Annotated in this window: 199 protein-coding genes and 3 tRNA genes (2 of these 202 only partly in view); 96 read left to right on the forward strand and 106 right to left on the reverse strand. The window is 57.2% G+C overall.

What is annotated here, in order from left to right:
• From AB4Y89_RS02855 to pnp, 11 genes are all read left to right on the forward strand, one after another.
• Positions 1 to 249, forward strand: the 3' portion of a protein-coding gene (locus tag AB4Y89_RS02855; protein WP_442299392.1) for a hypothetical protein. The gene continues 231 nt to the left of window position 1, outside the view; the window shows 249 of its 480 coding nt (coding positions 232-480); the start codon falls outside the window, past its left edge; its stop codon occupies positions 247 to 249.
• The gene (locus tag AB4Y89_RS02860; protein WP_442299393.1) at positions 246 to 959 is read left to right on the forward strand and encodes a flagellar basal body L-ring protein FlgH; all 714 of its coding nucleotides are present in this window, start codon (positions 246 to 248) and stop codon (positions 957 to 959) included. Before AB4Y89_RS02855 ends, AB4Y89_RS02860 begins: the two co-directional genes overlap by 4 nt.
• Before the next feature lie 44 nt (positions 960 to 1,003).
• Entirely contained in the window at positions 1,004 to 2,053 is a 1,050-nt protein-coding gene (locus AB4Y89_RS02865) for a flagellar basal body P-ring protein FlgI (RefSeq protein WP_442299858.1), read from the forward strand.
• Positions 2,053 to 2,355 carry a hypothetical protein gene (locus AB4Y89_RS02870; protein WP_442299394.1) on the forward strand — a complete coding sequence of 101 codons (303 nt, stop codon included), beginning with the start codon at positions 2,053 to 2,055 and terminating at the stop codon, positions 2,353 to 2,355. The genes AB4Y89_RS02865 and AB4Y89_RS02870 overlap by 1 nt, the downstream gene beginning before the upstream one ends.
• Positions 2,356 to 2,374: 19 nt before the next feature.
• Complete coding sequence (gene flgM / locus AB4Y89_RS02875) at positions 2,375 to 2,671, forward strand: flagellar biosynthesis anti-sigma factor FlgM (RefSeq protein ID WP_442299395.1); 297 nt, start codon at positions 2,375 to 2,377, stop codon at positions 2,669 to 2,671.
• 7 nt (positions 2,672 to 2,678) lie between these two features.
• Positions 2,679 to 4,001 (forward strand): flagellar hook-associated protein FlgK, encoded by a 1,323-nt coding sequence (gene flgK, locus AB4Y89_RS02880; RefSeq protein ID WP_442299396.1) that lies wholly within the window; start codon positions 2,679 to 2,681, stop codon positions 3,999 to 4,001.
• A 12-nt stretch (positions 4,002 to 4,013) separates the two neighbouring features.
• Entirely contained in the window at positions 4,014 to 4,865 is an 852-nt protein-coding gene (locus AB4Y89_RS02885; RefSeq protein WP_442299397.1) for a flagellin N-terminal helical domain-containing protein, read from the forward strand.
• A gap of 39 nt (positions 4,866 to 4,904) precedes the next feature.
• The gene (locus AB4Y89_RS02890; protein ID WP_147648517.1) at positions 4,905 to 5,135 is read left to right on the forward strand and encodes a hypothetical protein; all 231 of its coding nucleotides are present in this window, start codon (positions 4,905 to 4,907) and stop codon (positions 5,133 to 5,135) included.
• Positions 5,132 to 6,286, forward strand: a complete 1,155-nt coding sequence (locus AB4Y89_RS02895) for an endo-1,4-beta-xylanase (protein WP_442299398.1) — start codon at positions 5,132 to 5,134, stop codon at positions 6,284 to 6,286. The genes AB4Y89_RS02890 and AB4Y89_RS02895 overlap by 4 nt, the downstream gene beginning before the upstream one ends.
• A 102-nt stretch (positions 6,287 to 6,388) precedes the next feature.
• Positions 6,389 to 6,655 carry a 30S ribosomal protein S15 gene (gene rpsO / locus AB4Y89_RS02900; RefSeq protein WP_147648515.1) on the forward strand — a complete coding sequence of 89 codons (267 nt, stop codon included), beginning with the start codon at positions 6,389 to 6,391 and terminating at the stop codon, positions 6,653 to 6,655.
• A 330-nt stretch (positions 6,656 to 6,985) separates the two neighbouring features.
• Positions 6,986 to 9,472: a polyribonucleotide nucleotidyltransferase gene (gene pnp, locus AB4Y89_RS02905; protein WP_442299399.1), complete on the forward strand. Its 2,487-nt coding sequence runs from the start codon at positions 6,986 to 6,988 to the stop codon at positions 9,470 to 9,472.
• Between the two features lie 46 nt (positions 9,473 to 9,518).
• Here the strand turns inward: pnp and AB4Y89_RS02910 are convergent, their stop codons facing one another.
• Positions 9,519 to 10,316: a hypothetical protein gene (locus tag AB4Y89_RS02910; RefSeq protein WP_442299400.1), complete on the reverse strand. Its 798-nt coding sequence runs from the start codon at positions 10,314 to 10,316 to the stop codon at positions 9,519 to 9,521.
• Positions 10,316 to 10,726 (reverse strand): hypothetical protein, encoded by a 411-nt coding sequence (locus tag AB4Y89_RS02915; protein WP_442299401.1) that lies wholly within the window; start codon positions 10,724 to 10,726, stop codon positions 10,316 to 10,318. The genes AB4Y89_RS02910 and AB4Y89_RS02915 overlap by 1 nt, the downstream gene beginning before the upstream one ends.
• A gap of 68 nt (positions 10,727 to 10,794) precedes the next feature.
• Here AB4Y89_RS02915 and AB4Y89_RS02920 point away from each other — a divergent pair, with 68 nt between their 5' ends.
• On the forward strand, positions 10,795 to 11,541 hold the full coding sequence (locus AB4Y89_RS02920; RefSeq protein ID WP_442299402.1) for a dienelactone hydrolase family protein: 747 nt from the start codon (positions 10,795 to 10,797) through the stop codon (positions 11,539 to 11,541).
• 164 nt (positions 11,542 to 11,705) lie between these two features.
• Here the strand turns inward: AB4Y89_RS02920 and AB4Y89_RS02925 are convergent, their stop codons facing one another.
• Genes AB4Y89_RS02925 through AB4Y89_RS02935 form a run of 3 tightly spaced genes read right to left on the reverse strand, consistent with a single transcriptional unit; the run spans position 11,706 to position 14,266 of the window.
• Positions 11,706 to 12,677, reverse strand: a complete 972-nt coding sequence (locus tag AB4Y89_RS02925) for a TIGR01777 family oxidoreductase (protein WP_442299403.1) — start codon at positions 12,675 to 12,677, stop codon at positions 11,706 to 11,708.
• The gene (locus AB4Y89_RS02930) at positions 12,653 to 13,486 is read right to left on the reverse strand and encodes an ABC transporter ATP-binding protein (protein ID WP_442299404.1); all 834 of its coding nucleotides are present in this window, start codon (positions 13,484 to 13,486) and stop codon (positions 12,653 to 12,655) included. Before AB4Y89_RS02930 ends, AB4Y89_RS02925 begins: the two co-directional genes overlap by 25 nt.
• On the reverse strand, positions 13,487 to 14,266 hold the full coding sequence (locus AB4Y89_RS02935) for an MlaE family ABC transporter permease (RefSeq protein ID WP_442299859.1): 780 nt from the start codon (positions 14,264 to 14,266) through the stop codon (positions 13,487 to 13,489).
• Between the two features lie 125 nt (positions 14,267 to 14,391).
• Here AB4Y89_RS02935 and AB4Y89_RS02940 point away from each other — a divergent pair, with 125 nt between their 5' ends.
• The 5 genes from AB4Y89_RS02940 (at position 14,392) to AB4Y89_RS02960 (ending at position 22,127) form a co-directional block, all read left to right on the forward strand.
• A complete protein-coding gene (locus AB4Y89_RS02940) occupies positions 14,392 to 15,459 on the forward strand; it encodes a zinc-dependent alcohol dehydrogenase (protein WP_442299405.1) in 1,068 nt (355 codons plus the stop codon).
• Positions 15,453 to 16,355: a squalene synthase HpnC gene (gene hpnC, locus AB4Y89_RS02945; RefSeq protein WP_442299406.1), complete on the forward strand. Its 903-nt coding sequence runs from the start codon at positions 15,453 to 15,455 to the stop codon at positions 16,353 to 16,355. Before AB4Y89_RS02940 ends, hpnC begins: the two co-directional genes overlap by 7 nt.
• Positions 16,352 to 17,272, forward strand: coding sequence for a phytoene/squalene synthase family protein (locus AB4Y89_RS02950; RefSeq protein WP_442299407.1), 921 nt, complete (start codon positions 16,352 to 16,354; stop codon positions 17,270 to 17,272). The genes hpnC and AB4Y89_RS02950 overlap by 4 nt, the downstream gene beginning before the upstream one ends.
• Positions 17,269 to 18,624 (forward strand): hydroxysqualene dehydroxylase HpnE, encoded by a 1,356-nt coding sequence (hpnE, locus tag AB4Y89_RS02955; RefSeq protein ID WP_442299408.1) that lies wholly within the window; start codon positions 17,269 to 17,271, stop codon positions 18,622 to 18,624. Before AB4Y89_RS02950 ends, hpnE begins: the two co-directional genes overlap by 4 nt.
• An 86-nt stretch (positions 18,625 to 18,710) precedes the next feature.
• Positions 18,711 to 22,127, forward strand: a complete 3,417-nt coding sequence (locus tag AB4Y89_RS02960) for a carboxypeptidase regulatory-like domain-containing protein (protein WP_442299409.1) — start codon at positions 18,711 to 18,713, stop codon at positions 22,125 to 22,127.
• Positions 22,128 to 22,218: 91 nt separating this feature from the next.
• Here AB4Y89_RS02960 and AB4Y89_RS02965 read toward each other — a convergent pair whose 3' ends face one another.
• Together AB4Y89_RS02965 and pabB are read right to left on the reverse strand one after the other, a co-directional pair.
• Positions 22,219 to 22,968 carry a glycosyltransferase gene (locus AB4Y89_RS02965; RefSeq protein ID WP_442299860.1) on the reverse strand — a complete coding sequence of 250 codons (750 nt, stop codon included), beginning with the start codon at positions 22,966 to 22,968 and terminating at the stop codon, positions 22,219 to 22,221.
• A 70-nt stretch (positions 22,969 to 23,038) separates the two neighbouring features.
• Complete coding sequence (gene pabB, locus AB4Y89_RS02970) at positions 23,039 to 24,769, reverse strand: aminodeoxychorismate synthase component I (protein WP_442299410.1); 1,731 nt, start codon at positions 24,767 to 24,769, stop codon at positions 23,039 to 23,041.
• Between the two features lie 54 nt (positions 24,770 to 24,823).
• Here pabB and AB4Y89_RS02975 point away from each other — a divergent pair, with 54 nt between their 5' ends.
• Entirely contained in the window at positions 24,824 to 25,357 is a 534-nt protein-coding gene (locus AB4Y89_RS02975; RefSeq protein ID WP_442299411.1) for a L,D-transpeptidase family protein, read from the forward strand.
• On the opposite strand, the gene uvrB is transcribed toward AB4Y89_RS02975, so the two are convergent.
• Positions 25,354 to 27,342 carry an excinuclease ABC subunit UvrB gene (gene uvrB, locus AB4Y89_RS02980; protein WP_442299412.1) on the reverse strand — a complete coding sequence of 663 codons (1,989 nt, stop codon included), beginning with the start codon at positions 27,340 to 27,342 and terminating at the stop codon, positions 25,354 to 25,356. The genes AB4Y89_RS02975 and uvrB overlap by 4 nt on opposite strands.
• 91 nt (positions 27,343 to 27,433) lie before the next feature.
• On the reverse strand, positions 27,434 to 28,432 hold the full coding sequence (yiaK, locus tag AB4Y89_RS02985) for a 3-dehydro-L-gulonate 2-dehydrogenase (protein ID WP_442299413.1): 999 nt from the start codon (positions 28,430 to 28,432) through the stop codon (positions 27,434 to 27,436).
• Between the two features lie 102 nt (positions 28,433 to 28,534).
• Here yiaK and AB4Y89_RS02990 point away from each other — a divergent pair, with 102 nt between their 5' ends.
• Positions 28,535 to 29,971 carry an MDR family MFS transporter gene (locus AB4Y89_RS02990; protein ID WP_442299414.1) on the forward strand — a complete coding sequence of 479 codons (1,437 nt, stop codon included), beginning with the start codon at positions 28,535 to 28,537 and terminating at the stop codon, positions 29,969 to 29,971.
• Positions 29,972 to 29,978: 7 nt separating this feature from the next.
• Here the strand turns inward: AB4Y89_RS02990 and AB4Y89_RS02995 are convergent, their stop codons facing one another.
• The 9 genes from AB4Y89_RS02995 to lysS all read right to left on the reverse strand — a co-directional run bounded on the left by AB4Y89_RS02995 (position 29,979) and on the right by lysS (position 37,993).
• Positions 29,979 to 30,338, reverse strand: coding sequence for an EamA family transporter (locus AB4Y89_RS02995; RefSeq protein WP_442299415.1), 360 nt, complete (start codon positions 30,336 to 30,338; stop codon positions 29,979 to 29,981).
• A gap of 192 nt (positions 30,339 to 30,530) precedes the next feature.
• Positions 30,531 to 30,695, reverse strand: a complete 165-nt coding sequence (locus AB4Y89_RS03000) for a hypothetical protein (RefSeq protein ID WP_442299416.1) — start codon at positions 30,693 to 30,695, stop codon at positions 30,531 to 30,533.
• Positions 30,692 to 31,108 carry an EamA family transporter gene (locus tag AB4Y89_RS03005; protein ID WP_442299417.1) on the reverse strand — a complete coding sequence of 139 codons (417 nt, stop codon included), beginning with the start codon at positions 31,106 to 31,108 and terminating at the stop codon, positions 30,692 to 30,694. Before AB4Y89_RS03005 ends, AB4Y89_RS03000 begins: the two co-directional genes overlap by 4 nt.
• Before the next feature lie 76 nt (positions 31,109 to 31,184).
• Positions 31,185 to 32,663 carry a hopanoid biosynthesis associated radical SAM protein HpnJ gene (gene hpnJ, locus AB4Y89_RS03010; RefSeq protein WP_442299418.1) on the reverse strand — a complete coding sequence of 493 codons (1,479 nt, stop codon included), beginning with the start codon at positions 32,661 to 32,663 and terminating at the stop codon, positions 31,185 to 31,187.
• A 124-nt stretch (positions 32,664 to 32,787) separates the two neighbouring features.
• Complete coding sequence (locus AB4Y89_RS03015) at positions 32,788 to 33,105, reverse strand: hypothetical protein (RefSeq protein ID WP_442299419.1); 318 nt, start codon at positions 33,103 to 33,105, stop codon at positions 32,788 to 32,790.
• 18 nt (positions 33,106 to 33,123) lie between these two features.
• The gene (locus AB4Y89_RS03020; RefSeq protein WP_442299420.1) at positions 33,124 to 34,473 is read right to left on the reverse strand and encodes a TolC family protein; all 1,350 of its coding nucleotides are present in this window, start codon (positions 34,471 to 34,473) and stop codon (positions 33,124 to 33,126) included.
• A gap of 434 nt (positions 34,474 to 34,907) precedes the next feature.
• Complete coding sequence (locus tag AB4Y89_RS03025; protein ID WP_442299421.1) at positions 34,908 to 35,705, reverse strand: TIGR00282 family metallophosphoesterase; 798 nt, start codon at positions 35,703 to 35,705, stop codon at positions 34,908 to 34,910.
• A gap of 65 nt (positions 35,706 to 35,770) precedes the next feature.
• Positions 35,771 to 36,337: a DUF4272 domain-containing protein gene (locus AB4Y89_RS03030; RefSeq protein WP_442299422.1), complete on the reverse strand. Its 567-nt coding sequence runs from the start codon at positions 36,335 to 36,337 to the stop codon at positions 35,771 to 35,773.
• Positions 36,338 to 37,993, reverse strand: coding sequence for a lysine--tRNA ligase (gene lysS, locus AB4Y89_RS03035; RefSeq protein ID WP_442299423.1), 1,656 nt, complete (start codon positions 37,991 to 37,993; stop codon positions 36,338 to 36,340). It lies immediately after the preceding gene.
• A 248-nt stretch (positions 37,994 to 38,241) separates the two neighbouring features.
• Between lysS and AB4Y89_RS03040 the strand changes: the two genes are divergently transcribed.
• The 4 genes from AB4Y89_RS03040 to AB4Y89_RS03055 all read left to right on the forward strand — a co-directional run bounded on the left by AB4Y89_RS03040 (position 38,242) and on the right by AB4Y89_RS03055 (position 40,124).
• Positions 38,242 to 38,490 (forward strand): AtpZ/AtpI family protein, encoded by a 249-nt coding sequence (locus AB4Y89_RS03040; RefSeq protein ID WP_442299424.1) that lies wholly within the window; start codon positions 38,242 to 38,244, stop codon positions 38,488 to 38,490.
• Positions 38,487 to 38,912 carry an ATP synthase subunit I gene (locus AB4Y89_RS03045; RefSeq protein ID WP_442299425.1) on the forward strand — a complete coding sequence of 142 codons (426 nt, stop codon included), beginning with the start codon at positions 38,487 to 38,489 and terminating at the stop codon, positions 38,910 to 38,912. The genes AB4Y89_RS03040 and AB4Y89_RS03045 overlap by 4 nt, the downstream gene beginning before the upstream one ends.
• A 33-nt stretch (positions 38,913 to 38,945) precedes the next feature.
• Positions 38,946 to 39,677, forward strand: coding sequence for a F0F1 ATP synthase subunit A (gene atpB / locus AB4Y89_RS03050; protein WP_442299426.1), 732 nt, complete (start codon positions 38,946 to 38,948; stop codon positions 39,675 to 39,677).
• Between the two features lie 144 nt (positions 39,678 to 39,821).
• Complete coding sequence (locus AB4Y89_RS03055; protein WP_442299427.1) at positions 39,822 to 40,124, forward strand: ATP synthase F0 subunit C; 303 nt, start codon at positions 39,822 to 39,824, stop codon at positions 40,122 to 40,124.
• A gap of 386 nt (positions 40,125 to 40,510) precedes the next feature.
• Here the strand turns inward: AB4Y89_RS03055 and AB4Y89_RS03060 are convergent, their stop codons facing one another.
• From AB4Y89_RS03060 to AB4Y89_RS03130, 15 genes are all read right to left on the reverse strand, one after another.
• Positions 40,511 to 41,977 carry an NADH-quinone oxidoreductase subunit N gene (locus tag AB4Y89_RS03060; RefSeq protein WP_442299428.1) on the reverse strand — a complete coding sequence of 489 codons (1,467 nt, stop codon included), beginning with the start codon at positions 41,975 to 41,977 and terminating at the stop codon, positions 40,511 to 40,513.
• Positions 41,977 to 43,557, reverse strand: a complete 1,581-nt coding sequence (locus tag AB4Y89_RS03065; protein ID WP_442299429.1) for a complex I subunit 4 family protein — start codon at positions 43,555 to 43,557, stop codon at positions 41,977 to 41,979. Before AB4Y89_RS03065 ends, AB4Y89_RS03060 begins: the two co-directional genes overlap by 1 nt.
• Positions 43,557 to 45,518 (reverse strand): NADH-quinone oxidoreductase subunit L, encoded by a 1,962-nt coding sequence (gene nuoL / locus AB4Y89_RS03070; RefSeq protein WP_442299430.1) that lies wholly within the window; start codon positions 45,516 to 45,518, stop codon positions 43,557 to 43,559. The genes AB4Y89_RS03065 and nuoL overlap by 1 nt, the downstream gene beginning before the upstream one ends.
• 11 nt (positions 45,519 to 45,529) lie before the next feature.
• Positions 45,530 to 45,832: an NADH-quinone oxidoreductase subunit NuoK gene (gene nuoK / locus AB4Y89_RS03075; RefSeq protein WP_147648490.1), complete on the reverse strand. Its 303-nt coding sequence runs from the start codon at positions 45,830 to 45,832 to the stop codon at positions 45,530 to 45,532.
• Positions 45,832 to 46,338: an NADH-quinone oxidoreductase subunit J family protein gene (locus AB4Y89_RS03080; RefSeq protein WP_442299431.1), complete on the reverse strand. Its 507-nt coding sequence runs from the start codon at positions 46,336 to 46,338 to the stop codon at positions 45,832 to 45,834. Before AB4Y89_RS03080 ends, nuoK begins: the two co-directional genes overlap by 1 nt.
• A gap of 69 nt (positions 46,339 to 46,407) precedes the next feature.
• Complete coding sequence (nuoH, locus tag AB4Y89_RS03085; RefSeq protein ID WP_442299861.1) at positions 46,408 to 47,457, reverse strand: NADH-quinone oxidoreductase subunit NuoH; 1,050 nt, start codon at positions 47,455 to 47,457, stop codon at positions 46,408 to 46,410.
• A 21-nt stretch (positions 47,458 to 47,478) separates the two neighbouring features.
• Positions 47,479 to 49,878, reverse strand: a complete 2,400-nt coding sequence (locus AB4Y89_RS03090) for a molybdopterin-dependent oxidoreductase (RefSeq protein WP_442299432.1) — start codon at positions 49,876 to 49,878, stop codon at positions 47,479 to 47,481.
• Between the two features lie 12 nt (positions 49,879 to 49,890).
• Positions 49,891 to 51,216, reverse strand: a complete 1,326-nt coding sequence (gene nuoF / locus AB4Y89_RS03095; protein WP_442299433.1) for an NADH-quinone oxidoreductase subunit NuoF — start codon at positions 51,214 to 51,216, stop codon at positions 49,891 to 49,893.
• Complete coding sequence (locus AB4Y89_RS03100; RefSeq protein WP_442299434.1) at positions 51,216 to 51,725, reverse strand: NADH-quinone oxidoreductase subunit NuoE family protein; 510 nt, start codon at positions 51,723 to 51,725, stop codon at positions 51,216 to 51,218. Before AB4Y89_RS03100 ends, nuoF begins: the two co-directional genes overlap by 1 nt.
• A 142-nt stretch (positions 51,726 to 51,867) precedes the next feature.
• Positions 51,868 to 52,167 (reverse strand): transcriptional regulator, encoded by a 300-nt coding sequence (locus tag AB4Y89_RS03105; protein WP_442299435.1) that lies wholly within the window; start codon positions 52,165 to 52,167, stop codon positions 51,868 to 51,870.
• Between the two features lie 2 nt (positions 52,168 to 52,169).
• Positions 52,170 to 52,526, reverse strand: a complete 357-nt coding sequence (locus AB4Y89_RS03110; RefSeq protein WP_442299436.1) for a hypothetical protein — start codon at positions 52,524 to 52,526, stop codon at positions 52,170 to 52,172.
• Positions 52,523 to 53,776, reverse strand: coding sequence for an NADH dehydrogenase (quinone) subunit D (gene nuoD, locus AB4Y89_RS03115; protein WP_442299437.1), 1,254 nt, complete (start codon positions 53,774 to 53,776; stop codon positions 52,523 to 52,525). Before nuoD ends, AB4Y89_RS03110 begins: the two co-directional genes overlap by 4 nt.
• Positions 53,776 to 54,258, reverse strand: coding sequence for an NADH-quinone oxidoreductase subunit C (locus tag AB4Y89_RS03120; RefSeq protein WP_442299438.1), 483 nt, complete (start codon positions 54,256 to 54,258; stop codon positions 53,776 to 53,778). Before AB4Y89_RS03120 ends, nuoD begins: the two co-directional genes overlap by 1 nt.
• Positions 54,258 to 54,662 carry an NADH-quinone oxidoreductase subunit A gene (locus AB4Y89_RS03125; RefSeq protein WP_442299439.1) on the reverse strand — a complete coding sequence of 135 codons (405 nt, stop codon included), beginning with the start codon at positions 54,660 to 54,662 and terminating at the stop codon, positions 54,258 to 54,260. The genes AB4Y89_RS03120 and AB4Y89_RS03125 overlap by 1 nt, the downstream gene beginning before the upstream one ends.
• Positions 54,663 to 54,799: 137 nt before the next feature.
• Positions 54,800 to 55,717, reverse strand: coding sequence for a prepilin peptidase (locus tag AB4Y89_RS03130; protein ID WP_442299862.1), 918 nt, complete (start codon positions 55,715 to 55,717; stop codon positions 54,800 to 54,802).
• 93 nt (positions 55,718 to 55,810) lie between these two features.
• On the opposite strand from AB4Y89_RS03130, the gene AB4Y89_RS03135 reads away from it, so the two are divergent.
• Positions 55,811 to 56,200 carry a DUF3592 domain-containing protein gene (locus AB4Y89_RS03135; RefSeq protein ID WP_442299440.1) on the forward strand — a complete coding sequence of 130 codons (390 nt, stop codon included), beginning with the start codon at positions 55,811 to 55,813 and terminating at the stop codon, positions 56,198 to 56,200.
• A gap of 42 nt (positions 56,201 to 56,242) precedes the next feature.
• Positions 56,243 to 56,719, forward strand: a complete 477-nt coding sequence (locus tag AB4Y89_RS03140; RefSeq protein WP_442299441.1) for an REP-associated tyrosine transposase — start codon at positions 56,243 to 56,245, stop codon at positions 56,717 to 56,719.
• Positions 56,720 to 56,789: 70 nt separating this feature from the next.
• Here the strand turns inward: AB4Y89_RS03140 and AB4Y89_RS03145 are convergent, their stop codons facing one another.
• The gene (locus tag AB4Y89_RS03145; RefSeq protein WP_442299442.1) at positions 56,790 to 58,094 is read right to left on the reverse strand and encodes a carbohydrate porin; all 1,305 of its coding nucleotides are present in this window, start codon (positions 58,092 to 58,094) and stop codon (positions 56,790 to 56,792) included.
• A gap of 114 nt (positions 58,095 to 58,208) precedes the next feature.
• Positions 58,209 to 58,433 carry a hypothetical protein gene (locus AB4Y89_RS03150; RefSeq protein WP_442299443.1) on the reverse strand — a complete coding sequence of 75 codons (225 nt, stop codon included), beginning with the start codon at positions 58,431 to 58,433 and terminating at the stop codon, positions 58,209 to 58,211.
• Positions 58,434 to 58,514: 81 nt separating this feature from the next.
• On the opposite strand from AB4Y89_RS03150, the gene AB4Y89_RS03155 reads away from it, so the two are divergent.
• Positions 58,515 to 58,793, forward strand: a complete 279-nt coding sequence (locus AB4Y89_RS03155; RefSeq protein WP_442299444.1) for a metal/formaldehyde-sensitive transcriptional repressor — start codon at positions 58,515 to 58,517, stop codon at positions 58,791 to 58,793.
• Positions 58,794 to 58,820: 27 nt separating this feature from the next.
• Here the strand turns inward: AB4Y89_RS03155 and AB4Y89_RS03160 are convergent, their stop codons facing one another.
• Positions 58,821 to 59,045 (reverse strand): DUF3185 domain-containing protein, encoded by a 225-nt coding sequence (locus tag AB4Y89_RS03160; RefSeq protein WP_442299445.1) that lies wholly within the window; start codon positions 59,043 to 59,045, stop codon positions 58,821 to 58,823.
• A gap of 378 nt (positions 59,046 to 59,423) precedes the next feature.
• Here AB4Y89_RS03160 and AB4Y89_RS03165 point away from each other — a divergent pair, with 378 nt between their 5' ends.
• The 4 genes from AB4Y89_RS03165 (at position 59,424) to AB4Y89_RS03180 (ending at position 63,589) form a co-directional block, all read left to right on the forward strand.
• Complete coding sequence (locus AB4Y89_RS03165; RefSeq protein ID WP_147648476.1) at positions 59,424 to 60,194, forward strand: thiazole synthase; 771 nt, start codon at positions 59,424 to 59,426, stop codon at positions 60,192 to 60,194.
• A gap of 204 nt (positions 60,195 to 60,398) precedes the next feature.
• Complete coding sequence (gene ruvC, locus AB4Y89_RS03170) at positions 60,399 to 60,914, forward strand: crossover junction endodeoxyribonuclease RuvC (RefSeq protein ID WP_442299446.1); 516 nt, start codon at positions 60,399 to 60,401, stop codon at positions 60,912 to 60,914.
• A complete protein-coding gene (locus tag AB4Y89_RS03175) occupies positions 60,911 to 61,558 on the forward strand; it encodes a hypothetical protein (protein WP_442299447.1) in 648 nt (215 codons plus the stop codon). Before ruvC ends, AB4Y89_RS03175 begins: the two co-directional genes overlap by 4 nt.
• Before the next feature lie 237 nt (positions 61,559 to 61,795).
• Positions 61,796 to 63,589 carry a DUF6600 domain-containing protein gene (locus tag AB4Y89_RS03180; RefSeq protein ID WP_442299448.1) on the forward strand — a complete coding sequence of 598 codons (1,794 nt, stop codon included), beginning with the start codon at positions 61,796 to 61,798 and terminating at the stop codon, positions 63,587 to 63,589.
• Here the strand turns inward: AB4Y89_RS03180 and rsmA are convergent.
• Positions 63,582 to 64,379: a 16S rRNA (adenine(1518)-N(6)/adenine(1519)-N(6))-dimethyltransferase RsmA gene (rsmA, locus tag AB4Y89_RS03185; RefSeq protein WP_442299449.1), complete on the reverse strand. Its 798-nt coding sequence runs from the start codon at positions 64,377 to 64,379 to the stop codon at positions 63,582 to 63,584. The genes AB4Y89_RS03180 and rsmA overlap by 8 nt on opposite strands.
• 99 nt (positions 64,380 to 64,478) lie before the next feature.
• Here rsmA and glgA point away from each other — a divergent pair, with 99 nt between their 5' ends.
• The 6 genes from glgA (at position 64,479) to AB4Y89_RS03215 (ending at position 70,009) form a co-directional block, all read left to right on the forward strand.
• Positions 64,479 to 65,927 carry a glycogen synthase GlgA gene (glgA, locus tag AB4Y89_RS03190; protein ID WP_442299450.1) on the forward strand — a complete coding sequence of 483 codons (1,449 nt, stop codon included), beginning with the start codon at positions 64,479 to 64,481 and terminating at the stop codon, positions 65,925 to 65,927.
• Positions 65,928 to 65,949: 22 nt separating this feature from the next.
• Entirely contained in the window at positions 65,950 to 66,444 is a 495-nt protein-coding gene (locus tag AB4Y89_RS03195) for a VOC family protein (protein ID WP_442299451.1), read from the forward strand.
• A gap of 92 nt (positions 66,445 to 66,536) precedes the next feature.
• On the forward strand, positions 66,537 to 67,277 hold the full coding sequence (locus tag AB4Y89_RS03200) for a YebC/PmpR family DNA-binding transcriptional regulator (protein WP_442299452.1): 741 nt from the start codon (positions 66,537 to 66,539) through the stop codon (positions 67,275 to 67,277).
• A 76-nt stretch (positions 67,278 to 67,353) separates the two neighbouring features.
• Positions 67,354 to 68,064, forward strand: coding sequence for an acyloxyacyl hydrolase (locus tag AB4Y89_RS03205; RefSeq protein ID WP_442299453.1), 711 nt, complete (start codon positions 67,354 to 67,356; stop codon positions 68,062 to 68,064).
• Entirely contained in the window at positions 68,052 to 68,972 is a 921-nt protein-coding gene (ftcD, locus tag AB4Y89_RS03210) for a glutamate formimidoyltransferase (protein WP_442299454.1), read from the forward strand. Before AB4Y89_RS03205 ends, ftcD begins: the two co-directional genes overlap by 13 nt.
• Positions 68,973 to 69,073: 101 nt before the next feature.
• Entirely contained in the window at positions 69,074 to 70,009 is a 936-nt protein-coding gene (locus AB4Y89_RS03215; protein ID WP_442299455.1) for a hypothetical protein, read from the forward strand.
• A 60-nt stretch (positions 70,010 to 70,069) separates the two neighbouring features.
• Here AB4Y89_RS03215 and AB4Y89_RS03220 read toward each other — a convergent pair whose 3' ends face one another.
• From AB4Y89_RS03220 to AB4Y89_RS03230, 3 genes are all read right to left on the reverse strand, one after another.
• The gene (locus AB4Y89_RS03220; protein WP_442299456.1) at positions 70,070 to 70,966 is read right to left on the reverse strand and encodes a hypothetical protein; all 897 of its coding nucleotides are present in this window, start codon (positions 70,964 to 70,966) and stop codon (positions 70,070 to 70,072) included.
• Positions 70,967 to 71,081: 115 nt separating this feature from the next.
• Positions 71,082 to 71,324, reverse strand: a complete 243-nt coding sequence (locus AB4Y89_RS03225; RefSeq protein WP_442299457.1) for an anti-sigma factor family protein — start codon at positions 71,322 to 71,324, stop codon at positions 71,082 to 71,084.
• Entirely contained in the window at positions 71,321 to 71,947 is a 627-nt protein-coding gene (locus AB4Y89_RS03230) for a sigma-70 family RNA polymerase sigma factor (protein WP_442299458.1), read from the reverse strand. The genes AB4Y89_RS03225 and AB4Y89_RS03230 overlap by 4 nt, the downstream gene beginning before the upstream one ends.
• 191 nt (positions 71,948 to 72,138) lie before the next feature.
• On the opposite strand from AB4Y89_RS03230, the gene AB4Y89_RS03235 reads away from it, so the two are divergent.
• The gene (locus AB4Y89_RS03235; RefSeq protein ID WP_442299459.1) at positions 72,139 to 74,478 is read left to right on the forward strand and encodes a transglycosylase SLT domain-containing protein; all 2,340 of its coding nucleotides are present in this window, start codon (positions 72,139 to 72,141) and stop codon (positions 74,476 to 74,478) included.
• A 5-nt stretch (positions 74,479 to 74,483) separates the two neighbouring features.
• On the opposite strand, the gene glmU is transcribed toward AB4Y89_RS03235, so the two are convergent.
• The 4 genes from glmU to AB4Y89_RS03255 form a co-directional block, all read right to left on the reverse strand.
• Complete coding sequence (gene glmU, locus AB4Y89_RS03240) at positions 74,484 to 75,902, reverse strand: bifunctional UDP-N-acetylglucosamine diphosphorylase/glucosamine-1-phosphate N-acetyltransferase GlmU (RefSeq protein WP_442299460.1); 1,419 nt, start codon at positions 75,900 to 75,902, stop codon at positions 74,484 to 74,486.
• A gap of 83 nt (positions 75,903 to 75,985) precedes the next feature.
• On the reverse strand, positions 75,986 to 77,428 hold the full coding sequence (locus AB4Y89_RS03245; RefSeq protein ID WP_442299461.1) for a M16 family metallopeptidase: 1,443 nt from the start codon (positions 77,426 to 77,428) through the stop codon (positions 75,986 to 75,988).
• Entirely contained in the window at positions 77,425 to 78,951 is a 1,527-nt protein-coding gene (locus AB4Y89_RS03250; protein WP_442299462.1) for a M16 family metallopeptidase, read from the reverse strand. Before AB4Y89_RS03250 ends, AB4Y89_RS03245 begins: the two co-directional genes overlap by 4 nt.
• 186 nt (positions 78,952 to 79,137) lie before the next feature.
• Positions 79,138 to 79,983: a hypothetical protein gene (locus AB4Y89_RS03255; protein WP_442299463.1), complete on the reverse strand. Its 846-nt coding sequence runs from the start codon at positions 79,981 to 79,983 to the stop codon at positions 79,138 to 79,140.
• Positions 79,984 to 80,093: 110 nt separating this feature from the next.
• On the opposite strand from AB4Y89_RS03255, the gene AB4Y89_RS03260 reads away from it, so the two are divergent.
• The 3 genes from AB4Y89_RS03260 to AB4Y89_RS03270 all read left to right on the forward strand — a co-directional run bounded on the left by AB4Y89_RS03260 (position 80,094) and on the right by AB4Y89_RS03270 (position 90,820).
• On the forward strand, positions 80,094 to 84,113 hold the full coding sequence (locus AB4Y89_RS03260; RefSeq protein WP_442299464.1) for an Ig-like domain repeat protein: 4,020 nt from the start codon (positions 80,094 to 80,096) through the stop codon (positions 84,111 to 84,113).
• A 140-nt stretch (positions 84,114 to 84,253) separates the two neighbouring features.
• Entirely contained in the window at positions 84,254 to 87,010 is a 2,757-nt protein-coding gene (locus tag AB4Y89_RS03265) for a protease pro-enzyme activation domain-containing protein (protein WP_442299465.1), read from the forward strand.
• Positions 87,011 to 87,154: 144 nt separating this feature from the next.
• Complete coding sequence (locus AB4Y89_RS03270) at positions 87,155 to 90,820, forward strand: Ig-like domain repeat protein (protein WP_442299466.1); 3,666 nt, start codon at positions 87,155 to 87,157, stop codon at positions 90,818 to 90,820.
• On the opposite strand, the gene ppk1 is transcribed toward AB4Y89_RS03270, so the two are convergent.
• Positions 90,817 to 93,006, reverse strand: coding sequence for a polyphosphate kinase 1 (gene ppk1 / locus AB4Y89_RS03275; RefSeq protein WP_442299467.1), 2,190 nt, complete (start codon positions 93,004 to 93,006; stop codon positions 90,817 to 90,819). The two genes, AB4Y89_RS03270 and ppk1, sit on opposite strands and share 4 nt — an antisense overlap.
• Before the next feature lie 203 nt (positions 93,007 to 93,209).
• On the opposite strand from ppk1, the gene AB4Y89_RS03280 reads away from it, so the two are divergent.
• Positions 93,210 to 93,509, forward strand: coding sequence for a hypothetical protein (locus AB4Y89_RS03280; protein ID WP_442299468.1), 300 nt, complete (start codon positions 93,210 to 93,212; stop codon positions 93,507 to 93,509).
• 122 nt (positions 93,510 to 93,631) lie between these two features.
• On the opposite strand, the gene AB4Y89_RS03285 is transcribed toward AB4Y89_RS03280, so the two are convergent.
• From AB4Y89_RS03285 to AB4Y89_RS03310, 6 genes are all read right to left on the reverse strand, one after another.
• Complete coding sequence (locus AB4Y89_RS03285; protein ID WP_442299469.1) at positions 93,632 to 94,414, reverse strand: VOC family protein; 783 nt, start codon at positions 94,412 to 94,414, stop codon at positions 93,632 to 93,634.
• Positions 94,407 to 95,342 carry a COX15/CtaA family protein gene (locus AB4Y89_RS03290; RefSeq protein WP_442299470.1) on the reverse strand — a complete coding sequence of 312 codons (936 nt, stop codon included), beginning with the start codon at positions 95,340 to 95,342 and terminating at the stop codon, positions 94,407 to 94,409. Before AB4Y89_RS03290 ends, AB4Y89_RS03285 begins: the two co-directional genes overlap by 8 nt.
• A 58-nt stretch (positions 95,343 to 95,400) precedes the next feature.
• Positions 95,401 to 96,357 (reverse strand): tetratricopeptide repeat protein, encoded by a 957-nt coding sequence (locus AB4Y89_RS03295; protein WP_442299471.1) that lies wholly within the window; start codon positions 96,355 to 96,357, stop codon positions 95,401 to 95,403.
• An 11-nt stretch (positions 96,358 to 96,368) separates the two neighbouring features.
• Positions 96,369 to 97,619, reverse strand: a complete 1,251-nt coding sequence (locus AB4Y89_RS03300) for an efflux RND transporter periplasmic adaptor subunit (protein ID WP_442299472.1) — start codon at positions 97,617 to 97,619, stop codon at positions 96,369 to 96,371.
• A 57-nt stretch (positions 97,620 to 97,676) separates the two neighbouring features.
• Positions 97,677 to 99,458 (reverse strand): single-stranded-DNA-specific exonuclease RecJ, encoded by a 1,782-nt coding sequence (gene recJ, locus AB4Y89_RS03305; RefSeq protein ID WP_442299473.1) that lies wholly within the window; start codon positions 99,456 to 99,458, stop codon positions 97,677 to 97,679.
• A 99-nt stretch (positions 99,459 to 99,557) separates the two neighbouring features.
• Positions 99,558 to 99,989 (reverse strand): hypothetical protein, encoded by a 432-nt coding sequence (locus tag AB4Y89_RS03310; RefSeq protein WP_442299474.1) that lies wholly within the window; start codon positions 99,987 to 99,989, stop codon positions 99,558 to 99,560.
• A gap of 96 nt (positions 99,990 to 100,085) precedes the next feature.
• On the opposite strand from AB4Y89_RS03310, the gene AB4Y89_RS03315 reads away from it, so the two are divergent.
• The 6 genes from AB4Y89_RS03315 to AB4Y89_RS03340 all read left to right on the forward strand — a co-directional run bounded on the left by AB4Y89_RS03315 (position 100,086) and on the right by AB4Y89_RS03340 (position 103,486).
• Positions 100,086 to 100,436: a (2Fe-2S) ferredoxin domain-containing protein gene (locus AB4Y89_RS03315; RefSeq protein ID WP_442299475.1), complete on the forward strand. Its 351-nt coding sequence runs from the start codon at positions 100,086 to 100,088 to the stop codon at positions 100,434 to 100,436.
• Positions 100,437 to 100,727: 291 nt separating this feature from the next.
• Positions 100,728 to 101,006 (forward strand): DUF507 family protein, encoded by a 279-nt coding sequence (locus AB4Y89_RS03320; RefSeq protein ID WP_442299476.1) that lies wholly within the window; start codon positions 100,728 to 100,730, stop codon positions 101,004 to 101,006.
• The gene (locus AB4Y89_RS03325; RefSeq protein WP_263415594.1) at positions 101,003 to 101,278 is read left to right on the forward strand and encodes a DUF507 family protein; all 276 of its coding nucleotides are present in this window, start codon (positions 101,003 to 101,005) and stop codon (positions 101,276 to 101,278) included. The genes AB4Y89_RS03320 and AB4Y89_RS03325 overlap by 4 nt, the downstream gene beginning before the upstream one ends.
• A gap of 72 nt (positions 101,279 to 101,350) precedes the next feature.
• Positions 101,351 to 101,427, forward strand: a tRNA-Glu gene (locus AB4Y89_RS03330).
• A gap of 161 nt (positions 101,428 to 101,588) precedes the next feature.
• Positions 101,589 to 102,968, forward strand: coding sequence for a tRNA (N6-isopentenyl adenosine(37)-C2)-methylthiotransferase MiaB (gene miaB / locus AB4Y89_RS03335; protein ID WP_442299477.1), 1,380 nt, complete (start codon positions 101,589 to 101,591; stop codon positions 102,966 to 102,968).
• The gene (locus AB4Y89_RS03340; RefSeq protein WP_442299478.1) at positions 102,965 to 103,486 is read left to right on the forward strand and encodes a bifunctional nuclease family protein; all 522 of its coding nucleotides are present in this window, start codon (positions 102,965 to 102,967) and stop codon (positions 103,484 to 103,486) included. The genes miaB and AB4Y89_RS03340 overlap by 4 nt, the downstream gene beginning before the upstream one ends.
• An 87-nt stretch (positions 103,487 to 103,573) precedes the next feature.
• Here the strand turns inward: AB4Y89_RS03340 and AB4Y89_RS03345 are convergent, their stop codons facing one another.
• From AB4Y89_RS03345 to AB4Y89_RS03355, 3 genes are all read right to left on the reverse strand, one after another.
• The gene (locus AB4Y89_RS03345; protein WP_442299479.1) at positions 103,574 to 104,758 is read right to left on the reverse strand and encodes a glycosyltransferase family 4 protein; all 1,185 of its coding nucleotides are present in this window, start codon (positions 104,756 to 104,758) and stop codon (positions 103,574 to 103,576) included.
• Between the two features lie 22 nt (positions 104,759 to 104,780).
• Complete coding sequence (gene aroA, locus AB4Y89_RS03350) at positions 104,781 to 106,082, reverse strand: 3-phosphoshikimate 1-carboxyvinyltransferase (protein WP_442299480.1); 1,302 nt, start codon at positions 106,080 to 106,082, stop codon at positions 104,781 to 104,783.
• Between the two features lie 167 nt (positions 106,083 to 106,249).
• Complete coding sequence (locus AB4Y89_RS03355; protein ID WP_442299481.1) at positions 106,250 to 108,067, reverse strand: GAF domain-containing protein; 1,818 nt, start codon at positions 108,065 to 108,067, stop codon at positions 106,250 to 106,252.
• A gap of 82 nt (positions 108,068 to 108,149) precedes the next feature.
• Between AB4Y89_RS03355 and AB4Y89_RS03360 the strand changes: the two genes are divergently transcribed.
• Positions 108,150 to 108,554 (forward strand): hypothetical protein, encoded by a 405-nt coding sequence (locus tag AB4Y89_RS03360; protein ID WP_442299482.1) that lies wholly within the window; start codon positions 108,150 to 108,152, stop codon positions 108,552 to 108,554.
• A gap of 47 nt (positions 108,555 to 108,601) precedes the next feature.
• Here the strand turns inward: AB4Y89_RS03360 and AB4Y89_RS03365 are convergent, their stop codons facing one another.
• Entirely contained in the window at positions 108,602 to 108,892 is a 291-nt protein-coding gene (locus AB4Y89_RS03365) for a DUF1330 domain-containing protein (RefSeq protein ID WP_442299483.1), read from the reverse strand.
• Positions 108,893 to 108,948: 56 nt separating this feature from the next.
• Between AB4Y89_RS03365 and AB4Y89_RS03370 the strand changes: the two genes are divergently transcribed.
• Together AB4Y89_RS03370 and AB4Y89_RS03375 are read left to right on the forward strand one after the other, a co-directional pair.
• Entirely contained in the window at positions 108,949 to 110,010 is a 1,062-nt protein-coding gene (locus AB4Y89_RS03370) for an MBL fold metallo-hydrolase (RefSeq protein WP_442299484.1), read from the forward strand.
• A 104-nt stretch (positions 110,011 to 110,114) separates the two neighbouring features.
• Positions 110,115 to 110,372, forward strand: coding sequence for a helix-turn-helix domain-containing protein (locus AB4Y89_RS03375; RefSeq protein WP_442299485.1), 258 nt, complete (start codon positions 110,115 to 110,117; stop codon positions 110,370 to 110,372).
• Here the strand turns inward: AB4Y89_RS03375 and AB4Y89_RS03380 are convergent.
• Positions 110,369 to 111,223 carry a metallophosphoesterase gene (locus tag AB4Y89_RS03380; protein WP_442299486.1) on the reverse strand — a complete coding sequence of 285 codons (855 nt, stop codon included), beginning with the start codon at positions 111,221 to 111,223 and terminating at the stop codon, positions 110,369 to 110,371. The two genes, AB4Y89_RS03375 and AB4Y89_RS03380, sit on opposite strands and share 4 nt — an antisense overlap.
• A 76-nt stretch (positions 111,224 to 111,299) precedes the next feature.
• On the opposite strand from AB4Y89_RS03380, the gene AB4Y89_RS03385 reads away from it, so the two are divergent.
• From AB4Y89_RS03385 to AB4Y89_RS03440, 12 genes are all read left to right on the forward strand, one after another.
• Positions 111,300 to 112,385: a M24 family metallopeptidase gene (locus tag AB4Y89_RS03385; RefSeq protein WP_442299487.1), complete on the forward strand. Its 1,086-nt coding sequence runs from the start codon at positions 111,300 to 111,302 to the stop codon at positions 112,383 to 112,385.
• Positions 112,386 to 112,445: 60 nt separating this feature from the next.
• Positions 112,446 to 112,943 carry an acetyl-CoA carboxylase biotin carboxyl carrier protein gene (gene accB / locus AB4Y89_RS03390; RefSeq protein WP_442299488.1) on the forward strand — a complete coding sequence of 166 codons (498 nt, stop codon included), beginning with the start codon at positions 112,446 to 112,448 and terminating at the stop codon, positions 112,941 to 112,943.
• Between the two features lie 41 nt (positions 112,944 to 112,984).
• Complete coding sequence (gene accC, locus AB4Y89_RS03395; protein ID WP_442299489.1) at positions 112,985 to 114,346, forward strand: acetyl-CoA carboxylase biotin carboxylase subunit; 1,362 nt, start codon at positions 112,985 to 112,987, stop codon at positions 114,344 to 114,346.
• Between the two features lie 5 nt (positions 114,347 to 114,351).
• Positions 114,352 to 114,903, forward strand: coding sequence for a hypothetical protein (locus AB4Y89_RS03400; protein WP_442299490.1), 552 nt, complete (start codon positions 114,352 to 114,354; stop codon positions 114,901 to 114,903).
• Between the two features lie 2 nt (positions 114,904 to 114,905).
• Positions 114,906 to 115,538 (forward strand): thiamine phosphate synthase, encoded by a 633-nt coding sequence (gene thiE / locus AB4Y89_RS03405; protein WP_442299491.1) that lies wholly within the window; start codon positions 114,906 to 114,908, stop codon positions 115,536 to 115,538.
• Between the two features lie 108 nt (positions 115,539 to 115,646).
• Positions 115,647 to 116,669, forward strand: coding sequence for a 4-hydroxy-3-methylbut-2-enyl diphosphate reductase (locus tag AB4Y89_RS03410; RefSeq protein ID WP_147648432.1), 1,023 nt, complete (start codon positions 115,647 to 115,649; stop codon positions 116,667 to 116,669).
• Positions 116,670 to 116,704: 35 nt separating this feature from the next.
• Positions 116,705 to 118,741 carry a squalene--hopene cyclase gene (shc, locus tag AB4Y89_RS03415; RefSeq protein ID WP_442299492.1) on the forward strand — a complete coding sequence of 679 codons (2,037 nt, stop codon included), beginning with the start codon at positions 116,705 to 116,707 and terminating at the stop codon, positions 118,739 to 118,741.
• Between the two features lie 29 nt (positions 118,742 to 118,770).
• Complete coding sequence (gene hpnH / locus AB4Y89_RS03420) at positions 118,771 to 119,901, forward strand: adenosyl-hopene transferase HpnH (RefSeq protein WP_442299493.1); 1,131 nt, start codon at positions 118,771 to 118,773, stop codon at positions 119,899 to 119,901.
• A 4-nt stretch (positions 119,902 to 119,905) separates the two neighbouring features.
• Entirely contained in the window at positions 119,906 to 120,355 is a 450-nt protein-coding gene (locus tag AB4Y89_RS03425) for a hypothetical protein (protein ID WP_442299494.1), read from the forward strand.
• A 163-nt stretch (positions 120,356 to 120,518) separates the two neighbouring features.
• Positions 120,519 to 121,526, forward strand: a complete 1,008-nt coding sequence (gene hpnA, locus AB4Y89_RS03430; RefSeq protein ID WP_442299495.1) for a hopanoid-associated sugar epimerase — start codon at positions 120,519 to 120,521, stop codon at positions 121,524 to 121,526.
• Complete coding sequence (locus tag AB4Y89_RS03435; RefSeq protein ID WP_442299496.1) at positions 121,526 to 122,203, forward strand: phosphorylase family protein; 678 nt, start codon at positions 121,526 to 121,528, stop codon at positions 122,201 to 122,203. Before hpnA ends, AB4Y89_RS03435 begins: the two co-directional genes overlap by 1 nt.
• Positions 122,200 to 123,273: a zinc-dependent dehydrogenase gene (locus AB4Y89_RS03440; RefSeq protein ID WP_442299497.1), complete on the forward strand. Its 1,074-nt coding sequence runs from the start codon at positions 122,200 to 122,202 to the stop codon at positions 123,271 to 123,273. The genes AB4Y89_RS03435 and AB4Y89_RS03440 overlap by 4 nt, the downstream gene beginning before the upstream one ends.
• A gap of 523 nt (positions 123,274 to 123,796) precedes the next feature.
• Here the strand turns inward: AB4Y89_RS03440 and AB4Y89_RS03445 are convergent.
• Both AB4Y89_RS03445 and AB4Y89_RS03450 read right to left on the reverse strand, forming a co-directional pair.
• On the reverse strand, positions 123,797 to 124,729 hold the full coding sequence (locus tag AB4Y89_RS03445; protein ID WP_442299498.1) for a glycerophosphodiester phosphodiesterase family protein: 933 nt from the start codon (positions 124,727 to 124,729) through the stop codon (positions 123,797 to 123,799).
• Positions 124,730 to 124,800: 71 nt separating this feature from the next.
• On the reverse strand, positions 124,801 to 125,835 hold the full coding sequence (locus AB4Y89_RS03450; protein ID WP_442299499.1) for a M20/M25/M40 family metallo-hydrolase: 1,035 nt from the start codon (positions 125,833 to 125,835) through the stop codon (positions 124,801 to 124,803).
• A gap of 50 nt (positions 125,836 to 125,885) precedes the next feature.
• Between AB4Y89_RS03450 and AB4Y89_RS03455 the strand changes: the two genes are divergently transcribed.
• A complete protein-coding gene (locus AB4Y89_RS03455) occupies positions 125,886 to 126,572 on the forward strand; it encodes an alpha/beta hydrolase (protein WP_442299500.1) in 687 nt (228 codons plus the stop codon).
• Between the two features lie 109 nt (positions 126,573 to 126,681).
• On the opposite strand, the gene AB4Y89_RS03460 is transcribed toward AB4Y89_RS03455, so the two are convergent.
• Positions 126,682 to 127,596: an alpha/beta fold hydrolase gene (locus AB4Y89_RS03460; protein ID WP_442299501.1), complete on the reverse strand. Its 915-nt coding sequence runs from the start codon at positions 127,594 to 127,596 to the stop codon at positions 126,682 to 126,684.
• Positions 127,597 to 127,831: 235 nt separating this feature from the next.
• Here AB4Y89_RS03460 and AB4Y89_RS03465 point away from each other — a divergent pair, with 235 nt between their 5' ends.
• Together AB4Y89_RS03465 and AB4Y89_RS03470 are read left to right on the forward strand one after the other, a co-directional pair.
• On the forward strand, positions 127,832 to 130,708 hold the full coding sequence (locus AB4Y89_RS03465) for an ATP-binding protein (RefSeq protein ID WP_442299502.1): 2,877 nt from the start codon (positions 127,832 to 127,834) through the stop codon (positions 130,706 to 130,708).
• The gene (locus AB4Y89_RS03470) at positions 130,701 to 132,137 is read left to right on the forward strand and encodes a sigma-54-dependent transcriptional regulator (protein ID WP_442299503.1); all 1,437 of its coding nucleotides are present in this window, start codon (positions 130,701 to 130,703) and stop codon (positions 132,135 to 132,137) included. Before AB4Y89_RS03465 ends, AB4Y89_RS03470 begins: the two co-directional genes overlap by 8 nt.
• 16 nt (positions 132,138 to 132,153) lie before the next feature.
• On the opposite strand, the gene AB4Y89_RS03475 is transcribed toward AB4Y89_RS03470, so the two are convergent.
• From AB4Y89_RS03475 to AB4Y89_RS03490, 4 genes are all read right to left on the reverse strand, one after another.
• Positions 132,154 to 132,924, reverse strand: a complete 771-nt coding sequence (locus AB4Y89_RS03475; protein ID WP_442299504.1) for a cytochrome c oxidase subunit 3 — start codon at positions 132,922 to 132,924, stop codon at positions 132,154 to 132,156.
• A gap of 61 nt (positions 132,925 to 132,985) precedes the next feature.
• The gene (pdxT, locus tag AB4Y89_RS03480; RefSeq protein WP_442299505.1) at positions 132,986 to 133,603 is read right to left on the reverse strand and encodes a pyridoxal 5'-phosphate synthase glutaminase subunit PdxT; all 618 of its coding nucleotides are present in this window, start codon (positions 133,601 to 133,603) and stop codon (positions 132,986 to 132,988) included.
• A gap of 187 nt (positions 133,604 to 133,790) precedes the next feature.
• Positions 133,791 to 134,750: a pyridoxal 5'-phosphate synthase lyase subunit PdxS gene (gene pdxS / locus AB4Y89_RS03485; protein WP_442299506.1), complete on the reverse strand. Its 960-nt coding sequence runs from the start codon at positions 134,748 to 134,750 to the stop codon at positions 133,791 to 133,793.
• A gap of 193 nt (positions 134,751 to 134,943) precedes the next feature.
• Positions 134,944 to 136,968 (reverse strand): RecQ family ATP-dependent DNA helicase, encoded by a 2,025-nt coding sequence (locus AB4Y89_RS03490; RefSeq protein ID WP_442299507.1) that lies wholly within the window; start codon positions 136,966 to 136,968, stop codon positions 134,944 to 134,946.
• Between the two features lie 281 nt (positions 136,969 to 137,249).
• Here AB4Y89_RS03490 and AB4Y89_RS03495 point away from each other — a divergent pair, with 281 nt between their 5' ends.
• A complete protein-coding gene (locus AB4Y89_RS03495) occupies positions 137,250 to 137,477 on the forward strand; it encodes a hypothetical protein (protein WP_020710367.1) in 228 nt (75 codons plus the stop codon).
• A gap of 117 nt (positions 137,478 to 137,594) precedes the next feature.
• Positions 137,595 to 138,764: a 3,4-dihydroxy-2-butanone-4-phosphate synthase gene (gene ribB / locus AB4Y89_RS03500; RefSeq protein ID WP_442299508.1), complete on the forward strand. Its 1,170-nt coding sequence runs from the start codon at positions 137,595 to 137,597 to the stop codon at positions 138,762 to 138,764.
• 32 nt (positions 138,765 to 138,796) lie between these two features.
• Here ribB and AB4Y89_RS03505 read toward each other — a convergent pair whose 3' ends face one another.
• Positions 138,797 to 139,438 (reverse strand): HAD family hydrolase, encoded by a 642-nt coding sequence (locus AB4Y89_RS03505; RefSeq protein ID WP_442299509.1) that lies wholly within the window; start codon positions 139,436 to 139,438, stop codon positions 138,797 to 138,799.
• Between the two features lie 44 nt (positions 139,439 to 139,482).
• Between AB4Y89_RS03505 and AB4Y89_RS03510 the strand changes: the two genes are divergently transcribed.
• Entirely contained in the window at positions 139,483 to 140,646 is a 1,164-nt protein-coding gene (locus AB4Y89_RS03510; protein ID WP_442299510.1) for a pyridoxal phosphate-dependent aminotransferase, read from the forward strand.
• A gap of 62 nt (positions 140,647 to 140,708) precedes the next feature.
• Here AB4Y89_RS03510 and AB4Y89_RS03515 read toward each other — a convergent pair whose 3' ends face one another.
• The 4 genes from AB4Y89_RS03515 to AB4Y89_RS03530 all read right to left on the reverse strand — a co-directional run bounded on the left by AB4Y89_RS03515 (position 140,709) and on the right by AB4Y89_RS03530 (position 142,919).
• Positions 140,709 to 141,329, reverse strand: a complete 621-nt coding sequence (locus tag AB4Y89_RS03515; RefSeq protein ID WP_442299511.1) for an MBL fold metallo-hydrolase — start codon at positions 141,327 to 141,329, stop codon at positions 140,709 to 140,711.
• Positions 141,326 to 142,264 (reverse strand): glycoside hydrolase family 43 protein, encoded by a 939-nt coding sequence (locus tag AB4Y89_RS03520; protein WP_442299512.1) that lies wholly within the window; start codon positions 142,262 to 142,264, stop codon positions 141,326 to 141,328. Before AB4Y89_RS03520 ends, AB4Y89_RS03515 begins: the two co-directional genes overlap by 4 nt.
• A 211-nt stretch (positions 142,265 to 142,475) precedes the next feature.
• The gene (secG, locus tag AB4Y89_RS03525; protein ID WP_442299513.1) at positions 142,476 to 142,766 is read right to left on the reverse strand and encodes a preprotein translocase subunit SecG; all 291 of its coding nucleotides are present in this window, start codon (positions 142,764 to 142,766) and stop codon (positions 142,476 to 142,478) included.
• A 68-nt stretch (positions 142,767 to 142,834) separates the two neighbouring features.
• Positions 142,835 to 142,919: transfer RNA gene (locus AB4Y89_RS03530), tRNA-Leu, on the reverse strand.
• Positions 142,920 to 143,227: 308 nt separating this feature from the next.
• Between AB4Y89_RS03530 and AB4Y89_RS03535 the strand changes: the two genes are divergently transcribed.
• Together AB4Y89_RS03535 and AB4Y89_RS03540 are read left to right on the forward strand one after the other, a co-directional pair.
• Complete coding sequence (locus tag AB4Y89_RS03535) at positions 143,228 to 144,619, forward strand: hemolysin family protein (RefSeq protein ID WP_442299514.1); 1,392 nt, start codon at positions 143,228 to 143,230, stop codon at positions 144,617 to 144,619.
• Positions 144,616 to 145,548: an ABC transporter permease gene (locus AB4Y89_RS03540; RefSeq protein ID WP_442299515.1), complete on the forward strand. Its 933-nt coding sequence runs from the start codon at positions 144,616 to 144,618 to the stop codon at positions 145,546 to 145,548. Before AB4Y89_RS03535 ends, AB4Y89_RS03540 begins: the two co-directional genes overlap by 4 nt.
• 109 nt (positions 145,549 to 145,657) lie before the next feature.
• Here AB4Y89_RS03540 and AB4Y89_RS03545 read toward each other — a convergent pair whose 3' ends face one another.
• Together AB4Y89_RS03545 and AB4Y89_RS03550 are read right to left on the reverse strand one after the other, a co-directional pair.
• On the reverse strand, positions 145,658 to 146,122 hold the full coding sequence (locus tag AB4Y89_RS03545; RefSeq protein ID WP_442299516.1) for a metallophosphoesterase family protein: 465 nt from the start codon (positions 146,120 to 146,122) through the stop codon (positions 145,658 to 145,660).
• 1 nt (position 146,123) lies between these two features.
• Entirely contained in the window at positions 146,124 to 146,960 is an 837-nt protein-coding gene (locus AB4Y89_RS03550) for an ABC transporter permease (protein WP_442299517.1), read from the reverse strand.
• Positions 146,961 to 147,163: 203 nt separating this feature from the next.
• Here AB4Y89_RS03550 and AB4Y89_RS03555 point away from each other — a divergent pair, with 203 nt between their 5' ends.
• From AB4Y89_RS03555 to AB4Y89_RS03570, 4 genes are all read left to right on the forward strand, one after another.
• Complete coding sequence (locus AB4Y89_RS03555) at positions 147,164 to 147,925, forward strand: WecB/TagA/CpsF family glycosyltransferase (protein WP_442299518.1); 762 nt, start codon at positions 147,164 to 147,166, stop codon at positions 147,923 to 147,925.
• A gap of 177 nt (positions 147,926 to 148,102) precedes the next feature.
• Positions 148,103 to 148,846: a CAP domain-containing protein gene (locus AB4Y89_RS03560; RefSeq protein ID WP_442299519.1), complete on the forward strand. Its 744-nt coding sequence runs from the start codon at positions 148,103 to 148,105 to the stop codon at positions 148,844 to 148,846.
• 90 nt (positions 148,847 to 148,936) lie between these two features.
• Positions 148,937 to 149,011 (forward strand) — tRNA-Asn (locus AB4Y89_RS03565).
• 97 nt (positions 149,012 to 149,108) lie between these two features.
• Positions 149,109 to 149,576 (forward strand): prolyl oligopeptidase family serine peptidase, encoded by a 468-nt coding sequence (locus AB4Y89_RS03570; RefSeq protein WP_442299520.1) that lies wholly within the window; start codon positions 149,109 to 149,111, stop codon positions 149,574 to 149,576.
• 206 nt (positions 149,577 to 149,782) lie between these two features.
• Here the strand turns inward: AB4Y89_RS03570 and AB4Y89_RS03575 are convergent, their stop codons facing one another.
• Positions 149,783 to 151,366: a sulfatase family protein gene (locus AB4Y89_RS03575; RefSeq protein ID WP_442299521.1), complete on the reverse strand. Its 1,584-nt coding sequence runs from the start codon at positions 151,364 to 151,366 to the stop codon at positions 149,783 to 149,785.
• A gap of 388 nt (positions 151,367 to 151,754) precedes the next feature.
• Between AB4Y89_RS03575 and AB4Y89_RS03580 the strand changes: the two genes are divergently transcribed.
• The gene (locus AB4Y89_RS03580) at positions 151,755 to 154,991 is read left to right on the forward strand and encodes a carboxypeptidase regulatory-like domain-containing protein (protein WP_442299522.1); all 3,237 of its coding nucleotides are present in this window, start codon (positions 151,755 to 151,757) and stop codon (positions 154,989 to 154,991) included.
• Positions 154,992 to 155,895: 904 nt separating this feature from the next.
• On the opposite strand, the gene AB4Y89_RS03585 is transcribed toward AB4Y89_RS03580, so the two are convergent.
• The 6 genes from AB4Y89_RS03585 to AB4Y89_RS03610 all read right to left on the reverse strand — a co-directional run bounded on the left by AB4Y89_RS03585 (position 155,896) and on the right by AB4Y89_RS03610 (position 161,527).
• Positions 155,896 to 157,239, reverse strand: a complete 1,344-nt coding sequence (locus AB4Y89_RS03585) for a glycoside hydrolase family 27 protein (RefSeq protein ID WP_442299523.1) — start codon at positions 157,237 to 157,239, stop codon at positions 155,896 to 155,898.
• 125 nt (positions 157,240 to 157,364) lie between these two features.
• A complete protein-coding gene (locus tag AB4Y89_RS03590) occupies positions 157,365 to 157,502 on the reverse strand; it encodes a hypothetical protein (protein ID WP_442299524.1) in 138 nt (45 codons plus the stop codon).
• Positions 157,503 to 157,800: 298 nt separating this feature from the next.
• A complete protein-coding gene (locus AB4Y89_RS03595; protein WP_442299525.1) occupies positions 157,801 to 158,946 on the reverse strand; it encodes an N-acetylglucosamine-6-phosphate deacetylase in 1,146 nt (381 codons plus the stop codon).
• Positions 158,947 to 158,966: 20 nt separating this feature from the next.
• Entirely contained in the window at positions 158,967 to 159,701 is a 735-nt protein-coding gene (locus AB4Y89_RS03600; protein WP_442299526.1) for a glucosamine-6-phosphate deaminase, read from the reverse strand.
• 58 nt (positions 159,702 to 159,759) lie between these two features.
• On the reverse strand, positions 159,760 to 161,277 hold the full coding sequence (locus AB4Y89_RS03605; protein WP_442299527.1) for a sodium:solute symporter family protein: 1,518 nt from the start codon (positions 161,275 to 161,277) through the stop codon (positions 159,760 to 159,762).
• Positions 161,278 to 161,287: 10 nt separating this feature from the next.
• On the reverse strand, positions 161,288 to 161,527 hold the full coding sequence (locus AB4Y89_RS03610) for a hypothetical protein (RefSeq protein ID WP_442299528.1): 240 nt from the start codon (positions 161,525 to 161,527) through the stop codon (positions 161,288 to 161,290).
• 146 nt (positions 161,528 to 161,673) lie between these two features.
• On the opposite strand from AB4Y89_RS03610, the gene AB4Y89_RS03615 reads away from it, so the two are divergent.
• Positions 161,674 to 161,889, forward strand: coding sequence for a hypothetical protein (locus tag AB4Y89_RS03615; protein WP_442299529.1), 216 nt, complete (start codon positions 161,674 to 161,676; stop codon positions 161,887 to 161,889).
• Between the two features lie 130 nt (positions 161,890 to 162,019).
• On the opposite strand, the gene AB4Y89_RS03620 is transcribed toward AB4Y89_RS03615, so the two are convergent.
• Positions 162,020 to 164,071: an alkaline phosphatase D family protein gene (locus tag AB4Y89_RS03620; protein ID WP_442299530.1), complete on the reverse strand. Its 2,052-nt coding sequence runs from the start codon at positions 164,069 to 164,071 to the stop codon at positions 162,020 to 162,022.
• 1,101 nt (positions 164,072 to 165,172) lie between these two features.
• On the opposite strand from AB4Y89_RS03620, the gene AB4Y89_RS03625 reads away from it, so the two are divergent.
• Positions 165,173 to 168,910 (forward strand): carboxypeptidase regulatory-like domain-containing protein, encoded by a 3,738-nt coding sequence (locus tag AB4Y89_RS03625; protein WP_442299531.1) that lies wholly within the window; start codon positions 165,173 to 165,175, stop codon positions 168,908 to 168,910.
• Between the two features lie 134 nt (positions 168,911 to 169,044).
• Here AB4Y89_RS03625 and AB4Y89_RS03630 read toward each other — a convergent pair whose 3' ends face one another.
• The gene (locus tag AB4Y89_RS03630; protein WP_442299532.1) at positions 169,045 to 169,230 is read right to left on the reverse strand and encodes a hypothetical protein; all 186 of its coding nucleotides are present in this window, start codon (positions 169,228 to 169,230) and stop codon (positions 169,045 to 169,047) included.
• Between the two features lie 142 nt (positions 169,231 to 169,372).
• Between AB4Y89_RS03630 and AB4Y89_RS03635 the strand changes: the two genes are divergently transcribed.
• Both AB4Y89_RS03635 and AB4Y89_RS03640 read left to right on the forward strand, forming a co-directional pair.
• Complete coding sequence (locus AB4Y89_RS03635) at positions 169,373 to 170,377, forward strand: hypothetical protein (RefSeq protein WP_442299533.1); 1,005 nt, start codon at positions 169,373 to 169,375, stop codon at positions 170,375 to 170,377.
• 4 nt (positions 170,378 to 170,381) lie between these two features.
• Positions 170,382 to 171,590 carry a hypothetical protein gene (locus AB4Y89_RS03640; protein WP_442299534.1) on the forward strand — a complete coding sequence of 403 codons (1,209 nt, stop codon included), beginning with the start codon at positions 170,382 to 170,384 and terminating at the stop codon, positions 171,588 to 171,590.
• 150 nt (positions 171,591 to 171,740) lie between these two features.
• Here the strand turns inward: AB4Y89_RS03640 and AB4Y89_RS03645 are convergent, their stop codons facing one another.
• Positions 171,741 to 172,094, reverse strand: a complete 354-nt coding sequence (locus AB4Y89_RS03645; protein ID WP_442299535.1) for a winged helix-turn-helix transcriptional regulator — start codon at positions 172,092 to 172,094, stop codon at positions 171,741 to 171,743.
• A gap of 121 nt (positions 172,095 to 172,215) precedes the next feature.
• On the opposite strand from AB4Y89_RS03645, the gene AB4Y89_RS03650 reads away from it, so the two are divergent.
• The 6 genes from AB4Y89_RS03650 (at position 172,216) to AB4Y89_RS03675 (ending at position 181,311) form a co-directional block, all read left to right on the forward strand.
• Entirely contained in the window at positions 172,216 to 173,034 is an 819-nt protein-coding gene (locus tag AB4Y89_RS03650; protein ID WP_442299536.1) for an NAD(P)H-dependent oxidoreductase, read from the forward strand.
• Positions 173,035 to 173,384: 350 nt separating this feature from the next.
• Positions 173,385 to 174,065 (forward strand): response regulator transcription factor, encoded by a 681-nt coding sequence (locus AB4Y89_RS03655; protein ID WP_442299537.1) that lies wholly within the window; start codon positions 173,385 to 173,387, stop codon positions 174,063 to 174,065.
• Positions 174,066 to 174,109: 44 nt separating this feature from the next.
• A complete protein-coding gene (locus AB4Y89_RS03660) occupies positions 174,110 to 175,456 on the forward strand; it encodes a sensor histidine kinase (RefSeq protein WP_442299538.1) in 1,347 nt (448 codons plus the stop codon).
• 230 nt (positions 175,457 to 175,686) lie between these two features.
• Positions 175,687 to 178,635, forward strand: coding sequence for a carboxypeptidase regulatory-like domain-containing protein (locus tag AB4Y89_RS03665; RefSeq protein ID WP_442299539.1), 2,949 nt, complete (start codon positions 175,687 to 175,689; stop codon positions 178,633 to 178,635).
• Between the two features lie 79 nt (positions 178,636 to 178,714).
• On the forward strand, positions 178,715 to 179,767 hold the full coding sequence (locus AB4Y89_RS03670) for a YncE family protein (protein ID WP_442299540.1): 1,053 nt from the start codon (positions 178,715 to 178,717) through the stop codon (positions 179,765 to 179,767).
• A 71-nt stretch (positions 179,768 to 179,838) separates the two neighbouring features.
• Complete coding sequence (locus AB4Y89_RS03675; RefSeq protein ID WP_442299541.1) at positions 179,839 to 181,311, forward strand: YncE family protein; 1,473 nt, start codon at positions 179,839 to 179,841, stop codon at positions 181,309 to 181,311.
• An 81-nt stretch (positions 181,312 to 181,392) separates the two neighbouring features.
• On the opposite strand, the gene AB4Y89_RS03680 is transcribed toward AB4Y89_RS03675, so the two are convergent.
• Together AB4Y89_RS03680 and AB4Y89_RS03685 are read right to left on the reverse strand one after the other, a co-directional pair.
• Positions 181,393 to 182,235 carry an IclR family transcriptional regulator gene (locus AB4Y89_RS03680; RefSeq protein ID WP_442299542.1) on the reverse strand — a complete coding sequence of 281 codons (843 nt, stop codon included), beginning with the start codon at positions 182,233 to 182,235 and terminating at the stop codon, positions 181,393 to 181,395.
• Positions 182,236 to 182,281: 46 nt separating this feature from the next.
• Entirely contained in the window at positions 182,282 to 183,379 is a 1,098-nt protein-coding gene (locus tag AB4Y89_RS03685; RefSeq protein ID WP_442299543.1) for a four-carbon acid sugar kinase family protein, read from the reverse strand.
• Positions 183,380 to 183,622: 243 nt separating this feature from the next.
• On the opposite strand from AB4Y89_RS03685, the gene AB4Y89_RS03690 reads away from it, so the two are divergent.
• Both AB4Y89_RS03690 and AB4Y89_RS03695 read left to right on the forward strand, forming a co-directional pair.
• Entirely contained in the window at positions 183,623 to 185,533 is a 1,911-nt protein-coding gene (locus tag AB4Y89_RS03690) for an FG-GAP-like repeat-containing protein (RefSeq protein ID WP_442299544.1), read from the forward strand.
• 204 nt (positions 185,534 to 185,737) lie between these two features.
• A complete protein-coding gene (locus AB4Y89_RS03695) occupies positions 185,738 to 186,934 on the forward strand; it encodes a CehA/McbA family metallohydrolase (RefSeq protein ID WP_442299545.1) in 1,197 nt (398 codons plus the stop codon).
• Positions 186,935 to 186,987: 53 nt separating this feature from the next.
• Here the strand turns inward: AB4Y89_RS03695 and AB4Y89_RS03700 are convergent, their stop codons facing one another.
• Positions 186,988 to 188,379, reverse strand: a complete 1,392-nt coding sequence (locus AB4Y89_RS03700) for a hypothetical protein (RefSeq protein ID WP_442299546.1) — start codon at positions 188,377 to 188,379, stop codon at positions 186,988 to 186,990.
• Positions 188,380 to 188,772: 393 nt separating this feature from the next.
• Between AB4Y89_RS03700 and AB4Y89_RS03705 the strand changes: the two genes are divergently transcribed.
• The gene (locus AB4Y89_RS03705) at positions 188,773 to 192,246 is read left to right on the forward strand and encodes a carboxypeptidase regulatory-like domain-containing protein (protein WP_442299547.1); all 3,474 of its coding nucleotides are present in this window, start codon (positions 188,773 to 188,775) and stop codon (positions 192,244 to 192,246) included.
• 82 nt (positions 192,247 to 192,328) lie between these two features.
• Here the strand turns inward: AB4Y89_RS03705 and AB4Y89_RS03710 are convergent, their stop codons facing one another.
• Positions 192,329 to 193,009, reverse strand: coding sequence for a helix-turn-helix domain-containing protein (locus AB4Y89_RS03710; protein ID WP_442299548.1), 681 nt, complete (start codon positions 193,007 to 193,009; stop codon positions 192,329 to 192,331).
• 480 nt (positions 193,010 to 193,489) lie between these two features.
• Between AB4Y89_RS03710 and AB4Y89_RS03715 the strand changes: the two genes are divergently transcribed.
• Complete coding sequence (locus AB4Y89_RS03715; protein WP_442299549.1) at positions 193,490 to 194,173, forward strand: fused MFS/spermidine synthase; 684 nt, start codon at positions 193,490 to 193,492, stop codon at positions 194,171 to 194,173.
• A 24-nt stretch (positions 194,174 to 194,197) separates the two neighbouring features.
• On the opposite strand, the gene AB4Y89_RS03720 is transcribed toward AB4Y89_RS03715, so the two are convergent.
• From AB4Y89_RS03720 to AB4Y89_RS03730, 3 genes are all read right to left on the reverse strand, one after another.
• Entirely contained in the window at positions 194,198 to 196,354 is a 2,157-nt protein-coding gene (locus AB4Y89_RS03720; protein WP_442299550.1) for a family 2A encapsulin nanocompartment cargo protein cysteine desulfurase, read from the reverse strand.
• Positions 196,341 to 197,261 (reverse strand): family 2A encapsulin nanocompartment shell protein, encoded by a 921-nt coding sequence (locus AB4Y89_RS03725; RefSeq protein ID WP_442299551.1) that lies wholly within the window; start codon positions 197,259 to 197,261, stop codon positions 196,341 to 196,343. Before AB4Y89_RS03725 ends, AB4Y89_RS03720 begins: the two co-directional genes overlap by 14 nt.
• Positions 197,262 to 197,360: 99 nt before the next feature.
• Entirely contained in the window at positions 197,361 to 197,681 is a 321-nt protein-coding gene (locus AB4Y89_RS03730; RefSeq protein ID WP_442299552.1) for a rhodanese-like domain-containing protein, read from the reverse strand.
• A gap of 314 nt (positions 197,682 to 197,995) precedes the next feature.
• Between AB4Y89_RS03730 and AB4Y89_RS03735 the strand changes: the two genes are divergently transcribed.
• The 3 genes from AB4Y89_RS03735 (at position 197,996) to AB4Y89_RS03745 (ending at position 204,086) form a co-directional block, all read left to right on the forward strand.
• Positions 197,996 to 198,334 carry an ASCH domain-containing protein gene (locus tag AB4Y89_RS03735; protein ID WP_442299553.1) on the forward strand — a complete coding sequence of 113 codons (339 nt, stop codon included), beginning with the start codon at positions 197,996 to 197,998 and terminating at the stop codon, positions 198,332 to 198,334.
• Positions 198,335 to 198,539: 205 nt separating this feature from the next.
• The gene (locus AB4Y89_RS03740; protein WP_442299554.1) at positions 198,540 to 200,405 is read left to right on the forward strand and encodes a glycoside hydrolase family 2 protein; all 1,866 of its coding nucleotides are present in this window, start codon (positions 198,540 to 198,542) and stop codon (positions 200,403 to 200,405) included.
• Positions 200,406 to 200,624: 219 nt separating this feature from the next.
• On the forward strand, positions 200,625 to 204,086 hold the full coding sequence (locus tag AB4Y89_RS03745) for a carboxypeptidase regulatory-like domain-containing protein (RefSeq protein WP_442299555.1): 3,462 nt from the start codon (positions 200,625 to 200,627) through the stop codon (positions 204,084 to 204,086).
• A 60-nt stretch (positions 204,087 to 204,146) separates the two neighbouring features.
• Here the strand turns inward: AB4Y89_RS03745 and AB4Y89_RS03750 are convergent, their stop codons facing one another.
• The 8 genes from AB4Y89_RS03750 to AB4Y89_RS03785 form a co-directional block, all read right to left on the reverse strand.
• Positions 204,147 to 204,983 (reverse strand): WecB/TagA/CpsF family glycosyltransferase, encoded by an 837-nt coding sequence (locus tag AB4Y89_RS03750; protein WP_442299556.1) that lies wholly within the window; start codon positions 204,981 to 204,983, stop codon positions 204,147 to 204,149.
• A complete protein-coding gene (locus tag AB4Y89_RS03755) occupies positions 204,980 to 206,146 on the reverse strand; it encodes a glycosyltransferase (protein WP_442299557.1) in 1,167 nt (388 codons plus the stop codon). The genes AB4Y89_RS03750 and AB4Y89_RS03755 overlap by 4 nt, the downstream gene beginning before the upstream one ends.
• On the reverse strand, positions 206,143 to 207,333 hold the full coding sequence (locus tag AB4Y89_RS03760; RefSeq protein ID WP_442299558.1) for an O-antigen ligase family protein: 1,191 nt from the start codon (positions 207,331 to 207,333) through the stop codon (positions 206,143 to 206,145). The genes AB4Y89_RS03755 and AB4Y89_RS03760 overlap by 4 nt, the downstream gene beginning before the upstream one ends.
• Positions 207,330 to 208,631: an oligosaccharide flippase family protein gene (locus AB4Y89_RS03765; protein WP_442299559.1), complete on the reverse strand. Its 1,302-nt coding sequence runs from the start codon at positions 208,629 to 208,631 to the stop codon at positions 207,330 to 207,332. Before AB4Y89_RS03765 ends, AB4Y89_RS03760 begins: the two co-directional genes overlap by 4 nt.
• Positions 208,628 to 209,869 carry a GumC family protein gene (locus tag AB4Y89_RS03770; protein ID WP_442299560.1) on the reverse strand — a complete coding sequence of 414 codons (1,242 nt, stop codon included), beginning with the start codon at positions 209,867 to 209,869 and terminating at the stop codon, positions 208,628 to 208,630. The genes AB4Y89_RS03765 and AB4Y89_RS03770 overlap by 4 nt, the downstream gene beginning before the upstream one ends.
• Positions 209,866 to 212,637, reverse strand: coding sequence for an SLBB domain-containing protein (locus AB4Y89_RS03775; protein WP_442299561.1), 2,772 nt, complete (start codon positions 212,635 to 212,637; stop codon positions 209,866 to 209,868). The genes AB4Y89_RS03770 and AB4Y89_RS03775 overlap by 4 nt, the downstream gene beginning before the upstream one ends.
• Complete coding sequence (locus AB4Y89_RS03780; protein ID WP_442299562.1) at positions 212,634 to 213,824, reverse strand: nucleotidyltransferase domain-containing protein; 1,191 nt, start codon at positions 213,822 to 213,824, stop codon at positions 212,634 to 212,636. The genes AB4Y89_RS03775 and AB4Y89_RS03780 overlap by 4 nt, the downstream gene beginning before the upstream one ends.
• A 76-nt stretch (positions 213,825 to 213,900) precedes the next feature.
• On the reverse strand, positions 213,901 to 214,257 hold the full coding sequence (locus tag AB4Y89_RS03785) for a cupredoxin domain-containing protein (RefSeq protein WP_442299563.1): 357 nt from the start codon (positions 214,255 to 214,257) through the stop codon (positions 213,901 to 213,903).
• A gap of 248 nt (positions 214,258 to 214,505) precedes the next feature.
• On the opposite strand from AB4Y89_RS03785, the gene AB4Y89_RS03790 reads away from it, so the two are divergent.
• Together AB4Y89_RS03790 and AB4Y89_RS03795 are read left to right on the forward strand one after the other, a co-directional pair.
• The gene (locus tag AB4Y89_RS03790; RefSeq protein ID WP_442299564.1) at positions 214,506 to 215,510 is read left to right on the forward strand and encodes a hypothetical protein; all 1,005 of its coding nucleotides are present in this window, start codon (positions 214,506 to 214,508) and stop codon (positions 215,508 to 215,510) included.
• Positions 215,510 to 215,785: a hypothetical protein gene (locus AB4Y89_RS03795; RefSeq protein WP_442299565.1), complete on the forward strand. Its 276-nt coding sequence runs from the start codon at positions 215,510 to 215,512 to the stop codon at positions 215,783 to 215,785. Before AB4Y89_RS03790 ends, AB4Y89_RS03795 begins: the two co-directional genes overlap by 1 nt.
• A gap of 129 nt (positions 215,786 to 215,914) precedes the next feature.
• Here AB4Y89_RS03795 and AB4Y89_RS03800 read toward each other — a convergent pair whose 3' ends face one another.
• From AB4Y89_RS03800 to AB4Y89_RS03820, 5 genes are all read right to left on the reverse strand, one after another.
• Positions 215,915 to 216,616 carry a hypothetical protein gene (locus tag AB4Y89_RS03800; protein ID WP_442299566.1) on the reverse strand — a complete coding sequence of 234 codons (702 nt, stop codon included), beginning with the start codon at positions 216,614 to 216,616 and terminating at the stop codon, positions 215,915 to 215,917.
• Positions 216,616 to 218,097, reverse strand: coding sequence for a hypothetical protein (locus tag AB4Y89_RS03805; RefSeq protein ID WP_442299567.1), 1,482 nt, complete (start codon positions 218,095 to 218,097; stop codon positions 216,616 to 216,618). Before AB4Y89_RS03805 ends, AB4Y89_RS03800 begins: the two co-directional genes overlap by 1 nt.
• Positions 218,097 to 219,878: a HAMP domain-containing sensor histidine kinase gene (locus AB4Y89_RS03810; RefSeq protein WP_442299568.1), complete on the reverse strand. Its 1,782-nt coding sequence runs from the start codon at positions 219,876 to 219,878 to the stop codon at positions 218,097 to 218,099. Before AB4Y89_RS03810 ends, AB4Y89_RS03805 begins: the two co-directional genes overlap by 1 nt.
• 13 nt (positions 219,879 to 219,891) lie before the next feature.
• Complete coding sequence (locus AB4Y89_RS03815; RefSeq protein ID WP_442299569.1) at positions 219,892 to 220,623, reverse strand: response regulator transcription factor; 732 nt, start codon at positions 220,621 to 220,623, stop codon at positions 219,892 to 219,894.
• Between the two features lie 96 nt (positions 220,624 to 220,719).
• On the reverse strand, positions 220,720 to 221,718 hold the full coding sequence (locus tag AB4Y89_RS03820) for an aldolase (RefSeq protein WP_442299570.1): 999 nt from the start codon (positions 221,716 to 221,718) through the stop codon (positions 220,720 to 220,722).
• A gap of 275 nt (positions 221,719 to 221,993) precedes the next feature.
• Here AB4Y89_RS03820 and AB4Y89_RS03825 point away from each other — a divergent pair, with 275 nt between their 5' ends.
• Together AB4Y89_RS03825 and AB4Y89_RS03830 are read left to right on the forward strand one after the other, a co-directional pair.
• Positions 221,994 to 223,952 carry a YjhG/YagF family D-xylonate dehydratase gene (locus AB4Y89_RS03825; RefSeq protein WP_442299571.1) on the forward strand — a complete coding sequence of 653 codons (1,959 nt, stop codon included), beginning with the start codon at positions 221,994 to 221,996 and terminating at the stop codon, positions 223,950 to 223,952.
• 12 nt (positions 223,953 to 223,964) lie between these two features.
• Complete coding sequence (locus AB4Y89_RS03830; protein WP_442299572.1) at positions 223,965 to 224,789, forward strand: fumarylacetoacetate hydrolase family protein; 825 nt, start codon at positions 223,965 to 223,967, stop codon at positions 224,787 to 224,789.
• Between the two features lie 100 nt (positions 224,790 to 224,889).
• Here AB4Y89_RS03830 and AB4Y89_RS03835 read toward each other — a convergent pair whose 3' ends face one another.
• The 6 genes from AB4Y89_RS03835 to gap all read right to left on the reverse strand — a co-directional run.
• Entirely contained in the window at positions 224,890 to 226,635 is a 1,746-nt protein-coding gene (locus AB4Y89_RS03835) for a thiamine pyrophosphate-dependent enzyme (RefSeq protein WP_442299573.1), read from the reverse strand.
• A gap of 123 nt (positions 226,636 to 226,758) precedes the next feature.
• Entirely contained in the window at positions 226,759 to 227,505 is a 747-nt protein-coding gene (gene tpiA, locus AB4Y89_RS03840) for a triose-phosphate isomerase (protein ID WP_442299574.1), read from the reverse strand.
• Between the two features lie 311 nt (positions 227,506 to 227,816).
• Complete coding sequence (locus AB4Y89_RS03845; protein ID WP_442299575.1) at positions 227,817 to 229,031, reverse strand: phosphoglycerate kinase; 1,215 nt, start codon at positions 229,029 to 229,031, stop codon at positions 227,817 to 227,819.
• A 24-nt stretch (positions 229,032 to 229,055) separates the two neighbouring features.
• Positions 229,056 to 229,430: a RidA family protein gene (locus AB4Y89_RS03850; protein WP_442299576.1), complete on the reverse strand. Its 375-nt coding sequence runs from the start codon at positions 229,428 to 229,430 to the stop codon at positions 229,056 to 229,058.
• Positions 229,431 to 229,802 carry a cupin domain-containing protein gene (locus AB4Y89_RS03855; protein ID WP_442299577.1) on the reverse strand — a complete coding sequence of 124 codons (372 nt, stop codon included), beginning with the start codon at positions 229,800 to 229,802 and terminating at the stop codon, positions 229,431 to 229,433. It abuts the gene before it with no gap.
• Between the two features lie 5 nt (positions 229,803 to 229,807).
• Positions 229,808 to 230,686, reverse strand: the 3' portion of a protein-coding gene (gap, locus tag AB4Y89_RS03860; protein WP_442299578.1) for a type I glyceraldehyde-3-phosphate dehydrogenase. Its footprint extends 126 nt past the window's final position; the window shows 879 of its 1,005 coding nt (coding positions 127-1,005); the start codon falls outside the window, past its right edge — the gene reads right to left on this strand; its stop codon occupies positions 229,808 to 229,810.

Here is a 230,686-nt window from a genome sequence, read left to right on the forward strand (position 1 = left end):
CCGGTAGATGTAAAAGCACAGACGCCTGTCACCAAGGTTGCGTCGCTGGAGCTCGCAGTCCGCGCGGGGGAACGGGTTTTTGTGAAGTCAAACTCGACTTCAAGCCGTATGCAGATGGTGGGTATTGCGAACGGCAGCGGCATGGTGGGAGACGTCATCCCGGTTTCGATGGCGGTATTTGGCGGTGAGGGTTCCGAACGTAGGATCCAGGCGGTGATCAAAGGAAAAGGCGAGGTCGAACTGCGATGAAGAATGAGTGGAAATATATCGCGTTAGTGATGCTGGTGCTTCTGCTGCTGGGAGTGGAGATCTCCATGGCGCAGGGTAAGTCCAAGAAGCAGGATGTCGCGGCCAGTTCGCTGGATTCTTATCTGGCCCGCGTTCATGCCGAGGACGCCGGTTCGCAGACCTCGCCTGGTTCCATCTGGACTGAAAACGGCCGGATGGCACGGATGGGCAGCGATATGCGCGCCCGGTTCCCGCATGATCTGATCCAGGTGGTGGTCCAGGAGAGTGTGGTTGCAAGCACCGATGGCGCAGTAAAGGGATCGCGGACCTCGAACGCAAGCTCGCAGATTACCTCGCTGTTCAGCAAGTTGAGCGTAAGTTCTGCCGCGCAGAACCTTATCGGCCAGAATTCTGCGGCCGGGTTGAGTGGGCAGGGAAGCAGCGCTAATAACTCCAGTCTGTTGACGACATTCGGCGGACAGGTTGTTGAAGTCCTTCCAAACGGAATGCTGGTAATTGAGGCCGCCCGTCAGGTGGAGTTCAGCCAGCAGACGCAGACGATTGTGCTGCGCGGCCTGGTTCGCCCGGAAGATATCTCGCAGCAGAATCAGGTCCTTTCGACCGCAATCTCCAGCCTTGAGCTGCAGGTGCGCGGAAAAGGCATCGTGACCGATTACACTCGCCGCCCTAATGTGCTGGTCCGGTTGTTGCAGAAAGCGGTGATCTTCTAATGCGCGCTTTCATCGTCCTGCTGCTTTTGCTGATCTCCGGCGTCATGTTCGGCGCCGACGCCCGCCTGGCGCATGTGAAGGATATTGCGACCATTGAAGGGATTCGCGAAAACCAGCTTGTAGGGTATGGCATTGTTGTGGGTCTCCAGGGAACTGGAGACAGCCAGCAGACGGGCTTCCCGATGCAGACTTTGGCTGCGACGCTCTCCCGCATGGGTGTGAGCGTACCGTCGAACGGAATCCGCGTGCAGAACCTGGCCGCGGTTTTCGTCTCGGCGTCGCTGCCGCCCTTCGCGCGGCCCGGAACCCGTATCGACGTCACGGTAGCGGCCGCGGGCGATGCAAAGAGTCTTGATGGCGGGATGTTGCTGATGACTCCGCTGTACGGTGCGGATGGCCGTATCTACGCGCAGGCGCAGGGATCGCTGGCGCTCGGTGGGTACTCTGTCAGCGCGAATGGCAATACCAAACAGACCAACCATCCGACGACGGCCAGAATCCCGACCGGAGCCATGGTGGAGCGGGGAGTTCCGCTCGAGCTTGCCGGCCGCCAGACATTTTCTCTGCTGCTGAATGATGCTGATTTTCGCAGTGCGGAATCGATGGCAAGCGCGGTGAATAAAGCGCTTGGGCGCTCGGCGGCACGAGCGATGGACAGCCGCCGCATCGAGCTCCAGGTCGGTCCCGGAGAGGATATTCCTCAACTTCTGGCCCGCGTGGAGGCTGTGGAAGTGGCTCTGGCGCCAAGCGCCCGGGTCATTGTTAACGAACGTACTGGAACAGTCGTAATTGGCGGCCAGGTGGTGCTGCAGCCGGTTTCGATCCTGCACGGTGGTTTGAGCGTCAATGTGGTCTCGGAGTTCGAGGTCAGCCAGCCAAACGCCTTCGCGCAGGGAACAACGCAGGTGGTGCAGCAAACCAAGGTGGATGCAAAGGATAAGCCGGTCAACCGCATCGAGCTCAAGCAGGGCGCGACGGTGGAAGAACTGGTGAGGGATCTGCAGGCGATCGGGGCTACAGCTCGTGACGTGATCTCGATTCTGCAGGCAATGAAGGCGGCAGGAGCATTAGAAGCAGAGATTGAGGTGCTGTGATGATGGTGACCTCGGTAGGCCCGTCCCTGGGCGATGCAACCGCAATACGGCAACAAAAGCTCGAAAACGCAGCGAAGCAGTTTGAAGGTATGCTGATGAACGAGCTGTTGAAGCCGCTGCGGAACGAGGAAGACGGAGAGGGTCAGTTCGGCGATGCCCTGAAGTCCTACGGGACTGAGGCGCTGGCGACAGCGATGGCGAGCCGGGGTGGCCTTGGATTTGGTTCAAAAATGGTAGCGGCTGTCGAACAACGCGAAAAAGATTCTGTTACGAGCTCAAGTCTGGCCCCGACAGGCCGATAAGCCCGTCAAGGAGTGTTGTATGGCAAACGAAACGAGTGGAATTGGAAATCTCGGCAGCCTGGTAAATGGCCTCGGTATTGAGAAGACAAGTGGCGTGGCACGGAGCACCAAGGCCGCGTCCGCAACAGAAGCCAAGAGCATCCAGCAGGATCAGACAACCCTTAGCCCCGCGGCGGGAGCACTCGCCCAGGCTGTCAATGGCGACGACACGCGCATGGAGAAAGTCGCCGCGCTGCAGAAGGCGATTGCCGACGGCAGCTATAACGTGCCATCGACCGCGGTAGCTGACAAGCTGATCTCGTCGATGCTCAAATAGGAGACTCATGTCTATCGGAAGCCTGGCTTCATTGATGTCGCTAGCCGGCTCGGCGTTGGATTCGACGCAGAAGGCGCTCAATGTAACCGCGCAGAATGTGGCTAACCAGAATACTGCTGGTTATACACGCCGCGTAGTTTCCTTTCAGGATTCCGTATCGGTCTCCGCTGTCAACGTCAGCGTGACCCAGCAGCGCGACCCCGTCGTGGAGCAGCGCCTGGCTGACCAGACGCATGTGGCGCAGGCGGCCAATTCGAAGCTGTCGGCGCTGAACGATCTCCAGAACGTCTTTCCGGTTAACAGCAGCGGAAGCACGGCTCTTGGAGGCGCCCTGGATGGCTTATGGACCTCGTTTGCCAGCCTTGAGGCCAATCCTTCGGATGTTGCGACACGCCAGGCGGTATTATCCGCGGCCGGATCGTTCGCTTCGGCGACGAACTCGGCGGCGAATCAACTGGATCAGCAGATCTCTGGAATCAACACACAGATCGGTGGCATTGCTACCAACATCAACAGCCTGAGCAAGACGATCGCCGGCCTCAATCAGCAGATCCTTGAAGGCAGAGATACTGACGGCTCTATTAGTGAGCAGCGGCAGCAGGCTATCACCCAGCTTTCCAATTATCTGGGCGTTTCCGTCACCCCCAATACGGACAACGCTGCTGTGACCGTGACCGCGAGTAACGGTGCAGTTCTTGTCAGCGGCGCATCTTCGTATGCATTCGATACTTCCTCGACCGCTGGTCTTACCGGTGGACAGATTGGCGGAATGGTAGCCGTACGCGACGGAGCCCTGGCAACCGCCCGCACCGCTCTGGACCAGCTCGCTACGAGCGTAGCGAATGCCGTCAATACCCAGAATGCTGCAGGTGTGGATGCAAACGGCAGCAGCGGTGGAGCGATCTTTTCGTCACCGTCGAGCGCTACAGGGTTTGCGGCAAATATCAAGGTCGTGATGACCAGTCCATCAGGGATTGCTGCTGCGGCTTCGGGAGAAGGTTCAGGAGGCAGTGGAAACGCCTCCGCGTTGGCTGCGCTGAAGGATGCAAAGAACACCAATGGAGAGACCGGCGGAGACTTTCTCGCGGCAATGTTGTCCGAGATCGGTGCGCAGGCAAGTGCGGCCTCCACGGACAATACGGCTCAGAATGCAACGCTGACGCAGATCCAGTCACAGCGCAATGCAGTCTCCGGAGTGTCGCTGGACGAAGAGGCAGCCAACCTGACGATGTACCAGAAGGCCTATCAAGCCAATGCGCGTATCTTCGCGGTTGCGGACAAACTGATGGCGGAAGCGATCAACCTCGGACAGGAAACGACGGTCTCCTAAGGACAGCATGATATGCGTATCGATCCCAATTTCATCACTGGTCTTACCGGCTCGCTGAACGCGATTTCAGCAACAGAACAGCGCTTGACGCAGCAGCTTTCGAGCGGATCGCGCGTGAATCAGTTGTCAGACGACTCTGTCGCGGTCAGTAGTGCGGCCCGTATGCAGTCAGAGCTCTCCCTCAACGACACGTTTATCCATACCGCGACCGGTCTCACCGGCCGTATGCAGACAGCCGACAGCGCTCTGAGCACGGTGGTGCAGCAGTTGACCCAGGCGATTTCGCTGTCGACGCAGGCAAACAACGGAACGTTGAATGCCGACGCGAAGGCGACCGTGGCGCAGCAACTGCAGAACATCAAGTCCACGGTCCTTTCCATGGCGAACAGCTCTTTCCAGGGGCAATATCTCTTTGCCGGCAGCGCTACCGACTCCCCCGCATTTGCCTCGAATGGAACCTATTCCGGAGACAGCTCGATCCAGTACGTAACCACTCCGACAGGGCAGAAGATCGCCACGAATGTGCCAGGATCGAATATCTTTTCTCAGGCTCTCACCGCTCTGGACGATGCCATTGCCGGTGCTACCTCCGGGGATATGACGGCGACAGGCAAGCTTGGGGCGGCTTTGAATACGGTGACGACGCAGCGCGCAGGCTTTGAAAACTCGCTCTCTGCCATACAGAGCGCCAGCGACACAGCCAGCCAGCGTAAGTCCGAGATTACGATTTCGCAGACGGAGTTGTTGAGCGCAGACCCGGCCCAGATTGCCACCGATCTGAGCAACACCCAAACCCAGCAGAAGGCATTGCTAAGTGTGATTGCCTCTCTGGGCAAGTCCAATCTCTTCGACTTTCTTTCATAGGGCACATAGGGCACGCCCTCGCCCTATACTGACAGCGGAATGTTTGGTGGGCTGCTGTTTCTTTGGAATGCGACGAAGGGCCACCGGCTGCGGCCGTGGAACTCTCCTTACCTGCGCTGGCGTCTTGAAACCTATTCCGGGTTGAAGGCAGAGCAGATTACTGCATCGGATTTCTTCCGGTTTGCCTGGCGGGAACGTGGTCAATTGATGCGCTTTCTGCGCTGGACCGGCGAGATTCGCGATCTGGCAGGAAAGCGGGGCGGAGAATGAATCTGCCTCGCCGCGACTTGTTGCGGTATGGTCTTCTTTCCGCCGCGGGTGCAGGTCTTGCTCCATTGATCGGTTGCGGGAAGAAGACGCCTGCTCCGGCTCCGAAACAGGCTCCTACCCGCGAGATTACAGGGCAGTGGTCCCTGCGCTCCGTTGCCGCAGAACATCGTCTTTTGACCGGATTCGCCGTGGATCCGAAACTGTTGCAGGACCCCCACTACGTAGCCGTAGTGCGTGACCAGGCCAGCCTGATTGTTCCTGAAAATGCGATGAAGTGGGGCGCACTGCGGCCCACACGCGGTCAGTATTCGTTCGAGCAGGCGGATGCATTGCTTACCTTTGCGGAGCAGAACCGGATTCGTCTACGCGGACACACGCTGTGCTGGCATCGTTCGCTGCCGTCGTGGGTGGAGGCGATCGATTCTGCGCAGGAGGCCCGCCGGCAACTGACCGAACATATTCAGGCAGTTGCGGGCCGATATACGGGGAGAATGCACTCCTGGGACGTTGTGAATGAGGCCGTCGAAGTAAAGGACAATCGCCCTGACGGCCTGCGGAACTCGTTCTGGCTTCGAATGGTGGGGCCGGACTATATCGAAGTGGCCTTTCAGGCAGCGCGTGCGGCGGACCCGGCGGCGCTTCTGAGCTACAACGACTATGGTCTGGAGAGCGAGACCTACGACGCGGAACAAAAGCGCAGTGCTGTCCTGCTCCTGTTGCGGCGGCTAAAGGCGAGACGTGTGCCTCTCGATGCGGTCGGGATTCAGTGCCATATTTCAGCCCGGCCTATGTACAGCTATGGTCTTGGGTTGCAGCGGTTTATGGAGCGGGTGCGTGAGATGGGGCTCCAGATCTTCCTGAGTGAGATGGATGTCAACGACCGGGAGGCGGACCGGACTCCTGGAAGGCAGGATGTGGAGGTCGCCCAGACCTACAGCCGTTTTCTGGCGATGGCGCTGGAAGAGAGGGCTGTCACGGCGGTCCTGTTCTGGGGGGTCGATGACGGCCAGAGCTGGTTGCGGTATGAAAATGGACGTGACGATCAGACGCGTCCGCTGCTTTTCGATCGGAATCTTCGCCCGAAGGAGGCATTTTATGCGGCGAGGGCGGCGATGGAAGCGCGTTCGACGCCGTCAAAGCCTGGTCTATAGGACTGCCCGGTAAATTGCCCGGCAAAGGCAAGAATGGTATCCTACAGAAGACACTAGACGAGTGAATTTAAGAGAAGAGAAGTAGAGGAGCAACGTAATCCCGTGTTAGCACCTGCCAAGAAGACAGAAATTATCACCAAATTCCGCACGCATGATTCGGATACTGGTAGCCCCGAGGTCCAGATTGCGATTCTGAGCGAGCGGATCGGCGAGCTGACGGAGCACTTCAAGACCCATAAGAAGGACCATGGCTCCCGTCGCGGCCTGCTGATGCTTGTCAGCAAGCGCCGTCGCCTGCTGGACTACCTCAAGAAGAACGACTCTGACCGCTACCGCGAAGTGATCGGCAAGCTGGGCATCCGTAAGTAAGCGGATTCATCATCTGCTTCCGGTTGAGCTTTACGCGGCACGAGTAACTATGCCCACGCGCACGAAATTTCCATATACGGCTGCGGGGTCCGCTATGCGGACTTCAGCAGCCGTTTATGCTTTTCCGCCCCTCTGGAGCGCGCGGTAATGACAGGCGCGATGGTAGCTGAACAGCCAGGCGCGCCTCTGTCAGGGCATCCCCAACCCAAATTTGCTGTATTGCATGGCCGCCGCCAATGGCCCGCCATGTCTTTGCAGTCGTGTGTCTGACAGACGCACAACACCAGGTTTCGAGACGAAGACAGAAGAGAAAGAAAGAGAGAACACTAGATGAAACAGGAAGTGACTGTTGAGCTTGCCGGCGGCAAGCGAATTACATTTGAGACGGGACGGATTGCGAAGCAGGCCTCAGGCGCTGCGCTGACGACCAGCGGCGATACCGTAGTCCTCGGCACGGCTGTTGCCAGCCCGGAGCCAAAGGAAGGTATTGATTTCTTCCCGCTCACCGTTGAGTATCGCGAGTTTACCTATGCCGGTGGACGTATTCCCGGCGGCTTTATCAAGCGTGAGGGCCGTCCTTCGGAGAAGGAGATTCTCACTGCACGCCAGATCGATCGTCCCATCCGTCCGCTGTTCCCGGAAGGCTTCCGCAATGAGACGCAGGTGGTTGGCTTCGTTTATTCCGCAGACAAGGAAAACGATCCTGACGTCGTCGCCATCAATGCGGCATCCTGCGCCCTGGCGCTGTCGGACATCCCATTTTCCGGTCCGGTCGGCGCAGTTCGTGTCGGTCTGATCGACGACCAGTTTGTCGTCAACCCGACCTATCAGGAGAAGGAGAAGAGCCTCCTCAACATCATGGTCGTCGGCACCAACGACGGCATCGTGATGGTCGAGTCCGGAGCCAAGGAAGTTGCCGAGGATAAGGTAGTCGACGCAATTGAGTTCGGTCACAGTGAGGTCAAGAAGATCGTTGCTGCGATCAACGAACTGGTAGAGAAGGCCGGCAAGACCAAGCGCGCTGTTGCCGCCGTCGAGAAAGACGAGACCTATTACAACGAGTTGAAGTCCAGGGTGGGCGACCGCCTGAAGGATGCACTCGACACGCAGAAGTACGCGAAGATCGACAGCTATGCCAAGGTCAAGGAGATCAAGGACGAGCTGAAGGCCGCTCTTCCAGCCGATGAGCCCGATGCTCCGAAGAAGCTTTCGAAGTACTACGAGCTGCTGCGCGAGAACACCTTCCGTGAGCAGGTGCTCGATGAGCGTATCCGTCCGGATCGCCGCGCCTTCGATCAGATCCGCCAGATCGACATCGAGGTTGGCGTTCTTCCCCGCACCCACGGTTCGGCGCTGTTTACCCGTGGTGAGACACAGGCCCTCGTGACTGCCACACTCGGTACCGGTGATGATGCACAGCGCCTCGAGACCTACATCGGTGAGCAGAAGAAGACCTTCATGCTGCACTACAATTTCCCGCCGTTCTCGGTCGGTGAAGTTGGCCGTATGACCGGCGTTGGCCGCCGTGAGATCGGCCACGGCGCCCTGGCGTCGCGTGCCATCGAGGCGGTTCTGCCCTCTGAGGCGGAGTCGCCCTATGTGCTGCGTGTCGTTTCGGACATCCTGGAGTCGAATGGTTCGTCTTCCATGGCAACGGTCTGCGGTGCGTCGCTTGCCTTGATGCACGCCGGCATCAAGCTGAAGGCCGCTGTCGCGGGTATCGCGATGGGCCTGGTGAAGGAAGGCGATAAGTACGCCGTTCTGACTGACATCGCTGGTGCGGAAGACCACTATGGCGATATGGACTTCAAGGTGGCCGGTACCCGCAACGGTATTACCGCTCTCCAGATGGACATCAAGATCATGGGCATCACCGCGCAGATCATGCGTGAAGCCCTGGAGCAGGCACGTGTTGCCCGTCTCTTCTTGCTGGACAAGATGGACGCCGTTATTGCTACTCCGAGCGAGAAGCCTTCGGCTTACGCTCCGCGTATCCACACCATGCAGATTCCGACCGACAAGATCCGCGATCTGATCGGACCGGGCGGCAAGGTGATCCGCGGCATCATCGAGGCCACGGGTGTGAAGATTGACGTCGACGATTCGGGCCGCGTCAATGTAGCTTCCTCGGACCGCGATGGGTTGGATCGCGCCATCCAGATGATCAGCGATCTGACGGCAGTGCCCGAAGTTGGCAAGACCTACCTGGGYAAGGTTGTTCGTCTGGCGGAGTTCGGCGCCTTTGTCGAGATCTTCCCCGGAACCGACGGCCTGCTGCACGTCTCCGAGATCGCAGAGCACCGCGTGAAGGACGTGAAAGACGAGCTGCGTGAAGGCGATCAGGTCCTGGTCAAGGTCCTGGGCATTGAAGGCAACCGCATCAAGCTCTCCCGCAAGGCTGTTCTTCGTGAACAGCGTGAGAAGCTCGGTCTGCCTCCTGTTGCTCCGCAAGAAGGTGGTAAGAGCGGGCAGGAGGGTGGCAAGAGCGACCGTGGCGACCGTGGACCGCGTGCTCCGCGCCCCGAGCGTCAGCCGTCGAATGAGCCCACCATCACCATTGAGGGTGGCGACGAATTCGACGAGGACGACGAGGAAGGCGATGACGACTTCGACGGTGAAGGTGGCGAAGGCGGTGAAGCCGTTGAAGGCGGTGATGAGAACTTCAACCGCGCTGACGTGCCCGGAGGTTTCGTCCAGGGTGCCGGACAGGGACAGCAGAAGCGTGATGGTGGCCGTGGTCGTCGTCGTCGCCGTGGTGGACGTCGTCCCGGTGGACCGGCTGGCGGACAGCAGGGTGGCGGCAATCGCCCTGCCTAAGGCATAACAAGACGAAACCGGACTGCTACAGCAGTCCGGTTTCGTTTTAAGCCGTGCGTCGCGACAGCAATATGAGGCCTGCGGAAGACACCAGCAGCAGAAGAACCCCGCCGGCAAAGCGGAGCGTCATCTGTTGATGAAGAGCGACCCAGCTGGTCAGGATCGAGATGGCCATGGGCAGAAGGTAGCGTGTACTCAAAGCTTCCGGACGCATCTGCGGCAATAGCCAGAGAAGCAGGAACATTGCCGGCAGATCGATACAGGCGATCCAAAGCAACTCAGGCAGCGAAAGGAAGATCGGTCCACGTGCGATGGTTGCGATCCAAAGAACGGCGGCAGCGCTCAACAGTCCGGTAGTTCTGAATCCCGCTGCGGCCGGCGCCATGACTGAAGCGACGGCTGCGCTGGCAATGCCGGTAAGAAGGAGTAGCCAGTGAACTCCATCGGAGGGAGACGCAGGGAATTGAAAGGGAAGGATGAGTAATGTTCCGGCAACCCCAGCGAGCGCGACGATTAACATTTCCTGCCGCAGGCCCGTAGACTGCGCTCCACATACGACTACGATCAACACGGGTGTGAGAGTCCAGAGTGCGGCACTGGTGTATCCGGAGAGATGCGCCGCCTGCTGCAGTAATAAGGGAAGCGCAAAAAGCCCCAACGCGGAGACGATGCCACGACGGCTGATGCTGCGTTCTAAAGGGGAAAAGGAATACAGGAGTGCGCCGAGAGTACAGATAATTGCTGCGCGTAATGTAGATGACGTCGCCGGTAATACCAGGAGCTCGCGTAGCCACTCCATACCCCACAGAAGGCAGAGCAGCAGCAACGCCGCGATCTGCCGCATCAGCGCCAACTGACAGCAAGATGCCAGCGGTGACCGCGTACGGCTGCTTTAAGCAGTACGGTCTCGTACTCTTCCAGTTCAGCGAGCACGATTGATGTCTCAGACCCAAGAAGCTGTGGTTCCTTGCGCAGGTCATCAAGCAATGCCTGCACAGTCAGCAGGCCATCCGCCGGTGCATACCATTGGGTTGGAGGCATGCGCCTCAGAAGCTCGGGATTGCCGGCGCCCTCTTCGATCAGCAGCGCCATGGAGTTCTCATCGGCCGAGAAGAACTCGATCAGGGGCTTTACATTCAGACGGAGCGCCAGCTTCTCGATGGCATCCTCGTGACGGGCTAGAGCCCGTCCATTCACAAAGATGTCGTAGCCGGGGTCCTCTCCTTCCACGACGATATACATGCTCGCAGCCATTGCACCATCAGTGTAGCGGAGGCGGCTCTCAGGATCGAGTTGAACTTTTCTCTTCTATAGTGGACTGCATGACGATTCTGGAAAATGAGCACGTAGAGCTCTCCACCCCCACCGGTCCGATGCGGGTACATATCTTCCGTCCGGCCGCAGAGGGCAAGTATCCTGGCGTTCTCTTCTATACGGAGATCTTCCAGGTAACAGGTCCCATCCGCCGTACCGCAGCCATGATTGCCGGACATGGGTATATCGTCGCCATTCCGGAGATCTATCACGAGTTTGAGACCGCAGGGACGGTGCTGGGTTATGACCAGGCCGGAAGCGATCGAGGCAATGCACTGAAGACGACAAAGACGCTGGCGGGCTATGACGGGGATGCGCGTGCGGTGCTCGATCATCTGAAGCAGCGTCCGGACTGCACCGGACGGCTGGGCGTCATGGGCATCTGCATTGGCGGTCACCTTGCGTTTCGCGCGGCCATGAATCCGGATGTGCTGGCGACAGTCTGTTTCTACGGAACGGATATTCATAAAGGATCGCTAAGCGTAAGCGGAGATGATTCTTTGGCGCGTGCGGCCGAGGTCAAAGGCGAGCTCTTGATGATCTGGGGACGGCAGGATCCGCATGTCCCACTCGAGGGCCGGAGAAAGATTCTTGCGCGTCTGGATGAGCTCAACCTGAACTTTACCTGGCACGAAGTGAATGGAGCACATGCCTTCCTTCGAGACGAGGGGCCTCGCTATGATCCCGCTCTGGCACGCTGGGGTTATGGGATGGCGCTCGAGCTCTTCCATCGCCGTGTGGCAGTGGGTGGTTAGGAGATCTACGGTTCATCGCGATTGGGCGGTCCGAGCGTAGCTTGAACCGCCTTTTTTCTTGTCATTTCGCAGCGACCAAAGGGAGCGGAGAAATCCGCTTTTCTGCTGGACATTTTTTGGCCACGAAGCTCGAACGTTATTCAATCATTCACTTCTTCAATCATTCAATGACTCAAGAGCAGATCCTGCACAGCTCCTGGCCAGTCCGGAAAGCTCCATGTGAATCCGTGTTGCTGCAATACCGTCGGCACGCTGCATCGTGACTTCAGAACCAGCACCGGTTCCGTCCGTAATAGAAGGGAACTGAGCTGAATTCCAAAAGCGGGCGCAGGCAGGCCGATGGGCATGCGAACAGCTTGCCGCAGCAAGCGCATGAACTCGAGATTCGGCAGCGGCTGTGGACTGGTGATATTCACAGGACCTGCGATGTCCTCTCGTTCGATCAGGAACTCCACAGCCCGGGCATAGTCGGCGTGGTGCATCCACGAGATGAATTGCTCCCCGGATCCCTGCGGTCCCCCAAGACCGAATCGTGCCAGCGTCGACAACAGCCTAAAGACGCCGCCCCGGTCCGGAGAGAGCATCAACGTGGTGCGTAACGCCACCTTGCGCGTGCCCGGTACCTGTTCCGTTCGAAATGTTTCCTCCCATCGCCACACGACTTCTGAAAGGAACCGCCATGATTCGGGAGTTGTGCTGTCCATCGCTCCCGTATCTTGATATCCGCTGATGGTGGTCTCGGGAGTAGGAGCAAGAGAGTGTGGGTAGATATCGACAGCGGAAGCGTTAAGCCATACACGTGGTGGCCGTCTGCGGGAGCGAATGGCCGCTGCCGTTGTCTTGGTCGCATCGAGGCGGCTGTCGAGGATCAGGGCGCGATGTTCAGGGGTGAAGCGGGTATTGATGCTTGAACCGGCGAGATTGATAACCGCGTCTGCCCCTTCAAGGCATTTGGTCCACCGCCCAACGGTCTTACCGTCCCAGGCTACTGTAGCCCAGGGCGCGGGATGTGGAGTACGAGAGATGCTGATGAGCTCGATGCCTCGGCCATGAAAATGGCGAGCCAGGGTCTGGCCAATCTGGCCGGAGCCGCCAAGGAGAACGACCTTGCCTAAGCGAGATACTCCCTGATCCATGGGTCTTCCGAATGCGTGAGTTCAAGTGTGGTGCCGTCGAAGACGACCCGTCCCTCATTCAGGATGAGGAACTTTGTATTCTCTTCGAGCTCCCCTTCGGGCAGGAGCTCCAGTCGCTGTTCCTTCTGGTCGTAATAGTGCTTGGCCAGGGTAAAGGCGTCCTGCAGGCGATGCGTGATGAGCAATGATGTCGTTTGGGAGACATCGCGTTGCTTGGCCACCAGGGCAACGATGGTTGTTGACGTGATGGGGTCCAGACCGCCGGTCGGTGAATCGTAGAGGATCAGGTCCGGACCGGTAATGATGGCGCGGGCGATCGAGACACGCCGGCGCATACCGCCGGAGAGCTCAGAGGGAAACTTCTCAATGGCATGACCCAGTTCGACGAATTCCAGCGCTTCCACGACGCGGCGATGAGCCTCTTCCGGGGCAACGCCTTCTTCGTTGAGGCGGTAGGCGACGTTGTCCTCGACGTTGATGGAGTCGAACAGAGCCGATTCCTGAAAGACCATACCGATACGCCGACGCAGTTTGAAGAGATCCCGCTCCCGCATCGCCGTGATCTCTTCTCCAAAGACGAAGATGCGGCCCGAATCCGGCTTGAGAAGACCATCAACCAGCTTCAGCAGAACAGATTTGCCACCGCCCGCCGGGCCCAGCAACATGCGGGTCTCACCGGGCATGACGGTAAAGGAGACATTGCGCAATACCTCGTTGCCTTCGAAGCTGATGGAGACGTCCTCGAAGGAGACAACCGGAGCGTCAGGAGGCAATCCATGCTTGAGCGCGGTCTCTTTGATGGATGGCATCTAGCGTCCCAGGATCCCGATCAAGAACCGGGTCAGAATGAAATCCGAAACGATGATCAAAATGGAAGAGGCTACTACGGCCTCAGTCGTGGATCGTCCCACACCCTGGGTGCCGCCTTTCGTCTGCATGCCGAAGTAGCAGCCGATGGACGAGATGATGAAGCCGAAGAAGACCGGTTTCGTGAGCCCTTGCCAAAGGTCGGCCCATACCAGAGCCGAGTAGGTCGAAGTGAAGTAGGCGTGTCCATCCAGGCCCAGAAGGAAGACTGCAACCAGCCCGCCTCCCATGATACCCATGCACATAGACAGGATAGAAAGCCAGAAGAGCATGAAGACGGTCGCCAGAACGCGCGGAGCAACCAGCTTGCGTACCGGATCGACACCGAGCGCGCGCATGGCATCAATCTGTTCCGTTACACGCATGGAGCCAAGTTCGGATGCCATGCCGGAGGCATTACGGCCAGAGACCATCAGTCCGGTCAGCACAGGGCCGAGTTCCTTCACCATAGAAAGAGCGACCAGGTTGCCGGTCTTACTGACCGCGCCGAACTCCTGCAACGCAGTCGCCGCCTGCAGAGCCAGCACGCAACCCGTGAAGAAGCCGGTCAAGACAACAATCGGCAAGGAGCCAACACCGATCAGGTCCATCTGCTGGAAGATGTCTCCCCAGTAGATAGGCGGGGTCAACAGCGAGCGGAAGGCACGTCCGGCCAGCAGAGAGTACTCCTGGAGCGCCAGGAGTTTGGATTTGACCCACGCAGTGGGAGACGGTAGCGGAATTGGCATGCTCTTGCTGGAATTATCTCGTACTGCTGCTGTCGTTTAGATGCAGCTCGATAAGATTTGGCTTAAGGGATTGTGCATAGGGTCGCACACCCTTGGGTGCAGGATGAGAAAATAAGGAGATGGCTGACACCATGCAAGCTGCCGTGCTGTACGGCAAGGAAGATTTGCGTCTCGAAACGGTAGACCGCCCCACGGCTGGCCCGGGAGAGATTGTTGTTCGTGTTGGAGCTGCCTTAACCTGCGGTACGGACCTCAAGGTCTATCGTCGTGGCTACCATGCCATGATGCTGAAGCCGCCTATTCCGTTCGGGCACGAGCTTGCCGGAACCGTGGTGGAGGCCGGCGAGGGTGCGAAGTTCAAGATTGGCGACCGGGTTGTGGCTTTGAACTCGGCTCCGTGCGACCAGTGTTACTGGTGCATGAAGGCGCAGCAGAACCTTTGCGAAGACCTCCTCTTCAACAACGGAGCCTATGCGGAGTACATCCGCATTCCGGCTCGTATCGTTGCGAAGAATACCCTTCCGGTTCCCGAGAGTCTGCCGTTTGAGTACGCGGCGTTGACTGAGCCTCTGGCCTGTGTGATCCGCGGCCTGGAAGAGTCGAATGCGAAGCTGGGCGACTCCATGGTGGTGATCGGCGCCGGTCCCATTGGTCTGATGTTTATGCATGCGGCGGACATTGCCGGCGTTGAGGTGATTGCTGTCGTCAAACGCGATGATCAGATCGAAACCGCGAAGGTCTTCGGAGCGCGGCACGTCGTCCAGATTGCTCACGGGGTCGACGCCATCGCAGAGGTCCGCAAGCTGACGCCCGGAAGTCGTGGCGTGGACATTGCCATTGAAGCGGTAGCGACGGCAATGACCTGGGAGTGGGCCGTTGATATGGTCCGCAAGGGCGGTACAGTTAACTTCTTTGGCGGTCCTCCCAGCGGAACAAAGGTACAGCTCGACACGAACCGCCTGCACTATGGCGACATCACGCTGAAGGCGAGTTTCCATCACACCCCGGCCACATCCAGGACTGCCTTCGAGCTGATCAAGAGCGGGCGTTTCAAGTGTGCCGAATACATTACGGGCCGCGCCGGTCTGGCAGACGTTCCGGAGATCTTCCGCAAGATGATGGTGCGTTCTGCTGAGGGAGTGAAAGACATCAAGACGGCCGTCTTTCCAGAAGGAGTGTCATGTTAGAAGGCGCTCCAGCCCAGTACGTCATGCCCGCAGCGCGCCCAACGGTGGAAGAAGCACGTGCGTGGTGCCATAACCTGGCGACCAGCCACTACGAGAACTTTCACGTCGTGACGTGGTTCCTGCCGAAGGAGTTCAAGACTGACTTCGAGGCGCTTTACTCCTACTGCCGTGCCTCGGACGACCTTGGAGATGAGGTCGCCACTCCGGAGATCGGTATGCGCCTGCTCGAAGAGTGGGGTGTACTGCTGCGCGAGTGCTATGAGGCTCCCGAGCAGACGAAGCATCCCATCTTTGTTGCGCTGACCGAGACCATACGCGAGCGGAAGATTCCCATGCAGCCGTTCCTGGATCTTCTGGCGGCCTTCAAGGCAGATCAGACCAAGACCCGGCATGCCTCGATCGCCGAGCTGGAGGAGTACTCGGTGTATTCCGCGAACCCCGTTGGCCGCATGATCCTGCATACCTGCGGTTATCACGACGAATCCCTGAATCTGCTCTCGGACAGGATCTGTACCGCGCTGCAGTTGGCGAACTTCTGGCAGGATGTCGGCGAAGACTGGGACCGTGGACGTGTCTACCTGCCGCAGGACTGGATGGTGCGCTTCGGCGTAACGGAAGAGCAGATTGCGGCTCGCCGCGTCACACCGCAGTTCCGGGAGATGATGCGCGGTCTTGTCGCTGAGACACGCGCGATGTTTAACGAGGGAGCAGCCCTCGAGCGTGGTGTGGAGAAGCAACTCGCCGTGACCTTGCGTCTTTTCCGCCGCGGTGGAGAGAGCATCCTGAACGCGATTGAATCTCAGGGATATGACACGCTCACACGGCGTCCGGTGGTGACCAAGGCGGCCAAGGTAAAGCTATTGGGCCGCGCATTTGTGGAGAAGATGGTCGCGTGAGTATCTCTGTAGAGCAGGCCTATACGCAGTGCCGGGCCATTGCAAAGCGGGAGGCGAAGAACTTCTACTATTCCTTCGTCGCGTTACCGCCGCACAAATCCAATGCCATGTGCGCGGTGTATGCCTTCATGCGCAAGGCAGACGACCTGGCGGACGATGAGAGCCTGAGCATCCCGGAACGCCGGCAGCGGATGGCTGTCTGGCTTGATGACTGGCGTCATGCCCGCGCCGGCGCACCAACGGATGACGCTGTTTTTGTCGCTTTGAACGATGCGCAGCGCCGTTTTCAGATTCCCGACGATCTGCTGGAGAAGCTGGTACAGGGCACCACGCTGGACATTCAGGAGACGAAGCCCGGTGTACGCATTCTTGAGATCGACGGCAAGCCGTATGAGGTTTATGAGTCGATCACATCGTTGTACGACTACTGCTATCTCGTCGCCAGTGTTGTCGGCCTGGTATGCATCCGCATCTTCGGGTACCACGGAGCGGAGGCTGAAAAGCTTGCGGAAGAAACAGGCCTGGCCTTCCAGGTAACGAATATCCTGCGCGATGTGAAAGAAGATGGCGAGCGGGGCCGCATCTATCTTCCTCTGGATGAGTTGCAGGCAGCGGGACTCGCGCCCGCCGATGTTGTTCAGGGCGATCCACAGCGTCTGCGTCCTGTCCTGCTGAGCCTTGCCGCAAAGGCAAGGGCAATGTATTTCGCCTCAGATCGTCTGATTCCGATGCTTGATCGTGACAGCAGGGCAGCGATGTGGGTGCTGGCAAAGATCTATCGCATGCTGCTGGAACGTATCGAGAGGATGGAGTTCGATGTCTTCTCCGAGCGTGTCTCTGTGCCGACGGCCACCAAGCTTCGGGTGCTGGGGCAGGGCATGGGGATGACCCTGTGGAACCGGGTGGTTGCGCGATGAAAGACGTCATTATTGTCGGCGGAGGACTCGCCGGCCTGACGGCTGCGCACGCGCTCGCAATGCAGGGAATCTCCGTGCAGGTGTTGGAGCGTCGTCCATACATCGGTGGACGGGCGTACTCCTACGAGCATCCCGCTCTGAACGAGGTCATTGACTGTCAGCATGTCATGCTCGGTTGCTGTACGAATCTTGTCGCTCTCTGCAAGGCGGCAGGGCTGGGAGACAAGATTCGCTGGTATGACGATCTGACATTCCTGGAGCCGGGCGGGCGCGCCAGCCGCATTGGTCCCAGCGGTCTGCCGGCGCCGGGGCACAACAGCCTGAGCTTTTTGACGGCGCCAATGCTCGGTGTTGCCGATAAGGCAGCCATCGTGCGGGGACTGCTCCAGTTCCTACGAGGGTATCCAACGGACGATACGGAGAGCTTCGCGAGCTGGTTGAAGCGTACGGGCCAGACGGAGCGGGCTATCAAGCACTTCTGGGCTCCGGTCATCATCGGTGCGCTGAACGACCGTTTCGAGAACTGTTCGCTGAGGTACGCCGGACAGGTCTTCCATGAGTCCTTCCTGAAGGCGTCCACCGCCGGGCGGCTCGGTATTCCCATGCTTCCGCTGAGCGCGTTCTATGGCGAGGTAGCCCGGGCAGCGGAGGAACAGGGCGCGGAGTTCGTGCTGCGGGCGAGCGTTGAGAGTATCTCCGGAGACTCCACCACTGGCTTTACGCTGCAAACCACAGCCGGGGTCTTTCAGGCCAGACAGGTGATCGCCGCTCTCCCCTTCGAACAGGCGGTGAAGCTGCTCCCAGAGCTTACGTCAACGATTACGCACTTCGTTCATGCGCCCATTACGACGGTCCATCTCTGGTGGGAGAACGAGATCACGGACCTGGACCATGCGGTCCTGCTCGATACCACCATCGAATGGATCTTCCATAAGTCCCGCATCCGGGGATACGACGCCTCGCGTGGCAGCTATACGGAGCTTGTCATCAGCGCTTCCCACCGGCAGCTCAAGCAGGAGCGGGATGAGATTATCCAAAGCGCAATCAATGAGTTAGCTCTATTTTTCCCGAAGACGAAAACGACCCGGTTGCTCAAAACCGGGGTATTGAAAGAGGCCCGGGCCACCTTTTCGGTGCTGCCTGGGCTCGACCGCTACCGCCCCTCCCAGGGGGAGAGCGGCCGCCCAGGAATTTTTCTTGCAGGGGACTGGACGAAGACAGGCTGGCCCTCTACGATGGAGGGCGCTGTCCGCAGCGGGTTGTTGGCTGCGTCATCGATTACGGAGCGTGTAAACCTTGAGCCCGATCTTCCAGCCGACGGAATTATGCCGTGGATTCTTGGGGGTTTTTAGCGTTTTCACGTGGCGTTCACATGCCAGCAACCGGACTGAAACCGTAAACGGTGACGCTAATAGAAACACAAAAGGAGTGTTCTCTCATGCGCAGACGGATTCAATCCGCGCGGTTGATGTGCTTCTACCTGCTTCTTGTTGTTGGCCTCGTGATGCTCAGTCCAGTTGTTGGTTGGGCGCAATTCGAAAACGCATCTGTGATTGGTTATGTCCGTGACAAATCGGGAGCTGCGGTTTCCGGCTCTTCCGTTACGCTGACCAACACAGGTACAAACGTCTCCCAGACGTCCAAAACTGACGGAGAAGGCAAGTTTGAGTTCAATTCCGTCAACATTGGCAACTACGTGGTTACCGCAGAGTCTGCGGGATTCCAAACAACGAAAACTGCCCCATTTGCTCTGACGGTCAATGCTCGTCAGCGTGTCGACGTGAACGTGGCTGCCGGCACCGTCAATGAGACGGTCGAAGTGAGTGCTGCCGCTCAAATTCTCGATACCGAAACCAGTTCACGGTCGACGGTTGTTGGCACACGCGAAGTTGAGAGCCTTCCGCTCAACGGACGTTCGTATGCGGACCTTGCCCTGCTGGTACCCGGAACCCGCAAGTCCTTCCTGGAGAATCAGACAACCTCTAGCCGTGAGGCATCGTTCAATGTCAACGGTCAGCGTTCCGCGTTCAACAACTTCCTGTTGGACGGCTTGGACAACAACAACTACGGTACTTCGAACCAGGGTTTTGCCAACGAAAACATTCCTCCCTCTCCGGATGCGGTGAGCGAATTCCGCGTCGAGGTGAATAACTATTCGGCGGAATATGGCCGAGCTCCTGGCGCCGTAGTTAATGCTGCCATCCGTCGCGGTACGAACCAGATCCACGGCCGCGCCTGGGATTATGTCCGCAATACCAGCTTCAACGCGATCGGACCGTTCCTTGCGACCGGTGCAACCAAGCCGAAATTTATTCGTAACCAGTTCGGCGGCACGTTTGGTGCTCCGATTTGGAAAGATCACACGTTTTTCTTCGGTGACTACGAAGGGGTTCGGCAGATCTTCAATAACGCTGCGTCTACATCCACACTGCCGACCGCAAATCAGCGCGGCGGCCTGTTCTATCTCAACGACGATACGTCGAACGCAAGCAACGCCATCCCGCTAAAGAATCCGATCAGCGGCAAGACCTACACTGGTGTCATTCCGACCAGCGATATGACGCAGTTTGCTCGTGCGGTGCTAACAACATTGCCGACCAATACCGTTGCCGGACTTGCGAACAACTACACCATTACTCCTCGCGGCATCATCAATGACGACAAGGGGGATGCCCGTGTGGATCACACCTTCAACGATCATTGGACGATCTTCGGCCGTTACAGCCAGCACGCGGGCTATATCTTTGACCCGCCGAGCATCGCTGGCCGGGCAGGTGGCAACTCGAACGGCAATGTGAATATCAAGAACCGTGCGATTGCTGGTGGTGTTACCTGGACAATTTCCGCGAACAAGTTGCTGGACATCCGTTTTGGGTGGTCGAAGAACGAAGGCGGAAAGTTCCCGGTTGGTTTCGGCGGCGCTTCGATGCTGACCGAAAATGGCATCACCAACGGCATTCCTACCGATCCACGCGTTGTTCGCCCTTTGAATCAGCAATCTGTCACGGGCTTCTCGCAGTTTGGCGCGCAGAGTTCCAACCCGCAGTTCCAGAATCCGACCATCTTCAATCCGAAGGGCAACTTTACCTGGGTAAAGAGCCTGCATACGATGAAGTTCGGTTATGAAAACCAGCTTGTTCACACCGAAGTGAATGACTACAACCCCAGCTACGGTTCCGATACCTACCAAGGGACGTTCGCCGCGAACGGGAATCCTTCCAACACGACGGTTGCGAGCGGTGCTCCCACGCTGTCGAACCAATTGCAGCAGGCGCGTAACCTCGCTGACTTCATGTTCGGAAACCGCAGCGACTACGCTCTTACAACCTTTGCCGTCGTGAACCTGCGTCAGCGTTACAACTTCATGTACTTCCAGGACGACATGAAGGTATCCCCGAAGCTCACGGTGAACGCCGGTATTCGCTACGAAATCGTGACGCCTCAGTTCGAGCGTGACAATCGGCTTGCGAACTTCGATCCTCGTACCAACACCCTCATTTCCGCCTCGGGCGATAGCGTTGCCAGCCGCGCCCAGGTCAATACGCCTAAGTTGAATGTCGCTCCGCGTTTCGGCCTCTCTTACGCGGCAACGGACAAGACAGTACTGCGTGCGGGCTACGGCATTGTTTACACCCAGTGGAATCGTGCTGGTGGTGAAAACAACCTCACCTACAACGGTCCGTACGTCGTAAATGCAACGATCACGCAGACCCCATCCCTGGGACTCTGCACGAACGACACCCAGCTTCAGTCTGCCTGCTTCCGTCAGACGCAGCAGGGCTACTCTGTCAACCTGACATCGCCGGCTTACTTCAACCCGCTCAACGTAACCACTCGTTACATCCCGCGTGATCTCAAAACGGGTTATGTGCAGAGCTTCCACGCCGGCTTCCAGCAGACTCTTGGCGCCGGTTGGCTCGTTGATCTGGCCTACGTCGGCAATGTCTCAAAGCATCTGCAGATCCTCGCAGATTACAACCAGGCAACTCCTTGCGCTGTCGGCCTGACGACGTGCGGTACTCAGCAGTCCCGTCGTCCAGTCTCTACCTTTGGCTCGATTGAAATTGCTTACGGTGCTGGCGCTGCGAGCTACAACTCGCTGCAGTTCAAAGTGGAGAAGCAGGCGGCTCGCGGTCTGTTCCTGATGAACGCCTTCACCTGGAGCCGTACCTTCGACCAGTCGGGTGGACACCTGGAGGCGAACTCGGGTGACAATTCACGTGTTGACTACCGCAACCCGGGCGCTAGCTATGGCCCGTCAAACTATGACCAGCCCCTCACCAACGTCACTTCGGTTGTTTATGACCTTCCATATGGTCATGGACGCCACTGGGGATCTGGTTCGGGTTATCTGGCCAACTCCGTGTTGGGTGGCTGGCAGTTGACGCTGATCAATACGATGACCAGTGGATTGCCCATCAACGTCACCTATGCAATGCCCTCGGGTTCCAACCTGAACGTCTCTGGTCTGGTTACCTACCGTCCAAATCGTGTTGCTGGAGCAGCGTTGCGTGGCGCAACCCTGACCAAGAGCAACACCGCTCTGAACGGATATATCAACGCAGCGGCATTCACCGTGCCGAGCGATATCGCTGGATCGACCAATCCCTGGGGTACCGCCAGCCGCAACCTGATGCGTGGATTCGCCTTCTATCAAGCTGATTTCGGCTTGCACAAGGCATTCCCGCTATGGAGCGACGCTGCAAACTTTGATTTCCGTGCAGAGGCCTTCAATCTGCTGAACAAGGTGAACTACTCCACACCCAGCAGCTCTGTGAACTCGTCGGGCTTCGGTTCGATTACGGCCGCACAGCCTGCTCGTCAGTTGCAGTTGGCAGCGAAGATCATCTTCTAACTGCTACTTCACCACAACAAGAAGGGCGGCCAGCTGGCCGCCCTTCTTATTTGATACGAAATCTGCAAGGAGTCTGAAATATGCAGGACCCTTACTGTTGCTCCGCTTCGCTCGGTGTCTCCCAGTAGCGATGGTCGTTTGCGAAGTAGGAGTCATTCCACGTGTTCAGCATGGTGCGGAAGAAGAGGAAGACCATGCGGAGCCGGCCGGTGCGGAGGAAGCGCCGGTTCGACGTGAGGATATGGCCGCGCAGAATGCCGAACCGTCGCGGAGAAATCTGGCGGGTGAGGTGATAGTCCTCGGCGAAGAGAGCCGATTCATCGAAGCCACCCAGACGATTGAAGGCGGCAGTATCGAAAAGCAGAAACATCCCGGTCCCGAACGGCTTGGTGAACGAGCCGATGCGCTGCATCAGATTGTTTGCCAGGTAGAGCGCATGATCGAAGGGATTGCGGCTCATACAGCGGATCGAGGTCGTCAGGCAATGAAGCCTCCTGCGGCGCAGCAGACGGACTGCGCGACGGATCAGCGTGTCATCGTCCAGTTCAATATCGGCATCGAGAAAGAGGATATAAGGGGTCGAGGCCACCCGAGCGCCGGCATTTCGGCCAACGGAGGGAAGTCCGCCGGGGATGACCGTTACATTGAGCCGGTCGGCAAATTTCATGGCCAATTCGACGGTTCCGTCCGTCGAGCCGGCGTCCGCAACAAAGATCGGTACGAAGCGCATTGCTGGCAGATCCTGTCTGGATAGGGAATCCAGCAGTCGCGGCAGGTAAGCGGCTTCATTCTTGGCAGGAATTACGATGGTCAGTTCGGATGGCGAGCACACGACGTCCATGCTCAAGCATGTGGTGCATCCCACTGCGGGCAGGTGAAGCTTTCATGAAAACCCTGTAAACAGTGCAGGGTTACCGCTCCAGGTACCCGATGGGAAGCATCCCGCGGACGGAGTTCCCAAGGTACAGACGATCTGTCGGTAAAAGGCCGTCCAGCTTCAGGGAGCGCTCCTCAGGGTGGAGATGGGCGCGCATCACACCTGGCAGTACTCCGTCTGTCAACGGAGGCGTAAACAGCTTTCCGTCGCGTTCGATAAAGAAGTTCGTGATCGCTCCTTCGGTGATGTTGCCATCTTCGTTGAGAAAAAGGATTTCATCGAAGCCATGCTCGCGCGCGAGACGAAGTTGTTCGTCGTAGAGCTTGCGGCGGGTGGTCTTGTGCTGAAGAAATAGATCTCCCGAGCGTGTCCGGATGTTGGAGAGCAGCACTCTCAGCGGACGGTCTTCGAGCTGAACCGGCACAGACTCGATAGTGAAAACGCCAGAGCGATTACTGAGCACTCGGATACGGTGCGTGCCTGAGAGCGTCTGGACCGTTTGCTGGAGAGCAAGACGCAGCTTATCGAGATCGCAGGCGAAATCGAAGTAGGCGGCCGATTGCTGCAGACGGGCGAAGTGTTCCTCGAGAAAGTGAAGGCGGCTTCCATCCCACAGCATGGTCTCGATCAACTGGAAGGGCTGTGCGTCCTGTTGCAGGAAGGCTCCCTTGAGCCGCGTCTCTTCGTACTCCGCAGCGGCGTCCGAGTCATATGTGATTCCCGCGCCGATTCCCATCTTCGCGTGGCCACCTTCCAGCGTGATGGTGCGGATTGCCACGGAGAAACATGCTTCGCCGCCGGGCGCGATAAAACCGATACAGCCGGTATAAGCGCCTCGCGGCTCTTCTTCCAAAGAGTGAATCAGTTCCATGGTTTTGATCTTTGGAGCGCCGACGATGGAACCTGAAGGGAAGAGCGCCCGGAAGATCTCGGCATAACCGATTCCGGGGCGCAGATCGCCATGAATGGTTGAGGTCATCTGGTGCAGCGTCGAGTAGCGTTCTACCTCGAAGAGCTTGTCGACATGAACGGAGCCGGTTGCACAGATACGTCCGAGATCATTGCGCAACAGATCGACGATCATCAAATTCTCGGCGCGGTTCTTTTCGTCATTTGCCAGCCACGCCATCTTCTCGCGGTCTTCTTCAAGATCGCGGCCGCGCTGCACCGTACCTTTCATGGGACGCGTCGTGATGCGGCTTCCTTCGCGGCGGAAAAACAACTCCGGCGAAGCGGAAAGGATCTGCGTCGATCCGAGATTGAGGAAGGCGCCGAACTCAACGGGTTGTACGGCAAGGATGTGATGCAGCAACGCTTCAGGAAAATCTGTGTAGTTCCATTGGAGCTTCGTCGTCAGATTGAGTTGATAGGTATCGCCTTGCTCGATGTGCTGCTTGATGCGCGCGATCTTATCCGCAAAGGTCGATGCAGACATGGTGATGGAGGGACCTTCGATCGAGATCTGCGACGGCTCTGGTTGGTAGCTGAAGCTCTCTCGATCGGGGTAGATGCCAAACCATGCCAGCCGCTGCGGGGACAAGAGGCGCCGCAATGAGGGCTCAAGGGCATAGCCAGCTTCGTAGGCGAGATACCCGGCAGCGTAGAGGCCTTTCGCCACGGCGCTGTCGATGCGCTGCAACAGCTCTTCCAATTCCTCCACCGTAGAAGCGGTGATGGTCTCTACCGGATTACGGAATAGATAGCTGGATGCCCCGGGAAGAGCATGGATCAGTGCAACGGTACCAACCTGGATACGAGGGAACACGCTCTCTTCAGAATAAGCTGCAGCAGAGCAGATGCGATCTGGTAGCGTCTCGTCATGCCCACAAGGCCGAAGCGGAGAGGTCTCTGGTTGCTGGCCTTCGCAATCGCCGCAATCCTGATCGTGTGGGGAATGAGACCTCGTATCACGCCAATCAAGGGATCTGCGATCGCTAATCGAGTCACGGTTGAGAAAAGCAACCATCGCCTCCTCTTATATCGCGATGGCGCTGTTCTCAGAAGTTATGCCGTCGCTTTGGGCCGAGGAGGCATCGGCCCCAAAGAGCGTGCAGGAGACAACAGAGTTCCCGAAGGGCAATACCGCATCGTGAGCCGAAATCCACATAGCGCCTTCTATAGGGCCTTACGTGTCGGATATCCGACGCCGCAACAGGTTGCGGCGGCACGTGCCGCCGGTATCGATCCCGGCAGCGACATCATGATCCATGGAATTCTCAATGGATTGGGCTGGATCGGAGCATTCCAGCGCACAATGGACTGGACTCGAGGCTGTGTAGCGGTAACTGACGAAGAGATGGATGAGATATGGCGTCTCGTCCCCGACGGGACGCCCATCGAGATCCGCCCTTAGCTGAACAGGAACTCCTTCGTCCGGAGCTCCTTGATCGTGTCGCGCAACTTTGCTRCCTTCTCGAACTCGAACTGTTTGGCTGCCTCGCGCATCTCGGTTTCGAGCTTTCCGATGTAGGTGTCCAATTCCTGCTGCGTCGCGAACTCCGGCATCCCTTCCACCTCTGCCGTCAGATCTGCATAATCGGCTGCCAGCACCACGGCAAGCGAGTCTTCGATTGCGCGAACGACAGTTCTCGGTGTAATGCCGTGTTCCGTGTTGTAGGCCACCTGCGCTTCGCGTCGACGGCTGGTCTCGTCGATCGCTCGCTGCATGGAGTCCGTCATCTTGTCGGCATACAGAATTGCCCGGCCTTCCAGGTGTCGCGCCGCACGTCCGATGGTCTGGATGAGCGAACCCTGCGAACGCAGAAATCCTTCCTTATCGGCGTCCAGAATAGCCACGAGAGAGACCTCAGGCAGATCCAGGCCTTCGCGCAGAAGGTTGATGCCGATCAGCACGTCGTACTCACCTTTACGTAGGTCGCGCAACAGCTTTACCCGTTCCAGTGTCTCGATCTCCGAATGCATGTAGCGGCAGCGGACACCGACTTCGGTATAGTAGCCGGCGAGATCTTCGGCCATACGTTTCGTCAGGGTTGTTACCAGGACACGCTGGTTTCTCGCAGCCCGGTCACGAATCTCGCCCAGCAGATCGTCGATCTGTCCTTTGACCGGCCGAATCTCGACTTCAGGATCGATGAGGCCGGTGGGGCGGATGATCTGTTCGACGACCACGCCCTCCGCCTTTGTCAGTTCGTACGGTCCCGGAGTCGCCGAAACGTAGATGATCTGCCCGGTGCGCGACTCAAATTCCTCGAAGCGCAGCGGCCGGTTGTCGCGTGCCGAGGGCAGGCGGAAGCCGTAGTCCACCAGGTTCTGTTTGCGGGAGCGATCACCGTGCCACATGCCGTGCAGCTGCGGTACGGTGACATGCGACTCGTCGATGAAGATCAGGAAGTCCTTCGGAAAGTAATCCAAAAGCGTCGGCGGAGGCTCACCCGGAAGACGTCCGGAGAAGTGGCGTGAGTAGTTCTCGATGCCGTGACAGTAGCCGACAGATTTGATCATCTCAAGGTCGAAGCGTGTGCGCTGATGAATGCGCTGCGCCTCCACCATGCGGCCCTCTTTTTCAAGTTGCGCCTCCCACTCGGCAAGCTCTTCGAGGATGGAGTCCATCGCCGACTTCTTCTTCTCCGGCTGCACGACGTAGTGCGATTTCGGATAGATCGGCAGCCGAGAATAGCGCTGCTTGACTGTGCCGAAGAGAGGATCGATCTGTGAAAGCGATTCGACCTCATCGCCGAAGAGCTCAATCCGGTAGGCGTTTTCGTCGTACGTGGGATAGACCTCAATCACATCGCCGCGCACACGGAAGGTGCCACGGCGGAAGTCGTGCTCGTTGCGCTCGTACAGGATCTCAACCAGTCGCCTGGTGATATCTTCGCGGCGAATCTGCTGACCTTTTTCAAGCAGCAGCAACATCCCGTAATACGCTTCCGGCGAGCCCAGGCCGTAGATGCAGCTCACAGACGAGACGATGATGCAGTCGCGGCGCTCAAAGAGAGAGCGCGTCGCTGAGAGCCGCAGCTTGTCGAGCTCTTCATTGATGGTGGCTTCTTTCTCGATGTAGAGGTCGCCCGAAGGAATGTAGGCCTCGGGCTGGTAGTAGTCGTAGTAGCTGACGAAGTACTCCACCGCGTTGTTTGGGAAGAACTGCTTGAACTCGTGATAAAGCTGCGCGGCCAATGTCTTGTTATGCGCGAGTACAAGCGCAGGACGGTCAGACTGCTCGATGACCTTCGCCATGGTGAAGGTCTTACCCGACCCGGTCACGCCGAGCAGCACCTGGTGCTTTTCACCGTCGTGCAGACCGGTCATGAGCTCGGTGATGGCACGCGGTTGGTCTCCCTGTGGCTTGTAGGTGGTGGAGAGCTGAAAGTCCATCCACTAAGAATATCAGGAGAAAGAAAAGCGAATATGTCTTAGCTCACCCTATCTCTCTGAGGGGCACCCACATTGGATTAATGAAAATGCGCTAAGCCAGGCCGGCGAGTTTACGAGTCTCCTCCCAGATATCTTCGTCGACCGGAATGCCTTTCTCCATGTTTTCGGCCCGGGTAGCCGGCAGCCGCTCGCCGGGATAGCGAACCTTCGCGTCCGGCTCGGTATGCAGCGAAGCGATGATCTCGTCGCCGATGGTGGAAACCGGTCCGAGCGCTGCTGGATTGATCGCCAGAAAGACCTGGGAGACTCCGGCCTCGCGTAGCGGATCGGGGGATACCTGGTGCGTGGCCTGTCCAAAGGAGAGCGTCGCCGCCACCACGTCCAACATCATCGCGAACGCTGAGCCCTTCCAGTAGCCGATGGGAAGAGGGTGGTGCGATTCGAGGATCGCCTTGGGATCGCTGGTGAGATTGCCGTCCTTGTCGAAGCCTCCGGGAACCGGGAGCTGTTCGCCGCGCGCCGCGTAGCCGTCCAGAGCGCCATAGGAGAACTGCGACATGGCGAAATCGATGAGGAAGTGCGCTCCATTCGCACGGGGAACTGCAATCACCAGGGGATTGTTTCCGAGCACAGATTTGTTGCCTCCCCAGGGGGCCATGTTCGGCATGGTGTTCGTGAAGCAGATGCCGATCATGCCCCTCTCGGCGGCCTGCAGGCCGTAGCTGCCGGCGCGCATCCAATGATTGGTGTAACCGATCGTCACACATCCGATTCCATGCTGATGGGCCAGCGCAATCGCCCGTCCCATCATGTGCCATGCATTCAGATTTCCCGGGCCGTAATTACCGTCCCAGCGCTCCAGTGCGCCGAAGCCGGAGACCATTGTTGGAGATGCCTCGGGACGGACAGCGCCATGCTCAATCAGCTTCGCAAAGCGAGGGAAGCGGGCGATTCCGTGCGTGTAGACGCCATCGCGGGTAGTTTCTGCAAAGAGATTGGCGCACTCCTGGGCACGCGCCGGCGTAAAGCCGAGGTTGCGAAGAGCCAGAACGAGAGTGCGGACAAGTTCGTCATACGGAATGCGCAGCATAGAACCAGCTTAGCGAAGTCGCCGCAAGCCCTGCACCTACTCATAGCCCCGATACCGTGACACTGTGACCGCACAACGCTATCCCTGCGAGAATAAGAGCATATGGAAGAGTTTTCGACTGGCTCACAGCGCTCGCTGATGGTGGCGCTGCTCGTGGCCGGTGCGTTGTTCATGGAGAATCTGGACGGCACGATTATCGCCACCGGTCTGCCGAAGATCGGTCACGCGTTTCATGTCGCGGCTGTCGACGTGAACGTCGGTATGACTGCCTACCTGCTGGCGGTTGCCGTCTTTATTCCTATCAGCGGATGGGTAGCGGACCGTTGGGGCGCACGCACCGTCTTTGGTTCCGCCATCGTTGTCTTTACGCTGGCATCGGTGCTCTGTGGCATCAGCCAGAATCTCTGGGAGTTCACCCTGGCGCGTGTCCTGCAGGGGATTGGCGGCGCCATGATGGTTCCGGTCGGTCGTCTGATGGTTGTCCGCGTGACCCCGAAGGACCAGATCATGATGGCCATCGCCTGGACGATCTGGCCTGCGCTGGTTGCGCCCATTCTTGGCCCTCCACTTGGCGGCTTTATCGTCGACCACTGGTCGTGGCGCTGGATCTTTCTTCTGAATGTGCCGATTGGCATCGGCTGCCTGATCGCGAACTGGATCCTCGTCAAAAACACCCACGAGGAACGCCCTCCCGTATTCGACTTTCTCGGGTTCCTGCTCGTTGGAGGAACTTGCTTCTCACTCGTCTATGCGATGGAGCTTATCGGGCGTGAGCCTGCAAACGGAACACTCGGGGGAATCCTCTTTGTAGTGTCGGCTGCATCCGCCTTCCTTTCGTTCAGGCATCTTCGCCGTGTCCCGAATCCTCTCTTTGATCTTGAGGTTCTGCGAATCCGCACCTTCTCCGCGGTTATATGGGGAGGATCGGCCTTCCGCGTCGCCATCTTCATGGCTCCCTTCCTGCTGCCGCTGATGTTTCAGCTCGGCTTCGGCTTGAATGCCTTTCAGTCCGGTTCACTGACTCTGGCTGTCTTTGCCGGAAATCTGGCGATGAAGCCGGTGACAACGCCGCTATTGCGCCGCTTCGGTTTCCGCACGGTGTTGCTCTGGAATGGTGTGCTCACCGCGGGAACATTGCTGTGGTGCGGACTGCTGCAACCCTGGACGCCGCACTGGCTGGTGCTTATCGTGCTCTTCCTGAGTGGTCTCGGCCGCAGCATGCAGCTCACGTCTCTGACGACGATGGGCTATGCGGATCTGCCAAAGGAAAAGATGAGTACCGGCTCGGCGTTTGCCAGCACCGTACAGCAGATGACCGTGGGAGGTGGAGTCGCCTTCGGTGTGCTTCTGCTTCGTGGCTCAGCGGTCTTGCACGGGCGTCACGGCGGAGCTCCAGAGGTGATCGACTTTCGCTGGGCTTTCTACGTCGTGGCAGCGCTGGCGCTACTAAGCTTGCTGGATGTCCGCACGCTTCCGCACAGCGCTGGAGCAGCGGTCAGTGGACATGTGATGGAACGTGAGGAACCGGTCGAAGCGTAAGGCGCGCTTATTGCGTAAGCAGGGCAACACCGGCGCAGACGAAGAGAGCGGCAATCCAGCGCCGCTTATCGACGCGCTCCTTCAGGAAGATCCGTGCGCCCGCAGAGGTTGCAATATAGGTCAGCGACGCTGTCGCGGGTGCGATCAGTGAGAGATCAGCGGCCGAAAGGGCGTAGAGCAGGGCAAAGAAGCTGACCGCCATACAGCCGATGCCTGCCCCTAGAAACGGACTGGTGACAACGGCCTTAATCGCTCCGCCGAGGCCGGATTTTGCGCGGATATCGTCAAGATCTCCCAGGCGGCGCATCGCCGCGGCGATGAGGATATCGCCTGCCGTAGCGAAGATGACCACGGTCCATATCGTCACCCAGGCGTGCAGCGAGACAGCTGGAAGATGCGCGGCTACACGCTCACGAAGATGAAGAGAGCCGGCCGAGACGGAAGGAATTGATAGCAGCGAGAAAACCAGAGGACACTCCAGGATCGTCAGAGGCTAATACCGCGGCGGGGATGAAGCCGCCGAAGAGGTGAGGGCGCGATGGTCACTCCATTTCTTACCTTACAGCAGTTGTCCGCGCTGTTCAGCAAACCGAGCTCCATTCAGCCRCAGGACGCCAAGGCACCCACCAGCGCAGTCGAAGATCTTCTTCGGAATCGCGGCGAAGAACAGGATCAGGAGCATCCGCAGACCTTCAGAGACGTTGCCTGACGTCGGAGCGATCATGATGCCTCCTTGGCATGTTCTGTCCTCGAGGGGCCCTGCGCCACAAATCCAACGCCGACAACGATCAGGGAGATCCCCAGCCAGCGCGACTTGGAGATATCTTCGTGCAGAAAGAACTTTGAAAGCAGGGCGATGATTACGTTGCCGAAGGCCGTTGCCGGATAGACAAAGCTGACATCCGCCCAGCTAAGCGCTGTGATGTTGCATGCCATAAAGCCCAGCAGCACTAGAATGCCGCAGAGAACCCAGGGATTGCTGATGGCGGCAAACAGCGTTCCCAGATGATGCAGATCGACAACGCCAACCTGCTGCATCCCTCGCGCCAGCAAAAAGTCGCCGACCGCCGCTCCGACCATGACGCACATCAGGATTAGCCAGCGTTGCGGAGTCAGTGTGTGTTGGGTGGAGCTCATCCGTTCATCTTTCTGTCTTAGGCAAGCATGAGGCGGGGCCAAAGCCCCGCCTCATGCTTGTACAGCTGCATTGAGACTACGCGTTCATGCTGACGGATTCCTGCTGCTTCAGCGCGTTCTCCGCCTTCTTCTGCCTGACGACCTTGTTGCGCTGCGAACGCAGCTTCAGGAAGGCCTTGGCCTCCTGGTACAGACGAGGAACATCGCGGTTGACGATCGCCTTCCAGATCACGCGGAAGGCCGCCTTCGGACGGAAGTAGTACTCGTCGTAGAAGCGATGAACCATCTCGAGAACATACTCGGTCGGCAGACCGGGGTACTCGATGTGCGCCATCTGGTGGCCGCTATCGTCTGACATGACCTCGTTGGTGATGAAGCCGTTCTTCTTGGCGTAGTCGTAGAACTCTGTGCCAGGGTAGGCGTGAGCGATGGAGACCTGGATGGTCTCGCAGTCCAGCGTTTTGGCGAAGTTGATCGTGTTGCGGATCGACTCCCTGGTCTCGCCCGGAAGGCCGAGAATGAAGTCAGCGTGGATGACCAGGCCGAGATCGTGGCAGTCCTTCACGAAGTCGCGAGCACGCTCAACGGTGGCGCCCTTCTTGATGTTCTTCAGGATCTGCGGGTCGCCGGACTCGAAGCCCACGATCAGCAGGCGGCAGCCGGCTTCCTTCATGGCCTTCAGGGTGTCGCGATCGGTGGTCACGCGCGAGGTGCAGGACCATGTGATACCCAGCGGCTTCAGCTTGCCGCACAACTCGATGGTGCGCGCCTTCTGAATGTTGAAGGTATCGTCGTCGAAGAAGAACTCCTTAACCTCGGGGAAGTTCTCCTTGGCCCACTTCATCTCGGCAGCGACGTCGTCAGACGAGCGCTTACGCCATGCGTGGCCGGAGAGAGTCTGTGGCCACAGGCAGTAGGTGCACTGTGCCGGGCAGCCGCGAGTGGAGTAGAGCGCGATGTAGGGGTGCAGCAGGAATGGGACGTTGTACTTTGTCACGTCCATATCGCGCTTATAGATCTGGGTCGCCCAGGGCATCTGGTCGAGGTTCTCGACCTGCGGACGGTCAGGATTGTGCTGAATGGTGCCGTCGGTATTGCGATAGCTGATACCGAGAATCTCGTTCAGCGGCTTGCCCTGCGCAAATTCGACGACGGAGAAGTCGAACTCGCGGCGGCAGACGAAGTCGATCACCGAGCACTCGTTCAGAGCGCGATCTGGGTCAGTGGTGACCGGCGGTCCGACGAAGGCGATCTTGATGCCGGGGTTGGCGTTCTTGATGGCCTGCGCCAGTGCATGGTCGCCGGCCCAGCCTACAGTCGAGGTGAACAGCACCAGGAACTCGTAACCCTTGGCGATCTCGATCGTCTCGTCTGCGGAGATATGGTGCGGAGGAGCGTCGAGCAGGCGTGAACCCTCGAGCATTCCAGCCGGATACGCAAGCCACACGGGATACCAGTACGACTCGATTTCGCGGGTAGCGGGCCAGCGGGAACTGGCTCCGCCGTCAAAATTCTCAAACGAGGGCGGGTTAAGTAACAGCGTTTTCAGCGGCATGGTAATACCCCTGATTTTACCATTCGGGGCTATGGAAACCGCCCCGAGTGCCAGTCAGGATGCCTGAGAAGCCTCGAATGGAACCTACGCAGGTACGCGCAGGACGCGCTATCTCATTTTCTGTCTAAGGGAGGTTTTGCCGGGAGGTGGCGGTGGTTAGACCTTTAGCGTCCACAAATACGAGCCAGAACTTCGGATGCAGGGCATAGAAAAAGGAGCGATAGACCAGGACGTGGTCGCAATCTCCAAGGGTGACGGTCGTTCCGTAGGCGGAACAGGGGCTGCTGATACTGCTAGGAGCTCCCATGGCTACTTTGACGACGGATTCCGGTTCCTGCGGAAAGACCTGGTTCAGACGAGCATCCAGCCGGCGGTCGTGATACACCCCGTAGATCACCCCTCCCACCAGTAGAAGGATGACGACCAGAAAAACCTTGCGCATTTCTGGTAAGAATGCGAATCAGGGCCTAGAGGTTGCCGCTGACGGAGCTTGTGGCAGCGTATTGTCGAGCCGGACAGAGCTCTTCAACCACTGTTCCAATTGACCGGTAACGCGCAGGGCGCTGATTTGGGTCTGACGAAGCGCGAGGTCCGCATCCAGCATGTCCAGAAACTTCTGTCGCTCCTGAATGCGTGCGTTCTGCTCATCCTTCGGGGTTGGCTGGGGAGCGTTCGGATTACCCGAACCCTGATTGAGTTGAATCTGCACCGCTTCCAGTTGCTGTTGCGCCAGGTCCCGATCCAGGGTGGCGATCTCGGTGCGTACGGCGAGTTCCGGCAGAGCGTTCACGGCCTTCGCGCGGCCTTCCAGAAACTCTTTCTTGACGCGGTCTGCGTCGTACTGCGCGCGCACGGCGTCCGCGACGGATTCTCTCGCTTTGGCACGGAGATTGGCATTGAAGATGGGCCAGTTCAACTGGATACCGAAGGAGAAGTTATTTCTCTGGAAGTTCCGGTAGTAGTCCTGGTAGTTGTTGAACTCCGCATAGCGGTTGTACTGGGCTGCGAACGCAATCTGCGGACGATACATTTTGCGCGAGTCACCAAAGGCAACCTGAAACTTTGACTGCGCGCTCGCGTACGCGGCCTGAATTGCGGGGATATTAGTTACCGCCGGTGTGTCAGCAACTGGAGCGGGTGGCTGCGGAATGCTGTCGTGAATCGTGCTCAGTCCTTCGGCCGGCAGGCCGGTCAGGTTAGCCAGATGCTGCCGTTGGAAGTTCGTATCGCTTTCGGTATGCAGACGCGCGAGCCGCACCTGCGCGGCAGTAAGGCGGGACTTGGTGAAGTCGATCCTGCTGTCCTGATTTGCGTCGAGCCGGGCCTGGGCAATCTCCGTCAGCCGCGAAGCGAAGGTGAGTTGCTGCTGCAGTGCGTCCAGGCGTTGCAGGTCATGATCCAGGGCAAGATAGGTTAACGCGGTGTCTTCTGCGATCGCCTGGCGCGCATCGGCGAGGGCGTAGTTGGCAGCTTCAAGCCCCATCCTGGCAGCCCGGATGTAGTTCTTTTGCGACTGGTCGAAGACGAGGGACTGCACCGTGAAGCTGTAGAGCGTCGGCTGGCCGACAGGGAAGCCATAGGAGTAGCCAAGACCCGAGCCGGCGCTGAGCGACGGAATAAAGACATCCCTCGATTCGGAGAGTACCGCCGTCGACTTTGCGACATCGGCCTCGGCCATCTTGACCTTAGGGCTGTTGCGAAGGGCGAGGTCGATCGCGGAGCTGAATGAGATCTGGGCGTGCGCCGCCGGAACTGCCAGGGCGGCAGCCAGAACAACAGGAAAGCAAATGAGAGAGCGTACAAGCCTCAAAACTGAGAATCCTTCAGAACCCTTATGTGACCTGTGATCCATCGTACAGGTGAGCGTCAACCGTTTAGATTCTTTCTGATGCCGGTGCGATGCGAGTTGTTTAGAGCAGTTTCCCTGTTGCTGGGTAGCCCGAAAAAGAAGTGCAGCGGCGTTTTCATTGCGGAAAACGCCCATAGATGCGGTAGCCCTACTCTAGGGTGTGTCATCAAACTCCTGTCGTCAGCGTTGCGCCGCAACCCGAGGGCCGGGGCAGATTTTCTTCACCCCAGCCAGCAAAGCTGACTGGGGACCCGGATTTTCCCGATCTCTTCGTCCCTCGTCGTTCCAGTAGACCGGCTACAGTTCTCTCCTCACTCCTAGAGCTCGAAAAAATCTGCTCCCGGCGCTGACGACACGAGTTTGATGACACACCCTAGACCCACAGGGAAATGCGCCTACTCTCCCAGCATGATGCGTTGGATGCTATTGGCCCGGCCTGTCGCGCCATCGCAACGGATCAGGGTGGCGCACATCTTCGGATTGCCCTTGGCTGCCTCAAATTTACTCGGCGCGCCGGTAAGAAAGCGATTCAGGACAAGTTCTGTCTGGACTCCAATCACAGAATCGTACGGTCCGGACATGCCCACGTCCGTCTGGTAGGCCGTGCCGCCCGGAAGGATGCGCTCATCGGCTGTCGGGATGTGCGTGTGTGTGCCCAGAACGGCAGTCACCCGGCCGTCCAGATACCAGCCCATGGCGACCTTCTCGCTGGTTGCCTCGGCATGGAAGTCAACAAAAATGACCTTCGCTTGAATATCGCGGAGCAGCATATCGGCTTTACGGAATGGATCGTCGGTCTGTTGCATGAAGACCCGTCCCTGAAGGTTGATGACTGCGTAAGCCTGACCGTCAGGAAGCGCGCCCTCGTAGACACCGAATCCCGGGGTCGCGGGCGAGAAGTTCGCAGGACGGATCACCCGCCGCGCGCGGTCGTGCGAGTAGGACGGGACGGAAGAGACGTACTCGAGGATCTCCTTTTTGTCCCAGAAGTGGTTGCCGGTGGTGATGACCTGGGCGCCCATGTCGAAGATGTCTTCGGCGAGGGCTGGAGTAATGCCGAAGCCTCCGGCGACGTTTTCACCATTCACGATCAGCAGATCGACGGTGTGTGTCTCAAGGAGGTGAGGCAGATGTTCGGTAACAATACGGCGACCGGCTGAGCCGAAGATATCGCCGACAAAAAGAATATTCACACGCTTAAGGATAGTTGGGGGTGGGACTGTTGACTAGGCGTGGTGGGAGAAATCTGCTTCGCGCCCTAGGTGTCAACCTCCATCTCATCCCAGGACAGATTGTCATACCCGATGAGCCAATTGAATGCGTAGTGTCGCTCGTAGATAACACCAGGCTCAATATCGGGAGGCATTGGCTTGCCGTTGATCCTCGCATCCCGGACTTGCCAATGGGCCTGATAGTGCTCTTCACGAACAGTATCGATCTCCTCTTCAGAACGGAGATTCGCGCTTGCTACGAAGGTTCCGAGCGGTTCACCGAACGCGGGGACATGGCGAAGCAACTCCGCAATATCAATTTGCTGGTTCCATGAGGGCAGATCATCCCATTTTCTGATCGCCCAGAGTAAGACAACGAGAGCTTCACTTCGCCACAAGGCGGTGATCCGGTCTTTGTCAGTCTGTGGTTGTGTCAGAAGCAGGTGTTCATTGGGAGAGACTGCGTGCCACAAGCCGTTTTCTTCGATCCACTCACTGAAATGGCCTGGTTCGAAGTCCTTGCTTGCGGCGACGCAGAGAAGCACGATACATCGCTCAGCGATTTGTCTGGCACCTGGTCTTAACCAGGGTACGTTCTCCCAATCTTCTTGCACCTACTCAGCGGACTCCCCATGTTCCTGCTTTTCCGCCTGCTTCTGTTGTGGTCGAAGCAGCGGGAAGAGGATGACGTCACGAATAGAGCGCGAGCCGGTCAGAAGCATGGTCAAGCGATCGATGCCGATGCCTTCACCGCCGGTTGGAGGCAGACCGTAGGCCAGGGCACGGACGTAGTCTTCGTCCATGGCATGGGCCTCTTCATCGCCGCGAGCCTTTTCTTCGAGCTGCATCTCGAAGCGGTGGCGCTGGTCTTCGGGATCGTTCAGCTCGCTGAAGGCGTTACCGACCTCGAAGCCGCCAATGTAGAACTCAAATCGCTCTACCCATTCCGGCTCATCCGGCTTTACCTTGCTGAGCGGCGAAACTGCGAGAGGGAAGTCGTAGATGATGGTGGGCTCGACCAGGTGCTCTTCAGCAATGGTCTCGAAGACGGTCGCGATGGTCTTGCCGAGCGGCTCCTTCGCGTCGTAAGGCAGATCAATGCCGGCCGAGCGGAGTTGCTGCACGAGACCCGCAACGGAGTCGTGCGAAGCAAAGGAGTCCATCGATGGCTTGGCGCCTGCGGCTTCAGGCCAGAAGGTGATGATCGCCTCACGCATGGAAAGGCGCCGCCACTTGGCCAGGTCAACCTCCACCATCTGCCCTGCACGCTTGCCCTTAGGGAGCGGGAAGCGTGCGATGGTGGTTCCGTTCACCTCGTTGGCGACATAGGTGACCAGCTCTTCAGTGATCTGCATCAGGTCCCAGTAGTTTGCGTAGGCCTGGTAGAACTCCAGCATCGTGAACTCAGGATTGTGCTGAGTGCTGATGCCTTCGTTGCGGAAGTTGCGATTGATCTCGTAGACGCGATCGACGCCGCCGACGACAAGGCGCTTGAGATAGAGCTCCGGAGCGATACGGAGATAGAGATCCAGGTCCAGCGCATTGTGATGCGTCTGGAACGGGCGTGCCGCCGCTCCGCCCGCGATGGACTGCATCATCGGGGTCTCCACCTCAATGTATCCACGCGAATCGAAGTAGTTGCGAATGGCGCGCAGCACCTTGGCGCGCTTGAAGAAAACCTCACGCGAGGGAGCGCGCAGGCGCTGGCCTTGCTGAGGCGCGCCTCCTTCTTCGGCCGGAGCTAGTTCCTCGAAGTCTCCCGTATCGGTGAAGAGGTCGAGGTAGCGGCGGCGATAGCGAGTCTCGATTTCGGCCAGGCCGGAGAACTTGTCAGGCAACGGCAGCAGAGCCTTGGTGAGAAAGCTGAGCGACTCGACGTGAATGGTGAGCTCGCCGGTGCGGGTGCGGAAGATGTAACCCTGCACGCCGATGTGATCGCCGAGATCGAGAAGCTTGTACAGAGAAAACTGGTCTTCGCTGACCGCGTCCTTGCGGACGTAGATCTGCAGGCGCTCGCCATTCTGCTGCAGTGTCGCAAAGCCGGTCTTTCCCTGCAGGCGAATGGCCATGATGCGCCCCGCGATGGCGACCGGCGGCTTCTGCGCTTCGAGATCTTCAGTGGAGAGCGCGCTGAACTTCACCCGTGCCTCCGGGATGGTCAGCGTCACCGGATAGGTGTTGGGATAGAGCGGCTGGCCGAGCTCGCTGATCTTCTTCAGCGTCTCGATGCGTTCGCCATACAGCTTTTCTTCAAACTCTGATTCGAACAAAAGGAATACTCGCTTCTCAAAAAGGACTTGAAAACTCAAGTATATCCGCCAATATTTCGAGGAAAATGCCTCCGCTAGGCGGCAAAGGGGAACCGCAGTATGCGGTTCCCCTGGGGGAGGACTGCTGGTTGGGAACATTGGCAGAACGTGCCAGATTCGTGCCGCCAACAATCGCAAGGACCAATACCTAAAGGGAAAGTTGCGTTTCCGTGCGGAATTTTTTCCGTGGTGGTGTAATAGGACACGCAATGAGCGAGGAAAATCGCACCCCCGGCAAGCCGAAAGGCGTCCTTGGCGACCTGGTCAAAGCAGAGTCCTTCATCCAGTTGGCCTTTGCGCTGCCGATCGGGTGTCTGGTGGGCTGGCTGCTCGGCCATTGGATCGACACCAAGCTGGGGACGCACTGGATTGGGGTCGTCGGCATCCTGGTGGGTGCAGCCGGCGGATTCATCCAGATCTATACCATCGCCTCGCGCTACATGAAGAGGAACAATTGAACCTGCCGGACGCTGCCAGTTACACCGACGACGACTTTCGCCGCCTGATCCTGCGCGCCATGAAGCTCGCTACCATCCTGGCATTGGTGGGCGCCACAGGCGTTTGGCTCAAGTGGGGATGGCGATCTGCCATTCTGCTGCTGGTCGGCGCGGTGATCAGCACCAGCGGTCTGTGGGAGTGGCTCCGGCTCATGACGGCCGTCATGGTCCGCATGGATGCCAGTGAAACGGTGAAGAAAGGGCGGTCACTTGGTTTGGTTCTGGCGGGCTTTTTCATACGCCTGGGGCTCACTTTAGTGGCCCTGTATGTTAGCCTTAAGTTTCTGGATGGTTCGGTTTACGCGCTGGCGGCCGGCCTCGGCCTGGGCGTTTTCGCTCTAGCGTTCGAGGGGGCAAAGTTGGCCCGCGTCTGGACCGTCTAGGAAGTCCTTCAGACAGGTTATTTGCCCCAAGATATGCCTCACCAGTTGCTGTTTACCGAGTTTCTGAATCACCACTTTGGCGGTCTGGCGAACGGAATCCTGCATTCTGTGGGCTATACGCCGAAGTATCCCGCCGCGCCGATCTCCAATTCGTTTGCAATGGAGATTTTGGTGGCGCTATTCCTGCTGGCTTATTTCGTCGCGGTTCGCCTGACGCTTAACGTCGAGAAGCCGAGCGGCGCCCAGCACCTGGCGGAGATGACCCACGAGTTTGTCTCCGGACAGGGCGAGAGCATCATCGGTCATGGCTATGAGAAGTTCACTGGCTATCTGACCGCGATCTTCCTGTTCATACTACTGGCGAACCTGATGGGCCTGGTCCCCGGGCTCGAGTCGCCGACCGCTGATGTAGTGGTGCCGCTGGGGCTGGCGATTCTGACCTTCTTCTACTACCACTGGCATGGCATCAAGGCCAACGGTTTCGGATACATCAAGCAGTTCCTGGGACCGGTCTGGTGGCTGGCCCCCCTGATGTTCCTGATCGAGGTGGTTTCGCACGTCGCCCGCGTGCTCTCGCTCACCGTTCGTCTCTTCGCGAACATGTTCGCCGGCGACCTGCTGACAATGGCCTTTTTCTCGCTGGTGCCTATCGGTATCCCGCTGGTCTTCCTCGGCCTGCACCTTGGCGTCGCCGTGATTCAGGCATACGTCTTCATGTTGCTGGCCACGATTTACCTCAGCCTCGCGGTCTCACACGAGCACTAGACCTCGGCTGAACGACAAGTTTGACGCATGCGGTACCGGCTTCCACCGCATGCGGAGCATCACCGCCATGAGCGTGAGGGGGTCAGCACGGTGAACCTCAACCACCCACTGATGACGGAATTCCGGAAGCCCGGAGTAACTCCAATGCGTAAGCTTCAGTATCTGTTCATGACGGTCGCCGCTCTTCTGCTGGCGCCTGCCGCGTTCGCTCAAACCGCCGAAGGCGGCAAGAACGGTCTGTTCTACATCGCCGCCGGTCTGGGCATGGCCCTCGCCGCTGGCCTCTGCGGTCTGGCTCAGGGCAAGGCCACTGCCTCTGCCGCCGAAGCGCTGGCCCGCAATCCTGGCGCCCGCCCCGGCATCTTCACCTTCCTGATCCTCGGCCTGGCCTTCATCGAGTCCCTGGCTCTGTTCACCTTCGTTATCATCTTCCTGAAGGTTCAGTAAGCGATTTGCAGCACATGAACGTAGAAAGCCCTCGCTTCGGCGAGGGCTTTTCGTTTGCCTGATACCCACGTATCTGAGGCGGGCACGATTCTTGCTGCCCCATTCTTCGCAGTTCTATCGCGAAGGGTGGGGTATCGCGCGCGAAAAGCGCGAGCATCACCTCACATAAAAGCCAAACTCATCCGGGTGCCCCACCCTCACACCGTTAGGGTGGGCGAGGAAGCCACAAAAGTTGAGCAACGGATCGAGCTGCGCTCGATGCACCCACATAAGCTTCGCGTATCTTCACCCCAACGAAGCAAGTTCATCGGGGACCCCGGTTTGGACAGCCTAAAAGAAACGCCGGCAACCAATGGTCGCCGGCGTTCTGCTTTTATTGAAGGGTTTTAGCGGTTGCGCGATACCTGCACCGTCGCTCCACGTTGAGCCAGTCCAAGGACCTTGCCCGGCAAGATGCCCAGAAGCAGAGTCGCGAGCACAGCGCCGGCGATAGCGAGTACGGCTGCCGGAGAGCTGCCCTCGAACTCGGCGCTCTCTTCGCCAAGCTGGCGGCTGTACAGCGCCGTCAGCAGGCGGAGGTAGTAGAAGCAGGCGACACCCGAATTCAGCAGGCCAAGGACCGCCAGCCATACGTGTCCAGCGCCGATGGCGGCATTGAAGACATAGAACTTGCCGAAGAAGCCGCCGGTGAAGGGAATGCCGACCAGTGAGAGCAGGAAGAATGCAAGAGCCGCAGCCAGTACCGGATGCTTCTGCGCCAGGCCGCGGTAGTCGTCGATGGTCCGCAGAGGCTCGTCATAGCCGCCAAGCTGGCTGATCACAGCGAACGCCCCGACGTTCATCGCCGCATAGCCTGCGGTGTAGAACGCCGCTGCTGCAATGCTGTCAGCCGGAAGCGCCGTATAAGCCACCATCAGATAGCCGGCGTGCGCGATCGACGAGTAAGCCAGCATGCGCTTGGCGTCTTTCTGCAGCAGTGCACCGAGGTTGCCGATCGTCATCGAAAGTACAGCGATGATGCCGATGAGCAGCACCCAGCGAGCGTGCAGCAGCTCAGAGCTATAGGTCGTGGCAGTGATGCGCAGCAGGACTGCAAAGACGGCTGCTTTGGGTGCCGTTGACATCAGGCCGACGACCGGAGCAGGCGCGCCCTGGTAGACGTCCGGAGTCCATACGTGGAAGGGAGCAGCCGAGACCTTGAAGCCCAGGCCAACCAGCATCATGGCCAGAGCCAGGAACGCCATCGTCGGGAAAGCCGTGATGCTGAGGCCGGAAGCGATGCCGGTCAGCGAAGTCGTACCGGTTGCGCCGAAGGCCAGAGCAATGCCGTAGAGGAAGAAGGCCGTCGCGAATGAGCCCAGAAGGAAGTACTTGAGCGACGACTCTGAGGCGGTGGCCTGCCCCTTCCGGTAGCCGGCAAGGATGTAGGTGGAGATCGACGAGATCTCAAGGCCGATGAAGACCATCAGCAGCTCAACCGAGCAGGTCATCAGCATCATGCCGACGGAGCCAAAGAGCACGAGGGCAAAGTACTCGCCTGAGTGCGAGGTGACGCCGGGCTTGAAGTAGTCGAGCGAGACCAGCAGGGTCAGCAGGACGATCGACGCGATCAGCAGATGGAAGAAGACGGAGAAGGTATCCATCTGGATCGAGCCGGAGAAGGTGACCAGAATCTGATGAGACCGCAGTTGCAGCAGCGTCGCACCGGCGGCTCCCAGTGTTCCCAGTACGGCCAGCCAGCCGAGAGCCTTCTTGGACGCCGTTGGCGCAAAAAAGGGATCGATCAGCATGATCAGCACGCCGGTTACGGTCAGAATCACTTCGGGGAGGATCGAAAGCAGGGCAGAAGACATTAGTGCGCACCTCCCTCGGTGCTGCTTACCGGTGTTGCCGGAAATGCAAGGTTTTTGGTCGGGTGCGGATAGACACGGACATCCGTAACAGTGGTTTTGCCTGCAGCACCCGTACCGAAGCTATCGATTGCTCGCATCCAGTACGGTGAGGCAACGCCCATCACGACGAAGAGAACTGCCATCGGCCAGAGAGCGACCTGTTCGCGCGCATCCAGATCCCATCCGGAGACCTCGTCCGGACGACGGCCCATACCGCCGTAGAAGATCCGCTGGATCGCCCAGAGCATATAGCCCGCACCGAAGATCACGCCGGTGGTGGCAATCGCGGTCCAGAGCATGGGGTGAGCAACATAGATGGTCTGCAGCGAGCCTGACAGTGTCAGGAACTCACCCACGAAACCATTCAGGCCCGGCAGGCCGATGTTTGAGAGCGCGGTGATGACGAACAGCGTGACCATCCACGGCAGCTTCTGCGCCACGCCCCCGAGCTCGCGCATGTCGTAAGTGCCGTAGCGCTCGTAGAGTGCGCCCAGCAGCATGAAGAGCGCGCCGCCGGAGATGCCGTGATTGATGATCTGGTAGACGCCGCCGTCGATACCGGCGACGGTGAAGCTGAAGATGCCCAGGGTGATGAAGCTTAGGTGGCCGAGCGTCGAGTAAGCCGCCAGCCGCTTCAGGTCCGTCTGGACCAGGGCGACCAGAGCGCCATAGGCGATACCGATTGCGCCCAGCGCGATCATCAGCGGTGCGATCTGACGTGACTGCTCCGGGAAGATACCGAAGCTGAAGCGCAGGATCGAGTAGAGACCGAGCTTACCGGCCAGCACCATTACGGCTGCGGTTGGAGCTTCGAAGATCGCGTCCGAAAGCCATCCGTGCAGCGGGAAGACCGGAACTTTGACGGCGAAGGCGACCAGGAAGGCCAGCGAGGCCAGCCACAGAGCCGACTGGTTCGAGGAGATGCTGTGCGATGCAGCCATCTGCTGCAGCATAGGCAGATCGAAGGTGCCAGTCTGGGCATAGACCCACAGCATGCCCACCAGCAGAATCGCCGAAGGGATGAAGGCGTAGAGAAAGTACTTCAGGGCAGCTTTCGCGCGCTTATCAGTGCGTCCGAAGGTGGCGATGAGAATCGTCATCGGCACCAGCGACCACTCCCAGAAGCCGTAGTAGAGGAAGAGATCAAGTGCGACGAAGACGCCGATCATTGCCGTCTGCTGCAGCAGGAAGAGCGTGTAGAACAGCTTCTCCCGCCGGTCGATGGCTCGCCAGCTAATCAGCACGCCCAACGGAGCCAGGAAGCCGGAAAGCACCACCAGCCACATGGACAAGCCGTCCACACCGAGGTGGTAGCGAATCGCCGGCGAAGCAATCCATGGAACATTAACGTCAAACTGATAGCCAGTGAGGCCGTACTGATAGTGCGCCGGCAGATGCAGCGTGAACAGGAAGGTCAGTAGCGTGACCACCAGTGCTCCCCATTTCTGCAACGTGGGATTGGCCGGAAGCAGCGCAAGCAGAATCGCCCCAACGGTAGGGAAGAAGACGATCAGCGAAAGGATGGAGCTGTCGATAGTCATTAGTGCGTTGCTCCAAAGGCTTTGAGACCGAAGGTCATGGCAATCAGCAGGACGGCGGCGCCCAAGGCCAGCCAGCCTGCATACGAACGAATGTTGCCCGACTGGATCTTACGTGCCAGATAACCGCCACCCCTGGCGGTAAGGCCGAGCGTTGCTCCCGTGCCGTCCACGACGCCCTTATCGATGAATCCAGCAAGGAACAGCCGGGTAAACATGAGGGTCGGAACAACAATCAGGCCGTTGTAGATCTCGTCGATGTAGAACTTGTTGGCGAGAACGTTGTAGAGGCCGCGGTTCTTCTCAGCAAGGGCGCCCAGCGTGCCAGGCTTCTTGTAATAGAAGACGTAGGCGAAGATGAAACCAATCGCCGCAACCAGAACAGAGACAGCCGCCAGTCCAAATTCGGAGGGATGGCTTGCGGTCGCTGAAACTGCTGCAGGCTCACCGAAGACCGGCGAAAGGAAGTGCTCGATCTCCATGCTTCCGCCAAAGGCCTTCGGAATCCCCACCCATCCACCGATGATGGAGAGTATGGCCAGAATCGCCAGCGGAATCGTCATGATCGCGGGAGATTCGTGCACACCGTGTGCATGACCGTGATCGTCACCGTGGTGGGCATCATGGGCCGGTTCCTGGAACTCACCGAAGAAGGTCTTGAACCACAGGCGGAACATGTAGAACGAGGTCATGCCCGCCGTAATCAGACCAATGGCCCACAGAACCACGTGGCCGGAGGCAAAGGTTTGATACAGGATCTCGTCCTTCGAGAAGAAGCCAGCCAGGGGAGGTGCGCCTGCAATGGCGATCACACCGGCCGTCATCGTCCAGAACGTAACCGGAATCTTCTTCCGGAGGCCGCCCATGGCGCGCATGTCCTGCTCGCCGCCAATGGCATGGATTACTGAACCGGCAGCGAGGAAGAGCAGTGCCTTGAAGAAGGCATGCGTCATCAGATGGAAGATCGCACCGGTATACGCCGCAACGCCGCAGGCCATGAACATGTAGCCGAGCTGCGAGACCGTCGAGTAGGCCAGAACACGCTTGATATCGTTCTGCACCAGGCCGATGGAGGCTGCGAAGATCGCCGTAAGAGCACCGATAACTGCGACAACCGAGAGGGCCGTGGGCGAGTGGGCAAAGAGTACGTTTGACCGGGCCACCATGTAGATGCCGGCGGTCACCATTGTCGCGGCATGAATCAGAGCAGAGACGGGTGTCGGGCCTTCCATGGCGTCCGGCAGCCAGACGTACAGTGGAATCTGCGCGGACTTACCGGTAGCGCCCAGTACCAGCAGCAGAGCGATAGCCGTCATCATGCCGCCTTGCCACTCCGGATGCGCCGCAATCTGTCCGAAGACCTCGGTGAAGTTCAGCGTGTGGAACTGCGCGACGATCAGGAACATCGCCAGCAGGAAGCCGAAGTCGCCGATGCGGTTGACGATGAACGCCTTCTTGCCCGCGTTCGCTGCCGAGTCTTTTTTGAAGTAGAAGCCGATCAACAGGTACGAAGCCAGACCCACGCCTTCCCATCCGACGAAGAGCAGAAGGAAGTTGGCTGCCAGCACCAGAACCAGCATGAAGAACATGAAGAGGTTCAGGTAGGCAAAGAACCGCCAGTAGCCTTCCTCATGCGCCATGTAGCCGGTGGCGTAGAGATGGATCAGGAACCCAACGCCTGTGACGATCAGCAGCATCAGCAGCGTGAGGTGATCGACGTTGAAGGCGAAGTTGACCGTGAAGCCCGAGACGGAGATCCAGGGCGCACCGACCAGAGAGATCTGCTCCGGTCCACCGCCGGACATCGTCGACGCCAGCTTCAGGACCAGGGCAAAGGGAACGGCAGTAAACAGCAGTGCAATCGCCGCTACGACAGTGCGCGGAAACTTCCGGCCCACCAGGCCATTGATCAGGAAGCCGGCGAAGGGCAGTAGCGGGATCCACCAGAGATAGCTAAATTCCATGGTCTGGTCCGTTAGCCTTTCAGTAGGTTGACCTGGTCGACGTTCAGCGTCTGCCGCGACCGGAAGAGGGCGATGATAATGGCCAGGCCAACCGCAGCCTCAGCCGCGGCGACTACCATCACGAAGAAGACAAAGATCTGACCGTTCAGCTTGTTCCACTGATGAGCAAACGCGATAAAGGTCAGGTTGACTGCATTGAGCATCAGCTCAATCGAGATAAAGATCGTGATGACATTGCGCTTCACCAGGTAAGCGGCAATACCCAGCGAGAACAGGATGGCCGCAAGTACTAGGTAGTAACTGATCGGTACCATTACCGCTCCTTCTTTGCGAGCACGACAGCTCCAAGAATCGCAACCAGAATCAGAATCGACGTCACCTCGAAGGGAAGCAGCAGGTCGGTGAAGAGCAGCGAGCTGATCTGGGAGATGTTGGAGGTTGCTTCATCCAGCGAGCCGCCGAGATGCGAGACGCCAAGCTTATGGCCCTCGCTCAGGAAGACAAAGCTCAGCAGGCAGAAGATGGCCGCAGCTCCGGGGAAGCCGGCGATGGAGGCGATCTTCGACCCCTTGGTTCGTTCTTCTTCCCCGGCGTTGAGAAGCATGATGACAAAGACAAACAGCACCATGACCGCGCCGGAGTAGACGATGATCTGTGCCGCGGCCAGAAACTCCGCTCCCAGCGACCAGTACAGCACCGCCAGCGACATCATCACCACCACCAGCGACAGCGCCGAATTGATCGGGTGACGCTGCAGCAGAAGGTTCAGCGCGGCCAGTACCGCCAGTCCGCCGAAGATTAGGAAGAGTGCAAGATGCATGATCGTATCGACTAACTCATTCTCACGAGCCGCGCGGGTTACCGGCTCACTCCAACCGCGGAGATCAACCTAACTTCTCAGCGCCATGATCAGGCTGGTGGCCAGAATGTTGGCCATCGCCAGAGGCAGCAGAAACTTCCAGCCGAAGCTCATCAACTGGTCATAGCGGAAGCGCGGCAGTGTCGCGCGCACCCAGATGTACAGGAACAGGAAAGCGAAGACTTTTGCGACAAACCAGAAGATCGGCAGGACCGCCTGCAGCCAGGCCGGACCGAAGGCGGGCAGCCAGCCTTCGAAGGGGCTCGATGCGCCACCGAAGAAGAGCAGGGTCGCGACGCAGGAGACAGTCAGCATGTTGGCGTATTCGGCCATGAAGAACATTGCGAACTTCATCGACGAATACTCTGTGTGATAGCCGGCGACCAGCTCCGACTCGGCCTCAGGAAGATCGAAGGGAGCGCGGTTGGTCTCAGCGTATGCGGCCATGAGGTAGATGAAGAAGCCGACAAACTGTAGACCGCCGAAGAAGTTCCACGACAGGAAGCCGTGACCGATCTGTGAGTTCACGATGTCGCGAAGGTTCAGCGAGCCCGCGCGCAGCACCACACCCACTAGAGAGAGGCCCAGGGCCAGCTCGTAGCTGATGACCTGCGACGAAGCGCGCAACGAACCCATCAGCGAGTACTTGTTATTCGAGGACCACCCCGACAGCGCAATGCCGTAGACACCGATCGAGGTGATACCCAGGATCACCAGAAGGCCGATGTTGACGTTCGAAACCTCGAAGATATCGACGCCCCGGATCTTGAAGGTTTGACCAAAGGGAACCACGGCGACCGAAACGAGAGCGCAGGCCAGCGCGATGACGGGAGCGGCAACGAAAAGCGGACGCTCGACCGACATCGGCATCAGGTCTTCTTTGAGGAAGAGCTTGATACCGTCAGCCAGCGGCTGCAACAGTCCGAACGGCCCCACGCGGGAGGGTCCCCAGCGATTCTGAATGCGGCCGATCACCTTACGCTCCAGCAGCACGGTATAGGCCACCGCCGTCAGCGTGATCACCAGCACCACGGCGATCTTGATGATCGTGATTAGTACGAAGAGTTGAAAGTCTGACAAGTGCACTTGGTTTCGTCTCTCTTAGTCCGCAGCCGTAGGTGTAGCTTCCTGGCTGTACTTGCCGTGAAGCTGGGTAAGTTTCTCCGAGTAACGGCCAAGTGTGCCGGAGGTAAACAGGGTGTCATTGGCCGGAAGCACCAGGTCACGGCGGTTAGCATCGCCGTCGATCTGTATCAGCTCGTTCTTGTTGACCCGTGGTTCGACGTGCTGGTCATTGCCGCTGAGCAACTGCAGGCGAAGCAGGCTGCCATAGCCTGGCACCAGACGGTGAATCTCGTCCAGGATGGCGAATGGATCGAACGGCGAGAGCTTCGGCTCCATGTTGTTGGCCGAGAGCCAGACTGCATGGCGATCCGCCTCGCCCGACTGGGCTCCGCGGGTCTGTCCGAAGTCGGCGCGCAGACCGTTGCCGAAGGGCACCAGCGTTTGGACCTTATGATCCATCTTGTCGGCGATGCGCACGATGATCTCGAAGTCCGAACGAACGCCGGCCTTATCCGCAGCTTTGCTGACGAGCTGCAGGTCACCGTAGCTGTTGGTCACCGAGCCCGACTTCTCATACAGGTTTGCTGCCGGCAGAACCACATCGGCAAGAACGGCCGTCTCGGTCAGGTACATATCCTGTACCACCAGGAAGGTATTCTTCAACGTTGCCGGATCGATCGAGTAGCGGGCGACAGGGTTCGCTCCAACCACGTAGAGAGCTTCGAGCTCACCGGTCGCTGCCGCGTCGAACTGCTGCAGCAGATCCAGGCCTTTAGCAGCAGGGAAGTGATCGCCGTATTCGGTGGCGAACTCCTTCGGCTGCATCCACGGGGTGTAACCCGGCAAAAGGTCAGGCAGCAGGCCCATGTCGGCCGCGCCACGTGAGTTCACGTAGTCCGAGAGCAGGGCAACCTTCGCATTGGGCAGCGAGAGAGCAAACTGTACCAGCTTCTCAAGATCGGTACCGCGCAGCTCGTTGCCGATCAGGACCAGGAGGCTCTCCTCGCCCTTCACCGCGTCGCGGAAGGCTGCAACCGCATTGAGGTCGGCTGCTGCTGCCTGTGCCGCTGCGTCGTCACCATTGAGATATGCAGCCAGCGAGCCGTAGCCGAGGTCGGTTACCTGCAGGAAGGCCTTGGCCTGACGGCGAAGCTTGATCGGCGCGTGGTTCGCAACGTAGATGCGGGCCTTGTTCAGGCGTACATCCGTACGCAGATTCCATGCGGTCAGCGGGTTCTGGTTCGTCGGATCGCCGCCGACCAGAAGCACAGCCTTGGCGGTGGTAGTGTCGCGCTGCGATGCCGTCTTGCCACTGGTGCCGCTCAGAGCGCGGGCGAAGGTGGTGTAGTCAGCGGTGCGGTGATGATCGATATTGGCGGTGCCGAGCACGCTGCGGGCAAACTTCTGCAGCAGGTACGCCTCTTCGTTGGTAATACGGTTCGATCCGATGACGCCGAGTCCGTGGCCGCCTTTGCTGTCGCGCACTTCTTTGAACTTCTTGCCGACAACCGTCAGCGCCTCTTCCCAGGAGACGGGCTTCAGCTTGCCGTCGGCCTGGCGAACCAGCGGCTGTGTCAGACGCTCTTCGTGATTGGCGAAGTCGAAGGCGAAGCGGCCCTTGGCGCAGAGGAAGTCGTTATTGATGCCGGAGCGGTCACGGTTATCGCCGCGAACGATCTCCATACCATCCGACGAGCGGCGAACACCGAGTGTCGTCTTACAGCCGTCGCCGCAGTGCGTGCAGACAGTGCCGACGTGGTTCATCTCCCACGGACGGGTCTTGTAGCGATACGAATCCGAAGTTAGCGCACCGACTGGGCAGGCATCGATACACATGCCGCACTCTTCGCAGTCGAGCTGTTGCATGCCGGTAGAGGATTCGCTTGCCGGGATATTCGGAGCGATCACCGCAGAGGAGCCGCGGTTCTGGATACCCAGAGCGAAGACATCCATACCCTCGCCGCACATACGCACGCAGCGGTAGCAGAGAATACAACGCGGACGGTCGAAGTACACGGCCGGTGACCACTTCTGCTCTTCGCGGTGGTTCTTCGGCTCGGTATAGAAGCTCTCGGCCGCACCGTACTTGAAGGTCATGTCCTGCAGCTCGCACTCGCCGCCGGCATCGCATACCGGGCAATCGAGCGGGTGATTGCCAAGCAGGAGCTGGATGGTCGCCTTGCGGGCCTGAGCGATCTCAGGTGTTTCGGTCTGCACCACCATGCCCTCGGTTACCGGCGTGGTGCAAGCCGTCTGCAGCTTCGGCATCTTCTCAATGCGAACCACGCACATGCGGCAGGCAGCCTGCAGCGAGAGACCCGGGTAGTAGCAGAAGGCAGGAATCTCGATGCCCGCAGTCTTGCAGGCGTCGATCAGCAGCGTCCCCGCCGGAGCGGTGAGCTGTTTGCCGTCGACAATGAAATTTACGTCTGGCATTCCTTCAGTCCTCTAGTGGTGCGCTGCGCCGATCAGTTCTTCGGTGGTGATAAGGGCCTTCTCGGTGCGATGACCCTCGAGATACTCTTCAAACTCTTCACGGAACTTCTTGATGAATCCGAGCGTCGGCATGGCGGCTGCATCGCCCAGCGGGCAGAAGGTGCGGCCCATCATGTTCTCCGCCAGATACTGAATATTCGCGATGTCCTTCTTGTTGCCGTAGCCGTTGTAGAAGCGCGTCAGTGTCTTCTTCAGCCAGTCCGTACCCTCACGGCAGGGGATGCACCAGCCGCAGCTCTCATGCTGGTAAAACTTGATGGTCCGCAGAGCGAACTCAACCATGGAAACCGTCTCGTCCAGGACAACAATGCCGCCCGAGCCGAGCATCGTGCCGGCCTTGCCCATCTGGTCGAAGTCGAGACCGACATCGAGCTCATCCGCCTTCAGCACCGGGCAGCTCGAGCCACCGGGAACCACGGCCTTCAGCTTGCGTCCGCCTTTGACGCCACCGGCGACCTCGTAGATGGCCTTCTTCAGGTTGTAGCCCATGGGCAGTTCGTAGATGCCAGGCCGCTCGACATGGCCGCTGATACCGAAGAGACGCGTTCCGCCATTACGCTCGGAGCCGACCTTGGCGTACGGCTCGCCACCCATCAGCAGGATGTGAGGAGCGCTGGCGATGGTCTCGGCATTGTTGATGACCGTCGGTCCACCATACAGACCCACGACAGCAGGGAACGGAGGCTTGATCCGCGGCACACCGCGCTTGCCTTCAAGCGACTCCATCAGAGCCGACTCTTCGCCCACTTCATAGGCGCCGGCGCCGGTCTGCGTGACGATATCGAAGTCCACGCCTTCTTTGCCGAAGATGTTCTTGCCGAGGAAACCCTTCGCGTAGGCATCGGCAACAGCCTTCTCCACGATCTTCAGCAGGTAGCGGTACTCACCGCGCAGATAGATGAAGCCCATCTTCGCGCCGATGGCGAGACCCGCGATCATGGTGCCTTCAATGACAGCGTGCGGATCGTGCAGGAAGATGACGTGGTCTTTGCAGGTTCCGGGCTCGGACTCGTCACCGTTCACCAGAACGTACTTCGGCTTCTCGCTCTGTTTCGGCACGAAGCTCCACTTCATGCCGGTGGGGAAGCCCGCGCCACCGCGGCCGCGAAGGCCGCTGGCCTTCATCTCATTGATGACCCATTCGGCGCCTTTTTCAATCGCCATCTGGACCGCCTTATAGCCGTCCAGTTCCAGGTACTTCTCGATGTCCGCAGCGCCGGCGCCGAAACGGCGGGAGATGATCTTTACTTCATCCGGGTGGGAGACAAGGGTAGGCATTACTTCACGTCCTTTCCACGACCGGCAGCGTAGTCATCCAGAATCTGGTCGACCTTCGCGGGAGTCAGGTCCTCGTGGAAGTCATAGTTCACCTGCATGGCAGGAGCCCAGCAGCAGGCTCCGATGCACTCCACCTCTTCCAGGGAGAAGAGCTTGTCGGAAGTGACTTCCTTGTGGCCTATGCCCAGTTTGGCTTTGCAGTGATCCAGGATCTCGTACCCGCCACGCAGCATGCAGCTGATGTTGGTACAGACCTGCACGTTGTACTTGCCGGCCGGCTTGGTGCGCAGCATGGAGTAGTAGCTGAGAACATTGCGCACGTCCAGCTCGAACAGGTCCAGACGCTGCGCGATCTCATGCACGACGGCGTCGGAGACGTAGCCGACCTCGTCCTGTGCGTACAACAGCATGGGGATCAGCGCCGAACGCTTGACCGGATACAGCGTCACCAGCTTGTCAAAGCGGGCGGCCAGCTCAGGCGAAAAGATCGTGTTGGTGACAGCGCTCATACACTCCAGGAACCAGCAGAAATTCAGTTTTGTGATCACGGCAATCCGCCGGTCACGTCTTATCGTCAGGGCAGGGCTTTGGCCATGCCGTTAACGTCAGCGGCGAAAAACCGCTTGAGGTTCTACCACTTCGGGGCAAACCCTAGGATACCGCGAACATCTCCCGCGCAAGCCGTTCTGCCGCGTGGTCCATCTCTTCCGTTACATCGGCGTACTGCACTGTGCCGTCTTCCTGCAGGGCGAAGTGAAGCTTGCCGCAATCGTCGCGTTCCATGTCGCTGGCGGTGAAGCGAAGCCAGCGATCATTGACGCGTACCAGAATCACCTCCGGGCCAACTTCAACCACGGCGTGATGCTTGCTGTTCAGCCCATGGGCGGCGCAATAGGTGCGCAACAACGACGCCCATGAGGTCCAAAGTTCGGTATGGAGACGTTCATCCATCTCTACACCATGCTCAACAACTGCTCATTGGTAACGGGGCCAAGAACATCGCGATCATCGCCATACATGTCCGTCTCCCCACTGAGCCACAACACTTCAAACTCTTTGCCGATCGACTTCTGATCGGTTGTTCCGATGTACTCTCCGGATTCGTTCACCAGCCAGACGGTATTCTTTCCATCCATACGCCTGTAATATCCGATCCGAAAAATCCTGCCATCTACTGCCCAATCCCAGTCTTCCCACGGAGCAACGAGTTTCACAATCGAGCGCGGTGGAATGACTTTGCCGCCGTAAGCCATGAAGCTCATGATCCACATCCTTAACGGAAGGACATTCGGCCGGCGGCGACGTTTCATCGATCAATCTCTCCAAGCACGATGTCGATCGATCCAATCACAGCGACAACATCGGCCAGAAGTCTTCCCTTACACATCGTCTCTAACGCCTGCAGCGTAGCGAAGGAAGGGTTGCGCATGTGCACACGGAAGGGCTTCGCCGTTCCGTCCGACACTACGTAGTAGCCCATCTCACCACGCGGCGACTCAACACCCTGGTAGACCTGACCAGCGGGTACCGCAAAACCTTCCGTTACGATCTTGAAGTGATGGATCAGGCTCTCCATCTGGGTCTTCATCTGCTCGCGATCCGGAAGAATGATCTTCGGAGCGACGGCGGTGATACGGCCCTCCGGCAAGCCCTCAAGGGCCTGGGTGGCGATCTTTACCGACTCGTACATCTCCTTCATGCGGACTTCATAACGAGCCCACACGTCGCCGACCTGCGATACAGGAACGTCGAACTTGAACTTCTCGTAGCCCGAGTAGGGCATATCGCGACGCAGATCCCAGTCCACACCCGAGGCGCGCAACGGCGGTCCGGTCACCCCCAGAGCGATGGCATCGGCAGCCGAGAGATGGCCTACGTTCTTCAGGCGTCCCATCCAGATGGGATTGCCGGTGAGCAGATTCTCGTACTGGGCGATCTTCTCCGGCATGATCTTCAGGAAGTTCCGCACGCGATCGTAGAAGTCGATCGGCGGTTCCATGCTGAGGCCGCCAATGCGGAAGTAGCTGGTCATCATGCGCTGACCGGCCACCATCTCGAAGATACGCAGAATCTCCTCGCGCTCGCGGAAGCAATACAGGAAGACTGTCAGCGCGCCGATATCCATGGCGTGCGTTCCCAGCCAGACCAGGTGGCTGTTCAGGCGCGTCAGCTCGTTCAGCAGCACACGCAGATACTGTGCCCGCTCCGGAATCTCCAACTGCAGCAGCTTCTCAACCGCCAGGCAGTAGGTCAGATTGTTGGTCATCGGGCAGAGGTAGTCGATGCGGTCTGTCAGCGGCACCACCTGCTGATAGAACTTCGCCTCGCAGGTCTTCTCGATGCCGGTGTGCAGATAGCCGATATCGGGCGCCAGCGCGATGACACTCTCGCCGTCGATTTCCAGCACTACGCGCAGCACGCCGTGCGTGGAGGGGTGCTGCGGACCCATGTTCAGAACCATCGTCTGGTCCTGTGCGGGATCGATGTTGCCGTGCAGCTTGGAGTCGGCGATTACGTCGTCAACGCCCGGATTGATGAGGTCTTCAACTGAGGTCGGCATTAGCGGTAACCCTCCACCGGGTAGTCCTTACGCAGCGGGTGACCCTTCCAGTCATCCGGCATCATGATGCGGCGCAGGTTCGGGTGTCCGCCAAAGTGTACGCCGAAGAGATCAAAGACCTCGCGCTCGTAAAAGTTCGCAGCGGGCCAGACGTCGGTGATGGAATCGATCGACAGATCTTCAGATCCAACCGGTGCAATCAGGCGGACGCGCTCTTTCAGCGAGTGCGAAAGGATGTGATACGTGACGTTGAAACGAGGCTCGCTGGGGTACCAGTCCACGCAGGTCACGTCTTCCATAAAGTTGTAACCCGCTGCCTGAACCGCTTTGACGGCGGCAACGATCTGCTCCTTCGGAACCGTGATCGTCAGCTCGTCCAGTGCGAACCGGGCATCGACCAGCAGGGAAGAGAGCGCGGCGACGGCCGGGTTGGCCGCCATCTGCTCCAGGACGTCTGCCTTTTCCAGAATTGTTGCTGGCACTAGAGGTCTCCCTTATCAGCAGCCCAGTCGAGGATGCCCTTCTTCCAGACGTAGAACAGACCCACGGCGACGAAGCCGATATAGACCAGCATTTCGTTGAAACCGAAGAATCGGGAACCCGTCAGCGCTGGAAGGTGTTTGTAGATCACGGCCCAGGGCAACATGAAGACCGCTTCCACATCGAACAGGATGAACAGCATGGCCACCATGTAGAAGCGAACGGTAAACCGGCCACGCGCATCGCCGACGGGTTCCATGCCGCACTCATAGGTTGAGAGCTTGACCTTGGTACGGCGATGCTTTCCAAGGATGTAGCTGGCCGTCACCATGCCGCCCGCAAGTGCAAGGGCTGCAAGGATTTGAAGGGCCAGCGGGAGATAGTTCCAAATATAAGGAATTTGCATCGTTCGTCTGTCGGCTGTCCCCTCAAGGTTAAGTTCCGTTTGAAGCCAGTGTCAAGGAAACGGGCCGATACCGTAACGCACATGCAACACAATTGAATTAAGACCGCCTACGTCCGAGTTCGTCCAAGCGTGCGGGTTTATCGCAACAGGCCCGCGTACCACTCGATCAGCATCGATCCTGCCATAGCCGTGATCAGACCTCCTATTGCAAGAAAACTGCCATAGGGCAGTTCGGTCAGGCGATCGGCTCGTCCGCGTACCATTTGAATGACGGCAAAGACAGTTGCGGTGACCGTTCCGACAAACAGCGCCAGAACCGCCGGCCACCACCCGAAAAAGGCGGCGATCATTCCCAGCAACTTCACGTCTCCCATTCCCATTCCTTCGCGTTTCCGCAGCGCTTTGTACGCCCAGTGAAAGATCAGCAGCAACAACATCGCGCCGGCGACGGCCACCACCCGCCCAAGGACGACTGCCTCCGGTCCGGTGATGAACAGGTCTCCCGTGCTTCGTCCGGCGCCTGCCGAATTCAGCTTTACCTGGCGGTGTAGATGAATCTCTCCCTCGCCTGGCGCCAGGTACATGGCATGGACGCAGGTCAGGGCAAAGCCGAGGACGATTCCGGTGAGGGTGAAGCTATCCGGCAGCGTGTGTGTCTGCCAGTCCATGACCATCAGACCGATCAAAAGATATCCGGCCGCCAGCACGGCGAGGTCCAGAATGACGCGGTTCGTCTGGATCTGGTACTGGTTGCAGAAGTCGCATGTAAAGTTCCAGTCGCGCCACAGGATCGAGCCGGAGCGGAGAAACCAGAGCGCGGTTGCAAGTTCAACCGCCGGATACCGCCAGGAGATCGCCGCTTTGCAATCACGGCATCGCGCCCGCAAAATGACCCAGCTCAGTAGCGGAATGTTGTCGAACCAGCGGACTGTCTTGCCGCAACTTCGGCACATGGACCGTCCGCCGATGACCGATTCCCCCACCGGCAGCCGCGAGATACATACATTCAGAAAGCTACCCAACAGCAGCCCTAATACAAACGAACCGATCAGCACCAACGACGAGAGTTCCACCCCCGCAGTATAGGTCGACTCGTGAGGCGGCCGTGCGAAAGCTCATACAGAGCGCGAAGCCATACACTTACAGATATGCAACGTATGTTCCGTGTGATCGCTCTGACTCTGGGATCGATTCTTACGCTGATCGGAGTAGGGCTTGGACTCGCGGAAGGCTGGTTCCTGCTGCACGCAGAGCATACGCAGGCTGTGATCCTGATGATCGAGAACGATCATCCTCGTTTTCTCTTCAGCACCAAACAAAGTCGCCAGTACGAGATCACTTCCGCGAAAGCACTGCCCGGCCTGCACCGGGGACAGACCGTGGCGATTGTGTTTCGTCCGGATGATCCCACCGATGCTCACATCGAGGCCGGAACACCTCGATGGTTTCTCGCTTTGATTTTTTCCGGTATCGGAGTGTTGGTGACCTACGTAGGGCTGTATCTGAGCCGAAGAGAACGCGAAAGTCACGAACGCTAGTCTGGTTTATCCATTACGGTGGGTGCCCCACCCTCGCAACGGATGGCAATAACATTCATCCCTGCGATTCCCAACGACCTACAATCTCCCCATGCCATCAGGACTTGCCGTTATACAACTTGGGTTCATTTTGTGACTTTCAGTTGCGATGGTCGACGTCCATACCTGGAATCTAACGCAGCGAAAGATCTCGTCCTAGAATCACTTCGGTCTGCCAGTCAGAAGTACGAGGTTGAGGTCATCGGCTACGTCATCATGCCAGAACATGTCCACCTATTGATTGCACTTCCCGAAGAAATCTCTCTTGGGACTTTCATTCAGGTGCTCAAAGTCTCAGTCGCAAAGCGTTCTTCACAGAAACCATTCTGGTTACCTCGCTATTACGACTTCAATGTGCTGACTACTGCCAAGATTCGCGAAAAGCTTGAATACATGCATAACAATCCCGTCGTTCGAGGTCTAGTTCCCTCGGCCGAGATGTGGAAGTGGTCGAGCTACAGCATTCCTCTGGTTGTTTAAAGTTCTGCGGCTTCGAACCCCCCTAGCGTTGCGAGGGTGGGGCACCCTGGCAGGAGGTCGGAAAAATGCTCTAAAACTCAACGTGAGTCCGAACACTGGGCACCAGAACCGGCCCGCGGTCACGGTTATAGCCCGGATGCTCGATGTATTGCACTCCAAGCGTCATCGATAGTCCGCGAGCCAAGGCTGCCTGGTAGTACGTCTCCAGAATGTTCTCCCGCCCATAGGTGAGATTCCCGTCGCCAAGAAGAAATCCGAGACCACCGTATTTCAGGTAATTCTGGTGGTCCTGCTTGATGCCGTTGGTGACAAAAGCAACTCCCACTTTGTCCCGTGGACGCGACCAGCGCATTCCCGTGAGATCGGCGCCGGCTGCGACGGTGGAGTCCACCTCGGTATAAGCCCAGCTCTCATGCTGTCCTTCGTTCCATCCCCACCGTGCAAACGCGCGAAGATCGGAGGTGATCTCCTGCTCGGTGTTGATGCCGAAGCCGTATTTGACTGAGCTCTGGCGGTGATGCGCATCGATATCGGGTCTGACGTCTTTGCCGGCCAGATAGGCTTGTACCGCCTCACGATACCGTCCCATGTCGGCGTGGTTCACAAAGCTGAGGACGCGCACCATACCTTTGCGCTCCCGGGGGAGCCAATGCGACACCAGTCCACGGTGCCACTCGACCTCCGCGTTCTGCCCATTCGCGCGGCGCAGTGCCCAGTCCAGGTTGATGCCATTGGCGATTGTCGGCATCAAGGCAGTGGCATAGCGCGCTCCCCAGGCAGGGGACTGGTATTCGGCAACGAAGGCGTAGGTATACCCGCGAGTGTCCGCGGCGTAGTCCCAGGCGCCGTTGTTATCGACGGTCCAGTTGGTGAACTGAAAGTGAGAGTCGCTGCCGACAGCATTCTGATCGAAGACGTCGGGAAGGCTCATCTTGCCCAGCCGAAGTTCCAGACGGCGTGCCGGAACCTGGGTCGCCAGAGAGAAGGGGGTTCGTTCCGCCTCCACCATTTCATTAGTAAAGCCGATCGTCTGATGCACCTGGACGCGCGCGATGTACGGCTTGCTGCCAAGGTTCGGGTTACGGACGACGTCGAGATTGGTGAACCCTGCCAGTCCAAGAGCCTGGGAGATACCACGTCCGCCGGCCGACTCGATATCGAGAATCAGATCGGTGTTGTAACGAGTCTTCCGATGCGGCTGGGCGCCCAGAAACAAGGTTCCTACCAGCGATGTCTTGTACTCTCCACGGGCCTGCATGCTGTTGGAGCCGTCGTAGGGCGAGTGGAAGGGCGGATGTGCCTGAAAGATGATGTTGGCCTGTCCGGACGCATAGAGCGGTGAAACAGTGCTGTGGGGAAACAGAGTCCTGGACATATCGTCCGGCGTGCTCTGAGCACGGAGCGGAGCGCACACAGAGGCGCACGCAAGCAAAAAGTGAAGAGTGGTCTTGCACATGACTTTCGTTCCTGAGAGATCGTTATGACCCTGCTAAGCAATACAGGGAAGGGATGTGGCGCATCCTCGAGAAACCATACGGAGGATGCGCCAGGGTAAGTCGTCTTCGATCGTGGTTTCCTGCTGATCGACGGTCAGTGCTGTCCACATTCCTGCCAGCGGGCAGCGCTCATCTGCGGTTTCAATCCAGCGCTGGGTAATAGGTCTTCGGGCCTGCGTGGTCTTCGGTTGCAACAGCATGCGAATTTTTTGCGTCATGGGCATTCCTCCTTTCCTCGGATGTCTCCAAATGTGATGGTTGATATAGGATACCCCAGTAGGGTATAAAGAACGCATTAAATGTCGACCACGGATCGTGAAGCCCTGAAGTTGCTCAATCGCGTTCGCCGGCTGCGTGGCCAACTCGATGCGGTGGAGCGCGCCCTGACGAACAAAGAGGACTGCGCCGATGTACTGATGCTGCTGGCGGCGGTTCGGGGCGGAGTAAATGGTCTGATGGCTGAGGTGATGGAAGAACACATTCGCCACCACCTCGCCGAAGCTGGAGAAGTTCAGAGACCGATGTCGCCAGAGCTGGCTGAAGACCTGATCGACCTGCTCCGCTCATACCTGAAGTAGCCAGAGAGTGGCTTGGCCATGCTTCTCTTAGGCTTTGCTTCTGGCTCCGACGACGATCAGACCGATACCTCCAATCAGTGCGATGCCGCTCAGGACGGGCGGGATGGCGAAGCCGTGTTTCTCTTCGTGGCCGATCTGAACCGGGCCCAAGTCAACGTCTTTTTTGTGTTCCCTGAAGCTGAAGCCGCCCATGGTGAAGCCTGCAATTCCAATAAGAATCAATAGGATGCCGACAATCGTCGCTGCCTTCATCAGTTCTCCTTCATCCGTTCAAAAGCCTCGGATGCAGGTTTTGATTTCGCAGGATGTACGCATTTGACCTGGTATGGCGGTCGGTGTAGGTTAGCCATACACGGGAAAGGAGGATGATCCAGCCTATGAAATGTGACTCACACAGTTGTATCAATGTACGTGAGGTGACTGAGGCTTAAGGCGACCCGCCTTAGACCTGGCAAGACTCGTAGCTCCTGCCGAGGCCCCCGATAGGTGGGTACGCCTCAGGTCAATCTCAACAGTCCACCGCGCTATTACATGGCCTGCCGGTTCGCCGCAGGCCATGCGCGTTTAAGCCAAAGACGCGAAACGGTATCGCGACACCCAGCTTCTTTCGAAAGGTCCTAAAATAGCCCTATGGAACCCCTTGTTATCGCCGGAAAGGCCTTTCAGTCGCGACTCATTGTTGGCACAGGGAAGTACAAAGACGGCCCTGAGACCCAGCGTGCTATTGAAGCTTCGGGAGCCGAGATGGTGACGGTGGCGGTGCGGCGGGTGAATCTCGACCGGTCGAAGGAGAGCCTGCTCGACTTTATTGATCCGCAGCGCTACTTCCTGCTTCCCAATACCGCCGGTTGCTACACCGGCGAAGAGGCCATCCGGGCGGCCCGGCTCGGCCGCGAGGTAGGACTCTCCGACTGGGTAAAAATCGAGGTAATCGGTGACCAGAGAACCCTCTATCCGGATGTACAAGGAACGCTGTTAGCAACCCAGGTTCTCGTCAAGGAAGGCTTTACTGTTCTCCCATATACCTCTGATGACATTGTGTTTGCGAAACGTCTCATTGATGCCGGAGCGGCTGCGGTGATGCCTTTGGGGGCGCCGATCGGCTCTGGTCTGGGTCTCCAGAATGTCGCCAACCTGCGTATCCTGCGCGAGATGATCACCGAAGTTCCTCTGATCGTGGATGCCGGCGTCGGTACGGCTTCGGATGCTGCGATCGCTTTGGAGATGGGCTTTGACGCCGTGCTGATGAATACGGCGATCGCCCAGGCAAACGATCCCATTCTGATGGCGGAGGCCATGCAGCATGCGGTGCTTGCCGGCCGGCAGGCGTATCTGGCGGGACGTATGCCGCGAAAGCTTTACGCCACGGCCAGCTCTCCGCTCGAGGGGATCTCCCGCTAAGGGAGAAGCGTTTGCGGAAGTCGTTGTGAACACTCTCAGGGAGTGTTGTTTAGAGCATTTTCCCTGTCACTGGGTATCCCGACGGAGGGTGCAGTGGGGTTTTCATTGCGGAAAACGCCCATAGATGCTGAAGCCCTACACGACACCTACAGGGAAAATGCTCTGGCACTATGCCGGCGTATCTTCCGCAGGTAGACTGCCACCATGCGTGTCTTTGGAATCGACTGCGGCACCGAGTTCACCGGCTGGGGAGTCGTTGAGACCGATGAGAAGGCGCGCACTCCCCGTCTGGTTCCGGTCGCCGCGGGTGCGATCAAGCTGAACAAAAAGGATCGTACGCCGGTTCGCCTTCATCAGGTTTATACGGAGTTGGCTGGATTATTAGCCGCCTACGCTCCGGATGTTGTAGCGATCGAAGACGTGTTTTTCTCTGCGAATGTGAAGTCGGCCCTGAAGCTTGGACAGGTGCGCGGTGTGGCGCTGCTGGCAGCGGCTGCCTGTGACCTGCAGGTTGCCGAATATGCCCCCCTGAAGATCAAAAGCTCAGTGGTTGGCTATGGCCTCGCCAAGAAAGAACAGGTACAGTTCATGGTGGCGCGGCTTCTGGAGATTGAGAACCAGTTCGAGACGGCCGACGCTGCAGATGCGCTGGCGATCGCTATCACTCATATTCATACTTTGCAGACAGAGTCGGCGATATCGCTGGCAGGAGTACGATGACGCACGTTACCACGCTCTTCCTACTTGCTTTTGTGTTCCAGGTCCCTCCGGCGGCAGCACTGGCGTCCCCGGCGCCGCCGACCATCACGTTTACCTTTGACCGGCCGCAGGTGCAGACCACCCACTACGAGATCATTCTCGGAGAAGACGGAAAAGGGGTCTATCGAGCGCACAACCAGCAGGGCATCGATATGGAAGCGCCAATCGCCGTAAGCCAGCAGAATCTTGAGCATATCTGGGCGGAGGCGAAGGCCACCGACGGTTTCCGCAAAGTGCAATGCGAGACGCACCTCAAAAACATGGCGCAGACCGGCAAAAAAGTTCTTACCTGGACTGGGACTGGATCTTCAGACAGCGGGAGTTGTAGCTATAACTACTCCGACGATAAGGAGATTCAGAAGGTGACCTCCGTCTTTCAGGGGATCGCCCTCACCATGGAGACCGGTCAGCGCCTCGCATATCTGCACCGCTTCGACCGTCTGGGCCTGGATGCCGAGATAACCTCGCTCGGCAATTCGGTGAAGACCGGATGGGCGCTCGAGGTCCAGAATATTGAGCCGACATTGCGGAAGATCATCGAGGATGTGTCGTTGATGGAACGGGTACGCACCAAGGCTGAAGCTTTGCTGAATAACGGGAAGTAGAGCATTTTTCCTGTTGCTGGGTATCCCGGTAGAGGAGTGCAGCGGCGTTTTCATTTCGGAAAACGCCCATAGATGCGGAAGCCCTACACTACACCCACAGGAAAAATGCTCTAGCTCTTTCTGCGAACGATCTGAAACAGCGTAATTCGCTGTGTGCTTTCGTGATCGCAGGACCGGAACGAGGCAAGAACCTTTCTTATCCACATGCGTTAATACAAGTGAGAGAATGGGGGCCCTATGAACCGGTCCAGAGTAATACGCGGAATTCTGGTGGCGCTATTCGTGGTCGTTTGTGGAGTCATCGGGCTCGCCGGTCAGCAATCGGCTCCCGCTCCTGGAATGCGCGCCGCCCGTCTGAGCCTTGTACAGGGCAATGTGCAGGTGCTGTACGGCGATAACACCCAGATTGGTGAGGCCCAGGCGAACCTGCCGTTGATTGAAGGTCAGCGCATTGTTACCGCCGATGACGGCCAAGCCGAGATCGAATTTGAAGATGGCAGCATCGTGCGCCTGACACCTCAGAGCGCTCTGACGCTGGTCCGTATGAATACGGATCAGGGGAAATATCTGACACAGCTATCGCTCGACCAGGGGATGGCGTACTTCGAGCTGCGGATTGCTGACCAGAATGGATATTTCCTCAAGGCTGGGACGGCTTCGTTGACCCCGGTCGAAAACAGCTCCTTCCGTGTCAGCCTGGATCAGGCGCCTGTGGAAGTGGCCGTGATGCAAGGCAGCCTGCATGTGGAGCGCGAGGGCGGCTACAGCGCCAATATCCGTACGGGGGAGCAGTTTGAGCCGGATGCTGCCGACAGTGGACGGTATTTCCTGTCGAAGTCCGTACGCCAGGACAGTTGGGATAACTGGAACGAAGAGCGTGACCAGGCAGCCGCAAGCGAAGCGGCGCAACGTACCGAAGCCCGGAACGATTACGCCCAGGATTCCGGCTATGGCTGGAGCGATCTCGATGCCAACGGCAACTGGTATGACTTGCCTGGATACGGCCGTGTCTGGCAGCCTCCAATGGCTGTCGATATGAGCTGGGACCCCTATGGCTACGGGAACTGGGTCTGGTACCCGGGATACGGGTATATCTGGGCCTCAGGCTATGGCTGGGGATGGACTCCATTCTACTGCGGCTCGTGGTCCTATTGGGACAGTTTCGGCTGGGGCTGGATGCCTGCCGGCGGCTGCCGCCGTTGGGGTTGGGGCTATGGTGGCGGCTCCGTATGGACGGTCAACGTCATAAATCCGCCGCGCGTGTGGCAGCCGATCCGCCGGCCGATTCCTGGTCCGATTGGACCAGGCGGTGTACACCCGATCGTTCCGGTGCGGCGTGGACCGATTCAGGTGCATCCGATCGGGCGACGCGACCCGCGGCCGGTGATGTTTGCCGGAAAGCAGATTGATCCGTTGCGTCCCGTTGGCGGTCCGTATACGCCACGCGGAGGCTCAGCGGTCGGTTCGTCGCTGCAGAAGGATTTTCCAATGCGCAACCGGCAGCCGGTGATGGGGACGGTGCGCGCTCCAAGAGACGACAGCGGACGGGCAACGCGACCATCCGCGCTTCAGGACAATGGGTCAACGCCGACTCCGATTCAGGCGCAGCCGGTGCCACCGGTGGTGCCGGGCGGATGGAGAAGTGTAAGCCCGGGGGTAAATCAGGGGACGGTAAATCAAGGGGCGGGAAATCAAGGGGCGGGAAATCAAGGATCGAGGGGGCAGTCACCTCAGCAACCCGCGCAGCCGGTGACACGTCCGGCACCGGGGACGAATGTCGGGAATCCGGAGCGGCCAGTGGAGAGCCGTCCGGCACCGGGACACATCAATCAGCCTCCGGTGCAGCAGCAACCGCGTCCGCAACCGGTGCAGCGTCCTGAGCCACCGGCAAGCTGGCGGCAGTCTCAGCCTGCGCCGCAGCCAAGGCAGAGCGCACCGCCTCCGGCGCCTTCACCGGCTCCGGCGCCGGCTCCGTCCAGGCCTGCTCCTTCGTCGCCTCCGGCGTCGCAGCCCTCGCGTTCGCCTAAGTAGATCCGAGCAGTGCGCGGTAGAACTCGGCCATCTGTTCCAGGGAGAGCGCCTCTGCCCGCGCCTGCGACGGAATTGATGCAGGCCAGGCTTCCGTGAGCTGTTGCATCTTGAAGCCTGCGCTTCGCAGGTTATTGTTGAGCGTCTTGCGCTTCTGGGCAAACGACTGCTTCAAGAAACGGTCGAAGGCGGAGGCATCGTTAATGCCAAGTTCATGGAACCGTGGCGCAAAGGTAAAGCGAAGTACGGTGGAATAGACCTCCGGTGGAGGAGAGAACGCGCCGGGAGGCAAGGTGAAGAGATTTTCGACACGGCAGTAGAGCTGGGATGTTGCCGAAAGCAGACCATAGTCGCGATTGCCAGGAGTGGCTGCAACGCGTTCGGCGACCTCCCGTTGCATCATCACCACTGCCCGGCCCAGATGCGCTGATGCGGCGAAGAGATGCAGCAGGATATCCGACGTGATGTAGTAGGGAAGATTGCCGATTACGTCTGCTTTCTCTCCCTCCGCAATGAGCGAGGTGAGATCGGTCTCGAGGATGTCCTGATGGACGACCTGAATGTGTTCTCTGTCTGCATAGCGGGCAGCGAGCACGGGAGCGAGTTCATTATCGAGCTCAATCGCAATCAGCCTGGCTGCGCGTCCGGCGAGGATATCGGTAATCGCACCCTTGCCCGGACCGATCTCAAGTACGGTGCGGTGGCCGATGTCGCCAAGTGCATCTGCAATGCGGTGGCGGGCGGAGTCATCAACTAGAAAGTTCTGCCCAAGTTTCGGTTTGTGTTTCGGCATGGTGAGTTCAAAGCGTCCGGCAGTGTTGTACGTGCATCTCAGTTAGGGAGAAGCGGCCGTGAGATATAGACTAGCTGCTTCGGGAGAGAAGAACGAACGATGCATATTGTCTTTGCGGCCTCAGAGTGCACACCATGGGCGAAAACAGGCGGTCTGGCTGATGTTGTTGGTGCTCTGCCGCAGGCGCTGGTCCGGCTTGGGCATAAGGTTGAAGTCTTCCTGCCGTACTACCGCCAGGTTGCCAAGCTGGCGCCGCATGCCGGCGTGGTGCTGCCAAGCATTACGATTCCGTTTGAGTACTACAACCGCTTCGTCCGAGTGCTCGACGGTGGCAAGACGGAAGGCGTGCAGTATTACTTTATTGACTGCCCGGAGTTGTTCGACCGCGAGAGCTTCTATGCAACCCCGAGCGGCGACTATCCGGACAATGCAGAACGCTTTGGGCTCTTCAGCCGTGCAGTGATCGAAGCAACAAAGATCCTCGGCGTGCCTGACATCTTCCATGTGCATGACTGGCAGGCCGCGATGATCACTGTCTATTTGCGTTCGACCTATTTCTTCGATCCCGTCTTCCGCAAGGTGCCGACTGTTCTTACCATCCACAACGCCGGCTATCAGGGCTGGTTCCCGCCGCAGACAACGTCGCACCTGCTGCTTCCGTGGGACATGTTCACCATGGACAAACTGGAGCAGTACGACAATCTGAACTTCCTGAAAGGCGGTATCGTCTACGCTGACGCCATTACTACTGTGAGTCCGACGTATGCCCAGGAGATTCAAACGGCCGAATTCGGAAGCGGCCTGGAAGACACCTTGAGACGCCGCTCCGGTGATCTGGTGGGAATTCTGAACGGCGTCGATTATGAGCAGTGGGATCCTGCAACCGATCCTCTGATCGCCGACCACTATACGCCCGAGGATCTGGCAGGGAAGAAAGAGTGCCGTCGCGACCTGCTGCACGCCTTCGGTTTCGATGGCGTGCATGACGACACCGCTGTCATCGGGATCGTGTCGCGCTTTGCAACGCAGAAGGGTTTCGATTTCATCGCTCAGGCTGCGGAAGATCTGATGAAAGAGAATGTCGCTCTCGTAGCTCTGGGTACGGGGGAGGCCTATTACGAACATCTGTTAACCGAGCTTGCGGAGCGCTATCCGCAGAAGATGCGGGTACGTGTTGCTTACAACAACGTGCTGGCGCACAAGATTGAGGCGGGCGCGGATATCTTCCTGATGCCTTCCCGGTATGAGCCCTGTGGCCTGAACCAGATCTATTCCCTGAAGTACGGTACCGTCCCGGTCGTGCGTGCGACGGGAGGCCTGCAGGACACCATTGATGAGCAGACGGATGGCAGCGGGAATGGCTTTAAGTTCTCGGGATACTCCGCCTGGGCGATGCTTGATGCCATCAAGCGTGCGCTCAAGGCCTTCCAGGACAAGCCAATGTGGACTGCGATGATGCAGCGTGGAATGCGGCAGGACTTCAGTTGGGATGGGCCGGCGAAGGAGTATGTCAAGGTCTACGAGCGGACGATTATGAACCGTAGTTAGCCGCAGGGTCATCAAAGACCGTATGCCACAGACTTCAGCGATCACTGCAGGAGCCCGCATCGGGCATGTGCATCTGAAGGTATCCGATCTTGATCGGGCACTCGCGTTTTATCACGGAGTGCTCGGTTTTGAGATCACCGCCCGTCTGGGGGATCAGGCGGCATTTCTATCGGCCGGCGGGTACCACCATCACATCGGACTGAATACGTGGGAGAGCCGTGGAGGAAAACCGCCCGCATCTGGAACGACGGGGCTATATCACACGGCAATCCTGTATCCGACGCGTGCGCATCTGGCAGATGCTTTGCGCAGGTTGATTGCAGCGAAGATCCCGCTGGAGGGCGTTGCCGATCACGGTGTCTCCGAGGCGCTTTATCTGCGTGATCCGGATCAGAACGGGGTGGAACTCTACTGGGATCGTCCACAGGAACGGTGGCCAAGGACTGAATCCGGCGAGTTACAGATGTATACGCGGCCATTGAATCTGGAAAACCTTCTCGCTGAACCAGCCGTGTAGCGTTGCGGATCGCGGAGGAACGGGGCCTCAAGTGGTAAAATCGACAGGTGCCTGAAGGCAAAGATCTCACACGGAACTGGTAGGGAACCGCAATGTCCGGCCACTCAAAATGGGCAACAATCAAGCATAAGAAGGGCGCTCTGGATGCCAAGCGCGGCAAGATCTTTACACGCCTGATCAAGGAAATCCAGATCGCTGCGAAACAGGGCGGCGGTGATATTGACGGCAATCCTCGGCTGCGGACAGCAGTTGCCGCGGCTAAGGCTGAGAATATGCCGGCGGATAACATCAAGCGTGCCATCCAGCGCGGCACGGGCGAGCTCGAAGGCGCGACCTATGAAGAGATCACCTTTGAGGGCTATGGCCCCGGTGGCGTCGCGGTCATCGTCGAAGTGCTGACCGATAACCGCAACCGCGCCGTGAGCGAAATTCGTCACGCCTTCTCCAAGAACAACGGCAACCTGGGCGAGTCTGGCTCGGTAGGCTACATGTTCTCGAAGAAGGGTCTGATCGTGGTGGCGAAGGATGCGGTGGGCGAGGACAAGCTGACCGAGATCGTTCTCGATGCTGGAGCGGATGATCTCTCTGGTGACGGCGATAGCTGGGAAGTGCTGACCGCTCCGAAAGACTTCGAAGCCGTTTTGACGGCGGTGAAGGGCGCCGGGATCACTCCCGAGGTTGCTGAGGTAACGATGATTCCTTCGACCTATCAGAAACTCGAAGGTCCGCAGGCGGCTGCGATGAATCGTCTGCTGGAGACACTCGAAGATCTGGACGACACACAGAATGTGTACTCCAACTTCGATATGGAAATGGCCGAGGTGGCCGGCTGATTCACACTGCAGGAATATGAGTGGAGAGCCGCCGGCAGATTCGGCGGCTTTCTTCTGTACGGAGAGGAAAGCGTAAGTGAAGAAATGGATCGTGAGTTCGTTGATGAGTGCCGCTCTGGCGATGCCGGCGGTGGCACAGACCACCATACAGTCTCCCGTACGTGAAGTTGCCAGTCATCCAGGCTGGGAGTATGGTCCTCTGGTTCAGGGAGGCTTAGGCGTTACAGACAACCGTAGCGGCTACAAGTTCATCATGGCCGGTGTTCATGTCGGTAAGGTGCTGACGCCAGAACTCGGTTCCGGTTTCTTTAAAGGACAGTTCGAGTTTGCAGCAGAGCTGTTTCCGTACTGGCAGTCGAATGTGCCGACGTTCCAGCGCGTGAAGTGCAACTCGTCGCTGACTGTCTGCTCGCCTCCCTATACCGTGGGCGGAACATATCACGGCGCGTCGTTGACGCCAGTCATTCTGCGCTGGAATCTGACCAGCCACCGTAGAGTTATGCCCTGGGTGCAGGGCGCAGGCGGCCTGATCTGGACGAACCATAAGTATCCTCCGTATGGTTCCGCAACGGTCATCAACCTGGCGAATGCAGGACCGAACTCTGAGACTTCGGTTTGGAATTTCACGCCCCAGGCAGGCGTGGGCATGCATTATTTTGTGAAGCCGAGGCGTTCTATCGATTTTGGCGCCAATGCGGTCCATATCTCCAATGCGTCGATGGGCGACCGGAATCCTGGAGTGAATGTGACGCTGCAGTTCAACGTGGGATACACATGGTGGAAGTAGGGAGTCCCATCATTGAATGCGTTCCGAACTTCTCAGAGGGTGTAAGCCCGGAGAAGGTACGCGCCATTGTGTCCGCCATGAAGGTGGAAGGCGTGAGCCTGCTGGACTATTCGCTGGACAACGACCATAACCGTTCCGTGGTAACCATCGCCGGAGCCCCCGAGGCGGTGGCGGAGGCAGCCATCCGTGCGGCAGGGAAGGCAGCGGAACTGATTGACCTGACTCGCCAGGAAGGCGTCCATCCACGTATCGGCGCCGCCGACGTAATTCCGTTTGTTCCGGTGGCGAACTACGCCCTTCCGCAGTGCGCCATGCTCGCCCGTCAGGCCGGCCAGCAGATCTGGCTGCGGTATGGGATTCCCGTGTATTTTTACGAGGCTGCTGCGGCTCGTCCCGACCGTGTGAACCTCGAGGACGTACGGCGGGGCCAGTTCGAAGGGCTGCGCGACGCGGTTCGCAAGGATGCGGCTCGCCGGCCAGACATTGGTGGGCCGGAGCTGCATGCAACCGCCGGAGCTTCCGCCGTCGGAGCGCGTAAGTTCCTGATCGCATACAACATCTACCTGCATGACCCGGATGTCGCGATTGCCCGAGCTATCGCCAAGGAGATCCGCGCCTCCGGCGGCGGCATGCATGGCATCAAAGCAATGGGTGTATTGGCCCAGGGCCGGGCACAGGTCAGTATGAATATTACGGACTTTCAGCGCACTCCGGTCGCCGAGGTTCATGAGCGCGTCCGCCAGCTTGCGGCCCGCCACGGTTCAAGCATCGCCGATGGCGAACTGATTGGTCTGATTCCGGAACAGGCGTATGATCCGTCTTCGGCCTGGGTAAATCAGGTTCCGGGATTTGATCCAGAGGTCAAGGTACTGGAACGGCGGCTAAAGCATCCCCTCAAATGGCCGTAAAGGTAACCGAGGCTGGGTTACATCCGTCTGAACATGAGAGAGAATCACTGTAGCCAGTGAACTGGCGGCAGAACCCCCAAGATAGAAGGAACCACAGAACAATGAAGCAAACCCTCATGGCAATGGTGCTGGCTGCAGCAGCAGCGGCTGCTCCGGCCGCGCAGTTGTCCTCGGATGCCAAGTCCGCAATTCCGCGCGACGTGCAGCAGATTATTACCGTGGACTATCGCGCGATGCAGAACTCCTCGGCTGCCATGGCGCTCAAGGATAGAGTTCTCCCTCCAGAGCTGAAACGGCTGGAATCGGCGCTGAAGAGCTCCGGCCTGAAGGTTGACCAGGACGCCGACAATCTGGCTTTCGTGGCCTATCGGACAGGTGAGGGCAGTTCGACCAACATTATCGGTATCGCCCAGGGCCAGTTCCGCACCCGGGATATTCTGGCCTATTTCACCAAGAACAAGATCAAGCCCACCATGCTGCGCAATAACGCAATCTATCCCATGGGAGCCCAGGGCATGAGCGTTGTCTGGCTGAACCAGACGACGATGGTCTTCGGTGATAAAAATGCCGTGCGCACATCCATGGAGGCGCGCGATGGCAATATTCCTAACTTCCTGAATGGTGAGCTTGCCTCTGAGATGGCGAATGTCGATGACAAGGCGGTTTGGAGCCTTCTGGATCAGAAGGGAACCCAGACGATGATGAAGAGCGTCATGGGCGATGCCTCGCAACTGGCTGACTACGACACCGTACGCAACCGCATGAAGAGCTCGCGTTACACCATGGACTTCTCCAACGGTGTGAAGTTCGATATGTCGGTGGTGACCTCCGACACGGTAACGGCCGCGACGATTGCTTCCCTGATGAAGGCTGTTTCTATGTACAAGCAGGGCTCTGGCTCGACCGATGAGAAGCAGGCGCTCGATCACACGACGATTAGCTCCAGCAGCGGAACCATCACGGTTGCTTACGCCTCCTCGGACAGCCAGTTCGCAAGCCTGTTGTCCTCGTCCCTGTTCCAGCAGGTCGTACGATAAGCCGGAAAGACATGCAATAAAAAGGGCAGCCTGAGGCTGCCCTTTTTATTGCATGTCGGACTAGTTCCCGCGCGGAACTGTGATGTCGCGCTTCACCTGACGCCCGGCGGCGATCTCGACCGGAGGATTCACAGGACGGGCAACGGGATCGCGGGGTTCTACCGGCTTCTGCACCGCGGCGGCTTTACGCATGCCGGAGATGTTTTTAACCGCAGCCAGCATTCCGGAACGCTTATGCAGCGGCTTCACCATCCTGGTCTCTCCTACGGCTGCGGTGCGAACGACCTCAGGACCTTTCTGTTCTCCCCGGAGCCGCTTGACCGCGGAGTGGGTGAGGAAGTGTGCGGGCGCCTTCTCGACATAGCGCATCAGGTCGAGAACCGTGACCACCGTATCAACGGGAGCATCGAGGTTCTTCTTACGGTCGCAGCGATGAAGCAGGTTGGCGACGGCATCGCGGACCTTTGTCTCGGTCATGTGCAGATCATCGCGCAGCCGATCCTCGAGCCGGGAACGAACGTCGTCGTGGTAATAGGGTGTTAGAAAACGATAGGTGTGCGAAGCCACCTTGCGGCTGATAGAGGCTTTGGCCGCCAGCTCGCAGAAGTCGTTGATCGTCTGCGAGCCACGGGAAGAGAGGCGGTTCTCTTTCGCCATCTTGCGGACTCCCCGGCCCAGCCTGCGAAGAATCCAGTAGGCGATGAGCAGAATGACGAGGCCTGCAGCAACAGGAGCAAAGGCCACCGTCATATTTACGACAGAGTCGTTATGGGACTGTGCGCCCTGGTTGAAGTTGTCGAATGCGGAGTTGGCCCAGGTCTGCAGGCCGCCGACGTTGAAGATATAGGCCGTAAACAGAATTGCCATGCCGGCAACCAGAAGGGTTCCGGGATGGCTGAGAATGCCGCGCTGACGCGTCAAAGTAGGGTCATTGACCCTGCGATTGGGTGAACTCATGGCAGATAAATCCCCTGATGGGAAAAGTAATGAGAGAAGTACCCATCGAGGATAGGCCGCAGGGAAGCCCGAAGTAAATGACAAAAAGGTGGGACAGATGTGTCTGGTTCGGTACTTACGCGCAACCCTTGCCGCGGCACTTGCTCATAATGTTCGCAATCAGACGTTCGCGGGTGTCGGTGGATAGTTCGTACACGTCGGTATCGCGATAGATCTCGATCGTCTGGCGAGTCGTATTGACGACTACCTCGCAGTGGCTGCACTCGCACATGTGTTGTCGAACTTCAGCTTCCAGCTCTTTGGCGATGGTGCCATCAAAGTAGTCGGTCATTTTGGCCAGAAACTCTGTGCAGGTCACGGCTTAACTCCTTCTGGCTGTTTCAGATAGCGGCTTAGACGCTCGCGTAACTGCAGCCGCGCACGCAGAAGCCGGCTTTTTACTGCCGGAACGCTGAGTCCCAGGGCTTCAGCCGTCTCTTCCGTCGAAAGATTTTCGATATCGCGCAACGTAAACACTGTTCTAAAACCGGGCGGCAGGCCCTGAATCGTCTTGCGCAAGATATCTCCTAATTCGGACTGCCCGTAAATCTGCTCAGGGTTTGGGCTCCAGTCGGCAAAGTCGCGGGGAATTGCGCCTTCTTCCGTCTGGACATCTTCGTCCATGGAAACTGTCCTGCTGGTCTTCCGCTTGCGGAGCCGCATCAGGCTCTCATTCACCGCGATACGAACCAGCCAGGTGGAAAACTTCGAATTTCCCTGGAACTGGTCGAGCTTTTCGTAGGCTTTGAGGAAGACGTCCTGCACAATGTCTTCCGCGTCCTCGCGGTTCTGGGTAATGTGCTGCGCTACCCGGAAGATCTGCCGGTCGTACTGCCGGACCAACTGCTCAAAAGCTGCCGTATCTCCTTTCCGAGCGCGCGCAACCAGCGCAACGTCCGGATGTTCTTCCACTGCTGGGGATTGGATGGTCGGGGTCGGCATTCCGGTGCAAGCTTTCTAAAAAACAGTGAGTAGCCGGGCGTTTGTTCCGTCCGGGCAAATATCTGGTAGACCCATACTAAACCAACGGGCCGGTGGACCTGTCCTACAGAAAAGGGTATCGCCGAAGATGCGGAAAATTGCTCTAAGAGGAAATTCCGCACCGCGACGCATCATACTCTGCAAAGAAGACGATGAAGTTCCGCCGTATAGCTGCTTTTCTGCCGTTCTGTTTCCTGCTGCTGCTCTCTGGGACGGTCTATGCCCAGACGAAGAAAGCAGCAACGAAGAAGCCTGCCCCAAAGGCGCCTGCCAAAGCCGGCGCCGGTAAGGGGACAAAGGGGGCTGCCTCCGGAAAGTCGACCTCGAGGGGACGGAAGAAGAAGGTCATCAGCTCCCCTCCAACCGCGCGATCGCGCAAGCTGACCAGCGCATTCGTAGCGTCGTCACAGCTGCGCCCGATGGCGCAGCAACTGACGGCAACACGGTCGCCCTCGGCCTATGCCGGCGTATTGGCATATGCGAACAGCCACAATGGAGAGGCCTCTGCGGCGGCATGGCTGGCGATGGGCCATGCCTACATGCTGGATAAGCGTTTTTCTGACGCCTACAACGCCTTCCGCCAGGCAGCGCAGCGTGGAGAGGCCCTGGATGACTACGCAGACTATCTTGGTGCGCAGGCGGCCCTCCAGGGAGGGCGGGGAACCGATGCTTACGCTCTACTGGAGAAGTTTGCCCAGCGTCATCCGGAATCAATCTTTGTGCCGAATGCTCCGGTCATACTGGCGAATGGATATCTGCAGCAGAACGATCCGCAGGGAGCTTTGCGTGTGCTGAGTCCGTTGACCGGAACCGCGCAAGCCTCGCATGCGGACTTCCGTTTCGCCCAGGCGAAGGCCTGGCAGCTCGCAGGGAATACCAATCAGGCCGCGGCGATGTATCGCAGTATCTACACGCTGCTTCCTCTCAGTTATGAGGCCACGCAGGCTCGAGTCCAGTTGCAGGCGATGGGAACTCCGTTGACGGCAACCGAGCACAAAGTGCATGCCGACCAGTTGTACAACGCCAAGCGATATTCCGAAGCCGCGGACGAGTACCACAGCATTCAGCACGATGCGACGCTGAGCCCAGGCGACCGTGATGCTTTGGATATCTATGCGGCGGTCTGTGATCTGAAGCTGAAGCGGCTTTCAAAGCGCGAGGCAGAGAGCCTGCCGCAGACAGACGATGATTCGGCTGCATTGAAACTGTACCTTCTTGCAGAACTGGCGCGGAGCTCTGATGACCGTGGGCAGCATGGCAGTCTGGTGACGCAGCTGACCCAGCGTTATCCGCGCAGCCGCTGGACGGAAGAGTCGCTCTATTCCGCAGGGAACATGTACCTGCTCAAACATGAGTACGGGACAGCGGCGGGTTACTACAGCCAGCTTGTCAGTATGTTTCCTCGCAGCACCTATGGTCCTTCGTCTCACTGGCGCGCCGGCTGGTTGAGCTATCGCACACGGAACTACTCTGAGGCTGCTCGCTTGATGGATGAGCAGATTCAGCGCTATCCGACGGGGATCGAGACGCCGTCAGCGCTCTACTGGCGAGGCCGCATCTACGAAGAGCAGGAACATAACCTTTCCCAGGCGGCAAATTACTACCGGACGCTTTCTGACAGCTTCCCGAACTACTACTACGCCCTTCTGGCGCGCCAGCGGCTGGACATCCTCGGGAAACAACCGGCCGTAACTCCTGCGGCCCCCCTGGCTTCAGTGCGTGCGCCAGATGTGCCGGAGCTGATCGATACACTACCGGAGAACGACACCCATCTCATCAAGGCCCGTCTGCTGGCCAATGCCGGATTGAACGAGTACATCGCACCGGAGATTCAGGCAAGCCCGACCAGCTCAACGTGGGGAACGTTGGCGCAGGCGGAGATCTATACCTCCTACGGCGAGTATGTGCGTGCGCTGCAGGCGATGAAGCGGAGCGGCGCCTCTTATTTCGCGTACAGCGTCGACGATGTTCCGCAAATGTACTGGAAGCTGCTGTTCCCGACGCCGTACTGGAACGAGCTGACGTCGAACGCTTCACGTAATAGCCTTGACCCATATCTGGTTGCGTCGCTGATCCGTCAGGAGTCGGAGTTCAATCCTGGCGCGGTATCGCGTGCGAACGCATATGGCCTGATGCAGATGCTTCCGTCCGTCGGCAAATCGCTGGCGAAGAGAGACGGCATTGGCAGGTTCTCGACCAATGATCTGTTGCAGCCCGCGACCAGCCTGCGGCTTGGCACGATCTATCTGCGGCAGACGATCGATCGTTTCGGTGGACAGGTGGAGTACGCGTTGGCGGCTTATAACGCCGGCGATACTCCGGTGCGTCAGTGGATGTCGACCAACGACTATCGCGATATGGCGGAGTTTGTGGAATCGATCCCGTATACCGAGACGCGTGAATACGTGCAAGCCATCCTGCGCAACCGTGAGATGTATCGGGCGGTTTACGGCTCTGGTCAACGAACGAGTTCTGTGAGTGCCGCGAAGTAAGGCGCTTAGCTTTTACGAAGACGATCTCTCCGTGAAGAGGCCCATCCTGGCTTGGTCTCCTGACGGCCGCGTGCGATGGCAAGAGCGTCTTCCGGTACGTCCTGTGTGATGACAGACCCGGCTGCGATCAAGGAACCGTTGCCAAGAACGACGGGGGCGACCAGCGCGGAGTCCGAGCCGACAAAGACGTTATCCCCAATCGTGGTCTGGTGTTTATTGACACCATCGTAGTTGCAGGTAATGACTCCTGCACCTATGTTGGTTCCGCTTCCGATGACGGCGTCGCCAAGGTATGTGAGATGGTTGGCTTTGGAGCCTTTGCCGAGGCGCACCTTCTTGGTCTCGACAAAGTTGCCCACGTGCGCGCTCTCGCCGATATAGCTCTCAGGGCGCAGGTGAGCGTAGGGGCCCAGGATGGCTCCGTCGGCAACGTGGGCGTGGTCGAGGATGCAGCCGTTGCGAATGGTCACGCCTTCGCCTATCGTCGAGTCCTGAATGACAGAGTAGGAGCGTATCCTGCAGTCACCACCGACAGCGGTCTTGCCGAGCAGTTGCACGAACGGTTCGATCACTGTGTCCGCGGCTATCTTAACGTCGGCATCGACGATACAGGTCTCCGGACGGAAGATCGTGACTCCCTGGGCCATCAATCGACGAGCCGTGTCCAGGCGCATCGCGGCGTCCAGATGCATGATCTCGGCGATGGTATTGGCCCCAAGCACCTCATCGACCCCGCCGTTCGCTTCGATAGCAACAACCTTCTCCCCGGCTTTTACAAGAAGCATGGCGACGTCCGTAAGGTAGAGCTCGCCTTGAGCGTTATTCGCCGTGAGAGAACCAAGCTGCTCAAAGAGAGAGGCTGTACGGAAGGCATAGATGCCCGAGTTGATCTCACGCATGGAGCGCTGCTGCGGTTTGAGATCTTTCTGCTCAACAATCGCGACGACCTCTGAGGACTCCGGCGATTTGCGGAAGATACGGCCATAGCCCGTAGGGTCGGAAGGGATAGCCGTAAGAATAGTCATCGAGGCGCCTTCGCGGAGATGGAAGTCGCGAATAGCGGCGATGGTCTCCGGGCGGATGAGCGGGACATCGCCGGAGAGCACCAGAAGATGGTCAGGTGGTGTGATGGCGGAAGCTGTAAAGAATGCCTTCACCTCCTGCAGCGCATGGCCGGTGCCGCGCTGTTCGGCCTGCACTACAAAGTGCGTCGCTTCCGTGGCGACTGCGTCCTTCACGCGATCTGCTTCGTGGCCGACGATGACGTAGATGTCACCAGCCTGGACAACCTGCTTCGCGGCGGCGATGACATGCAGCAGCAGGGGTTTGCCGCCGATCTCATGCAGGACCTTGGGGCGTTTGGACTTGAGGCGCGTGCCTTTGCCTGCGGCCATGATGGCGACCGCGAATGTCGGAGAGCTCATGGGGGAATAGTACCGGGTCTGGTAGATGCTAGAAACCCCGCCTGCATCAGTCAGGCGGGGCTTCTATGGGGTTCGGGTGTGTCCTAGTTGCTCATTCCGGCCGGAGGAGGCGGGATGGTGATATCGACATCCGTCACCGGTCCCAGATCCTTGAGCGAGGCACCGAGGTCACCGCCATTGCCAACCACAACGATCGCCAGCTTCGACGTGTCGATGTACTTTGCAGCGACACGTGAGACATCGGCCGCAGTCACTTTTTCAATGCCTGCCTTGTACTTCTCCAGAAAATCTGCCGGATACCCATAGAAGGCCAGCATCACCTGCTCGCTGAGTACCTTCGCGCGCGAGTCGTAGCGGAAGATAAACGAGTTGAGCAGTTGCTCTCTGGCGTTACGCAGTTCCGTTTCCGTCGGTGGAACGGATTTGAGCCGGTTGATCTCCTCCAGCATCGCCTTTGTTGCGGCAACCGTGCTAGCGCTCTTGGTGCCTGCCTGCACGCGGAAGATACCCGGATGGTCATAGGTCGCGCCATAACCGCCGCCGACCGCGTAGGCCAGCCCCAGTTTTGTACGGACGGACTGAGTCAAACGTGATCCGAACCCTCCGGAGAAGATCTCATTCATGACGCTCAGTGCATAGAGATCGGGGTTATTCCGCATGGTCCCCAGACCGGCGATGGAGATGTTGGACTGGTTGACGTCGTCTTTGTTGATGAAGTAAACGCCCGGTTTCGGGCCAGGGAAGTCTGTCTTAAGAGACTTGAACTGTTCTCCCTTGGGAAGCTTCTCGAAGGTGTCGCGCAGCTTCTTCTCCATCGCGGCGGAATCGAAGTCGCCGATGACGGAGACAAGCAGATTGCTGCCGACCACCGTCTTATCGTGCCACTGTTTGATGTCGTCGACAGTGACGCCGAGGACCGTGGAGAACTCGGGCTGACGGGCGTAGGGGCTGGCAGCGCCATAGACAACCTTACCGACCTCGCGGGCAAGAATGCCGCCGGCATCGTCGTTGCGGCGAGCAATACCCGTAGCCATCTGCTGCTGTGCGAGCTCGAGCTTCTCCGGCTTGAAGGATGGGTGCAGGAGGAGGTCGACTGCCTGGGGAAAGACCGTATCGAAGTCCGTCTTCAGGCTGCTCCATGTGAGTGCCGTGGAATCAATGTCGGCGCTGGTCTCGATCTTGGCAGCTTTAGCTTCGAGTGCATCATCCATGACGTCGCCGTCCATGGCTGCGGTGCCGCTGGTACGCCATACATCACCGTACATATCGAGCATGCCGGCTTTGTTTGCCGGTTCTTCGCGTGAGCCGCCGCGGACGTTGATGGTGCCGTCGATGAAGGGCAGCTCATGATCTTCCTGCAGGAAGATCACAACACCGTTCTTCAGGTCGATTCGCTTGGGCTGGACCGGTTTGAACTCATGCAGCGGAGGCGTCGGAATCTTCGTCCATGGTTCGGTCGTTTGTGCACGTAATGAGGGAATAAACAGAGCAGAGGCAAGGGCGAGGCAGACAAGGTTCTTTTTCACTGGGCACCTCCCTTGGAAACCACTGCAGGTGTGGGGCGGGCAAACTCGATGGTTGTGCTGGTACGGTTTGACTCCACGAAGAGCTGGTTGGCAACACGGCGGATATCGGCTTTGCTCACTTTGTCGTAGGCCTCGAGCTGGCGGAAGAGCTCACGCCAGTCACCGTAACGTGTCTGGTAGTCGGCGAGCTGTTGCGCCAGTCCCTGGTTGCTTGCCAGGCCGCGCAGCAGGTCGGCACGGGCACGTGTCTTGAACATGGCGAGTTCAGCATCCGAGACATCCTCGTTCTTCAGGCGATCAAGTTCCTTGTGAATCGCATCGCGGAGCTGGGCTGGAGTTTTTCCCGGCACTGGAACCGCATAGACAGCGAAGAGCCCAGGATATTTCTCGCCTGGGAAGCCGCTGAACCCCGCGGCCGCGGCTGCGATCTTTTGATCGCGTACCAACGAACGATAGAGGCGGGCAGTACGGCCGTTGGAGAACAGGTCGGTGATGGCGTCATACACGGCATCGTCCTTGTCCCGGTAATCGGGGCGGTGATAGCCCTCGAGATAGAACGGCTGCGTGGCCTCCCGAATGGTTACGGTGCGCTCTGCGAACTGCTTTGGTTCTATGGTGGTCATCTCCGGCGGCTTGGGACCGGAGGGGATACGGCCGAAGTACTTTTCAAGTACCGGCATGGTCTCGGCCGCCTTCACATCGCCGACGACGGCTACAACGATGTTTGCAGGGACGTAGTACTTCTTATGGAAGTTCTCAGCTTCGGTAGCCGTTACCTGGCTGATCTCGCTCTCCCAGCCGACGCCGCTGCGGCCATAGGGATGGGCCGTGTACGCGGCGGCAAGGAACTGCTCCACCATGCGTCCGATGGGGGCAGAATCGATGCGCATGCGCCGCTCTTCCTGAACGACATCGCGTTCCTTGTAGAACTCACGCAGGACAGGTTCAGCAATCCGGCTGCTCTCAAGATAGGCCCAAAGCTCAAGCCGGTTGGAGGGCATCGACCAGAAGTAGTCAGTCTTGTCTTCCGAGGTGGAAGCGTTCAGACCGACGGCGCCGCTCTTCTCCGCGATCTCAGAAAACTGGTTCGGAATGACGTACTGCTGCGCGTCCTTGACCGCTGCATCGAAGGCCGCTTTGAGCTGAGAGAGTTTGGCGGCATCCTGTCCGACCAGCTTGCGCTGTTCCAGGTTATAGGCGGTATACGCCTGCTCAACCTTTTCGAGAACAGCCTTTTCAGCGGTGTAATTGGTCGTGCCGATCTCGTTGGTGCCCTTGAAGGCCATGTGCTCGAACATGTGAGCCAGGCCGGAGGCGCCGTCGGGATCGTTGGCCGAACCAGCATCCACCAGCGTATAGAAGCTGAAAACCGGGGCCTCAGGACGCTCACAGACGATCAAGGTCAGCCCATTGGGGAGCACTTTGACCGTGGTGCGCTTCTCAAAACTGGCCAGGTCCTGCGCCGGGGCAAAGCCCGCCAGAAGAACAGCGGCCACAAGCGCGGCCTTCATGCGATGAAACATGGAACCTCCAACAACTCTCGATATTGCAACGATAGAGCATTTTCCCTGTGGGTGTCGTGTAGGGCTTATCGCATCTATTGGCGTTTTCCGCAATGAAAACGCCACCGCACAATCCTTCCGGGATACCCAGTAACAGGGAAATGCTCTATTAGATATGAGCGTGGGACGGACAGCGGGATACGAAAGTTAGTTGCTGCGGGAAGGGGATTTCCGCAGGGATTTTTTGGCCGTGGCGGATGCCTGCTTCTTAGGTGCGGATTTCACTGCCTTCTTTGCCGGCCTTCCCGCGGAGGGCTTCGCGCCCAAAGCAGCCGACTTCTTGGCAGAGGCTTTGACGGCACTCTTCTTTGATGGGGCGCTTTTGGCAGAAACCGTAGTCGTTGTTGGCCGGGTTGTGATGGAGGGGTGTGCCGGCTCGATCGGGAGGATCGCCGGCGGCTTGGCATCGCGTCTCAGCTCCGCCTCGGCAGTAATGGAAGGAGCGGCGATATAGGCAAGAAATTGTTGCCGGGTCCATTCATTGCGTGCGGGAGCAGGGCCGTTGCGGTGGCACTCGGCTGCGGCCGTCTTCCAGTCGCCGGTGACGACGGCATGCAGCAACCTGGGATAACCCTGTAGCAGGTCAGTCATTCCGAGGTTGTACGCCATATCGAGCAGGGCCACCTTGGCAGATGCGGGGAGCGCGTCCCAGATGGGAATCTCTTTTCTCAGATCCTGGTCGAGATGGGTGACAGCGGCACGGAGCTGGACATCGATCTCCACCGCGGTAAGAAGCACGGACATAGGGCTGCGGTAAAAACCGGCAGCTTTCCCCTTCACCATGGAAGAGACCCGGCGGAAGTCAACGATGATCTCCTGGTTATGGGCCGGGCGGCCGTCAAATTGAAAGGGCAGGGCGGTCGCACTTTGCGTCGTTGGCAGCATCAGACCTGCGCCAACCGTGACTTTGCCCACGGTGTCCAGATACATCCATGGGATAGCGTTTTCAAATCTCTTCAGCTGGGCGAGCGACTCTTCCAAATAACGCGACACGCCGACAGCGTACCACGCCCTGCCACTTTAGTTATCGGCAGGTAACGTTCATTGGCCTGGAAGTGTTATTGCCTTTCCGGTCTGCAACGGCGAGAATCAATGCGATCCCTATGGTGGTGAAAATTCAGGCGTTTCTGCGCTCGTGTGCGGTGGTCTGCATGCTGGCATGTACTCTTTTATCGGCTGCCATGGCACAGCAAGCGCGCCGGGCGTTGCCATCCGTCACCACGTCGCTGCCCGCAGGAGCAGTTGTTCTGGATGCCGCTCCAGCCTCCTCGCCGTTGCAACACATCTCCATTGCGCTGCAGATAGACGACAGCCGGCAGAATGCGTTGGCACAGTATTTGACGGACCTTACGACCAAAGGTTCCACGAACTACCATCATTGGCTGACTCCGCAGGAGTTTGCCGCTCGTTTCGGCGCGACCGACGCGGAGATAGGTGCGGCGACTGCCTGGCTTGAAGCTCAAGGGATACACGTCACCGCAGCCAATGCAGCGCATACGTTATTACAGGCAGCATCGACAGTGGCCATCGCCCAGCAGACCTTCAGCGCAGACCTTCACCAGATCGAGATTGGCGGCAGCCTGCATGTGGTGGAACGAGGAAATCTCTCGCTGCCTGGGGACGCTCCGCAGAGCATCAGGGCGGTAACGGGACTGGACGATCTGGACGATTCTCCGCTGCCTGTCGCGGAAGCGTCAGTCGACGCGAATTCCTCCGCTGTGCTTGTCTTAAACAGTCTTTCCGCGGGGCAGGCAGACTGGGATCTCCTGGTGCAGCAGGCGAATGCTCAAGGCATCACGGTGCTTGGGAACTCTTCAGGTGATTATGCAGGGATGACAGTCGTTGTTCCGGCTGCGCTGAGCGATGTCATGATGGGTACGGAAACCAGGCCCTCCTGGCAGGTTGCAGAAGGTCTGCCAGCCAATGGACTTCGTGCTGTTCCGGATTTCATCTCTATGGCGGATTTCGGCGCGACGGTAAATGAGTTGATCGCTCGGAGTGGCGGAAGGCTTGGGAACATCAATGCCACCCTCTACCAACTGGCGGCGATTCCAGGCGTCTACACGCAACCGGCCGGTATCGCCACGGGGACGTGGACGGCGCTGACCGGGCTGGGCACCGTTAACCCGGAAGAGATCCTCAAGCGGTGGCCTCTGGGGACATCGACGTCAAATACGTCGATCACCTCGAGCAACTTCGCTCCAACACATGGCCAGAGCTTCACCCTGACTGCAACGGTGACCTCGGCGAGTGGAGGTGCGACTCCGACCGGGACGGTAACCTTCTCCAGTTCTGCAACTGGAACACCTGGAACCGCCTCGCTGGACTCATCCGGTAAGGCAACGTACAGCACCAAGCAACTCGCCGGCGGCAGCTATAGCTTCAATGCTGCTTATGCGGGAGACGGGACTTATGCATCCTCTAACACTCCGGCTCCGGCAACGATTTCCATTCAGCCGGAGTCGGCCAGCGTTTCGGCGATTTTGAATGGAACCGCGACCTATGGCGCCAATGCCAGCATCGTGGTGTCGGTGACGGGTACTTCGGGAGTGGACAATCCCACGGGTACAGTCAGCGCTCAGGGGCAGGGAACGACCGACACCAAGGCCTACCCGGCTACGCTGGCGGCCGCAGGAAGCGGAACAACGAAGTCGACCGCAACAATCACATATCCCGTAAGTGAGAAGAATACCTTTACGGTGCTGATCTCATGCACCAGCGGTGACAGCAACTTTACCTGCCCCACGCCTTACACCCTCTCCATTACTCCGGGAGCCACCAGAACTACCAGCGTGACCACGTTGAGTTCGTCGCCGAATCCTCCAGTCACGGGGGCGGCGACGACCTTTACCGCTACGGTTGCTTCCGGCAGCAGTTCCGTCACGACTGTTCCGACGGGGTCGGTCGATTTCAAAGACAACGGGACGATCATTGGATCGGGCACGTTGTCGAGTGGAAGCGCAACCTTTGCCACGACGCTGGCAGCTGGCAGCGTGCACGTCATAACGGCGGTCTATTCCGGAGATACGGTCTATAACACCAGCACCTCCGGATCGCTGTCGACCTCGGCCGGAAGCACCTCCAGCACGGTTGCTCTGACATCGAATCCGAGTCCACCGGTCGCGGGCAAATCCGTAACCTTTACGGCGACGGTAACCTCCACCACCAGCGGCCAGAGTGTTGGCCGGGTTCATCCACAAGCCGCCGCCACACCTACAGGAACGGTCGACTTCCGCGACAATGGAACGTCGATGGGAACCAGTACCGTCACGAGTGGTGCGGCGACCTACACCACGACGCTGACTGCAGGCACGGCGCATAGCATTACTGCGGTCTACTCCGGTAATGGAACCTATGCGGCTTCCACGTCTTCTGCGATCAGCGTGCAGGCGGCAACAGGAACAACGGCAACGACTACATCACTTGTTGCCTCCAGCTATGCCGTGAATGGCGGTGTGAACATCACCTTTACGTCGACGGTCAAATCATCGACGAGTTCCACCAGCACGCCGACGGGAACAGTCACACTGACGTCTTCGAAAGATGGAGTCATTGGATCCGGCACGATCGGCACCGATGGAACCGTCAATATCTCGAACTCATCGTTGACGATTGGCCGGCACGACATTACTGCCACTTATAGCGGAGATTCGACCTTCGCGACGTCCAGTAGCAGCTCAATCGCCGTCACCATTTCGCCTTCCAGCGGAACGCTGTCGGCATCGGTCTCTCCGTCGCCAGGTGCGTATGGGAATAACGCTACCATTACGGTGACGGTAGCGGTTACGACGGGGGCTGCCAACGGAACGGTTCAGGCTGTAGTGAACGGGCAAACCTACACCGGGACAGTGACCTCGGGAACGGGAAACCTCACGATTACGATTCCTCCTCCAGGGAAGTATTCGATCGTGATCTCATGCCCGTCGGTTAATACCTTCGTGTGTACGAACTCTCCTCTTACATTGTCGTATACGGCGACTAAGGGAAATACCACCACGACGGTTACGTCGAGCAGCAGCTCAGCGAATGCCGGCGATTCCGTTACCCTGACGGCCACCGTTGCGAATGCGGGTAATGCGACGGGAACGTATGTCTATACAGGCACCGTAACCTTCCTGGATGGGACGAAGACCGTCGGTACAGCTCCGCTTGTTGCTGGTTCAGCCACGGCAACAGTGACATTGACTGGCGCTGGAACACATTCCATTACCGCGGTGTATTCCGGAGATACGAACTGGAATGGCAGCACATCAACCGCGATTGGTGTCGTGACGTCCAAGGTAGCCTCCACCCTGGTGCTGTCGGCCAGCAGCACTACGGCTGTAAACGGAACGAACATCGTATTTACGGCAACTGCCAGTGGCGGTTCGACCACACTATCTCCGCCAACGGGCACCGTAACCTTCTATGACACGGTCGGTTCCACCGTGGTGACGCTGGGGACAGCTACGCTGACGGCGAACGGAACCACGCAGTCGGTGGCGAGCGTGTCGAGCACCGGTCTTCTGCCTGGCGCGCACAGCCTTTATGCGATCTACGCCGGTGATACCAACTACAAGAGTGCAACGTCCAACACTCTGGCAGTCACAATCAGCGACTTTACCGTTACCCTGAATCCGACATCCCTGAACATTACGCAGGGCAAGTCGGCGCAGGTTGCTGCAACGGTGACAAGCTCGGGCGGATTCGCCGGGACGATTACGTTGGGCTGCACGCCTCCGGCTGCGGCGCAGATGACATGCGCCTTCTCTCCGACATCGCTTGGCAGCAGCGGCACCAGCACCCTCACAATTAAGACGAATGCGAATACTGCCTCTTTGGAGAGGCATGACATTCCATGGCATCTTCCCGTTGGTGGAACGGTTGTTGCGGCGATCATGTGGTTCATGGTGCCAACGCGCCGTCGCATCAGTCTGCTGATTGCGATTCTTGCAGTTCTGGTCACGATGACGGCAGGAGGTTGCGCTTCTGGAGTCGTGCAGAACGGCACCGATAGTAGCAGTGGCGGATCTGCCAACAACGGCACTCCATTCGGAACGCAGTTGTTGACCATCACTGTCTCGGGGACCGATGGCGGAAGCCCGGTTCGTCACAACTACAGCTATCAGGTAACCGTGCAGTAGAGTAAGCGATTTCGTCGTCTCCCCGAAACCTTTCCAGAAAGTTCTCGTCTGTACGTGCGACCCCCGTTGTTCCCGGTTGCACATACGGTGCGTTCTTGCTGTGTTTGTCGTGGCCGTAAAAGGGGGTATTGGACCTTTGTATGCGACGACTTCGTATCTTCCCCGTACGTGCTTTGGCTCTCTCCATCGCAATGCTGGTCGTGCTGCAAGCATCGACCTTGTTTGCCGTACAACCATCCCGCCGTATTACTTCGATTGACGACGCGCAGCGCACCCCGATGTCAGGTAATGTGTCGCCGCGGGTTCGTGGTGCGTCTGACCTTGGCGAACTGCCGGGAAGTCAGCAGTTGGAGCAACTCACACTTCGTTTCAGCATGAGCGCCGCGCAGGAGGCTGCGCTAACGCAGTTGCTGCAGGATCAGCAGAACCCGAGCTCTTCTCGTTATCACCAGTGGCTCACCCCGGAAGAGTATGGGGCACAGTTCGGCATGGCACAGGCTGACCTGGACCAGGCAACGGCATGGCTTACCAGCAAAGGTCTGACTGTGACGGAGGTTGCGCGAAGCAAAAACTTTATTACCTTCAGCGGCCCCGTCTCGGCTGTCGAGAAGGCCTTCCAGACTTCGATTCATTCTGTCCAGTCGGGGAGCGAAACAAACTTTGCGAATATCTCTGAGCCGGTTCTTCCGGCCAGCTTACAGACAGTTGTCACGGGGATTACCGGGCTTAATAATTTCAAGCTGAAGCCGCATGTGCGTCCTCACTTCACCTCAGATAAGTCAGGAAGTCACTTTCTTGCGCCGGGAGATCTTTACACGATCTATGACATGAAGTCACTGGTTTCCGGCGGCACGACCGGATCAGGTGTAACGATTGCAGTGATGGGGCAGACAGAGATCAGCCTGTCGCAGGTGGCGACCTTTCGCAGTGTCTCAGGGCTTTCTACCAATGCGCCTACTCTGAAGCTCTATGGCACGACGCCCGGAACGGTGAATACCGACCTCGCTGAAGCAATGCTGGATGTAGAGTGGTCTGGTGCGGCGGCCCCGTCAGCCTCGATCCTTTATGTCTATTCCAAGGATGTTGTGGACACGTCGCTGACCCAGGCGATCAGCAACAATCTGGCGCCCATCATCACCATCAGCTATGGTCTTTGCGAGTCTGGATGGGGGCAGAGCAGTCTGACGACCTATAACGCACTCTTCCGCCAGGCAAATGCACAAGGTCAGACCATTGTGGGGCCGACCGGCGATTCCGGCGCCACTGACTGCGACTACAGCAGCAGCACAACCACAGTGACATCGGCACAGTATGGACTAGCCGTCGATTTCCCCGCATCTTCGCCTTACGTCACGGCTCTTGGTGGAACCATGTTCAATGAGGGCAGCACCACTGGAGCTACGACGTATTGGAGCGGGTCAAATGGCTCGAATCAGGGGTCAGCGCTTAGCTACATTCCGGAGGCGGCATGGAACGAAACCACTTCCGGGAGCGAATTGGCCGGTGGTGGTGGTGGAAAGAGCGACTACTTCGCTAAGCCGGCCTGGCAGACAGGCACTGGTGTGCCTACGGATTATGTCCGTGATGTTCCCGATATCGCTTTCAACGCGGCATCTGGTCACGACGGATATCTCATCTGCACGGGCACATACTGCACGAACGGCTATCGCGCTTCCGATGACACTCTGGCAGTTGTGGGCGGCACTTCTGTCTCCACACCAATCTTTGCGGGAGTCCTGGCTCTGGTTGAGCAGAAGACCGGCTCGCGCATCGGCAATGCCAATCCGACAATCTATGCGCTCGCGAACAGCACGTACTATAGCTCGGTCTTCCACGACGTGACCGTGGGCGACAACAAACAACCCTGCACGAGTGGAACCACCGATTGCCCCTCAGGTACAACCAGCATCGGTTACAGCGCGACTACGGGATATGACCTGGCAACGGGATGGGGTTCACTGGATGTCGCCAACTTTGTCAACGACTGGACAGCGGTAACGGCGCTCTCCTCAGGTGGCTCGGCGATCTCGACGACGACTGTTACGGCGTCGCCGACCAATGTGACAGCGGGCAACTCGGTTTCTATCACTGTAACTGTGGCATCGGGTACATCAGGTGTAACGACGACTCCGACCGGAACGGTGCAGTTACTGGTGGATGGAACGGCAACAGGCTCCACGTTCACCTTGAGCTCCGGCACGGCAACCGGAACTATCTCCACAACGTCCTTGTCTTCGGGCAATCACACGATTACAGCGTCCTATTCGGGGGATACGACCTACGGAAGTTCTCTGGGAGCGGCGACCATCGATGTAGTGGCGGCCAGCACCGCTGACTTCACGCTGTCACCTTCGACCGCGACAGCCACAGTAAGCTCTGGAGGCACGGCCTCGCCGATTACATTCACCGTCGCCTCGGTGAATGGTTTTGCAGGATCGATCAGCTTCAGCGCATCCAGCAGCACAAGCCTTGCAGCGCAATATATCTTCTCAGTCTCGCCGGTCACGCTGGCGAGTGGAGGTACGGCAACAACTGCTTTGACGCTGTATGCGTATCAGTCGAGCGCCAAGGTTGGCAGCGGCATGACACAACTGGCAACTCAGCAGGCGGCGCTACGTCGAGGGGAGAAGGCGGCTGCCGGCGGAGCTGTTGTTCTGGCGGGCTTGCTGTGCATGCTGCTGCCGCGCAGGCGGCGGCTCCCGATTCTCCTATTGATAGGCTTCAGTGCAGTCCTGATGACCGGGCTCTCCGGCTGCGGTGGCGGTTCTTCCAGCTCAAGCAGCAGTGTGACCAAAACCTCAACCGGTACCTACACCATTACCGTGACGGCTACCAGCAGCTCAACCAGTTCCACCGCCACATCCCACACGTCGACGGTGACATTTGTTGTGAATTAGCAACGTTGCGTATCACGAGGGGTGGCTTCGGTCACCCCTCGTCTTTTAATGTCTCAAAAACGATCACTTGTAAGTGAGATGGGAATTTGACATCGTGACCGGGCCGCCTGAGAATCATGGCATCTTTAGAATCCCCCACGGTGCATGCCTGTACTGTACCTGGCCATAAAGGCTCTTATGTTGAAGCTCCCCCGTTTTGCAGTAGCTATTCTGGCCCTTGTTTCCGTTTCTGTCTCGGCTCAACTCACGAATCAAGCTAAACCTCTGGTGACCCAGCCGGTGAACGATAACCACCGCGTTGAATTGCGTGGCATGGTGCATCCACTGGTCCGTGTCGCTAACGATCAAGGGTCGCTGGCTGATGACCTGGCGTTGAATCGCATTCTGATGACACTGCGGCGCAGTGACGACCAGGAGACTGCACTGAAGCAGTTGGTCGATGAGCAGCAGGACAAGAACTCTCCGAACTTTCACAAGTGGCTTACGCCGGAGGAGTTCGGGGCCAGGTTCGGTCCTTCCGATACCGACATCGCGACGTTGACGAGCTGGCTGACGGCACACGGGTTCAACAATGTTTCGGTGAATAAAGGTCGAACGACCGTGGAGTTCTCCGGTTCCGCCGGAGCCATGCGACAGGCCTTTGGCGTCTCGATGCACCGGTTCTCGTACCTCGGAAAATCCCGTACAGCGAACGTCACCGATCCGTTGATCCCGGCTGCGCTTGCTCCTTTGGTCTCTGGATTCAGCTCACTGAACAATTTTCCGCGGAAAACRTTCGCCGAAAAGTACGGTATCTACCGGCGCGATTCGCAGACAGGAAAGCTGCAACAGGTTGGTGGTACACCTCAATACGTGATTTCGTCGAATGGCGCCAACTATCTCGGCGTAACGCCTTACGACTTTGCAACGCTCTACAACCTGAATCCTCTCTGGAGCGCGTCGGTGAATGGGGCCGGGCAAACGATTGCGATCGTCGGCGAATCGGATCTGAATCCACAGGATTTCGTAAACTTCCGCAACTTGTTCGGTCTGCCGCTCGGGAATACGTCTGGATCGACGGGGACTCAGTATCTCAACATCATCTATAACGGACCCAATCCTGGCACCCAGGACGACGAGATCGAAGGCAACATCGATGTGCAATGGTCAGGAGCCGCGGCGCCTAATGCGACGATCGACTATGTCTCATCCATGGGGACTGAGACGACTGCAGGTATCGATCTGTCAGCGGAGTACATTATCGACAACAACCTGGCTCCCATCGTTAGTGAGAGCTGGGGCGTTTGCGAGTTTGCAGCCGGTACCAGTGGAAACAGCTTTTATCGTGCGCTATGGCAGCAGGCGGCGGCACAGGGAATTACAGTTTTGGTCGCTGCCGGCGATTCCGGCTCAGGAACCTGCGATCAGAACAAGAGCTATGCGAGCTATGGTCTGACCGTTAATGCCATCGCATCCACGCCGTACAACACCGCGATCGGCGGGACTGATTTTCAGACGCTCTACGGCGATAACGGCAAATTCGGCAGCAGCAACAACTCGACGACAAAGGCTTCCGTTTCGGCCTACATTCCGGAGACGACTTGGAACAACACCTGCACGAACGAACAGCTCTCGCTTTCAACCACGTATGCGGGACTCTCTCCGGAAGCCGTCTGCAATAATTCGACAGCACAATCCAAAGGACTGCTGACTACCACTGGTGGTGGTGGTGGACGAAGCAACTGTATCTCTGCCACGGGGTCGACGCTCGCGACATGTCAGGGCGGATACCCTAAGCCATCTTGGCAGACGGGAACTGGTGTGCCCGCAGACAATGTCCGCGATATCCCGGATGTGTCTCTATTCGCGTCGAATGGTTTCTCGAGAGCCTTCTACATCGTTTGCCAGGCAGATCAGCTCACGGATGGTAAGGGATGCAATATCTCCTCGCCTTATAACGATCTGATCGGCGTGGGAGGTACGTCCGTCGGCTCTCCTGCGATGGCGGGCATTATGGCTCTGGTTGCGCAGAAAAATGGTGGCGGTCGTCTCGGCAATGCCAACTACAACCTGTATGCGCTGTTCAACAAACAGACAACTGCGGGTACGGCATGCAGCGCGAGTGGAACTCCCAATGCGGCTTGCACCTTCAATGACATTATCGCTGGCACGAATAGCGTTCCATGCGTAAAGGGATCGCCAAACTGCACGGTCAACAACAGTGCAAATAGCTATGGAATACTCTCTGGTTTCAGTTCGAATGTGGGCTATGACCTGACGACTGGCTTGGGATCGGTGAACGCCGCCAACCTAGCGAATAACTGGTCTTCTGTGAGCTATAACTCGACCAGCACGACGCTATCGTTATCTCCATCTCCGACCAACATTACGCATGGAACACCTGTGACTGCCAATGTAACCGTTACCTCGGGCACTGGTACACCAACGGGTGATGTCACGATCAACGCCGCCACAACGAATGGCTCTGTGGGGGGCGGCACGCTGAGCGGAGGAAGCTATTCCGGAACCTTCAATAACTTCCCGGGCAGTAGCGGCACTACCTATCAGGTAAGGGCGCATTACGGTGGCGACGCAACTCACGCTGCGTCTGACTCCAATGCTGTCACGATAACTGTCTCTTCGGAGAACAGCAAGACGACATTACAGACACTGTTCTATAACCCGGCCAACGGGACCGTGGGAACGGCATCGAGCGTCTTCTACGGACAGTATCTGGCACTGATCAAGTTCGCGGTAGCAGGGGCAAGTTGCTCGTCGACGACTCCTTGCGATGGCGTGCCGACTGGGACGGTCGCTGTAAAAAACAATGGCGCCGCTTACGGTTCCGGGAACTATGGTCTCAATAGCGAAGGCGTTGCGGAGATTCAGACGGTTGACCTTCTCCCCGCTACGTATAGCTTCAGTGGAACGTATAGCGGTGATGCTAGCTTCAACGCCAGCACGTCAGGGACAAGTGGTTTTACTGTTACGAAGGCGCCAACAACTACCACCTTTACTTCCTCAGCAACAACACTGGCTTCAGGGCAGTCTGCGACGCTGACCGTCAATGTACCGACGCAGAGTTACGGCAGCATCCTGCAGACTGGAACGATCAGCATTCTGAATGGCAGCACGGTGCTTGCTACGGCCCCTGTTAAGGGGGCTTCATCCTCCACGACGGGCCTTAACTCGGCGACAGCGACATATACGCTGAATGCCAGTCAACTAAACGCAGGATCGAATTCGATCACGGTGCAATATTCCGGTGACGGAAACTATCTGGGCTCCACGTCAGCAGCTACCACGATCACGCTCGCAACCGGAGGGACGTCCAGCTTCAGCCTGAGTGCATCGCCGGCTGGTCTCACTGTGTCGCGCGGCAGCTCGGGTACTTCAACTATCTCTGTAGCCGCGGTGAATGGATTCAGTTCTTCCGTCGGCTTGTCGTGGAGCATCTCCGGCTCACCGACGGGCGCTGGCTGCACGCTCTCGCCGTCTTCCGTAACGCCAGGAACGACGTCGACACTGACGATTACCACCGTTCGCGGCTCCTCACAGACCGGTGTCTTTTCCCAGTGGCGGCCAGTCGCGTTCAGCGGCGTAACTATTGCCGGGCTGATCCTGGTTATGATTCCGCGCCGCCGGCGCTTTGCTCCGCTACTTGGGGTGTTACTGTTGCTTGGAGTAGCCGGAGTTATCAGCGGTTGCGGTGGCGGTAGTAGTGGCTCTTCGAGCACGCCTGGAACGCCGACTGGTAGCTACACCGTGACGGTGACAGGAACCAGCGGATCGATCACGCAAACGACCTCTGTTTCACTGACCGTGAACTAAGTCTTCTTTGTCTGACGGGTCCGTCTTTTTGCAGGCTGAGGTGCGGTTGCCTCAGCCTGCGACATTTGAGGCGCGACACCTTGTGATGCGACACCTTGAGGTGCAACACCTTCGATCTGTTGCATCAGATATGCCTGGGCATCGAATGGCTTGTCTGTTCGCGCTGGACGTACGTAATGCCCATCCGGGGTGAGCAGTCTCGCTTTCGCCTCATCGCGCAGATAGCTGCCGAGGAGGTCTTCCCGTAAGCGAAGCAATAACTGCTGGTCGTAGATGGGGAAGACGACTTCGCAGCGGTCGTAGAGATTGCGGGGCATCCAGTCCGCGCTGCCGCAGTACGCCTCATCCGCGCCGTCGTTCAGGAACCAGAAGATGCGGCTATGTTCGAGGAAGCGGCCCACGATCGAACGCACGCGGATATGATCGCTGAGGCCCGGTACACCTGGTCGTAGAGCGCACATGCCGCGGATAATCAGGTCGATCTCCACTCCTGCTTGGCTGGCGCGATACATGGCTTCGATCAGGCGCCGATCGATAAGGCCGTTCATCTTGGCAATCAGATGTGCCGGTTTGCCTGCTTTAGCGTGCTGGATCTCGCGGTCGATCAGCTTTTCAAGATCGTCAACGAGTGTGAGTGGCGCCACCATCAGAGGGCGATAGAGCTCGCCTTCCGCTTCGGCGGTCAGATAATTGAAGACCGTATGGACCGCATGCGTGATCTCGGGATTCGCGGTCAGCAGGCTGATATCGGTATAGAAGCGGGCGGTGACCGGGTTGTAATTGCCGGTGCCCAGATGGGCATAGCGGCGCATCACACCGTCTGGATCACGGCGAATCATCAGGGCAAGCTTGCAGTGAGTCTTCAAGCCGAAGATGCCGTGGAAGACCTGTACGCCGGCGTCCTCCAGAGTGCGAGCCCAGCGGATATTGGAGGCCTCGTCAAACCGGGCCATTAGCTCTACGACAACGGTAACGTCTTTTTGCTGCGACGCATCGACCAGTGCCGCAAACATCGGTGAGTCCGCACTGGTGCGATAGAGCGTCTGTTTCATGCTCACGACGGCAGGATCGGCTGCGGCAGCTTCAATGAACTCCTCGACGACGCTATAGCTATCGAAAGGATGATGCAGCATGATGTCTCGCGTGCGCAGCTCATCCCACAGATCGGTTGATTTCCGGTCGAGCCGGTACTCGCGGCCATGGAAAGGCGGATACTTCAACGAATCCTTGTCGACACCCGAGTAGAGATTCATCAAGCGGGAGAGATTTACCGGCCCTTCGGTTTTGAAGACCTGCCATTCATCCAGTTCGAAGTTGGCACGCAGGCGTTCGACGATGTCGGGGTCTGCACCTTCGCTCACTTCCAGACGAACGGCATCGCCTTTGCGGCGATTATGCAGTTCGCTGCGGACGCTCTCCAGCAGAGAGCGCGTCTCTTCTTCCTGGAGATAAAGGTTCGAGTTACGGGTGACTCGAAATGCCGTCTTTGCGAGAACCTCATAGCCGCGGAAGAGGCGTTCAGCCTGCGCCTCGATCAGGTCATGAAGAAAGATGAACTCGGTGCATCCACTGGTGCACGGCAGCTTGACGAAGCGAGGCAACGACCGGGGAACCGTAATCACACCCAGAATCGGTGCAGCGGCAGCAGCTCCCTTGCGCTTACGCCGAAGAAGCAGCGCGATGCAGAGTGCTTTATTCAGGACTCGCGGGAAGGGATGCGCCGGGTCGATGGTGACCGGTGTCAGAAGAGGATCAACTTCATCGTTGTAGTACTGTTCTGCGTATTCGAGAGCCACCGCATCCAGTTCGCTCCACTCAAGAACCCGGACACCTGCGTTGAGCAAGGCAGGCAGGAGCTGGTCATTCCAGCAACGGTACTGGTCGCAGACAAAGGAATGCATCAGGCGATTGAGCTCTTCGAGGCGCTGCTGCTCGCTCATCCCGTCATCTGCTTCAGCCTGCGGGGTGACGTATCCATCTTCCAGACGCTGTAGTACGCCGGCGACTCGAATTTCGACAAACTCATCGAGATTGCTTGCCGTAATGGCGAGGAACTTGACACGCTCCAGCAATGGATTGCGCTCGTCCTGCGCTTCTTCCAGCACGCGCCAGTTAAAGCGAAGCCAGCTTTCGTCGCGATTGAAGAAACGGTGAGGTACTGGCGCCGGGTTCGTTCGACGTGGCATAGGAAGTATCAGCCTATCAGCAGCTTTGATACGGCGTGATAAATCTCAGGTGTCCCCGTATCCCATGGAGCATTTTTCCTGTAGGCGCTTTCCGCAATGAAAACGCCGCAGTACTCCTCTTTCGGGACACCCAGCAACAGGAAAAAGCTCTAGCTAACCAAAGATAAGAAACACTCATCTCTTTCTAGACAGGAGAGTTTCCTATGAATCGTACAACCCGTTTTCTGGCGGCGTGTCTCGTTGCCACATTACCTACCGCTTTCCTGGGTGCTCAGACTGCGAAACAGGACATGAAAGATGCCGGTCATGAGACGAAACAGGCTGCCAAGGACACTGGCAGCGGCATCAAGAAAGGAACCAAGAAGTCGGCTCATGTAGTTGGTGAGAAGACAGAAGAGGGCTGGGACGCCACCAAGCACGGCACCAAAAAGGCTTACCAGAAGACCAAATCAGGCACAAAGAAAGCCGTCAACAAAGTTGACGGCGATCCGAATACAAAATAGAGCATTTTCCCTGTTGCTGGGTATCCAGGAAGGGGTGTGCAGCGGCGTTTTCATTGCGGAAAACGCATAGAGGTGGAATGCCTGCACTACACCTACCAGGGAAAATGCTCCAGTCCGGTGGTCTAGCTGCCGTGCTCGCGGAACTCCACGATATTCCCGTCCGGATCGGTCGTGGAAAGCGCGTTTTTCGCACGCGTAAAGGGAACGCCACGCTTGGTCAGATCTGTCGCTGCTTCCTTGAGACTCTTTACCTGGAAAGCAACCCGCATGCGGGCTCCGATCTGATCGTCCTCAATCACGACGGTCTCGCCCGAGGTGCCTGGGATGGCGAAGCTGCCGGACTTGGTAAGCGGGAAGTGCAGCTTCTCGGAGTAGTACGCACGAGCGGCGGGAACATCCTTCATTGCCAGAGAGACACTGATGAGCTTCGGACCCACAGGACTTCCCAGATGCTTGCCGTGATCATTGGAGTGAAGCGAGCCAGGCATGTACTGGGTATATTCGATGTTCTGTTTTTCCGGGCCTTCCATAGTGAACAACAGATTGCCGGCGCCGGCTTTTTTGAGGTCATGCGGTTTCAGGTCCTCACGTTCGTACTGCTTATGCAGCGATTCGAGGTCGCTGCCATAGAAGCAGAGATGCAGGAAACCGATCTGCGGCTGTTTCTCTGTCTGTGGGTAGAGCTCGATGAACTGGTCGTCGTTGATCTTGATGAAGGAACGGTCCAGGACGCCCTTGTTGTCGAGGGTAAAGGCTTCAAGGAAACCGATCTTCTCATAGAAGGCGCGGGAGGCGGGAACATCTTTGACGCGTATGGCGACATGGGCCAAGCCGTCCATGGGGACCGATTGTGCAGATACGGCGGCTGTGACGCACAGCAGCAGGAAGAGCAGCAGCTTACGCATGAAGTTCCTTTGTGATTGGGAATGTTTGTTGCGCAGAGAGCCAGAGAAGGGACGCCCAATAAAGATCTGCACCGAGCAGGTGCAGCACCTGCATCCAGGTTGGCGCCAACAGCAGCAGGTCAGCAAAGCCAAGTGCAATCTGGAAGGCAAGCAGGCCGAGAACAAAGTTTGCCAGCGGCGACCCCCAGGAGCGTTTCAGCAGCCAGATGACAAATACAGTTGCCAGGAAGGCGCTGAGCGGATGCACGCTGCGCAGACGCAGCAACATGGGTGAGTTGCTGGCGAAGTCCTGGACGAAGGCTGCACGCAACGACGTTGCCGGGAAGAGGGTATCGCCGAGAGCTGCCAGTGATCCGCTTACACCGACGATGAGCGTGCTGAACAGGCCGATCGCGCTCAGCCAGAGATTCCGGCGAGAGATGGTAAAACGCCAGGGACGCTCAAGGAAGTACGCCGTCAGGGTATATGCGCCTAGCAGCAGCAGGGTATTCGACAGATGTATCGAAAGAAGAACGACTCGCCCGACAGAACGATTGCCTGTGACGTAACCGAGTTTCACCAGCAGGGCGCCAAGGATCGCTTCATTGAATAACAACACGGTTGCGACGGCAATGGCCCTACGTGCAGGCTGCAGACGTTCTGATGTTGCAAAGATCGCCAGCAGGAGTGCAAGAGTAAGGAAGACCGCGCCTCCCGACATCATGCGATGGGTAAACTCGATGATCGTGTCGATACGAGGGGCATGCGGAATGACCTCTCCATTACAGAGTGGCCARTGGTTCCCGCAGCCGGCGCCTGAGCCGGTGGCGCGCACAATCGCTCCCCAAAGCACAACGAGGATATTCCATGCCAGCGTGAGCCACGCAAGACGCTTCACATGCGTGGTAGTAAGCCGGGCTGACGCGAGATGAAGTGCGGTAGAGGCCACGGCTTTATTTTAGTACCGGGACGATGTGGCCGGACCGTGAGCTGCGTCACACCCTCTATTACATTCCAAGTGCATGGCGGGCAGTCGGGTAGTCCTTCGCCAATGCCAGCGCAGCCTGGTATTCCGCCTTCGCGCCTGCTTTGTCGCCCCGGTCTTCCAAAATCTTTCCGAGTAGCACATGTGCACGAAACACGGGAGCCTGGTCGGACTTTGACGGAGAGGCAAGGTATTCCTTGAGCAGCCTTTCTGCCAACTCAGGATCGCGGTGCTGCTCGGTCAGGAATGTTGCCGCGTCGAAGCTGGGGGCGGAACGGGGACGATCGGTATTGATTACGTCGCGGATCACGGAGACAGCATCATCAACGCGTTTCCGGCGGTCGTAGAACGCCACCAGATCCATCAGGTTCTCCGCAGTATGTTTGATCTCGATCTCTTTTTTCAACTCTTGTTCGGCCGCACCGTAATCTTTCTCTTTTTCGGCGACCAGAGAAAGAATGCGGTGGTACTTCGCTGCAGAGAGCGGCTGAATACGCTCCGCGAGCTGCCGTGCTTTATCGGTGCCGCCACCGACAATGGAGGGTGCCCGGGCATAGAACTCACCCAGATCGTTGATGGTATCCAGGCTGGTGGGTGCGAGCTGGAATGCGCGCTCAAACGACGCTACGCTGCGTTTTGCCATGCTGAAGCCTGTAAACGGACCTGACTTGTCAGCTTTCAATCCATAGGCTCGTCCCAGCCAGAGGTGGTAGATCGCATTGCCGGAGTCGTTGGCGACAGCCGCTTCGCAATGGGGCACAGCACGATCTGGAAGCTCCTGGGCATAGTACGCACGGCACAGCAGATGATGCGACATGGCGTCCTTTGGGTTGGACTTAACCACTGGCTCGAGCGCGGCAGCCACCTCGTCTACGCGGCCGGCCATAAGAGCAGACCGCGCTTCGTGCACATCCATGGCCCGCATGGAAAGCGACGAAAAGAGGAGTGTGACGAGCGAAAGCAACTTCTGGTGCTGCATAATCAACGGCCTTATTGAACGACATCGACCGGCAGGCCGTCTGTCAGTTCGCTGTTATCAACGGAATTGACGGCGACTTTGTCATTGACGGAAAGACCGCCGGCGATCTCGATGCGTGTCGGGGTTACGGCGGCGCCTACCTGAACGGGGGTTCGTACCAGCTTGCCGTTCACGATGCGGAAGACGTAGCTCTGCGAGCCCTGGGTGTGTAGAGCTTCTCGAGGAACTGCCAGCACATGTGGGTGTTGCAGGATGGTGACGGTGACCGTGACATTGGTATTCGGCAGAAGGTCTCCATGGGCATCATCAACACTGATAATGCACTCACCCACGTTACGGGTGCCGTAGTTGATGATGGTCGTCGGCACCGTCTCGACATGTCCGTGCCACACCTTTCCGGGCTTGGCTTCCCAGACGATGCTTACGGCCTGGTTGACAGCCAGTTTCCCCACATCGGGTTCGTCAAAATAGGCCGTAATCTGGATGCGATCGAGGTTCGCCATCGAGAGAAGGGTCTCTCCCGCAGGAACGAAGTCCGACTCCTGTATCGGAAGTGAGTAGATCGTTCCATCGAACGGAGCCCGGACATTCAGCTGATCATAGAGCTTGCGCGCAGAAGCAACATAAGCCGAGGCATCGGCTGCCTGTGCCTTAACGCGTGTGCGGTCCTGATTGCTGTAACGGGAGGCCGGAGATGAGCGCTGTTCCAGCGCGATGCGAGAGGACTTCGCATTTTCAAGCCGCTGCTGAGCGGCGAGAACCTCACTTCCAGAGGCAGCACCTTTCTGCTGAAGCTGCTGAAGCGCCGTGAGGTCACGCTGAGCCTGTTGTTCCTGCAGGTGAGCCTTCTCCAGATCGGAGGCCATGCCGATACGTTCATCAGTCGAGCCGCCGCTCTCCATATCGTGGATGCTGGCCTGGGCGCCGGCCAACGCGGACTGGGCGGTAGCCAGCCGTCCTAGCGCCTCAGCATCGTTCATGTGAATGAGCAACTGACCGGCTTTTACCTTTTCGCCGGCTCCGACGTAAATCCGATCGACGGTTCCTGCCATTGGAGCGTGCGCGTCAAATGGCTCCACGGGCTGAACCTTGCCGTTGGTTGGGGTGGTGCTGGTCAGATTCTCATACGTAACGGAGGCAGCGTGGACATCGACATTGCTGCGGAACAGGGAGCGCAAACCAAAGCCGACCGCAACAATGGCGGCCAGGCCGAGCAAAGCGAAAACGAAAGTGCGAGCAGGACTGGTAGCTTTCTGAGCCATAGGGCGACGAAGCGTCAGTATATCTGACGCAGGTGGAAGGGTTTGCGGCACAAAAAGTTATCCGGCCGTATGAGCTGGGCGTAGATCGCACAACTCCAGTTCAATTGCGTTTCCGAAGTCGGGGTTCGCATTCTCGCGAACGCGAAAAGCCACTTCGATCATCGAACCCTTACCCACGCCAAGTTCCTGGAGACGCGAAGGCCAGTGGATCCGCCGGGACCATGCCAGGCAGGCGATGGCGGCGTTGCCTTGCTCCAGCCGCAGACGAAGGTGTTTGTCCTTGAGAACACGCATTTCGAGAATGCGGACAGGACCAGAACAGAAGACCGGTTCCGGATTGGAGTTCCCAAAGGGTTCAAAACGATGGAGGTGTTCCGCAAATGCGGGCGTAATGCGCTCCAGCGGCAGGGAAGCGTCGCAGTGCAGCTCCGGAAGCAGGGTGTGCGTAGACATAGCGGAGCGGGCATAGAGGCCGAGGCTCATTCGAAGTTCGGGCACTTTGTCGGAAGGAAGAGAAAACCCGACGGCATGTGCATGCCCGCCAAACCGGGTGAAGATCGGAGCGACGGAATGGACTGCGGTCAATGCATCCAGGAGGTGGAAGCCAGGAATGGAGCGTCCGGAGCCGTACGCCTCGCCGTCTTCGTGCGCCAATACAAGGGCGGGACGGTGGGTGCGCTCGACCACGCGCGAGGCCAGGATCCCGATAACGCCGCGGTGCCAGCCGTGTCCGTCGAGGACGACGGCGCCCGCTTCGGCAAGAGATGTGTCGGCGGCGAGCAGCGCCTCGATCTCGTCGAGCGCAGCCTGTTCGGTCGCGCGGCGATCTTCGTTCAGCCGGTGCAGCTTCTCGGCGATTTCGCGGCCCCGTTCAGGAGAGCGGGTGAGGAACATCTCGACGACATCCGAGGCAATATCCATCCTGCCGGCGGCGTTGATGCGAGGCGCCAGACGGAAGGCGACGGCGGTTGCTGTCACTGGCTGCCGGCCAGTGAGCTGAGCAAGCTCCATCAGGCAACGGAGACCCGGCTGGACGGGCTTAACCAGCTCGCGGAGGCCGACGGCGACGATGACTCGGTTCTCGCCGGTGAGGGCGACGGCATCTGCCACGGTGGCGATCGCTAATAACTTCAGGAAGCTGGGTAGCAGCTTGGTTCCCACGGTTTCGGCGGGAATATCGGAGCTCTCCAGGAGAGCCTGGGCCAGTTTGAACGCGACACCGGCGCCGCAGAGATCTTTGTTCGGGTAAGGGCAGTCAGGCTGATTGGGGTTGATGACGGCGAGTGCCGGAGGCAGGCCGCCGATCTCATCCGGAAGGTGGTGGTCGGTGACGATGAGGTCGAGCCCGAGAGCCTGTGCCTCTTCGGCGGCGGCGAAGGCACGGATGCCTGTGTCGACGGAGATGACCAGGCGGACACCCATCGCTGCTGCATCGGCCAGAACCCCTGCCTGCATCCCATAGCCTTCGCGGATACGGTGCGGGATGTGGTAGCGGACAATGGATTCGCCGCCGGCGATGCGGTCAATGGCCGTCTTAAGCAGCACTGTGGCCACGGTCCCGTCGACGTCGTAGTCTCCATAGATCAGGAGGGGGTCGCGGTGTGCGATGGCCTGCCGAATCCGTTCCACGGCTGCTGCCATACCCAGCATGGCCGAAGGGGGGTGCAGGTGGTCGATCCCGGGGTTGAGAAAAAGGTCGACCTTTTCCGGCGTGTCGAAGCCGCGGTTGAGCAAAAGCTCGGCAATGACCTGCGGAAGGCGCAGTTCACGAGCGAAGGCCTCGGCTTCTTCGAAGGAGACCTCTGGGCTTGTCCAGCGATAGAGCGGTTCGGCGGCCACTAGAGCATTTTTCCTGTTGCTGGGTATCCAGCGGCGTTTTCATTGAGGAAAACGCCCATAGATGCACAAGCCCTGCACTGCACCTGCAGGAAAAATGCTCTATTCGTCTGCGTCGGGGTCGTCCACGATGATCGAGTCGAAGTCCGAGACGCTCTCCATCAACTGCTGAAAGCGGTCGTACCACTCGGTCGAGGTCTCATAGATGAACATGATGCCGTTGTAGGCGAAGCCCAGCTGCAGGTAGCCGGTCTTCCCAACATAGTTCACCAGGTACTGCGCGTCATCGATATCCGGTGTGTCGTCAGAGTCCGGAAATTCGCGGGCGCGGAGCTGCTCGATGAGGATCTCGATATCGCGCTTTTCCAGCGTGACTTCGCTCATGGTTAGAAAGCTGACCCCGGCGGCTTTGGCGTGTTCGACAAAGTCTTTCCAGGAATCGGCGTGCTCTTCTTCGAAGACAACCGTGGGAATGTCTTCATGGACATAAGCATTCATGCGGTGCATACCGTGGCCCGCGATGAAGGCAATCATGTCGTCTTTCAGGGAAATTAGATTATCCGTCTGCATTGCAACAAACGGTATTGTCTCAAAAAAGCATGACTGCACGCACTGGAATACGCTGAGAGCATGCCAAAGTTTGAACGTCATGTTTTTGTTTGCGGCAATGAGCGCCTGGAGGGCGCTGCTCGTCCGAGCTGCCGCCCCCGCGGCGGCCGCCAGTTGAAAGATGCCCTGAAGGATGCTGTAAAGGCCGCCGGCTTGAAGAACACGGTCCGGGCCAACGAGGCCGGCTGCCTGGATCAGTGCGAACATGGACCGGTGATGCTTGTTTACCCTGAGGCGGTTTGGTACGGCTTTGTGAAATTGGAGGACGTCCAGGAGATCGTTCACGAACACCTGGTGCATGGACGCACGGTGGAGCGTCTGCGCCTGGCCGAGAGCTGTCTGAATACCCCGAGCTGCCCGCATCGGCCGTAATTAGGGTGTGTCATCCAACTCCTGCCGCAACCCGAAGGGCCGGGGTAGGTTTTTCTTCACCCCAGCCGGCAAAGCTGACTGGGGACCCAGATTTTCCCGATCTCTTCGTTACTCGTCGTTCCAGTAGGCGGGCTACAGTTCTCTCCTCACTTTTCGATCTCGAAAAAATCTGCTCCCGGCTCTGACTGGCGCAAGTTGGATGACACACCCTTGGGAGACGCCGTCCCGGGATATCTTTTGTGGGGCGCGAAAGCGGCCTTAACCGCGTGATATAAATGACTTCGAAGAGAGATGATTTTTTCCAAAGACTACGTCAACTACCTGGCCAAGCACACGGTACAGCACCTTATCGACGCGAAGATGCTGCGCACCGATAAGCCGGGCGTTCTGAATGAGCGTGTGAATCATGGTCTGCTCGACGAGCTTTCACTCGAAGACCGGATCAACGACGAGGTCCGCGTCATTCTGGAAACCTTCCAGGACGATATGCGCAAGACAGGCGCGAGCTACCCGGAGATGTTCAAGAAGGTAAAGAACGAGCTTGTGCGCAAATACAAGGCGGTGCTGTGAGAATCTCGCGCGACAAGCTCAACAAACTGGCTCACGTCGTGGCCGATACTCTGGCAGAGACCGACGAGGCAGAGTTTCTGGAGGACCGGAACACGATCCGCCAGGAGGCTCGTAAGGCGTTGGAGAAGCTGTTGCTCGAGGAGACCAAGATCGACCAGGCGGCGCGGCAAAAGATTACCTCGCAACGGAAGATCATCCTCGAAGGTACCCAGGAATGGGACATCCTGTACCGCAAGTACTACAACGACGAAGTGAAGAAACTCGGTATCTGATCCACGCAAAACAACTTCTTCACTGGTATACTGATTCGAGTGGGCGTGAGTCATCACCGCCCTGCCCCTAATGGCGCCATGGTGTAATTGGTTAACACGTCGCCCTCTCAAGGCGAAGAGTACGGGTTCGATCCCCGTTGGCGCTACCAAAGTCCTGACAATCGAACGATTCAACATGCCGGGCCGAAGCATTTTTCCTGTAGGCATCTATGGACGTTTTCCTCAATGAAAACGCCGCTGCACGCCCCTCCCGGAATAGCCCAGTAACAGGAAAAATGCTCTAGGTGCGACCGGCGGTATACTTTCAAGCGTGGCAAAGACGTTTTATATCGAGACCTTTGGCTGCCAGATGAATGCCCATGATTCGGAAAAGGTCATCGGCACGCTGCAGCATGAGGGCTATACCCAGGTGACGGACGAGGGCTCTGCTGACCTCGTCCTGTACAACACCTGTTCCATCCGTGACAAGGCCGAGCAAAAGGTCTTTCATCGCTTAAATGAGTACAAGCGTCTGCAGGGCGAAGGGAAGCGCTTTGGCGTGCTGGGTTGTGTGGCGCAGCAGGAAGGCGAAAAGATCTTCGAGAAGGCCCCGTTCGTCTCGCTGGTAAGCGGTTCGGCTTCCTACCGTAACCTGCCGGAGATGATTCGCCGTCTGGAAGCAGGGGAGAATCGCATTACCGGACTCGATGACCGCCAGACGGACGAGGCCTTTGATACCGAGTTCACTGCGCGGTCCAATCCGCACCGTGGCTATATCACTATCACCGAGGGATGCGACAAGTTCTGCTCCTACTGCGTGGTGCCCTATACCCGCGGCAAGGAGCGCAGCCGCACCTCGGAGTCGGTACTGACTGAAGCGCGCCGTATGGCAGATGCCGGCTTTACCGATATTCAGTTGCTCGGCCAGAATGTGAACTCCTTCAGTGATCCTCTCGGCAAAATGAATTTCGCCGAGATACTGGCTGCGGTTGGAGAGGTTCCAGGAATCCGCCGCGTGCGGTTTACGACATCGCATCCGCGGCACTTCACGAAGCAGATCGTCGAAGCAATCGATGCCGTGCCTACATTGTGTGACCACATCCATCTGCCGGTGCAGAGCGGATCGTCGGCCGTTCTGAAGGCGATGCAGCGCGAATACACCCGCGAGTGGTATCTGGAGCGTATCTCCTGGATCAAGTCCGCGAAACGGGACATCTCCATGACCACCGATATCATCGTAGGTTTTCCAGGAGAGACCGATGCCGATTTCGAAGAAACGGTCACTCTCTGCGGTGAGGTGGGCTATGACTGTGTCTTCGCGTTCAAGTATTCGCCACGGCCAAATACGCCGGCGGTCTCTATGTCGGAGACGGTCTTCGAAGATGTGAAGAGCCAGCGGCTGCAGGTTCTGCTCGATCGCCAGCGGGAGATTCAGCGTGCGCTCTATAGCCGGCATGAGGGCAAAGTGATCGAGGTGATGGTCGAGGGCTTTAACCAGCAGCGCGGCCAGATCATCGGACGGACCTCGCAGAACAAGACATTGAACTTCACCACTGCACAGCCGGTATTGCCGCAGATTGGCAGTTATGTTCCGGTAAGAGTGACGAAGTCGTTGCCGAACAGCCTGGTGGGCGAACAGGCCGGCGACGCAGAGGTTCCGGCAGCGGTGCTGAAGCAGGCCCAGCCTGTCGGTCTGGTGGTGCTGCAATGAACTTTCCTGGACTGCAACACGACGACACGCCGCTGGAGATCGAGATGAAGATCCGCGGCCTGATGATGGACCCTGTCACGAACATGCCGATCGTTGTGCTGAAGGATGTCGCGGGCGATACGGTACTGCCGATATGGGTTGGCATCTTCGAGGCGAATGCCATTGCTCTGGAGATTGAGAAGACAGCAACTCCGCGACCGATGACCCATGACCTTCTGCGGGATACGATCCGCGGTCTGAACGCCCAGGTGGACAAGATCGTAGTGCAGGAGCTGAAGGACGATACCTTCTATGCCGTCATCTGGATGCGTCAGGAGGGAGAGGTCGTAACCATCGATGCACGGCCGTCGGATGCTCTGGCGCTGGCGTTGCGCGCGGATGCTCCGATCTATGTTCATCGCGAGGTGTTGAAGAACGCCCGCCTATCGACTGCTGACGCACAGAATGTGACTGCGGAACAGATGCGTCAGTGGCTGGAAGGCCTGAACGATGATGAGATGGGCCGCTACAAGATGTAAGGCCTGGAAGGGGCGTGCAGCGGCGTTTTCATTGCGGAAAACGCCCATCGATGCCGAAGCCTTACCTGACACCCACAGGGAAATACTCTAGCTTTTCGCGGCAAGCAATTCCTGCAGGATTTTTTCCCATTTCGCCCCATACTCTGACCAGCCGCCCAGGTGACGTACGCGGTTGAGCGAGGCTTCGCGCATGCGCTGATGCATGCCTGGATCGTCGGCTATCCGCTGCATGCGGTCGGCAAGAGATGCGGCATCGCGAATCGGAACGATGAAGCCTTCAACACCGTCGGTGTAGAGATCTTCACTTCCCGTATTGTGTGAGGCAATCACCGGGCATCCGCATGCCATTGCCTGGGCCTGCACCAGGGCCAGACCTTCCTCAATGCTGGGAAGGACGAGTACGTGGCTCTTCGACATCAGAGTGATGAGGTCGCTTTGAGGGACTGGCCCAAGCCACTCCACAGAGGCATTCGGCAGCCGATCAAAAACCGGTTTGACCGCGTGGTCGACAGCTCCAGCAATGCGAAGGCGTTTATTAGGATGCTTGAGCTGCGCGAAGGCCTGCAGGAGGTAGGGAACTCCTTTTCGAAGGCTGACGGAACCGGCGAAGAGAACGTCGAAGGAGTCCGTGGGAGGGTCGGCGACAGGGTGAAAGCGCTCCAAGCGAACGCCGTATGGAATAAGGCGGAGCTTCTCCCGGGGGACGCCCATCTCTACAAATGAACGCACGGCAAAACTGGAAGGTACGCTGATGGCGTCTGCGAGCTCGTACTGTTCTTCTTCAATGGCTGTGACGCGAAGGTCCGACGTCGACTCCCGATCGACACCCCAAATGCGATCTTCTTCAGCGACGATATTGCGTTGATAGCGATGGTGCGACGATCCGCGGTCACAGATGAAGATGCCGCCCGTCTGCTGCAACAGGCGGCCGGTCCTGGTTCCAGATCCGGAGATGGAGATGAGAGCGTCGACCTTGGTGCCATGGCCCTGGAGAGCGCGGAGGCGGCGCATGGTCCAACGGTCAAAGAGCGCTGCATTCAGAAGTTGAAGTTGCTGCGCCACTGGCGCCCGGTGGAGCTTAGACCGACCGTAGAAGTAGGCCGGCATGTGGATCCAGGGAAAGCTTTCAACTCGCTCTTTCGGCAGCCCCTCGCGTTTGAGCCGCGCCCATGGCCAGGTGGAGTAGACCTTCTCCAGGTGGCCTCGTTTCTGGAGTTCGGTTGCAAGGTCGAAGTGGTGAAAGACGCCGAAGACTGTCTGAATGACACGCATGAGTTCGTTCGGCGCCTTTTCTCTAGCGCTCGGCCAGGTTGTCCAGAAGCGTGTAGAACTCAGGGAAGCTGACACTGGCGACCTCTGCGTTCTGGATGATGGTCTCGCCTTCGGCACGCAGGGCAGCGACGGAGAAGGCCATCGCGATGCGGTGGTCGTGGCCGGTCTCGATGCGAGCTCCGTGGAGTTTTTGATTGCCTGGGATGTGAAGCCCATCTTCGAACTCTTCGAACTCGGCTCCCATCGCTTTGAGGTTCTTGGCTACCAGGGCGATGCGGTCGCTCTCTTTGACGCGAAGCTCCTGCGCATCGCGGATGCGGATACCTTCCTGTGTGTAAGGAGCGATGGCGGCAATCACCGGGAGCTCATCGATCAACTGCGCCGTAAGAGCACCGCTGATGTCAGCGCCCTTCAGGCCGCCCTGAACGCGGTTCACCTGGATGGTGCCCACCATCTCGCCGTGCTTCTCTTCAAGGTTCAGCACCTTGACCTTCAAGCCGATGCCTGTAAGAACGTCGAGCAGGGCCGCACGGGTGGGATTCATTCCCAAGCCGTCGAAGACCAGGTTGGAGTCGGGGAAGAGCAGAGCCGCACACAGGAAGAAGGCTGCCGACGAGATATCGCCCGGTACAGCAACATCAATTCCCGTCAACGTCTGTCCGCCGGCGATGGTGATCTTGTCCGCTGTACGGGTGAGCTCGGCTCCAAAGGCGCGCAGCGCATGTTCGGAGTGATCGCGGGTCCGGACAGATTCAGAGATCGAAGTCACACCCTCGGCCTGCAAGCCGGCAAAGAGAATCGCAGTCTTTACCTGTGCGCTGGGGATCGGCGTTGCAAAATCGATTGCCTTGAGTGGTGTGCCGAAGATAGTGACAGGAGCATGGCCTTCGGTCAGATCAATGCGGGCGCCCATCTGCGAGAGCGGCTTGCGAATACGTTCCATCGGGCGGCGGGTCAGGGATTCATCGCCAATGAGGGTAAAGACATGAGGGTGCGAGGCGATAAGCCCGGAAAGCATGCGCATGGTAGAACCGGAGTTACCGCAATCGAGCTGGCCCACTGGCCGTTCAAAGGCGCCGCCTACACCGGTTACTTCGATAGTGCCGTCACTCTGGGTGTTGACCTTCGCGCCCAGCGTGACCATGCAGCCGAGTGTGGAGTGTGGGTCGGCGCCGGTAGAGAAGTTGTATAACCGCGATGTGCCTTTAGCCAGTCCAGCCAGCATGGCGTAGCGGTGAGAGATGGACTTGTCGCCTGGAACGCGAAAAGAACCGTGCAGGTTCTTCGCGGGGCGGATCGTCTGAGTCGTACTAATCGTCTGCATCTTGAAATTTCTTCCGGGTAGCCATGAGCGGTCATCGTTATGCCGCGGAGGGAAATCTTGTGGAGACTCTGACGGCTAACGTGCGGACAACTTCGCACCCGGTTCTGAGCTTCCACTTCCGTTGAACGTTTGCCTTTGATTGTACCGTGAGGGGAGACGTGGAAAGTTCAACGGACATGGAGCACAACGACCGTTTCGTCGTCGAAGTGTTCGGTCTGAGACTGGAAATGTCCGACACCTTTTAGGATGGCTTCACCGGTAACCTGAGCTGTTGGATTCTTCAGCTTTCGCAGCACCTCGACCAGGCGTTCGTTACCGAACATCTCGTGTGACGAGTTCTCGGCATCCGTAATACCGTCGGAGAAAAAGACGATCTGGTCGCCTGGCTGGGTGGATAGCGTCAGTTCTTCATAGACGGCATGCGGGAACAGGCCCAGAGGAAAACCCTCCGCCTGGATGGTGCGAACCTCGCCACCGGTGACGAAGAAGGGCTGGACGGAGCCTGCGTTCGCGATGCTCAGCGTCTGTTCGTTATCGTCCCAGAGACCGATCAGCATGGTGACGTATTGTGCATCCAGCTTGCGTTCCTGTAACTGGTCGTTGAGGGTCGCCAGAAGGTGGCCGGGCGAGAGCTGCTGCGCTCCGAGAGAGCGCAGAATTCCTGAGACCAGCGCGGCATAGAGAGCTGCGGGCGCGGCCTTTCCAGAGACATCTCCCATGACGATCAAGGTCCGTCCAGAGCCATAGTCCAGGAAGTCATACATGTCGCCACCGATGGAGCGCGCGGGCAGGAACTTCGCGAAGAAGTCTGCGTGCGGGTGTGATGGCGGCGCACCCGGCAACAGGCGGAGCTGCACCTGGCGAGCCATGGCGAGGTCGCGCTCCATGCGCTGTTCTTCTTCGAGAATGCGCTCATAGAGCCGTGCATTCTCGATGGCGATAGCGACCTGGCCGGCCAGAGTTGTGAGCGTGCGCTGATGCTCTTCGTTGTAGTAGTTCGCCCGTGTATGTTCGACATCGATTACGCCGATGATCTGGTCTTTATAGACCAGCGGTACTGCAAGTTCGGAGCGGGTCTCAGGGTGGTAGTTGACGTAACGCGAATCCTTACGCACATCCGGAACCAGGACAGGAACACGTTCCTTGGCGGCGGTGCCGATGATGCCGTGACCGGGCTCGACGATGTGCTGGCGTTGGACTCGCTCCCCAAAACGGGTCGAGAAGCGATGCTCAAAATGCTTTGACCGGGAGTTCCAGAGCAGAATGCTGAACATCTGGAAGTCCACCACCCGCTTCATCAGTTGCCCAACCCGTTCCAGCAGGTCGTCAAGATCCAGAATGCTGGTCAACTCGCGCGAGATCTCGCCAAGAACGGTGAGCGTTTGCGCCTGGCGGGCGACTCGCGTGTAGAGCCGGGAGTTTTCGATTGCGATGGCGATGCGGGAGGCGACAAGTTCGAGCAGCCGCTGGTGTTCTTGCGTAAAGTAGGCGATCTGCGTCGATTCGATGTCGAGTACGCCAATCACCTTGTTTTTGCTGATGAGGGGAATCGCCAGCTCCGACTTTACGTCCGGATTTGCCGGGATGTAGTAGTCCTTCTTGGAGACGTCTTCGACCAGGACGGCGCGCCGCAGTTCTGCGGCTCTGCCGATGACACCTTTGCCGATCTTGACGCGCATTCGTTCCGACTCGGGGGAGTGGCCGATCTGGAAACGCATCCAGAAGTCCTGCGTGCGGTCATTGATGAGCAGGATGGCAAAGATCCTGTAATCGATAACGGCGCGCACCAGGTCCGCCACCCGCTGCATAGTGGTCTGCAGGTCGAGAGTATTGTTCAGGGCATCGGCCAGCTGCGTGAGGAAGTCGATCTGCAGCGGCTCGATATGCACCCGCGGCGTCGTCGGAGAGGCCGTATTCGATGGCCGGTAGTCACCCTCGAATTCGTGGGTGTGTTCTACAGGGCGCGTTGTCTCCGGCGAAGGCATAGTTAGAGGCGATGATATCGCAGTAAGCTATGAGAAAGGCGAGTCTTCCGCCAGCTTCACAGGAGCAGCGGTATTGTTTTTCATGTCACTCAGTACTTTTTCCGATTGGCTGTGTATCGTTGGTTTTGTCCTTGGTCTTCCCACCATGGTTGCCACCTATCTGCAGGCTGTAAAGGCCCGCAGAATCGCTGAGGCGACGCGGCGGGAGCTGATCTTCAGTCAGGACTGCCTCGAGTTCGTGCTTGATACCGGTGACTTTGTGAACCTGGTTCCACTGGACCATCTCCACTCGGTACCGAATCCAGGGGACGTCGTTCTTCTACCCGGTGATGGACTTGAGGCCGGGGCGGGACCTTACCGCGTAGAGCGCATCGAATACATCTTTGCCACAGAAGACGATCCGGAGAAGGCCCGGCAGCCCCGCCAGGCCAAACTCACGAAAGCCGTTGCCCATGTCACCAACCTGTTGGATGGTGGATGGGACTAGGGTGTTTTATTGGATAGCTGACGCCAGGTATCCAATAAACACCCTGGCTAGACGCCTTCAACGATACGAAAATCGCGATCGACACCGTTGCCCAGGGCGGCCAGTGCCTGCTTGTATGCGTCACTGTGATGGGTGTCGACCGCAGCCTGCAGGCTGGGGAACTCTACGACAACCGTCCGTTCCTTGATGCCGCGGCCGTCAACTTCATGGGGCAGGCCGCGTACCAGGGTTGCTCCGCCACCTGCCGCGATAGCTGCTACGGCGAGAGGTGCATAGGCGGCAAGTGCCGCCGGATCGTGAATGACCTGGTAAGAAACCACCCAGTAAGCCTTTTTCATTACCTTCGTCTCCTTTTTTCCTGCGTCGGGGAGCTTTGCAGGGCATCGAATTTTGTGTGAGTTACCTGAAACCGGCCCAGCGCCAAAACGGCAAATTTCTTAATCCCGTCCCGACCCACTTTACCAGTGCGCGCGAAATGTTCCGCATGATGCCGGAGTTCCTGTTCGGCCGGCGGAAACGCGAACCGGCTCCTCAATTGCCGCACTTTCGCACCGATGCTCGCTGGTTTGAGGCATCCCATGGCTCTCCTGTAAGAATTACCTGGTTTGGACACTCGTCGTTGCTGCTGGAGGTCGACGGATTTCGTTTGCTGGTCGATCCGGTGTGGTCGTTGCGCGCTTCTCCGGTGCAGTTTGCGGGCCCCGAACGTTTTTTTCCGCCGACGATCGCATTGCACGACTTGCCACCGCTGGATGCGGTCCTGATCTCACACGACCACTACGATCATCTGGATGAGACTGCCGTCCGAGGCCTTGCCGATCGCAACATCCGCTGGGTGACGTCGCTTGGCGTAGGGAAGTACCTCCGCCGGTTCGGCGTTCCGGCAGAACGCATCGATGAGATGGACTGGTGCGACCGGCTTTCACTGACCAGCGGGCGTAATGGAGCAACGCTGGAGATTCTCTCTTTGCCTTCGCGCCACTTCTCTGGTCGCAGCCTGTTCAACCGCTTTGGAACGCTGTGGGCATCATTTGTGCTGCGGAACGATCGTCACAACCTTTATTTCGGAGCAGATTCAGGACACTGGCCTGGGTTTGCGGAGATCGGTGAGACGTATGGCCCGTTCGATCTGACGATGCTCGAGATCGGGGCCTCGAATCCGCTGTGGGAGTCGATCCATCTGGGACCAGACCGTGCCCTGGAGGCTCATGTGGCGCTCCGCGGCCGAGTGATGTTTCCGATCCACTGGGGACTTTTCGACCTTGCCTTGCATGAGTGGCGTCAACCGATCGAGCGGCTGTTGAGCATCGCTCCTGAGAATGGCGTGGATCTGTGGATACCGGCGCCGGGCGTACCCACGGCATTTCAAGGCGAACCAGCGCAAAATCTGTGGTGGCGGCAGTCTGTCAATCGAGCACAGGCGCCCATTCCGTCACTGGTCACAGCGAAAAGTTGACGAAACGGTTGTTAACCCCTCCGTAAACCTCAGAAATTACTTGTACTTCGGGAAAAAACGGGGTAAAAACAGAGAGCGGGGAAGTCTGCCCGTAGATGTGATCAATGCCATCCGCTGCCCAGATCGCGCTTCGAGAGGTGATGGATATTCGCCAGGCTGCCGACTATCTCGGCATCAGCGGCGATACGCTCTATCGCTACGCCTCCGAGGGATTTGTTCCGGCTTTCAAGTTAGGGAACCGGTGGCGCTTCAAGCGCTCGCTGCTCGACGCCTGGATGGATGAGCAGTCAGGTATCCGCAAGCCATCAGCTCCGGCAAAGGCAAAGCCAACGCAGAAGAAGCCTGTCCGTCGCGCACGTTAAGTCTGTTCCAGTGTCAGTATTGTGATCTCCGGCGGGCAGTTGAGCCGGAAGGGAACCTCTGTGGTCCCAATTCCACGATTGACGTAGAGTTGCGTATTGCCTACGCGGAACAGACCCTCAACATACTTTTTCCCACCCGGGGGCAGGATCGCTTTGAGCGGAGGAAGGAACGGTAGCCGTACCTGACCTCCATGGGAGTGGCCTGAGAGGACAAGGCCGACGGACTGACTCGACGGGTGCTTCATCAACTCGTCGATGTAATCCGGCTCGTGAATCATCAGAAGGACTGGCTCTTTAGGGTTACGGATTTTAGACGGGATCGCCCGTTCCGGTTCCGGATAAGAGGCAAGCGTATCGCGCAGTCCTCCAAGCCAGATGCGGCTGCTACCTCGCTCAATGGGAACACTCTTATTCAAGAGAATCGGTGTTCCGTTGGAGACGAGAGCGTGGTGGATCTCTGTTTCTCCCATGGCGCTGTCATGATTTCCAAGGACTCCATAGCGAATGGGGCACTCCAGCATCTTCAAGATGTCGGCGCAGACATGAGCCTGTGCGATTGGGTAAGAGCGATCGCGTGCGTTACTGATGAAGTCCCCGGTCAATAAGACAGCATCTGGACGAAGCCCATTAACACGGCGCAATACGGACCGAAGAAAGAATGTTTCCGTGTATTCGTGAAAATGGAGGTCGCTAATCTGTGCGATGCGGAAGCCGTGAAAGGCGTCCGGCAGGTTTGCCAGTTTGACAGTACGCTGGACGACTTCCAGTTCGTGCCGTGCAAGCTCGCCGGAGTACAAAGCCATCCCGGCTACGCCTGCCACTCCCAGTTGAAGAACTTTACGTCGTGTCATCCACGAGGGATCAGACATAGCTTGATGATATCGTCGCCGTTGGCCCGGAGGGGAATCGGAACATAAAATAGAACGGATGCAGGCAAGAATCCGTACGATCCGAAAAGCCATGGCCGCACAGAACGTGCAGGCATTGCTGCTGACCCATCTACCCGATGTCCGTTATTTAACTGGCTTTACAGGATCCAATGCTGCATTGGCGATCACGCCGCGCAAGGCCATCCTGTTCACGGATGGTCGCTATACCGTTCAGGCGAGGGAAGAGGTTGAGAGCGCTCGCGTGGTGATTGCAAAGAAAAAGTCTGCGCAGACGATGGCTGCCGCGTGGCTGGAGCAGCAACAGCTAACCCGCTGCGGGATTGACGGGACGCATACGACCATCGCGCTGCTGGAACATCTTCGCAAGGCCGTGAGTGGAGGATTGCGCCGCAGTTTCTTTCAGCCGCTGGAGTCTCCGCTGGTTGCAGCACAGCGGGAGATCAAGGATGCCACGGAGATCCGCCGTATGCGGCAGGCTGCCGCGCTGGGCGCGAGGCTGTTCGAGCATATTCTCGGCTTTCTTGAGCCGGGAATTACGGAAGTAGCTGTTGCCGCGGAGCTGGAGCATCAGGCGCGCCTGTTAGGGGCGGAGGCTATGTCGTTTGAGACGATTGTCGCTTCGGGTGCCCGATCTGCACTTCCGCACGGGCGCGCAAGTTCCTCCCGCATTCCCCGCAAAGGGTTCATCACACTGGACTTCGGTGTTATTCTCAACGGGTATTGTTCGGACATGACACGCACGGTGCATATGGGCCGTGCAACCGCTGAAGAGGAAAGAGCCTATGCCGCAGTCCTGGAAGCGCAGGAATCGGCACTGGCAGCCGCAAAGCATGGAGTCACTTGCGGCGATGTTGACGAAGCAGCCCGTAGTGTTCTGAAGCGTGCGGGGCTGGCACGATATTTTACGCACTCCACAGGTCACGGTGTTGGCCTGGAGATTCACGAGGGACCAAGGATTGCCGCCAACCAGAAGCAGCCACTCGCCGAGGGCATGGTCGTTACGATTGAACCCGGTGTTTACCTTCCCGGCCGCTTCGGAATCCGCATTGAAGATACCGTCGTCATTAACCGCAACGGCTGCGAGATCATAACGCCGTCGCCGAAAGCCTGGATCGAGTTATAACAAGGACTGGGCCTGCGGTCGGTTCCGCGGCGCCAGCGAATCCGGAAGAAGAGATAAAGCATGGAAGCAAATGAACTGAAGGACCTTCGCGAACTCGTAGAGTTTCTGAAAGACAACAAGATTGCCGAATTCGATCTTGAGCGTGGCGACCTCAAGGTCCGTATCAAATTCACCGGCCCTCCTGTTCCGGCGGCTATCGACTACACACAGCTCGCCACGTTGATTCCGCAGCAGACGATCGCACCGTCACCCTTGGTGGCTGCGGCGGCAGCGCCGGTCTCAGCGCCCGTGGCCGAAGCGCAAGCGCCGGCTGAGGATATTCAAGAGGTGAAATCTCCGATCGTCGGTACATTCTATGAGTCTTCGGCGCCCGGAGCGGCTCCGTTTGTCAAAGTTGGTGATCAGGTCGAGGTTGGCCAGGTGCTGTGCATCGTCGAGGCCATGAAGCTGATGAACGAGATTGAATCGGATGTTGCGGGAGAGGTTATACGTCGCATCGTTAATAACGGTCAGCCGGTGGAGTATGGCCAGCCTCTGTTTGCCGTCAAGCCACGTTGAGACGCTGTTCGATCGATCCCTGGTAACAAGACTGGAAGAAGATGTTTCGCAAAGTCCTTATCGCCAATCGCGGCGAAATCGCGCTTCGAGTGATCAATGCCTGCAAGGAAATGGGCATTCGTACGGTCGCGGTCTATTCGACAGCGGACCGCAACTCACTGCATGTCCGTTTTGCCGATGAAGCTATCTGCATCGGACCGCCTCGTTCGGCCGAGAGTTATCTGAATGTTCCGGCGGTGATCTCTGCCGCGGAGATTGCCGATGTGGATGCCATTCACCCTGGCTATGGTCTGCTTTCGGAGAATGCCAACTTTGCCGAGGTATGCCGCGCGTCGAACATCAAGTTCATCGGGCCACCGCCCGAGGTGACGCGGATGATGGGCGAGAAGTCCACCGCACGCCAGACGATGAAGAAGGCGAAGGTGCCGATTCTTCCCGGATCGGACGGCGTGATCGGCAGCGTGGATGAAGCTCTGGAATGGGCGAAGTCCGTTGGTTATCCCGTCATTTTGAAAGCTGTGGCCGGCGGCGGAGGACGCGGAATGCGTATCTGCCGCGCTCCGCAGGAGCTTCCGGATCTCTATAACCAGGCATCGACGGAGGCGCTGAATGCCTTCGGAAATGGCGACCTGTACATGGAAAAGTTCATCGAGCGGCCTCGCCACATTGAGTTCCAGGTGCTTGCTGATGAACATGGCAATGTTCTTTCTCTCAACGAACGCGAGTGCTCGATCCAGAGGCGCCATCAGAAATTGATCGAAGAAGCCCCCTCGCTCCAGATCACGCAGCAACAGCGCGAAGAGATGGGCAAGGTAATCCGCAAGTCACTTAAGGACATTGGCTACTGGAACGCGGGCACCATCGAATTCCTGATGGATGAAGACGGGAAGATTTACTTCATCGAGATGAATACCCGCATCCAGGTGGAGCATCCGGTGACGGAGATGATCACCGGTATCGACCTGGTGAAGGCGCAGCTGCGCATCGCCGGCGGAGAGAAGTTGACGGAGATTATTCCGCAGCCCATTGTGATCAATGGGCACGCGATCGAGTGCCGTATTAATGCGGAACACCCGGAGAAGTTCACTCCTTCGGCGGGCAAGATTACTGCCTTCAATCTGCCGGGCGGCAATGGCGTCCGGGTCGACACAGCACAATATGCAGAAGGAGTCGTGCCGCCGTATTACGATTCGCTGATCGGCAAGTTGATTGTGCACGGAAAAGACCGCGAAGAAGCGATGAATAAGATGCAGCGGGCGCTAGACCAGTTCATCGTGCAGGGTATTCATACGACGATTCCGCTGCACAAAAAGATCTTTGCGGATGAAGAGTTCCGCGCCGGGAACTTCGACACGAAGTTCATGGAACGCTTCTTTGAACGGGAGAAGGCGAAGGCCGAATAGCGATCATGGAAGACGCACTCAGGCCGTCAGACCATCGTCGATGGACTCTGCGCGGCCTGTTTCGTTCTATCCCGATGTGGATCGTTCCTTTCCCGCTGTTGTACTTCTTCGTTCTGAGCTGGGGGACAGTGGGAGATCCCATCATGGCTCTTTGGTGGCATGTGCGCCACGGTAACTATGCCAGCTTCAACGGTCATAGCTTTCGTCTGCCTCTGCTGTGGCGCAGTACCAATCCCGATCGTGGAGAGATCTTCCGCCTGTCGCACTCCGTGCAGTTGAATATTGATCATGCCGTTGGCGGCATTCGTAATGCGCAGCAGGCTGAAGCATTCCAAAGACAGATTCTTGCAACCTATGGCCGAGGCATGGAGGAAGGTCGTTTTTCTCCGGAGACAATTCGTGCGCACGATCTGAGCTTTCTTTGTGTGCATGAAAACTCCACGCAGCCCTGGGCTCTATATCTGTGCGTAGTTCCGGGAACTGACTGGCAGATTGGACTGACCGGAGGGCAGGCAGGCCTGGATGACGCACGACGCATCCTGGCATCGGCGCGGTAATCATGGTGCAGATTCCTCGGCTTTATCCCATTCTCGATGCCGGTGTATTGGCTGCACGGCAGATCTCGATTGAGCAGTTTGCAGGGGAACTGGCATCGGCTGGAGTCTCACTGCTGCAGTATCGCGATAAAGTCGCAGCGCCACAGACGGTTCTCGCGAATCTGCAGCGAATCCGGTCGGCTGCCCCAGGGGTAAGCTTGCTATTGAATGACCGGCCAGATCTGGCGCGGATTGGACAGTGTGACGGTGTGCATGTCGGGCAGACCGACCTTCATCCAGACGATGCCCGTCGCATCGCAGGCGCGGGGAAGCTCATCGGTGTGTCGACGCACACGCTTGGCCAGTTCGAAGCGGTGGTGGCGACCGAAGCAGACTACCTGGCAATTGGACCGATTTATGCCACGTCCACAAAGCAGAATCCGGATCCGGTGACCGGGCTGGAGCTGCTGCGGCAGGTGCGCAAGCTGACCAGGAAGCCGATCGTTGCGATTGGAGGAGTCACGCCTGAGAGAGCACCGGAGGTGCTGGATGCGGGTGCCGATTCAGTCGCTGTGATCTCAGCGCTTGTGCCTTCCGGGCCGACGGTTTCAGCATTGCCGTTGATCGAGGCTTTTCTGCGCGCGGTGGTGGGATAAACCATTTTGAATCAGGCCACAAGGACTTACTGCGGAGGTGTCCTGAAATGCACCGTTTGAGGTTCATTTCCGCATGACGGGAGGGGTGTTAACGGTATACTTACTACTGTGACCACCACTGCATCTGAACCCCGAGTCAACAACCTCTCCAACCAGGCTGAGGCCACAAAGCGCGTTCTGTTGCTTAAGCCCCGTGGCTTTTGCGCCGGCGTTGTGCGCGCTGTCGATATTGTGAAGATCGCGCTGGATACCTTTGGTGCGCCGATCTATGTCCGTAAGGAGATCGTTCACAATCGCTATGTGGTCAGCGACCTGGCGAAGAAGGGTGCGATCTTTGTCAACGAGCTTGATGAGGTTCCCTCGGGTGCGCGTGTGATCTTCTCGGCTCATGGCGTATCGCCGGCAGTGCGCGCGGTTGCCAAGGAGCGTGGTCTGAAGGTGATTGATGCGACGTGTCCGTTGGTCACCAAGGTTCACGTAGAGGCGATCAAGTTCGCCAAGCAGGGATACTCGCTGGTGCTGGTAGGGCATCGCGAGCACGAAGAGGTGGAAGGTACGCAGGGTGAAGCGCCCGAGGTCACGCAGGTCGTTTCGACGGTAGAAGAGGTGAATAACCTCGTGGTTCCTGATCCTGACAAGGTTGCTTATCTGACCCAGACCACGCTTTCTCTGGATGAGGCGCGGGACATGATCGAGGCGCTGAAGAAGAAGTTCCCGAACATTGTCGGACCGCATGCACAGGACATCTGCTATGCCACGGAGAACCGCCAGACTGCGGTCAAGAATGTGGCGCATGGTGCGGATCTGGTGCTGGTGGTGGGTTCGAAGAACAGCTCGAATTCAAACCGTCTGGTTGAGGTCTCGCAGAATCTCGGTACGAACAGCTACCTGATCGATAAGGCTGAGGACATTCAGCCGCAGTGGCTGAATGATGTTGACAATGTGGCAGTGACTGCAGGTGCTTCGGCTCCTGAAGTATTGGTGCAGGAGGTCATTGAGTACCTCCAGACCAAGGGTTTCGGTTCGGTAGATGAAGTGGAAGTCATGCCGGAGAATGTGCGTTTTGGTCTCCCTCCGGAGATCGTGCAGGCTATCAAGCCGGCTCCGGGCGCAGTGACCGTAGGCGCCTAAGCAGGGTGCGTCTAATAACTGAGGTTTCCGAACGCATGGCAATTGACGCGAGTAAATCGACGGCATCGTCTCAAGCAGGCACACAGCCTCGCTTCGGACGAATGGACCTCGAACTGGACAAAGTCTCTTCGGGCATTAAACGAGCAGTAGATTGGCTCTTCGGCCAGCAGCATCAGGATGGTTACTGGTGCGGTGAGCTGGAAGCCGACGTCATGCTCGAAGCGGATTACATCTTCGTGCATACCCTGCTCGGCACGGGTGACCGGGCGAAGATGCAGCGCGCCGTCAACGAGATTCTGCGTCATCAGAATGCCGATGGTGGATGGAGTCTCTATCCTGGCGGACCATCGAATGTGAACTACGGTGTGAAGGCCTATCTGGCATTGAAGCTGATGGGCTGGAGGGCTGACCATCCGCTGATGGTGAAGGCACGCGAGAGTGTGCTTTCGCTCGGTGGTGTGGTGGAGTGCAATACGTTCACCAAGCTCTATCTCTGTGCTCTGGGCGCATACGATTACGATGCCGTGCCGGCGATTCCGCCGGAGATCATCCTCTTCCCCAACTGGTTTTACTTCAATATCTACGAGATCTCGTCCTGGTCACGCGGCATTCTGGTGCCGCTGTCGATCATCTATGCGAAGAAGCCGTTCAAGAAGCTTGCACCCGAGGAAGAGATCGACGAGCTGTTCGTCGGCGGTCGCGACAGAGCGAATCTTCATCTGCGTTGGGACAAGAAGCGGCCGGTAAGCTGGCGTAATTTCTTCCTGCTGTGCGATCGTGTCGCGCACTGGGCAGAGCGTGTTCATATTCGTCCGCTTCGGAGCATGGCGATCAAGAAGGCCGAGAAGTGGATGTTGGAGCGCTTTGAGAAGTCCGACGGTCTCGGTGCTATCTACCCAGCGATGTTGAATGCCATTGTGGCGCTGCGCTGCCTTGGATATTCGATGGATGATCCTGTCCTGATCCGCGCGGTGGACGAGTTTGAGAAGCTCGGCATCGACTGTCCGGAGGGAACCGAGGACTATCCCACGCCGACATTCCGCATGCAACCGTGCTTTCCGCCGGTGTGGGATACCGCACAGGCGATCTATGCTTTGGGCGAAGCCGGTGTGGCGAAGGATGATCCGCGGATGATCAAGGCCGCGGACTGGATCCTGAGCAAGGAAGTCCGTCACAAGGGTGACTGGGCCGAGAAGGTTCGTAATGTCGAACCGGGCGGCTGGTACTTCGAGTTCAATAACGAGTTTTATCCGGATGTGGACGATACCGGCCAGGTGTTGCTCGCTCTGAAGTGCGTCGAGAACCCGCGCGAGCGCTACCAGTACGAGGTGTGCGAACGCGCGCTGAACTGGATCTGGGCAATGCAGTGCAAGAACGGTGGATGGGCTGCCTTCGATAAGGACAATACGAAGACAATCTTCGAGCAGATTCCGTTCGCTGACCATAACGCCATGCTCGATCCGCCGACGGTGGACATTACCGGCCGCATGCTGGAGATGCTGGCGCTGTATGGCTACAACCGCTCTGACAAGCGCGTTGAAAAGGCTGTGCAGTTCATCCTCTCGGAGCAGGAGAGCGACGGTAGCTGGTTTGGCCGTTGGGGTGTGAACTATCTCTACGGCACGTTCCTGGTTCTGCGGGGATTGCAGTCGATGGGCATGTGGAGCCATGAGCCCTGTGTTCTGCAGGCTACCGAATGGGTGCGCATGGTGCAGAATTCAGATGGCGGCTGGGGCGAGAACTGTGGCACGTACGACGATCCATTGCAGCGCGGCATGGGGCCAAGCACACCGTCGCAGACGGCCTGGGCACTGCTGGCATTGCTTGCCGGCGGAGATGTCCGCTCGGATTCGGTTGCCAAGGGTGTACGCTGGCTGATCGATCACCAGCACGAGGATGGGAGCTGGGATGAGCTGGTGCCGGGCCGCAACGGTGAAAGTTATTACACCGGAACGGGCTTCCCGCGCGTCTTTTACCTGGGATATCACCTGTACAAGCAGTACTTCCCGCTGCTGGCATTGACGACGTATATCAAGGCGCGCGAGACGGAAGTCTCCGGCGCGCTGGAATAACCAAGTTTTTACTCAAGGAGTGTGAGCCGATGGCAGTGCCAATCTCACAGATGCTGACGGTTGCAAGTTACGTCCTGAAGCAGAAGATCAAAGGCAACAAACGGTATCCGCTGGTGCTGATGCTGGAACCGTTGTTCCGTTGCAACCTCGCCTGTGCTGGTTGCGGCAAGATTCAGTATCCGGCCCACATCCTTAAGACGGATCTCACACCGGAGCAGTGCTTTGCCGCGGTGGAAGAGTGCGGCGTGCCGATGGTGTCTATCCCGGGCGGCGAGCCGTTGCTGCATCCGCAGATGCCGGAGATTGTTGCCGGCCTGGTAGCGCGCAAGAAGTACGTCTACATGTGCACCAACGCGCTGCTGCTGAAGGAGAAGCTCCATCTCTTCACGCCAAGCAAGTATCTCTCCTTCTCAGTGCACGTCGATGGTCAGAAGGAGCACCACGACTTCGCCGTCTGCCGCGACGGTGGCCACGACCAGGCGATGGAAGGCGTTCGTGAAGCAGTGAAGCGTGGCTTCCGCGTGACGACGAATACGACTCTCTTCGATGGCGCCGATCCAAACTCGGTGCGGGCTCACTTTGACGAACTCACACGCGCCGGTGTTGAGAGCATGATGGTCTCGCCGGGTTACACCTACGATAAGGCACCGGATCAGAGCCACTTCCTCGGTAAGGCGAAGTCGCGCCGCATGTTCCGCGCCATCCTGTCGAACCGGAAGAAGGAGTGGCAGTTCAACTCGCACCCACTCTTCCTCGAGTTCCTGATGGGACAGATCAACTTCGAGTGCACCCCCTGGGGAATGCCGACCTACAACATCTTCGGTTGGCAGAAGCCCTGCTATCTGCTGCAAGACGGTTACGCCGATTCCTTCAAGGAACTGATCGAAGCCACCGAGTGGGCCAACTACGGTGCAAAGAGCGGCAATCCGCAGTGCGCCAACTGCATGGTGCATTCGGGGCACGAAGCTTCGGCGGTGAACTACGGCTTCGGATCGCTGGGTGGTTTCATCCGTACGGCCAAGGCCTATATGAACGCACTGTACTCCGATGCAGGAGCACAGAAACTGCTGGATGAGTGGCAGCCGGAACACCGCGGACCACTGGTTCAGATCGCTACGACACCCGCGGCGCAAACCGGTGAACTGGTCTCAGGAGACTAAGCCTATGTCGACAGTGCAGCAGGAAGCGGGAAAGATCGAGCAGTTGAAAGAGCATTCGGCTGATGAGCTCGAGGTTGTCGCCGGCCGTGAGCGAGAGAATCTCGAGGGCTGGATTCCGGCTCTCGCCTCCGACGATGAAGTGCGGGAAGCATTGGAAAAGGCCTTCGACTATCGCGGCGATGTGACAATCACGAAGAAGGACGGCGCGATCCTCGAGGGATATATCTTCGACCGCCGCTCGGGTACATCGCTGAGGGACTCCTTTATCCGCATCATTCCCTCAAAGGGAGATCGCGCAAAGGTCAACGTGGCCTACGGCGATATTGCAGCCCTCGCCTTTACCGGCCGTGACGCCGCCGCCGGCAAGTCGTTTGAAGCCTGGGTGAAGAAGTACTGGGAAAAGAAGGCTGCGGGCGAAACGAATATTGGAATTGAAGCGGAGAAGCTGGACTAGAGCATTTTCGCTGTGGGTGTCATGTAGGGCTTCCTGATCTATCGGCGTTTTCCGCAATGAAAACGCCGATATACGCCTTCGGGATACCCAGCGACAGGGAAAATGCCGGTAACTACCTACCAGATGTGGGTTACATCTACCCGCATTGTCTTTGTGTGAGGTCATGAAAGTCTTTCTCACCGGAGCGACAGGGTTTGTCGGTAACCACGTTGCGCGCTTGTATGCCGACCAGGGCGCACAGTTGCGTCTCCTGACGCGCGGCACAAATAATGCACAGCTCGAAGGTATCCCGGCGGATGTGATCGCCGGCGATCTGCGGCGGCCCGAAGAGCTTCGGGCCGCGATAAGCGGGTGTGACGCTGTCGTTCATGTGGCTGCGGACTATCGTTTATGGGTCCGCGATCCCGACGACATGTATCGGGCCAATGTCACAGGTACGCGTGAATTGTTGCGCATTGCCCGCGAGGAAAGCGTACCCAACTTTATCTACACATCGAGTGTTGCCACCATGGGCTTTCAGACCGATGGCACAATCGTCGATGAGAATACGCCTGTCTCGCTGGCAGACATGGTGGGCCATTACAAGAGATCGAAGTTCCTTGCGGAACAGGAAGCGATTGCAGCGGCCAAGATGGGCCAGCGTGTAATGATTCTGAATCCGACGACGCCGATCGGCGCCCGCGATATTAAACCAACCCCGACTGGCCGTATTATCGTGGACTTTCTCAACCGCAGGTTCCCGGCATATGTCGATACCGGTCTGAACCTGGTGGATGTTGCAGAGATCGCCCGTATGCATCTTGCTGCACTTAACGCCGGCCGAGCAGGAGAACGGTATATTCTCGGAGGAGAGAATCTAACGCTGAAACAGATTCTTGACCGCATGTCGGCGATCACCGGGCTACCCTCCCCCTCAATGCGGGTACCCCATACGGTCGCTATGATCTTCGCCTTCTTCGACGAGACGTTTACCGGCAAACTGCGCGGGAAAGAACCGCGCGCTACTTTGGAGGCTGTGCGTATGGGCAAGAAGAAGATGTTCGCATCCTCGGCCAAGGCAGAGCGAGAGCTGGGATTCAAGGTGCTTCCGGTGTACAAGGCACTACGTTCGGCTATCGACTGGTTCGTGGAGCATGGATATGCTCCCGCAGATGAAGGGAAGCAGGCCTGATGGAAGAATGCTTCGGTATCGTTGCGGCGCTACCTGGAGAACTAAAGCCGCTGGTAGCCGGCTGGCAGCAGCTGGAAGCAACCAACGGCGTGAACGCATGGAAGCATCCATCCCGCAGTATCTATGCCGTGTGCGCTGGAATGGGATCGGAAGCTGCCCGGCGCGCGTTTCACCATCTGACAACCATCTGTAATCCAACGACAGTATTGTCGATCGGCTGGGCTGGCTCGATCGATCCGCGCCTGCCTGTGGGGTCAGTGCACTATCCTTCGCAGATCGTCGACAGTGAAGCGGAGGAGCACTATCCGCTGCATCTTGATGGCACAATGTTGCTGATCTCGGCCGACAAGGTTGCTGACCGCGGAGAGAAGTATCGCCTGGCCCTGGCTTACTCCAACGCGGCTCTGGTGGATATGGAGGCTGCGACCATCGCCGGTCTTGCCTTCGCGAGAGGATGCAAGTTCCGTTGCATCAAGGCGGTCTCAGACGGAGCGAATGAAGAGCTGCCGGATATGAATCCATACATCACCAAGGATGGAAAATTCGCTACGGCGCCTTTTGTCGCCAGTGTGATGGTGCGTCCGTGGTATTGGGCAGCTCTCACACGTTTTGGAAAGAATGCAAGGCTGGCCGCGGAGAATCTGGCCGTTGCTGTAAAGAAGGACCTGAATCTATGAGTTCGTTGGAAGTCCCCGCTACCATGCGGGCAGCCGTTTACCGCGGCATTGACGATGTGCGCATTGAAACCGTACCCGTCCCGGAGATTAATCCAGGAGAAGTTCTCGTCAAGATCCATACCTGTGGCATCTGTGGCACGGATCTGAAGAAGATCCATACCGGATCACACTCGGCGCCGCGTGTCTTCGGGCATGAAATGAGCGGTACTGTCGTCAAGGTCGGTGAGGGAGTAGAAGACTTCGCGGTCGGAGATCGCGTTATGGCCTTCCACCATATTCCTTGCGGTGAGTGTTATTACTGCCGCAAGCACACCTTTGCACAGTGTGAGACTTACAAAAAGGTGGGAACAACAGCCGGCTTTGCACCCTCAGGCGGAGGATTCGCAGAGTACATCCGTGTCATGGACTGGATCGTGAAACGCGGCCTGGTGAAGATTCCCGAAGGTGTGCCGTTTGAGCAGGCAGCCTTCATTGAACCTGTGAACACCTGCTTCAAGGCGATCAAGCTTCTGGAGCTTCAGCCCGATGAGACTGTGCTGGTGATCGGACAGGGCTCGATCGGCGTGTTGCTTGCAGCGTTGGCCGCACGCACCGGCGCTACTGTGCTAACGAGCGATATGTTTCCTGAACGTCACGCCGTCGCCGCAAAGTTCGGCTTGAAGCACTCGATCGATGCAACGGGAGATGTGGTTGCCGCCGTGCGGAATGCCACTGAGGGCCGGGGAGCCGACGTCACGCTTGTAGCTGTTGGCAGCGATAAGTTGATTCCTCTGGCGATGGAGGCTACGCGGCCCGGCGGCCGCGTGATGCTCTTCGCATCGACACAGCATGGCGAAGCGATCTTCGACCCGGCAGCGGTCTGCATGGACGAAAAGACGCTGATGGGCTCTTATTCTGCCTCTGTTGCGATTCAGGATGAGGGCGCGCAGCTCGTGCTGGACGGCTACAAGAACGGCTTCGATCTGACGCAGTTGATCTCACACCGCTTTACGCTCGAAGAAGCAGTGCAGGGAATTCATCTGGCATCGAATCCGCAGCCAGATTCGATGAAGATCGTGATTCAGCCGTAGGACTTTTGGGGTTGTCATTCAGTAGCGTTGCCGAGGCGGGGAAGTAAGCTCCATAACGTAGTCGTTTATGCCAATATGGGGACACTTGGTAATCCAAATTGTGGGCCAGAGTGATGAGCTTCGCATTCAACCATCTGTCGTATTACGCTATCGCTGCAATGGGTGTTGTTGGGATTTTGCAGGGAATCTTCGTGCGCGAGAAACGACGCACCTCTGATCATCAGACTGAGAATCCTTTGATCTCTTGGCCCGCTTGGTTTCAACGAACGTTTTTTTGTTTTGTTGGGACAGGGCTAATCATTTTTGCTGCTTGGAAACTATGGTGAGATTGAATATCTGTTCTGTATTAGGGCCTGTCGAAGTCGCGATGTTTGGTATGGGATAGCGGGTGTTTGCCAATTTCGTAGCTGGAGACGACGACCCGCATGACGCTGACGTGCTGGCTGAATCCGCGTGGTGGGGACCTAGGCGAGCGCTTGCCGAGAAGTCTCGCCACGCCTGCGGGATGACGAACAAAAATACTTTAGGGATGTAACGCCGGCTTTTGCGAACGAAGCCACTGCAGCAGACCTGCTGGATCATCCGTGATGACTCCGTCCACACGAGCCTCGCTGAGTTTCTTCCAGCCATCCACTGTGTTTGATGTGTAAGGAATTACCTGCAAGCCTGCCTTGTGAGCCGCTGCGACTTCGTCTGCGGTAGCGAGACTCTCGTCTGGGCTCAGAATATTCGCGCCAGAGACAGCAGCGATATGCGCAAAGCTTTTGTCTTTGTCGGTAATCCCCATGAAGCCGTCGTACTTTGCCTGACCGAAGAGAGCGGAGAGGCGGATCTGCGGATCGATCTGCTTCATAGCGCGTAGCGTACGGAAATCGAAGCTCTGCAGAATGACTCGCGATTGCAGTTGATGCTTGCGCACAGCCTCGTCGATCATCTTCACAAAGACCTCAGGGGAAGGCGTGAGCTCCGGGCGAGCTGGAGAGATCTTGGTCTCGACATTGAAATCGAAAGTCCCCTTGGGCGCGAGATCCAGAACTTCATCGAAGGTCGGAATGTGCGTGTTGGGCACGGCTCTTTGTTGGGGGAAGGCTGCCAGTGTCTTTGCGCCGCAGTCGTACTGCCTGATCTCAGCCAATGTCCGTGAGTGGATCAGCGTGCCCGGGGGTAGCGCAGGCCCACTGCAGATGCGCTCGTTGGCCAGGACCGCCTTCATAAAAGCATCCGTACCTTCAGGCTGCACCAGGTATGGAGAGTGCGAGACGACCAGGACGTTATCTTTCGTGACCGCCAGGTCGAGCTCGAGCGCATCGGCGCCTGTATCGATGGCGTATTGAAACGCGGGCAGCGTGTTTTCAGGACGAGCAGCCCGGCCGCCACGGTGAGCGTGGACAAGGATGGTCTCGGATGACACCGGTAGTGCCGCGATCAACAGAAGAAGGCTTAGACGTACTCGCATACAGCGTAGCGTCATGGATGCCGGTTAAAAGAGAATGAAGCCGGCTTCGAGAGAAATCGAATGAATCTTGATCAGGCCAGCAACTGCCGCGTCAGCTTCACATAAAGCTGCACGCACTCCAGCAGCTCTTTCTTCGAGATCTTTTCATTGGGTGTATGCGCTACGTGAATCGATCCGGGACCAAGAAGGAACGGCTCGCCCCAATTGGTGAGCTGCGGAATGTCCGTGGCGTACTTGACCACCTTGGTCGGTAAATCTGTCTGCAACTTCCGCATCTTTACGAAAGGGAGATGCAGCGTGTACTTCGCATCGCAGCGGCCATTCACGGTCTTGTCGACCAGATCCTGTACCTCTTCTGCCGGACCGACAAGACGGACAAGAATGTGCGCCTCCGCGGCATCGGGAATGACATTCGGAGCACGTCCACCGGAGATAAGACCGACGTTCAGCGTCGCCGGCCCGATCTCGGGCTCTACTGGAAGTTCAAGCGCACGGATGTCATCGAGCACGTCCAGCAGCTTCTCAATGGCCGAGTCGCCCAGCTCCGGATAGGCGGAGTGCGCCATCTTTCCCTTGGCGCGGAGCTCAATTCGCAGAGCGCCTTTGGTGGCGGTAGCCAGGTAGTTGTCTGTCGGTTCGCCATTGATGAGGAAGCGCGACCCCTTTGGGTTCTTATTGGCGGCGTTGGCGCCGGCAGAGTCCCGCTCTTCTCCGACGACGAACAGTAAGCCGACCTTCACTCCTTCAGCACGAAGAATCTCGGCAGCCGCGATCTGGCAGGCGATGATGCCTTTGGCGTCGCAGGCGCCACGGCCATAGACGTTCTCTTCATCTTCAGAAGAAGGGAAGAACGGTGGCACGGTGTCCATATGGGTGGAAAAGACAATCTCGGGTGTCACACCGGCAGCGCAGGCATACACATTGAATCGCTCGGACTCACCGGCGGGTGTTCCTGCAAGCTCTGTCTGCTCTACCCGGGTGGTTTCAATCTCGTAGCCCAGTTTGCCAAGATAATCTGCCAGGAAATGACCCGCGGGGCCTTCAAAATAAGTAGTCGATTCGATATCGACGAGTTGCCGTGTCAGTTGAATGGGATCGATCGCCATGCTCTCCCCAGCATAACTGAAGCGCACGGACGGGCCGTTATGATGGGTCTGTGAGCTTTGCCTCGAAGATTGAAGCAGTGGATGACCTCCGCGGCCCGGCGGGACGCCTGGAAGCGATTCTGAACACAGGGAGAGATGACGCTCCCTATGCCGCCCTGGTGACGCACCCCCACCCTCTTGGGGGTGGCACCATGCATAACAAGGTTGTCTACCACGCGATGAAGGCGTTCAGTCACTTCGGCCTTCCGGTGCTGCGGTTCAACTTTCGCGGGACTGGTCTGAGCGAAGGCAGTCACGACCAGGGCATCGGGGAGCAGGACGATGTGCGTCAAGCGCTGCAGTGGCTGGATACGCGTTTCGGCAGGCCGATTCTTTTTGCCGGATTTTCCTTTGGCTCGAATGTAGGGATGCGGGTTTGCTGCACCGACCAGCGCGTTCCGGCGATGATCGCGCTCGGACTTCCCATCGACGCCGAGGGCCGACGCTACCACTACGACTTCCTCTCGGCGTGTGCGAAGCCGCGGTTGTTTCTTTCGGGGGATCACGACCCGTATGGTCCGGTTGCTGAGGTCGAGCAGGTGGTAGCGCAGCTCCCCGAACCGAAGCGGCTGGTGTGGATTGCAGGCGGGGATCACTTTTTCGCGGGTACTGCCGGTTCGCCAGGATCGAAGCTCGATCAGATGCGAGAAACAATGATCTCGTGGCTGGCAGAGACCGTCACGGACTTGACGGTCTAGAGCATTTTCCCTGTTGGGAAGGGGTGTGCAGCGGCGTTTTCATTGCGGAAAACGCCCATAGATGCGGAAGCTCTACACCACACCGACAGTGAAAATGCTCCAGGAGAGTTTAGGCAACGTCAGATTTGTGGGCGGCGATGCGGTGGGGAACTGTGTTGCGATGCAACCAGTCAGCAAACAGCAGATTGGCTTCATGCGGCGCCTCGTCAAAGATCAGATGACCGGCTCCGGTGATGACTTGCAGTTCCGCCTGGGGAAGGCGCAGTCGCAGTTTCTCTGAAAGGTCTACCGGCGCTGTGCGGTCTCTGTCACCCCAGAGCAGCAGAACACGATGCTCTGGCAAGGCAGCCAGCGCATCATCGACGACTTTCATATTGTGGTGCCAGAGTTGAATGATCGAGAGGATATGCATCACCGCGCCAGGGCGCCGCAGGGCATGCAGGTATAGATCGAGCGTCTTTTCGTCGGCGTGATCCGGGTCGCCGTACATCCGCAGCAGCGCCAATTCCTGCAGGCGGCGCGGGAGATCGATGACACGATGCCCAAACCAACGGCCAAGTGCGGTGCTCCAGAAGTGAATAATGGGCAGGAGACTGGTTGCGGCCGCGGTCGGGGGCGCCAGCAGGATCAGCGATGCGACCCGTTCCGGATACTTTGCGGCAAAGACAACGGCGACCGAACCTCCGTAGGAGTGACCAATAAGATGGCCACGCTCGATCCCGAGGTTGTTGAAGAGGTGTAGCAGCCTTTCGGCCGAGGTCGCGATATCGGCATCCTGTTCATTGATCCAGCCGTGCCGTTCGCAGGTTAGTTGGTCGACAGCGATGACGCGATATTCTCTGGCGAGGGCAGGGAGGTTCCGACGCCAGACGTCGGCCGCTCCGAGAAGCCCATGCAGCAGGACGACCGGATAGCCGGCGCCCGCCTCCAGATACCGCATGGTGCAACCGGGTGACACTTCCGTCTGGGCCGGTTCAGCAGCCGGCTCAGGCATAGCAGATGTCATCCATTCGAGAAGATTCATTCGCCCCAATCCAGGGACTGGGATGCATCCAGGATTCCGGCTGGATGCCTGCTTACAATCGTGTAATTGGTCCGGTCAAAAGCTCAGTAAACCTGCCTCTTCCGTATTTCTGTAGCTTGCTATGATATTTGGAAGAGATAGCGGTATCTTTTTCAAGGACTTGGCGTGATTGGCTGGGTAAAAAAATTGGTCTTTAACGTGCAAGAATGATGTTGATAGTTTCAATGGAACTTTGATGCCAAAGGCCTTTCAAGTCCGCATCACGGCGATTGCGCTTGCCCTGTTGACGGCTGCTGCCTGTGCGCTTGGCATTGTGAACTTCCTTCGGGAGCTCCATTTTGAGCTGCCGACCGATGGTGTGTCCTGGATGGAGATCCAGGGTGGACTGAAGGCGGAGCGGGTTCCTGCTAATTCTCCAGCGCAACGAGCCGGCATTCGTCCGGGAGATGTGCTGATCGCCGTTGATGAGCATCCCACGCCACGGGTCGCTACGCTGAATCGGCAGATCTGGCGCCATGGCGTCTGGTCGCGGGGAACCTATTCGATCGTACGGAACGCGAAGGCCCGTTTCGACGTTCAGGTCATCTTTGAGCCTATCGATCGATCGATCAACCAGGGCATGCGGTTGATCGGCCTGGTGTATCTCGGCATTGGTCTTTATGTGCTTTTCCGGCGCTGGACCGCGCCGGGATCGATGCATTTTTATCTCTTCTGTCTAGCCAGTTTTGTCTTGTACGACTTCAAGTACACGGGCGAGCTGAACAATCTGGATTGGACGATTTTTTACGCGAATCTATTGGCGCAGGCACTCCAGCCCGCACTTTTCCTGCACTTTGCCGTAAGCTTCGGCCGCATCTCCAACAGCCTGCCGCGGCGCATCCTTTCTGCCGCGCTTTATATCCCAGGGTTTGTGGTCGCGGCACTGCAGATTATTGCTTTCACCACATGGTCTGCGACGGAACAACTCCACCATCGGCTGGATCAGATCGCCATCGGCTACCTGTCAGCGTTTTACGTTACGGCCGCGATTGTTTTCTACACCCGCTATCGCCGGGCGCGGTCTGGACTGGAGAGGCAACAGCTCAAGTGGCTCTCGCGCGGAGCCCTGATCGCCGTTATCCCGTTCACGCTGCTTTACACCATTCCGTACATGGCGGACTGGGACATCTGGCCGATCGTTGCGAAGCTCTCCGGCCTGTCTCTGGTCTTTCTGCCGCTGACATTCTCATGGGCGATCGTGCGTTATCGCCTGATGGATGTCGATCTCATCTTCAAGCGTGGCGTCACCTATACGCTCGCTACGGCGGGTCTGGTCGGCCTTTACTTTGCGGTGATCGCCGTTGCGGCGGAGTTGGTGCATACGCGGCTTCCCAGCCTTCGCGCCTGGGGCCTGGTGGCGGCAATTGTCGTTACGTCGCTGATCTTCGATCCGTTGAAGAACACCATTCAGGCCCGGGTCGACAAACTCTTTGACCGCCGCCGCTTCGACTATCGCAGCACGCTGGTCGATTTCGGCCGCAGCCTTTCTTCCCAGACCGATATCAACCTGCTCACTCGCTCGATCGTTGAGCGTCTGCAACAGACACTGCTGGTCACGCGCGTTGCCCTCTTCACCTCAAGCGAGCCCGGAGCTCCGTTGCATCTGGCTGCATCGCACGGCCTGAACGATGTGCCGGTGAACGACCTTAGCTTCCTGCACTTTTACGGGCCGGCGCGGCATCTCTTTCTAGAAACACCGCAGCATGCGATGCACCTTACCGGCGGGCAGCAGGCTACTGCCGCCGCGCTCGATCTGAACTACTACCTCGCCTGTACGGTGGGTGAGCCGGGAACGGGAGCACAACGCACCATCGCTGTGATTGGGCTTGGGCGTACCTCGCGAGGCGACTTTCTCTCGTCGGAAGATATCGAGGTACTTGAATCGCTGGCGGGATATATCGGCATTGCGATTCAGAATGCTCAGCTCTATACCCGGCTGCAGCGTCAGGTCACTGAGTTTGAGCGCCTGAAGGAGTTCAACGAGAACATCGTTGAGTCCATTCATATCGGCATTTTTGCGGTCGACCTGGAAGACCGTATCGAGAGCTGGAACGCCGAGATGGAGGTCATGTACGCGACACCGCGTGCCTCCGCGCTTCGGCGGCCATTGAGCGAGGTCTTTTCTCCGGAGTTCCTCGGCGAATTCGAACGGCTCAAGACAGAAGCCACAACGCATACGTTGTACAAGTTCCGTCTGCCGACGCCGTCTGGGGAAGTCCGTACTGCCAATATCGCGATTGCACCCTTGCTGACGCGTGATTTCGTCCCTGTCGGCCGCATTGTGCTGGTGGATGACATCACCGACCGCGTCAACATGGAAGGTCAGCTTGCCCAGGCTGAGAAGCTCTCGTCCATTGGTTTGCTGGCAGCCGGTATTGCCCACGAGGTCAACACGCCCCTGGCTGTGATCTCCTCGTACGCGCAGATGCTGACCAAGCATGCTGGCGCCGATCCTCGCCTGTCTCCAATCCTGGAGAAGATTACGCAACAGACCTTCCGGGCTTCAGAGATCGCGAATGGCCTTCTCAACTTCTCGCGCACCAGTACTACGGAGTTTACGCATCTGGACATCAATCTCGTGATACGTGACACGCTGGCGCTGCTTGAGCACCAGATGAAGACTTCGCGTATCAAGCTGGATGTTGAGCTGGCTCCAAATCTCCCTCTTATCCGCGGGAATCAGGGCAAGCTCCAACAGGTGGCGCTGAATCTGATGATGAACGCCAAGGATGCAATGTTCAATCGCGCCGAGGGTTGCCTGCGCGTGCAGACCGAGGTTGTTGGGAACAATGTTGTGCTGCGTATCGGAGATAACGGCAGCGGAATTGAGCCGTCACACCTGCACAAGATTTACGACCCATTCTTTACGACCAAGCTCCAGCCTGCCGTCGGCCAGCGGAAGGGAACCGGCCTCGGCCTCTCCGTCACTTACGGCATCATGCAGGAGCATAATGGCAAGATCGACGTTGAGAGTGAGCCTGGCGTCGGTACCGTCTTCATCCTAGAATTTCCTGCCTTAGCTGATCTGACACGGCTAGGCAACGAGGCCAGCGGACGAACGATTCATGCCTGAAGCATTAACGGTAAACCCGCCGGACGCGGGCTTTATGCTGCCTGCCGGCAGCGGACGTATTCTGATCATTGACGACGAAGCTGCCATCCGCGACTCGTTGGAGACGCTTCTAACGTTGGAGGGCTTCACGGTCACCATGGCCGAGGAGGGAAGCTCCGGTCTGGACCTGTTAGCCCGCGAGGAGTTTGATCTCCTGCTCCTGGACCTGTCCCTGCCAGGCGAAAGCGGCATGGATCTGCTACCCAGAATCAAGGCGTCTCATCCTCAGCTTCCGGTCATCATGATCACTGCATACGGCGCTGTCGCGAACGTCGTCGAAGCGATCCGCCTGGGAGCGGAGAACTTTGTCCAGAAGCCCTGGGACAACGAAAAGCTGCTGGCTGACATTCGCTCTGCGATCGGCAAACGCCGTGCCGAGCAGGAAGTGCTGCAACTGCGCCGGACCCTCAAGCAGCGCTATCAGTTCACGAATATCGTGGGCAAGAGCGATGTGATGCTCAAGCTGCTCGATCTGGTGGCGCAAGTGGCCGCGTCGCGTTCCACTGTCTTGATCTATGGAGAAAGCGGCACGGGCAAGGAGCTGATTGCTAAAGCAATCCACGCCAACTCACCGCGGAAAGACAAACCTTTTGTTCCGGTGAATGTGGGCGCTGTCCCTGCGGACCTGCTGGAATCGACGCTCTTCGGCCACATGAAAGGAGCCTTTACTTCGGCAATCGCTACGAAGAAGGGGCTCTTTGAGGTTGCCCATGAAGGCACGCTCTTTCTGGATGAGATTGGCACCATGCCTCTTGAAACCCAGGCCAAGGTATTGCGCGCCTTGCAGGAACGTAAGTTCATGCAACTCGGTGGAATACAGGAGATCTCGGTCGATGTGCGCATCCTCGCAGCAACCAACGTCGATCTGCAGCAGGCCGTGAGAGAAGGCCGTTTCCGTGAGGATCTCTTCTACCGCCTGAATGTTATTTCTGTAGAACTGCCGCCGTTGCGCAACCGACGTGAAGATATCCCGCTGCTGGCTCAGCACTTCCTCAAACGTTTTTCAGAGGAGAATGGCTTGCCTGAGCGTACGCTCTCTCCGGACGCCATGCGGTTAGTGATGGACCATAGCTGGCCGGGAAATATCCGTGAGCTGGAAAATGCAATGGAGCGCGGTGTCGTTCTCTCGACTGGGTCGCAGATCACACCGGAGCAGCTTCCGCCTCAGTTGACCGGCAATACCTACTCGGCGGCGTTGATGGAACATGCGCCGTCGGCGAGCCTGGCCGACATTATGGAAGAGATCGAGCGCCGTATTATTGGCGACCGGCTGGAGCGGTGCAACTGGAATCAGACCGAGGCCGCAGCCTTCTTCAAGATTCCGCTGAGTACGCTCAACCAGAAGATCAAACGCCTGAACATTGAATTGAAGAAGCGCGGAAGGGAATAGCAGCTTTCGGAGCAGCTTACTGGGCGAAGACCAACAGGCCGAAGAGGAAGGCCCAGAAGACTCCCATTGAGTGCCAGTACCAGGCCGTGCAGTCCACCGCGATTTGCCGGACCTGGAGTTTCTTGATTGCGTAGAGCCCGATCAGAGCCGCGCCCAACGCAAGAATACCGAACACCAGATGAGCGCCGTGGATGCCGGTGATCAGGTAGAAGAACTTACTGGAAGGGTTTGAGCTGAAGCTGTGATGCGCCCGGCTCAACTGTTGCCACGCTACCAACTGCCCGCTCACAAATGCCAGGCCGAAGACCAGGGTGGCGATCAACCAGGGCATTGCCCGTGTGGAACTTGGCTTGCCCAGGCCCAGCCACTCCTCCATGACGTCGATCTCGCGGAACATGTGCCGCCGGGCGATTTCGATGGTGATGGAACTTAGCAGGAGCGCGGCGCTGTTGTACCAGAGGATGTGGGGAATCGCGATCGGGACCCAGTCCACGATGTAGTCATTATGGGCATCGAAGTGGCCGCTGGTCTGCCGCACGAAGAAGGCGCAGACGATGACGGCGAAGAACATCAGATCGCCGGCCAGAGCAAAGAAGATGCCCATACGATACCGGGTGAGCGTCTCCCGGGGACCACGGCTTCCCGCCGGGCGGTTATCCCAGTTATCGCCATCACCACCGCCGCCGGTAGGCTTACGGTCAACCGGCGGCCGACGTCCTGAACCGCTGTCGCCGTCATCAGGACGGCGTTTGCGTTCCGTTTCGTTCGGTGTAAGGATCGCCGCCACAGGGAGCCTCTTCGTTAACAACAAGAGTACTCCCGTTTCAGAATTTAAGCGTAGGTGTTTCTCAGCCGACGTGAGCTTCAGTTGCAGAATGGGCCAGCTTCTCCTGTCGCACCATTTCGACGAAGAATTCATGCACGCGACGATCACTAGAGAGCTCTGGATGGAAGGTGGCTGCCAGGATACGGCCTTCACGCACAAGGACTGGATCGCCGTTTCTCCGTGCCAGTATTTCCACGCCTTCGCCGACGGCGGCGATACGCGGAGCACGGATATAAACCATCTCCATCGGGCCGCCGGGGAGCGTCGTCTCCGTCTCCTGGATAGTGGAGTCGATCTGACGGCCATAGGCGTTGCGCTCTACCGTGGCATCCAGCACAGCCAGCGACTTCTGCGCCGGGTTGCGTACATCTTTAGCCAGAAGGATAGTTCCGGCACATGTGCCGAACGAGGGCTTTTGCCGGACGAAGGTACCGAGAGCATCGAAGAAGCCGTTCCGCTCCAGATGTTTCAGAAACGTCGTGGATTCTCCGCCTGGCAGAATCAGGCCATCCAGCGAAGCCAGATCTTCAGGCAGACGGACAAGCGGGGCATTCACACCGAGCGAGCGAAGAACCTGGGCGTGCGCTTCAAACGCACCCTGCACGGCGAGAACGCCGATAGTCAGATGTTCAGAGGTCATTGAAGCAAATTCTCCTAATACGGTAGCTCTGGAAAAATCTGCGAATGCCGTTGTCTTCGCAGGAAAACGGCGCAAACAGAAAACACTCCGCTCTGCACCTTTAGGAGAACTGCTCGAGTCCCTATGAAAAACAGCGAAGCGGAGATGTCCACTTCGCTGTTCGGTTAGAACGGTTGCTGCGGTTGGTCTACCAGCCGCGTGTCTGCATGAGCTGGGATTCTTCGATCGCCGCGGCAGCGAGTCCCTTCATCGTGCCGGTAACCAGCTCGCTGGCTTCCGCTACGATCTTCGGATCGTTGAAGTGCGTTGCCGCGATCACAATTGCCTTAGCGCGGGAGACAGCTTCCGCACGTTCCTTTGGATCGTTCTCAATATCCAGTGGAGTTGCACGCTCCTTCATGAAGATGCCGGAGCCGACAAAGACGGTTTCCGCACCGAGCTGCATCATCAGAGCAGCGTCTGCCGGCGTAGCGATGCCGCCTGCCGAGAAATTCGGAACCGGCAGCTTGCCTTCCTGTGCCACCATCCGCACCAGCTCATAAGGCGCGCCGTGCAGCTTGGCTTCGTTGTACAGTTCCTCTTCACGCAGAGCGGTCAGGATGCGAATCTCGCGGGCCATGGTGCGCATGTGCTGTACAGCGTGAACCACGTCACCGGTGCCTGGCTCGCCCTTGGTGCGGATCATTGCAGCGCCCTCAGCGATGCGGCGCAGCGCTTCACCGAGGTTGCGTGCACCGCAGACAAACGGTGTTTTGAAGGCGTGCTTGTCGATGTGGTAGGTCTCATCGGCAGGCGTCAGCACTTCGGACTCGTCAATGAAATCGACACCGAGCTGCTCCAAAACCTGAGCCTCGACAAAGTGACCGATGCGGGCCTTTGCCATGACCGGGATGGATACCGTCTGCATGATCTCCTTGATCAGCTTCGGGTTTGCCATACGAGCAACGCCGCCTTCAGCGCGAATCATCGCCGGTACGCGCTCCAGAGCCATGACGGAGACCGCGCCTGCCTCTTCGGCAATGCGCGCCTGCTCTACGTTCATGACGTCCATAATTACGCCACCTTTCAGCATCTCGGCCAAGCCGGTCTTCAGGCGCAAGCCCGTGCCATTTGGGTTGCCGCTAGTGCTGCCATTCAGGTGTGACATTGTAAAGAGCTCCTTGTCGTTGGTCCGGTGACGGTTGCCGCAGCCGGGGAGAGAACACCCCGGGATCGCCCGCAGCGGGACATGCATGTCATGGTTGCCCGGGAAATTCATATCTTAGCAGGTTTTGCCTGCTAAGATATGGCCGAATCTCGCCGGTTGGACTGGGATTTACGGCGCGATTTGCCTGCGCGTTTCAACCGGTGCACAGCGCGCAGATCTGGTCGCCGAAACGCTGTGCTTTGCTCGGGCCAATACCGTCTACCAGCAGCAGATCTTCGATCGTACGCGGGCGGTTCAGCACGATGGCGCGTAACGTACGGTCGGCCAGGATCATGAACGGCGGCTGTTTCAACCGGCGAGCCTCCTCGGTTCTCCAGCTACGGATCTGCTGCTCAAGCGCGAGCTGTGCCGGACTGAACGCCACCATCTCCTCAGCATCCGCGGATTTGCGTTTGCGGGTGACAGTTCGAGGAGCGGCCTGAGCCTCTTCGCCAGTCATCAGTACTCCAAGAGAGTCTCCGTCCGGCAGCAGTTCGGCATCGCGAGTGATAGAGACGCGTTTGTAGGGAATGGTTCGCCCTTCGGCGTTCTCGAAGCTTGCGCTTTCAAGCGTGACCCATCCGGAGCGCGCCAGACCTCCCAGCAGATCCTCCATCTCATTGCGAGAAGGAGACCCATTCGGAAACACTTCGCTGTGAAGCTTACCCGTGGATTTGCCTCCTGAGCGCTTCAACGCCCGGAGGATCGTCCACATGGTCTCTTCTTCGCCGATGGTTGCATTCCGATAGCGGACTGCGATGGCGCTCTCCGGAGAGCAGAAGTCGCACTTGCCGCACATCCGGCGGGCGTCTGCCAGGTCTCCGAAGTGAGCAATCAGAGCCGACATGCGGCACTGGTGTGAGTCCGCATAACCGATCATCCGATCGATCTGCGCCCTCCGCTGCGCGAGCTGTTGCTCGTACAACCTGCGCCAGCCGTCGATGCGTCCTCGAATAGCGAAGCCCTCAAAGTCCACCAGGCAGGCGCCATGAGCAACCAGCTTTTCGACTGCTGAGGAGAAGACTTCGGCATCCATCCGCAGCTCTTCGCGTAGCAGGTCGAGCGGTAATGGCTGGTCGTTCAGCTTGCGGAAGATGCGATCCAACTCGGTTGCCGCCGGATATGACTTCTCCAGCAAAAAGTCCTGTGTGCGCTTGTCAGCATAACTGTGCAGCAGGATGCATCGGCTGAGCTTCCAATCGCGGCCAGCGCGTCCGATCTCCTGGTAGTACGCCTCCACGGAACCGGGAAGAGCAACGTGGATGACGGTGCGCACGTTGGCTTTGTCGACTCCCATGCCGAAGGCAACGGTGGCCACGACGATCTCCAACTCACCGGCCAGGAACTTCCGCTGTGTCTGTTCGCGTACCTCAGGTGGAAGGCCGGCGTGGTAAGGGGCGGCAGGGAACTCACCAGCAAGTTCCTGCGCGAGAGCCTCGGCGTCTCTTCTGGAGGAGGCATAGACGACCGCCGGGCGTCGCGTTGTATCGGCGAGAAGCCGCCGGGTCGTGGCGAATCGCTCATTCTTAGGTGTTTCCACCACCTCGATGGCGAGATTGTCCCGCCGGAAGCCATGGATGAAGCGTGCCGGCTTTTGCAGACTAAGCTGAGCGACGATATCTTCCTGTACCTGCAGCGTCGCCGTCGCCGTCAGTGCGACAACCACAGCGGGCCGTAGTGCCTGAACGTACTGCCCAAGAAGTCTGTAGTCCGGGCGGAAGTCATGTCCCCACTGGGAGATGCAGTGGGCTTCGTCAATGGCAACAAGAGCGGGAGGGCGCTTCGCCAGCATCTCCATGAAGCCGGGTACACGTAGCCGCTCAGGAGCGACGAACAAAAACTTCAGCTCTCCGTCGAGGTACTGGCGGCAGGCCTGGCGCTGGGCTTCGCGGGAAAGGCCGGAATGAATGCGCGCTACCGGCAGTCCGGCAGCTTCCAGCTTCGAGGACTGGTCGTCCATCAGCGCGATCAAGGGGCTGATGACCAGAGCCGTGCCCTCCAGGGCGAGGGCCGGAAGCTGATAGCACAGCGACTTTCCCGCGCCGGTCGGCATCACCAGCAACAGATCACGCCCTTCGACGGCTGCCCGGCAGACCTCTTCCTGGCCTTCCCGGAAGTCATCGAAACCGAAGGTTTGCCGTAGAAGGGAACGAAGATCTCTGGAAGAGCGTTGAGCCATAGAGCGAACCCTAATCTTCGCATAAATCGATCGGTGGAAGACTTGGGGTGCCGCCTCCGGCGTGGAGGCTGTTTGTCCTTATAAATGAATTACTTGGATGGATTCACGGGCTTCTTCTGAAACTGTTGTAGGCCCTGGCGAAAACTTGATTCCAAGCGGAAATCAGGGTAATCTAATACTTTGCGGGCACAGTCCAGTTGTTGCTGGAACTCACAGGGCGTGAGTCCGCAAAGTGCACAAGCAAAGTACGAAAACAACTTAACGAGGACACGAAAAACTGCATGGCAAAGCGTCGTGGCAATCCTAACTGGGGTAAGCCGGAGCCCATCGGACCGGTAGTACCTACGGTGACATCGTTCGAGCAAGTGGTGAAAGAGTTCAAGCTGACCCCGGACCAGTACGTCCGGTCGACGCGCCTGCGTGAGTGGGCTCGCCGTAACAAGAATTCGAAGTATATCCCTGAGGCTTTGTTGGAAGCGTGGGGATTTGAAATCGAGTCAACGCTGTAACGACTCAGTTTGAAAGTCGCAAAAGACGCCGCCCATGCGCGGCGTCTTTTGTTTGTCATTTGTGACACAGTCCTGCCTCAGTTTGCGACGTCCTCGGCTATGCTGAATCTGTAAGTTATGACCGAAAGCTCATTCACAGACGTTGCCACCGCCATCGACGAGATCAAAGCCGGCCGTATGGTTGTGGTCGTCGACGATGAAGACCGTGAGAACGAAGGTGATCTGACTCTGGCTGCGGAATACGTAACGCCGGAGGCGATCAACTTCATGGCGATGTATGGCCGTGGCCTCATCTGTCTTACGTTGACCGAGGAGCGTGCCGACTACCTGCGTCTGTTGCCGATGACGCGGCAGAACACCTCTCGCTTCGGTACCGCATTCACGGAGAGCATCGAGGCGCGTGAGGGAGTTACGACGGGCATTTCGGCGCACGATCGTTCGCACACCATCAAGGTCGCAATCGATCCAGCCTCTACGGCGCAGGATCTTGCACGTCCCGGGCATGTCTTTCCGCTGCGCGCGCGCAAAGGTGGGGTTCTGGTTCGTGCGGGACAAACTGAGGCATCTGTGGACCTGGCGCGCATGGCCGGTCTTATTCCCGCAGGTGTGATCTGCGAAATCATGAACGACGACGGCACCATGGCCCGGGTTCCGGACCTGGTGGAGTTCTGCAAGCTGCATAACCTTAAGATGGTGACTGTCGCGGAGTTGATCCGCTATCGTCTGCGGCATGAGCGCTCAGTACGCCGTGTTGCCGAGACGGTGCTTTCGACAAAGCATGGCGAGTTCCAGATGATCGCCTATGAGAGCGAGACGGATCCCACAGAGTCGCACGTCGCCCTGGTGCTTGGAGATGTGGCAAGCCCGGATAAACCCGTACTTGTGCGCGTTCATTCGCACAACCTGGTGGAAGATGTCTTCGGTGCAATGCTCCCCGACTGTTCCCATTCGGTGGAATATGCGCTGCAACGTATCGCCGAGGCTGGTGCAGGCGCCTTGGTCTATCTGCACAATGGATCACGCGGTTTTGGCATCGACAGCACCGTCTCTCCGCCCCGGATCGTCACACAACGCGAACCGAATGCCGTGCCCGGCGGAGATCCGTACGCTGAGCGCCATCAGCGCACATTGCGTCAGACGGGTTTGGGCGGGCAGATTCTCTCCGACCTGGGAATTCACAAGATCCGTCTGCTGACGAATCGGCCGACACACGCGCCGGCACTGCAGGGCTTCGGCGTGGAGATCGTGGAGCAGATTCCGCTGCGGCCTTCTGTGGCGCAGCGCTGACGTTCCGGTAGTCAGCCCACACAGTTCCTCGCTTACTTTCGAAGCAGATCCCCGAGTCCTTCAGCTTCCATCTGGCCTTCAAATGCCGTGTGGTTGTTCAGGTCGTATTGAATGGCTTTCATGCCGACGGCACGTGCCGCCTCAATATTTTCTGCTTTGTCGTCGATGAAGAGAATCCCATCCGGGGAACATCCAAGACCTTCGGCCGCTTTGCGATAGATTGCATGCTCTGGCTTGGCCAGGTTGTGTTCGAAAGAGTAGATTGCGTGTGCGAATTCGCCCATCCAGGCGAACTTTGCACGTAATCCATGAGCCATGGCGTCGCCGATGTTCGACAACAAACCTGTCCTTACCCCAGTCTGCTGAAGACGGCGCAGCCATTGCACCATCGGCTGGTTCAGCCGAGACCACATGCGAACATCGGCATCGATCAGATCCTGCAGTGCCGTATCGCTGAGTGTGATCTTGTAGTCTTCGGCGATCCGATGCCAGTACGAGACAGCGTTCAAATCTCCGCGGTCATAGGCATGGCGGTATTGCCAATAACTTTCCTGGAAGTCGATCTCATCAAGTCCGAGAACCCGCTTCATGCGTTCCCACTGCTCAAGGTCGGGCGTAAGCGAGAGGACCTGTCCAAAGTCAAAAAGAATCGCGCAAGGGTGATTGGAATCCATCTGGTTCAGAGTACCAAGCTCTTGCTGGGGTTAGGATGAAAGGCATGTTTTCGCGAAGGACCGCCTGGGACATCTCCGAATCGCCCTATGCCGTAGCTATTCGGCAGGCGCGGAGTAGCGGCCGCATCTCTGCGGATCTCACACTTTCGAATCCGACCGAGTGCGGCTTCGACTACGATGCCTCCTCGATCCTGCATGCGCTCGTTCATGCCGAAGCGATGGGCTATGATCCAGATCCGCGCGGTATTCTGTCGGCTCGTGCCGCCGTCTCCGGCTACTATGCCGCGCACGATGCAGCTGTGAGTGCCGACAACCTGATTCTGACGACCAGCACGAGCGAAGCCTACAGCTATCTGTTCCGCCTGTTGTGCGACCCCGGGGACGAAGTCCTGGTTCCGCGGCCGAGTTATCCGCTCTTTGATTTTCTGGCGGGTTTAGACAACGTCCACCTGGTGCCATATTCACTTTTTTACGATCACGGCTGGCATCTCGACCTGGCCTCGCTTGAAGCGCATATCGGCGAGCGGACGAAGGCGGTGATGCTCGTGCACCCGAACAATCCGACCGGGCACTTTGTCCGGGATGCTGAACGGGCAACGCTGCAGCAGCTTTGCGCCCGCCATGGCCTGGCGTTGATTGTTGACGAGGTCTTTCTCGACTACACCATCGAAGGCTTAGGCTCCAGCTTCACTGGAGGAGAGCACCCAGCTCTCACTTTTGTCCTGAGCGGTATGAGCAAGATCGCAGGCCTTCCGCAGATGAAGGCCGCCTGGCTGGCAGTGCAAGGTCCCGTAGCGCTTCAGCGAGAAGCCGTCGCGCGCCTGGAGGTGGTCGCCGACACTTTTCTATCGCTCGGAACCCCCACACAGCTGGCTCTGCCGGTTTGGCTGAAGAGCGCAAAGATGATCCAGGCGCAGATTCGGCAACGGGTTCGGAGAAACCTCAATCAGCTTGATCAGTTACTCGAGACTGCTCCGGAAGTGTCGCGTTTGCCGGTCGAGGCTGGATGGGTGGTGGTGTTGCGGGTTCCTGCCGTGGAGGACGATACCGCTCTCGCGATACGCCTCTTGCGGGAAGCACGAGTATTGGTCCATCCCGGAAGCTTTTATGGGTTGCCGCAGAAGGGGTGGCTCGTCGTGAGTTTGCTACCTGCCGCGCCGGTTTTTGAGCAGGGAATCGGAGGCCTGCTGGAGAACCTTTTTAGTTAACAACAAGGTCGATCCCTGTCGAGTAATACCTTCACTGTTTCTGTTATCTGATTGATTTTTGGTTATTTAAGGAAGGGATTATCTTCGCGTTCGGCGCCGATGGTTGTGTTTTTTCCGTGCCCAGGAATGACGAGTGTCTCGTCTGGAAGCGGCAAGAGAACGTCCTGGATCGAGCGGAGGATGGTCGGGTAGTCTCCGCCGGGGAGATCTGTGCGTCCAATAGAGCCGGCAAAAAGGGTGTCGCCGGCTAGAAGCAGCTTCTCGTCCGGGATATGGAGAACGAGGCTTCCTTCGGTGTGGCCGGGAGTATGGAGAATGGTGCCCTCGGTGGCGCCGAAGCGCACCTTCATCCCGTTGCCGGCGTCGGCGTCCGGAGGACCTACCTCTGGCGTGGGTATGCCGAGCCATCCCGCTTGAATATCCATGATCTTCACCAGAGGAAGGTCAAGCTGGTTGTAATAGACCGGAGCTCCGGTCAGGCGCTTCAATGTCTGGGCGGCGGCGATGTGATCGATGTGGGCATGGGTGACGATGATCTGCTTGCAGGTCAGGCCATGGCGGGCTAGGGTGGCGGTGATTCTGGGAATGTCATCACCGGGATCGATCACGATGCCTTCGCCGTTGTCGCCAAGAATCGTGCAATTGCAGCCGAGAAGGCCGACAGGGAAGGTCTCGCGAATCATTGCACACCTCCGTCGTGATAGGCCTGAAGCCGTGCCAGTTCCTTTCGCGTGATCTTCAGAAACGATCCGTGACGCAAACCGGCGGGGAATTCCATCATGTCTTTCCCATCGCGCCAGTGCTCCAGGTCGCGCGAGAAGGTCGAGCCGTAGTGCTGGCCCGGCGACTGGTAGTGGTCATAGTAGACAACCCATCCATGGTCCATCGCAAAGCTTGCCGGCCCCTCTGATCCGGGTTCGGTGAAAGCTTCCGTAACGTTGCTCCAGGGACCTTCCATCGAGGCTCCGCTCGCCAGGCGGATGTGCTTTCCTTCCGGCTCCTTGCGTTCGTCTTTGAAGACGAGGCGGTAGCGTCCATTCGCTTTGTTTCCGTCGGCGGGAAGCAGCGTGGCATCGATCACGTTATAGCCGGGATCGAAGAAGAGCGTCGCCGGGGTAAACGTACGGAAGTCGCGGGTTGTGGTGGCGTAGATACGGTGGTTCAGGCCGTTCTTGTCATACTGCGATTGCGGGAAGCGGCCGGGAATGGTGCTGGACCAGAAGATCAGCCAGTGGCGCTTTGCTTCATTCCAATACAGCGCTGGAGCCCAGACATTAAGTGCCGTGGACTCATTGGCCATAACTTCGAGCTGGCGATGAGGAGTCCAGTGCAGCAGGTCCTTCGACTCGGAGTATCCGGCCACGGCCGGTTGCCGCCAGCTCCACGTCCACATCATGCGGAAGCCGCCCATCGGAGCGCGCTGTAGAAAGGGATCGCGCATCAGTTCACCTGCCTGCGCCGGAGCAATCACTGGTTTGCCATCATTGATCAGCTTCCAGTGCCAGCCATCTTCGCTGACAGCGAAGTAGACGCCGTTCTGGCCGTTGTTCTTGAAACCGGCGAAGAGCCATGGACCTTCAGAGGACTGAGCCAGACAGGAGGTAGCAAACAGAAGCACGGCAGTGGCTAGAGCATTTTTCCTGTTGCTCGGTATCCAGAGAGGAGCGTGTAGCGGCGTTTTCATTGAGGAAAACGCCCATAGATGAACAAGCCCCGCACTATACCTACAGAAAAAATGCTCCAGTCGAACGAACGGCATGCGCTGATTGTCTCATCCAAAGCAAACGGCGCAGACCTTAGGTCTGCGCCGCTGACAAGAGAAACGAAGGTTACTTCTTAGCTGGAGCTGAAATCGGAGCCTTCTCACCGGAGAAGACAGAGCTTGAGCTCGAACGAGCCATCAGGACAGTGAGGCCGATCGAGGTGAGCATGAACAGGATGGCCGACCAGGTCGTGAGACGGGTGAGCAGATTGGCTGCGCCGCGAGGGCCAAAGGCGGTCTGGGAGCCCTGTCCGCCGAAGGCGCCTGCAAGGTCAGCACTCTTACCCTGCTGCAGCAGGACCACGCCGATCAGGAACAGGCACACGATAATGTGAAGAACAACGAGCAGGTAAATCATTGCTGCTGGGAACCTCAGAACGGCGTAACTTGCGGTTTCGTAAAACCGAACGCCGAGATGTGTTGGATTGGTGCGGAGGAGGGGATTTGAACCCCTATGCCTTGCGGCGCAAGCACCTCAAGCTTGTGCGTCTGCCAATTTCGCCACCTCCGCTTGGGTACTTCTAAGGGTGACGGTCAATCCGAAAGTCAGTATAGCATCCGCGGGAGATTTGCGAAGGCACGCTAACCGGAAGGAACTAAAGTTCTTTCCGGTTAGCGTGCCCGAGGGGAAACGGCAATAGCAGGGAAGTCTTCCGTGTTATGCAGCGCTGCTGATGCACGGTGGCCGGTGCTGGAGCATTTTCCCTGTAGGTGTAGAGTCGGGCTTCCGCATCTATGGGCGTTGTCCGCAATGAAAACGCCGCTGCAGGCCTCTTCCGGATATCCAGCAACAGGGAAAATGCTCTATCCTCGTGCTGAATGGTCGAGTGGATACTCTTTCGCGGTTTTACCGTGGCCGTGTTGATTCTGGCGAACAGTTTTTTTGTGGCCGCCGAGTTCGCGCTGGTAAGTGTGCGAGAGACACGGCTCCGGCAATTGATCGCTCTTGCCCGGCCGGGTGCTGAGACGGCACTTGCGCTGAAGCGATCCATTGATGAATTTCTGCCGGCAGTACAGCTTGGTGTAACGCTTGCATCGTTGGCGCTAGGCTGGCTTGGAGAGCCGGTTGTCGCTGAGTTCCTATTGATGCTGCTTGAGAAGGCAACATGGGTGAACCGCATTCCAGGCTTTGAGACGCACATCCTGATCTACGCTCATGGTGGAGCGATTGTGATCGCATTCGCTTTGATCACCTATTTTGAGGTCTTGCTTGGTGAGCTTGTACCAAAGGCCCTGGCGCTGCAGCGTGCCGAACGCATTGCGCTTGCAGTGGCCGGCCCGATGGATGTCTTCATGCGCATTAGCCGCCCTGCGGTGAATGTGATGAACACTTCGGCGCGATTGGTACTGACCCTCTTCCGGGCTCCATTGAGTGGCGAGGGTGCTGTTCATTCTCCTGAAGAGTTGAAGATGATTGCTACCGGCGCGCGGCGTATGGGCTTATTGCCGCCGATGCAGGAGCAGGTCATCCATCGCGCGATCGAGCTGAATCACGTACTGGTGCGCGACATCATGACACCGAGGGGCAAGATCTTCGCTCTGCCTGCGGACATGCCGCTCGAGGCGGCGAGCGCACGCATTATCGAAGAGCAGCACTCAAGAATTCCGATCTTCGATCCCAAGGCAGGGAAAGAGCACATTATCGGCGTGGTGTATTCCAAGGATGTATCGCGCCTGATGCACTTCCGTAGCCGCATGCGGCCATACGACGCCGGCGGAGAGATTCAACTGAAGCTCGGTCAGATCATGAAAGACGTGCTGGTCGTGCCGGAGACAAAGCCGGTAGCGGACCTGCTCGAAGAGCTGCAGCAGCGCAAACGGCAGATCGCCATTGTGGTCGATGAGTTTGGAACGACAGTAGGGCTGGTAACCGTCGAGGATGCGCTCGAGCAGCTTGTAGGGGAGCTCGACGACGAGTTCGATGTTGCCAATCGGGCGGTGCTTGAGAGCGGAGCCGGATGGATTCTGGATGGCAGTGTGAATCTACGCGACCTTGAGACCCAGATGCGATGGAATCTGCCCCGCGAAGAAGGAGAGCAGACTGTGGCCGGTTTCCTGCTGACACAGCTTGGCCATATTCCGCACGTTGGAGAGTCGGTCGAGTTTGACGGCAGGCGCTTTACGATACTTGAGATGACGCGGCAGAAGATCAATCGTGTCGGTGTAGAACCGGTCTCACAGCGTGACACAGCCGAGGCGAGAGCATCGTGAAGGCTGGCAATATCGTCAAGCGGCTGCTGATAACGCTACCGGTGCTCTGGTTAATTGTGACGGCGGTGTTTCTGCTGATTCGCCTGGTGCCCGGCGATCCAATTGTGCAGATGCTCGGTGAAGGGGCAACGGCTGCTGACATCTCAACCTTGCGGCATGCGTATGGCTTCGACCTTCCGCTACAGACGCAATACTGGCAGTTTTTGAAGGGCGTGTCACATGGTGATCTGGGACGCAGCGTACGCCTGCGCGAGGGGGTGATGGCCTTGATTGGACAACGCTATCCCTACACCTTGGAGCTCACTGCCGCGGCGATGTTCATCGGCATTCTGTTTTCCGTGCCTGCTGGAATCTGGTCGGCATATCGCAATGGGACGAGAGTGGATCGCACGATTGGTGTTGCCAGTCTGTTCGGGCTTTCTCTACCGAACTTTGCTCTGGGACCGGTTCTGATCCTTGTCTTTGCGATCTGGCTTGGATGGCTTCCCGTCTCAGGCGCCGGGACCGGTTGGCAGTTGATAACGCACCTGGTGTTGCCCGCGGTCACGCTGGGAAGTGGCCTGGCCGCGACGTTGACGCGTATGGTCCGTACCTCAGTACTCGAAGAGCTCGGCAAGGACTATCTGCGTACGGATCGAGCCAAAGGCCTTCCCGAGCGCACAGTGGTCTGGCATGCCTTTCGCAATGCTCTGGTACCTGTGCTGACAGTGGTTGGCTTGCAGTTCGGTTCGCTGCTCGCCGGAGCCATCGTGACGGAAACGATCTTCAGTTGGCCTGGATTGGGACGGCTGACGATCTCGGCAATCTCCAATCGAGATTATCCGTTGGTTCAGGGGTGCATTCTTGCGATTGGAGTGACGTATGTCGCGGTCAATCTCCTCACGGACCTTACCTATCGCATGGTGAATCCGCGCATGCGATCCGCCTAGAGCATTTTCCCTGCGGGTGTAGAGTAGGGCTTCCGCATCTATGGGCGTTTTCCGCAATGAAAACGCCACTGCACACCTCTTCCGGCTCCCCAGCAACAGGGAAAATGCTTTAGACCTGTGTGAGGTCTATGAGCCGGTGCGTGATCCGTTCTGCATCGATCTCAAGCAAAGCCAGTGTGATCGGGAGATTAAAACGGCGTGGTCCGCAGGAGCCAGGGTTGAGGTAAAAAACGCCCTGCCGTTCTTCGAATGACGGTTTATGGGAGTGTCCGAAAATGACACAGTTCACACCGGCGGCCGAAGGGTTGATGTCGAGCTGAGCAATGTCATGCACCAGGTAGAAGAAACGCCCGGCCAGCTCAATCATTTCTGTGGCGGGTAACAGTGCGCATGGGCTGTGAGTGTCGGTGTTACCAYGAATTGCGGTGACGGGAGCGATGGAACGCAGATCGTCCAGGATCTGCGGCGAACCGATATCGCCGGCGTGCAGAATATGTTTCACGCCTGACAACGCGGTCAGAACCTCCGGACGCAGGAGACCGTGCGTGTCAGAGAGAATACCTACGCGAAACATATCAGGCCTCAAGTGGGACAGCGGCACGACGGACTTTGCGGCGCGGATCTGCGGTATCCCGAAGGATATCGCCAAGGAAGTTGAAGGCGACCACGCAGATCATTACGGAAAGAGCAGGGAAGATGACCATGTGCGGCGAGTCGAAGAGATGCGACCGTGCATCATTGAGCATGTTGCCCCAGCTTGGTGCGGGGGGCGGCGTGCCCAGGCCGAGAAAGCTCAATGTCGCTTCCGCGAGCACTGCGGTAGCCAGGCCAAGAGCGGCCTGAACCAGCACCGGCTGCAATACGTTAGGCAGGATGTGCCGCACGATGATCCGGAGATCGCTCGCCCCGAGAGCACGCGCCGCTTCGACATACTCCATTTGAGCGGCAGCAGCGACCTGAGCCCGCACCAGCCGGGCGAATCCGGTCCACATCGTCAGTGAGAGTGCGGCTACAAGATTGCGAAACCCAGGGCCTGAGAAGGCAACGAAGGCGATTGCCAGCAGAATTCCAGGAATGGCCATGAAGGCATTGATCAGGTAGATGTTCAGAACCGTATCAAGCCATCCACCATAAAAACCCGCGAGGGAGCCAATCAGCAGCCCGAGGAATAACGAAAGAATAACAACACTCGTGGCAACGGATAGCGAGATTCTTGCACCATAGATACAACGTGACAAAATGTCGCGGCCCAGTTCGTCCGTCCCAAACCAGTGGTGTGTTGCTGGTGCTTGCAGTCTGGCATCCAGGTTGAGTTGTAGTGGATCGTAAGGAGCAAGAAGCGGTGCAAAGACCCCGGCCAGTATAAAGATGGTTAATAAAATGGCGCACGCCATGCCCAGGGATGACCGCATGTGATAGATGGTAATCGATTTAGGTTACCTACCGACAAGGATCTTACGTCGGATGGAGAACTGTCGTAGCTAAACTCGGGTTACAATGAACTAGACAGCCCATCCGGCAAAGACCGGTTCACCCGGCAAGGACCGGTCCGTACCAAAAACGAAACAACAATTTTGCTTTGGTCGAGAACCGCGTGAGAGATCATAACGATTCGATGACGAAGACTATTCTTGGCGTGCCTTTTTTCACTGGTACTGCAGAAGAGGCCGTTCAGCGCATGCTGAATGGTGGACTATTGGTAGTCCCTGCTGCACCAGCTCTGAAAGATATCGGCACACATACTGCATATCGAGACGCCCTTCTGGCGGCCGATCTCGTGATTACAGACAGCGCCTTCATGGTTCTGGTCTGGAATTTGCTTGAGCGCGATAACCTGCGCCGTGTTTCCGGCCTTAAATATCTGCGTCTATTGTTGCGCCAACCGGAGGTCCGCCAGCCTGGCCAGACCTTCTGGATTATGGCCGGCAACAAGAGCGCGAATATGAACCGGGACTGGTTGCGCAGCGAAGGCATTGAAGTGCCGGATGAATATGTTTACAACGCTCCGATGTACGGTCCTGTGATCGATGACAGGGAACTGCTTGAGCGCCTGGAAGAGTTGCGTCCGGCGCACATTGTGGTGACGATCGGTGGCGGCAATCAGGAGCGGCTCGGTCACTATCTGCGCCATCGCCTCAGCTACGTGCCAGGTATCCATTGCATTGGCGCCGCGATCGCCTTCCTGAGTGGAGATCAGGTTCATATTCCAGAGTGGGCTGATCACCTCTTCCTGGGATGGCTGTTCCGTGTTCTCGATAAGCCAAAGCTCTACTTCCCGCGCTATATGGGCGCCACGGCACTCTTCGGTCTGCTTGCGAGATACCGCAGCGCCTTACCGCCGGTGGAACAACCCATCGAACAGAACGTTCTCAATTAGCACGGTTCTAGAGCAATTCTCCTGTTGGTGGGTATCCCGTGAGAGGCGTGCAGCGGCGTTTTCATTGAGGAAAACGCCCATAGATGTACAAGCCCTGCACTACACCCACAGGAGAAATGCTCTACCGCATTGCCGCATAGCTACTTTTCAGTGCCTTCAGGGTTGAAAAGGGTAGCTATGCGGTTTCGTCTTTTATTGGCAATTCTGGCGTTGACACTCCTGACTCCTCACCTGCGGGCTCAGAGTTCTCTCGCAGAGCGATATCTTTTTCAGGCTCTGAATGCGGAGCGGGCACAAGCGGGCTTGCCGCAACTGCGGTGGGATCGTCAGCTTTATGTCGCGGCTCGCTATCACGCGGGGCAGATGGTTCGGGCAGGAGCGATCAGCCATCAGTTTCAGGGAGAGGCGGACCTCACCGAGCGTGTCGCTTCTGCCGGCGCACATGTCTCCGTCGTGGCGGAGAATGTCGCTATGGCTTCAACGGCGGTGATGGTCCACGATGGCTGGATGCATTCTCCCCACCATCGGGAAAACATCCTGGACCCAAGAGTCACTTCGGTGGCCATTGCTGTCATGCCACGGGGCGGAGCGCTCTATGCGGTAGAAGACTTCAGCCGTGATGTCCCCACGCTCTCGCTCTCCCAGCAGGAGAACGCTGTCGTCGAAAGTCTGCGAGCGCTGCGTCTGAACGCCGCGGCCAGTGCCGCGGCCCGGGCGAACTGTGCGGTCGATTCCGGCGTTGTGCAGGGAAGCCGCCCACTCTTTGTGATGCGCTGGACCGCAACCGATCTGAGCGCTGTGCCGGAACAGCTCAAGGTTCGCCTGCGGCAGCGCAGATATAACAGCGCCGAGGTAGGGGCGTGCCCCGTCCATGGAGGCGGAGGATTTACGACGTACCGGGTCGCGGTGCTGATGTACTAATGGATTCCGTTGGAGTTGCCAATCCGCAGCAATTTTCGTATTCTTACTAAGGCGCTTGACCGGCTGGAAATAGCAAGGTCGTGCTGATACTCCGCAGTAGCTCAATGGCAGAGCATTCGGCTGTTAACCGAAGGGTTGTAGGTTCGAGTCCTACCTGCGGAGCCATAAATTCAATGGCTTAGCAGCCTTCGCGCTCTTTTTGCGCCCCAATTCCTTCAAAAGCTAATTGTGCGACTCAGCTACCTGCTACGGACATTTCGTCGTGACGCGCTATCCGGATCTGTTCGCAGCCGCGGCGGAACTCTATGGCTTTGTCTACCGCGAACTTTTCGTGTACCGGACGAATCCGCCCTCGGCCGCTCGTTGGATGATGAAAATGGGTGGTTCGCCTATGGACAAACCTGACGTTTATCGCAAGGCCAACGTGCTTCTCTCCGTCGATAGAGTTCGGACGCTGCTTATTATGCATGGAGAGAACGACCCGCAAGTCCCTCCGTCGGAATCGGCAGCATTTGCCAAAGCCTTACGCGAGCACCTCAAGATATATTTTTACTTCACGTATCCGAATGAGCTACACGGCTTTTCTCAGCCGGCTCATCGCCTGGATGCATGGCGGAAACAACTTGCTTTTTTCGAACACTATCTGAACCCGAAGTTCGGAACGACAACCACGTCGGTTTACGAGGTCGTGTTTCCTGGCGAGGGAGCCCCGGCTCACGTTCATAAATAGATGGGATTGTACGAGGATTGAAAAGGGTTGCAGTTCATGTCTCCGATGAGCTGCGCCCGTTCGCCTAGCAACAGTCGTGTCGGTTCGCACTGAGGAATAGACGGGAAAATTTCGGGAGAAGACCGAGGCAAATCAGGCAGAGCCAAATGAGGGCTATATTGGAAAAACGATATAGCCCTCAAACATAGCCATCTAAATACGAGAAGCTAAAGCTTCTTAGGTGGCGGTGGCTGGACGTAGGATGAATCGGTCGGCTGCTCGTTCGCGAACTGGTCATCATCCTTTACTTCTTTTTTGAGGCGATATAGCTCCTGCTTCAACTGAGCCACCAGTTGTTGCGACTTTGGGTCGTTATAAATGTTATGCATCTCCTGGGGATCTTTCACCAGGTCGTAGCACTCCCACTGATCTTTTTTCCAGAAATAGATCAGCTTATGCGTGTCTGTGCGGACGCCATAATGCGCGCGCGTGTTGTGGTCGCCCGGATCGTGATAGTAGCGGTAGTACATGGCATGGCGCCAGTCCTTCGGCGTGCTTCCTTTCCAAATTGGAAGGAAACTACGTCCTTGCATGTCCGATGGTGTCTGTTGGCCGGCGGCATCGAGGAAGGTTGGTGCAAAATCGCAATTTATGCCGATCGCCTCCGAGACGGTGCCAGGCTTGATGACTTGGGGCCAGCGCACAACGAACGGCATGCGGAGCGAATCCTCATACATGAATCGTTTGTCGAACAGTCCGTGTTCGCCCAGGAAGAAACCCTGATCACTGGTGTAGATCACGATGGTGTTCTTCTGTAATCCATTAGCATCCAACCAGTCCAGAACTCGGCCTACATTATCATCGACACTCTGAACGCAGGCGAGGTAGTCCTGCATGTAGCGCTGATACTTCCAGTCCTCAAGCTCCTTGCCGGTCAAGACCTTCTTCACGCCTTCCACAACGACTTCTACTTCCATCGGCTTTGCGGCAAACCACTGTCGCTGTTCCTGGGGTGACATGTCTGCTGGTGGAACGAGCTTTAGATCCGCACGGGTCAGGTCCCGGAATACGGATTGTTTCTGCTCCCGCAAGGCATCGGTGCGACCGGCGTAATCGTCCCGCAGGGTCGGTGGCTCGGGAATGTGCTTGTTCTCGAACTGCTTCCTGTGCTTTTCGTCGGGAGTCCATTCGCGGTGAGGCGCTTTGTGATGCGACATGATGAAGAATGGCTGGTCCTTAGGACGGCCTTTCAGCGCATCGATAGTCAGGTCGGCGATGATATCAGTGCAATACCCCTTAATCTGCACGGAGCCGTCTTTGTCGTAGAACACCGGATCGTTGTAGACGCCCTGTCCCGGCAGGATGTTCCAATAATCGAAGCCAGTCGGGTTACTGCCCAGGTGCCACTTTCCGATCATCGCGGTGTGATAGCCGGCCTTCTGCAGATATCTCGCTACGGTCGGCTGCGATCCATCAAAGCGATTGAATACTGGCACGCCGTTCAGGTGGCTGTACTTACCCGTTAAGATCGTGGCGCGGCTGGGCGTGCAGATCGCATTGGTGGCGAAGACTCGATCCATACGCATGCCTTCGTTTGCGATTCGATCGAGATTGGGTGTCTGGTTAATCTTGCTGCCGTAGCAGCTCATAGCTTGGGCCGCGTGGTCGTCCGTCATGATGAACAGGATGTTTGGCCGCGACGGCGTCTGAGCAGCTCTGGCTGCAATTCCCGAGAGCAGCGATCCGGCTGCGAGGGCCGAGTTGCCGATAAAAGTCCGTCTTGTTACCTCATGGGATGAATGATTGGACATCTCGAATAGAACTCCTCAGGGATCGGGCACAGGCGATGGTCCCATTGGGGAGTGCCGCCGTACGCCCCTTAAATATAGCCTTGATGCTCTACCTTCTTGGGCGCCGCTGACGGCTTGTCGACGCGAACCCGTCCCGTGCGCCGTGCTGTCAGTCCGATCCAGTGTGATAACCTGCTCTTGGTATGCGGTCTAATCGTACCCAGCTATTGCTTTGTTGTTGCTGTTGACCACCTTTCAGCGGTCCGGCGAGAACTTGCGCGCGTAGCTCTTTTCTCCGATCCAGTTCGATATGTATCTCGTGGTTTGGCGTTTCTCATGCCCTGAATACATCCCTTGTTGCGCATCGTTCCCTGCGCTTTTGCGATGCGAACGTAGTCAGAGAGGCCTTATGTTTTCCAAGCGATCCCTTCTGCTTGTAGTTGTTTTTCTCTTTTCTCTCGAATCTTTTTCTGCATTTGCGCAGAGTTCAGGGAGCGGGACCCTCAGCGGAACCATTACCGACAAGTCAGGTGCCGTTATCGCAGAGGCGGAAGTGAGTGTACGCCAAACTTCAACTGGCATCGAGCGCTCGACTAAAACGAACTCCGACGGCTTTTACTCTCTGCCCGCACTCCGTGCCGGTGAGTATGTCGTCACGGCAAGTGCGCCCGGTTTCCAGCGCATAGAGCAGCAAGGTGTCAATCTGCAATCGGATACGACACGCACGATCAACGTGCAATTGCCGGTGAATGGAACGACGCAGACGACCACTGTCACCGATGCCGCGCCGGCGATCGAAACCTCAGAAGGCTCACTCAATACGATCATCACAGGCACGCAGCTCTGTGAGCTCGCGTCCAATGGCCGTAACTTCACGCAATTCCTCTCGCTTGGCACGGGGGTCAGCAGCTCGCAGACGGGGCAACGGATGGGTGTAGGACAGGAGGGCAATCCGCTCACCTCCGTCAACGGTGGCCGCATCAACTCTAACGCCTTCACCTATGACGGCATCCTGGCAATGGATACCGGCGGCAATCGAGGACTCAACCTCTTTCCTCCGATGGAAGCGATACAGGAGATACAGGTCCATAAGAGCAACTACACGGCTGACATTGGCTCTTTCGGCTACAGCCAGGTGAACGTTGTGACGCGTTCTGGCGGTGAGAGATATCATGGCGACCTGTATGAAGTGTTTTCGAATGATGCGCTCAATGCGCGGAACTACTTCAATACTTCGAAGCCACCACTCCACGACAACAACTTTGGGTATGACTTCGGTGGCCGTCTTCTTCCCGGCGCTCAAGGGAAGCTCGCCCGCAACATCTTCTTTTTCTGGTCGCAGGCGTTTGACCGCCGATCCGGGCCAGAACTTACCAGCTTCACCTCCGCACCGCAAAGCACCTTCACCGCGATCACACCGACCGCAGCCCAGAGGGCTGGGAACTTCACTGGTTCCGCGCCGATTACCAATCCTGACACAGGAAAGCCCTACGCCGGCAACCAGATCACGAATATCGATCCCAACGCCGCACTCTTGCTGAACGCTTACTTTCCGTTGCCCAACAGCGCAAGCTCTTCAAACTACGTAATCAGCCCTAAGAGCCAGACACGGTGGCGCGAAGAGTTGGTACGTGTCGACGCGGTCTTGTCGCCCAGCGATACCATCACGGCACGCTATGCACACGACGGCTGGAGTCAGCAGCAGGCAATCCTGAAACCATCCAACCAGTCTTTCGCAACCATCGGTGGTTCGTTCGCGAAACCGGGACAGAATGGCGTATTGCAGTGGACCCATATCTTTTCGCCAACGCTGCTAAACCAGGCGACGATCGGCTACTCGCGCAACCAGATCACGCAGTCGCCGGATAGCAATGGCCAGCGCCCGGCAGGGCTTACGATCCCAAGCTTATACAACGCGAATATCTATAACCTGATACCCACAATTACGATCAGCGGATTTTCCTCCATCGGTGCACAGGGGCTGACCAACAATACAAACAACGTCTACACCTGGCGTGATGACTTGACGAAGCAACTGCATACTCACTCACTCAAAACGGGCTTCAATGTTCTTCGTATTCAGAAGTTCGATCGATTTCCCTACGGAGGTCAGGCAGGGGCATTCAGCTTCACCGGCTCTGCCACCGGCAATGCTCTGGCAGATTTCCTTACCGGCCACGCCTTCAGTTATGTCGAGCAGAGCAATGTACCCAACGTATATCTCTTCTCGAATATGTATGAGGCTTATTTGCAGGATGACTGGAAGGTCACTCGCAATCTGACGCTCAATCTGGGAGTACGCGATACGATTTTCCAGGGCGCGCCTAACGGCTACGACAAGTACGACCACATCTCCGGTTTCGTGCCCAGTCTCTATTCCGCGGCGAACGCACCAACCGTTACTGCAGCGGGAGCATTGGTCGCAAACACCGGCGATCCCCTCAATGGAATCATCACTCCCGCGAATAAGAAGGGGCTCGATCTTCCTCGCTCCCTCACGGGCGCGCGGAACAACATCGGTCCGCGTATCGGCTTTGCCTGGTCGCCCTTCGGTTCTTCCACAACTTCGATCCGGGGCGGTTACGGTCTGTTCTATCACTGGGACAACGACAATCATGAAAATCTGAGCGCGAATCCTCCGTTCGCGCAGTCCGCCACGATCTACAACACAACGCTTACGGGATTTGCTTCCGGTGCGCAGACCCTATTTCCTCCCACGCTGGCTGCGTTTGATACTCGCAAGCTCTATCCAACAGTTACGCAATACTCCCTGACAATCGAAAAGCAACTTCCTGGTTCGATCGTTCTCTCCGTAAGCTACGTGGGCAATACTGCGCGTCATCTGGATCAAACGCCCAATATCAACCAGGCTCAACCGAACGCCGCGGTTGCAGTAGGTGCCGTCAACGTCAACACCGTTCGGCCATACAAAGGTTATGCAGCGATCAACTACGATGTACGCTCTGCTTCGGCCAGTTATAACTCGCTCCAGATGGATGCCCGCCGCCGCTTCAAAAATGGATTTCTATTCGAAGCGGCGTACACATACTCACGGTCGTTGGGTTCACAGGTCGGACAAAACCAGTTCGTGAACGAGAAAGGCCCTACGGCCTACGATAGGCCCCAGAGCTTCACGATCAACTATGTGTATGACCTGCCGTTCTTCCGGGGCGGCCGCAGCCTTGCTGCCTATGCTCTTGGCGGTTGGGAGGTTAGCGGCGTATCCACGTTCCAAGGAGGAACGCCCGTCACTCTAACAATCTCTGCGGATCGCGCGGGAGTTGGAAATACGGGACAGAGACCCAACGTAACAGGACCGGTCACCTATCAGCACGGCAACATCAATAACTACTTTTCAACGACCAACTTCACCCAGCCGGCACCAGGGACCTTCGGTAACCTGGGACTCAATACGATTCGCCAGCCCGGTTTGAATAGCACGCAGTTCAACCTTTCCAAGAAAGCAACCTTCCGGCTCATCGGCGATACGCCTGTGACAGCGAAGTTCGAGGGAGAGTTTTTCAATCTCTTCAACCATCCGGCATTCAACGGGCTCGGGACAACGGTTGGTGCTGCGACATTCGGAAAGATTACCTCTGCGCTCGATCCTCGCAACATCGTCTTCAAGGCGAAGTTCTCTTTCTAAATAAACGCCCTCATCGATGAAAGGATTAGCCTAGTCCGCTACGGATGTGAGCTCAACTGTTAGGCGGTAAGACTTCAGCGGCCACGGGATTTCGTATGAGATCGGAAAATGATCAGAAGCGCTCTGACGGAATCGTGAGAGAGTGGCTTGCCCGTGGAAGGGAGGGCTGGTTCGTGAGCCTTGTGGATGTCCACTTCCTGAAGAATGAGAATATCTGCATTCATGTCTCCCAGGAAATCTATGATAGATCGGAGCTTCGAGCCACGATCAATGTTCCAATCGACCACGCGTATGGAACTGACCGGCCGGGATAGCAGGTCTCATAAACGGACTGGAGTGACCTCATCGCTCTGGCTCCGCCGAGGAGGAACTGGATGGGTGGTCGACGGATCGGATATTTGTCGCAAATGCGGAAGAAGGAACGTTACCTGATGAAGTTACGTTCGCGTACGCTGTAAGGATGAACCTCGACTTGATTCTTTCCGCTATCGATGACCAAATCAGCAAACTTCAGCAAGTTCGTGCCATGCTTACCGAGGTACAAGCAATACCGGCTAGCAAACGTGGTCCGGGAAGGCCTAAGAAGATTGCGAACTCTAAAACAGCCAAGGCGCGAGTTTTGAGCCCAGAAGCGCGAGCAAGGATTGCAGCGGCACAGAAAAAGCGGTGGGCAGCCGCTAGAAAGAATAAGTAATGTCTCAGGCGGCGGTAAAGGTGTGATCCCGGTTTCACAGCCGAATTCCGCGTTCGATTGGCACTTCGAATGAGGGATTGCCTACTAGAGCATTTCTCCTGTTGCTGGGTAGCCCGGAAGTGGAGTGCAGCGGCGTTTTCATTATGGAAAACGCCCATAGATAACGAATCCCTACACTACACCTACAGGAGAAATGCTCCAGCGCATTGGTTATCGCGAGGAGGTGAGGCGGAACACTCTGGAGGCGTGCGAGTCGAGGATGAAATTGATCTCGCTGGGCGGGGTGGGAATGTCCTGGTTGGTGACGAGGTCGGTGAGTTTGGGCGGGTGCTCGGTGAAGTGGGTGTCGCGGAGGGCGTCGAGCTCGCGCCATTCGAACTTGATAGGGGCGGATTCGGAGCCGAGGTTGAAAAGGGCGAGGTTGAAGGAGCCGTCGCGGTTCTTTGTGAACCAGACCTCCTGCGGCTTGTTGTGGAGTTGCTGGATGTCTAGCGGGGAGGCGGGGACGCCTGCCTGATTGATGGCGATGAGTTTTTTGTTGGTGATAATGGCGAGGTCGGCAGGGTCCATGTGAGTGAGGTCGGTGCCGAGGTAGAGCGGGGCGCAGGACATGGACCAGAGGGTGAACATGGTCTGGCGTTCGGCGGGGGTGATGCCGTCCTTATCACCGTTGCCGATCTCAAGGGAGTCGAGGTCATTCCAGCCGCCGGGCTTTGCGTAGGCGATCCAGGGGCGGACGTCTGCGAAGCGCTCGGAGACCTTCGCCCAGGTGGTGAGGTTTCCTTTGATAGCGGGATCGGTGGAGCGGCCGCAGGGGTAGCACTCGACGTCGTTCTCGATGCGCCAGCCGTTGGAGGTGGCTTGCCAGAGAGGGGCCTGGTCGATGGACATCCAGTTAGAGAGCTCAAGCCAGATGGGGCGATGGGTGGCGAGGATGGCAGCGTGCCAGACGCGGAGCTCTTCGCGGTTGTCGGCGGGAAGGTTGCCGCCGCCGGGACCGACGAAGTCGAGCTTGATGAAGTCGACCTTCCAGCGGGCGAACTGGCGAAGCATGGAGAAGATGTAAGCGCGCGCGCCGGGCTTGGTGAAGTCGATCTTGTAAGAGCCCTTGTGCGTGCTGCCGGGGAGCGTGGTGATGGTGATGTCTTTGATGTGTGCGGTAGTGCCTTCGATGGAGGGGTTGGCGTCGTAGAGCTTGGGGTCGATGCCTGGGTTCATATAAATGCCGAACAGCAGGCTCTTGCCGTGGAGGTACTGGCCGAAGCCGTCCATCCCTGAGGGGAACTTGGTGAGGTTAGTTTTGGGGATGCCGTGCTCGTCGTAGCCCTCGGCCCATCCGGCGTCGAGATTGATATAGCGATAGCCGTAGTCGGGGAGCTTGGCGGCTAAAAGCGCGTCGACCTGGGCCTTCACGGTTTCTTCGGAGACTCTGCCGCGGAGGAAGGACCAGCTGCTCCAGCCCATGTAGGGGCGTTCGGCGACCTTCGACTGCGATTTGGTTTGCGCGGAGGCCGAGAGGGACGCAAGGAGGACGATGGTCAGGAGTGAACGCATGTCCGGAATAATAGCGGCTTTTGGATATGAAAGAGAACGTTGATAAGTGAAAATTTAGGTTGCCCTTTTCGCTGCCGCCCAACGTTTCTTTTGGGCCGCGGCAATTTTGGCACGGGCCTCTGGACTCACGATACGTTTTTTCGCTGTTGCTTAGGAGAGGGCGTTCTGCCGGTCGGCGCCTTGACTGAGGTAAGCATGGCGCGTGCCTGTTCGAGCTTGCTGATCTGGTCATCGATTGCGGAGAGGATCAGTTGAATGTTCATTCCCAACAGCGTACTTGAAAAGTGCGCCGCTTTAGAGAACATGTTGCTGCACCAGATGGGTTCTATGAATCCTAGAACGTCCACGGATGGATTAATGGAATGCCTGCGGCTTTGAAGGGGGACGTGTTTCGTGTCGCTAGAGTGAATCCACGTTGCATAGCGATCGCCGCGAAAAGAGCGTGTCGTATGAGGGGGAAGAGAAGAGTCTTACCGGAGGGCCTGCACAGATTGCAGAGATCCAGCGGCTCTGCAAAAAGTACTCCACGGTTTAGCTTGGGTATCGCATTCAGAAATGCGGTCAGGCCGATTCCTGATGCACCAGTTCGCCTGCCAGCCATACATCATGGATAGCAATTTCACCTGTCCAGCGGAAACAAATGAGGTCCGCACGTACTCCTTCCTGGAGCAGTCCTCGTCCACAGGCAAAGCGTCCGGGATTCGCGGTAGCCATGGAGAGCACTTCGGAAAGTGAACGGCCCGTCATTCGGACAGCCTTGCCAATACAGTGGACAAGCGGGATTGCAGCGCCTGCCAGAGTCGTTGTTCCTTCCATTGAGAGCCGTCCACTGGGACTGAGCTCCACGCGGCCACCTATGGGCGCTGTGTAGATTCCTGGGGGCATGCCGGCAAGGGCCACGGTGTCAGAGACAAGCAAGGACCGCTCCAAACCTTTTGCGTGCACCATTGCTTTGAGCGTTTCGGCGGGCAAATGATGGCTATCGGCAATGAAGGACGCAGAAAGTCGATCGTCCGCAAGCTGGCTCCAGATAGGATTCGGATGCCGTGCAATTTGCTGGGGGATCCCATTTCCCAGATGCGTCGACAGGCGCGCACCGGCATCGACAGCGTTCTGAATCTGCTCAGGGGAGGCATGGGTATGGCCAATTGCTACGTGGACCCCTCGTGAAACGAGTGCGGAGATGTACTCATCTGACCGGTCAAAATGCGGTGAAAGAGTGACGAGCCCAACGAGCCCTCCGCTTGCCGCCTGCCAGCGCTCGAACTCAGCGAGTGATGGAGGACGAACAAACTCCCTGGAGTGTGCGCCTCTATATCCGTCGACCGGCGAGATATGGGGACCTTCGACATGAATAAACGGTATGCACGCGGCGGAACGCGAATCACGTTTGCGTGCGTCCGCGATTGCGCGTAGATTGCGAAGAATCGTGGCTTCAGGCGCAGTAATGATAGTTGGCGCAAAACAGGTGACGCCCGTAGCAAGCATCGCTTGTACCAGGTCGATAACAGTGTTTGGAATGACATCTTCGCCATTGACATCGAAACCTGCATAGCCATTTACCTGCAGATCAATCAAGCCTGCGGAAATCCAGAGGTCAGTGGTCTGCTCACACTCTTCAATGGAAGCAATTGTTCCATCTTCTATCAGCACTCGGATGCATTGACCGGTGCCGGGATCACGGCCGAGGATAGGTGTTCCGCTCAAAGCGTCTTCTCCCACGAAGTTTATCGATCAAGCCGGGCACTTGAATCGCGATCGAGATATACAGCGCAGCGCGGATGCGTTCGCAGCGCAGTCGCTGGGCATTCACCACTGATGGGATATTCAACCATAGCCTGAACAGCCGCGCTTTTATTCGATCCCGGAACGCAACAGAAGAGCCTCTGTCCACTTAGCAGCGTTGGCACCGTCAGCGAGACCGCTGTGCGGGGTACTTCATCGAGCGTTGCAAAGCAAGCGTCGTCCACTTGCTGTTGCCGGCAGACTTCGTCCAGCTCCACCACCTTCACTGCAAGTGGATCCTCTAGATCTGCAGGAGGGTCATTAAACGCAAGGTGTCCATTTGTCCCGACTCCGAGGAGAACAAAATCGACGGGGGCTTCGGCCAGCTTACGTGCGTATTCATGGCAGGCTGCCTCTGCGTCGTCTCCAGGCTCAATCAGATGGCAGGCGGCCAAAGGAACGTGGTTGAAAAAGGCTTCGCGCAACCAGTTGGCAAACCGCTGAGGAGCATTGGAGGGCAGCCCGATGTACTCGTCCATATGGAAGGCTGTGATGCGGTGCCAGTCGATACCTGGTTCGGCGATTAATGCAGACAACATCTCGCTCTGGCTGGGAGCGGCTGCCAGAACGATGCGAAGATGAGACTTCTTTTGAAGCCCGTCGCGAATCGCGGCTGCAATGTCGGCCGCCGCCTGCCGGCCCATCTCTGTGCGCGTGTTGGTAACGCGAATATCCATCAAGTTCCTCAGTGTAGTTGTATTCACGAAAGCAAGGTTCCCGGGTTATCGAAGTGGGCTATCGAAGTGGCAGGACGGTTTCCTCGACATCGGAGTCGAGGGTCATCAGCAAATTGTTAGAGTCTTCGCGTCGTTCAGGCGCTATAAAACCGAGCGCAAGGTAGGTGAGCAGCGCGGCAAACATTGGCGCTCCCACAGTGAAGGCATTCGCGAAGCGTGGACTTAGGGAGAGCCAGTTCTGCGGTGGAAACATTTTCAAAGCACCGAATGTCACGGCACCAGCAATCCAGCATCCGATTGCCGCGGCAGATCCGCTTCGGCGGAAGGGAAGCAATAGGCCGAGGAGAATCGGGATTGCAATCGGTCCACTCAAGGCACCATACCAAAGAATGACAATACCGACTACACCGCCAAAATGAGAGGCAAACAAGGCGAGCACCATGCTGAGTAAGAGGAACGAGAAGGTCACAATGCGACCCAGCAAAAGCTGCGGAGAGTCCTGCAACTTTGCTCGTTTGCCTCGGAGAACGGGAATGATATCTCGAACGATTACGGCTGACACTGCATTTGCATCGGATGACGTCATAGCCATGGTATGCGCAAATAGACCGGCAAGCACCAATCCAATCAGCCCAGAGGGAAGCAGCGTTTGGGTAAGCAGCCCGTAGGATTCCGAAGGATCCTGCAGGTGCGGAAAGATGAGCGGCGCTGCCCACATGGGAAAGAACAAAACCGGCGGCCATACCAGGTAAAGAAACGCTGAAAGCATCGCCGACCGTCGAGCATCAGCCGGCGTCGCTGAAGCAAGGAATCGCTGCGCCAGGCTCCAGGTTCCACCATTGTAGGAGAGCATGTTTACAAAGAAATATGTTGCTGCGAAGACGACCGTATACTCGCCGTGAAACGGCTTCACATGGTCCGGTGGCAACAGCTTCCACATGCGCCAAAGCGAGCTCACGCCGCCCAGCCTGATCATCACTGCCACCAGCATGGAGATGCCTGCGACCAGTTGAATCACGAATTGACTCAGGTCGGTAAGCGCGTCAGCCCAGAGGCCTCCCATTACGGAGTACACCACTGTGACACCGCCGGTCAGCAGGACTCCCCAGAGAAAAGGTACGCCGGCGAACACGTGCAGAAGGATTGCTGATGCACTCCACTTGGCGCCGACGTCAAAGACTTTCAGGAATGCGCCGCTCCATCCAAGCAGTTGCTGGGCCGGCAGGTTGTAGCGAATCTTCAGATATTCAAGGGGCGAGATAACGTTGAGACGCTGCCTCATGCGAGCCCACTTCGCCGGAAAGATTCCCATTCCCAGCAGCAAGGAGAGCGCAATAGATGAAGCCCACCAGAAGTAAACGGTGATGCCAGAGGTATAGGCCAGCGCAGCGTAGCCAACAAAGACCGCCGAGCTGTACCCGGACATGTGGTGCGAGATTCCGGAGAGCCACCACGGCATCGAGCCGCCGGCCGTGAAAAAATCGCTGGCATTCTTAACTTTTTTGCGGGCCCAATAACCAACAATGATCATCAGGGCGAAATAGGCTCCAAGAACCAGCCAAGCTAGAAAGCCCATAGGTTCGCTCTCACTTGCCGCATAGTGACATGTTCCCATTCAACCGGTTGCACGACAAGCGAGGTAACCGAATGGGAAAACCGATAGGGGCAGCCACACGATCGTGAAAGGCAGTCAGAGCAGCGCTGATTTGAGGATCGAAGACCGCTCGAAGCCACTCCTGGTTGCGTCCCGGTTCCGACGCGATATACGCCCGCAGTACCTGGATAAATAGAACCTCAGCCCGTCGAGTCGCGACGATCTCAGGCATTGGTCAACAACGTCACATCTCTCACTCTTGATGCCGTCGGCTTTTTTGTTCCTGGCGGAGGGACCGTAGGGTTGCTCTTTCAGACGGGATTAGGGGTCGCTTCCATTGCACACAGTGCGTTATCTGCGGATAGCTCTCGGACTGGTATGGTGGGTCTAACCGCATCTTTTGTTGGCCTACAGACCACCGCCGTTAGAGCCGCTTCCAGCTACGCACTACCGGGAACAGAGATCGGACTAGCAAAGACAATTGCGAAGTCGCTTCCAGGCGTGGGACAGATTGCAAATGGCATCGCCTTCGGTGCAGACCTCGTCACTGCTGTCAAAGACTACAACTCATGCGTTACTCAAATGGGATATTGATGCCGCAATTCCGAACTTTCTCGCTGACGTATTTCGTACTCCGGAAAAGGGTCAACTAGTTTTAGGATCCGGGCGAGTTCTTTCTTCAATCTCCTCTGTAGTAAAACGCTGAGTATGCAAGGGCAAGTCATCAAACTGAGAGCTTTGCATCCCCTTCGAGCATCCGCTGCTCCAGCTTCGGCGGCGTGCCTGGCTGCCACAGCTTCGCCCGATGCGATACACGGTAACGTAGCGGACCGCCGTCCGGGGTTGCTGCGCGCGCAATCGGTCGGACGATGCAGATGAATTCGGTGTCGATCACGTTAGGACCGGCACTGACCACTGCATAGCCGTGCCCGGCCATGTCGACGAATTCCAGGTGCGGCGCGACGTCGGGATTGGTCGCCGCCCGCGCCTTCGCTATGTCACCGCTCGCCGCATATTCGAGCGCAGCGCGCACGCCGCGCTTGATCGTCAGGTTGATTGTCGCTTCGGGCACGGCACCCGGCGCCTTGCGCACGAACAGTGGAAGCAGCGGGAAGTCCTTCATGTATTCGGCCGCTTCGGCGAGACCGGGGGCAGAGATCGAACCGGTGATGAAGCTCAGCCCGACCGGGTCGAATCGGGCTGGCGGCAATTTGGGAGCGGCATAGCCGGCCCAGAAGCTGTGGCGGTCGCCGGAGATGGTGACGAACCCCGCCAGCTTGTGGTCGCGGACGGTGTCATAGATTTCGGCACGTTCGCTGAATGCCCCGCTGAAATCGCCGCCGCCGAAGGTGCCGAAATCCTTGCCCGGCCACTTGTCCTTCACCAGCCCAGCGGGAAGATTCTGCGGATCGGTCCGCATGTCGAGCGTGCCGTTGGTCGCGCCCCAGATCTTCCAGGTCGCGGTCGACCGCGTCAGCCGCTCCTTGAGCCACGCTTTCTGCTTGGGGCCGAGCATGGTGTAGGCGGGCTCGTCTTTGCGGAAATTGGGCGCTCTCTTGTCGCCGATGGTGATCGTCGCGGGGGGATTGCCGCCAGCATAGTCCTTGCCCGCATCGATGATCTCCATCAACTCCTGCGGAACCACCGGAAAGCCGAAATCGAACACGTCCGTTTCGGGCCGATCCCCGGGATTCTGCATCGTGTAGCTATGGAAGTCGGTGAGGATCAGATCGACGTGCTTCCCGTAGCGCAACGCGCGATAGGCGGTCATGCTGCCGACGGCGGTGCTATTGTTAGCCTCGGTGCCGAACCCATGATCGTCGAACGTGCCGATCGGCGCGCTCGCCACTACCGGCGGGTTGAACTGGTCGAGCCCGGGGCCTGAGGCCTTGCGGACGCGCGACGGGATATATTCCCACCACGCCTGATTGGCGGCGACTCGCAGCGGCTGCGCGGGCTCGATCTTGCCGCCGTATTTAATGAAGCTTTGCCAGCCTTGCCACGAGAATTCGTGATTGTCGCCGATGCAGACGAACGGAAAATGCGCGCGGGCGTCCTGGATGTCGGGATCGTCAATATGTGCGCGATAGACATGACGGTAGCCGGCAAGGTTGGTCGGCACATGGAAATTACCCACTTTGCGGTCGTCAGGAATGCGGCCAAGATCATAGACCGTGCGCGAATAGCGGTGCGACACCTCGTCCGGATATTCGACGACTTCGTAGATGAAGTCGCCCAGATGGAGGACGAAGCCCAGCTTGCGGTCGGCGGGTGCGCGCTCGTCCTCCCAGATCATCCGGCGAAAAGCGTTCTGCGCGCCTTCGTTGACGCTGTTGCACGACACGAAGGCGAAGCGGACGGGGCGCGGGTCGCTGGCGCGCGGGGCGGTGATCGTACGCCCGACCCGGCTGCCGGCACCACTGTCGTCAGTGAAGCGGTACCAATAGGTCGTCGCCGGCAAAAGGCCGCCAACCAGCGCACGGCACGTCCAGTCGGCCGCCGCTAGTACCGGCGTGCGCGCCCTGGCAACGACGCTGCGGAAATCCGCATCTCGCGCCACTTCCACCGTCAGTGCATGCCGCTCGCCCTGGTCGAATGGCCGTCGAGTCCACAAGACTACGCTGTGATCGTCCGGATCGCCAGATGCGACTCCTTGGGGAAAAGACGCACGGTCCTCCCGCCATACGACTCGCGACGGCGCGGCAGCCAATCGCGTCGCCCACACGCCAATGATTCCTAGAGAAGCAGCGCTCGCCAGAAATTGCCGTCGATCCATCTCTCGCTCCCTATTGAGGGCTATAGTTTCATAACGCGCACTAGTTCGAAACCGACTCACCCTAGCAGTCACAAAAATCGCATGTAAAGCTATTCGTGACCAGGGTCCACTGCGGGGAAGTCAAGTACTAGCCGTGACGATTGCCCCCAAGATTGATTTTGGCGCTCTTCTCTCCGAAATTTCGGGCGGACTAAGGAATGCCTCCTGACAACCGTCCTGGGTTGCATTACTTTGGGGGTTTGGAAGACATCCAGGCCCCGATGGAGGGTGTTGCGTCCAAACGGAAACTCTTGTCCGGGCCACAGATTGCCTAAACGTGGCGAAAAGCTGCGGGAGCTTTTCGCCCATGCCACATTTGGGACTGTACCCATTTTTGTATCCAGATGGCTTCAAAAAGGTGGGCAAAACTGAACAATTGGGTACAGTTGAGCGGGTCGTCATGCCACATATAAGTGGCTTCTCTTGAGTAAGGTAAGGCAATAGCGACAAAGCCTGCCGTGGCTGGGAATCTAGCTGCTAACCGAAGGGTTGTAGGTTCGAGTCCTACCCGCGGAGCCATAAATCCCTAGACAACTAAGAATCTCTCTTCAGATGGCGAATCCGTCTGCTTGGTCAGTTGTGCCCAGGAACGTCCAGGCTCAACTCGGCGGCAACAAGCCGGCCGGCCGATAGGACGGGAAAGTATTTCGAATGGGGAAGCCGTGAACGACGACCGTGCGTTGATGCGGACGCTCTCGGAGAAAGTTCTGGCCTTCCGGAATCCCATCGTTGTATTGTTGTCCGGCCGATTCGCTGCGAACACCCAACGAATTAGCCGGTGGTACCGAAAGAGCGTTGCAGGATGCATCCGTTGTTGTCGTCCGACGTAATTGTCACGACGACTAGCACCCGATTTGGTATCAGCCGTCAGCGTCTCGCAGTCCTGTCTTCAGTCCTTGGCGGAGGATGGCAAGGGGTCCCATCCCCACCACGGTTGGCTTTACCGGTAATGTGACGATCGATATGTCCTTCGGCGGCTATGGCTCATACATGGTGCTTAGAGAACTTCGGGCAGTGGTAACTATCATTTTCGGAGGTTATGGGATGAACGCTAGGATAAGTATGTTTGGACGTATAAGTCTTGTCAGGCTGAGCTTCTTTGCGTGTGTATGCTTCCTGATATTTCTGAGCCGAGGCGCAGGCGCGCAAGTGGACCAAGGTTCGATCACCGGCATCGTCTCGGATCCATCCGGCGCTGTTATCCCTAATGCACACGTTATCCTTCGGAATATTGATATTGGCTTAACTCTGGAAACTGTAGCGAGTACCAGTGGGCAGTACACTTTTTCACCAGTCAGGATCGGCCACTATTCCATTACGGCCTCATCACAAGGATTTTCGTCAACAACACAGGAAAACCTGCAGGTGAATGTGCAAGAGCGCCTGCAGGTTAACATTCAGCTACAACTTGGCTCTGCTACAGAAACTGTCACCGTCACTGGAATTCCACCGCAGCTACAGACGACGGAGGCATCGGTCGGTCAGGTTATTAATAGTGCGACACTGAACAATCTGCCATTGAATGGCCGCAATTTCACGTTCCTGGCTCAGCTGTCCGCCGGAGTTAACACGCCGCAGGCTGATACGCGTGGCAATGCGGCATCGGGTGCGTTTTCTGCAAACGGCTTGCGCCCGGCGCAGAACAACTACCTGCTCGACGGCATCGATAACAACTCAAATGCGGTTGATTTTCTGAACGGCACGAATTTCGTCATTCTTCCCCCCCTGGACGCGATCCAGGAGTTCAAGGTTCAGACAGCTCAGTTCAGCGCTGAACAGGGGCGCTCCGCAGGAGCAGTGCTGAATGCGACGATCAAATCCGGAACCAACAGCATCCATGGCGCAGTTTGGGAGTTCTTTCGGAACGACAAGCTGGATGCAGCTGACTGGTTTGAGAATTACAACCGTGTTCAGAAGGGAAAGCTGCGCTGGAACCAGTTTGGAGCTTCTATTGGCGGCCCTGTAATCAAGAACAAGCTGTTCTATTTCGGCGATTATCAGGGATTCCGTCGTGTCCAAGGCACGGTGTTGCCTGGTACAGTGCCAACACTCACTGAGCGTAACAGCAATTTCACAGATCTTTCCGATCTCATTACTGGTCAAAATGGCACACCCCATACTGATGCGCTTGGTCGATCTATTCCTTTTGGAACGGTTCTCGATCCAGCGACGACACGAGCGGTCACTGCGGGGGCCGTGGACCCAGTGTCCGGTATTAGGGCTACACAGACTGGCTTTGCACGCGATCCATTTGGTACGTGTGGACCAGGAACAACGAGTTTTACGGTTAGCGGCTGCAACTTGAATCACTTGCCCGCAAATCGTATTGATTCCAATGCGGTAAAAATTCTGCAACTGTACCCCGCGCCGACAACCAGCTCGTTTACTACGAATTTCACAACAAGCCCCAAGCTGTATGAGCACAGCAACGCCTTTGATGTGCGCGGTGACTACGCTATGAGCGACAAGAATCAGATGTTCGTGCGCTTCAGCTACCTGGATGACCCGCAGTTCCTCCCTGCAATCTTCGGCGGTATTGCTGATGGCGGAAGCTTCGCGCAAGGCCTTCAGAATGCAAAATCCAATCAGTCCGTCGCGGCCTGGACTCATGTGTTTTCTCCAAGCACCGTCAATGTAGGCCGGGTCGGTTTCAACCATCTGCATACGACGCGTTATGGTCCACAAGGAAATAACATGGGAATCCCAGCGCAATACGGATTCCAGGGAATTCCCCAGGTAGCCCTGAACGGTGGTTTGCCCCAGATGGTGATCAGCGGTTTACAGAATCTGGGCAGCAACAACTATCTACCGTCGGACGAGGTCAGCCAGACCCTTCAGTTGACGGATGATTTCACGAAGATTCATGGGGCGCATAGCCTGAAGGCAGGCGTTGAGTTCCAGAAGATTCACTTCAATACCTTGCAACCTCCATTTCCGCGTGGTGAATTTGATTTCAATGGGAATTATGCAGGTGTTCCAGGACAGGCCGGAGATCAAACCGGCCGTGCGCAGATGCTGCTGACCCCGATTGCAACCACTGTTCCAAATGGCATTAGTTATGTTGGTGGTGCGAATCAGGTTCTAGCGACCAATATCAGCAAGACCTACGACCTCAGGCATTATCTTGCGGTCTACTTTCAGGATGACTGGAAGGTCAATTCTCAATTGACGTTGAATCTTGGCCTGCGCTGGGATTATTTCAGCCCAATCTCTGAGGCGAACGGTGCTCAGGCGAACTTCATCCAGAATGGGCCACCGTTTAACGCTCCGACATTTCTGATACCGGCTAGCGGAAAGGCCAACCGAGYGCTCTCTACAACCTTCCAGGCTCTGCTTCAGCAAGACGGCATTGCGCTTCAAGTGACGGACAAATACGGGCAAGGTCTATTACAGACTCAGAAGAGCAACATCGCTCCACGGTTTGGATTTGCCTATCAGGCATCGCCGAAGTTTGTAGTTCGTGGTGGGGCGGGCTTGTTCTTCAATTCTTTTGAGAATCAGGGCTATGGTCCTAACATTGGATTGAACTACCCCTTCATCTACAGCTTTACATTCACCGGCACAACCGATTCAGCTGCATTCAGCTCTGGGTCGAATCCTTACGGCACATGTGCGACCGCCGGGCCGGGAGGAAGTGCGACGATTGGATCGGGTCTCACCTGTGCTCAGTTCACTCCTCTGGCGGTGAACGGAAAGGGGCTTGGTCTGCAGGGCCTACAGTTCAACTACAAGACGCCCCGCACGTTGAGCGCAAACCTCACCCTGCAGTACGCCATTACGCATAACATATCGGCACAAGCTGCTTATGTCCTCACGGACGGAAGCTCACTGCAAGCTGGTATTGGTAACAACAGAGTCTCCCAGATATTGCCTGCAAACATCAGCACAACGCCCTATCGGCCATTCCCAGACTTCGCCGAAGGTGGAAGTTATCAACGTACGATCGGCCGGAGTGTTTATAACGGCCTTCAGACAAAGTTGGAGAGGCAATCCGCAAATGGTGTGGGCTTCCTGGTTACATATACCTTTGCAAAGACTCTTTCCGACGCCGGTGACTTGTTGAATGGTGGTAGTGTCAGCGGATACCGTGCACCCTGGGTTCCGGGGTTCGGACCGCACTTCGACTGGGGACAGGCAGCATTTGATATACGACAGGTCGTCCACCTGAGTGGCAGCTATGAGTTGCCATTTGGTAAGGGAAAAATGCTCCTTACTAATTCTGGAAAAATGACAAACGCTGTGCTTGGCGGTTGGGCGGTCAACGGCATAGCTACGCTTCAAGGCGGACAACCTATCACGTTGACGTGCCCGTCCGCGACAACCTCCGGCACAAGCTGCAGAGTGCTGCAGGTTGCCGGACAGGACCAGAAGCTTGGACTGCATCGGGATTCGAAAGGCGCGCTCGCCTGGTTTGGTAACCCTGCGGCGTTCAATCAGCCTTGTGTATTAGGATCGAATCCACCTGCCCCTTCTGGCTGTGTGCAGCTTCCAGCGAACAGTAACCTCATTCTTGGCGGCCCGGGCTCGACGAGCACACATGGACCCGGCTTCCATCGGTTCGATTTTTCCGCCTTCAAGAACTTCCCGATCCGTGAGGCCATTTCACTTCAGTTCCGGGCAGAGTTCTTCAATATCCTCAACCACCCGAACTTCAATTCTCCGAACTTCGGAGGCAACGGCGTCGTTGCGATTGGAAACTCGGGCAACTTCTTAAGCTCTACATTTGGAGAGATCGGATCGACGCGCGATGCTCCATTTGATCCGAGGCAGATCCAGTTCGCTTTGAAGCTTTACTACTAAGCTGATGAAGGCACCGTGTAGATTACACGGTGCCTTCGCTAGCTGCCGCTTGAGAGTCAGGAGGCAGTCTGGATCGCAGGTTCGTGACGATGCGAAGTTCTGTCATGAAATAGGGAGCGAACTCGCGTTGACTCCTAACTTGCCTGATGCGTATTTTTGTTCGGCTGGACTATATTCATATCGAACAGAGGATTGCACTCTGGCAGGGCATCTACCGGAGGCGGCGGGCCCATCTGGCTCACATGCGTAAGGAATGCAGTGGTGTCCTCGACGACCGCTTCTGCGGAGTAGTAAGGGATGATCGTGAAAGAACCATCCATTGGCGACGCATCCTCGAATTGTCTGCGTGAGGCGACGTACGGTCTCAGTTGCAGCCGTCGTGACTTTCTTCGCTCTGCCGCGGGTATGGTTCTTGGTGGAGCTAGTCCATTTCTCTATGCAGGACCCGCGAGGACGAGAAAGGTGATTGTTGTCACCTTTGGCGGTGGAGCCCGCGATCAGGAGACGTTTGCGCCTGCGGGGCAGGAGAACATTCCTTATATGCTTAAGGAACTGATTCCCCAAGCCAGTTTCTTTACCCAAGTGGTGAACCGCGGAATTCTTGGGCACTACGTTGCGACCGCAAGCCTTGCTACAGGTGTCTATGAGACGTTAAATAACTTCTCGTCCTTGCCGCCACAGCATCCAACGGTTTTTGAGTATTTTCGAAAAGACCTCAAGCGTCCACCGACGGATGCATGGGTTGTTGCGCCCAGCAATGGGTTTAGCCGTATCGGTGAAAGCGAGTCCCGGCGATACGGACCTGGCTGGGGCGCACAGGTGATCCTCCCGAAACATCTGCTGTTAGCAGCAATGTCAGGAGGAACAATCGATTACGAACATCTGCTTCGAGATAACTATGAAACTCCACTGTTTGCGCCACAACTCGAAGGTGGTGAATTTGAGTTCCATCAGATGGAGACCATATTGAAGCTATCGGTCGGCGACTTCAGATCCCATGCGAAGACTTTATCGAGCCCCGACGAGCTTTCAGTCTATGTTGTGCAACAGCTGATGCAACAGCAGGCGCCGAGCCTAATTTGGGTTACGATGCACGACATTGATGTCGCACACACAGGTGCGTATTCGCTTTATGTGGAAAGTGTTCGAAGGACGGATCGGCTCTGCGCTGAATTGTGGAAGATTGTACAGAGCAATCCTGAATATGCAGGCAACACCACGATGATGATTCTTCCCGACTTTGGACGAGACTCCGATGAGGAAGCGGGAGGAAATGGCTTTCAACACCATCGCACCGGCGACCCATCGTCACGAACTACATGGATGATGGCATTGGGTGCTGGAGTCCGCGAAGGCGTGATCTATGATCATCCGATTCAATCGACGGATCTGGTGCCAACGCTTGGATCGATCATGGGATTTCAGGCATCGATCGCGCAGGGGCGGCCAATTCAAGAACTGTTCTAACACGATGCTTCCTCGCGATCTCAAACCCGAACAGTTCAGGGCCTATCCACCGGAGGCACGAAAGCTTGCAGTGAATAACCTGAGGACATTGCAACAGTTGCCGCTGAGTTTCCTTCCCAATCTGCTTTCTGAGGTCATTGAACTTGACTATAAGTTTCCTGTGGAGCGCCAGCGGATCAGCAAAGAGATTGCGATGCTTGGATCGCTTGCACCGGCGCAGATGCAAGAGTGGTTTGGGTCGTTTCGAGATCTGTCGCTCTCAATAAAACTGGAACACCTCGATTGGCTGAATCAGCCAGCTCAATTTGTTGAGCAGCTTTCTGCTCATCTGTGGTCGACGCACCAGCTGGATGCATTCCGTAAAGCGGCGAAGGAATATGGTAATCGGTTACAAGCGGCAGTAGCCCCTGATCAACCAGTGATTGCAAGGCTTGGTATAGCGATCATCGGGCAAGGACTTGATGCCTACGATGGTCGGTTGTTTCGCGATCTACGTGAACACGGAACATTCTTCAGCCATATCAACCCTGAAAACGGCATACAGCAACTCATGAAGGCGGTTACCGCACGGGCTCAGGCTTATCCGGTTCCATATGCGCATTGGTATGTGGAAGGGGGACAAGTTGTCGAACATGGTCCAATGCTTACGCACGTGTCTTATCAGGCATTGGAGCCAAAACGCCTTGCGCTGCTCAATAAGATGCAAGCGGAGATCAAGCGTCCAGGAATGGGACCCGTGGAGTTACGGACAATCCTGGCGGCTCTGCAACCAGCCGACGTCGGATTCGACAGTCAGGAAGACGTGGTGCTGAATCACTTTCAGCTGAAGCTGCTTTCGGAAGGCTCCGGCACGCAGGTCTTCAGTACGACGTTTGTACAGTGGACTGCGCGTGAGGCACTACGCCGTGCTCAGCCGCTGACGCTGCTTGTACGATTCGGGCCCCGACAACGGCAGCGTCCAATGAACGAATTACTGTCTAATATCGATAGCCATTCGGAACCAGATCTGACGGGATCGTTAGTCGATGCGGACATGGGAGCTTACTACAACTGGATCAATCAACAGAGGCTGCCCGGTGCCGAGTATTCCTCATTCATTGCCTGGTTTGAAGGGAGCTCTCGAGCGGTTGCACTAGGCCCTCCATTTGCGAGGGGAGCAACTTCGAGCTCCATAGCTACTCTTGAAGAGCTCGCCTCCTGGGCGGTCAGATAGAGTAACCCCGTCGACGCGGGGAGCGAGTGTGCCTCTTGCCAAAGGTCCGGCGGCATTTCGAGATACTGCGGTTTTGGCCTGAAGTCGTCAATTGAGAATTGGTGGGCGTACTGACCAGGTTTGGGCAAAATGTCAGGCGTACTTGGCTCGTCAACCGAGCGGCGCATTCGTTCGTAGCAGATGTTCATCTCCCCATTTCTGCATAGCTTTTATCAATGGCTTTAGCGATTCCCCTTCTTTGGAAAGGGAGTATTCCACTTTCGGTGGAACGACGGGGTAAACCTTCCGGACGATAACACCATCCTGCTCAAGCTCACGCAATTGGGCCGTGAGAACGCGAGGGCTGAGATTGGGCTTCATACGCTGAATCTCGTTGAAGCGCAGGACGCTGCTCGTCATCAGGTGGTGCAAAATGACCCCCTTCCATTTGCCGCCTATTACCTCAAGACATGCTTCGACACCGCAGCCACTGCTCAATTCATAAGAGTTATAACGTTTTCTCATTGCACTATCATAAATGTAAGTATGGGATAAAATTGTAAGTATAACAAAAATATGAAGCTAGAAGCGCCTTCACTCATCCAACTAGGTGGAATTCAGCAAGAACCACCGAAAGGACGAGGAATTGAAGATATTCTTTGTTTACGCTCATCCAAATACCCAGTCATTCAATGCCAATTTGAAAGATCACGCACTTGCCGTGCTTCAAAAAGAGGGGCATGAAGTTCGGGTTTCAGATCTTTACGCCATGAACTGGAAAGCAGTGGCGGATGCCGACGATTTTCCCGAGCGAGATAGATCGCTACCTCTGGAATACATGACCGCCTCAGGCGAGGCGTATGAAGAGGGAACGCAGGCAAAAGACATCGCGGCAGAACAGGAGAAACTCAAATGGGCGGACGCTATTGTGTTCCAGTTTCCGATTTGGTGGTTCGGCTTTCCAGCCATCCTTAAGGGATGGGTCGACCGCGTCTTTGCATTTAAGTTCGCATATGGCTACAAGAATGCTGGCAATACTTATCGTTATGGTGACGGGGCTCTGGCAGGTAAGCGCGCGCTGCTTTCGGTAACCGTAGGGGGCCCCGAGGTCGACTATGGGCTACGAGGCATCAACGGTCCGCTTGAGCAGCTCTTATTTCCGATTACCCATGGCACACTCTTCTTTCCTGGACTCGATGTGCTACCTACATTCGCGGTTTATGGCACGGCAGAGATCGACGAAGCCGGTGTTGAGGCGGCGAAGTACGCTTTGGAAACACGATTAGCTCGCCTGTTCATCGACGATCCGATTCCTTTCCGTCCACAGAATGAAGGAGACTATCCAGACAAGCATACTCTCGCTCCCCACATTGCCGAAGGCGTCAACGGGATGCCTGCTCACATTGCATCGAATCTGAGAGGCACGTCTACGACAGAGTTCCAGCGCGATGGCGATTCTCAATGAGTGCATAATCGCCAAGTCACTCATTGAGAGGGATTAGCACCGGGAAGTTGGCCTTTCGGAAGCGATCTCAATGGACAAGAAGAGCATTTCACGGGACTGCTCCAGTAATGCACCTTGGTTACGGCTTCAAGAGTATGCACTTCGCCTTCACGTAGATGTCGCTAGTGCTTAGGTCCGGATATATCTATGATGGTCTGATCGCCGACGTATAAGCTTGCCGATGTTCACTTCGTTCGACTTCAGCTTCAACTTCTTGTCATTGTGAAGACGCATGCGGATGACATCGTCTGCATCTCTGGGTCATTCGGGGATATAACCACTCTTTAATAAAGATGACATAGCCTGCTTCTATGCGGATTCTTCTTGTAGAAGATGCCCCACGCCTGTCTAAACAAGTCGTCAAGGGGTTGAGTCGAGAAGGTCATCAGGTTGAACGTGTTGCCAATGGCAGGGACGCACTTTCATTTGCGACACGGATGACATACGACGTTATTGTTCTTGACGTGATGCTGCCTGCGATGGACGGATTTGAGGTTTTAGAGGCCTTACGTGATCGTGAGATCCGGACGCCCGTACTCATGCTCACCGCGCTTGATTCGATGGATGCGATCGTACGTGGTCTTGACAGCGGAGCGGATGACTATCTGACGAAGCCATTTATCTTCACGGAACTCTGCGCGCGCCTGAGAGCTGTGAGCCGGCGCGGTCTCATCTGCAGGGATGTAGAGTTGCGCGTCGATAGCCTGGTTCTGAATACTTCGACCAGAGAGGTCTGTAGAAACGGAAGAGAGATTCGTCTTACGAAGCTCGAGTTCGCCTTGCTGGAAGCGCTGATGAAAAAAGATGGACGAATCATGACCCGCGATGAACTTGCGAGGGTCGGGTGGTCGGATCAAGGAGATGTGAGCACCAATTCAATGGATGTCATTCTGCATCACCTGCGCAGGAAGGTTACAGCGAACGGTGAGTCTGAAATTATTACGACAGTGCGTGGCGTAGGCTACGCGGCGCGGCCCCCGTTCACAGAATGAATCCGCGGTCGATTCGATTCCGCCTTACGTTCTGGTATGGCCTCATGCTGTTTGCGGCACTGTGTGTGTTCGGAATCAGCGTCTGGCTCTTTCTTGCATGGACATTACGGACAGGCAAAGAGAAAACGCTGGCGAATCGCGCAAACCGGCTATCAATCCTTTTGCGAGAGCAGAACGATCCCTTGCATTCTCTCTCCGACGGAACGTTTGATGACATTCTGCTGGGCCTGCCCGAAGGGAGATACACGCAGATCTTCGATCGGGGCAAGCGTCTGGCTCCATTGCATCCGCTCGATGAGACGATGTCGTGGCCATCAATCAGCGCTGGAGTCGCGTTTAGCGCCATGACCTTTCGTGGCCAGCGCTATGTTACCTTCACCAGAACGGTCGATATCAAAGGGCATTCTCTTGTCATCCAGATAGCGTCGCAGTATGAAGAGAACTATCGACTCTTGCGCCGGTTGGGTATTGGAATGGCGGCGATGGTGCCGGTGGTTCTTCTGCTCTCTTCCTTTGGCGGGTACGTGCTCAGTGGCAGGGCATTGAGACCTATGGAGAGATTGGCCGAGACGGCCGAACAAATAGGTCTGCATGACTTATCTCAGCACCTACCGATACCCAATACTGGAGACGAGGTCCAGCATGTTGCAGAGGTCTTCAACTCTCTGTTACGACGCCTGGAGGGAGCCTTGACCCGACAAAGGCGATTCACCGCAGATGCTTCTCATCACCTGCGTACACCGCTTGCAACGGCTAGAGCTGCTGCAGAAATTGCCTTGCGCGGAGATCTATCAACAGAGGATGTTCCAGAAACGCTCGAAGATGTACTCGTCGAGATTCGGGAGATGGAAGAGATTGTCGACGGAATGCTACAACTCGCGCGTTTTGATGCCGAGGCCGTCGAGATGCCCGTCTGCCGCCTGGATTTTGCCACCCTGGTCACGGAGATATGCCATCGTATGAACGGCATTGCGTCCTCTAAAGGGCTCCATCTGTTCTCTGAACTCGCGACGGACGATCCCATCCTATTGATGGGACACGAAGCGAGCCTGAAGCGACTTGTGGCGGCATTGATCGATAACGCGATTCGATACACCCCAAGCGGTTCTGTTACCGTGCGTACCGCGAAGACATTACATTCGGTCGAATGTGCTGTCGTTGACACAGGTATCGGGATAACGAGCGAAGCGATTCCACATATCTTTGAGCGCTTCTTCCGCACGGATGAGGCGAAAGCCCTTGTCAATGGGGGAAGCGGGTTGGGTCTTGCTATTGCGAAATGGGTTGTCGAACGGCACGGTGGCGAGATTTCCGCATCCAGCGCGGAAGGTCAATTCACAATGGTAAGGTTCAGCCTTCCTCTCTATCGAGAGCCTGGAGTGAAGCGCTGACATGGATGTTGCAATAGTTTGTATCGCATCCTGCGAAGCTTTCTCATGAATAAAAGATGGTGAATGCGAGAAGAATGCATCGTGAAGCATCGGGTTTGTTAAGTAAAAACTAAGGCTTGGATGTTGGAATCGCCATATAAGGCACAGTTCGCTAAAGCTAAACGAACCGTCCTCCTACACCTATGCGAATTCGAATCCTTGCTCTGTTTGCAGTTCTCCTTAGTCTCCTAGTGTCTGCCTCTGGGCAGATTGACCGTTCAGAGATTAACGGAACGGTCACCGATGCGTCCGGCGCTGTCATTCAGGGCGCGACGATCGTTCTTACCGAAGAATCAACGGGACACAGTCGCACCGCTGTCTCTGGTACCAAAGGCACGTATGTCTTTCCTGCGCTTTCCGTAGGTCGATTCACGATCGTGGTCCATATGGATGGCTTTACCGACGCTCGGATTGCCGATCTGGACGTCAACTCGGGAAACACGCGTACGATCAACGCTGTTCTTCGCGCGGGGACAACCCAGGTCGTGTCGGTCGAAGCCGATCGTGGTGCAAACCTGGATAAAGACAATGCAACCCTGGGTGGAACCGTCGAGTCTGTTCAGATTGCGCGTCTTCCGCTCAATGGAAGAAACATATCAACGTTGGAGTTGTTGGCGCCAGGTGCGATCGATACCGGAACCGGACAGCAGGCGTCCATCCATTTTGTAGGCCAGGGAATTGATGACAACAATTTCCGTCTCGACGGCGTGGATGCGAGCGGAATCTACAGGCAGGCTGTGAAGAGTGCACTGCGGCTTCAGTTCTCCACCGAGGCAGTGGCTGAGTTCAAGGTTGATTCTGCAGGCTATACGGCTGATACCGGCGGCTCTGCCGGAGCGCAGGTTAGCCTTATTTCCAAACGGGGGACAAACCAGTTTCATGGAGCCGTCTTTGAGTATCTACGGAATAGCTTCTTTGATGCTCAAGGGCCATTCAAGGCAAAGAATCCCCAGACCTTCCGCTTGAACCAGTTCGGAGGCAATGTCGGTGGTCCAATCTGGCGTGGCCGAACGTATTTTTTCGCAAACTACGAGGGGTTCCGGCAGTCGCTGAGCGGCGTTCCTCAGATTGCGACGGTGCCTACTCAGGCATTTCGGCAACGCGTTCTTGCAGCGCAGCCTGCCCTTGCCCCCTGGTTCAATGCCTATCCCATCGGCACGACGCCGGCGTCCGATCCAAACGCGGCCCTTGTGACCTATAACGTTCCCTCCCCAAGTCAGGAAAATTCTGGAGTCATGCGCATCGATCACCGTTTCAATGAGCATGATTCCATGTACGGCCGCTATAACATCGATGACGGCTCATCGGTGAGTGCGCTCAACGTCTTCCAGGGCGTCACCGTCAATTCACGGATTCAAAACTTCGTTCTGGAAGAGCTCCATATCTTCAGCCCAACTCTTCTCAATGAGTTTGAGTTTGGATTCAACCGGAATACCTACCTCCAGGCACAGAACACCGGCCTTCCCTACAACATTTCAATTACCGGGTTTACCCCGGCGGCCGAGAACTACTCCAAAGCGCAGATTCCCCAGAGCTTCTCTCTCAATGACACTCTGACAAAGGTCATCGGCCAACACACCCTGAAAATGGGTGTCGATCTGCGACGAGTCATGATCAACGAAGGCAACTCCGTCGATGGGACCCTGACTTATGTGGGAGCCTCAACTCCCACGGGGATCGACTACACAAATCTCCTCAATGGACGTCTCGACTCGATTCTGGTCACGGCAGCTCTTACGACCCGGGGACTCCGCAAGAATCAATATATGGGCTACTTCCAGGACCAATGGAAGATGACCTCGGAGCTCACGATCAACATGGGCCTCCGTTATAACTTCTTCGCCCCATTCCACGAGAAAAGCGGGAACGCGGTTCCATTCGATATTCCCATGTGCGGCGGCTATTGCACTCCCGGAGGCGACTTCAACCTCCCGGACTATCTGAATCTGGATCCTCGCGTGGGACTCGCCTATTCGCCCAATGCCCTGAAAGGTTCCACCGTTCTGCGGGCGGGATTTGGCATCTATCACGGTGAAACGCAGCTCGGAGATGAAGACAGTCCAGCAGTCAATACGGAGCCTTCAACGAAGCTGACATCATCGAACACCACGGTGTACACCTATCCGTCTGCTCTGGCGCTGATCCCAACGACAGGCCTGGCGACCACTCCACGATCCATGCTGCTCAAGCGGCCGATCAGCTATACCACCCAGTGGACGGCATCGATCCAGCAGAGTCTTGGACATGAAACGACCGCAACAGTAACCTATCTCGGCGTCAAGGGAACCCACCTGTTCCGGCGTAGCTACACCAACCTGATCAATCCAGCGACCGGCACGCGCCCGCTCCCACAGTATCCGAGCGCGATCGATACCAAGATCAACGCAGGGATGAGCATCTTCCATGCACTTCAGTTCAGTATGACCCGGCGGTATCACAACGGAATCTTCGTGTCGGGCAACTATATGTGGTCGCATGCGCTCGACGACAACTCCGTGGGTGCCGGAGAAGCGAACTCTCCTCAGAACGTAGCGATTCCGTCTGCGGACTATGCATCGAGCTCTAACGATGTCCGTCATACCCTGACTGCAAGCATTGTCTATGAACTGCCTCTCGGAATAGGCAAGCGTTATATGAACACCAGTCGTTGGGCAGACCTCGCAGTAGGAGGATGGTCGATCGATAACCTGCTCATTGGGCGAGCTGGACTTCCCATCGATGTACAGATCAGCCGTGCCAGCAGCGCATTGCCGGATGGAAATAATGCCAGCCAGCGTCCAAATCGGGTTCCAGGACAGCCGATCTATGGCAACGGCGGTATTAACGGCTGGTTAAATCCAGCGGCATTCAGTGCCCCGGCAAATGGCCAGTGGGGTAATCTCGGTCGCAATATCGCGACCGGGCCAACACTCTGGCAAGACGATACCGCGGTAGAGAAAGCCTTCCGTCTCACCGAACGCAATGCTCTGACCTTCCGGGCGGAGGCATTCAATCTACTGAATCGCTCACAGTATGCGAATCCAAGCTCTTCGTTCGGTACTGCGACGTTTGGAAAGATTACAAGCCCTGTCAATAGTTCTGGCCTCGTAGGTACCGGTACCCCGCGTGTCTTCGAGTTCGCCCTGCGCTTGAATTATTAGCCGGCGTCGCTCACAAAAGGCCGAGGGGATCTCTACAATGCCCGCGGCTAACCCTTCATTACTTCAACAAAGAGAGCACATGAACATTCGTATCGCCCTGTTACTCCTGGCCTCCTTCACTCCAGCCGTACTCGCGCAACACACAGCTCATCCGGCTGCCGGCGCCAACAAAGCATCTTTGACCCTTGTATCGCAGACCTATCTTCCCGATATCGTTGGCGATTTCGATCACTTCACCGTCGACCTGAAGCGGAACCATCTCTTCCTGGCCGCCGAAGTGCATCACTCCGTCGAAGTCTTCGATTTGACTTCCGGCAAGCATCTGCAGAGTATTCCCGGATTCAAGACTCCGCATTCCATCGCTTTTGCTCCCGAGAAGGACGAACTGATGGTCTGTGATGGTGCGGCCTCCGATCTCACGCTGGTCTCGGGCGAGACGCTTGAGATTACCAATCACATTCCCCTGATCAGCGGTGCCGCCACCAAGTTTGGTGATTCTCCGGATGCAGCCTTCTATGACAAAAAGAATCGCCTTTATTACATCGGGAACGGCGGTATCTCAGCGCAGATGGAGACGTCGAAGATCTCGATCTTCTCGGTCGATGAGGGCAAACTGATCGGCGACCTGGATGTCCCCGGCAATAACGTGGAGTCCATCGGTGTCGATACCGACCACAATCGGCTCTACGTCAACATCCGTGACAAGCAGCAGGTTGGTGTGTATGACCTGGCCGCGAAGAAGCTTATTTCGACTTGGACTGCTCCGGGAATGGCGCACAACACGGCGTTGATCGTCGATTCCCAGAATGAACGCATCTTTACCGCCGGCAGGGCTCCTGGCATTCTCTATGTTTTTGATCGTGACGGTAAGGCTGTGAGCCAGCTTCCAACAATTGAGAAGAACGATGATATGAACTGGGATTCGGTTCACAAGCTTCTGTACGTTAGCGGAACGCAGGGACTGAGCATCTATCACCAGGACACCCCTGACACGTACACAGAGGTTACGCGTATTCCAACAAACGGCGGTAAGACCTCGATCCTCGTCCCTCAGGTTGGTCTCTTCTTCGTCGCACATCCTAAGACAGACGTTGATGTAGCCGGTATTCTCGTGTACCGCACAAACAACTAATTCGCATTCGCTCTGGTCCATGACATACAACGCGTCATGGACCACGCCACTCTTCTTTCAAAAGGGAACTCATGAAATTCTCGTTTGCAGCATGCGCCGCTCTGACCGGGTTTGTTCTTACACTTTCGGCCGGCTCTCAGGTGAATCCGGAGAAGGCACAGGACTCGAAGGACCAGCCCCTGCGGATCGCAGGTACGTTCTCCTTGCCCACTTTAAAAGAGGGCAATTTTGATCATTTTGCAGTCGACCTCAAGCGCAATCGCCTCTTTGTAACACCCGAACAAGACGGAATGGTTCTGGTGCTTGACGCTTCGTCCGGCGAGGCCATTCATAAACTCGCAGTACAGAAGCCGCACGCCATTCTTTACCGCAGCGATATTGACCGTCTCTATGTTACCGATGGTCTTGATGGTTCGGTCCGTGTCTTCGACGGCCAGAGCTATCAACAGGTGGCGCGAGTTCCGGTACTTAAGGATGCGGATGCTATCGGATACGACATCTCAAAAAAGATGCTGTATGTGGCCAATGGCGGCAAGGATGTAGGAGAGAAAGTATCGCATCTGAGCGTTATCGATACTGACAGTAACCAGAAGAAGCAGGACATCGTGATCGAGGGAGAGACCCTGGAAGCGATGGCTCTGGATGCATACCGTCCCAGGCTCTATCTGAACGACACAGCGAAGAATTCGCTCGTAGTCGTGAACCGGTATACACACTCGAAGATTGCAGAATGGCCTATTACGAGTTGCAAAGGGAATGTTGCGATTGCGCTCGACGAGCAGCGGCAAAGACTATTTCTTGGCTGCAGAAGCAATCAGATCGTTGTACTGGATAGCAACACCGGCGCTGAGGTTCAGAAGCTGGAGATTCACGGCGGAGTCGACGATGTAATTTACGACCTTGTATCGCGCCGCATCTATGCCTCCGGCGATGGCTACATTGATGTCTTCTCTCAGTCCGATCTCAATCACTACGTCTCTCTCGGCAGCGTGGCGACAGGAGTGAATGCCCGTACGGCGAAGCTCGTTCCCGAGATGAACCGGCTCTTTGTTGCCGTACCGAAAACTGCCAACACTCCTGCACGGATCCTGACACTTGAACCTCTGAACCTCCAGCCCGCACCCTCGCCGAAAACAGAGATTAAGGAACCCGTCCATGCTCCTCGAGCGGTCGAGATCGTTCTTCAGGAACTGACGCAGCATCCCACGATCCGCCGTATAGGACTTCACGCTGTGCCGCCAGGACAAAAGGCAATGGTGATCATCGCGAACGCCAACGAAACCCGCATCGGGGTTCACACTTCGCAAGGCGATTTCGAAGCTGTGAAGGAAGGAAAGATCTACGGCCCGCGCAACACCGACGGCCAATTCTTCAACATGAAAATGCCCATGTTCGATGCAAAGGGAAATAAGATCGGCATCCTTGTGATGGAGATTCCCTGGACGGACGCGGCGAATGAAGAAGAGGCGGCTCGCGAAGCGGATGCGATACGTTCTGAGATCGCTAAAAAGATTCCGACCGTCGATACGCTCTTTCAAAACTAGGTCCTGGCGCTTCGGAGGACGTGAAATTGAGGGGTGCTACCTTGGGCTGGTAGCACCCCTCAATTTTTAGCGTTCTAGGACCTATAGCTTTGAGGCGATTTTCTTCGCCGCTTCCAAAACCGCCGCCTGAAGCTCGGTTTCCCGAGCCTTATCCATTCTTATAGACGGTGTTGAAATACTGATAGCCGCCACGACAGGTTTATCCTTGGGCTGGATTGCGGCCGCAAAGCAGATACCGCCGCGAATCGATTCTTCACGATCGCACCCAATCCCTGTCTTTCGTATCTCTTCAAATTCAGCATAGAGACGTTTTCTGTCCACAATGGTGTGCTCTGTGCGTGGGTTCAGTCCATACACCTCAAGCATCTGGTCCGCAGCCGGCCTCTCCTGGAAGGCGGTGATGACCTTTCCCATCGCCGAACAATGGGGTGGCAGAAAGCGGCCTTTCTTGTTTGTCATGCGGATTTCGTGAAAGGTCTCCCGGCAATCGAGTACATGGATCCGATCGTCGAACAAAAAGGCGAGGCTTGCGGTTTCATTGAAGTGATTTGCCAGCCACTCCAGTTCAGGGCGTGCAACCTCCTTTACGTGATCAGCGGCACGAACTAACCATCCAAAGACTAAGCGTGGCGCTAACTGGTATGTCCCATCACGATCCTGCACGAGGTACTCGCGACTTTCGAGTGTTCTTAGAACGCGGAAAAGGCTGGATTCAGGCTGCTTTGTCCGGCCGCTGATTTCCTTTAGTGAGAGAGGGGTCTGACCGTCAAAGCAATTTAGAACATCAAGCGCCCGGCCAATCGATCGCAGATAATAGGCGTCGTCACCAGCGCCGGAGTCGCTGCTCTGTAGTGCCCACTTCGGGACACGGCGACGTACCGATTTCTTTGCAGTCGTAGCGCTAGGTGCTTTGGCCTTTTTCATCGTTTTCCCTGGTCGTTCTGAAATGTTTTCCGAGCATCACCGGTGCTCAAAAGTATGTCTCTTGATTTGAAAACTCCGCCTGTATGTCGCACAGCAGGTTATCTGCCCCAAATCCGCCACTCTTCAATAGAAGAGGAGTGCCGTCATAGGCTCCGCCGATTGCCACTCCCAAAGGGACGCCGGGCACGAACTCTCGAAGGAGACGAATCGCCGAGATCCCGAGAGCACGACAAACAAGACGGGCAGTGTCGCCACCGGTCATGACAAGCGCTCCGATGGAATGTTTTCCGCTCTCTGCCAATGCACTTTGAATCTCCGACTCGGATGTCTGGGCTCTTGGAACCCTCTTGAGGAGAAAACTGACCGGTTCGCAGCTGGATTCAAGCCGTACTGTTTGCCTGACCGTAACTGGATGATCGCTACCGATGAAGTAACAGGCTATCCCCGCCGGTTTTTGTTGCACTGGGGGAGGGGGCGCGATTGCAGAGGATGCTGCGGCAAGGGCATGGGCGAGGCCCCCGGAACCAATCCATAGGACGCGTATCCGCAACGACTGCGCCGCGCGTGCCACCGCTTCCAGATGCTCCTGCGTGTGAGCGTCACATAAAAGAGCTCGCTGCCCTTGATCTAAGAGAGCTCTGAAGTTGGCCACGATCTGATCCTCCGGGAGTCCCGCAGGGAGAAGAGAGATCTCGGGCAACTCCTGGGCAAGGTCCAACGACCGGGAGCCTGTGAGGTCATCGATTTGCAGTATCCCTTTTCCTACCCGCCTGCCCATCTGCGGATATGCCGGGGCGAGAACCGCCAGATCATAGTCCCTTGTAGAAAGAACCTCACGAATCTCGGCAAAGGTATTCCCACGAAAGACGGAGTCCACTTTCTTAAAGAGGATTGTGGAAGAGGGCAGGTCATGCAAGACAGACTGGATCCGCTCCTTGAGCTGGGACGGCTCCATATCTCTCGTATCGGAGCTCCATGCAACCACCGCGCCCGGTATGGGGGCAAGCCCGTTCATATCTACCCTGACGTCGGAGCAAGTGCGCGTAAACGCAACCGCTGCGTCGGCCGCACCAGTAAGATCGTCAGCCAGAATGACCAGGGCTTCGGGCGATTCTCCAATCATCTCTGTTGCTCTGGCGGACATTCGCTCTCAAGGACCCCAGTAGGCGCATTGTTTCGAAAATATGAAAATAATGTCAAGATAATTTCCAAAAACAGAAGTATTTGGAAATATCAGCCTGGCCCACCGCCTTCGAATCCCGCGCCTTCAGCTCTCGTTGACGATCCGCGATCGCTACCCCTATAGTTAGGTCGCATGTATCGCAATATATCTTGCGTATTACGCAAGATATGCGTTGAGAGTGCTTGCGTACCCAAGGAGTGTTCGGTGAGAAAAGGCCTGGTTTTGCTGAATGTATTGTTGACGGCGGTGAGCGCGCTTGCTTCAGGACCTTCTTTCACGCCCGATGTGCGATTTACGGGACCGACGGCCAAGGGTTGGAACAGAGTAGGTCAGGCGAATTGGAGTGCTGATGCCGGCACGATTACGGGAAAGCCGGCAGGAAACGGCGGAGGCTGGCTCGTACTGGACAATTCATACCAGGACGTCAGCTTCTATACGGAGTTTCGTTGTGAAGATAGTTGCGAGACTGGAGTGTTACTCCGCGCAGAGAAGACGTCAGACGGCGGGATGAAGGGCGTCTACGTATCGCTCGATGATTCAACGCTAAACACCTACGCGGTGACGATCGATCCTAATGGAAAGATGGTGAAGCAAGAGAAGCTGCCGCGTGGTGGCGTGCTGGCTCGTCTAACTCCTCCTCCTTCTTCTTCTCAATCACAGAGTGACAACCGGCCCCGGCCGCAGAGCCCCAACGTCGATCTTCCTCTTAAACCTGCCGATACCTCCCTCCGAGCTCACGAGTGGAACTCGGTGGAGATCTTCTTTGACGCCAATACTGTCCGGTCATTTCTCAATGATGGCCGCCAGCAAGGGGCGATGGTCGAAGACGGTGGCTATGGGCCTGTAGCGTTGTATGCCGGTGGCAAGGGTGCAGTCCAGTTTCGCAACGTCGCTTACATGGACATGTCTCTGAAGACACGGGATGAGGAGAAGGTCGGTCCATACTTCCGGAAACAGAGATTGAGCGACTTCTATTATTCGTGGGGAACAGCGGCTGCGGACTTCAACAAGGACGGTGTACTCGATGTCGTCTCCGGGCCTTACATCTACTACGGTCCCGACTATCGGAAGTCTCGGGAGATCTACTATGCATTCCCCTCGAATCCCTTGACCGAGTTTGCGGGCGATTCGACGATGGAGTTTGCCGCGGACTTCGACGGAGACGGCTGGCCAGACATCCTCACCGTAAACTTTGGCGGCGGCCCTGGGGCACAGCTCTACATCAATCCAAAGGGTGAGAATCGTCGCTGGCAGAAGTATGCGGTAGGCACAGGGGTGCAAAGCGAGATCGCGCTACTGCGGGATATCGACGGAGATGGGAAGCCGGAGCTGGTTTACAGCGGTGCTGGACACGTCCGCTATGCGAAGCCCGATCCCGCCAGACCCACAGAGAAATGGGTGGTGCATGACATCTCCGACGCCGGTTACGGCGTCGCCCATGGAATCGGTGTTGGGGATATCAACGGTGATGGACGGCTCGACGTCATAAACCCTTACGGCTGGTGGGAGCAGCCGGCGGCTGGAGCCGACTCAGGTCCGTGGACCTATCATCCCGCCGCTTTCGCGCAGTTCGGCCGAGGTCTGATGGGCGGGAGTGTGATGGCGGTCTATGACGTGAACGGTGACGGGAAGAACGATGTTGTGACGTCACTCAATGCTCATGGATGGGGGCTTGGCTGGTATGAGCAGAAGCGGGACAGCTCAGGCAAGATCAGTTTCACCGAGCACATGGTCATGAATGACCGGTCAGCCAAAAACGCCGGCGGTGTAGTGTTCTCGGAACTGCACGGCACATCGTATGCGGATGTTGATGGCGATGGAATCCCGGACTTTATCGCAGGGAAGCGCTACTTCTCCCACCTCGATACAAATATCGACCCTGACCCGAGAGGGGCTCCGGTGCTGTACTGGTATAAGACTGTTCGCAACCCCAAGGCTGCCGGCGGAGCTGAGCTGGTTCCTGAGCTGATCGATACGCACAGCGGTGTTGGCTCGGATGTACTCGCTGTCGATCTGAATCATGACGGAGCCATCGACGTCGTGACGTCAACCCGCTTTGGAACGTTTATTTACTGGGGCGTTCCGCGGCATGTCGCTGCGTCCACGCAGAGGTAACTGAGCTTTCACATGCGTGTGTCCGCTCCGAGAGTGGATAGATCCGTGTACAAACGCAAGATTCCTCCCATGAGGTGTCATCTAAGTTCCTCATTCTATGAATTCATCCCGGGTACGGTGGCGTTTGGCCACTTCTATACCCCTTCTGTCGGCTGTGTCGAACAACAACAATGCAGACACTTCCTACTGAAGGGATTCCCAATCATGTATGTCCGCCGTCTGACCCTGTCTCTTTTGCTGGCCCCTGCGCTGGTGACTGCCTCCTACCCGCAGTCTTCCCATGTGGACCCCTGGGCGCCTACTGAGCTCAACAATCTGCCGCCGGTAGCCAGCTTGACCGATGGCACCTGGCTCAAGGGAGACCTTCACGTCCACTCCTCACACAGTAAAGAGTCCAGTAACAATTCGGTGGCGAAGATCATCTCCTATTCAGAATCGGTTGGGATGGGGTATGCCTGCATCACCGACCACGACAACCATGTACTGGGAGACGTAGCGCACAATACCTGGACCGATCCTGATTTCAAGTCTCAGAAACTGATCCTGCTCTATTGCGCGGAGTGGACAACGACGCGAGGCCACGGGAACACGATTTCAGCGGTACCGTACGACCACCAGCGTTTCTATTACGTACGCGATCAACGTGATGTCGTCGTCGGCGCGGTGAAGAAAGAGCTGGGAATCCACCTCTCCGCAAACCATCCCAGCGGCAAAGACCATTTCGGATACTCCTATGACATGGTCGATTCCATCGAGGTCTGGAATTCATCCATCTGGCCAAAGAATGCCAATGCCATCATGATCTGGGACGACATGCTCTCGTCCGGACGCAAGCTGACTGGAAGAGGAGGCAGCGATGCGCATCATGGAGCCGCTCCGACACCGGAACAGGCGACGAAGAACACTCCACAGGCTGCATGGAATTACATCGGGACGCCGACGACCTGGATCTTTGTGAAAGATAAGACACGGCAGGGTGTGATTGATGCGCTGAACAGTGGACGCGTCTCCGTGAGTGCGAACCCATATGCCCCGCGCGTTGAGTTCTATGCGGACACCGACGGCAATGGTCAGATGGACATGATGATGGGAGACAACGTCAAAGCTACCGGCAAGCCGGTGAAGTTCAGTGTTCGCCTGACCGGAAATATTGCGCCCGATGGCGTCTATACCGCTCACGTGATCAAGAATGGGAACAAGTATAAGGACATCCAGATCACTGGAAAGTCTGGAAACGCTGGGTTTGAAGATGCTCCCCCTCAGATTGAAAGGACCTATTACAGGGTTGAAGTAGAAGGGCCTTCTACTCCCTATCCGCAGGTACCGAAGTCGACTGAGGGCAGCGGCTCCATGGTCGGGCTCTCGAATCCTCTGTATTTCAACTTCAACCCGAATTTCTAAAAGTAGGACGCACTTCGAGCCGGCGGTTTCCGAGACGTGAAGCCGTCGGCTTTCTAGTTCTTATAAATTCGTTCGGCTACCAGTTGCGGAGCGGAAGCATTCGCCGCAAAGCTATTTGCTTCAATGAGAAGTTCGAACGAGTGCAGATGCCCGTTCGCATCTCGCGCTTGTGCGAGTGCCGAGGCCATAAGCGCGGGGGTGAGGAGAAACGTTGTTGCGGCCTGTGTGCCGGCCGTATTGAGCCCACCGACGATGAGCACATGGCCCGTCGAGTTGAGGTTCGGCACAAAGGCAATCAAACCGTATGTGTGGTCTTTTCCCGGAGTGCCGTAGAGTTCGCGCTCTCCTGGTTGAGGATGTGCATTGAGCAGTCCCGAGGGCTTCGATGGGTCAGTATTGATGACCTGCCGGAAGTTCATCTGTGACGCGAAAAGCTGAATCCACGGGTTCGACTCGATCGATCCGATGAGTACTGCGTTTCCGGTACGAAGATCGTCCATACGCAGGTCCCGTGCGTATCGCACCACCATCCGGGCGGCATTGACTTCCTCTAGTTGAGACAGATGCGAGACGAAATCGAGGTCGACTACGCTGGTATAGCGCCGTGCGCCCAGCTTCAGAAGCTCGGTATCGGCCGCGTTGTCGCTGGATTGTTTCGGTTTACGGTAGTCGCCGTTGATATAGCTTGCGAGCGGAACCGGGCGCTCTGTGAGACGCTGCATGATGACCAGCCCATCATCAGACGGAACAACGTATGTCTCTCCATTGGAAGGGAAGACTTGACGCCAAAAACTGGAGGATGCCGCTCTGGCCGAGGAGGTGGCGATGCTGTCCTTTGCCGGAAACAGCGAGCGGCGCCTGGGAATAGCAAGACCGACGATCAGACCGAGACATAAAGCAGCCGCGGTCCCAAGAACCCACAAAAGTCCCGGTTTGACGGGGCGGTTCGCAACATCAGGAGGATCGTGTGAAACCTGGGGATTTTCCTGTGGAAGAGATTCTGCTTCTGGAACCGCCGCCGGTAGATCCGTATCTGCGGCGGACAGCAGCGTTTGAGGCTGCGTTTCTTCCTTGAGAGAGCGATCCGTGAAGTACGGGACATAGCCTCCCCTGGGTATATCTAAACGTAAAGACTCGTCTTTGCCTTCTTTGGCATAGTAGTCGTCGATACGTCGGCGAAGATTGCGGGCGTAGCTTCGAACGATATTGTCTTCGTTTGAGTCGTAGCCGGCCTTCCGGTCGAACACGAGGATGCCAATCTGCTGTTCCGTTACCTCATCGGTGCGATTCCGGATATGCCGGTCCACGATGAAGAGCAGGAAGCGAGAGAGCAGACGGGATCGTCCCAGGCTGCCACTGGCAGCAATGCGGCATGCGAGCTGCCAGCGGGGATCGTCGTCGTGTGTCTGGATTTCGACTTCGACCCGGTTCCGCGAGCCGAGCATCGCTCTGTCCGCAGCGGAATTCGGAGGAGGCTGCAGCATGCGCACCATTAAAGAATCGTTTCAGTAATAAGCATAGCCTTCTTAAGTGAACCGAAGGTTAACGGGATACCGAGCAGCGCTTTCTAACGTGGATGGAAGCGAGCGTACACGTCGTAAATCCGTGCTCAACAGGGGTGAAAATCGATTGTCTCCTATGAAAATCCCGTAAACAGGAAGTATCAAATGCTTACCTCGCATCGTGGCCACTCGATCATGAGGCTTTACACGGTTTTGTCCCCCTTGTGACGGCCTCTGGGGCACAGGGATCATCGAAGCAATCCCACAGTTTGATCGGACGTGTCGTTCACTCAGGCACCCGTCTGGGAAATATCTCCTTTGAGGTCTATGGAAGCGATGAAACCCTGGTCAGCTCGTCTTCGAGAGAAGCGAAAGACGCTCCGCATGACAATGGTGATGTTGTGCGCCGTTCTGTTCTCTGTCGTACATCTGTTTGCACAATCCGATCTCTCGGGCATCTCGGGAACGATTACAGATCCCTCTGGTGCGGTAGTTCGAGGGGCCATCGTCACGGTTACTGATGAAGCGACCGGTGTCGAACATCGAACGAAAACGAACGAGTCAGGCTACTACACCATTCCCAGCCTCTCCCCGGGGCGCTACACCATTCAGGTTCAGGCGGCAACGTTTGGAACAGTGACAAGCCACGGAAACAATCTGGATCCGGCAGTCGCAACCACCGCAAACCTGACCCTACCGAATGCGTCTACAACTGAGACGGTACAGGTGAACGCGCAGGAGACCAGCATTCAGACCGACAGTACCGTCCTGGGCCGGGTCATCACCGCCAAGCAGGCCGAGATGCTTCCTCTGAGCGGCCGCAATCCGATCACTCTTGCTCTCTTGAAAGCAGGTGTGACGAGCACGAGCGGAAATGTCTCGAACTTCCAGTTCAGCACAGGCCTCGGTGGGTTGAATATCAACGGCGCTCGTGAACGCGACAACCTCGTCACCTACGATGGCGCCGTGGCCGTTCGTGTTCGTGCAAGCGGCGACTCCGTCGGCGTCGTCGATCTGGAGAACGTGCAGGAGGTCCAGGTACTGGCCTCAAATTACCCAGCCGAATATGGACGCTCCGTCGGCGGTCAGGTCCGTATCATTACACATGCCGGCACGGATCATTTTCACGGAAGCCTCTACGAGTATCTTCAGAACCCTGTATTGAACGCCAACACGTGGGTCCGCAATCACGCGTCCGCCAATTTTGATCCGACTTTGCCTCAGAGCGTCAAGTCGAACTTCGTCGCTCCCTTTACCTATAACCAGTTCGGCTTCAGCGTGAATGGACCCGCGTACATTCCGCATCTTCTGCCCAAGGGGAAGCTCTTCTTTCTCTACTCAGAGGCGTTTGTACACTATCCGGCTACGAATACCTCACCGGTGACGGTTCCCAATCCGGCGTTCCGGAATGGCGACTTCTCGTCCGTAGCGACCCACATTCGCGATCCCCAGGCGGCGGGTGTTTGCGACGCCAAGAATGGCGGTCCGGCGTGCTTTCCGGGAAACATCATTCCCAGGGCTCGCCTCAGCCCGAACGGCGTAGGCTTGCTGACAGCGTTTCCGGCTCCGACACCAGGGTTCCTCGTCGGCACCCAGAATCTGCTGCAGATTGCCAAGCATCCGCAGACACAGCAGATTGACAGTGGCAACCTCGACATCATCCCGACCGAGAAGGACTACATCCGGTTCCGTCTGACGCACTTCTACTACTACGAGAACAATCCGTTTTCAGCGACCTACGACCTCGTACCCCGCATCTTCAATCGCCCGAATCAAACCGGGTCGCTGGACTGGGTTCACACCTTCAACGCAAACACCATCAACGAGGTTCTTGTAACGGCGGCACATGGCGCTGACCGCCTGTCCATCGATACAAGCTCCGGCCTCTACGATCGTACGAAGTATGGAATCAACTATCCGTTCCTCTTTCCGGCGGGTAAGGATCTCGTCAACAAGATCCCAACGGTTCAGTTTGACAGCAGCGCCATCACCACGCTGGATGGCAGCGCCTATCCGTCCCACTCGCAGGGAATGGTGTTCGACTATGCCGACACCTTCACGCGCATTATCGGCAACCACACCCTCCGTGCCGGTGCTCTGTATGAGCGTTCCGGGCAAAACGACAACGACCAGATCTCCGGACAGAACAGCGTTCCAGGGCAGACGAACAATCAGAACGGAAAGTTTGAATTTTCAAGCGCCAACCCCGCTGGAACTGGACTGGATACGGCCGATGCAGCGTTGGGTCTCTTCCAGAGCTATGCGGAGGTTGGTCCGCGTGCCGAAACTCCATACCGCGCAAACATGTATGAGTTCTTTGCCCAGGACTCATGGAAACTTACGTCGAAACTTCACGTGGACTATGGCATGCGTTATTCCATCGTCCGGCCGTTTTACAGCCTTTGGAACAACATCGGCACGTTTGATCCGGCCTTTTATTCCGCGGCGAACGCTGTGAAGATCGACAACAAAGGCAATCCGATTGCGGGAAGCGGCGATCCTTTGAATGGAACGGTGCTCTTCGGTTCTGGCTTTACTGACAGCGCAAAGAAACATGTACCTCTTGCAAACACCGGTACGGCAGATCGTTTGTTTCACAATCTGCCCCGCGGCTATATTGACGTGCACTACACCACGTTTCAGCCACGCCTTGGCTTGGCTTATGCTGTCGATTCCAAAACGGTGGTCCGCGCCGGCTTCGGACGGTATATGAGCCGCCAAGGTGTATCAGACGGTGTATTCGAGGGTGGTGCGCCTCCGCTGCAGCAGTACGCAGGTATCAGCGGCGGAAGCGTCGATAACCCGGGTGGCGGTGCGGCAGGGTCCTTTCCTACTATCTCAGGCCGCATCGACCGCAGCTCACCGCAACCTGAGGCTTATGTTTGGAATCTGTCTGTCGAACGGCAACTACCCTTCAACACGGTACTTGGAGTGGCCTATGTGGGGCGTCGTGGTCTGCATGGCCAGTTCCAGGCGAATCTGAACCAGGCGCCGGTCGGCTCTGTAACGGCAGCCGCAGCGGCAAAAATGAATATCAACTCCTATCGTCCGTATGCCGGTTACGGACCGATCACGGTAGTCACTCAGGGATCGGGCTCTGCCTACAGCGGCTTCCAGGTGGATCTGAATCGGCGCTTCCAGCACGGGTTGAGCTTCGGAGCAGCTTACACACTGGCCCATGCTACCGACTGCGGATCATTTCAGAAGAACTTCCTGCCGAATCTGCTGGACCCCAAGTATCTGTGTGGCACGGCGGATTACGACATCAAGAACGCTGTAGCCATCAACGCCATCGCGGAGATTCCGTTCCATGGCCATAATGCATTCGCTCGGGAGGTGCTGGGAGGGTGGCAGATCACACAGATCTACAACTTCCAGACCGGAGTTCCTCTATCGGTGACGACTTCGACCGACATCGCCGGAGTAGGCACGGGTGGAGGTGCACAGTTCTATTCCACCGCTCCGGGCGTGAGTACCAACGCCGCCGGTACGTTCTCTGCAGGGACCTCTGACCAGAACTTCTGGTTCAATCCCAAGGCGTTCGTCGCGCCGGCTTCCGGCACGTTCACCGCGCAGCACAATCGCAATATTCTGCGGGCTCCGGGTGTCGAGAACTTCAATGCGGGCTTGCAGAAGCGCTTCATTACGTACAGGGAGCAGTTCTTCACCTTCCGCTTTGAGGCGTTCAACTTCCCGAATCATCCAAACCTATCCGCACCAGATGTAAACCCCACGAGCAGCACCTTCGGAAGGGTAACCAGCAAGACAGGGCAACGATCGATGCAGGCCAGTCTCCGGTATACCTTCTAGAACAGCAAACGCAAATTGGCGAGAGGGACACGTCGCTCCCTCTCGCCAATGTTTTTAAAAGCAGTGGGTAAAGATTTCTGCGCTATTGCACTCTTTTGCGGATCGTTGTCTGGTACCAACGCTCGATCTCTCGTGGGCAGACGCGCAGAGCCCCAATCGGCCCGAATGCTTCGAGTTCTCCGCGGTCAACGAGTTCATAGAAGTTCTGGTATGGAATCTGAAATAACATGGACAGCTCCGTTACGGTCCATGCATTCTCTCGCTCTCGCAACACCTGCTCTATGGATTTTGGCGTACGGTCATCTCCCAGAAGAGAGATGCGCGATTTCATGGCGAGATACGCAAGAGAGCCGGCGATCAGGGTGAAGCCGGCGGTTCGAATAACCAGTAGAAGAGATGCGGGCAGATTATGGGGAACAACCGGGAAGACTACATTCAAGGCTACCGCCCCAATGGCAATCGTAGCAATGATCCATCGAGTGCTGCTGCAAAGTGCGGTCGCTATGACGGAGCCGATGAAGAGCATCGCTGGCAGACCGGAGAGCGAAGGCAAAAAACGATGCAAAACCACTGCCATTCCGGTTGCAATCAGTAAAAAGAGGAGAGGCAGGGCTTGTTCGATTCGAGTGGTCAACGAGGATGCCGGTTTCGCAGCACTTTGTGGCGCGTGGTGTTGGGCAGACTTAAACTGACTTGCGGGTCCGGAACGCATCGGATAAACAGACTTATATAAAGGGATCTGTTCAGAAGAGTAGCGCTTCACTGGGAACTGTCACAATAGGGCATTTCATCAGGAATCCTTCGAAGTAACCCCAGCCGCGACGCTTAAGTACTCAAGAGGCGTGCAGCGGCGTTTTCATTACGGAAAACGCCCATAGATGCAGTAGCTCCACATTACACCTACAGGGAAAATGCTCTAGTATCCTGAGTCATTCATTCGTTACATCAATCATGGAAGAGTATTGCCCTCCGAAGCGTTGAAAAAGAGGGTCCTTCACTAATCACCCCAACGAACAAGTTCGCTGGGGACCCCGAACGTTCAGGATGACAACGTTTACGACGAGAACTTCAGACTCAGGACACTAGCGGGTTTCAGGCACCGGCCAGGAATCTGATGAGATGCCTCCAGAATGCGGTGTTTGCTTGTGATCTCTCGATGAAGTTGAATTGAAGGTAGGCTGAACAGATGGATAGCGCTTATCTCGATCACACTTCCCGGAACCAACGCCGAACACCTGTCGGCGTGGAGCCGATCGTCCATCGCGATGGAAATCGTGTATCACTGCAATTCCAGATCGGTGAGATCCAGAGTGAGATGCTCGTGGATGACCCTGTCTTCCTGACGCTTCCGTATACCCGCACGATGATCGATTTCATGCTCTGTCATCGAAATCCGACGCACATCGTGATGATCGGGCTGGGTGGAGGATCAATTCCGAAATGGTGTTACCGCGAAATGCCAGCCGCTGACATTACCGTCATCGAAATCGATCCGCAGGTCATTGCCCTGAGAGACCGGTTCCATATTCCACTGGACGATCATCGATTCCGTGTCATTGATGAAGACGGCGCGGACTATGTTGCTAGGGCGCCTGGAAGGATTGAGGTACTGCTCGTTGATGGATTCGACATTTTCGGACAGCCGCCCCAGCTCTGTTCACAGGCGTTCTACGATGATTGCTATCGCGCATTGACTCCGGATGGAGTGCTGGTGGTGAACCTGTGTGGCCCAGAGAGTGAGGATGCTATCGAATACCTTCGCAGGAGCTTTAGGGATCGCGTGCTTGTGGCCACTCCCGAGGACAGCGAGAACAGAATCGTTCTCGCCACGAAGGGTGAGCATCGCTGGGTAGGCGAAGAGCCCTACGATGAACTCATGAGAAAGCTGCGCTTGCACTTGTGGCACGCGCCGACGGTTCGGATATAGAAGATCTGGACGGGTCGTAAAGAATCAGGCGATGGAAGTGCGGCCGAGGCGCAGATCCCAGATCGCCGCGACCAGCTTATCGATGTCCTCATGCGTGTTGTACAACGCCAGCGACGCACGAACGGAGCTCTCCTGACCAAAACGCCGCAGGATCGGTTGTGCGCAATGATGGCCGGAACGGACTGCGATCCCATTCTTATTGAGGTACGATCCAACGTCTTCGGTCCGGAATCCGTCGAGCACAAACGATAGAACCCCTGCCTTCTCCTTGGCAGTACCGATGATGTGGAGGCCGGGGATTTGCAGCAGCTCCTTGGTAGCCTGTACCAGCAGTTCATGCTCGTGGCGAGAGACATTCGGCATTCCCACCCGGTCCAGATAATCGATGGCCGCACCCAGGCCGACAGCGTCCGCAATATTGCCTGTGCCGGCTTCGAAGCGCTGCGGAGGACCATGGAAACGCGTCTTCTCGAAGGTCACGTCCTGGATCATGTTTCCACCGCCCTGCCATGGCGGCATGCCTTCCAGGACTTCGGGCTTGCCGTAGACGACGCCGATTCCAGTAGGGCCAAAGACCTTATGTCCTGAAAAGACGAAGAAGTCACAGTCAAGCGATTGCACATCGACGCGCATGTGCGAGACAGATTGCGCGCCGTCAAGCAGAACCCTCACTCCATAACGATGGGCAATCTCGATCATCTTCTCCGCCGGAGTAACGACACCCAGAGCATTCGAGACCTGTGTCATTGAAACCAGGCGAGTCTTTGGACCCAATAGCTTCTCATACTCGTCCAGAAGAACCTGCCCGCTGTCGTCGACGGGGGCAACCCGAAGTTTAGCTCCGGTCTCGGAGCAGAGCATCTGCCATGGAACGATGTTTGCGTGATGTTCGAGCCAGGTGATGACAATCTCATCGTCCTTACGTACATTGCGCCGGCCCCAGCTCTGGGCAATCAGGTTGATGCCTTCGGTGGCGCCGCGCACAAAGACGATCTCCTGCGTCGACGATGCGTTAACGAAGCGGCGTACCTTCTCCCGCGCCGACTCGTATGCGTCCGTTGCTCGCGCCGCAAGCTCATGGGCGGCGCGGTGCACGTTGGAGTTTTCGTGCTCGTAGAAATACTTCAGCCGGTCGATGACACTCTGCGGCTTCTGAGTGGTAGCGGCGTTGTCCAGCCAGACAAGGGGACGACCATTCACACGTTCCCGCAGGATGGGGAAGTCTCTCTTGATGGCTTCCGCGTCGAAGGGATACTTCGAAAGATCCAGCTCGCGAGGCACATCGCGTTCGATACCTGCTGGTTCATACAGGGCGACGGCATCAGGCGGTTCAAGCCGCCTCGCCGTATCGAAGCGACGCAATGGATCGTGATCTGCAAGCTGACTGATTTCCTGCGCGCGGAGAAAGTCATTTGGAAGCTGGAGATCGAAGGGAGACTCCTCGATCAAACTCGTTCCTGCGGGAACTGGACCCGGAATGGACGGCGGATACGAAAACAGCGGCCGGAGCTCCTCGATAAACGAAAAGGGAGGGGCCGGCCCGTACTCTGTCAGTGGCGGAATCGGAAGCATGCTGATCGATGGCGATTGCGGCTCGATCGCAGTTTTGGGAAGACTCTCTTCGGTGAAGCCTGTACGCCCTTGAGGGACACTCGAAGATGGAGGCGCTACCTGAGGAGTGGCTGGAACGCTTGTCAGATATCCAGGCTGCGGAGAGGAGGTGTAGGTAGGTCCGTCGCCGAAGATAGGACGAGCATCCTGCAGGAACGAAAACATCGGTGAGGGAGGAATTGCTCCACCGCTCGAACCCTTATCTGTTGCTGTGCCCAATATGCCGGGAACGGCGGGAGGTCCTGCCTGGTAGGGAGCAGAGACGGGAGCAACCTGTGCTGGGCCAATACTGGCCGGTAGAGTTGGAAGGTGTTTGTCCGAAGGCAACTGAACTTCGGGCTGAAAGGCAGGCGGTGTTGCCGGCGGGCCTGCCGGGGCATCGATGGCTGCAGGCGGTTGCGGTACATCGAGAGACGACGGAGCCGCCATGAACAGCTCGTTCGCCATGCGTGCGAGAACGGCGGCGTCCGGTACTCCAGCTGGGAACGGTCCGCCAGATGGAAATGCCGAGGCATCGTCCAGGACTCTCTCGTCATTCAGTACCAGCGATTTCGGATCACTTGTACTCATGGTAGTTGCCTACCTCGACGTTCTCCAGGGACGCAATCGCGTCGTCAGTCAGAACCGAAGCTGCGCAATAAAGTGAGATCAGATAAGAGGCCAGGCCGCGCTTATCGATTCCCGTAAACCGTACCGAAAGCCCTGGGCTCTGCTCCCCGGTGAGACCAGGCTGGAAGAGGCCGATCACACCTTGCTTGCGCTCTCCGGAACGAACCAGCAATATCTGGGTCTTCGACGTTTTGCCCGAAACGCGGATCTTATCGGTAGGAATAATAGGAACACCGCGCCACGTTAGAAAGGGTGTACCGAACAGCGTTACGGTCGGAGGAGGAACTCCGCGCCGGGTGCACTCACGGCCGAAGGCAGCAATTGCGCGCGGATGGGTCAGGAAGAAGGAAGGCTCTTTCCAGACCTTCGTCAGAAGCTCATCAAGATCATCGGGAGTAGGAGAGCCTTTGCGTGTCGAGATCTTCTGCGAGTCCACAATGTTATTGAGCAGGCCATAGTCGGCATTGTTCAGTAGCTCGTTTTCCTGCCGCTCCTTCACGCCTTCGATCGTGACGCGGAGCTGCTCACGCACCTGATCGTAGGGGTTGCTGAAGAGATCACTGATACGCGTCTGCACATTGACCAGGGCGTTGATGCTGCTCAGCCGGTACTCGCGAGGTTCCTCTTCGTACTGTGCATAGGTCTCTGGAATCTCAGATTCGTCCACATGGCCGCAAAGGACATCGATCGGCTTATCTTCGACAACCCGGTTGCGGCGAAAGATGCCGGACTCCAGGGGCTTCCAGTCCAACAAGCGAACCAGCCATCTTGGTGTTACCGCGCCATAGATTGGAGCTGTTTTGGTGACGTTGGCTAATTGATATGCTGCTTGTTCACCGAGTGAAGACTGGGGCGTTGTATCAGCCACGGAAAAGCTCCTTGCGCATAGTATCGAATTCGTCCAGATTGTAGCGGAAGCCTACCAGCCGACGCATAAAAAAGAAAGCTGGTAAACCAGAACCTCGGCTTAGTATTTACGAACCTTACGGTCCACGCGATCGGACCAGGCGTGGATGCCGCCGCGCAGGTTCGATACCCTCTTGAACCCATGCTTTCGCAGGTACTCCGTTGCCTTGATGCCGCGCGGGCCGTGCTTGCACACTGCGACGATCTCTTCGTCTACGCTTAGCTCATCCAGGCGCTTTGCCAACTCGGGCAGAGGAATGAGATGGCCTCCAATGTTGGAGATCTCATATTCGTATTCATCGCGGACATCTAAAAGGAACAGCTTGTCCCCCTGATCGAGGCGCTGCTTCAACTCTTCGGCTTGAATCTCTGGAACACCCACGTCTAACCTTCTCTCTTTCGCTGAAAAAACAAAACCCACCAACCAGGTCTTCTGGTGGTGGGTACGTTCAACCTCGATTACTGAAACCGAACAGGTTATTCAGGAATCGCGCTCAGCCAGAAGACACGCGGATGTGTGTGCACCATACAGGTGGCACAACATACACGGCTCTGACCGGCAAGCTTCATCTTTGAAAGGCTACCATAGGTCGCATTCTGGCTTGTCTGAAAGCCCCACCCGACAAGGCAGAGCTTTCGGCGGTGAAAGTCGCGGCCATGATCTATCGTATTGATTCTAAGTGTGTTACTAGATGAATGCTTCGCCTCCGTCGATTAGAGCGGCAGGCGGTACGCGTTATCTTGTATTCGGGAATGACCTTCACCAAGCGCCTGCGCGAACGAATTCGGACTGGAGAAATCACCACTACCATCCGTTTCTGGACTGGTCCACGGGTTACCGCCGGCCGCTGTTACAGGATGGAAGAAGGTCACATCGAGGTTGACTCGATTGAACCCATAGGCCTACCGGACATCACTCCACAGCTCGCACGGCAGTCAGGTTTCCTGGGTGTAATCGACCTGCTTAAAGTGGCCCAGCATGGCAAAGGGCAAAATATCTACCTGATCCATTTCCACTACATCCCACCCCAATAACCCAGTTGATTAGTGAGAGATTGGTTTCAAAGAAGCGGCGACCATCGCAGCGCAGCGCGCGCAACTCCTGGAGAAGACAAACCTCGTGGAACCTCTATAGACTTCTGTTCCGCCGGAGTTTCCGCTGATACTGCCGCTGCGAAAACCATAAAGATTCGTTGCTGATCCAGAGTCCAGAAGGCAACGCTGAAATAAAGGGAGAGGGATGAAAGACCTGACACGCAGGATGATGCGCTTTGTCTTTGCAATGGTGTTCGCTGGTTTTGCAAGTGGATCGATGCTTGTGGCACAGACGCCGCTACATACGTTGCTGGTCGGTGTCGATCATAGAAAGTCGATCTCTCTGAATGGTCCCTGGCACTATCTGGTTGAGCAGCCGCCCGCACGAGAGCTCTATGACGAGAAGGGCAACATCCGCGATAACGGGTATGCACTGAATACCCACCCGAACATCAGCAGCGGGCCACATAACTCCGAATACGACTTCAGCACCGCGCCCACGATGAAGATTCCCGGTGACTGGAATACACAGGACCCGACGCTCTTTCATTTCGAAGGGGTGGTGTGGTTCCAGCGGGATTTCCAGTTCCAGCCGACGCCGGCTACACGGACCTTTTTCCACGTAGGCGCGGCAAACTACCGTTCGGTTGTATGGGTCAATGGAAAACGGCTCTGCAATCACGAGGGCGGCTTTACGCCCTACGACTGCGATGCCACTTCATTGCTGAAGCCCGGAAGCAATTTTGTCGTAATTGCCGTGGATTCTACGAGGCATCAGGACGATATTCCCAGCGTCAACTATGACTGGTTCAACTACGGCGGCATTACACGCGACGTATCGCTGGTTACAGTGCCGTCGGAGTTTATCGACGACTATGACGTTCATCTAAAGCATGGAGCGTCTTTTTCCGCGGCCGATGCCAACACCGTGAGCGGTTACGTTCATGTGGAAGGTGCAGGTGAGGGAAGAAGCGTCACCGTTCGGATTCCTGAAGGCAATGCCTCAACGACAGCGGTCACAGACGGCGCCGGGAAAGCCACGTTTGAACTGAAGGTCAACGGGCTGCAGCTCTGGAACCCCGGTTCGCCGAAGCTTTATAAGGTCGACCTGCGGGTGGGGACGGACGCGCTCACGGACGATATCGGCTTTCGCGACATCCGCGTCGACGGCACGCGCATTCTCTTGAATGGCAAAGCGATCGCCCTGCAGGGCGCCAATATGCATGCGGAAGCTCCCATCCGCGGGGGACGGACGAACACCGATGAAGATGTAAAAAACGTTTTCAGTATGCTTCACCAGATTCATGCCAATTTTGTGCGGCTTGCCCACTATCCGCATGACGAACGGATGGTGCGGCAGGCAGACCATGAAGGGCTTATGGTGTGGTCTGAGATTCCATTGTGGCAAAGAATCTCGTTCAGCAAACAGGAGGTCTACGACAAGGCCGTTGTGATGCTGCATGAGATGATCCGCCGCGACCGGAACAGGGCTGCGATCCTCTTCTGGTCGGTTTCGAATGAGACACCCAATAACGCTGACCGTACTAAATTCCTCACGGCGCTCGCCAACGAGGCTCGGCACGAGGATCAAACCCGCCTGATCACGTCAGCACTGATCGGCCCCAGGGTGAATGAGGACCGCATCGTGCAGGAGGATCCCCTGATGGATGCACTGGACGTGGTCGGTCAGAACCAATACATCGGCTGGTATGAGGGAACTGCCGAAGATGCTGACCGCAAGATCTGGGTGCTGCCGCAGAAGCCTTTCATTATGTCTGAATTTGGAGCCGAGGCCAAGTTCGGGAACCATGGTGGTCCCCATGACCGCTGGACGGAAGAGCAGCAGGTTAACGTGCTGCAGCACCAGTTTGCGATGATCCGAAAGATTCCGCAGATGCGTGGAGTGACGCCATGGGTCCTGATGGATTTCCGTTCGTCCACCCGCAACATCCCCAAGCTGCAGGATGGGTACAACCGCAAGGGACTCTTCTCGGAAAAGATGGAGAAGAAGATGAGCGTTCCCCTGGTGATGAAGACGTATACCGAAGATCCGGCCGTGAAACCGGAGTAGCTTTCTTTCCGAGCTAAAACAAACGATTGGTGTCTCTCCCTGTGCAGGCCGCTTTTATTTGTTTCCCGGACTAAAGCGGCCTTTAAACTTACCGTTGACAATTCCTCCAAAGATGCAACAAAATCTCGGGCGGCCTCAGAACTACAGATTTTGAGTGCTTCAAGTTAAACCGCAGTGATTTTGGCCGACCGGGAAGAACGGCGGCTTTGGAGGTTACAGATGCAGAAGTTCCTATACAGCATGGCCACATGCGCGTTGCTCCTGCTGGCGTTTTCGGCCGGCGGACGCATGGAGGCACAGACCAGCTTCGGGCAGATTACCGGGTCAGTCACCGATGTGAGCGGTGCCAACCTGCCGGGAGCAACCATCAAAGTCACAGAACAGAACACAGGAAATACCCGCACCATCCAGAGCGATCAGGATGGCAGCTACATTGTTACCAATCTCCCGATCGGCATCTATACGCTTTCTGTGTCGCATGAGGGTTTCAAGACGGTACAGCAGAGCGGCATGAGTATTTCAGCAGACGCAAAGCTGACCTCGAACTTCAGCCTTTCCATCGGCGGCACAACAGAGGTCGTAGAAGTCCAGGGAGGCGCGATTGAAGCGCTGAATACCACATCGGGCGAACTGGCGCGCGTGATCGATTCAAAGCAGGTAGAAAACCTGGCTTTGAACGGACGGAACTACACCCAACTGCTGACGCTGGTACCGGGCGCTGTCGTAACGAATCCGGATATCTTCTCGGTGACTACCTCTCTCTCCTCGACCAACCAGACCATCAACGGCAACCGTTCCGACTCGAACAATCTGACCGTAGACGGAGCTTACAACCAGGTAGCCGGTTCCAACGGTTCGCTGATGAATAACGTCGGCGCCGACTTTATTGGCGAGGTAAAGATCAACACCTCGAACTCCTCGGCCGAATATGGACGGACCCAGGGACCTACTTTCAACATCGTGACGAAGAGCGGCACAAACGCGTTCCATGGTGGTGTCTTTGAATTTGCAAGGAACAACTATCTGGATGCGACCAACTACATCGCCAAGAAGAAGACGCAGTTGATCTATAACGACTTCGGATTCTTTATTGGTGGCCCGATCATCAAGAACAAGCTCTTTTTCTTTGTGGGTGAGGAGTGGAAGCGCCTGCGGCAGCAGGCCGTCGCCACCACCTTCAATGTACCGACCACGGCAATGTTGAATGGGGACTTCTCTGCGCTTTGCACCTCGGCCGGTGGTTCGTTTAACGGCTCCGGTGTTTGCTCCGCGCCGACTAATACCTACGGCCAGCTGTACTATCCAGGTACAGCGAACCCAATCCCGTTCAATAACGTTGCCAGCCAGATGTCCACGGACGGAAAGGCGATCGGCAGTATCTACAAGACGATTATTGCGGGCGGTCTGAGCTATCGCGACTCGCTCCAGGCCAATAACCTTACGCTTGCCCCCTCGAATCCTCTGGATTTTCATCAGGACCTCGTTCGCTTTGACTACGTCATCAACCAGAGTCATTCGCTCTTTGGCCGGTGGATCCATGACAAGAACACTTTGATCGATCCTTACGGCACGTTCTCGAACAGCGGCATCCTTAACACGACGCCCACGCAGCGTAACCGGCCTGGACAGAGCTATCTGCTGAGCGAGACATGGACGATTCGTCCCAATCTGATTAATCAGGCACAGGCAAATGCTAGCTGGGCTGCACAGCGTATTCCTCCTTACGGCAACAACTGGAAACGCGAGACCTTCGGCTTCCAGTACCAGAAGCTCTATTCGGGAGTGGGACCGTATCCGAACGGAATTCCGATCATCAATATCTCCAACTTCGCCGGCTTCCAGGGGCCGAACTTTTCTCTCCTGTCGCCGTCCACGGATATTCAGGTTGCGGACACCATCACGTATGTAAAGGGTGACCACAATATGAAGTTCGGTTTCGCCTACATCCGCGATCGTGTCGATCAGAACGGCCGCTCGAACTATACCGGGACGGTAGGTTTCAGCCAGAATGGCACATCGACTGCTGCCTCATCGAACTGCCGCCAGACCAACGCGAACACGACCTGCTACTCGCTGGCAGACGCCTTCCTTGGGAACTTCCAGAGCTACTCAGAGCAGAGCGCCGATCCGGTCGGGCACTTCCGCTTCAACCAGATCGAATGGTTCGCACAGGACCAGTGGAGAGCAACCCGTAGGCTCAGCCTGGAATACGGTGTCCGTTTCCAATGGTTGCAGCCCTTCTACGCCCAGGGCAACAACATGACAAACTTCGATCCTGCTGTCTACAACCCCGCGAATGCGGTCACGGTCAGTTCCAGCGGAACGATCGTCAATCCGGGTGTTGGCAATCCATATAACGGTCTTATCCGGGTGGGAGACGGGGTGCCTTCTGATCAGCAGAAGCGGGTACCGAATGTTAATACAGCGCTCTTCTCGCAGATTCCCGCGGGAGCTCCTCGCGGGTTCTACAAGATGAACGGCGCCGTCGGACCTCGGTTCGGCTTCGCGTATGCGGCAAACGACAAGACCTCGATCCGCGGTGGTGTTGGACTGTTCTTCTATCGCCCGCAGGGTAACCTGGTCTTCAGCCAGCTCAATCTCCCGCCATTTCTGCAAAATACACAGTTCTCGAATGGAAACCTGGCCACGCTGACATCGCTTTCGGCAGCTAATAACGGTCTGCAGGGGACGATCAGCGCAGTCAACCCAGCCAACAAGAATCCGTATACCTGGCAGTACAGCCTGGGCGTACAACGTCAGCTTCCGTGGGCAGTACTATTTGAGGCCAACTATGTCGGCAGTGTCTCGCGTCACCAACTTCGGCAGCCCAATGTCAACATTCCCGACGTGGTGAGCGCGTATACCAATCAGAATCCGACGTCTGGGGCGGCGCCTACCTCCATTGCCTCGTTGAATCCCTACAAGGGCTTTACTACGGTTAACTCCAACCGCTTCGACTCGAATTACAACTACAACGCATTGCAGCTCTTCGCTTCGAAGCGTAAGGGTATTGTTACGATGACGCTTGCCTATACCTTCTCCAAGGCTCTTGGAGACTCGAATGGCAACAACATCACACTCGAGAATTGGCAGAACCTGGCTTACAACTATGGCCCGCTGTCGAATGACCGGCGTCACGCCTTCGTCGCCAGCTTCGTCATCCAGGCCCCTGAGTTGCACGGAAGGTCGTTCCTGATGCGAACGGCGGCAGGCGGCTGGCAACTCAGCGGCGTAGGGCGGCTGCAGAGCGGAGCCTACTACACCATCCAGCAAACCTCGACCATCCAGCTGGGCACAGTACGCGCTGACTACGTTCCTGGCGTGCGTGTCTATAACGACCACGCGGGTATCTGCGGCTATCTAAACAACGGTACAGGCGGAACGTGCAATGCTACCGCCAAGGCCTATATCCAGACGGCGAAGAACCTAGCCAATCACTACGGGAATGCTCCTGTCGGTGGCGTTGTCGGACCTGGTCTCGCTCAACTAGACTCCACCCTCTCCAAGGTGTTCCCAATCACAGAGCGTGTTCGCCTGAAGGCTCAAGTGGATATGTTCAACGTTCTGAATCGCACGAACTTCAACGGCCTGAACCTGAATGCGAGCAACAGCAACTTCGGTACCATCTCCTCGGCGTTTCCTCCGCGGCAGATGCAGCTTGGAGCTCGTATTCTGTTCTAAGAACGCATTAACCAAAAGAAAAAGGAGAGGCAGACGCCTCTCCTTTTTTATGCCGATCAATCATCGTCTGGACTGTTTCACCGTCTTGACTGCCAGCTTGTATTCGCGCTGTTCAACTATGGACGGCGGCTGTATCTCCGGAGACGTACCTCTCAGGAGTTGAAGGATGATCTTTCCGACAAATGCAGGATTGTTGCGAAGATACCTGGCCATCAGGCGTCTTGGATCCTGGATAAGGCGGTGCAGCCACTGCATTCCTATTGTCTTCACCCATTCCGGGGCATCTTTGATGCGGCCGGTGTGATAGTCAAAGGCCGCGCCGACGCCGAACATCAGTGTTGCATCGAGTCCAGCGAGAGCGTGATACATAAACTTTTCCTGCCGCGGTGTACTGATGCCCACCCAGATGATGTCGGGCTTGAGCCCCTGGATCTCAGAGCGCAGAGACTCCCATTCCTGCACGTTTAGATCGCGAAACGGCGGAGTGTAGTGCCCGACGATCTGTGCATGAGGAAATCGCCGTGTGAGCGCCTGCTTTAGCTCTTCGGCGATACCGGCCTTTCCGCCGTACAGGTAGTGCCGAACGCCGGAAAACTCAGGCCGGCGAAAGATCTCGAGCATAAGATCTGGGCCAGTAACCCGGCGCATCTCGCCAAAGCCTTGCCAATGGCCGACCCACACCGTGGGCATGCCATCGGGAAGCATCAGGGTTGCTGCGTCATAGATTGCCGCGAGATCGGGATCTCGTTGCGCTTCCATCACACCGTGTACGCCGACCATGCAAATGTAGCCCTTCTGTCCCTGATCCAGAAGTTGGCGGATCGCTTCCGTCGCCTGTTCCATGTTTGCGGGATCAATAGAGACTCCAAGAACATCTACTTTTTTCTGGTGAGTCATGAGAGGTTCGTTCCTTTCTCAACGACATCGGCGCCACGAGTCGCCAGGTACGGCGTTGCATTGGCAACGATTACCTGTTGGTAGAGGTTGACCCATTTGGCGGCGATCGTCTCACCAGAGAGCTCAGGAAAGATGGATGGTGCTGGCCTGGGTAATTGCAGCGCCGCGGCCGCGGCGTTGATGAAGTCTTCCTTGCCATGGCCTGACAGCGGCACAAAAGTGCAAAGGCCGTCGGCCATCTCACGGAAGGCAGGGATGTCAGAACAGACGACACGTGCGCCACGTTGGAGTGCTTCAACGACAGGCAGCCCAAACCCCTCAGTCAGGGAGGGAGCCAGCACGCACTCGCAGTTGGCATACAGCGAGTGAAGTTCTGCATCGCTGATGCCTGCGCAAAAGTCGACATGATCGACAAGACCAAGGGTACTGATCCACGCTCGAATGGCCGTAGACTCCGGTCCCTGTATCCCTACAAGTACAAATCGCGTCAGTGGGGGAACAACATTCCTGTAGAGGAGAGAGTGAAATACAGAAAGCGCGAGCGGGATGTTTTTATTGTGACGGTGTTGCGCAATGCATAGAACGAATGGAGGCCCAGAGTGTGGCGCCTGATGGTCAGCGTCATGCGGTTCGACAATATTGTGAATGACTCGCGCCTTGCGCGATGCTATCCGGGAGTCGTACTGCGTCAACCGATCCAGGGTGTTATGCGAGACGCAACCGATAGCGTCCGCAGCATGGAGACACTGCTTCAGGACTGCACGGTTCACCAGGACATGAGGCCAGGTGAAATTCTCAGGTGAATCGATCGGATAGAGATCGTGCAGTGTGACGATGGTCGCATGATCGCGCGATCTTTTGATCGGCATGGGATAGGCGAGATGGACCACCTCAGCCTGTAATGTCTTAGCAAGTCGAGGGAGCTGCGTGTAGTACCAAATGTTTCTCTCGATCGGCGACATGCCAATCCTGGCAAAGTGGATGTGCAACCGGGGAGAAGCCGGCAGATACGCGCGAAGGAGTTCCTTCTGCCAGGGTGAGGCGGCAACGTGGATAGAGTCGATGTCGGAATGAAGGGTAAGAGCCTGCGCCAGGTCGAGGGCATGGCGCTGAATGCCGGAGATATATTCCGAAGCGGAGACGAGTGCGAGTAGCAGGTTCATGCTGTCACCTCGTCTTGAAGCGCCGGCACATAAACCAGCGTGCTTATCAGCAGGATTGCCCACATCGGCAGAGAGAGATCAAAACGGTCGGTATCGGCAAGACCCCAGATCAAAATGAAGAGCAGCAGGCTATTGAGGAGAATCCTTACCTGAGAACTTGCCTTGCGGAGATGCCAGTAGAAGCTGCCGTAGATACCGACGAGCATGATCAGGCCGAGAACGCCGTAGGTATAAAACTGCTGGATCAACTCGTTATGGGCGTGCCATGCCTCGAAGTCGCCAAACGCCGGAATCACGTTTCGAAATCCGTGGAAGCCGTGTCCGATCCACGGGTTCTCTAATCCGCGCAGTAGAACAAAGCCCCATATCCCAATGCGTCCGGTAAGTGTTTCGGCCTGGTTGCCCGCATTTGTATAGACAACGTAGTAGCTGCTGATAAGGGGCCAGAAGAGCGCGAAGATGACGATGGCGCCCAGGATCGCCGTTCTGCGAGTGGTTGCCGATACTGTGCGGTCACGGAGCAGAAGATAAGCCTGAGAGATGCAGAAGGCTATGATGGTGCTCTTGCTCAGAGTTCGCATCAGGGTAACGGACAGAAAGACAGGGGCAACCCTCCAGCCCTGGGCGGCGCGGTTGAGGTATTGAGAGAAGTACACGCCTAAAACGCAGATGAAACCAACCGCGTTGGGGCTGAAGTACTCGTCATTGCCGGGACGCAGATCCTGCATGGTCGGCGAGAACCATGTCACGATCGCAATGAAACATGCACCCCATACATAACCCTTCATGAGCGATTCTCCGGCGTCCGTGAGCGGCTGGTAACGCAGGATCATCCAAACGATGGCGACATCGGCGGCCATGCCGCTCCAGTAACCGGCCGCAATCGGAATCGATACAGTTACGCTCCAGCTAAGGCTGACCAGAGAGACTGTCAGAAAGCAGAGTGCCCACCGGAAAGGAGTCGTGATAGGCACGGTGTGCGCACGGCCGCCGAAGACATAGAAGAGTGAACAGATAAAGAAGGCAAGATTCAGAGCAAGGCCGGCGATGGCTCCTGTCCGCGGTTCCGCCTGAAAGAAGAGGTACGAGAGAGCCAGCCGCGCTGCGAAGTAGAAGCCGACGGACGCAGGAAAGAGATACGTGGACGTGCGCGAGACAGGATATGCAAGAGTTTCGGACGGCATCATCGCACCTCCTCATAGGCAGCAACCGGGAGGTTACGTGCCGTAAGCACTGAGAAGAGCGGAAGATACAGCAGCAGGTTGGCGACACCATAGGGAAGTCTGGCCGCTGCAAGACCGACGATGCCAAAGCGCGAAAGCAGGTAGGGCATCAGGCAGACAGAGATGGCTCCGCCAATAACGTTGAAGAGCATTACCGTCCGGGAATGGTCATGTGCGAGCAAGGTGTACGTGGCCGTAACGCCCATACCAGCAAACGCAGTGCTGATGACGGCAAGCGGGAGGACACCGGCTGAGGCTTCAGCGATCGCGCCCGAAGCCCATATCCGCAGCAGCGGAAGCCCCAACGTCACTAGAATTCCTGCTCCGATCGTTACCAGGACGACGTTGCCAAGAGTGGCGATGAGAACCTGTCTTCCTTGGTCGAGCCTGGTACCGGCGCCCGATGCGAAGTGAGGAAACAGGAAGTGGAGACCAGCCGCAGCAATTCCATACAGCGGCTGCGTTAGCTGGAGACACAGAGCATACGCAGCGACTGCCTGCATGCCTAGATGCATGCCCAGAAAGATGCGGTCGATCTGGACGAAGATCACAGCCGATACGGCCTGAAGCCAGCTATAGATCCCGAATCGGAAAAGGTCCTTGAGGATATCTGGGTGAAATGCAGGAGTGATCCAGCGGACATGCATCAGCCTTGCCAGTTCATAGAATTGCCATGCTGTGCCTATCGCGGTGATAAGAGCCGTTGCGGCTACGATCGAGACAATCGACGCATGCAGAATACTCAGAAACGCGGCGACTACAAGCGTAAGGACGCGGGCGCACAGGCTGATCCGGATGCTGGCGGAGTATCGCAGAAAGGCGCGCTGGGTGCTGACGCATACCGTTTCCAGCGCCCTTGCAAGTACGATCAGTGCCGCCAGGCAAAGGCTGAGGAAACACTGGTGGTTCAACTCAGGGGTAACCAGCGTGAAGCGTGCCGCGGCTGTACCGGCAAACGCAAGCAGGATGGTTGCCAGCAGAGATCCAAGAACGAGGTGGATGCTTAAGGTGTTGCGGACGGTGCGTCTGATGGCAACGGGGTCGTCCTGTTCGAGCCAGCGGCTCACCCTCTGAATATTGGCGTCACCGAATCCCGAGGCCGCAACGCTGCCGATCGTAACAACACTGGTAACAAGAGTCCAAAGGCCGTACGGCGCGGCTCCGAGACGATGCAGCACGACGGGAGCGACAATCAGCATTCCCAATGGAACCGCGAGATAGTCGATGACGCCGTACGCCGCATTGGCCAGATGCCGTTTCATCTGCGTACTCCCGGAATTCGATGGAGGACGCGGTTTCCAGAGGCCGCAATCTGTTGCAGAAAGACCTTCTGCACTGTCTCTGCTGGTATTTGTTCCCAGCGATCTCGAATGAGGAGAAAGACCGCGGTAATCAAAACGCTTATCACGGTGAGAGCGAGAGTGAGCAGAGTGCGGGGAGGAAATGACTTCTTCTCTGCGATGCCAGGCGTGTCGATGACACTGACGACGGGGACGTCCTTAGCCTCTTCAATGCGCGAGAGCTCGTACTGCTGCGTAAGCAGCTCGAATAACGTCTCCTGGATACGAAGGTTGCGATACAGCTCGGCATAGGGAACTGCGAGCTGTGGCAGGCTGCGAAGCGCAGGATAAGGCTGGTCGCTCGATACCGGAACGTCCACGCCGGAGCTGGATGGTCCGGCAATGGAATTGAGCTTTTGCTGCAGGCTTCCAATACGCGACTCGGCAGATTTGACCCGGATGTTCTGGTCGCCATAGATCTGGCGAAGAGAGCTCAGGCTTGACTGTTCGGCGATCAGCTCCGCCTGGACGCGTGCCATCGCATCGACCATGGCTCGCGTCTGCTCCTTGATATCGATGGTTGTATGTGAGGTCGAGAAGTTGCTCAGCTCCTGCTGCGCGCGCAATAAGTCGGTATGTGCGGTTTGCAGCCGCCGTTCAACAAAAACGCGTTCCTGGTGCGCCGAGGTTGTCGATGTATGTGTGAGCAGGAGGTTCAGCTCGTCGAGGTATCCCTGAGCCAGGTCGCGGGCACGGACACGGTCACTATCTTCTACGGTGATCGTGATGACCCCGCTTTTTTTGTCTTCAGTGACCGAGGTGCGCCGCGCAAGCCTCTTGGCAGTGTCGATGCGATAACGCTTGTCATAGACCTTTTGGAGCTCGAAACGTTCGATCAGGTGATCGCTGATCGTGCCGCTCTTGATAAGGTCGATGTAAAGTGCTGTCGTGTTTCCTGTGCCGAGTAAGCTTCCGGCAAGACTACTGAAGTTATTGCTGGAGCCTCCCCCGAGAGCCCGTCCTGCTAACGCGGCGATCATAACCGAACTGGAGTTTGTGTTCGCCGGTGGCATGATCATCGCCGTAGATGTGTAGCGCTTCGGGATCAGGAATGCCACTGCGATCGAGCAGGCAGCAGCGATCAGAAAGACACGCACCAGCAACCGCCGATGCCGCCATAGAATTTCGCCGTTGTGAACCCAGACCGGAGTCTCGCTCATAGCACACCTGCCACTGCTGCGGTGATCGCAATGGATGAGGCCAGTTGTGCCGTCGTCAGGAGATTGCGCCAGAAAAGAGACGCTCCAAGGATCTTCTGCGGGACGACAACCACATCGCCCGGGCTGAGCTTGGTAGAGAGAACACTGCGCGGTAGGAAGCCACTGTCGCGTCCCACGACGGAACCATTGGCGCGGATGATGAAGATCCGCTTTTCATTCGCAACCTCGGTAACTCCGCCTGCACGGCGGAGATACCAACCGGCGGACTTACCTTCGGCAAAGGTGATTGCTGTGGCGTTATAGACCTGCCCGTTCACGAGCACAAAACCAGGCCGCTTAGGAATCCGGAGGACGTCACCGGCGCGCACCTCAATATCCGCCGCTGTTCCCTCCCATGAGGCGATGTCGGTGGAGATATGGATGACGAGGCGGCCGACCGCAGGTTGGGTCTTCAACCGGTTCAGCACCTGCTCCTGTTGGGCTTGAATGATCTGCAGCGTTGAGGACTGATCGTTGGAGGATACTGCGGGTGCGAGCCGGGCAGCAGAAGAGCTCGTCTCGATCTGGCGGATCAGCTCCTGACGGCTCTTTTCTTCAAGTACTCGAACCTCTTCACGAATGAGGATGGCTCCAGCTGGATATGCTGTCTCGCGGAAGCCTCCGGCTCTCTTCAGAATGGAACTGAGCCGTTCTCCCTGTTGGATTCCGTAAGAACCTGGATAGGAGACCTCACCTTCCACCGTGATGGAGGCGGCGATATCGTTCCAGCCTGCGATTTGGTGGATCGTCAGCACATCTCCGGGACGAAGCACAACATCGGAGGAGCTCTTTCGTGTTGTGACGGCGACTCCGATGGGGATCGAAGAACGCTGACTGATGACGCGGTTCCCATTCGCGATCTGATAACTGGTAAGGTCAGCAGCTTCCAGCAGGGCATCGCGCTTGAAGCCGCCCGCGGTGCGGACCAGGTCTGCCGCGGTCATCCCTTCGGAGAGCGGGTAGATCCCTGGACGCAACACCTCTCCGGCGATGGTTACGCGGGGAGCATCTGCCTCATATCTTCCAAAGACGCGTATTGTATCGAACGGCTGGAGCGTGAGATCGACATTACCGGCGAGTGCCTCCGGGACGCTGAACTCGATCGTTGTTGGCCGCAGATCGGGAGCCTGAAGCCGTACGATTTCGCCCCGGTCCGCCGGTTCTGGCAACAGATCCTGATAACTGTGAAGGATGTCTGTAATGCGCATGCCATCGTGATATGCGGTGCGCCCCGGCCGGACGAGATGCCCTTCCGTGTAAATGACCCGGCTGCTGTAAGGAAGAACACTGCCGATGAAGAGATGATCGCCATCGCGCAGGTTGAACGGCTTCTCCTGTGACGTGCGCAGGTCATACGAAACTGTCTCGCGCTGGTGGTCAGGTGTGATTCGTTCAATCCGAATTTGTCCCGTCTCCGCCGAAGGAGCCGGCCCGCCGGCATCTTCTACAAGAGAGGAGACGGTAGTATTTCCTTTCAACTCATAGATGGCGGGGCGTTTGACGGCTCCGTCGATCCACACCTGAGGTCCGGAAGGGGGAACGAGCAGTGTATCGCCGGACTGCATCCGGATCTCAGACCGGACGCCGTGCAGCAGGAAGTCATAGAGATCGATTTCGTCCAGCAGGCGTGTACCGCGATAGTGCCGCAGTATTCGCAGCGATCCAACTGCGGTAGGGCCTCCGGCGGCATAGAGTGCGCTGAGTGGCGAGGAGACTGAGGTCAACTCGTAAGCTCCAGGACGCTGCACATCCCCGACGACATAGATGCGGATGTTGCGGGGACGCGCAACCGAGAGCTCAACCTGAATGTCACGGAACTGCGTCCGAAGCCGGTCTGTCACCAGAAGCTTCGCCTTCTCCAGCGAGATCCCTGCAACCTCAACGGCACCGGCTTCAGGCAGGACAATCGTGCCTTCGCGATTAATGGTGCGCTGAAGGTTTTGAGAGGCACTACCCCAGAGCGCAATGGTCAGGGTGTCTCCCACTCCAAGCACGTAATCCGGGCCAAGAGGCACATCGGCTGCGATATCGGGCGTAGTCTGTGCGTTCTGGCTGTTTCTACGGAGAAAGACGTCGGAACCAAATCGCTTGAGTGAGCGCGAGGATTGAGGAATCTGTGTGTAGAGATCGCGGAGCGATGCCAGGTTATACGGCGTATCGCGATGAAGCACACGCTCACGAGTACTCGGATCCTCCTGCCGTTCGGCGGTCTCTTTTTGTGTGACGGGCTCTTTCGGCGTCTTTCGTGTTGCAGTGCTACTGGATAGTAGATCCGCATTGTCTGTCACGTTGCCCGTAGACGGCTTCAGGTTTCGCTGACCCGCGTCGGCCGGAGAGGTTGTGCCAGGTGATTCAGCATCGGAGAGATAGCCGCGCGAGCGAAGAAAGGTAATGACATTGTTACGGAGCTCCGCATTGGTCTGCAGGCGCGTGTAGAGAGCCTGATCTGAGATCGAGTCCGGCTGGGTTGGATTGCCCTGTTGCGTCAGGTACTCGGCAATAACCGTTTTGACCTCGATCATCGCATCGGGATTGTCCTGTAGAACTCGCACTACTTCCAGATAGGAGGCGGAGCCCTCCTGCGTATTGGTGTCTGTCAGGGATTGGGAACGCGTGCTCTCCTGCTGCGTTGTCTGTGTGTCGTCCGTGCCGGCAGAGGAGAGAGTCTGTGCCGGCAGATGCGTGAACAAGCAGAAGACGCAGCAGCAGATAAGGACGAGCCGTTTCATTGCGTACTCCCTGAAAGAAACTGCCGCCATTGCATGGACGCCATGATGTAACGCGCTCCTTCTACCAGATGAAAGCGAAGACGAAAAAAGATATAGGGAATCTGCTGCCGTAACCGGTGTAGCTTAGCGGACAGGGAATCTTGCTCGGGTTTGCAGTTGATGGCCGGGGGAAGCCGGCGCGGAAGAAGTGCTCCCTGTACCGAGCGCCCCGCGAAGGCTTCTTTCCTGGTCAGTTCTTCTTCGAGAAGTAGATACAACTTGCTCCCAGGAAAGTCGGTGAGCAGGGCAGTGCGGCTGTAGTGCGTGATCCAGTAGCGTGTTGCGGTGGAGAGGAAAGGCTCAGTAGCGGCAGACACATGCGAGGGAACAAATTCGTCCAGGAGTTCCTGAGAGGTTGCCACCGCGATGCCGTATCCAAGGGCAGTCTTCTTATCCTCTTGCAGGAGTGAGAGGAAGTCGTTCCAGAAAACTGTATCTGGCTTACGTGCCTGGGTGTGATGCCTGAATTCAAGAAACCACGAGAGCCGTGTAAATTCTCCGCGGATGTGTTTGAAAAGATGAAGCGCCTGGCCAAGATAGTGATCGATTGGTGACAGGGAGGGAATGGAGAGCCCATCTCGTTGTATCCACTCCACTCGATGGAGGCGTGGCGAGCCTTCCGGCGCCAGATGCAATTCGACCGACCGGTGAGGCGTAACCTTATAGAGGTCGCTTAACCTGGGACTGGAATGTCCAGGCGTTTTGAATTCCATACTCTTGCCGCTTACAGCGTGCAGGCGATACCCGCAGCGTTCGAGGATTGCGCGAGCGCGTTCGGCACAGGCGGGATCTACAAGAAAGTCGAGGTCGAGCTGAGAGCGCAACTCCATGCGAGGTACCGAGAAGGGACACAACGTGATGCCCTTCAGGTTGGCGTACAGAACGCCCTCGTCCTGGAACGCACGATTGAGCCGTAGGGTCTCTTCAAGAAATACCTTTGAGCGCAGGGTATTGTTCGCAAGCGCCTGTTCAAGCTCCTCGTGAATGGCGGGCGACAGGCAGTCTGACAACTGCAGAGACGTGAGCCGGTCAAAGAAGTAGAGTGCAAGTCCGCTCACATGTAGCCATTGCAGCAGGCGACGCCATTCCGCCGCCGAGGGATTGAGGCTGAGCAGATCGTCGATGTCTTTTGAACAAAAACCTTCCATTACGGCCTGACGCAGACGCTCATGTCGTCTGGTTGGAGGCCATACGGAATTTCGCGAAACTTGCATTGGTCGAACCTTACTCAACGACGTGGAGCGTAAGAGCCATCTGTCCGTGGCCGGTTCCACAGAAAATGAAGCACTGACCCGTGAAGTCACCGGCTTTTTCCGGAGTAAATGAAAGTGTTGCGGGTGTCCCTTTGTTGATCTGGACCTTCTGATCCAGGTCGGCAAACTGGAGCCCGTGAGTGACATCACTGCTTTGAATGACGAGTTCGACCGGTTCACCCTTTTTGACTGTGATCTCTGATGGAGAAAACTCAAAGCGCTTTGCGGAGATTTCGATACGGTGCGGCTCAGTGCCCGCGTGAATCGGGCGGAATGAGAGCGCAGACATCAGTGTGAAAGAAGTAAGAAGGGTCCACTTAAATTTCATCGGCTATCGGCTCCTGCAACGATCGTCAGTGAAAGATCATCCGCAACGGGGATCCTTCGATTCGTTGACTCTAGTTAGCCGCTAAAACCGTGTTGTCATGTGTCTGTCAGGTGATTGTCAGGGAAATGTTAGCCCCTTTGGTGACAATGCTTTGACAAAGCGGCGACGACCCCGGGACACCTTCCCGGACACGTCTGGTTATCGTCGGCTTCATGCGAAGTGTGAAACGTCGGATACCCGTCCATAGAGTGCTTTGTTATCTCGTCTTGATGGCGCTGTTTCCCGGCAGAGCGCTGCATGCACAGAAGACGCCCATTATCTCGGGAGGCGGCGGCATGTTTGTCAGCCGGAACGGAGGCCAGAACAGCTACTTTCCTGTAATCTCTCCACTCGCCGCTGTGCCTCTCGGAGATCACGTGCTGATAGAGACCAGAGCGACCATTCTGGAATCATTCACCGCAAACGGACACGGTTACGACACGGCACACTATGCCGCTCTGTCTTATCTCGAGGGAGATTTTCTTGTCTCTCCCCATCTCACAATCGCAGCGGGAAGCTATTTGACTCCGTTCGGTACCTATAACGAACGGTTGACGCCGATCTGGATCAGCAACTTCCAGAATGGTCCATTGATTCTTCCATTGGGAACCATGTCTACCGGCGCTGGTACAGGCGGTATGGTGCGGGGTTCCGCAGTCTCACGTTCTTCTTTCTCCATCGACTATGCTGGGTATTTCTCGGCGCGTAGCGGAAATGAACAGTTCCTGTCGCAGCGATCTTCCGGAGGAAGGCTCTCTGTCTATCTACCTAAGCAGCGACTGGAATTTGGTACGTCGTATGGCCGGCTGCTTCAGGGGCAACAGGCCAATTTCCAGGGAGTTCATCTCTGGTGGGAGCCTGCAAACACAGGTATCCGGTTCCGGTCAGAGTATGCGCATGGGGCACACTCTTCCGGATACTGGTTCGAAGCTGAAATGCGGCCAATCTTCTGGGGCGGAGAGAACAGTTGGGTAGGCCGCTTTCAGCCGGCCTTTCGTATGCAGCAGACCTTCCGCAATAAGCCCGATTCCTCGGATGGTCTTCCAGGTGTGAACACGCGGTTGGCCGACTTCGGACTCGTCTATAACCTTCCACACGAGGTGCGTTTGAAAGCAAGCTATTCGAGGCAGTTTTCAGCCGCCGGCGACAAGAATCTCTGGACGGCCAATATGACCTACAGGTTTTTGTTCCCGGCATGGAGGGGGAAGAAGTAATGCACACCAGACGAAATGGAATCCTGGCCTTCCTGCTTGCCATTGCCTTGCCGTGCTTTGCGCAGCAACCGCCGCCGACCGCCTCCGCCAAGCCGAAACCAAAGCGTACGCCCAGCGCAGGAGAGCTCGTCTTTCAGCAGAACTGTTCGCGTTGTCACAATGCGCCGCAGGGATTTTCACCACGCGTCTCGGGAACGATCGTGAGGCACATGCGGGTGCGGGCATCGCTCAGCAAGAAGGATGAAGAGGCTTTGCTGCGCTTCTTCAATCCGTAAGCTTCATCTTCCAGCGTGGCTACGGATTAGAGCGTTTTCCCTGTAGGGCTACCGCATCTATGCGCGTTTTCCGCAATGAAAACGCCACTGCGCGCCCCTTACGGGATACCCAGCAACAGGGAAAATGCTCTAGTAGATCTCATGATCTGACGGGCCATAAGGCTGACCGAACTTGTTCAGATGTTGTGTGGGCTTAGGGTGTTCAATCGCAATGTCGCCAAGGTTGATGTTCTCCGCGGCGATGTGGATGCGCCTGGTGTAGCGGTCGAGTGTCGGTTGGCGTTCGCCTTCTACCCACACACGCATCTCATACTCTCCTTCAGGTAGTCCTGTGAGACGAAACTGCCCACCGGTATCGGCGATGCCATAGTATGGCGTGCTGAGTGAGATGACGACTGCCGACATCTCCGGATGGATATTGCAGAAGATGTATGAGATACCTTCGCGTGAGAAGTTAACCGAACGGCTCGAGTTCGCTTCGTAAAGGCCCAGGTCAAATCGCTTGCCATCGAAGAGCGAGAAGACATTGTGAAAGAACGGGTCTGCGTTGGGAAAGGTCACGTTTCCGCCTACAGGAACCACTACAAGATGAGGCGAAAACATTTTGTTCTTCTGCAACATGACCGGGTTAGGGCCGGCAGGGAACGGAGGCGGTGCAAAGCTAAGTGGTTTGAGCCAAAGCACGGCTGGAGGAAGCTTTGCTGGGCGTTTCGCTGATGCTGCATCCGTAAGGCGTAACCGTGCGGTTGCCTCCGAGGCATGAGCGGAGGGCAACGCGTATGCGACAAGGCAGACGGCTGCGATGTTGCGAAGAAAGGCGCCTGTAGTCATCAGAATCGATAAGCCCCTGAGAGTCCAATTGCGTCGCTGGCATAGCGGTCGCGGCTTGGAAAAGTTGATTGCAGCCGTTTGTATTCGAGTGAGAACTGCAGGTAGGCATTTGGGCTGTAGATCGTATTCAGCATGAGTGTGCTGTTACGGGTCAGGCCCGAATATGTGGGAGCCGTAGAACTCGCCGTCCGGGACCGGATCTGCTTGCTGAAGGGATTATCGAGGCCATAGGCAATGTTGGTCTCAAAACGGCCCGTCTTGATAGCAAGCTGAGCCCATCCACCGACATCGTCGATCGGTTGAAGTACAGTGGCCCCTTCGTAATCGCGATAGATGAAGTCGGCATAGCCACCGCCGCCAAGTCCGCCCAAAGCCTGCCCACGATAGGCAGTCGAGGTGAGCAGAAGGTATTTCCCAATGGGAAGATGCAGATCGGCTGTGGCCGCCCAGGCGTCGAATCGGCTTCCATCGACTGCGCGATGCGGGCTGAAGTAGCCGCCAAGCCCAAACCGGGTCTCGCGGTCGACCGGGCCGAAGCTGCTGCCGGCGCGGAACTGAACACCGGGCCATCTGCTTCGCTCCGCCAGCGTCGAAGCGGAGCCGCTGGTAGCCGAAGGCAGCAGTGGATCACCAACGTCGATAAGAGCCGTCTGCAGTGTGAGCTTCGACGTTGGCGATAGAGGGATCGACTGGCTGACGCCAACCTGTGGATTCCATGTCCACAGATTTCCAGACCATGAGAGCGGGGGGACAGCTACCGAAGCGAGAGAAGTTGGCTCATCGGGAGCGAGGATCGTTCGGTCATACGAGAAGAAGGCCTGGGTATTCTTCCAGTCCAGAGAGGCCCGGGCGGTGCGCAGACGAATAAGACCTCCCGCGGAGTATTCCGAATTCGTAGTAGAGCCGAAGAAATCGGTCCGAATCTGTGCCCGGCTGGTCGCACCTAAGAGATGTGGTCCGCGCGCGTCAATCCCAAGCACGGTCTGACGCATCGTAAATCCTGTAGTTCCGCTACCTCTCAAGACATACGTCGGCGTGGCCGGCACATCGACACGACGCGTATTGACAAAGGTATTGAAGAGCACCATGCCGGTGACTGAGACCGGATACTTCGATTCGGACTCAACCTTCAACGAGTCATGGGTGGCGACAGCAGATTCCAGTGCGTCAACGCGCTCTTCGAGGGTCGGCGTTGGTGCAGGAGGCGATGGCTGTGTCGCTGTTACGGATGCGGGAGCTCCAGACGCGGCAAGCTGTTGTCTCAGTTCGGCAAGCTGCCGTTGCATCTCCTGAAGTTGCTTCTGGTATTCCTCCACCTGCGACTGTACCTGCGTGATTGTCGTCGAAAGTCGGGTGATCTTCTGTTCTGGTGTCTCCTGTATCTGGGAGGTATTACCAGGCGCAGATTGCGCTTGGCTCATCGAGGGCAGCAGCGCGAGGACTACGATCATGCTCTGGAGTTTGAGTGTGTCGCGCATCATTAGGTTAATACCCGATCTCGTTGATGTGAGGTTCCGTCGGCAGAGTGCAGAGTGCGAGAGATGGTAAAGAGGAATGTCGTTGAACCGGCACGCCCATCCACCAGTCGCACCTCGCCCTCGTGTTCCCGCGCAACGGTCCATGCCAGGGTAAGTCCCAGGCCGGTACCTTTGTGACGCCCCTCGCTCACGAATGGCGCAAAAAGATTATCGCGGATGCTTGCCGGAACGCCGGGGCCGGAGTCGACAATGCTGGCAGTGATGGTTTGCGGAGTTGCTGTCAGCGTCAGTGAGACACTGCGCGTTGTAGCGCTCTGCCTTGCTGACTGGCAGGCATTGAGCAACAGGTTATACAGGGCCCGTTCGATCTGGCGGCCATCCACGGCTGCTGTGGTATCCGGAGCGTTGTTGACAAAAGTAACTGCGACACCATCAGAATCAGGATGCGATCTGACCAGAGTAAGCGCGCGTTCTGCAATGACCTCCACCGATGCGGTGGTTCGTAACAACGCATTCCCGGTGCGGCCGAAGATGAGCAGCGAATCCAGCATCTCTGTAGTGCCCTGGACGGCGAGCCGGATCTCCTCATACAGCTCGTTTCTTTCTGCCTCCGATAGATTCGGGGATGCCAGAAATTCCGCGTTCGCATAGACGGCGGCAAGGTAATGTCTCAGGTCATGGGAGATGGATGAAGCCATGCGGCCGATCGTGGCCAGTCTTTCAGCCTCCAATAGCTTGGAGTTGGTTGTCTGTATCTGCTCGCGCATCTGCGCAAAGGTCTTGCTTAGAAAACGGACCTCCTGGGTCCCATTGGAAGGTAGAACATAGGTGTCATTTCCGGTGCCGAAGGCACGGACGCCCGAGGTGAGGCGCTCAATGGGACTCGTAACCATGCGCGACAGCAGAAGCATCAGGATCGTGCCACCAGCGAGGGCAATGGCGCCCGCCAGTGCCACGAGACGATTGATCTGTTTTTCAGCGGCATCCGTCTGCGCAAATGACTTCAACATGACGAGCCGGATTGGGGCATTCTCGCTGGAGTCGAAGTCTTTTGTGATTGCCAGATAACGTTCCCCGTTCAGGACCGCCAGAACTGGAGCAGATGCTCCAATAAGGGTTTGCAGTTCTCCAGAGATTCTGGTAACTCGCGCATCCGGCAGGCTGCTGGCGATGAGCTGAGAGCCGTGGACGACCGCGGCGTCGGAGCCGGCGCTGCTGGCCACATCTTGCAGAAGCTCGTGGTCGATCGCATAACCGCTGATGACGTAGCCAAGAAGCGTACCCGTCGCCTGGTCGCCAAAGTAGATCGGCGTTGTGGCGTATTCGTAAAGATCGGAACCCGCAAGCAGAAGGTGTTGCGATGGATCTGAAAATTTCTCCTGCAGGGCAGGCAGAAGTTGTGCCGAGGGCTGGCGGGTATTAAGGGTCAGGATGTTGCCGTCCCGGTCCGCAAGTGCGAACAGGTCGTTGCCGCTGACTCTCCAGAACGGGACTGAGCCATCGGCCACCGTCTGCTGATGCCGGGTTGTCATCAGCGCTTTCAGGCTGGGAAGATCGGCAATCAGCGCATTGGCTCTGCGCAGATTTACCAGTTTTTGCGTTTGCAGCTTCTGGAAGAGCTCGACCGAGCGATAGAGGTCAGCCGAAAACGCTGCCTGGGCGTGCTGTTGAAGACGGCCGCGGATAATCAGGAGACTTGCGGAGGTCGATCCTGCAATGACGAGGACCAGCGAGGCAAGCAGAAGGAAGCGTGTACGAATGCCTGGCGTGTCTTTCGTTAACATTTCAATCTCAGACCTACGGTACGAATTTATACCCTGCGCCGTAGACCGTCTGAAAATGTTGGGGCTCCGCAAAATTGACTTCGAGTTTCTGGCGAAGTTTCAGAAGCTGATTGTCAACGGTCCGCGTCGTTGGATAGGAATTGTAACCCCAGACCTCGTTCAGCAGCTCTTCGCGGCTGAGCACACGTTCTGCGTGTTCGACAAAATACTTCAGGAGCTTGAATTCGTGAGCCGTCAGGGTGACAGGTTGGCCTGCACGGTGAGCGGTCATTCGAGCGAAGTCAACGGTGCAGTCTCCAAAGGTATAAGTGGTGACCGTACTTGGCTTCTGCTGACGGCGAAGTGCAACCTGGAGCCTGGCGGTCAGCTCTCTTGGAGAGAAGGGTTTGGTGACGTAATCATCAGCGCCCAACTCCAGAAGAAGGACTTTATCTGCGACTTCGTTGATGGCAGAGACAACGATGATTGGCGTCTCCGGCCGCTCTGCCTTCATCGCCTTGCAAAGGTCGCGTCCGGTGATATTGGGCAAAACAAGATCCAGAATCACGGCTGATGGCCGAATACTGTGGAATGCGTCGAGGCCTGTCTTGCCGTCGCCACAGACCGTCACACTATATCCAAGCTCACGGAAGGTCCTGTGGAGGACCTTTTGCATCCGAGGATCATCTTCGACAACCAGGATGTGCGTGCGGGTCGGCATCACAACGGGGGGCTGAGTCAATTCGTGAGTTCCCATCTGGAGCATGGGCTAATTGTCACTCTGAAAAGCCCCGCGTCCGCCAAAAAGGTAGCAAAGTGACAATCTTGTGACAAGGGGGAGACGGGACTAAGTGATTTGGGCTCAATGCAGGCTGTGCAGATACTGCTCCAGATGATGGATGGCGTCCCCGAACCCGCTGTAGGTCAGCCGGATAACCGGCGCCTCCCGTAACAGGCGATCTACCGCAGCATGCTGAGGTTCGCGCATGCTGGACCAGTGTTGCCGGATAAAGGAACGGGCATGTCCGGACTGAAGGGGAAGAATCGCCGGAGGACCGTACGAGACGCGGTCAAGGAAGACAAGCAGGGCCACCGAGGCGCTCTGCTGTGTTTTGATGCCCTTGAGCTTTGCCACCTGCAGCTCCATCGATGGCTTTCCTGCTGCCCGTGGAGTGATCTCGAAGTGGCGAAGCTCCGGAAAGAGCTCACGGGCTCCTGGACGGAAACGAAATTGGTTGCAGTTACCGACGATGGCAGAGGGAGATTGCCGTAACAGGAGATAGGAGGCGTCGTCGGAGGTATAACGCCAACCGGAGCGAGCGCAGGCATACGCAAAGGATGATTTTCCCGCCGCGGACTCGCCGCAGAGCAGGACTCCGTGCTCTTGTGCAGAAACGCAGGCTGCATGAATTGGAACGCAGTAGCGTGTTGAGATCATCGTGAGCGCAGCCGCTTCGAGGAAGAAATAACGCAGATACGGGCGAGACGTTAATGCCGCCGTCGAGATGCAGATCTGCGAATCGCCCGTCTCCATATCCGACAACAGCACGTTGGACGAGTCTGCAATATGCATGCCGACATGTCCGAGGGAGCGGAAGACGGGAGCCGGAGGACAGATGGTTTCCCCGTTCTCTACGACTGTCACCGCAATGTGAATCGGATCGTCGGCAAAGAGAGCAGGAGCCGTGCTCCAGCTTTCGGCAGCTGCTATCTCCACTTCAGGATGATTTGTGGCGAGATCAACGGCAAAGCCCATGCAATTGAACCGGCGGCGGATGTGCAACTCCGGGCCGTGTACCAGATGGCCATCCTGAAGCGGTGCGGCTGTTTCAAATCCATGTTGGGCGATCGGTAGACTCATTGCGGGTTGCGTCGAACTTCAGTATGAAGCGGCGGGTTCGCCGAATTGTTGGCCGAATGTCATCTTCTTGTCTGCAATGCCCAACCCTTCCAAACTGAGACATCGGGTCAGTTGAAAGCAAACCAGATATGTGACGAAAACAACAATGGAACCGTGCCTATGGAATGCCTGCCGGTGGAGGAGATTTAACGCCGGTCGCCAGAATCTACCCGTTTCCTGTACATTTCTTTGTGGGTCGAACTTTATCGGCACTCCACGCATGTCTTACGGTTTGTATGTCTGAAGCGATCGGGATAGAAACGATTCTCAACAGCGATGTGTCGCTGCTTCAGGCAGTGAAGACGCACGCACGCGGTCCTGAGGGAGCGCTGCCGATTACGCCAGAGATGCTGGTGCGGCAGCCTTCGGGCAATCTCTTCGGTCTGTCCCAGAATGCCGGCATGGGATGGGAGCCTGGGCGGCTGAGTGACCCCGAATATCTGATCCTGAGTACGCACGGCGGTGTGCGCGCGGCGGACGGCACTCCTATTGCGCTTGGCTTTCATACCGGTCACTGGGAGGTGGGCCTGTTGGTGACAGAGGCCGCCCGTGAGCTTAGGAACCTCCACGCTACGCCCTTTGCCGGTGCGTGCACCGATCCCTGCGATGGCCGGACCCAGGGAACCGACGGCATGATGGATTCGCTGCCGTACCGGAACGATGCGGCCGTCGTGCTACGCCGGCTGATGCGGTCGTTGCCGACGCGTCGTGGTGTGCTTGGTGTGGCTACCTGCGACAAGGGGCTACCGGCGATGATGATGGCGCTGGCGTCTTCTGGAACCTATCCCAGTGTTCTGATTCCAGGTGGCGTCACGCTTCTGCCCGAGGACGGGGAGGACGCTGGCAAGGTACAGACGATTGGAGCACGCTATTCCCAGCACCAGATCACGCTGGAATACGCCGCGGAGATGGGTTGCCGGGCCTGTGCCTCGCCGGGAGGTGGCTGCCAGTTTCTCGGTACAGCCGCAACCGCCCAGGCGGTTGCTGAAGCGATGGGGCTCAGCCTGCCGCATACAGCGCTTGCGCCTTCTGGGCAGGATATCTGGCTCGATGCCGCGACACGCAGCGCGCGAGCCATGATGCGGATGACGTCGCTTGGCATCGGAACCCGTGATGTGCTGACTGACGCCGCCATCCGCAACGCGATGGTGGTTCATGCTGCTATCGGCGGTTCCACCAACCTGCTGCTGCATATTCCGGCCGTTGCCTACTCCGCGGGGCTTCGCCGCCCAACCGTTGAAGACTGGACGCATACGAACCGCAGCGTTCCTCGACTGGTTGATGCTTTACCCAACGGCCCCAGAAACTTCGCCACGGTTCAGGTCTTTCTGGCGGGCGGTGTGCCAGAGGTGATGTTGCAGCTGCGGAACGCCGGCCTGCTCGATCTCAGCGCGATGACGGCAAGCGGTACCACTCTTGGCGAAAACCTGGAATGGTGGGAACAAAGCGACCGCAGGCGCATTCTGAAGCAGCGCCTGCGCGATCTGGATGGAGTCGATGCCGGCGACGTGATCATGTCTCCGGATCGGGCACGTTCTGCCGGCCTCACGTCGACTGTCTGTTTCCCATCAGGCAATCTCACACCGGATGGAAGCGTGATCAAGAGCACTTCGATCGATCCGGCGTTGATCGATGCCGATGGTGTGTATCGCCATACAGGTCCCGCGAGAGTCTTCCTGACGGAGGAAGCTGCGATAGCCGCCATCAAGCAGGGAAACATTGGCGAAGGCGATGTGATGGCGTTGATTTGCAGCGGCCCCAAAGGAGCGGGCATGCAGGAGATCTACCAGATCACCTCAGCACTCAAGAATCTGCCGTACTGCCGCCATGTCGCCGTGATCACCGATGCGCGATTCAGCGGTGTATCGACGGGCGCATGCATCGGCCATGTATCGCCGGAGGCACTGGCGGGTGGCCCCGTTGGCAAGTTGCGTGACGGCGACACGATCGAGATCGTGGTCGATCGCAAGCAACTTCACGGCTCAGTGAACCTGATCGGTGAAGGAGACGAACGCTTCACCCCGGAAGAGGGAGCAAAGCGGCTCGCAGCTCGCTCGCCCCGGCCTGATCTTGCGCAGCATCCAGGTCTGCCGGCAGATACACGCCTGTGGGCGGCCCTGGTGCAGGCCAGCGGTGGCGTGTGGGGTGGCTGTGTCTATGACGTTGATGCAATCCTGCAAAAGCTACAGGGATAACAGGAGAGAGAAATGAGACTTTATCGCACGTCAGGCGGAGCATTTGTTGAAGCGGATCAGGTGTTTTATCCAGTTACAGCAACCAACTGGGATGAACTGCTGACCTCCCCCGAATTGCAACAGCGTGCCAAAGCCGCTACCCAGAGTGCGGGCGGCGCCTCGCTCGATGGATTGACGGTGCTGGCTCCGGTAGAAAGCCAGGAGGTCTGGGCCTCTGGCGTGACCTACTATCGCAGCCGCAGCGCGCGCATGGAGGAGTCGAAGGATGCCGGCGGTGGTGACTTCTACGATCGTGTCTACTATGCAGAGCGTCCGGAACTCTTCTTCAAATCCGCCGGGAAGCGCGTCGTGGGTTCGGGCAGTCCGGTGCGTATTCGCCGCGATGCAACATGGTCGGTGCCGGAGCCGGAGCTCGTCATGCTGCTGACACCCAAAGGTGAGATTGCGGGATACACCATCGGCAATGACATGAGCTCACGCGATATCGAAGGTCAGAACCCGCTCTATCTGCCACAGGCAAAGAACTACGACGGCGCCTGCGCTCTGGGGCCATGTATCCTGCTGGCGACGGAGCCGATTACGAAGTCCACCGGCATTTCGATCACGATCCTCCGTGGCGGACAAGCCCTCTTTACGGGAGAGACATCGATCGCAGAGATGAAACGTGAGTTGAAAGAGCTTGCCGGATATCTCTTCCGTGAGTGCAGCTTCCCGGACGGCGTGTTCCTGATGACGGGTACGGGCGTGGTGCCGCCGGACAACTTCACGTTGGCATCAGGCGATAGAATCCGCATCACGATTGATGGAATTGGAACACTCGAGAATCACGTCGCCTGAATTGTAGCCCTGTAGAAAAACTGCCTCATGTCTCTGGCAACAAAAAAGGCAGGCCCTGAATGGGTCTGCCTTTCTGCACTAAGAGCGGGCACGAATGTGGTTAGACCAGTTCGCGGACCGCATCGGAGACAGCTGTCAGAGCGATCTTCCCGCGGTTCGGTTCTCCCCGCATGAGCGACTCCGCAAACTTAGCGGCCTGGGATGGCTTGACCTTCGCCGGCATCGGTGGCGTAAAGGGATCGACCACCGCCTCCACCAGCGCAGCCCCTTGCCGTTGCAGAGCGAGGTCCAGATCTGCACCGCAGCGCGCCGGATCTTCGATCCTCCATGAGGGCATACCGCAGCCTCGTGCGATCGCGGCAAAATCGGCAGGGAAGAGATCGCAGGCGTACTCAGGGTTCCCCAGAAACACCATCTGCTCCCACTTGATCTGGCCGAGAGTGTTGTTCTTGATAACGATGACCTTGATATTCAACTGGTAGGCCGCGATGGTAATGAGTTCGCCCATCAACATCGAAAGACCGCCATCGCCGATGATGCAGTAGACCGGCCGATCGGGATACGCGATAGCAGCGCCGATTGCATAAGGAAGGCCGCAGGCCATGCTGGCGAGGTTGCCGCTGCAGCTATGCTTCTGCCCGCGGAGAGCGGGGACATAGCGCGCCCACCAGGTCGTAATCGTTCCTGAGTCCGAGGTGACAATCGCGTTCGCAGGAATTCGCTTGCCCAGTTCCCAGCCGACAACCTGGGGCTTCATCGGCTTTTCGAGATGGGTTCCTTGCTTCTCGAGCAGTTCCGCCCATTTCTGCTTCCCCTTCTGGGCGCTTCGCAGGAAGCGGTCGTCATGCTTCTTCAACATCGGCAGCAGGGCCTTCAAACATACCCGCGTGTCTCCCACGATGCCAACGTCGGCCGGGTATCGAAGACTGATGCGCTGCGGGTCGCAGTCGATCTGGACGCACTTTGCATCGCCAGGCTTCGGCAGAAACTCGATGTAGGGAAAAGATGTGCCCACCATGAGCAGCGTGTCGCAGTCTTCGAGTGCGGTCTGTGACGGCTCCGTTCCCAACAATCCGATACCACCGGTAGTGTAGGGGCTATCATCCGGGACCGCTGCCTTACCAAGCAGCGATTTGATGATCGGAGCTCCCAGGACTGCCGCCATACGCTCCAGCTCATCAGTCGCATGCAATGCTCCCTGGCCGGCTAGGATAGCGATCCGCTTGCCGCGGTTCAGAATGTCGGCGGCATGCTGCAGGTCGACCTGAGCGGGAAGATGGGTATCAAAGGCCGGCGTTGCAGTCGTGTGATGCGGAGGATTCCGTTCGGACCGCCCTTGCTTGACCGGCTGTGTCTGGACGTCGACGGGCAGCGTGAGATGCGCGACACCTCGTTTGGCCAGCGCTGTTCGTATCGCCAGGTCGGTCAGGCTCTCGATATGAGCTCCATTCATGACCCGCTCGTTGTACTCACAGACGTCGATAAAGAGCTTATCCAGAGCGACGTCCTGCTGAGAGAAGGTCCCGAGCAGATCTGAATGTTGCAGTCCCGTGATCGCAAGGACAGGAGCGTGATCCAGCTTGGCGTCGTAAAGGCCATTGAGCAGATGAATTCCGCCCGGACCAGAGGTGGCGATACAGACGCCCAGCCTTCCCGTGAACTTGGCGTAAGCGCATGCGGCGAAGGCTGCAGATTCCTCGTGCCGCACATGGATAAACCGGATGCGGTCTTTCCGCTGCCGCAACGCTTCGAAAACTCCATTGATGCCATCGCCGGGAAGACCGAAAATCGTGTCCACGCCCCAGGCGATCAGCCGCTCCACCAGTACATCCGATGTATTTGACATAGGTCTGCCCCTCTCGCGAACTCTGATGCTGCGTTCTGTGGGGCAGTTTTCCGGCTGTCGAAAGGGAAGTTCTGTTGAACCCATACACCGGGAAATGGTCACCGGTGTATGGGAAGCTCCGACTCAGTACTGCACGATGGCCGCGAAAGAGTCCGGCTTCAGGCTGGCGCCACCCACAAGAGCTCCATCGATATTGGGCTGTTCCAGGAGCGCCTTTGAGTTTTCCGGTTTGACGGAGCCGCCGTAAAGAATGCGGATCTCGTTGGCCACATCGCCCAGATGCTGTGCCATGTGATTGCGAACGAGGACGTGTGTTTCTTCGGCAATCTCTGGTGTTGCCGTCAGGCCTGTGCCGATAGCCCATACCGGCTCATATGCGACGACCAGCTTGTCCGCATGCTCTTTCGGAAAGCCGGCAAGGGCTCCGGCCAACTGGCTGGCGAGAACATCGTCCGTCTTTCCCGACTCCCGCTCATCAAGCTGTTCGCCGATGCAGAGCAGCGGGGTCAGACCGTGAGAGATAGCTGCCTTCACCTTCAGGTTGATACGCTCGTCGGTTTCGTTATCGTACTGACGGTTCTCGGAGTGACCGATGAGTACGTGGGTCGCGCCAAGCGTGATCAGCATGACCGGGGAGGTATGGCCGGTGTAGGCTCCCTCATTGGCCCAGTGCATGCTTTGCGCGCCGGCTGCGACATTGGTGCCACGGACACGATTAATGACTGTCGCGAGCGATGTGATGGAAGGGAAGAGCACGATCTCATCGCGAGTATGTCCAGCCACGAGCGGCAACAAGGCCTCGACAAAGGTCAGCGCTTCGGAAGGAGTTTTGTACATCTTCCAGTTGGCAGCGATCAGTTTTTTACGCATGGCCAACCATTTTATCGAACTGAGAACGCGTTTCGCCGAACCCTCAAGCAGGAGATCTGTGACTCGGCGGGAGGAACTATTCCCTGTGAGGAAAGAAAACGCGCGCAAGCAGATAGCCTGCCAATGCCCCGAGGAGCGTACCTCCAACGACAGCAGCGGGGCTTGCGCTCGCCGTTACTCCGGCGATATTCCTTGATGATTCGTAAGAATGGACTGCTCCTGTAATCAGTGTGCCGAGCGCGACCAGACAGCCACCCAGCGCCGCTGAGATAGCTGTCGTGATCGCGATCAACAGAATTCGCATTAAGTGGCTATTTGTTTGTTAGAGCTTCCACGCCGGGCAGCTTCTTGCCTTCGAGGAACTCCAGGCTGGCTCCGCCGCCGGTGGAGACGTGCGTGATTCGATCCGTGACCTCGGCGGCATGAACGGCTGCGACAGAGTCGCCTCCGCCCACAATGCTGGTGGCATCGTGATTCGCCGCTACTGCACGGGCAATCGCCATGGTTCCCTTGGCGAAGGCTGGCATCTCGAAGACGCCCATCGGTCCATTCCAGACAATCGTGCGTGCGTCAGCAACGACGTGCTTGAACAGTTCAATCGATTTTGGACCGATATCCAGCGCCATCCAATCGGCAGGGAAGTCGCCCTCACCGTCGACGATCTGTGTCTTCGCCTTGGCGTCAAACTTGTCGGCCAGAACGTGATCGACCGGCAGCAGGAGCCTCACACCCTTCGCGGCCGCCTTGTCCATGGCAGCCTTGGCGACATCGATCTTATCGGCTTCCACCAGACTCTTACCCGTCTTCTGACCCTTGGCATTCAGGAAGGTGTAGGCCATGCCTCCACCGATCAACAGGGTGTCGACCTTATCGAGCAGGCTCTCGATGACCTCGATCTTGTCGGAGACCTTGGCTCCCCCGATGATCGCCGCAAACGGCTTATCGGGGTTGTGCAGAGCCTTGCCGAGATAGTTCAGCTCCTTCTCCATCAGGAGACCGGCAGCAGACTGCTGCACATAGTGCGTAATACCCTCGGTCGAGGCGTGAGCGCGATGAGCTGCACCAAAAGCGTCATTCACATAGACGTCGGCGAGTCTGGCCAGCTTCTTTGCGAAGGCGGGATCGTTCTTTTCCTCTTCGGCATGGAATCGCAGGTTCTCGAGCAGGAGCACTTGCCCGCTCTCAAGCTGACGCGTCAACTCTTCCGCGACCTCGCCGACACAATCCGGAGAGAAGGCAACGTTGACCTGTTCACCCAGCGCATGATCCAGCAACTGGCGCAGGCGGTCGACGACCGGGCGCAGACTCATCTCAGGATTTACCTTCCCCTTGGGACGGCCAAGATGCGCCGCCAGAATAACCTTTGCATGATGGCGGATGGCATATTCGATCGTGGGAAGGGTCTCACGGATACGGGTGTCGTCGGTGATGGAATGTCCTCCATCCGCCAGCGGAACATTGAAGTCCACACGGATGAAGAGACGCTTATTGTCCAAATCGAGATCGCGGATGGAGAGCTTGGCCATACTGTCTGGTGTCCTGTCTGAAAACTAGTCTGTGATGAATGCGTCGGCTTCGATTTCGATACGCCAGTCGGGATTGAGCAGTTCCTTGACGACCACCATCGTCGCCGCCGGTCGAATGCTGCCGAAGAACTCGCCGTGCACACGGCCCACCTCTTCCCAATCCGCCGTATGGGTCAGGAACATTCTGGTGCGCACCACATGGTCCAGGCGGGCGCCGGCTTTTTCCAGCGCGATCTGAATGATTTCGAGGGTCTTGCGGGTCTGGGCGGCCACGTCTTCCTTGTCAGCACCTACCGGTCCCGTACCGGAGACATGGACGTGCCCGCCAACTTTGACCGCGCGGGAGAAGCCAATGATCGGCTCATAGGGAGAAGTGCCTGCAATATTCGTGCGTGTCACTTACAGCTCCTGTTTTTGTGCGTAATGATCGGCGCCAAGAAAGTGTAACGATACGTACGGCTCTTCGCCTACTACCCAGCTATCGTGTCCCGGAGCGATGTAGAAGAGATCCCCCGGCTTCATGACGATGACATTGCCATCATCCATGGCTGCGGTTGCCTGGCCGGAGACCACCATGCCGACATGCTCTACGTGGCAACTGGTCTGACCCGACGCCTTACCCACGTGTTCGCTCCACTTCCATCCTGGTTCATAGGTAGCGCGGCCGATGGACATGCCACCCAGCCGCACTACCTCAAACCTGCCTTTTTCGAAGATCCGGATCTCGTCCGGCGTCTCGAATCGCTTCAGGATGACCTCAAGCGGGGCCACGTGCGTTAGAGCCCCTTCTGCTCGAGGAAGAGGATCAGGTCCTTCACGCGTGAGGAGTAGCCCCACTCGTTGTCGTACCAGCTAATGATCTTCACCGTATTGCCAATGACCTTGGTCAGGGACGAGTCGAAGATCGAGGAGCGGTTATCACCCTTGAAGTCAGAGGAGACCAATTCTTCCGTGGTGTAGCCGAGGATGCCCTTCAACGGGCCTTCCGAAGCGGCTTTGATCGCGGCATTGACGGTTTCAATGGTCACCGGCTTTTCGGCGACGAAGGTCAAGTCAACAACCGAGACGTTCGGGGTTGGGACGCGGATTGCGAAACCGTCCAGCTTGCCGGCCATCTCCGGAATCACCAGCTTCAGGGCCTTGGCGGCGCCGGTCGAGCTCGGGATCAGGTTGATGGCAGCGGCGCGGGCGCGGCGCAGGTCCTTGTGCGGGAAGTCCAGGATCACCTGGTCGTTGGTGTAGCTGTGGACCGTCGTCATGATGCCGCTGACGATGCCGAAGCTCTCATGCAGCACCTTCACCACGGGAGCAAGGCAGTTCGTGGTGCACGACGCGTTGGACAGGACATTGTGCTTGGCGGGGTCGTACTTCTCCTGGTTCACACCCAGCACGAGCGTGATGTCCTCGTTGGTGGCAGGGGCGGAGATGATGACCTTCTTGACGGTCTCGCCGAGGTGAGCCTTCGCCTTGGTGGCGTCGGTAAAGTGACCGGTCGACTCGACGACGATCTGGGCGCCAACTTCGGCCCAGGGAAGCTTGGCGGGGTCACGCTCAGCGTAGACCTTGATCTTCTTGTCATCCACCTGGATGTAGTCCGTACCGGCCGAAATCTCGTTCGGCAGGTTGCCCAGGATGGAGTCGTACTTCAGCAGGTG

It is taken from the genome of Terriglobus sp. 2YAB30_2, from assembly GCF_052114765.1.
Classification (GTDB): Bacteria; Acidobacteriota; Terriglobia; order Terriglobales; family Acidobacteriaceae; genus Terriglobus.

What these genes read in the sequence shown, in the direction of transcription:
- AB4Y89_RS02860 (WP_442299393.1), top strand. Translation starts at nt 246, where the DNA reads ATGAAGAATGAGTGGAAATATATCGCGTTAGTGATGCTGGTGCTTCTG.
- AB4Y89_RS02865 (WP_442299858.1), top strand. Translation starts at nt 1,004, where the DNA reads ATGTTCGGCGCCGACGCCCGCCTGGCGCATGTGAAGGATATTGCGACC.
- AB4Y89_RS02870 (WP_442299394.1), top strand. Translation starts at nt 2,053, where the DNA reads ATGATGGTGACCTCGGTAGGCCCGTCCCTGGGCGATGCAACCGCAATA.
- flgM (WP_442299395.1), top strand. Translation starts at nt 2,375, where the DNA reads ATGGCAAACGAAACGAGTGGAATTGGAAATCTCGGCAGCCTGGTAAAT.
- flgK (WP_442299396.1), top strand. Translation starts at nt 2,679, where the DNA reads ATGTCTATCGGAAGCCTGGCTTCATTGATGTCGCTAGCCGGCTCGGCG.
- AB4Y89_RS02885 (WP_442299397.1), top strand. Translation starts at nt 4,014, where the DNA reads ATGCGTATCGATCCCAATTTCATCACTGGTCTTACCGGCTCGCTGAAC.
- AB4Y89_RS02890 (WP_147648517.1), top strand. Translation starts at nt 4,905, where the DNA reads ATGTTTGGTGGGCTGCTGTTTCTTTGGAATGCGACGAAGGGCCACCGG.
- AB4Y89_RS02895 (WP_442299398.1), top strand. Translation starts at nt 5,132, where the DNA reads ATGAATCTGCCTCGCCGCGACTTGTTGCGGTATGGTCTTCTTTCCGCC.
- AB4Y89_RS02910 (WP_442299400.1), bottom strand. Translation starts at nt 10,316, where the DNA reads ATGCGGCAGATCGCGGCGTTGCTGCTGCTCTGCCTTCTGTGGGGTATG.
- AB4Y89_RS02915 (WP_442299401.1), bottom strand. Translation starts at nt 10,726, where the DNA reads ATGGCTGCGAGCATGTATATCGTCGTGGAAGGAGAGGACCCCGGCTAC.
- AB4Y89_RS02920 (WP_442299402.1), top strand. Translation starts at nt 10,795, where the DNA reads ATGACGATTCTGGAAAATGAGCACGTAGAGCTCTCCACCCCCACCGGT.
- AB4Y89_RS02925 (WP_442299403.1), bottom strand. Translation starts at nt 12,677, where the DNA reads ATGGATCAGGGAGTATCTCGCTTAGGCAAGGTCGTTCTCCTTGGCGGC.
- AB4Y89_RS02930 (WP_442299404.1), bottom strand. Translation starts at nt 13,486, where the DNA reads ATGCCATCCATCAAAGAGACCGCGCTCAAGCATGGATTGCCTCCTGAC.
- AB4Y89_RS02940 (WP_442299405.1), top strand. Translation starts at nt 14,392, where the DNA reads ATGGCTGACACCATGCAAGCTGCCGTGCTGTACGGCAAGGAAGATTTG.
- hpnC (WP_442299406.1), top strand. Translation starts at nt 15,453, where the DNA reads ATGTTAGAAGGCGCTCCAGCCCAGTACGTCATGCCCGCAGCGCGCCCA.
- hpnE (WP_442299408.1), top strand. Translation starts at nt 17,269, where the DNA reads ATGAAAGACGTCATTATTGTCGGCGGAGGACTCGCCGGCCTGACGGCT.
- AB4Y89_RS02960 (WP_442299409.1), top strand. Translation starts at nt 18,711, where the DNA reads ATGCGCAGACGGATTCAATCCGCGCGGTTGATGTGCTTCTACCTGCTT.
- AB4Y89_RS02965 (WP_442299860.1), bottom strand. Translation starts at nt 22,968, where the DNA reads ATGGACGTCGTGTGCTCGCCATCCGAACTGACCATCGTAATTCCTGCC.
- AB4Y89_RS02975 (WP_442299411.1), top strand. Translation starts at nt 24,824, where the DNA reads ATGCCCACAAGGCCGAAGCGGAGAGGTCTCTGGTTGCTGGCCTTCGCA.
- yiaK (WP_442299413.1), bottom strand. Translation starts at nt 28,432, where the DNA reads ATGCTGCGCATTCCGTATGACGAACTTGTCCGCACTCTCGTTCTGGCT.
- AB4Y89_RS02990 (WP_442299414.1), top strand. Translation starts at nt 28,535, where the DNA reads ATGGAAGAGTTTTCGACTGGCTCACAGCGCTCGCTGATGGTGGCGCTG.
- AB4Y89_RS03005 (WP_442299417.1), bottom strand. Translation starts at nt 31,108, where the DNA reads ATGAGCTCCACCCAACACACACTGACTCCGCAACGCTGGCTAATCCTG.
- hpnJ (WP_442299418.1), bottom strand. Translation starts at nt 32,663, where the DNA reads ATGCCGCTGAAAACGCTGTTACTTAACCCGCCCTCGTTTGAGAATTTT.
- AB4Y89_RS03015 (WP_442299419.1), bottom strand. Translation starts at nt 33,105, where the DNA reads ATGCGCAAGGTTTTTCTGGTCGTCATCCTTCTACTGGTGGGAGGGGTG.
- AB4Y89_RS03040 (WP_442299424.1), top strand. Translation starts at nt 38,242, where the DNA reads ATGAGCGAGGAAAATCGCACCCCCGGCAAGCCGAAAGGCGTCCTTGGC.
- atpB (WP_442299426.1), top strand. Translation starts at nt 38,946, where the DNA reads ATGCCTCACCAGTTGCTGTTTACCGAGTTTCTGAATCACCACTTTGGC.
- AB4Y89_RS03055 (WP_442299427.1), top strand. Translation starts at nt 39,822, where the DNA reads ATGCGTAAGCTTCAGTATCTGTTCATGACGGTCGCCGCTCTTCTGCTG.
- AB4Y89_RS03060 (WP_442299428.1), bottom strand. Translation starts at nt 41,977, where the DNA reads ATGTCTTCTGCCCTGCTTTCGATCCTCCCCGAAGTGATTCTGACCGTA.
- AB4Y89_RS03065 (WP_442299429.1), bottom strand. Translation starts at nt 43,557, where the DNA reads ATGACTATCGACAGCTCCATCCTTTCGCTGATCGTCTTCTTCCCTACC.
- nuoL (WP_442299430.1), bottom strand. Translation starts at nt 45,518, where the DNA reads ATGGAATTTAGCTATCTCTGGTGGATCCCGCTACTGCCCTTCGCCGGC.
- nuoK (WP_147648490.1), bottom strand. Translation starts at nt 45,832, where the DNA reads ATGGTACCGATCAGTTACTACCTAGTACTTGCGGCCATCCTGTTCTCG.
- AB4Y89_RS03080 (WP_442299431.1), bottom strand. Translation starts at nt 46,338, where the DNA reads ATGCATCTTGCACTCTTCCTAATCTTCGGCGGACTGGCGGTACTGGCC.
- AB4Y89_RS03090 (WP_442299432.1), bottom strand. Translation starts at nt 49,878, where the DNA reads ATGCCAGACGTAAATTTCATTGTCGACGGCAAACAGCTCACCGCTCCG.
- nuoF (WP_442299433.1), bottom strand. Translation starts at nt 51,216, where the DNA reads ATGCCTACCCTTGTCTCCCACCCGGATGAAGTAAAGATCATCTCCCGC.
- AB4Y89_RS03100 (WP_442299434.1), bottom strand. Translation starts at nt 51,725, where the DNA reads ATGAGCGCTGTCACCAACACGATCTTTTCGCCTGAGCTGGCCGCCCGC.
- AB4Y89_RS03105 (WP_442299435.1), bottom strand. Translation starts at nt 52,167, where the DNA reads ATGGATGAACGTCTCCATACCGAACTTTGGACCTCATGGGCGTCGTTG.
- AB4Y89_RS03110 (WP_442299436.1), bottom strand. Translation starts at nt 52,526, where the DNA reads ATGAAACGTCGCCGCCGGCCGAATGTCCTTCCGTTAAGGATGTGGATC.
- nuoD (WP_442299437.1), bottom strand. Translation starts at nt 53,776, where the DNA reads ATGCCGACCTCAGTTGAAGACCTCATCAATCCGGGCGTTGACGACGTA.
- AB4Y89_RS03125 (WP_442299439.1), bottom strand. Translation starts at nt 54,662, where the DNA reads ATGCAAATTCCTTATATTTGGAACTATCTCCCGCTGGCCCTTCAAATC.
- AB4Y89_RS03135 (WP_442299440.1), top strand. Translation starts at nt 55,811, where the DNA reads ATGCAACGTATGTTCCGTGTGATCGCTCTGACTCTGGGATCGATTCTT.
- AB4Y89_RS03140 (WP_442299441.1), top strand. Translation starts at nt 56,243, where the DNA reads ATGGCAATAACATTCATCCCTGCGATTCCCAACGACCTACAATCTCCC.
- AB4Y89_RS03145 (WP_442299442.1), bottom strand. Translation starts at nt 58,094, where the DNA reads ATGTCCAGGACTCTGTTTCCCCACAGCACTGTTTCACCGCTCTATGCG.
- AB4Y89_RS03150 (WP_442299443.1), bottom strand. Translation starts at nt 58,433, where the DNA reads ATGACGCAAAAAATTCGCATGCTGTTGCAACCGAAGACCACGCAGGCC.
- AB4Y89_RS03155 (WP_442299444.1), top strand. Translation starts at nt 58,515, where the DNA reads ATGTCGACCACGGATCGTGAAGCCCTGAAGTTGCTCAATCGCGTTCGC.
- AB4Y89_RS03160 (WP_442299445.1), bottom strand. Translation starts at nt 59,045, where the DNA reads ATGAAGGCAGCGACGATTGTCGGCATCCTATTGATTCTTATTGGAATT.
- AB4Y89_RS03165 (WP_147648476.1), top strand. Translation starts at nt 59,424, where the DNA reads ATGGAACCCCTTGTTATCGCCGGAAAGGCCTTTCAGTCGCGACTCATT.
- ruvC (WP_442299446.1), top strand. Translation starts at nt 60,399, where the DNA reads ATGCGTGTCTTTGGAATCGACTGCGGCACCGAGTTCACCGGCTGGGGA.
- AB4Y89_RS03175 (WP_442299447.1), top strand. Translation starts at nt 60,911, where the DNA reads ATGACGCACGTTACCACGCTCTTCCTACTTGCTTTTGTGTTCCAGGTC.
- AB4Y89_RS03180 (WP_442299448.1), top strand. Translation starts at nt 61,796, where the DNA reads ATGAACCGGTCCAGAGTAATACGCGGAATTCTGGTGGCGCTATTCGTG.
- rsmA (WP_442299449.1), bottom strand. Translation starts at nt 64,379, where the DNA reads ATGCCGAAACACAAACCGAAACTTGGGCAGAACTTTCTAGTTGATGAC.
- glgA (WP_442299450.1), top strand. Translation starts at nt 64,479, where the DNA reads ATGCATATTGTCTTTGCGGCCTCAGAGTGCACACCATGGGCGAAAACA.
- AB4Y89_RS03195 (WP_442299451.1), top strand. Translation starts at nt 65,950, where the DNA reads ATGCCACAGACTTCAGCGATCACTGCAGGAGCCCGCATCGGGCATGTG.
- AB4Y89_RS03200 (WP_442299452.1), top strand. Translation starts at nt 66,537, where the DNA reads ATGTCCGGCCACTCAAAATGGGCAACAATCAAGCATAAGAAGGGCGCT.
- ftcD (WP_442299454.1), top strand. Translation starts at nt 68,052, where the DNA reads ATGGTGGAAGTAGGGAGTCCCATCATTGAATGCGTTCCGAACTTCTCA.
- AB4Y89_RS03215 (WP_442299455.1), top strand. Translation starts at nt 69,074, where the DNA reads ATGAAGCAAACCCTCATGGCAATGGTGCTGGCTGCAGCAGCAGCGGCT.
- AB4Y89_RS03220 (WP_442299456.1), bottom strand. Translation starts at nt 70,966, where the DNA reads ATGAGTTCACCCAATCGCAGGGTCAATGACCCTACTTTGACGCGTCAG.
- AB4Y89_RS03230 (WP_442299458.1), bottom strand. Translation starts at nt 71,947, where the DNA reads ATGCCGACCCCGACCATCCAATCCCCAGCAGTGGAAGAACATCCGGAC.
- AB4Y89_RS03235 (WP_442299459.1), top strand. Translation starts at nt 72,139, where the DNA reads ATGAAGTTCCGCCGTATAGCTGCTTTTCTGCCGTTCTGTTTCCTGCTG.
- glmU (WP_442299460.1), bottom strand. Translation starts at nt 75,902, where the DNA reads ATGAGCTCTCCGACATTCGCGGTCGCCATCATGGCCGCAGGCAAAGGC.
- AB4Y89_RS03250 (WP_442299462.1), bottom strand. Translation starts at nt 78,951, where the DNA reads ATGTTTCATCGCATGAAGGCCGCGCTTGTGGCCGCTGTTCTTCTGGCG.
- AB4Y89_RS03260 (WP_442299464.1), top strand. Translation starts at nt 80,094, where the DNA reads ATGGTGGTGAAAATTCAGGCGTTTCTGCGCTCGTGTGCGGTGGTCTGC.
- AB4Y89_RS03265 (WP_442299465.1), top strand. Translation starts at nt 84,254, where the DNA reads ATGCGACGACTTCGTATCTTCCCCGTACGTGCTTTGGCTCTCTCCATC.
- ppk1 (WP_442299467.1), bottom strand. Translation starts at nt 93,006, where the DNA reads ATGCCACGTCGAACGAACCCGGCGCCAGTACCTCACCGTTTCTTCAAT.
- AB4Y89_RS03280 (WP_442299468.1), top strand. Translation starts at nt 93,210, where the DNA reads ATGAATCGTACAACCCGTTTTCTGGCGGCGTGTCTCGTTGCCACATTA.
- AB4Y89_RS03285 (WP_442299469.1), bottom strand. Translation starts at nt 94,414, where the DNA reads ATGCGTAAGCTGCTGCTCTTCCTGCTGCTGTGCGTCACAGCCGCCGTA.
- AB4Y89_RS03295 (WP_442299471.1), bottom strand. Translation starts at nt 96,357, where the DNA reads ATGCAGCACCAGAAGTTGCTTTCGCTCGTCACACTCCTCTTTTCGTCG.
- AB4Y89_RS03300 (WP_442299472.1), bottom strand. Translation starts at nt 97,619, where the DNA reads ATGGCTCAGAAAGCTACCAGTCCTGCTCGCACTTTCGTTTTCGCTTTG.
- AB4Y89_RS03310 (WP_442299474.1), bottom strand. Translation starts at nt 99,989, where the DNA reads ATGATTGCCTTCATCGCGGGCCACGGTATGCACCGCATGAATGCTTAT.
- AB4Y89_RS03315 (WP_442299475.1), top strand. Translation starts at nt 100,086, where the DNA reads ATGCCAAAGTTTGAACGTCATGTTTTTGTTTGCGGCAATGAGCGCCTG.
- AB4Y89_RS03320 (WP_442299476.1), top strand. Translation starts at nt 100,728, where the DNA reads ATGATTTTTTCCAAAGACTACGTCAACTACCTGGCCAAGCACACGGTA.
- AB4Y89_RS03340 (WP_442299478.1), top strand. Translation starts at nt 102,965, where the DNA reads ATGAACTTTCCTGGACTGCAACACGACGACACGCCGCTGGAGATCGAG.
- AB4Y89_RS03345 (WP_442299479.1), bottom strand. Translation starts at nt 104,758, where the DNA reads ATGCGTGTCATTCAGACAGTCTTCGGCGTCTTTCACCACTTCGACCTT.
- aroA (WP_442299480.1), bottom strand. Translation starts at nt 106,082, where the DNA reads ATGCAGACGATTAGTACGACTCAGACGATCCGCCCCGCGAAGAACCTG.
- AB4Y89_RS03355 (WP_442299481.1), bottom strand. Translation starts at nt 108,067, where the DNA reads ATGCCTTCGCCGGAGACAACGCGCCCTGTAGAACACACCCACGAATTC.
- AB4Y89_RS03360 (WP_442299482.1), top strand. Translation starts at nt 108,150, where the DNA reads ATGTCACTCAGTACTTTTTCCGATTGGCTGTGTATCGTTGGTTTTGTC.
- AB4Y89_RS03365 (WP_442299483.1), bottom strand. Translation starts at nt 108,892, where the DNA reads ATGAAAAAGGCTTACTGGGTGGTTTCTTACCAGGTCATTCACGATCCG.
- AB4Y89_RS03375 (WP_442299485.1), top strand. Translation starts at nt 110,115, where the DNA reads ATGCCATCCGCTGCCCAGATCGCGCTTCGAGAGGTGATGGATATTCGC.
- AB4Y89_RS03380 (WP_442299486.1), bottom strand. Translation starts at nt 111,223, where the DNA reads ATGACACGACGTAAAGTTCTTCAACTGGGAGTGGCAGGCGTAGCCGGG.
- AB4Y89_RS03385 (WP_442299487.1), top strand. Translation starts at nt 111,300, where the DNA reads ATGCAGGCAAGAATCCGTACGATCCGAAAAGCCATGGCCGCACAGAAC.
- accB (WP_442299488.1), top strand. Translation starts at nt 112,446, where the DNA reads ATGGAAGCAAATGAACTGAAGGACCTTCGCGAACTCGTAGAGTTTCTG.
- accC (WP_442299489.1), top strand. Translation starts at nt 112,985, where the DNA reads ATGTTTCGCAAAGTCCTTATCGCCAATCGCGGCGAAATCGCGCTTCGA.
- AB4Y89_RS03400 (WP_442299490.1), top strand. Translation starts at nt 114,352, where the DNA reads ATGGAAGACGCACTCAGGCCGTCAGACCATCGTCGATGGACTCTGCGC.
- thiE (WP_442299491.1), top strand. Translation starts at nt 114,906, where the DNA reads ATGGTGCAGATTCCTCGGCTTTATCCCATTCTCGATGCCGGTGTATTG.
- shc (WP_442299492.1), top strand. Translation starts at nt 116,705, where the DNA reads ATGGCAATTGACGCGAGTAAATCGACGGCATCGTCTCAAGCAGGCACA.
- hpnH (WP_442299493.1), top strand. Translation starts at nt 118,771, where the DNA reads ATGGCAGTGCCAATCTCACAGATGCTGACGGTTGCAAGTTACGTCCTG.
- AB4Y89_RS03425 (WP_442299494.1), top strand. Translation starts at nt 119,906, where the DNA reads ATGTCGACAGTGCAGCAGGAAGCGGGAAAGATCGAGCAGTTGAAAGAG.
- hpnA (WP_442299495.1), top strand. Translation starts at nt 120,519, where the DNA reads ATGAAAGTCTTTCTCACCGGAGCGACAGGGTTTGTCGGTAACCACGTT.
- AB4Y89_RS03435 (WP_442299496.1), top strand. Translation starts at nt 121,526, where the DNA reads ATGGAAGAATGCTTCGGTATCGTTGCGGCGCTACCTGGAGAACTAAAG.
- AB4Y89_RS03440 (WP_442299497.1), top strand. Translation starts at nt 122,200, where the DNA reads ATGAGTTCGTTGGAAGTCCCCGCTACCATGCGGGCAGCCGTTTACCGC.
- AB4Y89_RS03445 (WP_442299498.1), bottom strand. Translation starts at nt 124,729, where the DNA reads ATGCGAGTACGTCTAAGCCTTCTTCTGTTGATCGCGGCACTACCGGTG.
- AB4Y89_RS03450 (WP_442299499.1), bottom strand. Translation starts at nt 125,835, where the DNA reads ATGGCGATCGATCCCATTCAACTGACACGGCAACTCGTCGATATCGAA.
- AB4Y89_RS03460 (WP_442299501.1), bottom strand. Translation starts at nt 127,596, where the DNA reads ATGAATCTTCTCGAATGGATGACATCTGCTATGCCTGAGCCGGCTGCT.
- AB4Y89_RS03465 (WP_442299502.1), top strand. Translation starts at nt 127,832, where the DNA reads ATGCCAAAGGCCTTTCAAGTCCGCATCACGGCGATTGCGCTTGCCCTG.
- AB4Y89_RS03470 (WP_442299503.1), top strand. Translation starts at nt 130,701, where the DNA reads ATGCCTGAAGCATTAACGGTAAACCCGCCGGACGCGGGCTTTATGCTG.
- pdxT (WP_442299505.1), bottom strand. Translation starts at nt 133,603, where the DNA reads ATGACCTCTGAACATCTGACTATCGGCGTTCTCGCCGTGCAGGGTGCG.
- pdxS (WP_442299506.1), bottom strand. Translation starts at nt 134,750, where the DNA reads ATGTCACACCTGAATGGCAGCACTAGCGGCAACCCAAATGGCACGGGC.
- AB4Y89_RS03490 (WP_442299507.1), bottom strand. Translation starts at nt 136,968, where the DNA reads ATGGCTCAACGCTCTTCCAGAGATCTTCGTTCCCTTCTACGGCAAACC.
- AB4Y89_RS03495 (WP_020710367.1), top strand. Translation starts at nt 137,250, where the DNA reads ATGGCAAAGCGTCGTGGCAATCCTAACTGGGGTAAGCCGGAGCCCATC.
- ribB (WP_442299508.1), top strand. Translation starts at nt 137,595, where the DNA reads ATGACCGAAAGCTCATTCACAGACGTTGCCACCGCCATCGACGAGATC.
- AB4Y89_RS03505 (WP_442299509.1), bottom strand. Translation starts at nt 139,438, where the DNA reads ATGGATTCCAATCACCCTTGCGCGATTCTTTTTGACTTTGGACAGGTC.
- AB4Y89_RS03510 (WP_442299510.1), top strand. Translation starts at nt 139,483, where the DNA reads ATGTTTTCGCGAAGGACCGCCTGGGACATCTCCGAATCGCCCTATGCC.
- AB4Y89_RS03515 (WP_442299511.1), bottom strand. Translation starts at nt 141,329, where the DNA reads ATGATTCGCGAGACCTTCCCTGTCGGCCTTCTCGGCTGCAATTGCACG.
- secG (WP_442299513.1), bottom strand. Translation starts at nt 142,766, where the DNA reads ATGATTTACCTGCTCGTTGTTCTTCACATTATCGTGTGCCTGTTCCTG.
- AB4Y89_RS03535 (WP_442299514.1), top strand. Translation starts at nt 143,228, where the DNA reads ATGGTCGAGTGGATACTCTTTCGCGGTTTTACCGTGGCCGTGTTGATT.
- AB4Y89_RS03550 (WP_442299517.1), bottom strand. Translation starts at nt 146,960, where the DNA reads ATGCGGTCATCCCTGGGCATGGCGTGCGCCATTTTATTAACCATCTTT.
- AB4Y89_RS03555 (WP_442299518.1), top strand. Translation starts at nt 147,164, where the DNA reads ATGACGAAGACTATTCTTGGCGTGCCTTTTTTCACTGGTACTGCAGAA.
- AB4Y89_RS03560 (WP_442299519.1), top strand. Translation starts at nt 148,103, where the DNA reads ATGCGGTTTCGTCTTTTATTGGCAATTCTGGCGTTGACACTCCTGACT.
- AB4Y89_RS03575 (WP_442299521.1), bottom strand. Translation starts at nt 151,366, where the DNA reads ATGTCCAATCATTCATCCCATGAGGTAACAAGACGGACTTTTATCGGC.
- AB4Y89_RS03580 (WP_442299522.1), top strand. Translation starts at nt 151,755, where the DNA reads ATGTTTTCCAAGCGATCCCTTCTGCTTGTAGTTGTTTTTCTCTTTTCT.
- AB4Y89_RS03585 (WP_442299523.1), bottom strand. Translation starts at nt 157,239, where the DNA reads ATGCGTTCACTCCTGACCATCGTCCTCCTTGCGTCCCTCTCGGCCTCC.
- AB4Y89_RS03590 (WP_442299524.1), bottom strand. Translation starts at nt 157,502, where the DNA reads ATGAACATTCAACTGATCCTCTCCGCAATCGATGACCAGATCAGCAAG.
- AB4Y89_RS03600 (WP_442299526.1), bottom strand. Translation starts at nt 159,701, where the DNA reads ATGGATATTCGCGTTACCAACACGCGCACAGAGATGGGCCGGCAGGCG.
- AB4Y89_RS03605 (WP_442299527.1), bottom strand. Translation starts at nt 161,277, where the DNA reads ATGGGCTTTCTAGCTTGGCTGGTTCTTGGAGCCTATTTCGCCCTGATG.
- AB4Y89_RS03610 (WP_442299528.1), bottom strand. Translation starts at nt 161,527, where the DNA reads ATGCCTGAGATCGTCGCGACTCGACGGGCTGAGGTTCTATTTATCCAG.
- AB4Y89_RS03615 (WP_442299529.1), top strand. Translation starts at nt 161,674, where the DNA reads ATGGTGGGTCTAACCGCATCTTTTGTTGGCCTACAGACCACCGCCGTT.
- AB4Y89_RS03620 (WP_442299530.1), bottom strand. Translation starts at nt 164,071, where the DNA reads ATGGATCGACGGCAATTTCTGGCGAGCGCTGCTTCTCTAGGAATCATT.
- AB4Y89_RS03630 (WP_442299532.1), bottom strand. Translation starts at nt 169,230, where the DNA reads ATGGATGGTTCTTTCACGATCATCCCTTACTACTCCGCAGAAGCGGTC.
- AB4Y89_RS03640 (WP_442299534.1), top strand. Translation starts at nt 170,382, where the DNA reads ATGCTTCCTCGCGATCTCAAACCCGAACAGTTCAGGGCCTATCCACCG.
- AB4Y89_RS03645 (WP_442299535.1), bottom strand. Translation starts at nt 172,094, where the DNA reads ATGAGAAAACGTTATAACTCTTATGAATTGAGCAGTGGCTGCGGTGTC.
- AB4Y89_RS03655 (WP_442299537.1), top strand. Translation starts at nt 173,385, where the DNA reads ATGCGGATTCTTCTTGTAGAAGATGCCCCACGCCTGTCTAAACAAGTC.
- AB4Y89_RS03660 (WP_442299538.1), top strand. Translation starts at nt 174,110, where the DNA reads ATGCTGTTTGCGGCACTGTGTGTGTTCGGAATCAGCGTCTGGCTCTTT.
- AB4Y89_RS03670 (WP_442299540.1), top strand. Translation starts at nt 178,715, where the DNA reads ATGAACATTCGTATCGCCCTGTTACTCCTGGCCTCCTTCACTCCAGCC.
- AB4Y89_RS03675 (WP_442299541.1), top strand. Translation starts at nt 179,839, where the DNA reads ATGAAATTCTCGTTTGCAGCATGCGCCGCTCTGACCGGGTTTGTTCTT.
- AB4Y89_RS03680 (WP_442299542.1), bottom strand. Translation starts at nt 182,235, where the DNA reads ATGAAAAAGGCCAAAGCACCTAGCGCTACGACTGCAAAGAAATCGGTA.
- AB4Y89_RS03685 (WP_442299543.1), bottom strand. Translation starts at nt 183,379, where the DNA reads ATGTCCGCCAGAGCAACAGAGATGATTGGAGAATCGCCCGAAGCCCTG.
- AB4Y89_RS03695 (WP_442299545.1), top strand. Translation starts at nt 185,738, where the DNA reads ATGTATGTCCGCCGTCTGACCCTGTCTCTTTTGCTGGCCCCTGCGCTG.
- AB4Y89_RS03700 (WP_442299546.1), bottom strand. Translation starts at nt 188,379, where the DNA reads ATGCTCGGCTCGCGGAACCGGGTCGAAGTCGAAATCCAGACACACGAC.
- AB4Y89_RS03705 (WP_442299547.1), top strand. Translation starts at nt 188,773, where the DNA reads ATGAAACCCTGGTCAGCTCGTCTTCGAGAGAAGCGAAAGACGCTCCGC.
- AB4Y89_RS03720 (WP_442299550.1), bottom strand. Translation starts at nt 196,354, where the DNA reads ATGAGTACAAGTGATCCGAAATCGCTGGTACTGAATGACGAGAGAGTC.
- AB4Y89_RS03735 (WP_442299553.1), top strand. Translation starts at nt 197,996, where the DNA reads ATGCTTCGCCTCCGTCGATTAGAGCGGCAGGCGGTACGCGTTATCTTG.
- AB4Y89_RS03740 (WP_442299554.1), top strand. Translation starts at nt 198,540, where the DNA reads ATGAAAGACCTGACACGCAGGATGATGCGCTTTGTCTTTGCAATGGTG.
- AB4Y89_RS03745 (WP_442299555.1), top strand. Translation starts at nt 200,625, where the DNA reads ATGCAGAAGTTCCTATACAGCATGGCCACATGCGCGTTGCTCCTGCTG.
- AB4Y89_RS03750 (WP_442299556.1), bottom strand. Translation starts at nt 204,983, where the DNA reads ATGACTCACCAGAAAAAAGTAGATGTTCTTGGAGTCTCTATTGATCCC.
- AB4Y89_RS03755 (WP_442299557.1), bottom strand. Translation starts at nt 206,146, where the DNA reads ATGAACCTGCTACTCGCACTCGTCTCCGCTTCGGAATATATCTCCGGC.
- AB4Y89_RS03760 (WP_442299558.1), bottom strand. Translation starts at nt 207,333, where the DNA reads ATGATGCCGTCCGAAACTCTTGCATATCCTGTCTCGCGCACGTCCACG.
- AB4Y89_RS03765 (WP_442299559.1), bottom strand. Translation starts at nt 208,631, where the DNA reads ATGAAACGGCATCTGGCCAATGCGGCGTACGGCGTCATCGACTATCTC.
- AB4Y89_RS03770 (WP_442299560.1), bottom strand. Translation starts at nt 209,869, where the DNA reads ATGAGCGAGACTCCGGTCTGGGTTCACAACGGCGAAATTCTATGGCGG.
- AB4Y89_RS03775 (WP_442299561.1), bottom strand. Translation starts at nt 212,637, where the DNA reads ATGAAACGGCTCGTCCTTATCTGCTGCTGCGTCTTCTGCTTGTTCACG.
- AB4Y89_RS03780 (WP_442299562.1), bottom strand. Translation starts at nt 213,824, where the DNA reads ATGGAAGGTTTTTGTTCAAAAGACATCGACGATCTGCTCAGCCTCAAT.
- AB4Y89_RS03785 (WP_442299563.1), bottom strand. Translation starts at nt 214,257, where the DNA reads ATGAAATTTAAGTGGACCCTTCTTACTTCTTTCACACTGATGTCTGCG.
- AB4Y89_RS03795 (WP_442299565.1), top strand. Translation starts at nt 215,510, where the DNA reads ATGCACACCAGACGAAATGGAATCCTGGCCTTCCTGCTTGCCATTGCC.
- AB4Y89_RS03800 (WP_442299566.1), bottom strand. Translation starts at nt 216,616, where the DNA reads ATGACTACAGGCGCCTTTCTTCGCAACATCGCAGCCGTCTGCCTTGTC.
- AB4Y89_RS03805 (WP_442299567.1), bottom strand. Translation starts at nt 218,097, where the DNA reads ATGATGCGCGACACACTCAAACTCCAGAGCATGATCGTAGTCCTCGCG.
- AB4Y89_RS03810 (WP_442299568.1), bottom strand. Translation starts at nt 219,878, where the DNA reads ATGTTAACGAAAGACACGCCAGGCATTCGTACACGCTTCCTTCTGCTT.
- AB4Y89_RS03815 (WP_442299569.1), bottom strand. Translation starts at nt 220,623, where the DNA reads ATGCTCCAGATGGGAACTCACGAATTGACTCAGCCCCCCGTTGTGATG.
- AB4Y89_RS03820 (WP_442299570.1), bottom strand. Translation starts at nt 221,718, where the DNA reads ATGAGTCTACCGATCGCCCAACATGGATTTGAAACAGCCGCACCGCTT.
- AB4Y89_RS03825 (WP_442299571.1), top strand. Translation starts at nt 221,994, where the DNA reads ATGTCTGAAGCGATCGGGATAGAAACGATTCTCAACAGCGATGTGTCG.
- AB4Y89_RS03830 (WP_442299572.1), top strand. Translation starts at nt 223,965, where the DNA reads ATGAGACTTTATCGCACGTCAGGCGGAGCATTTGTTGAAGCGGATCAG.
- AB4Y89_RS03835 (WP_442299573.1), bottom strand. Translation starts at nt 226,635, where the DNA reads ATGTCAAATACATCGGATGTACTGGTGGAGCGGCTGATCGCCTGGGGC.
- tpiA (WP_442299574.1), bottom strand. Translation starts at nt 227,505, where the DNA reads ATGCGTAAAAAACTGATCGCTGCCAACTGGAAGATGTACAAAACTCCT.
- AB4Y89_RS03845 (WP_442299575.1), bottom strand. Translation starts at nt 229,031, where the DNA reads ATGGCCAAGCTCTCCATCCGCGATCTCGATTTGGACAATAAGCGTCTC.